This is a genomic window from Pedobacter terrae, from assembly GCF_036946585.1.
Taxonomy (GTDB): Bacteria; Bacteroidota; Bacteroidia; order Sphingobacteriales; family Sphingobacteriaceae; genus Pedobacter; species Pedobacter terrae_C.
On the sequence record NZ_JAQIIV010000006.1, the window covers coordinates 1 to 230,686 of the forward strand.

Sequence of the window (230,686 nt, forward strand, 5' to 3'; positions counted from 1 at the left end):
GTCTACACGCTTTATGCGAGGAAAAAATGCAGAGGGCAAATGGTCACCAAATTTCGATCCAACTGAATGGGGAGGCCCGTTTACAGAGGGAAAATGCCTGGCATTGGCAATGGTCGGTTTTCCAGGATACCAAAGGTTTAATCACCTGATGGGTGGGGACAAGCATTTTGTTACGAAGCTGGATTCTGTTTTCAGCGAGCCCAACACCGTAAATGTAGGCTCTTATGGTGGGATGATTCACGAAATGACTGAAATGGTAATGGCCAACATGGGGCAATATGCGCATGGGAATCAACCCATACAGCATATGGTTTATTTATACAATTACGCCAAACAGCCCTGGAAAGCACAATTTCATGCCCGTGAGGTGATGCGTAAACTTTACGATGCTACAGAAAATGGGTATCCGGGAGACGAAGACCAGGGGCAAACCTCTTCATGGTATGTATTGAGCGCTTTAGGGTTTTATAGTGTAACCCCCGGCTCTGGTGAGTATGTTTTAGGAAGCCCGGTATTCAAAAAAACAACCATAAACCTGGAAAACGGCAAAAAATTTATTATCGAAGCCCCGGCGAACGATATAAATCATGTTTATATCAAATCGGCAAGCTTAAATGGTGAAAATTATACCAAAAATTATTTAAATCATGGTGATTTATTAAAAGGAGGAGTGTTAAAATTGGAGATGAGTGCCAAACCCTTCGTTAAATAGGGGAATGTTGGAAGAAGATAAACCATTTTCAATGAGTAAATAAATAATGAATGACTACTTTTGCCGAATTGGTCAAATTAATAAAGGAAAGAGAACAGAAATATATATATAGAATGGAAAAGCCTGTTGCATTAGGTGTAGATATTGGCGGCTCGCACATTACAGCCGCATTGGTAGATTTGGAAACCAGATCCTTAATGGAAAACTCTATCAAGCGTAGCCCTGTGAATTCACAGGAGAATAAGGAAGTGATTTTATCGGCCTGGTGCGATATTATCAATAAAGCATTCCAGAACATAAAAAATGGTAGCAGAAATGTGGGCATAGCCATGCCCGGACCTTTTAATTATAAAGAAGGGATCTCCTTAATCAAAGATCAGGATAAATTTAAATCGCTTTATCAGGTTAACGTGAAAGAAGAACTTGCTAAACGATTGGACATTGCCCTTGAAAATATCCATTTTATAAACGATGCAGCTGGCTTTTTGCAAGGAGAAGTTTTTGCCGGAGCGGCCAAAGGAAATGTGAACGTATTGGGATTAACCTTGGGAACAGGGCTTGGATCTTCACTTTGTTTAAATGATAAGGCCTACGATGCTGACTTATGGAACTCTCCTTTTTTGGATGGAATTGCTGAAGATTACCTATCTACGCGCTGGTTCGTAAAACGTTTTAAGCAATTGAGTGGTGATGACGTGGAAGGGGTGAAGGAATTGGTGGGGATGGTAGAAAGCAATCATTTTGCGACGATGGTTTTTATGGAATTCGGCTATAACCTGGCCCAGTTCTTAATTCCTGTGGTGAAACAATACAAAATAAATACCATCATTGTTGGAGGTAATATTGCGCAATCTTTTAGTGCATTTGCTCCTGAATTGACTGCAACACTTAAAGGCAATGGGATAGATGCGGAGATTAAAATTTCGGAACTAAAAGAACATGCGGCTTTAATCGGCGCTGCAAGCTGCTGCGATTTAAGCTTAACCTAATGTCGGATAGTTATTCTGTCTGATATTTATTTTTGATAAACTGCAGGATTAACATTTTAATGCTGATTCTGTAGTTTAATCCAATTTCCCCTTATTCCTGTTTTTAAAGAAATCCGTATCTCAATAGGATATTTGTTATTACGGCAATCTCACTGTTATCTCAGTGATGCTACCTTACCAAATAAATTTTTCCGGAAAAAAATAAATAATTTTTAATTTATTAATAATATGCTTATCATTGCTTAATAAAACGTTTTAGCAATGAGCCATTTAAGCATTTTTGCTTAGCGAAAACTAAAAAGGAGTAAAGTGTTGATCGATAGGATTGAGACTTTTTTTTATACACCAATACTAAAACGTTTTAGTCAAGCCGAAAAGTAACTAATCATTCATTAAAATAAAGGAGAACTCAAATGAGATAAATTTTACATGCTGACACGTCACATTCTACCGCTTAACCAACCAAACCACAAACTCATCATGACCAAAAAACTTACTAAACCGGCTCATCGCTATAAGCGCTACTGTATTTATTCGTGATAGCAGGAGGCTAATGCGTAAAGCAACCTAAAATCGTATGGCGAAAAATCTGCCATTTATATATTAACACCCGTTAATTTATAGGGCGTATTTTGCTGCAGTTAAAAAGATTGCTGAACAATTAACCATTTGCCTTTTTGAAAACGAATAAATCCCTGATCGTTCATTGATCAATCAGGTAAATCTTGCACATTTTAATAACCAACAAACTATAATCAAACTATTATGAATCTTTTAAAAATGACCAGGAAAGCTGTTGGGCTCTGCTTTGCTTTAGCTTTAATTCTTGGATGTAGTAAAGAAGAATACCCGGCAGTGGATCTTTTTACCTGGAAAGCAAAGGTAGATGTGACCGCCAAGGCCACACTTTCAGTAAACATCGAGAGCTCCGGCGGCTCGGCCGGCTCAGAAGGGTCTGCCAAGGTTATTGATAACGACATTAACTCAAAATTCCTGATCAACCCTTATCAGAGCAACTTTTATATGCAACTGGCCTTTGCAGCCCCTCAACAGATTGCATCTTATACATTAACATCAGGAAATGATGCACCGGGCAGGGATCCAAAAGACTGGAAATTGAGTGCCTCTACCGATGGTAATAACTGGGTAGATCTTGATGTAAGAACCGGAGAAACATTTTCGGGCCGCAATTCCACCAAGACCTACAACTTTAAAAACAAGGTTCTATTCAAATTTTACAGACTTAGTATCACGGCAATTGGAAGTGGTTCTTTGTTCCAGTTGTCTGAATGGCGTGTAATTGAGGTTCCGGAAGAGCAACAGTAATTAGTGTTTACAATACCGTAAATAAACATAACAAATTTATTCTGCCGGGTTTAATCGGTAGTCAATAAAATTTCTTTCAAACTGATCAATAGACCAAATAACAGTAATCTGTTCACAACAAACTAATTTTATAATGAGAAAAAATATAAATTTAACTGGGGCCAGGCTCAGGCTTAAAGATTGTGCTTTTAAAGCTATTGCTTTTGCAATGGCCTTAAGCAGTGGTTTTTATGCAACAGCCAGCGAGTCGGCCATTAATATAAACAGTTCGGTTAAGGTTAATCAAACCACGGCTGATATTGTAATCCGTGGTATTATTAAAGACGAAACTGGTGCACCATTGCCAGGTGCAGGTGTTAAAGTTAAAGGAAGCTCTACCAGTGCTGCTGCAGATGTAAACGGAGCATTTACCATTAACGTTCCTAATCAAGATGCTATTTTGATCGTAACTTATGTAGGTTACGATACGAAAGAAATCCCTGTAGGTACACAAAGCGTATTGGATATCCGTTTAAAGGAAACCGTTGGCGCCAATTTACAGGAGGTGGCCATTGTGGGTTTCGGAACACAAAAAAAGGAGAGTTTGGTTGGTGCACAATCATCAATAAATGTGGCTGATTTAAAACAGCCGGTTTCGAGCATGAGCCAGTTACTGGCAGGCCGTATCCCGGGTGTGGTTAACGTATCAAGAAACGGCGAGCCGGGTGCAACCGGATCAGATATCTTCATCCGGGGGATATCGTCTTTAACCGGTACCGATAGGGGGCCGTTGGTCATTATCGATGGTGTTCCAAACCGTAACCTGAACGATATCAGCGTATATGATGTAGAAAACTTTACGGTACTGAAAGATGCGGCCGCAACAGCAGTATATGGTATCCGTGGTGCAAACGGCGTAATTCTGATCAATACCAAACAGGGTAAAATCGGAACACCAAAAATCAATGTGGAATATTATGAAGGGGTTAGCCGTTTCACTAAAAGACCACAATTAATTGATGGTGTAGATTACATGAATCTGGCTAATGAGGCAAAATACTCTGATTATTTAAGAGGAGGTGCTGCTGGTGCATTTAGTCCGGCATATTCTATAGATGCCATCCAAAAAACAGCAGCAGGTACCGACCCCGTTCTTTACCCAAACATCAATTGGTTTGATGCCATTTATAACGATTTTGGTCACAATAGATCCGCAACAGCCAATTTAACGGGTGGGGTAAGTAACGCCAAGTATTATGTTTCATTGGGTTATTATGGTGAGGATGGTTTATTTAAAACTGACGATGCCGTAAACTCTGCTGTGAAACAGAATTTTGGCCGTTACAATGTAAGTGCGAACTTAAACTGGGATATTACAGGTACCACAAAACTGGATTTGGGTATTAAAGGAATCTTGTCACAGAACAATTACCCAAGTAATTTTAATGCCCAGGATATTTTTAGTCAGGCTTTTCAGATTAACCCAACATCATTCCCGGTACTTTATCCAAATGGCAGTTTGCCCGGTATCAGCCCACAGGCCGACCAACGTAATCCTTATGGCGACGTTACCCGTAATGGATATAGGGTAGGTTATACCAATCAGGTGAATTCGAATTTACGTTTAACCCAGGATTTAAAAGAGCTAACCCCAGGTTTATCATTTACCACCATGTATTCGTTTGACGCCAGCAACACCAATTTTATAAACAGGGTAAAAAGGGAAACGATATACAGGATTAATCCTAACGATCCCTACATTGTTGCAGGCAATCCTGCATCTGGATATAAATATGGATTGGTATTGCAGGGGCAGGATTTTTTAAATTATGGTAGAACTAACACTGGCGATAAAAAAATATATTTTGAATTTGGCTTTAACTATAACCGTACATTCGGTAAACATGCAGTAAGTGGTTTATTGTTGTATAACCAAAATGATAATACCAATCCATTTGCAGATAACTTAACACTATCTCTCCCATATCGGTTACAGGGTATTGCCAGTCGTGCCACCTATGCTTACGACAATAAATATTTCTTCGAGTTTAATATGGGCTATAATGGTTCTGAGAACTTTGCACCGGATAAACGTTACGGTTTTTTCCCTGCAATAGGTATCGGATGGCTACTTTCTAGCGAGAAATTCTTCGAACCGCTTAAAAACACTTTCCAAATGGTTAAATTCCGTTACTCTGATGGTATTGTGGGTAGTGGTGGTAGTGGGTCTGGTTATGCAGGCAATGAAGGTAGCCGTTTCTATTATTTAACGAAGGTTGGCGGTTCGCCTAGTTATACTTTCGGTCAGAACGGAAACATTACGCCGGGTAACAACACCAGTACAGGTGGTCTGGGTGTTACAGCTTATGGGGTAGATGTAACCTGGGCAGAGACACGTAAACAGGATTTAGGTTTTGAGTTAAAAACATTCAATAATAATCTGTCGTTAATCGTCGATTTCTTTAAAGAAAGAAGAAAAAACCAATTTATCACGAGAGGTACTGTGCCAAATTATATTGGTTTGGCCAATACGCCAATTGGTAACCTGGGGATTGTGGAAAATAAGGGCATCGATGGAACGATCCAGTACGATGCGCAGTTTGGTAGAGACTGGTCACTTAATTTACGGGCTAACCTTACTTTCAATAAAGATAAAGTAATCGAAAACGACCAGGCGCCAAAACCATACCCATGGATGGAGCAACGCGGATACAATGTTTTAGCGGCGACCCGTGTAGGTTACATTGCAGAAAAATTATTTGATAGCCAGGCAGAGATTAACGCCAGCCCTACCCAGTTTGGAACTTTGATGCCGGGCGATATCAAGTATAAAGATTTAAACGGTGATGGTAAAATCGATTCTTTTGACCAGACCATTATTGGCAGGGGAGATATTCCAAGCACCACTTATGGGTTTGGCTTCTCGTTAACCTATAAAAACTTCGACTTTGGTTTATTTTTCCAGGGGCAGGATAATGCAGACATTCTGTTAAACATTCCATCCTTTGCCAATTCTGGCGGTTTAGGTAATATGTTGGCCGTAGCTGCCGATCGCTGGACAACAAACAATCCACGGCAGGATGCCGTTTATCCACGATTATCTTATGGTGGTACCAATAACAATAATTACCAATCCAGCACCTGGTGGAAACGTGATGTGAGTTTCTTAAGATTAAAAAATGCTGATTTAGGTTACACTCTTAAAGAAGGGATTAAATCTTTAGGCGTAAAACGTTTGAGGATATACGCTATGGGCTATAATCTGTTTACCATTAGTAAGTTTAAGCTTTGGGATCCGGAATTAGACACAAACAATGGTACGAGATATCCTTTAACCTCTAATTATTCTTTAGGTCTTACTGCTAATTTTTAAAATAAAAAGCATGAAAAAAATATTGATATATACAGTTGGCGCGTTACTTTTAGTGGGTAATTACAGCTGTAAAAAATTTTTAAATCAAGTACCTGATGATAGGTTAACTTTCGATCAGATGTACGAGAAAAAAGCCACTGTTGAGCAGGCCTTAGCGAATGTTTATTCTACATTACCAGATCAAAATCAAGACCGTTCGGCTTCCGCATCTGGAAATATCGGGCCATGGACGGCTGCTTCAGATGAGGCCGACTATACGTTGCCGAACTTTACTGAAAACGTAAATTCGGGTGCCTGGGATGCTACGAGCAGTCAGGTAAATTATCACTGGCAGAGTTATTACCGTGGTATTCAAGCCGCAAGTTCTTTTATGGCTAATGTTACTAAATGTACTGACTGTAACCTTGGTGGTATAGATATTATCAACCGCTATTATAACGAAGCAAGGGCGTTGAGGGCAATTTATTATTATCACCTGGTGAGACAGTACGGGCCGGTTGTATTATTAGGTAACGACCCAATTGCGTCAGATGCACCGCTACAAGCCATCAGTAAACCCCGTAATTCGATGGATGAATGTATCGATTACATTGTAAGCGAGTTAGATGCAGCAAGCTCACGTCTTCCGGCAACACCACAGGCCAATGAAGATTATGGTCACATCACGGCCTCAGTGGCCGATGCTTATAAAATTAAAGCGCTGTTAACTGCTGCCCGTCCGTTGTTTAACGGGAATACCGATTATGCAAACCTCAAAAATCAGGACGGTAAACAATTGATCAATCAAACGTATAGTGTGGCAAAATGGACCAGATTGGCGACAGCAGCGAAAGCTTTTTTAAACAACCCTAACTATGCTAACTACGCGCTGTATTCAGTAAGCTCAACACCGGCTGGTTTGCCAAATACCGCTTTTAACCGGGCCTTTATTGCTACAAGAGATGTATTTTTAAATGGCTGGAATGCTGAGATCATTTTTGGTAGGGGTGGTGATGTCACTTTTTATCAGTATTCTTTAGCACCAAATCACAACGGTGCTTCAGGTGGCGACAAAGGTGGTTCATTTTTATCCCCATCGCAACAATTGGTAGATGCATTTTTTACCGCAAACGGTTTGCCTATTGAAAATGATCCGGCTTATACCGCTAACGGAACATCAACTTATCAGGCACCAGATCCAAATGATCAGAATGCACCAAGGGCAATTAGCAATATGTATGTGAACCGCGAACCACGTTTTTATGCTGATATTACTTACAGTGGACGTAAATGGATCAATACTTCATCAAATATCATTACCAGTTTTGAATTTAACGGTAATGCGGGTAAAGCTGCCATTGCCAATAATGATTATACCAAAACTGGCTATACATCCAGAAAACATTTAACGGTGGCAGGCTGGACAAATGGTAGAGCAATTTTCTCCGTAATCAGATTGGCAGAAATTTATCTGGATTACATCGAAGCTTTGCAAGAATCAAATCCATCTGATCCTGATATTTTGATTTACCTGAACAGGATCCGTACCCGAGCAGGTATCCCGGTTTATGGAAGTGGAGGTTTACCCATCCCAACAGATATGAAAGACGCCATCCGCAGAGAGCGACGTGTTGAGTTGGCTTTCGAACTGGACCGCTATTTCTACACAAGGGAGTGGAAAATTGCAGAAACAACCGATACACAGATTAGAGGTTTGAACATCACTCAAAATGCACCTGGATTTTTTACACCTGTAGTTACAGAAAATAGGGTTTTCCAAAAGAAACACTACTTATGGCCTATACCAGCGGGCGAAATCCAAAAAGTACCTCTACTTGTACAAAATACAGGTTGGTAAAATAGATATAGCACCGGGCATTTTGTTCGGTGCTTTTTTAATCTCTTCATATCCATGCAATGAAAAATATTTTACCGTTAATAGCAATTACCGCTGTTTTACTACTGGCCTGCAACAGCAAAAAGACACCTGTAGAAACTTCGAAACCAGCGCCACCACTGGTAGAAGCGATTGACCCGCCCGATGCGCCACCCAAAACCTGGAAGGAACATTGGTTCGAACATGTTCAACTATTAAACCGGGTGGCCTATGATACCAGCGTGGTGGTTTATTATGATGGCGATGTAAAGCCAACTGTGATCTGGCCGAAAACCTATATGGCCGATGCCTGGAATTACACCAAAAAGGTTTATGGTAAGTTTGGCGATGACAGCCGTTTGTTCGTCATCTACCATGCAGGTAAATATGGAGGCGGTCACCCGGGTACCTATCTTGATGCCGGCCATGATTACCGGAATGTTACGGACTGTGGTTCCAATGATTTAAATGCATGGATTACAGGTGTAGATAATGACATTGATTTATCTACACATGAAATTGGTCATATCGTTGAAGGCGCATCGAAAGGGGTAAAGGAATCGCCCGCCTTTGATATCTGGCATGATAGTAAATGGATGGAAATTTATCAGTACGATGTGTATTTGGGCTTAAACAGAACAGCCGATGCACAACGTTGGATGAATAAGATGATGACCACAACCGACACTTACCCTAGGGCAGGTACGCAATGGTTCAAAAACTGGTTTCTACCGATTTACGAAAACTATGGTAAAGCAAAGGTGCTAAACGGTTTCTTTACCCTTCTGTCGCAACATTTCCCAAAACAAAATATCACAGTACAGGGCAAAAGCTACCAGCAATACACGCGAAAAATGAATTTTGGCGAATTTATCCACTTTTGGAGCGGTGCGGCCAAAGCAGATTTGGCTCCATTGGCATTCACTGCCTTTGGACCAAAAGACGAAAAAGGTGCCGACTGGGCACCAATGTTGACCAAAGCCAAAACCGATTTTCCGAATATTACCTATTAAATTTATAACCCGGATAGATTTGGCATAAGAGGCTGAATCTTTCTTTTCTATTAATATAAAACAAATGATCAAGAAATTTTTAATCTTAGCTTTAGCGTCATGCCTGGCGGTTGTTGCATCTGCCCAAAACAGAGAAAGAGGCTATAAAATTGTCATCAACGATAAGGACAGCGCCACCAATGCAGCTTTAAATGTCAAACTGAAGGCCGCTTTTATCAATGTTTATCCTTGGTTTGCACAAGCCGACGGCTACAGAACAAAAAGAAATGTGGTACTGGATTTTGTGAAAGATGAAACACCCACAATTAAAGCTAAAGCCGGTGAGATTAAAGTGAATAGCGAATGGATCAAAAACAAATCTCAAAGAAAAATCGAGAAAGAACTTTTTACTGCGCTTTCTAAAAATTGGGTATCATACAGTAAAGAAAAACATAAAGGATATACATTAACTTTTATCAGCAAAGATCCTGACCTTGATCCAACAGTTAGGAAAAACTTAATTGCTACCTATTTCGAGATTTATCCTACACTGGTCAAAATATTTAACCCAAAATCTACACATGACGTACTTTTTGTGGTTGACACTGCTTACAAAGCCGTTGCTGAAGCCAGTGGCAACAGGATTCTGTTCAGTGCAGGTTATATGAAAGCGCATCCAACCGATATTGATGTGGTAACGCACGAAACCATGCATATTGTGCAAGGGTATGGCTACAGTGCTGGTCCGGTTTGGTTAACAGAAGGTATTGCCGATTATGTACGCTATAAATTTGGCGTAGATAATGTAGGCTCTAGATGGAGCCTGCCCGCCTACAATGCAAAACAAAATTATACCAACAGTTATCGGATTACCGCACGCTTTTTCGCCTGGTTAGAACAAAACGTTAAACCCGGATTAATTGCTGCACTAGATCAGCAGTTAAGAGCACATCAATACACAACACAATCTTGGACAACTTTAACCGGAAAAAGTGTAGATCAGCTTTGGGATGATTATAGTAAAGAACCTGAAAAAGTAAATCTTACTTATAGCAGCAAAAAATAACAGAAAAGAAGTCAAGTTTTATTTGCATGCGCTCAGACAAACTTGATTTCTCTATCGCTTTTTGTAAAAATATCCATTACGAAAGTAAAATTTTTGATCATTTACTAAAACGTTTTACATAAAATATTTAATTTGCAGAACTAAACGCTAACCAAAACACTATATTCACAATACATGAAAAAAATATCAATTCTCTCAGTTTTCGTTATGCTACTTTCTGCTTTATCATTGCAGCTAAAAGCGCAGGAAATTACTAAGAAGAATGGCTACACCTTATCCTTCGAAAGCAATTTCAAAGCGCTGGATCCTCAATTGAAAAAACGTTTGATTAAAACCTTTTTCGAAGTTTATCCAAAGCTGGCCAAAGAATATAATCCTTCTACCATCAAAGAAGTAAAGTTTTTTGTAGATACGGCGTACAAAGGTGTCGCAGCAACTGCCGATGGTAAAGTAACTTTCAGTTCGGTGTGGATGGTTAAACATCCCGAAGATATTGACGTGGTTACCCACGAGGTGATGCACATTGTGCAGGATTATGGCCGAAGTGTTGGCCCGGGCTGGTTAACCGAAGGTATTGCCGATTATGCCCGTTATAAATTTGGTGTAGATAATGCCGGCGCCAAATGGTCGCTGCCGGCGCTAAAATCCGAACACAGTTATAAAAACAGCTACCGCATAACCGCTGCATTTTTTGCATGGATTGAAAAAAGTGTAAAACCAGGTACGATTAAGGCTGTTGATGCTGCTTTAAGAGACCATACCTATACCAAAGAGATCTGGACCAAATTAACAGGTAAAGATTTAGATGCACTTTGGGCAGATTACGCTAAAAATTCTGAAGTTTAACAAATAATTACAAGCATATAAAAAACACAAGCACAACAAATGAAACGATTATTTATCGCCTTATTGAGTGTTGCGGCATCAACCGGTTTCGCGCAAACAATAGGCAAAATTACAGATCCGGTAGATTGGATTAACCCTTTAATGGGAACGGCATCTAAACCAGCCCTATCAAACGGAAACACTTATCCGGCAATCGGTTTGCCTTGGGGAATGAACATGTGGACACCGCAAACCGGCAAAAATGGCGATGGATGGGCATATGTTTATGATGCCGACAAAATCCGTGGTTTTAAACAAACGCACCAACCTTCTCCGTGGATGAACGATTACGGTGCTTTTTCGCTCATGCCAGTTACCGGAAAATTAAAATTTAATGAGGATGAGCGTGCCAGCTGGTTCAGCCATAAAGCTGAGGTAGCTAAGCCATATTATTACAGTGTCTATCTGGCAGATGCAGATGTAACGACAGAAATTACCCCTACAGAACGCGCCGCCCAGTTTAGGTTTACTTTTCCTAAAACGGATAGCGCTTACGTGGTAGTAGATGCGCAAAATAGAGGCTCATACATCAAAATTATACCTGCAGAAAGAAAAATAATTGGTTATACTACCAAATACGCCCGTGGTCCACTGCCTAAAAATTTCAAAAATTACTTTGTAATCTATTTCAACAAAGATTTCAAACTGGCCAAAACCTGGGATGATAAAAAACTTAACGAAAAAGATTTAGAACTAACGGTTGATCATGCCGGTGCCGTTATCGGTTTTGCTACACAAAAAGGGGAGCAGGTTATTGCAAAAGTAGCTTCTTCGTTTATCAGTTTTGAGCAGGCTGATTTAAACCTGAAAAGAGAGTTGGCCAACGACGGTTTCGATGCGACAAAAGCAAAAGGCAGGTCCACCTGGAACAAAACTTTGAGCAAGATTGCAGTTGAAGGTGGAACTATTGACCAAACGCGCACGTTTTATTCTGCCATGTACCGCACCCTGTTCTTCCCGAACAAATTATATGAAATTGATGCACAAAACCAGATTGTACACTGGAGTCCTTACAACGGGCAGATTTTACCAGGTTATATGTTTGCTGGTACAGGTTTCTGGGATACCTTCAGGGCCTTGTATCCTTTCCTGAACCTGGTTTATCCATCTATTAATAAAGAGATGCAGCAAGGCCTGATTAACGATTATAAAGAAGGTGGTTGGTTGCCAGAGTGGAGCAGTCCGGGGTATGCCAACATTATGGTAGGTAACAACTCGGCGTCTGTAGTTTCTGATGCGTATATTAAGGGCATGCGCGGTTATGACATTGAAACGTTATGGCAGGCTGTAAAACATGGGGCTAATAATGAAGGTCCGATGGAAGCGGTTGGCCGTGATGGAGTTAAATATTATAATGAATTGGGTTATGTACCTTTCGATGTAAAAAAGAATGAAAATGCAGCGAAAACATTAGAGTATGCTTACGATGACTTTACCATTTACCAATTGGGAAGAGCTTTGGGTAAGCCAGCTTCAGAAATCGATATCTATAAGAAAAGAGCGATGAACTACAAAAATCTTTTCGATCCGGCTTCAGGTTTAATGCGCGGTAAAAACCAGGATGGTACTTTCCAAAGTCCATTTAGTCCTTTTAAATGGGGCGGTGCATTTACTGAAGGCAACAGCTGGCATTACACCTGGTCGGTTTTCCAGGATATTGATGGTTTAGCCAAGCTAATGGGTGGCCACAATAAATTTGTAACCAAGTTAGATTCGGTTTTTTCTATGCCTCCGGTATTTGATGAAAGTGCTTACGGTGGTGTAATTCACGAAATCCGCGAAATGCAGATTGCAAACATGGGCCAATATGCGCATGGTAATCAACCTATTCAGCATATGATTTACCTGTACAACTATGGCGGTGCTCCTTATAAAACACAATATTGGGTGCGTGAAACCATGAACAGAATGTATAAAGCTACGCCAGATGGATATTGTGGTGATGAAGATAACGGTCAAACTTCGGCCTGGTATGTATTTTCGGCAATGGGTTTCTATCCGGTAACACCAGCGGTTGACCAATACGTTTTGGGTGCGCCTTTATTTAAAAAGGTAACCATCACTTTAGAAAATGGTAAAACGGTAGTGATCAATGCACCGGCCAATAGCGATAACAACCGTTATGTTCAGTCGTTGCAGATGAATGGTAAACCATATTCCAAAAACTGGATCAGCCACAGTGGTATGCAGAAAGGTGCTGTATTAAACTTTAACATGACGGCTACACCTAACAAAACCAGAGGTTCAAATCCGGCTGATTTCCCTTATTCGTTATCAACAGAAAAATAGAGAAAAGTAAAGGCTGTATCATCAACAGCATTATCGTCCTAAACTTGCAGAAGGGCAGATTTCACAGTTTATGATACAGTCTCATTTTCAAAGTAATAATTGGCCTCAAAACGGCTAAAACTAACAAACCAAAATATATGAACATCTCAAAGACGGGTTTTACAGCCATGTTCTGGCTTTGCGGAACCCTGTTGGCATTTGGCCAGCGTATTGATCTCAAAGATCTTTCAGCCTTTAAAAATCCTTCCAATTCATGGTCGCTGGCACAAAATGTAATGGCCGACCTAAATGCTGAAAATGTTTTAAAAACAACCAAAGGTGAAGGCATATTGGTTAACCAATCAACGGCAAAAAGAGCTGGCTCTGATTTATATACCATTAATGAATATGGAGATGTAGCCCTGGAATTAGATTATTTAACCGCAAAAGGAACTAATTCAGGGATCTATCTTCAAGGTAATTATGAAATCCAGATTGACGATGCCTGGGGAATTAAAAACCCAAGCTCTTCAAACAATGGCGGCATTTACCAACGTTGGGACGATAGCAAACCCGAAGCAGAAAAAGGATTTGGTGGTGTTGCTCCACGTCAGAATGCAAGCAAGGCGCCAGGCTTATGGCAGCACATCAAAATTATTTTCCAGGCACCAAAATTTGATGCCACAGGCAAAAAAACACAAAATGCCAAAATCATCAGTGCAGAACTTAATGGCGTGCTGATTCATGAAAATGTCGAATTATTTGGTGCGACAAGAGGTGCCGCGGGCGCAGAAAAAGCAAAAGGCCCTTTGCGCTTGCAAGGCGATCACGGTTCGGTGGCCTTCAGAAATATCCAGATCACTGAACTATCAGAAATTCCAAAACCAAACCAAAATGGTGGTGCAGATCCTATATATATTGAAGCTGCAAGCAACAATATGATCAGAAGTTTTGTAGATGTTGCACCAAGAGTACGTTCTGTGCATGCTATTTCGGTAGGAGGGCCAGAAAAAGTTGCCTATAGCTACGATTTAGATAACGGTACCCTATTACAAGGATGGCATGGTGATTTTATTGATGCTACACCAATGTGGGATGGCCGCGGAAACGGAACCTCACGCGCTTTGGGCAGTGTTACCCGTTTTACCAAACAGCCTGTTTTGGCTATTTCAAAGTTGGCAAACGATCAGGCCAAGTGGATTACTGATACGACGGGTACCGGTTTCAGAACCAAAGGTTATGTAATGGATAAACAAGACCGTCCGGAATTTAAATACATCATTAACGGAACAAATGTGACCGATGCGGTCAAAGTGATGGAAAATGGACAAGGTTTAAGCAGGGAAATTACGGTTGATAAACCTTCAAAAGACCTTTATTTCCTATTAGCCGCTGCTTCAAACATTGAAGAAGCTGGTAAAGGTTTGTATTTAATTGACGATAAAGCATATTATATACAGCTTGGCGAAGGCACGGCAAAGCCGGTGATTAGAAATGTGGATGGCAGATGGGAAATCATTGCAGCCATTGGAAGTAAGTTGAATTATACCATTTTGTTTTAGTCGTGATCATCATGAGAAATACATTTAAAAAATTAGCGATACTGGCATTAAGCTTTAGCTTTACTACAGTTTTTGCACAAGAAACACCGAAAGAAGAAGATTTTTTCAAGATAAATAAAGTACGTGTACCCGAAGGCCCTATTTTGGAAGTTGGCGGTCTGGTTACCCTGCCAAATGGCGATTTGGGCGTTTCAACCCGTCGGGGAGAAGTGTACATTGTAGAAAACCCTACCAGTGCAAAACCTTACTGGCGTAGATTTGCCTATGGTTTGCACGAAATTTTGGGCATTGCCTATAAAAATGGAGCCATCTATGTAGCACAGCGTGGCGAATTAACCAAATTGATCGATAAAGATCAGGATGGCAAAGCCGATGTTTACGAAACCGTTTATGCCTGGCCTTTAAGCGGGCACTACCACGAGTATAGTTTTGGTCCGAAAATAATGCCTGATGGCAGCTTTATGGTTACCGCAAATGTGGCCTTTGGCGATGAAGAATGGTGGCGCGCCGAAAGCCGTGTACCGATGCGTGGTTGGGCCATGAATATTACCGAAGATGGAAAAATGATCCCTTATGCTGCAGGTTTCCGCTCCCCGGCCGGTATTGGCAGTATTGATGGTCAGTTTTATTATACTGAAAACCAGGGTGACTGGGTAGGATCAGGTGGTTTATGGAAAGTGAACAAAGGCGACTTTATGGGACACCCTGCTAGTTTGAGGTGGACGAATCTGCCTAACTCACCGGTTAAATTGCAGTCAGATTTCTTTTACTCGCAAATAGACGAGCGTAGAACCAAAAATGAGCAGGGAAGATACATCAAACCAGAAAATAGGGTAAACGAATCGTTTAAAACCTTGTTCGACATGAAAAAGGTATTCCCTGAGTTACGTTTGCCATCAGTTTGGTTACCCTATGGTATTTTAGGTATTTCTTCTGCAGAACCTGTTAAAATCCCTGCTAATACATTTGGGCCATTTGCCGGACAGATTTTAGTTGGCGATCAGGGAATGAGTATTATTTCGAGGATTTTTATGGAAACCGTAAAGGGTGAAGAACAAGGCGCTGCCTTTTTGTTCCGCAAAGGTTTCCGTTCTGGTGTTTTAAGATTGGAATGGGGAACTGATGGTTCGCTATTTGTTGGTGAAACCAACCGTGGTTGGGGATCTGCTGGTGATGCTAATGAGGGTTTGGAAAGATTGGTTTACAACAATAAAACGCCTTTCGAAATGAAAGCCGTAAGGGCAATGCCTGATGGTTTTGAAGTGGAATTTACCATGCCTGTTGACCGTAAATCGGCTGAAGATTTGGCTTCATACGATGCAGAAAGCTTTATTTACAAATATCACCCGGTATATGGTTCACCTCCTGTAAACACAGAGAAATTAAAAATCTCTGGTGTGAAAGTTTCGGCAGATGGTTTGAAAGCCAGGATCATTGTACAGAATCTTCGTCAATATTATATCCATACCTTAACGTTAGATGGTATCCGTTCGCAGGATGGTTTTTATTCGCTCATTCATCCGGTAGCTTATTATACTTTGAATCAAATTCCTGACGGAAATAAACTTTCTGCCAATGAGGTGAGTACTAAAAACTCGGCAACACCTACAAATGCTCCTGCAAAGAAAACTGCTGTGCCAAAGGCAACAACAGGAAGAGCGCCGGAAGCTAAAGGGACTTCAACTTCAGCTCCAACCAAGCCTGCAGCTACGGCCAAAGCGCCTACTTTTAAAGAAGTTGAAGGTTTGTTAACTAAAAACACCTGCCTGGCTTGCCATAACCAAACCAAAAGACAGATAGGGCCACCTTTTGTAGAAATTGCAAAACGTAAATATTCTCCAGAGAAAATATTTCAGTTGATCCACAATCCGCAGCCACAAAACTGGCCGGGTTATTCAACAGAAATGCCACCAATGCCGCAGGTAACCAAAGCAGAAGCTTTAAAAATTGCAGCCTGGATAAATTCTTTAAATAAATAAGTTGATTGTTAGGAAACGGTTGGTAGAAATGCCAGCCGTTTTTTTATGGTTAAAAAGTCTGTATGTAAATCTATACTGGAAGTCTTCACCTTGAATTTATTTTAGGGTTTTGGAAAGTGAAAGATTCTTCGACTCCTTTATCATTAACAGGATGCTCTAGTCCGGTTGCCATCCGATAGCAATCGGATCAAGTTGGGAATGACGGTTCTTTAGCGAATACAAATCTGATAAAATTTCTGTCACTCCTATTGATTTTGTCAACCATAAATGATCTCTAAGGATCACAGATTGCATGAGATGAGAAATGGGGATTCCACTATCGCAGAAGCCCCATTATTTAAATCTATGCCCTAATATATACAAACGCTATAGAAACAATTTATTGTGTTTGGTGTATTTTTTTTGTTTTGTTTTTTGCGTGTGCGTTGATCCTAATTCCAATGGGGTCTAATGAGGCGCAGCAAAATGCCGTCTGTGCGGACGAGCTTGCCCTTTCGAGCAAAGTGCTTATTAAAGTTGACAACTCTCGGTGATATACTCCTTAATTCCTGCAACGCTTTTGGAACTGTGCTGAGTACTTCGTGGTTCTTGACTGCGTTACGCATAATAGCCATCGGATCCGCTCGAAATGACCATAACTCCGGAGAAGTTTTTATATATTGATCTCAGAAAAATAAATTAAAAGCCATGTGCAGGCAACCATTTTGGAATGTTGACGTAATATACTGCAGTGGATAAAAAGTGTTTACATCCATCCAGAATGTAGAAAGGGTATAAACGCAAAGAAAAGTTTATAAATTGGTCTGTTCATCGCAGATTGATATAAAGGTTTTAAAATGTAGACTTACTATTTAAAACCGTTCTAAATTGATGTAAATTACAGGTTAATGACAGTCACATGCCTTCACCATGTTACTTTTGTATCCCGATAATAGTTAATAACGGAAGCACTTGGAATATTTAAAAGTAATAGCTTTTACGCATCACCACATCGACCTGAAATCTTTAGGGAAATTAGTTATTTGTGACCAGAGTTTGGATAGCAGGTTGAAGAATGTTCAGGCAGAGCTTCCGGTTAGCGAAATTTTTTATGTTGGAACCTGTAACCGTGTAGAATTTGTTTTCTTGACTAAAGAGAAAACCGACAAGGAATTTGTAACCAGATTTCTTACCGTGTTAGACATGGGGCTGCCTCCTGAATTTATGGAGCGTTTTCTGGATAATGTTACTGTATACGAAAACGAAGAAGCTTTTAACCATCTGCTTAGAACGTCATGCTCTTTAGAGAGTTTGGTGGTTGGTGAAAAGGAAATTCTTGCTCAGATCCGTAAGGCTTACGAAAACTGTCGTGATGCCGGATTTACCGGCGATTACATGCGCATGATTATGGATCGTGTGGTTAAAACTGCAAAAGAAGTTTATACACATACCAATATTTCTAAAAACCCGGTTTCCGTTGTTTCATTAGCTTACCGAAAGCTAAAAGAGTTGAATATGTGTGGCAACTCGCGTATTTTAATCATAGGTGCTGGCGAAACCAATCAGAATATCGCAAAATATCTTAATAAACATAAATACTCCAATTTTTCTATTTTCAATCGTACATTCTCTAAGGCCGAAGCTTTGGCAGCAGAGCTTGGTGGTAAAGCTTATCCATTAGCAGCACTCGAAGACTTTAATGAAGGATTTGACGTGATCATTACTTGTACAGGATCTACTGATGCCATCATTACTGAAGCGTTATATGCTAAATTGTTAAATGGAGACCAGGGCAAAAAAGTAATTGTAGATCTGGCCATCCCGAATGATGTTGTTCCTGCAGTGATTCATAATAATCCTGTACATTATATTGAGGTAGAATCGTTGAAAGAGGTGGCACGCAAAAATATCCAGGAGCGTTATAACGAACTGGTGCATGCCGAAGAAATTATCAGCAATAACATTACCGAATTTTTCTCTGTTTTAAAACAGCGCCGTATCGAATTGGCGATGCAGGAAGTGCCACGAAAGATTAAAGAGATCAAAAATACAGCCTTGAATGGCGTTTTTGCAGATGAAATTAGTCAGATGGATGAAGCCTCGCGTGAAGTTTTAGAACGTGTAATGAACTACATGGAGAAAAAATACATCAGCGTTCCTATGGTAATGGCAAAAGAAATTCTGGTTAACCAACCTTAAGGTTTTACCACAAAGAACACAAAAGCTTAATTTCTTTTTTCTTTCATTCCTTTTTTCTATCATCTACTTTATACAAGACGTCATCTCGACCGAAACACAGTGGAGCGCCCGCCCGTACAGGCGGGGAGAGATCTATCCCGGGGCAGATTTCTCGACTGCGTTGCACTCCGCTCGAAATGACGGTATTTTTAAAGGGTATACGCATTAATTCTTCTATCTCAGAATGACAAAGTAACGCAGCCCAGTCCCCTAATGTCATAGAAATCCTTTAAATCCTCGTTTCTGTAACCTCACTGTCTCATTTTTAAACAATCCATGGTATAAACCACTATTTAAATTAAATTTGTAATTCATTTAATCTTAATAGTGAAGAAATTAACCATTGGAACACGCGGTAGCGACCTGGCTTTATGGCAAGCAAATCATATCAAAGATGAATTGGCAGCCATCGGAATTGATGCAGAAATCAAAATCATTAAAACTCAGGGAGATAAAATCCTGAACTTAAGATTAGATAAACTCGAAGGCAAAGGCTTTTTTACCAAAGAATTGGAAGAAGAACTTTTGGGTGGGACAATTGACCTTGCTGTACATTGCCTTAAAGATTTACCTACTACGCATCCAGAAGGTTTGACCATCGCTGCTTTACCCCCACGTGAAGAGGCAAGTGAATATCTTTTGATTTTGAAAGACTGTGTAGATGTTACGCAAAAACTGTCATTAAAAAAAGGTGCAATGGTGGGTACTTCATCCAACCGTCGTAAAGCTCAATTATTGGGATTACGCCCCGATTTAGAGATTGTAGATTTACGTGGAAATGTACCTACGCGGATCCAAAAGCTCCGTGATGAAGATTATGATGCCATTTTGATTGCCAAAGCTGGCGTTAAAAGATTAAACCTGGATGTAACCGATTTACATGTAGAAGAATTGGAAACTACCGAGTTTATCCCTGCGCCCGCTCAAGGTGCTTTAGCTATACAAATCAGGGAAAATGATACCGAACTTTTTGATGCACTTCAAAAATTACATGATCCCGAAACAGCTGAAACTGTAACAGTAGAACGTAAGGTTTTAAACCTTTTTGAAGGTGGTTGTCACATGCCTTTAGGCTGTTATTGCAAAAAGGAAAATGGAAAATTCGAAATTTGGACTTCAAAAGCTGAAACCGCAGATCATTTTCCTGAACGTTTATTTTTACGTGCAGAAAATACTGAGGGACTGGCAGAGAAAATTGTAGCCAAGTTTAATGTGGAAAGAAAGAAACCGGCAAAGGTTTTCATCTCGCGCGAAATTGGTGAGCACAGTTATTTCCGCAGGGCATTAGAAAATAATAGCATTGAAATAGAAGGTCGTTCGTTAATCCGTACGTTCCCGATCGTAACGGTTTTAGATCAATTTATTTTGAAGCATGTAGATTGGGTTTTCTTCAGTAGCCGTAATAGCGTCGAATATTTTTTCAACTTAAAACCGGTATTGCCAAAGAAAACCAAATTTGGTGTTGTGGGCAGAGGTTCGGAGGATGCCTTGCGTAAATTTGGACATATTGCCGATTTTGTTGGTGAAAGTGGAGATATTACGGAAGTTGCAGAAGATTTTGCAAAATTAGTTGGTGGTCAGCAAATATTATTTCCAAGAGCGCAGGATTCTTTGCAATCTATTCAAAAATCACTACCTGCTGATGCTAAAATAATCGATCTACCCATTTATGAAACTGTGATTGAAGAAGATATAGATCAAAGTTATGCCGATGTGCTCATTTTTACCAGTCCATCAAATGTGGATGCATATTTTGCAGATAATTTATTGGAACCTGGTCAGCAGGTAATTGCCATAGGAAACTCTACCGGTAAGAAATTTGATGAAATGGGTGTGAAATACGCTTTGCCTTATTCTCCTGATGAAATTGGATTGGCCGAAGCCGTGTTTGGAATAGAGATGAGGTAGGGGGAAGGAAGGTTTAGGGTTTAGGGTGTAAGGTGTAAAAAATTAAGTCTTGATACACGATACTATAATCTTACTACTAAATGTCAAATCCAAAAACCGATATCGTCACCTCATAAGGAAAAAATTAAAAGATATTCAGATCTTGATACTCGATACTAAAATCTCGATGCTTCAAATCCTGATACTAAATACTTGATAAAAAAATGTTAAATCGTCCGAGAAGATTACGGAAAAATCCGTTAGTGAGAGAGATGATAGCCGAAACCAGGTTATCGAAAGATATGTTTGTGTACCCTTATTTTGTAGTGCCAGGCAGCAATGTAACCCATGCTATTGATGCCATGCCCGGTGTAAACCATTATTCAGTTGATACTTTGGTAAAAGATGTGGAAGCGGGGATAAAAACGGGACTCAACAAAATCATGCTTTTTGGTGTTGGTGATGAGAAATCTGCAGATGCTAAATCGGCTTACCATGACCATTCGTTAGTGCCAACGGCGGTACGTGAGTTAAAAAAAGAATTTGGCGATGATTTATATGTAATTACCGATGTGTGCGTATGTTCTTATACCACTCACGGTCATTGCGGTATTTTAGAAAACGATTACGTTCAAAATGATAAAACGGTTGAAGTAATAGCTAAAATGGCATTAACACATGCCGAAGCTGGTGCTGATATGTTTGCGCCTTCAGACATGATGGACGGACGGATTGAAGCCATGCGTAATCTTCTGGATGAGAACGGTTTTGTAAATGCAGCCATTATGAGCCATGCCACAAAATTTGCTTCAGCTTATTATGGTCCTTTTAGAGAGGCTGCCGATTGCGCACCAAGCAAAGGTGATCGAAAAGCTTATCAGATGGATTTCAGAAACCCTTTGGAAGCTTTACGCGAAGCGGCTTTAGATGAGCAGGAGGGCGCTGATGTTTTAATGGTAAAACCAGGCTTGGCTTATCTCGACATCATCCAGCGTTTAAAACAAGATACCAATTTGCCAATTGCAGTTTACAACGTATCTGGTGAATATTCGATGGTAAAGGCTGCAGCCGAACGTGGCTGGATTGACGAGCAAAAAGTGGTCATGGAAACCATGCATGCCTTTGCCAGAGCTGGCGCAAGTATTATCACTACTTACCATATTAAAGATATTTTAAATAACAACTGGCTTTAAGGTAGATGGCAGAAGGTTATAAGGTTGAGGGTTTATGTGTCCAAAATCTTTCAATTTCTGCCTTTTAGTCTTTAACCCTAATAATTCATGGTATAAGATAGAGATTTTTAAGGATTGAGGGTTATGCACCCTAAGCCTTACACCCTCTACCTTCTAACCTTCAACCTTGAAAAGATGTTAGATTCATTAAAAAAAATGTTTTCAGGCAATGAAGCCGATATTCCGGTAAATACAGGCAGTAAACCCGATATTTCGAGGGCAAAATCTGCCGAATTGTATGAAAAATCAAAAACGTATTTCCCCGGTGGCGTAAATTCACCAGTAAGGGCTTTCAAGTCTGTTTATGGTACGCCGCTGTTTATCGAAAAAGGCGATGGCTGTTATATCTGGGATGCCGATGGTAATCAGTTTATCGATTTCTGCGGTAGCTGGGGGCCACTGATTTTGGGACATAATAATCCTAAAATCCGTGAAAAAGTTGCAGAAGTAATGCAAAACGGAATGAGCTTTGGCGCCCCAACAGCCTTAGAAAATGAATTGGCAGAGCTGATTATCAAAAACAATCGTTTTGTGGAAAAAATCCGTTTTACCAGTTCGGGTACCGAAGCCGTAATGTCAGCCATTCGTTTGGCACGTGGATTTACCAATCGGGACAAGATTTTAAAATTCGAAGGTTGTTATCACGGGCATAGCGATTCGCTTTTGGTTAAAGCAGGTTCGGGCCTGGTTACTTTTGGCGAAACTTCTTCTGCAGGTGTGCCTAAGTCTTTTGCCGAAGAAACCATTGTGGTTCCGCTGAATGATAAAGTGGCGATTGAACAGGCATTTACACAATTTAAAGATCAGATTGCTGCCGTAATTATAGAAGGTATTCCAGCTAACAACGGTTTAATTATGCAGGATGAAGAATATATTCAATTCTTGCGTAAAATCTGTACCGATAATGGTTCACTTTTAATCTTCGATGAAGTAATTACCGGATTTAGGGTTGGTTTTGAAGGTGCCGCTGCACATTACGGCATTACACCAGATATTGTTACTTACGGAAAAATTATTGGAGGCGGATTGCCTGTTGGTATGTACGGTGCCCGTGCCGAAATTATGGCGCATATTTCTCCTGATGGAGGCGTGTACCAGGCCGGAACTTTATCGGGTAATCCTGTAGCGATGGCGGCAGGAATTGCTACCTTAACCGAGTTGAGAAAATCTGGCTTTTATAAAGATTTAAACAATAAAGCACAAGAATTTGTAGCGAGCATTCAGCGTTTTGCAACCGCACGTAATTATAAGTTTAAAGTATTTACCATTGGCTCTATCTTTTGGTTTGCTTTTACCGATAAAGATAAAATCCAATCAGCTGATGATATTGATGCCGGTAGCATGGAGAAATTTAAGGTGATGCACCGTGAGTTATTAAATAGAGGGATTTATTTAGGCCCGTCTGGATATGAAGTTGGTTTCGTATCTTCAGCTCACACCAAGATTGAATTGGAGAAAGCTAAACGTGCTATTTTTGAGGCATTGGATTTGGTGTTTAAGAAGTAAAAGGTATTAAATGCTGCTATGGTTCGTGTCTCCACGAACCATGGGAAAATTATCTGTGTAATCAAATCATCTGTTTAACCAATCCGAGGGAATGAAGAAATCTATAATTATATTTTACGCATTATTGCTTTATGCACTGGTACAGCTCATTTCATGGGGTACCTTGGTCGTGCGTTTACAACCTAGCCGTATGACGATGATCATGGGTGAGGGTTCAGTATTTTTATTTTTGCTTTGTTTCGGTGGCTATTTTCTCCATCAATCGTTAAAGCGCGAAGATAAATTACGCGAGCAACAACAGAACTTTTTAATGTCGATTACACATGAGTTGAAATCTCCTTTAGCGGCAATAAAACTTTCCATTCAAACCATTGTTAAAAGGGATTTAGATAAAGCACGGCAAACTTCGCTGTTAAACAATTCATTAAAGGATATTGAGCGACTGGATGATCTGGTCGAAAATATGCTATTGGCTACCAAGATTGAAAACCGGTCATATACCTTTCCAAAAGAAGAGTTTAATTTCTCAGAACTGGTTTGTAAAATTACTGATCGGCTGCAGGTTCATTCCTGTGGTAACGAACAACTGATCAATGCGCATATTCAGCCAAATTTGCAGATTATGGGTGACAAATTTGCCTTATCGTCAGTGGTAACCAATTTAATTGAAAATGCGGTTAAATATTCCAGCCCTTGTGATGAGATAAATGTGCATTTAAACAAAGTGGATGGACATATTCAGCTTAGTGTAATTGATAAAGGACCCGGTATTTCAGATGCCGAAAAAATGTTGATATTTGATAAGTTTTACCGCGTTGGTAACGAGAATGTCAGAAAAGCTAAAGGAACAGGTTTAGGCTTGTTTATTGTGAAAGAGGTTTTACAATACCATGATGCAGATATTACAGTAAAAGACAATCAGCCTCAGGGAAGTATTTTTGAAGTAACATTTAGTTAATCTCAATTATGTCACAAAAATTAAGAATTCTATTAGTAGAAGACGAGGATCACTTGTTAGATGCTATCAAATTAAACCTCGAACTGGAGGGTTATAAAGTTCATGCCGTTAAAGATGGCAAAACCGCTCTTAAAGTTTTTAAAGAAGAACGCTTTAATCTAATCGTTTTAGATGTAATGTTGCCTGAGATGGATGGTTTCCAGGTTTGTGAAACCATACGTTTAGAGAATGCAGAAGTTCCGATTATGTTTTTAACCGCTAAAAACACTTCTGAAGACCGTGTTTTAGGTTTGAAAAAAGGCGCTGATGATTATTTGGTTAAACCATTCAACTTAGAAGAATTGATTCTTCGTGTTGGTATTCTGGTTAAACGCAGTTTAAAATCTGACGATTTAAAAGAATTGAATTCTTACAAAATTGGTGATAAAACCATTTATTTTAACTCTTTTGAGCTGAAACATGATGATGGTACCATTACGCCTTTAACCAAAAAGGAAACCATGTTGCTGAAACTATTGATTGAACGTAAAAACGATGCGGTTTCAAGAGAGCAGATTTTAGAAACGGTTTGGAATTATGATGTTTATCCATCAACTAGAACCATTGATAACTTTATTTTAACGTTCCGTAAATATTTCGAGCCAGATCAGAAAAATCCGGTTTATTTCCATTCCATCCGTGGTGTAGGTTACAAATTTACAGATAGTCATTAATGTACAATAATAAGGGCAGGTATGCTTTAATGGCAGTTTTTCTGCTTGCTGGCTTAGTTTGTGTTTTTTATAATCAGTACCAGTTAGCAGCACTTTCGGCATTGCTAATGGCCTTTGTGATTTGGAGCCATTTTAGGCATGGTTCGGTTTTAATGGCTTCGAAACATTTTAAAAATAATGATTTTAGGAAAGCCAAAGCTTTACTGGCAGAGGTAAAAGAACCAGAGCGTTTAGCCAAAAGCCGCAGGGGTTATTACGAATTTATGCAGGGCAATATAGCATTGAAAGAAGAAAACTATGATAAGGCTGAATATCACTTTCAGCTGGCCAGCCGTTTTCCGGTAGGAGGTAAGAATGAAAAATCCTATGTATTGATTCATTTAGCTAATCTCGCTTTGAGGAAAAAAGATAGAGAAAGAGCAGAAGCCTATACTAAGAAGGCCAAAGAACTTGCTGAAACCCAACGTTCGAAAGATATTATTGTCAAAGTTGAGAAGGAAATAAGTAAGTTATAATACTAATATTGTCATTTTGAATAACGAAGCACCTGTTTAGGAATAAAAAGGTACTTCGTTTTTTTTTTATTTATACCTTTGCAAAATTAAAATTTAGGCAGCCCGTCATCCTGAATTCATTTCAGGATCTAACTAAGAAAGATGCTGAAATAAATTCAGCATGACGCGTAGTGAGATACCAAATACAAATCATGAAGAATAATTTATTTTTAGACGCAGCATTTTCAAAACAAACCGAACGCCCGCCAGTATGGATGATGCGTCAGGCAGGTCGTTTTATGCCACAATATTGGGAAATTAAAAACAAATACTCTTTTTTAGAGATGTGTAAAACACCCGAAATTGCAGCAGATGTAACGATGTTGCCTGTTGATTTATTGGATATTGATGCCGCGATTTTATTTTCTGATATTTTGGTAACCGGAGAGGCTATGGGTGGCGATTTAAGTTTCACTCAAGGTGTTGGTCCTAAATTTGCCAACCCTGTACGTACAGCCCAGGATGTTGAAAACTTAAATGTTGAATGTTTAGACAAACTACAATATGTTGCCGATGCGATTAAAGTGATTCAACAACGTTTAGCTGGAAATATTCCGTTAATCGGTTTTGCAGGTGCACCTTTTACCGTAATGAGTTATTTGATTGAGGGAGGTTCTTCTAAAGATTTTAAATTAACCAAGCTTTTTATCCATAACCAACCAGAATTAGCGCACAAACTTTTGGCTAAAATTGCGAAAGTAACAGCCGATTACCTGAACCTTCAGATTGCTGCCGGTGTTAACGCTGTTCAGATTTTCGATAGCTGGGCGCTGGCCTTATCATGGAACGATTACCAGGAGTTTTCGCACCGTTATATCCAGGAAATCATTGCCAACTTAAATAGAAAAGACATTCCGGTGATTTCTTTCTGTAAAGGAAGTTCGGTTTTTGCCCCAATTATGGCAGAAGCTAAACCTGATGTAATTTCGGTTGACTGGAATGCTGATTTATTGAACATTAAAAATGCTTTGCCAGCTGGTATTGCTGTTCAGGGAAATTTGGATCCACATATTTTATATGCTGATAAAGCAGTAATCAAAGCACAGATTCATAAACTATTCGAGCGCATGCGTGGTACCGAAGGGTTTATTTTTAACTTAGGTCATGGTATTATGCCGGATATTCCATTTGATCATGTGAAGTATGCAATTGAGGTGGTGAAGGAATTTAGATATTAACCTCTAAAGCCGCTACAGGAGAATTTGTACCCCATCAAAAATTGATTATATTTGAGTATGGAAACAATAATTATCGATATTCCTGAAAATAAAAGTTCATTAGTGAAAAGCTTATTAAAAGAACTTGGCGTAACCATTCATGAAAAAAATATTGAAAAAGTTAGGATTCCAAATGAACTTACCCGGAAAACTATTGAAGATGCGCATAAAGGGATTGGCATTAGTGAACCTATTAAAGATATCAAATCATTTCTCGGTTCTTTATAATGTTTACTCTAAAGGCAACTAATCAATTCAAAAAGGATGCAAAGAAAATAATTAAAAGAGCATCTAAAAATTTCGACTTGATTGAGCGTTTTTTGGAAGAATTGAAAGTTGGTGGTGCGATTGGTCTGGAAAAAAAATATCTTCCCCACAAACTTACTGGGAATTACAAAGGTAACTGGGAGGCTCATATAAAACCTGATTTGCTGATTATCTGGTTTGAAATAACAGAAGAAAATGAAATTATCTTGATTAGGTTGGGTACTCATTCTGATTTATTTTAAATAAAGGTATAATTCATTCGGACACATAAATGATAGAAACCTTATTACCTTACTACCAGTATTTCAAAGCTGTACACATCGTATTTGTAATCAGCTGGATGGCTGGGTTATTCTATATTTTAAGTCTTTTTATCTACCATACAGAAGCAAACGATAAACCCGAACCTGAAAAAAGCATTCTGCAAAAACAGTTCGCTAAAATGGAAGCTACTTTATGGAAGATCATTGCTACACCAGCCATGATTATTTCTGTTTTGGCGGGTGCATCGATGCTGACTTTAAATTCAGGTTTACTTCAAGCCGATTGGATGTGGGTTAAGCTAGGCTTTGTAGTCGGTTTGCTTATCTATCATTTTATTTGCCAGGCCATCGTTAAACAGCTTAAAAATAACCAATACAAGCTCACCAGTTTTCAGCTGAGGCTGTGGCGTGAGCTGGCCACTATTTTTATGATTGCCATTGTATTTGTGGTCATTCTTAAAAATGCCATTAACTGGATTTACGGTTTAATAGGTATTATGAGTGTTGCGATGGTAATAATGATTGCTGTTAAACTCTATAAGAACTATCGCAAAAAACGTGGTGAATAATCGTTTACCACCGAAGTTAATAAGCCATAAGAATTCTTAACACATCGGCTGACAGCTGAAGTACCATGCTGTCAAAAAACTTATGTTATGTTATAGCCAATTCCTTCGATTCTTGATATATGAATTGTTTGGTCATCATGTCAATCATTTTCCCAAAATCACTTTAAACGATAATTAGTTTAATTGTGATGCTTCGAATATAAATTAGGGATGATGATGGGTGGATAATCACGAAAATTTTATAAAAAGCCGTATAAATAATACACATTTAACAGGTATTTGTGTTTTTTTTACAGCCCTAAAAATGCTTATCAGCCATCTCAAGGCACTTTGTTGATAAATGTCAAAGACTCATTTTTTGTTACGTAAACTTTAAGAAATAATTAAGAGTAATTTTGTTTTCATGAACAACGCTCTAAAAATCATGGTGTTATCATTGTTAATGACTAGCGCTAAAGCCCAAATTGTTAAACAAATATCAGCCGAAGGGTTATCAGTTAACCGTGCAAACTTTAACAAAAACCTGATAAAATTGGATTCGGTTGATATCAATGATCTACCCCCTTCAATGTATCTGTTTTCCAGTGAGGGTAAACACGAAATTGACGTTGACGGCATTACAGTCTTGACTGATAAAAAAGAGATTGTTGGTATAAAAGATATGGATCTTTCTGAAGAGTCACTCAAAAATATCAGCGATAGACTAAACGTCCTTGATAAGCTTCAGAAAGCGTATAGCGAAGCGTCCAATGATGAATATAGATCTAGCAAACGAAACAAGAATAACATCGTTTTTTACGATCGTAGATTTTTTGCAATTCTACGTTCAATGAAGACAACTTTGAAAGACTTTAAAAAAGTATATACTGCTAACCTGGCAGATAAAACGAAAACGATATCATTAGCAGCAATGAGAAATCCCAATATTGACTGGAAGTTTTACAGTCAACTGATAGAAGCAGAAAATGAAAAGATAATGGCGCTAACCAAATAATTTTAGTTCTTATTAAAACCAACCACCTGTAGCGTAAAGTTGCAGGTGGTTTTTAGTTTTATAAAAATCAATTGTTAATAGGCGTTTAACATTGCAATAAAAGAAAAGATCCTTCACTACGTTCAGAATGACACGATGGAAGTTGTCATGCTGAGGGATAATTTATTTTATAAAGATCAATATGATTGGGAGAAATTTTATCAGATAAATTCTCTAAGGAATCGTCATTCCCAACTTGATTGGGAATCTTAAAGCGATTGTATTAAGATGAGCTTCGCTGAACACTTCTTGGTTTCCGCATGCGCGAGAACCGATGGCTATCGGATGACGTCCGCACTTGTGGATTCTGTCAATGGTAGCACAGCGAAGGATCTTATCAGCAGAAAATAAAAACCAACATCTCCTTCGCTGGCTAGCAATTTTAAGTTTGATCTATTGCGATTTTTGATTTATTTATCCACTAACAAGAATGAAATTATTCCTTTTTTAGGAATAACTTTAAAACCAGCGGCATTGTCTGGTTCTGCAAAGGTGCCCTGGATGGCATTAAAAGTATATGGATGCTTGTCAAACTCCAATGCTAAAGCTTTCGGTTGAATTTTTTTTAATGGAAGCTTTTCCGGATGCTGAACCTGTAATTCCATGTACCATTTCTTTATGGGGTTATTAAGAAGTTTTATTGACATCGACTGCTCTGTTAAATTTAATACAAAATTGCCATACTTGGTTGGCCATGTGACCTTAGTTGAAGATTGCCCGATGTTTTCAAATATTGGTTGTCCACCAGTTACCGGTACAGCTTTTCCGTTTTCAATTACCATCAAACGTAAACCGGCAGGATTTCCATCCTGTCCCCACTGAGAACCATCTATAACAGGCAGCGTATAAAAAAAACTTTTGTTGATGGTTGTCACTGAATTCAGGTACCTATCAGGGATTTTTTCATTGAACAGGTGAATATCGGCGATGCGCAAAGTCCCTTTCTCCCATAAGACATTCATCCTATAGAACCTGCTGTTGTACCAAATCGTTTTTTTATCACTATTGCCCAGGTCCTTTTCGACGGTAAAGGTAGTTGCTGGGGTAACTTTATAAGTTTTGGTAAACCATTTTCCAGATTGCTCCATCGATTCAACCCTAACCTTACCTTCATCTCTTAAACGGGCAATTATTGGCATTTGCATTTCAAGCCCTTTCTTCATGTTGGCCCAGGTAAAAGAATTTTCCTGCCCGGCCTGTGTATAATTAAAACCGAGAGCAGAATCTTTAGTAAAAGTTTCAAAAAACCAATTTATCCAATTTTTATTGCCGCCAGCCTCTGGGTAAACGGGTTCTAGTGTAACCACAGCTCCCCCATTGGCATATTGTCTGATCGGATCACTGCCAAGCATACGGAATACCGGCACCGGGATTTGAGCTGAAGCATGTTGTGCAGGCATGTAGGCATTCACTTTGCTCGGATAATAGGCCTGGTTCCAGTAGCCGCCCCATAGGGTAAAGCCATCGGTTCCGATTTGATCTTTGCAATTTGCAGTGGCAACGATTTTATACTTATTGTACATGTAATTCAAGGAATGTGCATCAATAACCCAGGCTGCTACAGATCGTGGATAGTGCCCAAATATATTTTTAAAATCATTAAAATATACGTCAATGATTTTTTCCCTTTCTGCTGGCGTATAACCTACAGAAAAACCCACATCTGAATGCCAGTCCCAGGCATATTTTCCGCGCCAGGTTATTCCCGCTTTTTCAATTAGTGGTTTAGGAAGTTCCCACCAGGCTCCAATTTCAAATTTATCTTCAGGTAGTGCTTTCAGTAACTTTTGGTATCGGTCATCTATCAGTGCGTCATACTGCAATAGAAATGTACCACCAAGATCGTATTTATTCATCAGCTTGATCTGCTCAACAACGGTTTGGTAAAGCACTTCAGGCGTTACCTGTTCTTCACGCGGCTCTATTGCCCTGATGAAATTAACGATGTTAACGATTCTTGGACTGGTTTGGGCTTTTTGCAAGGGCTGTGCGTTGCAAAATCTTATCCCTGAAAAGGATAGCAACAAAAGGCTAAAAAAAATAGATAGTTTTTTCATGTATAAAATAGTTAAAAAGCCCTACAGAAACCAATTCTGCAGGGCGTAAAATTAATAGGTGCCAAATTCGGCAAGATGTACACTGGATGAACTGTAGCTTGATAGGACAATGAACTTTACATAACGGGCATCAACAAAATCGGTTAACCATTTTTTTTGCTGATTTTTAACTGCGTTGAGCGTAAATTGTGAAGCTGGCTTCCAGTTAATGTTATCCATACTGGTTTCTATGCGAACTTCTTGTGGTTTTCCGCCGGCGCCATCAACCTGCCTTGCTGTAAAATTTACGCCATGTAGTGTGAGTACCTTACCCATGTCTATTGTAATATAATGTGGTGGCCCCGGACTTGCGCCCTGCCACTGCGAATGCCAGAAGCTCTGTATGTTATTATCTATTACAAATACTGCCCTCCCATTATTTGGGCCTTCGCCGTTGGCTTCCTGTGAAGAGAAATCGACAATTTTCCAGGCAGAACGGTCATAATCCGGATAATCGGCCTGATTAGGCTGCGCGCTGATCAAAAAATAAGTGGTTTTGAGTTTTTCGTTAAGTTTAAAATCAGCAGAAACAGTAACAGGTAAAAGGTAATTTCTGAACATTTTGATCGCGTTACTGCCCGTTGTTTTTACCGAAATTTTTAGTGGCGGAGTGGCCAGACTTCCTTTTGGTATGATGGATGCTGCTGCACTTAACTGATAAGAACCATCGGGAAGGGGTTCATAGTTTGTATTGTTTTGCGTATTGTAACTGTTTACCAGTGCATTATCAGCGCTAAAGCGTACCGGAATATCATTTTCCGGATAACCTGCGCCACCGTAATTTGCTCCGTATACAAAAGATTGATCTCCATCTTTTACCTCTAATATTTTGTTAACCATACCATTTACGGCCTGTGGCATATAAACCTGATTATAGGCTGATTCATTCTGATCAGGCAGCATAACGGTTTCTTTACACGAACTGGCCATCAACATTATGCCTCCCAGCATCAATAACTTTGTAATTAAGTTCTTTTTCATAATTTTTTATTTACCAGAATGGATTTTGAACTATAGAGCGGTTTCTATCTAATTCATATTGGGTTATTGGCCACCAATAGTAAGATTTGCGAAATAGGTGAGGGGTGGCCGTGGCTACTCTTTTATAAAAGTCGTTGCCATCCTTACTGATATCCATGCCATGCATGGTGCCCATTACCTGTGGCGCAATTTTCCAACGTCTGATGTCGTAAAACCGATGCCCTTCATAAGCGAGTTCAATACGGCGTTCAGCCCAAATCTTTTCACGCATTGCAGCTTGATCAGCTGGAACTGCGATCTGACCGGTGCCGCCGCCATATGTTGGAATGCCCGCCCTTTGCCTGATGGCATTGATATAAGTAAGGATATCTGCAGCGCCAGGTTGGAATTCATTCAGTGCTTCGGCATAATTAAGATAAATCTCTCCTAAACGGAAAAGGATAAGGGTTCTGGATTGCACCTGTCCGTTTCCACCCGCACCGACATTGGTTTGACGGCCAACATTTTTTCGTACCAGGTAACCGGTTTTAGAAAAATCTGTAGGATGTCCGTTTCGGCCATTTGCGCTTGATAAAAAGAAACTTATAGGCGCAGGTGCAGACATGGTACCGCCCTGCCATATGCTATTGTTATAGGTTACCCCATGATAAAATCGAGGCTCGCGGTTGAGGTACATGTTATATACCTGTTGACCAGAAACATTTGTAAACCCTGTTTCTGAATACAACGGAGATTCAGTACGTAAAAGACCATCCGACATAAAATATGAATCAACCGATTCCTGGGTAGGGGCCAATCCACACCATCCACCTGCCTGCCTTGGTGTACAATGCACATCCCAACGGGCCAGATCATTTGATTTTCTCACAAATATCTGCTCGGTGTTCCAGCTGTTGAAGAATACACCATCCAACGATTTTATCGGGTCTCCTGAAGGATCTTTATAAAGGCTGTAAATATTCAGGTCAATAACAGCTTTGGCAGCATCAGCAGCTCTTTTCCATTTCTGTGCGTCGTAGGTTTGTGAAATCAAAGCTTCTCCATCTTTTCCAACAAAGGAGCTCACTTCGGTATTTCCATTATATTGTGGACTGGCCGCATATAATAGCAAACGTGATTTTACGGCCAGGGCAATCCCTTTGGTAATGCGTCCAAATTCCGCATCACTGGTTTGTCCGTTGCGTTGAGGTTGCAATGGTAGAACAGCAGCAGCTTTATCCAATTCACTTACCACATAATTCACACAGTCATCAAACTTGCTTCTCGGAATCTGCATATCTGCTGCAACCGCATCGGGAGGTGTTACTTCCTCACCCATTAAAACAACCGGACCATACTGACGCATTAACAGGAAATAAAAATATGCCCTTAGAAAACGTGCTTCGGCCTGGTATTGGTCAATAAGCTGTTGTCCGTTTAGCGAGCGGATTTCTACATTTTCATTAATGTGCTGCATAAAATAAGTTGCAGAACGGATGCCCTGGTAATAATTACCCCAACGATCGAAAATAACGTTCGAGGGATTTAAATTTCCGATATTAACAGGATAGTTGGGGCCACCTGCCCAGGTTAAGTCGGCTTCATCCGCACAGCCTACCATGGGATAGCCATCAATAGCGTTCGACTCGTCGGGCACAAAACTATATACGTTAGCTAGAAATTGTTCTGAAGAAGCTTTTTTGCGGAATACTTCTTCTATTGTTATTCTATCGTTGGGCACCTGATCCAGGAATTTTTTACAGCCCGCTAGCATCGTACTGCAACCTGCCAGTAGCACAATGATAAATTTTAATTGTTTATTCATCTTTATAACCTTAAATCAACTTATTTAAAAATTACACCTTAAACCCAGATTATAGGTCTTAAGCAGTGGATATTGCGAACCTCTTCCATCGCCTAGCTCAACATCCCATAGTTTGAATTCACTAGCTGTTAACAAATTGTAGCCAATGAAATAAATGTTGAGGTTCGATGCACCTATTTTTTTCAACCACTTTTTGTTTGCGAAATTGTAGTTAAGCTCTACGGTTTGCAAACGCAGGAAAGAGCCATTTTTGGTCCACCATGAACTGGTTTCGTAATTCATGTTGTCATTTCCATAGGTAATTCTGGGATAAAGTGGGTTTGTGGTACTATTCTGCGGTGTCCACCGGTCGGTGATGGCACTGAATAAATTTCCACGTTCGCCTCCAAGCCTGAATGGCTGAAAACCATCGCCATTTAAAAAGATATCCACATTGCTAATGCCTTTGAACCAACCAGCTAATGACCAGTTTTTCCATTTGAAAGTGGGGCCAAAGCCATAAACGATTTCAGGGATACTTCCGTAACCAATAGGCGCCTGATCGTAAGAATCAATTTTACCATCGCCATTTAAATCTTTGTACTTAATATCCCCAGCCTTGTTGATGCCTGTCTGATAGGGACTGTTGGCAACATCCTCATCAGATTTAAACAAACCCTCATCTATATAGCCAAATCGTTGACCTAACTTCCGCCCGATGCGCTGTTGCCAGGGATAAGGCCATGGGGCATTGGCATCATCAATAACAATAGCCCTGTTCCAATTGATATTTCCCCTTATACCTAGCGTAAAATCACCTAAGCGTTTTTGGTAATCCACCGTTGCATCAATACCGGTATTGTTCACTTTGCCCAAATTTGCATAGGGTAAATTGGGAACACCAACCGTTAAAGGAACATCTCCACGCTGTCTGAAAATCCCTTCTCTCTTCTCGCGGAATAAGTCTGCGATTATGGATAATTCATCTTTAAATGCCTTGAGCTCTATACCTAAATTGTATTTAGTCGCTCTTTCCCACGAAACATCTACGGCATAATCCCCGAAATTTAATCCGCCAATGTCGTTATTGATGTTATTTTGTCCATAGCTGTAGCCACCCTGGCCGGTAATGGTACTGATGTAAGCAAACCGGCGGCCGCCAATATTACTGTTACCAACGGTTCCGTATGAGAAACGTAGTTTTGCGAAGGATAGAATATCTTTTACCGGTTCATAAAATTTTTCTTGTGAAACTACCCAACCCAATCCGAAAGATGGAAAAAAGCCAAACCTTTTTTCAGGAGCAAAGGTTTCAGAGCCATTGTATCCAAAATTCACCTCGGCCAGGTATTTGTTGTCGTAAGCATAGGTTAACCGGCCAGCAAGCCCCATGTAACGATAGGGAATTGAAGTAATGAAATCACCAGCAAAAGCCTCCACCCGGTCTGATTGGTTATAGAGCACCATGGCGCCAAAATCATGTTCTTTAATCTTTTTGGTATAATTAATGGCACCCTCCAGGTAAAATTGCCTGCTGCCACCATTATTTCGGCTGTAACCAAGGTAGTTTGTGCCTATCTGGGTCTGGTCGAATAAAAGTTGGCCATTTGCATCACGTCCGGTTGCCAAAAAGCCATCTACCGTTTTTGTTCTTGAAATCTGGTGTGTATTGTAATTATCATAAGAAAACATTCCGGTAACGGAAAGGCCGTCTGTCAAAAAGGATAAGTCCTGCGTGACCCTCAGATTACTCCATAATTGCCCCCGGAATTCAGTTGCATAACCCGATTGTGTTAAGATGGTATATGGGTTAGTTACATCACCGGTACGGATTTTAGAAAATAAGCCATTAGAATACCGTACCGGAATGGTAACCGGTGTGAGTACATAAGCTGCATTAAATATGCTGCCAGTGCCCGATCCCGGATAATTTCCGTTGCTTAACCAACCAGATACCCCAAAGTCAACTTTAGTGGTCTTCGTCACATCCAGGGTAAGGTTTGAAGTAAAATTAAACCGGCTAAATTTGATGGATGAATTGTAGTTTGCCAGTTCAACGGTTTTAAACATACCAGTTTCATCATAATAACCAACCGATAAGTAATATTTAGCCTTTTCTGAACCGCCATTTGCGTTTACCCTAAGTCTGCGGTTGTTACCAGTATTTTTAAGAATGGTATCAAACCAGTTCACGTCTGGATACAAATCAGGGTCTGTCTGATCGCGTGTAGCGGCAATGCGTGCAGCAGAATACCTTGGGTTAGGATCATTGGGGAAGCTATTTCGATAACCTTCGTTTGCTATTTCCATGTAAGTTACCCCGTCAGCGAATTCAGGTAGCTTGGTAAACTGCGTCATACCCTGATCATATTGCGCATTTATGGTTGCTTTGCCTACACGTCCTTTCTTGGTCTGGATAATGATCACTCCATTAGCACCCCTTACCCCATAAAGCGCGGTAGCTGAGGCGTCTTTAAGTACGCTAAAACTAGCGATGTCTTCGGGATCAATGTTGTTGAAAGAACGTTCAACGCCATCCACCAGGATTAACGGTGAGCTGCTGGTAAAGGTTGATATACCCCTGATGTAGATTTCAGAGTTGTCATATCCCGGTTCTCCGCTACGCTGTACGCCAACAATTCCTGCCACACGCCCCGCAACCAGATTGGAAATATTGGCCACAGGTTGTTTAAGCTCGTCTACTTTAATGGTACTCTGTGCACCGATGGTGGTTAATTTCTTTTGGGCTCCAAATGCCACAACTACAACTTCATTCAAATCTGAAGTTTCCTCTTTTAAAGCCACTTCAAAGCGGGTTAATTTTCCCACCCGAAGTTCGGTGGTGCTAAAGCCAGTCATCCGGAAAACCAGAATATCACCAGAAGACGCCTCAAGCCTAAATTCCCCGTTCGTATCAGTGGTTGTTCCCCTGTTTGAACCTTTGATGAGAATGGAAACCCCGGGAATTGGCTTTCCGAGGGTATCAGTAACTTTACCGGTTATCGGCGCAAAGTTATTATGACCGTTTAGGATGCGTTTAGTGTTGCGGTAAACATTTTCTGCGGACGCCAAAGTATGTACCTGGTTTGATGCTTTGGCTTTGGGTGACAGCATCATGCCCATGCTGCATAGCAAAAGTATAAACAGCCATTTGAATTTCGGTTCATCCCGGTACTTAAAAAGCGGGCGATTTATAAAAAATTTAGATTGCATAATTTTTCTTTAATGACGAGAATTAGGTTTATTGTCTCAGTTCCAGGCATGGCCTGTTAGATTCTGTGATAAGTACAGACAGTTTAATTAAAAACTATACTCATCCTTTTCCCATTCATCGAAATGGTCTCGTTTTGATCGTTTTGTTCATCGTAATTTGTTTTATGGTTTAGTTTAATAAGTGCTGGTGGAAATGAGCAAGTCTACTTCCAGTATTACCGTTTCTCTGTCAGGTTAGTCATTTGGTATTTATTTTGAATACAATAAAATCATCATGGTTTAACAGTATGCTTTTTTGCATCTGATCAATGTTTTCCTACGATTGCTATTTGGTTAGTTTCTTTGGTAGCGCTAATATCATCCGCTTTAATTAAACTTCCATCCTCAACTGTCTGACTGTTATTATAATTTTTCGATTTTTTAAAACGTTTTATGATAGGCAATCCACAAAATCGTAGCAGCTTAAGGAATCAGCTTTTTATTGACGAATAATTAATGAGCATATCCACCCCCATAAGCTTTTCTCAATTGTCATGTATTAAACCAAGTATACTCAACGTCAATTCCTAACAAATTCAGGCTATGGGCGTAAGCAAATGACAATGAAGAATTATTTAAAATTTATAAAACTCAACGAGGAATCCATTACGCCAAAATACCTGCAGATATATAATGCTTTTTTGGCCAGCGTAGAAAGCAAACAGTTGGAGGTTGATGATGTGCTCCCATCCATTAATGATCTTAGCATTGCCTTGGATGTTGCCAGAAATACGGTAGAACGGGCTTACCGGCAACTCAAGAACTTTGGTGTAGTCGATTCCGTTCCAGGTAAAGGCTATTACATTTCAAAGGTTGACTTTACCCACCCGATAAAAGTTTTACTGTTATTCAATAAACTCAGTAACCATAAGAAAATTATTTACGATGCTTTGGTTTCCAGATTAGGGGAACATGGCCTTATAGATTTTTATATTTACAACAATGAAATCAATTTTTTCAAAAAGATTATCGAAGCAAAAGCCGATTTATACGATAAGGTTGTGATTATACCGCATTTTTTTGATGAGGACGAAAGTGCTTACAGGCTGATAGAAAATATACCGAAGGAAAAACTGATATTGGTAGATAAAATGATTAAAGAAATCAGTGGTGATTTTAGTGCCGTTTATGAAGATTTTCAAAAAGATATCTACAGCGCATTGGAAGAACTGATAGATAGGCTTAACCATTATAAAACCATAAAAATCATATTCCCTGCAAATAGTTACTATTCCAAAAATATTCTGGAAGGTTTTATAAATTTCTGTGTACACTATTCCTTTGATTATGAAATTCTTTCAAATTTAAAAAATGAAGTGCTGATGGGAGGTACGGTTTACATCAATTTGAGAGAAGATGACCTCATCGAGTTGATTGAGCAGCTGTTGTCTACAAATCTGGTTCTTGGACAGGACATCGGCATTATTTCCTATAATGAAACGCCAATAAAAAAAATAATCTTAAACGGAATCACCACCATTTCGACTGATTTTGTGATGATGGGGGAAACCGCTGCAGATATGATTATAAAAGGTTGTAAATCTCATGTTGCTATACCTTTTAAAGTTACACAACGAAATTCAATATAATAACCTGTATTCAGGATAGTACGTAACGGTTTATCTATAATTCTGCTATATCTTTATCAAAACAACATCAATTTACAAAAGTGATGCTTAAAAAAGGAATAAGGCCGGCTTTTCGGTAAGAAACGGTTTTGGCTGAAAAGGACTGGCCTGCCCTTTTTTTAACGTTGAATAAATGACCCAATCAATACTGTAAAATTGTGAAAGAGTTCGGCAGGAATCAGCAATAACAGTCAGATAGTTCAGGTTTCAATACCATTACCATATTGTTACATCTGGTTGTGTTCAATGTTTAGCCCCATTTGCGGTTGCACAAAATTTTACCGAATGACCAAATATAACTCATTCACAGATATTCAGCTTTTGGATTTATTAAAATCCGGAGACCGTTGTGCCTATGCAGAACTCTACGAAAGATATTTTAACATCCTTTATGTACATGCCCGCAAAAGACTTAAAAACACCCAGGAAGCAGAAGATGTGATCCAGGAGATTTTTGTAGACTTGTGGTTGAATGCTGATAAAATAAATATCCACACCAGTTTATCTAGTTATTTAATTACCAGTACCAGAAACAGGATACTGAATCTCATTTCCCGTAAGGGCTTTCAGGAAAAATATAAAATTTCACTGGCTGTTGGTGAGCAATTTGAGGCACAGACCGACTATCGGGTGAGAGAGCGTTTACTCCAAAAACTCATATTCAAAGAAATAGAATTTCTACCGCCAAAAATGAAGCGTGTGTTTTTAATGAGCAGGGCAGAACACCTCTCCTATATCGAAATCGCCAAAGATCTAAATATAACAGAGCAGTCAGTAAGAAGCCACGTAAAAAATGCACTGAAGGTTTTAAGGATCCGGTTAGGCTTATTATTCTTTGTCCTTTTCTTTTTCCTGAAATAATTTGAATTTTTTTACCCCTGTAAAGATCTAATAATTGTCTACACTATATAAGCCATAACTATTTATGCCCGAATATGACATTAATGATTTGCTGAAAAAATTCCGTGAAGGTACACTACATCCAGAAGAACAGGCTTTTTTAGAAACCTGGTACCTCAACTGGGATCCTGAAAAGCAGCATATCACCGAAGCAGAAATAAATGCTGCAAAAAATAGGGTATGGTCATCTTTGGAACAACCTGTACGCAAGCTTAAACCCTGGTACTGGTTATCTGCTGTTGCCGGGGTTTTTGTAGTTCTTGCTTTGTTCTGGCTTTATAAGTTTAATACCCAGAATTCGCGGAAAAATCATGTTGTTTATCAAAAGGAAGAAGATTTTAAACCTGGGGGCAATAAGGCCGTGTTAACTTTGGCCAGCGGAGAAGCCATTTCTTTAGGAAATGCAACAACCGGAAATGTAGCGCACCAGGGTACCGTATTGATTGAGCAAAACGAAAGCGGGAAATTAGTATATACGGGCAGCAATCATGCATCAGAAGCTGTGATGATGAATAAATTGACTACTCCGCGTGGTGGTGAGTATCAATTGGTATTAGCTGATGGAACCCGGGTATGGCTAAATGCAGCCTCCTCAATCAGCTTTCCGGCCAAATTCTCTGGTAATACCAGGAAAGTTTCAGTAACCGGTGAAGTATACTTCGAAGTTGCCCATAATAAGAAAAAACCATTTTTGGTTACGGCAGGTGAACAAGAAATTTCTGTTTTGGGCACCCATTTTAACATCAGTGCTTATCAGGATGATACATTTGTTACCACCTCGCTTATTTCAGGTGCTGTACGGGTTAAAAACTTAAACACCAAAATAGTCAAATTAATACGGCCAGGGCAAGGCGCTACAACATCATCAGGTGGTGATGATATTGTAGTTCACAAAATCGATCAGGAGGAAATTTTGTCCTGGAAAGACGGATACTTTCAGTTTGATGATCAAAATATTTACAACATCATGAAAATTTTGGGCAGGTGGTATAATGTTGACGTTCAATTTATGAACAATAACCATCAAGAACGCTTCGGTGGGACTTTTTCCAAAGGGAAACAACTTTCAGAAACGTTGGCCAATCTGGAGAAGCTCGGCAGTGTTCATTTTAAAATAACGCCAAAAAAAATCATTGTTTTAGATTAATCCCAAAACCATTAAAAACAGAAAGGAGAAATAGCTGAAAAAAATCTAAACTAATCGAATTAACCAGGAACGTTGCGACCGTCCCTGGTAGAGGACTAAAATTAGCCTAACAGGTAAATAAACCATCAACAGCTTAACTAAACCCATTTAACCAAATGTATAAAAAATTTACTGAATTACTATTCAGGAGGAACTCCTATGTATATTCCAACTATTTATTAAAGATGAAACTAACCATTATATTTTTGATCGTTATGTTTCTTCAGGCGAAGGCTGATATATTTGCACAAAAAATCAACATCAATGTCGATAACGCGAAGTTAAAGGAAGTGATCGCCCAAATCAGAAAGCAAACTGATTATGATTTCCTTTATAATAATGCAGATGTAAAGCATACCAAACCTATTTCGCTCAAGGCGAGCAATATGGATGTGATCGCTGTGCTTGAAGAATGCTTTAAAGACCAGCCTGTTTCGTTTACTGTAAAGAACAAAACCGTTTTGATTACCAGCAGACCTGCAACGCTTGTTAATCCTGGTCATGAACAAAAAAGACAGCGCATAACCGGAAAGGTAACCGATGCTGCTGATGGAGAACCCCTCACTGGCGTAAGTGTGCTTGTAGAAGGAACAAAAATCGGTGCAACAACTGATGCGGATGGCAATTTTTCAATAGATGCTCAAGGAAGCAATGCCGTTCTTGTATTTTCTTACATCGGTTACGTCACGCAAAAATTCACTTACATCGGCCAAACCAGTATCAGCATCAAACTTGTTAAAGCAGATACAAAATTGCAGGACGTTGTGGTAGTAGGTTACGGTACCAGGGCCAAGGGGGCGGTAGCAGGTGCTATTTCAACCGTAAAAGCTGAAGTTTTTGAGAACAGGGCACTAAATAATAGTTTGGATGCCTTACAGGGTACTGTTCCGGGTTTTACCATTACTAAAGGTTCCGGGCAGCCAGGCGGAGGTGAATATGGATTTAACATCCGTGGCTCTTCCTCAATAAATGGTAATTCGCCACTGGTATTGGTTGATGGCGTGCCAACAAGTTTTGCGACTTTTAATGCACTAAACCCTGGCGATATTGCTGAAGTAACCGTTCTTAAAGATGCTGCTGCTGCAATTTATGGTGCAAGAGCGGGAGATGGGGTAGTGATCGTGACCACTAAAAAAGGAAGAAGCGGACCGCCTGAAGTAAGTTACAGTGCAACCTTTGGACTTAAAGAGCCAGCATTTTTAAGAAAAATGCAAAATACACTGGAGTTTGCTGAATTTATGGACGAAGGTTTACGCAACGTTGGCATTGCAGGATTTCCACAATCTGTATTTGATAAAATACGCGCGAATGCCCCATATGAAGCAGTAGGATGGAATTATAACATCACCAATTTTCCCGGCTTTTTTGGTTATACCGACTGGAATAAAGAAATTTATAAAAGCGCATTCCAACAGCTACACAACGTATCCATATCTGGCGGCGGAGAAAACAATAATTACTTATTCTCCGCAGGTTATAACAAAGATGAGGGCGTGGTTCGATATGGTATAAATAATTCACAACGTTATAACCTGCGTTTGAATTATGATTTCCGCCTGACTCCAAAATTAAATCTGGAAACCAGAACCAGTTACACGAACCTTGGTAACATCAACCCAACCGAATTGGGGAATGCATTAACCAACGTAACCAGGCAGTTTCCTTATCAACCTGTTTTCAATCCACAAGGACAGTTTTATGGTTATCAAGGGTATGAAAATCCGGCTCAAACCCTTTCTGAAGGTGGTATTTCGAGAGATAACACTTCAAATATCGCGACCAACTTTAAAGCAGATTATAACGTATTGCAAGGCCTTAAGCTAACTGCACAAGCTGCGCTACGGTTAAATTATAACAATAACAATTATACAAGGCCAACCTTTACGCGATATAATTATGCAGGAGGGATACAGGATATCCGCCAGACCCCAAATTCTGCCCAATATATCAATAGCCGCAGTATTAATGAACTTTATCAGTTATATGCTGATTACAATAAGCAATTGGGTACTAATCATAAAATAAATATCACTGCGGGCGCTTCCATTGAAAAGACCAAAAACGAGGGACAGAATGTTTGGGGCTATAATTTCGTGAGCAATGAAATCTTCACCCTTAATCTTGCAGATCGAACAAATGTGGCCTTCACAAATTTTGGCGGTTTCCTGAACAGGCAATCCCTGGGTTCTTATTTTGGTCGTGTAAGTTATTCCTTTAAAGATAAGTTAATTCTGGATGTAACGGCACGGGCTGATGGCAGTTCTAAATTTGCCGAAGACAGGCGTTGGAGCGCCGTATTCCCGGGGGCATCGCTTGCCTATAACCTTTCAGAAGAAAGCTTCATAAAATCTATTCCATCCATTAACCAATTAAAGCTGCGGGCTTCGTGGGGCAAAATGGGTAACCAGGAAATCGGTGCGCTGGGTTTGTATGATTATATTCCATTGGTAAATATAACAGGAACTTACCCTATTGGTTCTCCAAATGCCGGTCTTCAAGGTGCCAGATCAAATCCTGCATCTGCTGACAGAACCTGGGAAACCATAGAAAACCGCAATATAGGTGTAGATGTGGCGCTCCTGAACTCAAAATTAAGTTTCTCATTCGATTATTTTAATAAAATCAATAACGATATGCTGGTTGCCATTGCAGTTCCCGCAACTTTCGGTGGCGCAGCGCCTTCTTCAAATCAGGGAAAGCTTAAAAACCAAAGGTTTTGAGGCTATAGCAACATGGAAAGATCAGGTTGGCGACTTCAGGTATAGTGTTTCACTACAGTTAAGCGATGCGCAGAACAAACTATTGGAATTGAGAAATACCGATAACCCTCAGGTAGATTTGAACCAGTTTAGACAAGGTTATCCTATGAATTCTTATTTCGGGTATGTATTTGATGGCATTATCCAGAACCAGGCCCAGCTTGATGCTTATAAAAAACTTCAAGGTATACCGGCCAGGATTGGTATTGGTGACGCCATGTTTAAAGATTTAGATGGCGATGGCGTATTAACCCCTTTTGGAGACAAAAGTAAAGGGCTTGCCGGCGACATGCAATATTTGGGTGATTTAACGCCCCGGTATACTTTTTCGTCAAATATCAATCTGGGTTGGAAACAATTTGATCTTCAGTTATTTATGCAGGGTGTAGGTAAGCGCGATGTACAGTACGGCGGTAATATTGCCACGCCTAACACATTCTTTTGGCCATCTCTTGCTTATTTTAATGGCAGAACGTGGAGCCCATCAAGAACCGATGCCGAATATCCACGGTTTATTCCAGGTAACGTAGGTTTTGACGACTTACGCGCTAACAATTACCGCTCTTCTACCCTTATCATGCGCAATGTGTCTTACTTAAGGTTTAAGGTAATTACCCTTGGCTATAACCTGCCAGATAATTTAGCGAAAGCGGTTAAATTAAAATCGGTAAGAGTCTTTGCAAGTGGCCAGGATCTGTTTACCATTTCAAAAGGTACACTCGGTGGAAACTTTGATCCCGAAGATGCTTTTAGAAATGAAGGTACTTATCCCTTCAGCAAAATTTATTCACTTGGTTTGAATGTTAAATTTTAAAATGACGATTATGAAAATCCAAAATATGCATCATCAACATAGCCAAACCGATCTGCATAAAGCAGCCGTGAGCTGGCTTCTTACCGGCAAGATAAAGGCTGGCTTAAGTATGATGTTTTTCTTTTTCCTTTTATCAGGATGTAAAAAAGATTTGAATTTGATTCCGGAAGACAACATTTCTGATGCAACTTTTTATAAAACAGCAGCCGATTATAAGCTTGCTGCAAATTTACTTTATCAGGGTTTAGACCAGTGGGGTACAGAAGATACTGAATCTGATATCGCATTCAATAACCCTAATGTGGTAAGTAACGGGCAATTGTTACCTACTGAAACGACTGCCTGGGCAGGATTATATACTAATATCCGCTATGCAAATAATATTATTGATAAAGGCGCAACCAGTGCCGATAGTGAAATTAAAAGATTTGTTGCGGAAGCACGCTTTTTTAGGGCTTACTATTATTATAAACTTTTCAGGCTTTATGGAGGTGTGCCACTAATTTCAAAAGTACTGCAAACAGGTGATGAAGAATTGTTTGCTCCGCGCGCTAGCATGACACAAACTGCTGACTTTATTCTAGCAGATTTAAATGCAGCAAAAGCCGACTTGCCGCTACAATCTGCGCTTTCGAGTGGAGATGTGGGCAGAATTACCAAAGGCATTGCATCCGGGCTTGCTGCAAGGGTTGCTTTGTTTGAAGGTACCTGGCTAAAATTCCGTGGTGAAGCTGCCGCAAATACTTATTTGGATGCCGCCATCGCCGCTTCGCAGGAAGTGATTAACAGTGGTTTATATACGCTGTACACTGGAAGTGGTGCGCAGAGTTATAGGTATTTGTTTTTAGAAGCTGGTGATGATTCAAAAGAAACCATGCTCGACAGGCGCTATGCCCGTAATATCTTTGGCCATGATGTACCTTATGCTTATGATCAGGATGGCTATAATCCAACGCGAAAAATGGCAGATTTATACCTGGATAAAAATGGCCTTCCCATCACTTCGCCAGGTACGGTATTTCAGGGGTATCAAACTTTTGTTTCCGAATTTCAGGACAGAGATCCGAGGATGACGATGACCATGATCATTCCTGGAACATTAACGAACCGCGTTTTTCATCCTGTAACCAAGGTGGCGAACTGGCCTGATAACCCTCAGCGTAATTTTAATACCGGGTATATCCTTTATAAATATATGTCTGAAGATGCAACGGCAAATAATTCTGGCCGTTTGGGAACGGCAAGTCTTTTTGATTTTGATAAACATATTTTGAGGTATGCTGAAGTTTTATTAACCTATGCTGAGGCAGTATATGAAAAAAACGGTTCAATTTCGGATAATGATCTTGATTTAAGCATCAACAAAATCAGGGCGCGTGCAGGTATGCCTAAACTTACCAATACTTTTGTCGCCGCTAATGGTTTAGATATGCGTACTGAAATCCGTAGAGAGCGGACTGTAGAATTAGCGCTTGAGGGTTTCCGTTATGATGATTTAAGAAGATGGAAAACTGCAGAAGTTGAATTACCAATGGATATTAAAGGCATAAAAATTACAGGTACACAATGGGCTACCCGTACGCCATATAGCAATGTAACTTATTTAAATAAAGTAGATGCAAATGGTTTTCTCATTTCTGAATCCGGGCGTAAATTCAATCCCGCACGGGATTATCTACAGCCGCTTCCACTCAGAGAAATTGCTTTTTATGCAAACAGTGGAAAGAAATTGGAACAAAATCCAGGTTGGTAATAGTTGGTTAGATTAAATCGGTTGGCATAGTCCAGCCGGTTTTTCTTTGGTACAACGACTAATGCATGGTGGTTATCCCTCAAATGGCTATTAGGTCTCTACTGAATCATGATACTCGTCAGGGCTTGTTTGTATGACAAGCTGTTAATACTCACCTTTAATTTGTCACATTTAGCTTTGCCTGTACCAGGCTTGACGAATTATTTAAATACTTTCAAAAAATCTTCTTAATTAAAAATGGTTTATAGAATTTTATTTTGGCTGTGTTTAGCCACATCTCTTTGTTGCTCACCTAAAGGATATGCGCAGACTAAGCCACTAGATGAGGCTAAGTATATCCCTTATATCGATCTGGAGGAGTATATGCAACCTTTTTGGAAAGCATCCACACTGATAGATGAAACGGTAATGGTTATGCAGCAGGAAGGGGAGTATAAATGCAATCTTTTATTCCCGCCTAAAAAGATCTTATCTGTTACCTCAACCGATCACCATATCATTTATAAACCTGGTGTAGATTGGGTTTTAAAAAACGGGAGATTGGAAATTTTGCCATATTCATCTGTACCGTTTTTTAAAATGGCTGATTTACAGTTTGCCACCCGTAAGCCTGATTTCTCTATGCAAGCTAAAAAAGCGAACAATTACATCTTATTTAAAGAAGGCTTGTTTTTTCAGAACAGGCAGATTGCGGTAACCTATAAAAGAACAAAACAATCAAAGTGGTTGGGAGCGAGGTCATTTGTGAACAAAAACAAACTCCGCAGGACTAAGAAACTCCTTAATAACCACCAGGAACTGAAAATTTGTTTTTATGGGAACAGTATTGAAACAGGTTATAACTCAAGCGGCTTTATTGGCGGTCCTCCTTATATGCCAAGCTGGCCGGAGCTGGTCAGTTGGAAACTGCAGCATTATTTTAAAAGTGAAGTAAAATATTACAATCCCTCTGTACCAGGAAAGATGGCAAAATGGGGTGTAGAACAGGCTTCGGCATTGGTTTCGCCGATAAAACCAGATCTGGTAATTATTGGGTTTGGCATGAATGATGGCGCTTCGCGGGTTAGCAGGGAAGATTTCAAAAAACAAATTTCATCAATCATTAAAACGGTGAAGTCTGCTCATCCTTTAGCAGAATTTATATTGATAGCACCTATGCTCGCCAACCCGCTGGCTGTTCAGGATGGAATACAAAGCCATTATCTTGAGGCTTTAAATCAACTTGATTCAAAAGATGTGGAAATTATAGACATGACCGGTGTGCATCAGGAATTGCTCAAACACAAATCCTATCAGGACATGACGGGAAATAATATTAACCATCCCAATGATTATTTATCAAGATGGTATGCACAGATGATTTGTGGTCTTTTTATCAAATGATTCACCGAATGAATTTTAAAATAATATTTATGGTTTTATTCCACGTAACACCTTGATCAATCTGTTGGCGATGACCTGGTTGCCGTCATCAGATGGATGAAGGCCATCATAGGTCATTTCAATTGCCTCTGTTGGGTATGGATACTCATCTTTTTGGGCATTAAAAGGGATATTGAACGAAGCTTCCAATGGATAATCTTTGTAAGAATCTGTTCCCGGAATCCTCATTTTTTTAAATTTCACGAGTTTTTCCAGTTTGAGCGCTTTATCCTGATACAAATTGATTACCTTAAAGTTACTCCATGCTCCGATTTTTAATATGGCATCGGAAAAAGCTTTTAGCATTTGTCCTGATTTTGGTTTATATGAACCATAAGCATTATTGTTTTGATCGGCGATATAAACAAAATCAGCACGTTGCATTGGCGTAATAAGTATGATTTTGGCATTGGGACTTAATTTTTTGATTGTGTTGACAATGATTGCCATTGAACCGTAAAACGTATCATTTCCTTTATTGGACTTATAATCTTCAATCTGTCCAACCGGTCTGCCTGCCCACCAGTCGTTAGTTCCTAAAAATATCGTGTAAACCTCCGCTTTAGGGATATTCAGACTTTCAATTTTTTCTGCAACAGCCCCTGCGGTCCAGCCATTATAACCTTTGTTAATATAATTTAGCGACTTGAGTTCATCTGTAACCCTGGTGAGATAGCCCTTGTGCACACGGTTTCCCGTTTCTTTGAGGTGGTCATTCAGGTAAGTTATAGAATCACCAATGGCAACCCAATTGGTTTTGTTGCTGTCAAGGAAAAATGAACTGAAAAAAAGGCTAAGTGACAAGAGTATTTTTTTCATTGTTGGTCTATTTTAATTACAGTTGCGCTAGGTTAAGAGGCATTTATATGATCAGCTTTAAATTATCTGATTTCAAAAACGTAACGGCCGGCTGGCATATTAAGCCAATTGTTAACCACTTTTCCGTTTAAGTAAGCTTTCTTGCCTGCTATTTCCGGAATGGTGACACTTGCACTTGAATTGGCCGGGATTTTCACCTCGTATTTAACGCCCTTTGCATTTCTTTTCCATGAGGATAAAATGGTGCCATATGGACTCTCATGGCTCGCTGTAAAGTGTGTCAAGCCTTCCACAAAGTGTGGTTGCAATAAAATGTTTTTAAAACCAGGTTGCTGCTCATCAATTTTTATTCCACCTATTCCTTTAAAAAACCATCCACCAATCTCGCCAAACATCATGTGGTTATCAGAAATATCCCTGGTAGCCTGCATATCCCAATTTTCGTGAAGCGTTGTTGCACCATTGGCGATCCACCAGCCCCAACCCGGGTAAGTGTCTTGTGCAGCCAGTTTATAGGCTGTTTCTGCTTGCCCGTTATCGCTTAAGGCATTCAAAACAGCTTTTGCGCCCAAAACGCCTACGTCAATATGCATGCCATCAGCCGCAACGCGTTTAGCCAGGTTTTCGGCCAACTTCAACCGGTATTGATCTGCTACAATATTCCATTGCAAAGCCATGCTCAGCTCCGTTTGTATGCCCGAACCATAGCTAACTCTTTCCGCATCAAAATACTTACTGTTAATGGCTTTTTTAATTTTATTGGCCAGGGCACTATAAATGAGATAATCATTTTGCTTATCAAATAATTTAGCGGTTTTAGCTAAAATGTCAGCATCCACATAAAAATAAATGGATGAGGTATACTCTAAGTTGGAAGTAGATTTGACAGGCACCCAATCTCCCCGTCCAAAGGTAGTTAAACCATCTTTACTGATGCTGTTTACATAATCAACATATTGTTTGATGTGTTTATAATTATCGGCCAGTGCTTTTGGATCACCGTAAAACATATAAATATTCCATGGAATAATGGCGATGGTACTGGTCCAGTCGGTTCCATTAGCCGTGCCATAGCCCCATCCGCTGGTAGGAATAATATCTGGCAAAACGCCATTTGGTTGTTGCTCATCACGGTGATCGCCTAACCATTTCTCGTATACAGTTAAAGCATCAAAATTATACAAGCCGGTTTCTATTGCAAAATGTCCATCTCCGGTCCAGCCATTTTTTTCTCTTTGCGGACAATCAGTAGGGAGGCCAAATAAATTCGATAAATAAGAATTGTTTGTTGCCCACCAGATTTTATCAATCAGCGGATTTGAAGAGGCTATTTTTCCGATAGCAGGTACATCGCTATGCATAAAATAAGACACTAAGCTTTTCTTTTCTAATTTGATAGGCTCACTTGATGTAATTTCTATGTATTGAAAGCCTTTATAGTTAAACAAGGGCATAAATTCTTCTTCGCCATTTCCATTTAGTATAAAAATATCGGTTTGGAAAGGGTCGGTATCATCTTTAGGGCGGTAGTAAACATCAATGTTGGATAAGTCTGCCCGGCCGTTTGCAGATAAACGCTCTGCATGTTTAAGTTTAATTATAGTACCTTTTTTGCCTGAAACCTTAATTTTACTCACTCCGGCAATGTTCCTTCCCAAATCATACAGGTAAACGGTATCATTAAACTTACGCAGGCTTTTGGCTTTTATTTTCTCCACATTACGGATGGGATGCATGTTTTGGGCAACAATATTTTTTGATGGGGCCGCCCTTAGTTTTATTCCATGCCATTTCGTATCATCGAAATCAGCTTTATTCCACCCTTTTTGCTCCAATCTCGCATCGTAATGTTCGGCAGTATAGATATTATTAGAAATGATTGGCCCTAAACTGGTTTTCCAGGTACTTCCCGAGGTGATAGTCTCGATTGTACCATCAGTATAAGTGATTCTTAAATCTAAGCAAAATGCCGGTCTGGCCCTCCAGGGCGCTTTATCAAAATTCCAAACGGCCATGGCCTGGTGGTTATACCAACCATTTCCCAAAATTACGCCAATGGCATTTTTACCCTGCATGATGTTTGATGTTACATCATAAGTAACATATAGATTTCTTCTGTCAAAACGTGTGTACATGGGGTCTAAGCGGTGATTGCCAACTTTTTTTTCCGTTCAAATAAAGCTCATACAAGCCTGCAGCTACAATATAGGCCCTAGCAGATTTTATCTGCTTTGCAGATTTAAATACATTTCTAAAATATGGTGCCGGGCGGGTATTGATATCATTTCCGTCGCTAATCCAGGTTCCTTTCCAGTTTTCAGCACCCATCATGCCCGTTTCAAAACTTGAGATTTTTGATGAGATGAGCTTATCATTTTGATCTAAAACATCTACTTTCCAGAAATATTTGGTGAACGGCATTAATGGCCTGCCTTTATAGTTGACCAGATTGTTGCCCGAATTTACTTGATCCGTATCCCATTGTATATTCGTTTTGCCTTTAAGCTGTAAAGAATCGGTACCAACTGTAATTCGATAAGACTTCTGTAGTGCACCTTTACGGTCATCGTCCATTATCCACGATAGGCGTGGATTTGGATTGTCAATGCCAATTGGATTAATTAAATGTTCGCATTTTAACTTGATAATTTCAGTTGCCTTTACCGATTGAGCGACTGAAAAAATCAGAATGAAAAGAAAGAATTGGTTTAATAAAGTTGATTTGGTTACGTACATATGGAACTAGAAAATAAAGAATAACAGGGAAACAAAACGTTTCGCTATTTATTGAGCCCAATAATAATTAAAAATTAGTGACCCAACTGTCCTTTACTGTTTGCTTGTATTTTTTGCTGCTCAATATCGGTAATTATAGTCCAAAACAAGTTCTGTTTAATGTTTTGCTTAGTGTAAAATTTTGATTATTAATCTGAAATGAACCAGGCCGCTGAAGCAAACCAATTAAAATTAAACCATTTATTGGCTTATTTTAACCTGTTCATTCCCTAAGTTGTTGAGCACTGTTTTAACATTTAGATTTGAGGATGAATGCAATTAAAATAACGTTATATCGGGGTATATCTATTTTTTTATTAGCTGCGCTATTTTGTGGTACAGTGCACGGACAGGGCAGGACAGAATACCTGCTGGAAAAAAACTGGAAGTTTAGCAAAGGTGATTTTCCTGAAGCCGTAAATCCTGCTTTTGATGACAGCAAGTGGGAAACGGTACGTATACCGCATGATTGGGCCATAAAAGGCCCATTTGATGGCAACAACGATAGCCAGAACGTACAGATTGTACAAAATGGAGAGCAAACGGCATCATTAAAAACAGGAAGAACAGGTGGCTTGCCTTTTGTAGGTAAGGCGTGGTACCGCAATATTTTTGTTGCACCTGCTTTTACAAAAGGTAAAAAAGCAGTAATACTAATTGATGGTGCCATGAGTTACCCTAAAGTGTTCTTGAATGGAGAAGCTGTTGGACACTGGGCTTATGGCTACAATTCTTTTTCAATTGATATCACCGACAAAATGAAAGCCGGTAAAAATACACTCGCGATCGGCCTGGAAAATTTGCCTGAAGCCTCGCGCTGGTATCCTGGCGCGGGTTTATACCGGAATGTGCACGTCATCATAACGGATGAGGTAAGTATCCCGGTTTGGGGCACTTATATCACCACCCCCATAATCAATAAAGATTTTGCGCGTGTAAAAATAAGAACTCAGGTAAGTTCTCTAAGTGGAAAACTATAACGGTTTGAGCCTGCAAACCACAATTATAAATGCAAAAGGGGAAACGGTAGCCTCAGCAACCAAAACCTTGAATGAAGGTGATTTGAATGAGTTTGAGCAGGATTTAGTGGTTGGAAAACCTGAGCTGTGGTCGCCGGAAACGCCAAATCTGTATACCGCTGTAACCAAATTATATGCCGGCAGTAGTTTAAAGGACGAATACGCCACTACCTTCGGCATCCGTTTCCATTAAATATGAAGCGGAAAAAGGGTTTTCGCTAAATGGTGTTTACCGCAAATTTAAAGGTGTTTGCAACCACCACGATTTAGGTCCACTTGGAGCCGCTATTAATGTTGCTGCCTTGCGCAGGCAGCTTGTGTTATTAAAAGATATGGGTTGCGATGCCATCAGGACGTCGCATAATATGCCCCGCGCCAGAGCTTGTCAAGTTATGCGATGAAATGGGATTTATGCTCATGGTCGAATCTTTTGATGAGTGGAAAGCACCGAAAGTGACTAATGGATACAGTCACCTTTTTGATGAGTGGGCCGAAAAAGATATTATAAATATGATCCATGCCAACAGAAACAATCCTTCTGTGGTGATGTGGAGTATCGGAAACGAAGTACCCGATCAATCGACGAAAGAAGGGGGGCAAGATTTTAAAGTTTTTACAGGATATATGCCACCGTGAAGATCCAACCCGGCCGGTAACCGCGGGTATGGACAGGATAAAAGACGGCCTTGATAATAACTTTGCCTCAGTGTTGGATATTCCAGGCTTTAATTATAAACCATTCTGGTATGGCGAAGCGTACAAACGCTTGCCACAGGGAATGATTTTAGGATCTGAAACGGCCTCTACCGTTAGCTCCAGAGGGGTGTATAAATTCCCTGTAGTGCCGCAGAAAATGAAAATGTACGATGACAATCAAAGTTCATCATATGATCTGGAATATTGTAACTGGTCGCAGATTCCTGACGACGAATTTATGATGCAGGATTCACTGAAATATGTAATTGGCGAATTCGTTTGGACAGGTTTTGATTATTTGGGAGAACCTACGCCTTATGATGAAAAAATGGCCGTCGCACAGCTCTTATTTTGGGATTATTGATCTGGCCGGTATCCCTAAGGATCGTTTTTACCTTTACAGGAGCAAATGGAATCCTGAAAAACCCACCCTGCATATTGTGCCACACTGGACTTTTCCTGGACGTGAGGGGACAAGTTACCCCGGTGTTTGCGTATACCAATTATCCATCAGCAGAATTGTTTATCAACAACAAAAGCCAGGGTAAGCAAAGTAAAAATAAAGCAACCAGCACCAGCAGGTATCGGTTAATGTGGAACAATGTAAAATACGAACCTGGAGAAATCAAGGTGATTGCTTATGACGAAAATGGTAAACCTGTTGCTGAACAAAGCGTTTAAAACAGCAGGCAAGCCACACCATATTTTGTTAGCATCTGATCGTAAAACCTTGGATGCTGATGGAAAGGATCTTGCCTACATTACGGCAAGTGTGGTAGATGCCAATGGTACTTTATGTCCCGATGCAGATAATAGTTTAGCTTTTAAAGTTACCGGAAGTGGTACATATAAAGCTGTGGCCCAATGGCGATCCGACCAGTTTGGAATTGTTTCACCTCCCAAAAATGAAGACCTTTAAAGGTAAACTGGTTATCACCGTTCAATCAACAGAACAAGCTGGAAAATTAAATCTAAGTGTTTCTGCTAAAGGTTTAAAGGCTGCAGTGCTTCCGATTGAGACCAGATAAGAACTAAAACTTAGAGATGTTTGGTAGGCATACATCAACAGGTTGACGCTTAATCGGCGAACCAAAAGATTGACCATAATAATCAGCTACAAGCACTACCTTTATAAGGTGTTAAAAAATAGAAGTCCTGGCCAATTGCCGGGACTTTTAGGTTTAAACCCATAGGTATTAAAAAAATTAATCATCAACTTTCTCATACTTATAAATCTGGGCTCTTCCACTGGCATTGTAAATACTGTCTTGCTGTATATTTTTGCGGTGTTCGGTTAAGATCACAAAGCTTGAGCCTAAAAAGACGGCAATCTTGATTCTTGGAAACATTTGGGTCTTTAGAATAAAATACTGCAGGCCCTTCGCTATGAACCCGCGCCCTGTACAGATCTCGCTTCCAACGGTAGGCAGTAATATCGTCATCGCCATTTTTTTTACAGCTTAATATCATCAGCAATAGCATTGCAGCCAAAAGTTTTTTGCCATATTTTTTTATTTAAAATGAGGAAAAAATGGGACTTGGTGAAATTATTAAATAGTATTTAACGAAAAATAACATCTTTTAGAAAGCTGATTATGCTGGAATCAGGGTGTCTATCAAGATACAGTTCTATCTAAATTGGAACCCTAACATGATAAGCGATAGATAAATGTAGGACTAATTTTTAAGGAATATTTTAAACACCGTACCAACTTCAGCATTGTTTTCGATTTCTATTTTACCGCCGGTATTGTTCACTATCGTATGAACAAGATATAAGCCCACACCAGATCCATCTACGCCGCTTTTTACGCGTTTAAATTTTTCAAAAATAATGGCTTTGGCTTCTTCTGTAAGCCCAATTCCATTATCAGATACTTTCAAGAGCAAGTATTCACCACATTTTTGAGCTTGAATTTTTACTTGGGGTTTTCTATTCTTTGGCGTATATTTTATGGCATTGCTGACCAGGTTGTAAAGGATGCTCCGTAATTTTCTGCGCACAAAAGTGATTTCTGTCGCTTTTAAATCCGTTTCAATAACTGCACCCGATTCATGAATTAAGCTGGAAATCGATAGCCTTACATCTTCAATTATATTTTCCAGGTTTATAAGCTCTTCGGCAGACTCATTGCGCTGTTTATCCCAATGCGCCTGCACAAGATCTTCCACTACATTTTTGATGTTGCTCAGGCTTCTTTCCATGGCAACAATCAATTTTGGCATTCTGTTCGCCTTTCCTTCAACATCCAGTTTCATGGCAGATAATGAAAGGCTTAGCGCCAATATGGGGTTCTTTATGTCGTGTGCAATAGTGTCGAGCAGAAGTTCATGCTCGGCCACCAATTTTTCCTGATCCCGAAGATCTTTGACTCTGGCAGTGATGTCAACAAAAGTGATAATCACGCCATTTGTTTTGTTGTCTTTTCGCTTGATATAAGGCAGGATATTCATCTGAAACCAGCGCATGTCAGTAGTCTGAATTTCTTTTTCCAGGATCTTTCCGGTAGCAATCACAGTCTTGATATTTTCAATGATCGTGGGAAACCTGAAATTTTCATGAACATCCAGCAGTGATTTGCCAATGAAATCAGCTTTTAGCGAAAACTGTTTCATGGCTGGTGGGGTATATTTCCGTAGAATCAGTTCTGAATCGACAAAAAGCTGGGGTATAATGGTATTGGCGAAATAATTTTCAAGTTCTTCGTTAAGCGTAATCAGATCTGAAATTTGCTGCTGATGAGTTTGCATGTTTAGTGTTTTAACATTGCCTTTATTTCTGTTTTTCCAGAGTAGAGATTCAATCATAAGTCAATTTTTATGATCAACCTACGTCATGGTAATTACAATTCTACTTTTATTACGTTTATGTAGTATTAACAAGCAAAGGTAAAAGATGTTTACTCCCTTGAGGAATTTTTTAATATGTATATTAATGGGTTTTTGAATCAAGCCCGGATAGAAATTTGTCTTAAGCTTTCAATAAAAGAAGTCATTTCTTGCATCATACAGTAACTTTGAATGGGTTTCAATAGCTAACGACTTGAAATTTTAATGAAGGAAATTATGATCAGAATAGTGATTTAAAGCTGTAATGGAAGCTTTTTAAGGTTTCATAAATCGATTATATTGATCTTTTAACCTGGGTTTGTCAATTATTATTGCGTCTTGGCGGCAAAAACCAACTTCTGATTCAAGCGGTCGTCAACTTAATTATTTTAAGGTTTTTTGGGTTAAAGATACTAACCATGCTGTGATTCAACATAATTAATATGGTTTTCACTTTTAAAATGAATCAGTATGACAAATTTGTCGTGATTCTACCTGATCATATCCCGTGAAGCACGCGAATGGGAGAAATCTTCCAACTTGTAGAAGATTTCTCCCCGCTTTTATGGGCAGTCATCGCGGTTGAGAGAACGCTATTTAGAGATTAATTAATTTAACGATTTCTTAGTTACATCATTTATAGAAATTGTCCTTTAGTACAACTGAAGTGATGATATCCCCATCAGCATTTATTGAATAAGTTTTGTATCCAATGCTGAATATAAGGTATCGATAACCGTTGGAACTGGCAAATACATTGTTTTGTAACTAAAGATTGTATTTGGTTTGTAATTTAACAGTGTTGCAGCACTTTCACCAATTTCTGAAAATACTGTCGTCCGCTTATCTGCTGTTGTAGTATAGGTAATCCATGTTCCCTTTGCGCCTGTTGATGTATCAAAAGTATCCCAATCGATTTTTGCGCTGCCGTTATCTAGCAGTTCGGCGTTGAGAATCGGGCGGTTGAAAAGATTGCTTTCGTATTTGGGGCCATACACCATCCCGGTCGCGTTTACGATTAACGAAGCATTACCACTGGCATCAAAGGTCTGTACAGTAAAATTTTTTACACCTTCATCTACACTAAAAATTTTCTCTATAGTTTCAGGTCTTCCTGTTTTTACGATATCAAAAATTAAAGAGTCTTTTTTATCATTCCAGGTAATCTTAATCTTTTCAATTTTGGCATCTGCTGATAATTTGCCTTTTAGTTGAACGCGAAGCCTTCCCGGCATTATTTTTAAAGAATCGACTTGCCACTATAAATTGTTTCTCCATCAGCAGTATATTTTTTAAAATCATCCCATTTGGAGCAGGAAACCATAGCAAGCATTAGCGTTGCCATGGTTGTGATCATTATTAATTTTCTTTTTTCCATTTTATAATATTTTAGTTCCCTTTTTTAAATCTGGCACATGGCCTGAATACCAGGGGCGTTTGTTGCTGATTGTTATCGGGTATCACCATATACGGTTAGCTCATCAATATTCAAACCTGTTCCGCCTACCCAATTCTCCAGGCAACGTACACGCAGATACTTCACTTTTGGTGCAGAAAGATCGCATGGTAAGTCGAAACCTGCCTCAGCGGTTCGGGTATCGAGGTCATTTTCAACGCCATAAGGCAAGCCTGATGGCTTAGTGATGGTGTAAGAACCCAAAAGAGTCCAACTTCTATCCAATGCGCCATTTGGGGTTTGGATTATCTGATCCGTAAATTTCAAAACGGCGCATGGCTTGTAAATAGTAATACCTTAGTGGATTAACCTCGGCATAAGGACGCATCCAAATCCTGCTGAGTTTTGCCGATATGCCCAGACTAAAGGTTACCGTATGCGGCCGTTACCACCGGCTATCTGTTGTGTAAAGCAGGCCTCCCAACCATATCTGCCATCCCAGGCTTTACTTACTGCTCCCCACATAGGTGGATCGCCAGGAAGCTTGTATTCCTGGAATCTGGATTTTTGTAGCTGCACTTCGAATATTGGTTTAATGTCTTGATATATGGTATCCGTTTTATTTCCCCATCTGTCTTGAACAAAAAAGCCAAAACGGTGAACATTTGTGTCCAATCCCCTTACTTTAGAAAAGATGCTGTCTATATTGGTGAAAACACTTTTATCATAATCTGCAACAAGTTCGTTGTACTGTTTTTGCCGATTACCATGATATTTACATTGCCTTTGGACGGGTTAGATGCAGTTAGATTGTAACCGCCGAATGCATTTTGCACTTTTAAACTTTTAAATGTTTGCCAGATCGGGGCAATTAAGGGTTTTACCTTTACGATTATGGGTGCTGATGATACGCCTGAACGACTAACAGAGTATACTTTTACTTCATGTTCATCCGTATCGGCAAAGCCCAAAACTTCCAGTGAGTTGTTGTAATAGGAAGTTTGTGCTTCATATTGTTTGCCGGATGATAAATTGTACACGGCCTTTACAATTAGCAACCTAGGGTCTTTAGGTACAGTATAAGTAATAGTTGCTTTTCCATTTTGGTTAACTACGCTTATATACTCACCTGAGCAGGAGCAGTTGGGTCATTGTCGACAGGTTCGTTGGTCTTTAGCTCTTCCCCTTTTTTACATGAAGCTAAAAGGATGATGGAACAAGCTATTATCGACAGGATTTTTAGTTTATTTTTCATATAAAATATATTTACCTATTCATTTTTTCATACTACCATCCTGGGTTCTCTACCAGGTTAGTGTTCCGTCGGGTATCATAGTTACCGATCGGCCAGAATTAATCTCTCGGGGCGATGAAACGCTGACTAAAGATGAAGCGTTCCTGATAATATGTGGCATCGGTTTTGCCGATTATATTCCAGCCGGTAATGTCTTTTTGAAGTTCTTCTGATGCTTCTTTCCAGCGACGCAAATCCCAAAAACGTTGTCCTTCAAACATCATTTCGATCGCGCGCTCCCTGTGTATAATGGCACGCAAACCTTCTTTAGTGCTATATTTTCTAGGGTTATTTGAATATGCTGTCCAGGACTCGATAATGCCTTTAAGTCCGGCACGTAACCTTATTCTATCCAGATATTGTTATGGCCAGGGTTGAACCACCATTTACTTCATTTTCGGCCTCGGCATAAAGTAAATAAAGATCTGCCATCCTCACTTCGGCCAAGGATATTGGCGCCAAGCAACCGAATTATTGTTAGTGGTAGATTCCCAGTTCACCAGTTTTTTAATGAAATACCCAGTTTCACTCCAGTTCCTGAAATCATTACCAAAGCCCGCTTTGTCTCCATTTTTGGCTTTCACATAAAAGTTATCCTCATCACTGCCTCTGCTATTACCGTCTTTCATGTACCAAATGGATCCGTCAAATCCAAGGTCTGCGTAGAAACGCGGTTCCCTGTCGAAATTAAGCCGAGCGGTTGTAAAGCCATTTTTAATGTAAAAACGTTCCTTATCTGTTGCTGTTCTCAACTGGCTGTATTTACTGAAATCTAATGTTTTATCTTCCTCAATAGGTACTCCATTTGAAGTATAGAATAGTTTCGCGATCTTGATTGGCGGTGCCCAAACACCTGCGCCAGGCCCTCTGCCGTTTACGCCATTATCTTCAGTAGGAGGCATGCATAACCATTCGTTGATAAAATAGGATTGCGCATTTCCCCAGACACATTCTACACCATATTTTTTGGTAATGGCATTGCGTATGCTGAGTTGTATTCTTGTGGTATCACTTAGCCCCAATCCATCATTGGTGTAGTTATAAAGTCCAAAACCATTATTGGCAGCAGCATCAATAGCTGCTTTCACCGCATCACGGGCAATTATCCATTTCTGAGGATCATAGCTTGGATTAAATAAAATGTTGCCTTCTTTATCTCTGAAGCCTGCAAAGTCGCTGTTGCCGTTAAATAACGGACTTGCGGCCATCATCAATAACTTTGCTTTCATCGCCAATGCAATAGGCTTGGTAACCCTTCCCATTTGTGTGTTTTCATCCTGTATGCGGTCTGGCAATAACTTGGCAGCCTCATCAAACCAGTTGGATATGGCACTTACGCATTCGTCTATAGGTTTGCGCTTTACATAAGCTCCGGCAAGGTCGGCATCTACAGGCACATTGGTGTTGATTAACGGTATAGGACCGTACATGCGCAACATATAATAATGATAATATGCTTTGAGGAACAGTGCTTCTCCAATCCAGCGCGAACGCTCGGCCGGCGTAATGTCTGGTACTTTAGTTTGGTCTGATAGGTTTTCTAAAAAAACATTACAGTTCCGTATTCCCCCCATATTGGCTTGGTTGTTATATTCTGACCTTTATTTGCGCCAGTCCAATCGTTAAAGTAAGGTTCTGCCTTATTTTGTTGTCCTTCTGCAATTCGGAAAGCAGCGTGCCATTGTGCCTGATCATCCTGAGGGTACCAGATCTCATCTGCGGCGGCCATACCCGGATTATACCAGCCGTCGCCATTTTTAGGCAGGTAGGAATAAAGTGTAAACAAATACTTCTCCGCTTCTAATCTTAATTTAAAAGCATTATCAATAGTAGAAACATTATCAGGTACTACATCAAGGTACTTTTTGCAAGATGTAATGGCAATTATAATGCTCATGAGCATTGTAATCCGGTAAATTTTACCGATATGCCTATTTTGGTTTAATGGTTTTTTCATGTTATACATATGAAAGTGTCTTGTTGTTACTTAAAAGTTGAATTGTGCGCCAATGCTGTAGACAGACTGAACCGGATACCCTAGTCCGTTGCCTCCCATTTCCACGTCCCACATTTTAAATTTGCTGAAGACGAATAGGTTAGTTGCAGAAAAATATACTCTCGTACTTCTTAACCTCAGTGATTTTATTTCAGGAATATTGTATCCCAGATCAACGCTTTTCAGGCGAAGAAAGTTACCATTGCGCATCCACCATGTTGAAGGCCTATTGTTTGAATAAATCCGGTTGGTGCTGAGCCTAGGCCAGAAAGCATACATGTCCTGTTTATCTTCAGACCAGTGGTTATCTGCTATGGCTTGTAGCAAGTTGTTTTGAAAACCACCATTCATGAAAAATGGCTGCGTAGCATCCGGACTGATAAAAAATGAAGATCTCGCGGAACCTTGAAAAAAGAAACTCAGGTCGAACCGTTTAAAACCGCTGGATATACCAAATCCATAGATAATTTCAGGCTGTTGTGGATAACCGATTGGTACCATGTCATCATCATTGATAATCCCGTCCTTATTCACATCCTTATATTTTATATCCCCTCCTCGCAATGTATTATCTCCGTATTGAAGCGGGGAATTGGCCACCTCTTTCTCATCTGCAAACAATCTTTCAGCTATTAAACCCCAGCTTTGCGAAAGGGAGTGATTAACCCTTGATAAATAAGCAATGTTAGGAGCGTATTGGATTTCATCACTTACTTTTAGCTTACTGGTCGCATAGGTAAAAGTTTCCACGTACATTTACCCAGGCACCACCGCTAAAAGAACGCTGGTAGGCCATGGTGAAGTCAATTCCTTGGGTTTTCGGCCTTTCCAAAGTTGGCAAAAGGTAAAGCTTCAAAGCCAGCAGCAGATTCTACACTGGATTTTGGTTGCAATATTTGTGAACGAAACTGTTTGTATACCTCTACGGTAAGGTTAAGATCTTTAAATGCAGTTAAATCCATACCAATATTCAAGGATCTGCTTACCTCCCAGGTAATGTTGTTATTCGCATATCTGGAAATGGAAACTCCGGGGCGACTATAAAATGGAATTCCGTCTCCGGTTCCAAACGATGCACCATAGCCACCATCATTTAAGTTGACATTAGACAGGTAGAAAAAGCGGTCGCCGATGTTACCGATCTGATCATTTCCTACTAATCCATACGTAGCCCTGAATTTAAGCTGGTCGATCACACTTCTTAATGGCTTGAAAAACTTTCGTTAGAAATGCGGTAACCTATACCCGCAGAAGGGGAAAAAGCCAAACCGGTTATTTTTTTGCAAAACGTTCTGAACCATTATAGCCAAAGTTAAACTCTGCCAGATACCGATCATCAAAGCCATAAGAAAAACGGCCTGAAATACCCTGGTTTCGCTGTGGTAAAGATGCCGTCAGGTCATTTGCGTCGGCTGCTTCATAGTTGGACATAAACGATATTAAAGAGCCACTTACCGCGTGTTTTTTAAAGGTGCGATTATAAGTCAGTGCACCTTCCAGCCAAAAACGCGAATCCAGCTTTTTCCCTGTCTGTTGAAAGCCAAGATACTCGGTGCCCGGTGTTCCGGCAGTTACGCCAGTTCCACTGTTCAGTACATTTAAACTATAATCAAGCGTAACCGGATCCACAACGGCTTCGTAGTAAAAAGGATTATAACTCCGGTCTGCTGAATAGAACGAATATCTTCTTAAATAAGCCATTGTTCGGAAATTTAATCCCGGGGTGATGGCATTTAGGTTTTGCTGGAGTTCAAGCTGTGGCTGTATATTGGAGGTTTTGTATACGTTGTAACCTTTCACCATTTCTGCGTAAGGATTTACGTAAAGTGTTGAGGTTGGACTGCCTGCCTCTACAATACGGCCCGAGCCAAATAAGGGGTGGTCTGAATATGGTAGCTTTGATTTGGGATAAAGGGCAGGAAACATCACCGGATTGGCCCAAAGTACATTGTTAAATGATAATTGACCTCCGCCGATTGGCCCATTATAGTCATCAAATTGACCATACATGCGAATATTAAATTGTGTGGTGCTGGTGAGGTTAAGGCTGATATTCGAACGGATGGAATAGTTTGCCAGCTTGATATTGCTATTAAAGTTATTGATAGGGTCTACCTTTAAAACCCCATTGTCCTGATTATAAGTACCTGATATATAATACTTGGTACGTGCATTACCACCACTGATATTGAGGTTATAACTTTGGTTGAGCGTTCTCTTTTTGATCATCTGACCCATCCAGTCGTTACTTGGGTAGAGGTAAGGGTCGTCTCCTGCAATGGTATGGTTAATTTTGCTTTCACTGTAAGTGGGTTTAGCCAATGGCGATCGGGTAAGCAATGCCTCATTAGCCAGGCGCATATAGGTGATATTATCTGCTAGCTTGAAATTTTCTGTATTGCTCGACATGCGGTTTTCAGCACGGAAAAAAAACTGCGTGGTACCCTCTTTACCCATTTTGGTGTTTACCAGTACCACTCCGTTTGCTCCCCTGGCACCGTATACTGCCGCCGCAGCTGCATCTTTCAGTACTGAAAAGTCTGAGATATCATCAGGCTGGAGGCGGGCAAGATCGGTAGTGGATGATTCAACCCCATCAATTAAAATCAAAGGATCTTGTTTACCTGAACCAAATGTAGAAAGGCCACGTATAAAAAATGCAGAGTTATCTGTACCTAAACCAGGCTCACCACTTCGCTGAAAAGAGATCATCCCTGGTATTCTACCTGCCAGGGTATTGGTAAGGTTTCCGGTTGGCCCTTTCAATTCTTTTACGTTTACTGTTGTAATTGAACTGATGGCACTCGCCTTTTTTTGCGAACCGCCAAAACCGGTTATCACTACCTGATTCAGCGTGTTTTCACTTGATTTTAGCAACACATTAACCACAGGACGGCCGTTGATAGGAACTTCCTGCTTTTCGAAACCAGTATAACTGAAAATGAGAATACCATCTGAAGGTACTTTTATGGAGTATTTTCCTTCGGCATCTGTAGAGACTGTTTTTTTTGAATTTTTCAATTGTACGGTTACACCAACAATTGTTGTGGTATCAGAGCTGACCTTTCGGTAACAATAATCTCGTTGTTTTGTGCAAAGCTGATGAATGTACTACCAGTAGGAACAGTAGAAGGATTTTGGGAATAATTTTTTTTTGTAAAGTTTGGTTATTCATATAGTTCTATTTGGAGTTAATAATTATGATCGGAATCATTTAGTACTAAGGATATACTATTGTTTTTTATGCATAGGCATTTATGGATTTATAATTTGGTTTATAGAATTCAAACCGGTTTCTGTTGATGGCCGGTTTGTTTGGTTAGTGCTATTTTATATCTGGTTACAAGGCTAGCTTGTACAAATGTTTTATGTACAGTATACTGCCTGTTGATACAACAATAGGTAGGGCATTGCTACTTTTCCCTGCTGTTGGTATCTGTTAAATAAAAGGATTCAGTTAAGTTTGGTTTACGATCATTTTATGAGCCCTAATCTAGCATGAGAGATGATGTTAGGCGGGGGAATAAATCGGTCAAATAAGAGGGGATAAATCGCCAATTTTCACGTCTGCGCTTACTTAAAGCGGTTTTGATCATCGCTTTTATTATAAACTGCACTTTTGGTTCAGGTTTTAATTATTTGTGGTTTTTCAAACCCTTAAAATAAGGGTAATTGTTGGTACAAATACATCATAAAAATGTACTTATAATCTTATAAGTTTTTAAAATTGGTTGTTTAAATGAAACGCTATGGGGCTTGCGTGAAATTAAATCGACCGGTTTGCGCCTTCAATTCTTCCGGGTTGAAGGTAAAAATTCTGAATACTGTCGGCATGCCTTCCATTCTAGAGATAATTTACGATGTAGAATAGATTAAAGGATGGATAGATAGGGTAGTTACCGCTTGTCCCACCGCGATCATCGGTCTGGGCATAGTGGCAGACTTCTTGAAGCTGTGGTAAGTTCTTCATGACGAGAAACGAAGTATCTTAATGCATAAGCTGATAGCGATCGTTTGAAGATTGATTCCTTGAAAAGTGGGGGAAATAAATTATTTGTTGGGTGTATTTCGATAGTTTTTTATATAATCAGATGGGTTCATTCCGAATAATGCGCTAAATTGTTTACGGAAATATTTGATATCATTGATCCCGACTTCCCAGGCGATTTCTTTAATGGTATAATTGGATTCGACCATGAGTTCAGCAGATTTTCTAAGGCGGATGAAGCGGATGAAACCGGCTATTGATTGGCCGGAGATAGATTTGACCTTTCGGTATAGGCCTGAATGGCTCATGCCAATTTCTTGTGAAAACTTTTTAATGTTAAAAGATTCATCTCCAATATTCCGCTCTATTATATCGATGCAGGTTGATAAAAACTCCCGATACTCAGGGGAGATTTTGAAATTTTGTTTTTTAAGGGTGATCTCATTGTAAAAATATTGCTGGAGTTGGTCCGGTTTTCAAGCAAAGCTTTAACCTTGCCATCAACAGCTCCTTTTCGAAAGGTTTGGTAATGTAATCATCCGCGCCACATTGGGTGCCTTTTAAGCGGTTTTCGGCATCAGACAATGCGGTTAATAAAATTACGGGTATGTGTCCGAGTGTAGGGTTATTTTTAATGGCGCTGCATAGCTCTAGCCCAGTGCTGTCTTCCATCATGATATCACTGATAATGATATCGGGCAAGTGTTTAATGGCTTGTTCAAGTCCTTCTTTTCCACTGGTAGCCGTAATAACAAGGTGATCATGCTTGAATATACCCTGAATATATTCGCGGATATTTTCATTGTCTTCCACGATTAGGATAAGGTCTTGCGTACTAAGCAACAGATTTGGATCTGTTTTTAATGTTGGCGGACTTAGTTTGGCCTGATCTTCAGTCTGGAAGGTTTCTGATGGAACATCTTCATAAATGGTTAGATTACCAAAATGGCTTTTACCTTTTCTGAAAGATAGAAAGAAGGTGGTTCCACTTCCGGCCGTGCTTTCATAAGAAATTTTTGCCCCATGTTGATCCATAAATTGCTTTACTAGATATAGTCCGATACCGAATCCTGATGCAGAGCTATTTTCTTTAACCTGAAAAAACCGATCGAACAATTTTTCTTTAACATGAGGATCAACACCTATTCCGTTATCTTTTATGCTCAGCTCTACTGTATTTTCCGTTTCCCACAGCTGCATGTTTATTTCGCCATAAGGTTTGGTAAATTTTATTGCGTTGGAAATGAGGTTATAAAGAATTGCCTGTATCTTTTCTTTGTCAGCATATAGCTCGATAGGGGTATAGGGGCATTTAAACTGGTAATTTAAGTTTTTTAATGTGGCCTGGCCAGAGAAACTGATATGGACTTCTTTGCAGATTTCGGAAAAAGGAAGTTTGCGATTTTTAAATCTTCACTCTCCCCGCCAACTTTTCGAAACAGCAGTAACTGGTCTACCAGTTTCAGTAATCGTTTTGCGTTTTGGTAAACAAGATCAAGCCCTCCTTTACTGCCAGAAGCCGGATGATGTTGTATGTAATCTTTCAGCGGATTGATGATCAGGGTCAGCGGTGTCCGAAACTCGTGCGAAACATTGGTAAAGAAAGCGAACTTTTTTTCGCTCAGCTCTTTTTCCTTTTGCGCATTTGCCTGGGCTGCTTTGATCTCGTAATTTAAATTTGCCTGTCGCACTCTGTAAGCATTGTAGGCATAAATCAGTGCAGAACCGAGAAGTGCATAACAAAGGTAAGCCAGCCAGCTGCGGTACCAGGGTGGGAGTACGTTTATAATTAGTAGACGATGTTCCGCTCCCCATCCGCCAATGTAATTATTGCGTTTAATATGTAATATGTATTTCCCGTCTGTTAACCTAAGAAAAGTCACAGGACTGGAGGCAGTGGTTTCCATCCATCCATTATTACCGCCTTCTAAATGATACGCAAATTTGATCTTCCCTTTATCTGAAAAATCTATGGATGAGAAAGTGAGTGATAGAACCGCATCATTATAAGGTACGGTCAATTCGGAAATCCGTTCCTGATTGGTTTGATCTACTAATTCATCTGTCGCACTAATAAATCGATTGTTCACATATACCGAAGATAGATATGGGGGCGGAAGGTTAGCTTTGTCTGAAGAAAAGTTTTTAGGGTTAAAAAGCGTAAAACCTTTAACGCTGCCGAATGCCATTTCACCTGATCTTAGGCGCAAGGCCGCATTATAAGAGAATTGATTACTTGAGAGGCCATTCTCGCTATAATAATTACTGAAGGCTTTACTTGCCGGCTCGAAACGAGATAAGCCATTGTATGTACTAAGCCAAAGATATCCTTGGTCATCTTGAAGAATATTAAGCACCGAATTGTTGCACAGACCTTCTGCATCAGAAAACTGCGCCTTTATTTTTCCCTTTACTCTGTCGAAAAGGATCAAACCACCACCTTCAGTACCAAGCCAGAGGTTTTTATTCCGATCTTCGAATATGGCCCTAACCGGCTTGCCTACCGGATAATAAATATGTTTTTTTGCCCGGGTATCAATCTTTACCAGATCGTATGAAGTACCCGCCCAAAGCTGATGAAAAGAATCCTCTTTAATTGCGTTAAGGTCAGAAAGGCTCGCATCAAAGAGTTCAAATTGATCATTTTGAGTGTTCAATTTGTATATACCTCCATCAACAACTGCGGTTGCCCAAATTATATCTTGATGGTCCTGGTAAATCAGCCAGATATAATTGCTTTCCGGGCCTTTGTCATTAATGCAGTGATATCTCTTAAAGGATTGAGTTTGTTCATGGTATCTGTTAATGCCACCTCCGAAAGTACTGATCCAAGTGTTGCCCGCTCTGTCTGTTAATATGCTCGTAACGAGGTTGTTGCTTAAAGAATTTGATTTGCCCGGATCGTGCCTGAAATGGGAAAAGCGATTTGTTTTGACGGAGTACAGGCTTATGCCACCTCCATCTGTTCCAACCCAAATGTCGCCAGAGGCTTTTTCAGTCAGGCAGGATACATAATCGTGAGCCAGGCTGTTTTGGATAAGTGGGTTGTTGCTAAATGTTTGAAAGTGCTTTTTGGTACTATCAATAATCACAACGCCTCCATTTAATCTGGCAATCCATTTACGGTTATCTTTATCGCTATACATATAGGGTATGGTTTCACCGCTGGTATAGTTAGCCCCGTATTGTGTAAGTTTATTTTGGCTAAATTGTAGTGTCTTCAAATCCAAAGTGGATAAACCACGACCTTCAGTTCCTATCCAAAGTTTATATTCGGGATTTAGCAAGAGTGACAATACGTTCCCGTTAGAAAGCTTTTTTCCGGATGAGACCTTTGGTATTTTGTTGCCGTAAATAATGGAAAATTGATAAAGGCCCTCTCTGGTTCCAACCCATAAATAATTTTCCTTCGCCAGCATACAATTGGTAAGCTTCGTCTCCGTATTTACCATAACCAGTTTTTTTTGCTGGGCATCAAAATGATATAATCCTATACCGCTTACCGTAATCCAAACATGGTTCTGGTTCCCTTCTACTATACTTGTTATATTGGCATTGGTAAGTGGTTGTTTTTTTTCGCTGTTGAGTATCTGGTAGGGATATTTGTCTTTTTTACCTTTATAAAACATTCCGGCCCCATTGGTGCCAATAAATAAATTGCCCTTTGAATCACGGACTATTGTGTTCACCGCAACGGTTAATTGGTAGGGTTTATCCCCTCGTTTTGACGAGTAATATGCAGGCGCAAATTTTCCACTTAGTGCATTATATATGGCCACGCCTTGCCCCGTGCCAACCCAGATATTGTTTTGAGCATCTTCGGCAATGCAATAAATATAGTTGTGAGGAAGTGAATAATCATCTTTAAGCCGGTTACGAAACACTTTTACAATGCTCCCATCATAGCGGTTCAGTCCATCATAAGTACCAAACCACATATAACCATAATGATCTTGAAATATACACCTTACTGAATTATTGGAGAGTCCTTCATTTATATCAAACAGGCGCTCATCATGTTGATCGGCTTTAGTACGCCCGGCGATACATAACAAAAAGAAAAATAACAACAGGGATTTTGGCATAATTGGTCAGTTTTTTTGAAAATGAATCTGACTTTTGGTATTCATCGGGATAGACTGCATATCAGTATAGTTGATTTATTAAACTTAAATTCCATGAGAATCCATGACCCTCTCCTGGTTAGACGTATGAATTTGGTTAGTTACAATGATTGCCTTAAGCTGCGCACTGTTTACACTAAGTTAGTTATTTTAATTAAATGTTATGGTAACGTTTAATTTATTTTCGCTTTCATTTGTTTTAACAAATCAATGTGCTGTTTGCAGTTATATTTCTAGGAAAAGATACCGACCGATATTCCAATAATAGAATCACCATTTCGACTGGGCAATAGTCAAATGGAAAATCTATCTCGCATAAAAGACCCTGAAACACCCGTCCGACCGGCCTGGCGGAAGTTCATGGTGACGAATTCTGGATAGATTTAGCTTTGCTAAGTATTAACCTGGTTTTTGACTTTGCTGGTCTTTTGAAGCCGAAAGAAGAAATCTATCGGGGGCGTCGAGCTAAAACACGACTATAAGGTAAGGATAAGAAATCAGTTGTGCGTCAATTCATATTGATTTTACACAATAGATTAGCGCTTAGGGTGCTAATCCCATATTTGAGAAATGGCCTCATCACCCGGCTGATGTTGAGGTATTAGATAGAGAATTTACTTGCGGGAAATAGCTTGGGAACATCAATGTTTAACCGAAGTTATTCCATTAACGCTCCCATTAAGCCATCTATCTAACTAACTAATAAACTCCATCTAAATCCATGGCGCGTACAACTTTAACGTGTCTGAACGCTCCTGTTTCTGACCATTCCGAATCATAATTCAAACCATAAGGCCAGAAGTGACCGCCTCCTGCACTAATATTACTGGTTGGTGTTTCAAGCGCCCTGATGGTCGCAATACCATTTGCCCCAGAGTAGGTTCCTCCATTAGTCAGATCATACCAGCCACCAGTTTGTCCTACACCATAGCAATGTCCCATTTCGTGCATAGCCGTGCGTACGTTTTGATAACTCGTATTTGCACCGAAACTGATGTGACCATTTACATTAGCTTCAGCCGTTGGTACTCCTGTATTGTATGAAACACTAAGGGTTCTTGCATCCCAATCGGCGCCGGCATTATAGCGTGCACAGGCATCATTCATGGCATTTGTTATTCTGGTTATTACATCTGCAGGAACGCCATCAGTTGATGTCCATGCCCAGCCAACCTGTCCGTTATATTTTATTTTCACTAAAACCCATTGCTGATTATCGCCACCGTGTGAATCATACTGGTTGATATCGCCGCCATCTTCCAATGAAGAGCCCCAAAGATCAAGTGCCTTTCCACTTGCCCTATTTACAATGCGATAATAGTTGCTACCTAATGCTACAAACTGCCATTGCTGATTATTGGCACCGGTATAGTCATTTATCTGGATATTGCCACCGTTTGTGTTATCAGCAGCAGTTAACGCCCGGTTGCTTTCTATTCCGATTATGCTATAGTATCCACCAGATAAAGCGGTCAGTTTCCATTGTTGGTTAGTTCCGCCTGTTCCGCCCCACTGCCATACACTGGTATTGTTTCCGTTTTGGCCTCCAGGTACATCTATAACCTTACTACTGGTTTTGCTCATGATATAAAAAGTTCCATTTGCAAGCGCTTGCGGGATTTCAATAGCCTGTATGGCCTGGACTTTCTTCTTGGTTATTGCTGAATTAAACGTTTCTGTGTCATTGGGATTTACCTCGGCAACCTTCTTACAACTAGTGGTGCAAATGGCGGCTATTAAAATCGCAGCCACATACTTTAAAAAAAGCATTTTGTTTTTCATAATAATGTTTAGGTTTTGATATGGTAGTTTACGCGACAACCAAGGTTTTATATTTCCCAAAGGCGTAAAATTTTTAACTTCGAAAAATCTTTGGGCGTTAGCAATAGGTTCTTATTTTGTTTAGGATCGACTAGGTTTAGCTTGGTTTTAACAAACAGCATTTTTTAACTGAAATACCCACTGCGGTGGATGCCGAGCTTTTTTGCCTTACTGCTGTTAATAGTAAACATTTTTGATTCATATTAGATTTGGTTAGGTGATTACAGGTGAGTATTAATAATTACTTCTGTAGTCCAAATATAATATACAATAAGCGGGGAGAGGGGGCGTAAATCAATCGATTTTGGGGGGCAAATCAACCATTCTATACTTGTGTTCGTGAACAAATTGGAGAAAGTAGCTACATTCACATCAGGATTTGGATTAGCCTGTATTGAAATTATGGAAAATCTGCTCTGGTGCCGCTATCGCATCAATATTTACTAAATGTACAAGTGGATTGGTAGAAACCAGCGGTATTAATAATTTCATTACATTTGAAAATAAATGTTATTTGTACGTTTATTAATATTCGTAGCAACTGGCTGTTTTACAGATACTAATAGTTCTAAAAAATAACAATTAATCTAGCTAGTCAAAACATAATCTCATGCTAAATTTTTCAAAAGCATGATCAATAATATCCTAAATAATTAAACTAATGAAGTTTTATACAAAACGTATGTTGTTAATTGTCGCGTTGACAATTGTTTTTTTTAGTGGTTTTTCGCAGGTGGTAAAATATCCAAAGAAATTTGAAGGTTATCTTTTTGCCTATTTTGAAGGTTCGGGGCCGGGGGAAGGGCAGGAACAGCTGCGGTTTGCGGCAAGTGTTGATGGGATAAACTGGTCTGCGCTTAATCAAAATGATCCCGTAATAAAATCGGATACCATTTCCAATTCTGGTGGTATCCGGGATCCACATATTCTTAGAAAAGAAGATGCAAGTGGATTTTATATTACGGCAACAGATATGAATACCCATAGAAATGGCTGGGCTAAGAACACAGGAATAGTGATGTTAAAATCTTCTGATTTGGGCCATTGGAGCCATAGTGACGTAGATCTAGTAAAGGAATATCCTGCAACATTTGCGAAGGTGAAATGGGTGTGGGCTCCACAAACCATTTATGATCCGATAGCAAGAAAATACCTGGTGTATTTCACCATTAGGTTTGAGGATGATGATAAACTTGATTTTTATTGCGCTTACGCTAACCAGGACTTTACCGGTTTTGAAAACGAACCGACTTTAATGTTTAGCCCAAAATTTGGAGGTATTGATGGTGATATTATTTTTAAAGACGGGATATACCACTTTTTTTATAAAGGAAACACGAAAGTAGATGGAAAGGAAGTCAAAAATGGAATCCAGCAGGCCACTTCCCGATCATTGCAAGGGCCATGGGTAGAAGATTTTAAATACCTGGATGTTTATGCCGGAACGGGCACTCCGGTAGAAGGATCAAGTATTTTTAAACTGAATGATTCTCCGGACTATGTATTGATGTATGATCTGTATACAAAAGGCAGATATGAATATCAGAAGACTACAGATCTGTTTAACTTTAGCAACGCCCCATCGTCATTCAATAAGAATTTTTTTCCAAGACACGGAAGCGTGATTGGGATAACCACGCAGGAAGCCCGCCAGCTGAATAGCATCTGGAAAGGTATTCCTGGTGAATTGCTTATTCCTAAACTTCCCGGCGATCGGTTTCAGTTTGTAGCTGATGGAAACCCGATTATCACGCACCAATATACCGCAGATCCGGCAGCGATTGTAGACGAGGGGAAATTATGGCTATTTACAGGACATGATGCAGGTGGGAAGCAAAAAACTTTTAAAATGGAAGACTGGTCGGTTTTCTCCACAACTGACATGAAAAACTGGACACAGTACCCTGTTCCGCTTAAACTTGCTGACTTTTCGTGGGCAAAGGGTGGCGATGCTTATGCGGGGCAGGTGATTAAACGCAATGGCAAATATTATTGGTATATCAGCACCAATGCGCTCGGTATAGGCGTTGCCGTTTCAGATAAACCTGAAGGTCCGTATAAAGACGCGCTCGGAAAGCCTCTGCTAACCAATAACGATTGTTATGATTCTAAAAACTATTGGGCATGTATTGATCCAACTGTTTTTATTGATAAAAAGGGGCAAGGATGGATATTTTGGGGGAATAGCGAATGTTACTACGCCAAATTAAAAGAAAATATGATCGAAATTGATGGCGTTGTGAAAAGAATCAATTTTGAAGGTTTCAATTTTACCGAAGCACCATGGATACATGAGGAAAAAGGAATCTATTATCTTTCTTATGCCACTGGTTTCCCTGAAAAAATAGCTTACGCGACAAGTAAGTCCCTTGATGGCCCCTGGAAATATCAGGGTATTTTAAACGAAATAGCTGGAAATAGTGATACCAACCATCAAGCTATTGTTGCATTTAAAAACAAGTGGTATTTCTTTTATCACAATGGCGCCATGCAGCCGGGAGGAGGAAGCAACAACAGATCGGTTTGCATCGATGAACTTTTTTACAACAAAGATGGAACGCTTAAAAAAGTAGTGATGACGAGTGAAGGTGTAGGGAAGAGATAGTCAAATGATAATACGGAGATATTACCTTAATAATGGGTTGTGGTCGGTGTGCCACCAACCACGAAAGAATAAGGTATATGTGGGCATGGCTATCGTGCCTTCCAAAATAAATATCAAAACTATATAGAAATGAGGCCATATCAGAAACGATTTTGGAGATTTTTGGCAGAATAATTTTGAAAGGTCGTCATTCCCGTGAAAATGGGAATCTTAATGCGATAGAACGGCAAATAGGTAAGTCCCTACCAGATCATTAAGATGCCCAGTCAAGCTGAGCATGATGACACCGCCAAATTTAATTCTTTGCCAGCTCTGAATCTGTTATTTTGATACAGCCTCATTTTATGTTAAGTCGAAATCACTATTTTATGGTCAGATTAACAGTGAAGGTAGCAGTCACCTTGTTGCCGGAAGCCAGGGTATATACCAATGCTTGTTTCATGGTATACTTTTCGCCTGTATTTACACGGTTGGGGTACTGACCGGCGCTGAGCTTAAAATTTTGTGCATCAAACTCGCAGAACACACGCGAATTAGCCGAACTGTAGCTAATTACATAACCATTGGCATCGAACCACTGTCCATAGCCATTAGCTGTTAGGGTAGCATTCAGGTTATTATTGGGTTCAAGCGCATAGAATTTAATATCGGTACCAATTTTGTTGGTAATATCCTGTTTGGGTAATTGAAAGGCAGAAGCCAATTTAGCAATATCAATTTCGGCTGTCGCGTAATCGTAAGCAGTAGTACTCCGTTTTACTTCAAGATCGTACGTGAAGGCGACATCTTTAGGTGCCTGATTATTGTAACCAGGTAAACTGGTGTTCTGAAATTTTACTTTGTACGGCCATTGTTCATCATTGACATTGTTGTCGTCCCAGGCATGCGGATGATATTGGGTAGGGGCACCGGTCGCTACAAACCAAAGGCGGCTGCAGTTGGCCGGAATTGTAAAGGTTGCATTTCCGGAGGCACTGGTGAACATGCTGCTATAGCTTCGGGTACCATTTGTTGATATTGCAACAAAACCATACCTCCAACCCGCAATGCTGGCATCTACCTGGTTATAGCCTGAGGAATTTGGCAAGCCTTGGAACTCGGCAGTAACGGTTGTACCTGCGGCGGGCACCTCTAAAGGCAGAACATTGTAACCGGTTGTTTGCGGGCAAAAGCTTGGGGCTGGCTGGAAAGAACCATCGTTCATCAGGTTCATTTTATAATGATGTGCGCCGATTTTACCCGCGCCCAACGTACGGATGTTATCAATATCCCAGGTTACAAACTTAGTTGCCGCATCATATAATTCATCGTTTAGTTGGCTTACCGAAAGTCCGTACAAACGCTGATAAACCTGAATCGGATCTTCATAGCTCTGTGATGACTGCCATATTTTGCCGATAACAGCAATGCCTCTTTTTTGTGCCCAGTACTGATGGATCATATAATTGGCGTATCGGTAATCTTCGTGGATAAGGTGTTTTTGGTAATTATCCAGGTAGGGATCGAACCAGCTGCTAAAAAGTTCATCAGGATAGGAGACAAAAGCTTGCCATTGTGCCGTTTGTTCCCAAAAGGCATTTCCCCCTGCGCCATTACCCCCGAAACCCCACCTAAACCCATGAGATGTTCCTAAATCGCAAGATACTTGGTATTGAAAACTATGGCCAATCTCATGTCCGATTGTTGAACCAACTGGCTTGCAGGTCTGCGGACTTACCCATAATGCACCTATTGTATCGTCGTATCCTGAACCCGTTGCGCGCCAGCCATCTTCGTAATATAAAAAAATCATCAACTTGTATTTGTCCAGTTTAGAAGTTCCATTTCCGACAGTGACAAATTTTAAGGTATTCACATTCAGGTTATAAAATGATTCGGCCTTGGCCAGCAAATCATCAATATCTACTCGGTATTTTGAATCTACATTTGTAGAAGAAGGAATGTTACTACCATATCCTTTTCCCCAAAACAGTATAAAATGATCGGATTGCTTAGAGCGGGCGTAACACCATTCGCTTTCTGTAGCGTTCCAATCCATATTCTGCATGGATTTTGGTTTGTAAATCTGAAGGGTGGTTGTTGCCTGCACATTGGTTTCATTTGCAGGTGGATCAGGTGTTACCTTAGTTTTCTTACATGCTGTAAAGTTTAATAATAAGATTAAGGAAAGTAAGGCACCGATTTGCCGGTGAAGGATTAATTTTGATAAGTGGTTCATGGTTTAGGAGTTAATTGATTCAGCAAATTAACCAGAACTCTAAAACTATCGTTGCAGGTTTTTACCTATAAATAACTCATTTTTAACCTGATGTCGTTACATCATTTGCGCTAATTCATATTTGAGTTTTTTACGCTTTTGTTTGTATAGCATAAATTTAACAAAGCCAGGTGCACTTAACCAATCAAAGCCCGATCTTTTTCTTATTAACCAGTAAACCTTCAATAGCCAGTATATCAATTTCAGTATTTAAGAAACAACATATGGCGTCTTCCGGACTAGAGGCCATGGGTTCGTTCATGACATTTAATGAGGTATTAATCACTGCCGGGCATTCTGTAAGGTTGTAAAATGCAGTAATTAACTGATGAAAATCAGGATGATGTACTTTGCTTACTGCCTGAACCCTGGCCGTTCCGTCAACATGTACGGCTCCTGGAATTAAAACCGCATCTAGTGCCTGACGGCCGGTTTGATCACCTAAATAGTTTTCAGTAAACAACATGTAACGGTTTTTCGGGCCTTCGCCAAAATATAAACTGGCAAATTCTTCCAAAATAGCTGGGGCGAAGGGGCGGAAAGACTCCCTAAACTTAATTTTTGCATTTAGTATGGCTTTCATTTCACTCTTTCTGGGGTCAGCCAGAATACTTCGGCAACCCAATGCTCTTGGTCCGAACTCTGTTCTGCCTTTGAAATAGGCGATGATCTTTCCTTCAGCTAAATATGCAGCTATTTCACGATGATAAAATTCACCTTCAACCTTTTCATAATTCAGTCCATAAACACGCAATGCTGTAATCACCTCATTTTGAGTATAACTTGGGCCAAGCAGTGATTGTTTCATTCCATCTGTCTGCGATTCGGAATTTCTAATACCCGATAAATGTGTATTGTATACGCTGTAAGCGGCACCCAATGCACCACCGGCATCACCCGCTGCAGGTTGTACCCAGATATTTTTGAAACCAGAATGCTTCCTGATGGATGAATTAATGATACAATTTAACGCAACTCCTCCTGCAAGACAAAGATTTTCTATTGCAAATTCCCTGTAAAGACTTTGAGTCAGTTTAATCATGATCTCTTCCGTTACCCTTTGTATCGAACTGGCCAGGTCTTTGTGAAACGCTAATATTTCTTCGTCGTTCCCACGCACTGGATGGCCAAAAAGCTTGTCGAATTTTTTATTGGTCATCTTGAGTCCAGTACAGTAATTAAAATAATTCATGTTGAGGAGGAAGGAACCATCTGCTTTCACATCGATTAAATGGTCATAAATGAGCTGTTTGTATACGGGTTGGCCATATGACGCCAGGCCCATTACTTTATATTCGTCAGAATTCACTTTGAAGCCTAAATAGTAAGTGAATGCAGAATATAAAAGGCCAATGGAGTTGGGAAAATTTATCTCCTTTTTTAAAGTCAGTTGTGCCGAATTGCCGATTGAAACCGTAGTGGTTGCCCATTCGCCTACGCCATCCACAGTAAGTACAACAGCCTTTTCAAATGGACTCGGGTAAAAAGCGGAGGCCGCATGGGCGTGGTGGTGATCGGTAAACAGGATGGTGTGCGATTTTTCGCATTTGGGATCAATCGAATTAAGTGCCCTAGCTATTTTTTTTTTGATGAATAACTTATCTTTCAACCATATTGGCATTGCTTTTAGGAAAGATTTTAGTCCCCTGGGTGCAAAATGAACATAAGTTTCGAGTAAACGTTCAAATTTCAAAAAAGGCTTTTCGTAAAATACAACATGGTCTACTTCTGCCAAAGAGATATTAGCAAATTTAAGACAAAATTTTATCGCTTCTGTCGGGAATGACTCATCATTTTTAATCCTGGAAAAACGTTCCTCTTGCGCTGCAGCTATAATTTCTGCATCTTTTAATAAACATGCTGCGCTGTCATGATAGTAAGCAGATATCCCCAAAATATAGCCCATGTTGCGTGCTTGTTTAGAATAGACTGTAAATGAATGGGGCCAGTACCGAACCATGCGCTGCCACCAATACTAAACCCAGGGTAATCAGGATAATAAACAAAGGCCATAACCAGTATTTTTTGCGCTGGGTTAAAAAATGGAAAAATTCGATCAGTGTATCCATTGCAGATATAATTTAGAACTGTTGATTAAATGAACCTATCGGACGATCTGATACCTCTTCCCAATAAGATGCAAGCTGCTTATTCTTTTTTGTTTTTAAACTCTGCTTTTTAAACAGGCGCCTTAAAAAGGCGATAGGGCTTAAAATGAAAATAAATACCAGGGTCAACAAAACGGTACCATTAACCACTCCCAGGATGTGACCAATGTTTAACCATATTTTTCTTATGGGTTCAAGGTATAGGGGAGCGACGATCGCCGTTATGATTAATCCTAATGATAATAACAAAAAAAGGTGCTGCAGGTAGGTTCCCTTCCAGAAAATAATACAGAGTAAAACAAAGGCGGTACCTACAATAAGGCCGAACTTTCTGTTTTCTAACTTTTTGTTGCACATGTTACCGGCCATTTTTGTTGATGTATTTTGCCGCTGCTTCATCAGCCCGGAGCTGGTGATAATAGCTGGCAATCAATTCGTTGATGTTGTTAGATGGCGTTTCTTTTTTGAGTTTGATGATGTTTTTCAATATTTGTTCAGTTTGCGTATCCAGATAGGTTTGCTGACCACCATGTTTTAGGCCATCATTATATTGCAGAGCTTTCTCTGGAAGATCTGATTTAAAATAAAATAGAAAAAGATTATTGGCATTCTCTGGTGTTGGTGAAATGTCGTATGCTTTTTTAAAATAAAACTCAGAAGTTTGAAGGTCCGCCAGTTCGAAACCCAGGCGGCCTGCATAAGTATAATAACTGGTTTGGTAGGGATTTTCCAGCAATACCGCTTCGGTAACCTTTAATGCTTTTTGTTTGTCGCCATTGGCCATGGCGTTTTTATACAAATTGTCCATGGCTGTTCTCCAGCTAATCCGATCTACCGCCAATGCACCCGCAAGTTGTTCATCAATGGAATTTCCACGGTTATAGTTAGCATTTATGGGTTCATTAAAAGGCCAACCTGATCGGAGCATCATAATCTGATATACACCATATAACGAATCTACTTTGGTAACAGGCATGTTCGCCAGCAATTGTGCAAAAGAAATTTCGCTTTGTTTTTTGGCGGGTATTAAATTCCTGTCGTTAATCTGCTGATAAAAAGATTCGCTCATGAGGGCGTATCCCAATAAATTTGGGTGTACATGCTCTAAGATGGTTTTTTTACCAATTATACCACCAGTTTCATTTTTCTCAAACAGGTTACGGGTATCAGCCAGGTAAATGCCTGGATATTGTTTGCACAGTTTTTTAATGATCTGGTTTAAAGCTTCTGGTGCTCTGAAACGCAGCTGATCATATTCTTTCGCTAAAACAAAATTCGCTTTTGCGGCTTTAAAATCACCATTTGCATATTTTTCTTGGCCCGTTGCGTAAGTGTTTTTCGCGGAAAATTTACCATCACTAACAAATGGTTTAAGGTCTTTTTCGTTGCTTACCAAGGTACCAATTATTGTTGGGATGTGTTTTTGTGAAAGCAATTGACACAATTCTTTCATATTGTTGTTAAACTGCGCTATACCACGGTTAAAATCATCAGATTGATAAGCAATTTGCTGCTTGGTTACCATGCGTTTCATCAGGTTTTCCCGCTTATCGATGTTTTTTCCAAAAAGGTTTGAAGTCCCCTCGATGATGCGGTCTGCTAACTGTACTAACTTAAGTTCACGTAGTTTGATTACTAATTTTATCCAGGTGTTATTACCCTTGATACGGCTGGTAGAGCCAATGCCCAAAGCGCCATAATATTCGTTATGTCCGGTATACACCAGTACCAGATCTGGCTCATAATTGACAATTTGTTTGGCAAAATCTAATACCGTGTAAGAATTTACCGCCGTAAGAGAAACATTAATCACCTCGAAGTTAAGGCCGGTGTATTCGTGCATCAGCCGGTATTGCAACCACCTGTGGAAAGATCCATTGTGCATATATGGGTAGCCGGCAGTGGTCGATTCGCCGATCACAAATATCCTAAAGGTATTTTTGGATTTCACGATGCTGAAGTGTTCGCGGTTACCCTGTGTTGCATTGGCTCTGTTGGAAAAAAACTTGTAAGAGGCGGTAGGATTCATCATCATATAGCCCTCCTGATCAGGATCTTTGATAAATAAAGATGGATCAAATCCATAATTAAACAAGCGTAACAGGATTTCGATGAAACATAAAAATACCAATGGCAGCGCCAATGCCGCTGCCTTAAAGTATATTTCTTTTCCCTTGCTCATTATTTAACAGATTGTTATAAAAACCAGCATAGCGTTTTGCCTAGAGTTTAACGGAAAATTTACGACCATTGTAACTAATTGATCTATCCACCTTTTGGTTATCAATGCTTATTCCATTCTGCTTGCTTACCATTACGATGTTGAATTTGCGTTGACCCAACATGCCTTTAAACTGTCCTTTTCTATCCGAAAGGGTAAGTGTTTTTGTAGCGTCGTTCCATTTGAAATGGATTTCTGAAAATGCGCCATTCTCATAGTTATAACTGTCGTTTTCATCTTCATATAAAACAAAATCCCCATTATCACCAGGGTATATGCGGATATCCAAGTCATTCCAGCTTTTTTCAGTAGCATATTGCACTTTTGGCCCCCAAGGTACAATTGAACCTGCTTTTACGTAAAGAGGCATAATCTCCATCGGTGTTTCACGTCTAATCGTTTGTCCACCTGTGAATACTTCACCAGTCCAGAAATCAAACCATTTGCTGGTAGCCGGGAGATATATTTCTTTACTTGTCATCCCCTTATCGGTAACTGGTGCAACGAGAAACGCACTTCCGAACATATATTCTGAACTGTTTTCGAAACCTTTAGCATCGTTAGGAAACTGCGAATATAATGGGCGCATAAATGATCCGGCATCGTGAGTTACCGACCAGGCAGTTGCGTAATTGTACGGAAGTAAACGGTAGCGGAGGTTGATAAACTTCTCCTGGATATCAAATGCCTGCTCTCCTTTTTTGCCAAACTGATATATTTCTCTTGGTATATCCGTACCGTGCGAGCGCATCAAAGGAGTAAAAGTTGCAAACTGCATCCAGCGGTTATATAATTCCTGGAAATCGGGATTTTTTGCGCCGCCACCTTTTACAAAATCACCCGCAAAAAAACCACCAATATCGCCATTCCAATAAGGTAAGCCGCTTAATGAAAAGTTTAATGCTGCGGGTATCTGTCTTTGTAGGGTAGGCCAGTTGGAGCCAACATCGCCGCTCCAGGTATTGGTTGCATAACGTTGCTGACCGGCAAATGCTGACCGGGTTAACAGCAATACACGTTTCTTATTACTTGTGGCCCTTTGGTGATTATAGACCCCTCCGGTGTGTTGAAGTGGAAAAGCGTTCTCTACACTTCGGTAACTTCCTAAATAGGTAGGCTGATCAAAATCCTGTTCCTTCACATTAATATGGTCTGGTTCTGTCGAATCGAGCCACCAGGCATCTATACCTAATGAGAATATGCCTTTGCTTAGATAGCTCCAGTAAATATCGCGGGCAGTGGGATTATAAACATCGTAAGGTTTTGTGTTTGCACCTGGCGGCCATGTATCAAAGTTCAGGAGCATGTTTTTTGATTTGAACTCCTGGTATTGCGGAGTTTTAGGTGCAAAACCTGGCCATGAAACAATAAATAGATGAGCGTTAAGCTGATGCACACTATCCACCATGGCTTGTGGTTTTGGGAAAGTGGTGGGGTCAAAACTCATGGCATTCCAATTGTCGTCTTTTCCCCAGTATTGCCAGTCTTGTACAATACCATCGAGTGGGATGTTTAATGCTCTGTATTTCTTCACCACATCAACAAGCTCAAACTGGGTTTTGTAGCGCTCGCGCGATTGGCTGAAACCAAATGACCATAAAGGCATCATAGGAGATTGGCCGGTAAGCGCACGCATTTTTGCCACCACGCCATCGCCACCTCCACCATACATAAAATAATAATCGGCGCAGTTGCCCACTTCCGAATCGAATGAAGTTTCCTGAGCGCTATCTGTAAATGTAGTTGGTGAATAATTGTCCCAGAAAATGCCGTAACCTTTTACCGATTGGAAGAAAGGGATGGCAACTTTTGTGTTTTCCTGTTTAAGGCGTAGTTTTTGCCCCCTTTGGTTTAACTTTCCATTTTGTTGCTGGCCAAGGCCATAAATAACTTCGTCCTTATCTAATAAATAGCCTTGTCTAACCGTGTAAGTTGGGTTACCGGCATCTTTTATTGCGGTGAACTTGGTGCTATTATCTTTTTCCGTAAACAACTTCTTACCGTTTTGAGTCTCAAATGAAACTTTTCCCGTTTTTAAGTTAACTATTGCAGTTATTAATTTACTGCTGATGGTCACATTTTGCCCATTGTTTTTGATATCTAGCTTTAACTGCTCAGGACGTTTGATAACAGAAAGACTTTCTTTTTTTTGCTGGCTTCCTTCAGGCCTTTTAAAAACACGAACAATAGTTGGCGAATAAAAACTGATCTCTACGTCCATCGATTGGATAACCGCATGGATGCCCTGTGGTGTTTTTTGAAAAGATTGAGCTTGTACTGAAATGTGGTAGCCTAAAAATAAAGTGATTACGGCAATAAATTTTCTTTTCATCATTTATATCATTTGAGGTTGTATTATAAAATAGTTTTTTCTTTTGATCTTGTCGGGTAAAATCATCAATTACAAATACCTAACAAATGTCGTCATTGTGAGAAGAAATCTGTTTTACAATACAACCTCGTTATTCAGGATTAATATCCTGGGTTTTGTTTTATATTCGGGTTTTTAGCTAACTCCGCACGTGGTATGGGTAATAGTGTGCGATAATCTCCGTTTGGCGAGTGTGATAACCAAGATTTTTTGGTGAATACACCAAACCTGATCATATCCTGCCTGCGTCGTCCCTCTGTGTTAAATTCCCAGCCCAGTTCATCCAGGAACCTTCCGTATTGAATATCAGCTCCACCTTCTACCGTAGAAGTCAAGTGGTTGCGAAGGCCATAGTTGTATACACTACCTTGTAGTAATTGGCTACCGGTTACAGTCGCTTTTGAAGGATTGTTTAAGAAAGATCGCTGACGAACTTGTGTTACCAGTGCAGCAGCACCAGCAGCATCTCCTGTTCTTAACAGACATTCTGCCTTCATCATTAAAACATCGGCATATCTTAACAAAGGGAAATCGTTGTTCATCCCTACCAGGGCGCCTTGCTTGAATTCAAATTTCCCCAACCTGAAACCATGTACTTCGTCTGATTGGTCAACCCCCGGAAGTTCATTGATGTAAATTAGCGGTTTACCATTACTGGCACCAAGTGTTCCCAATAAAACAGCGCCCGAAGAGGTATATTGCTGTCCCTGTACATAATTGTCTTTTAATCGGTTATCATCGGGATCAAATGTGCTTACAAATTGTGGTGTGGCACAAATTCCGCCCCAGGGTGAGTTTTTGAAGTTGTAGGTAGCCTGGTTTTCTGGCTGAAGTGTTTCCATGTGCAAGGTAAAGGCATCAGCACCGTCTGCAGTAAACTTTTCATCAAAAGGTATAGCAAAAATGGTTTCTCTGCTGCCTTCATTTGCGTCAAGAAAGATAGATTTCTGATTGGCTTCCAGCGTATATACATTTGATGCAATGATCTCATTACACGCAGCAATACATTGCGTATAAGCAGGTGTGCCAATATATACGTTTGCATTAAGGTAAATTTTAGCAAGCAGGGCCGTAGCAGCCCAATAATTAAACTTGCCGTAGGTAGCCTGATTATTGGCTTTGCTCAGGTTTGGAAGGCTTTCGGTAAGCTCTTTCACAATAAAAGCATATACCTGTGCACGGGTACTTTGCTGAGGAAGAAATCCGGATGGTACATCAAATTTATCTACAATGGGTACACCGCCAAAGAAATCGCATAGAGCATAATAATAAGATGCTCTTAAGGCGCGTAACTCGGCTATGGTAGCGTCTTTTCCAGTGGTAATGGGGATCAGATTGGATTGAATCTGGTAAAGTACACGGTTGCATGAAGTAATGCCTCCATAGGCATTGTTCCAGATCTGATAACTGTTGTCCTCATCAGATGTCCATCTATGTTCGTGCATGCGGCGATAAATCCCATTATCCACCCAGCCGTTAGGGCGGGCTGGTATTACGGCTTCATCGCTGGAAATCTCGTTGGTACGAAAGATAGAGTTGTTGCTTCTTCCAAGCATTAAAGGCCTCCAATAGGTATAACCTGCACCAACCAGCGCTGCTACATCAGAAGTACTAGGGCTAAACTTATTTTGAATAAATGCTGAGTAGTTTTCATCCTTCAACTTTGTGCAGGAGGCTAAACTAATAACCAGGACCACAAGTGTCATGATGCCAGTACTCAATATATATCTTGTTTTCATGATGAAAAGGATTAAAGGGTAAGAGAAAAACCAAGTGTAAACGTACGGGCAGTTGGATACTTATCTGGAGAATCATTGCCAGGTGCCAGGCCGCTCCAGTCTACTTCTGGGTCTAGGCCTTTATAGCCTGTAATGGTAAAAGTGTTTAATGAAGAAACATACACTCTTGCACCTTTAAGATATTTGGTTTTTAGCTTGTTAAAGGTGTAGCCCAATACAATATTGTCAATTTTCCAGAAATCGCCGTTTTCTACATAATAGCTGTTAAATTCAACAGGCATATTTTTATTAAGAACAGCTGTGCCAAAAACCGGATCGTAAGCTGATGCCAGTCGGTTATAGTTCTGAATACCCGTATTCTCATAATACATTCTTTGTAAATTGAGAATCTGGAAACCAAATGCACCACGCATGGTAACACTTAAATCGAAGTCTTTATACCTGAAGTTGTTGTTCCATCCACCAGTAAATTTAGGAATGCCGTTTCCAAGAACTTTTTTATCTTCAAAGGCATGGTTAAACTGGCTGTAAGAAACATCTTCACCATTTCTTCCTTCATAAATCCACTGACCGTCAGCCGTTACACCTTTAACCTTAAAGCCGTAAAAATCTCCGATGTTGTCACCAACGCGAACAATGTTGGTAAAAGTGGTTGCTGGTGGGCCTGTTCCCCCAGTAGTAAAAAAGTCGTTTGTAGCTTTGTATAAATCGTTAGATAAGCTAACCAGTTTATTTCTGTTGGTCGAAAAGTTGAAACTTGTTGTCCATTCAAAATCCTTGTTTTGTATCGCTACGAGGTTTAACAAAGCCTCAATACCCCTGTTTTGCATAGTACCCACATTTGCCCTTGTACTGGTATAAAGGTTTGGCGGGCTAGGTACCTGGTAGTCAAATAACAAGCCGTTATAATTTCTGTTGTAAGCATCAAACGTACCTGTAATTCTTCCTTTAAACAGGCTAAAATCCAGACCAATATTGGTCTCTCTTTTTTCTTCCCAGCGTAAAGCAGGATTTGGATTTTGTGTAGGAACCAGTGTTTGGATCCAGTTGCCGTTAGAATACACATTGGCACCATAACCCAATAAGGCAACAGCAAGGAATCCATTGCTCGGTTGGTTTCCGGTTACGCCGTATCCTGCGCGAAGCTTTAAGTCATCAAAGATGGTTTGATCTTTCATGAATGCTTCGTTGGTGATTTTCCATCCCACAGATACGGAAGGGAAATTACCATAAGGTTTTTCAGCACCATAAAGTTGGCTGGCACCTTCTCTTCTTAAAGAGGCCATTAAAAGGTATCTGTCTTTGTAGCTATAGGTTAACCTGCTAAAAAATCCGATCAGGTTGGTTTCTGAATAGCCACTTCCCAAAAGTGCATCTAAGGCTCGGTTAGCACCACGACCCTGTTGAATATTGTAATAACCAAAAGCATCTGTAGGGAAATCATAATTCCGCTCATAAAAATTCAGGTATGAATTATCCTGATAACTGTATCCACCCAACAAAGAGAAACTGTGATCGCCCAGTTTTTTGGAATATTGAGCCGTAAGCTCGAGCAATCTGTCTATACTTTGGGTAGAACCCAGTGCAGCATAGCCATTAAGTTTATCTCTGATGTTTGAAATGTGGAATTTCGATTCTGAATAACCACCATTTGAAACAAACTTGGTGTATGAACCTAAAGCACTTAGTTTAAGATCTGCGATTGGGGTATAAGTAATCTGTGAATTTAAACGTTGTGTGGTATTTTGGTTAAGGCCTGTGCTTTCGAAAAGGCGCGCAACTGGGTTATCATAATCAAAATTGTTTGGCTCTTCAAAATAATGTCCATCATTGCCATAAAGCGGCGAGGTTGGGTTGCGGATCAGGGCCTGACGGTAAACTCCGCCATTGAAACTTCCACCATCCCGGGTTTGGGTAAATTTATTATTTTGTACCAAAACACCCATATTGATTTTTACCTTATTATCAAACATGGAATGGTTGATATCTGCCCTTGCAGTAAGCGTAGCGTTATCAGATTTTTTAAATATTCCGTTTAAATAGCGGTAGTTTATGGTAGCCAGGTAATTAGTTTGGCTATTACCCCCACGGAAAGTAATATTATGGATGTTGGTAATGGGGGTTTTGTTCGAAATCTCTTTTAACCAGTCTGTATTTGCACCAAGATCGAATGATGGCAGACGTGTTCCTTCGGCAATCTGTCTGCGATAGTCATCGGCAGTAAGCATATTGAGTTTTCGGGCAATAATCTGGGTACTTACAGAACCACTATATTCTACTACATTGTTGTTTTTTCCTGAAGCCCTTTTAGTGGTAATGATAATTACACCATTGGTTCCGCGCACACCATAAATAGCTGCTGCTGAACCATCTTTTAATACATCTATTGATTCGATATCTTCAGGAGCAACTAATTTAAGGCTACTTGGTACACCATCTACAATCACCAGGGGATCGGCATTGGCACCAAAGAGTGTATTATTACCACGAAGCCTGATCTGACTGCCCGAAGTAGGATCGCCGTTTGGGGTACTAACCGTTAGTCCGGCTACTTTACCCTGAATTAGCTGACCTGCATCTAATACAGGCGATTTAACAAAATTTTCAGCCTTCACACTCGCTACTGAACTGGTTACGTCACCTTTACGTTGCAAGCCATATCCGATTACGACCACATCTGTTAAATTATTGGCTTCTGCTTTTAGCTTAACATTGATTTCAGTTCTGTTGTTAACTGTTATTTCCTGTGAAGTAAAGCCTATGGAGCTAAAAATTAAAGTTTCACTGCCAGTTGGTACCTTAAGGCTGTACGTTCCGTTTGGTGCTGTTTGCACACCTGTGTTGGTGCCTTTAATTTTAATGCTTACAGAAGGAATCGGAAGACCGGCCTCATCAGTAACTTTTCCGGTAACAACAATTTCGGCTGTTTTATTTGTGGAGGGTTCAATGATTGCCCTACGCTGAATAATAATAATGTTGTCTTCGAGCTTGTAGCTGATGGGTTGTGATTTCAGCGAAAGATCCAATGCCTCTGCTAAGCTAATTTTATTCACTTCTATACTCACCGGATGAGTTCCGTTAAGCATTTGCCTGGTGTACAAAAACTGGTAACCAGTTTGACGCTCAATTTCCTTAAAAATTTTTTCAACAGCCGCATTCTTTTTCGAAAGAGTTACGGTTTGTCCACTACTGGCCAAAGAGAGCTGTAGCATTAAGGAAACTAATAGTATGCATGTTAATTTCATAACCAGTAGCGGTTTACGCAGATAGGCCAACAGCCTACTTACGCGTGCATAATAATTCATATATTTGAATGTTTGGGTTTATACTTGGTTGTACTATTGTGTAGATTACTTGGTGGCGATCCAAACATCAGGTCAGAGTGTTCCTAGCACTCTGGCTTTTGTTTAATGGATGGGCCATCCTTTTTGGTAAGGTTATGGCATAATCGTAACGCTCCTTCCTTTAATTTTAAAGTGTAACAATCCGGTCAGCTCCAGTCTGTGGAGCACCTCTTCCAAATTCTTTGATTTTGGAATTGAACCGACAAATTCCTCTTGCGTTATTTCACCCTGATATTTGATATCAACATCATACCATCGTGATATTTTTCCCATCACCGTGCCTATGCGTTCGTGTTCAAATGAGAAATTTCCGTTTTTCCATCCCATGACATGGTTGGTATCCACATTTACAATGCAGATTTTTTTACTGGAAATGGCCTGCTGGCCTGGTAATATTATCTTTTTGCTGGCACTGGTACTTACCTGTACCGAACCCTGAAGCAAGGTTGTTTTAGGTGTTTCGCCATTGCCATACGCAGAAATGTTAAAATGGGTACCCAATACTTTTACATTTGAACCCTCGAAATCCACAATAAAGGGTTTATCTGCATTGTGGGTTACCTCAAAATAGGCCTCACCCTTTAGGGCAATTTTCCTGCTATTGCCCGAAAAAACTACCGGATAGGTTATTTTACTCTCCGCATTTAGCCAAACCTTACTTCCATCAGGAAGCTTAACGCAGTATTGCCCGCCGCGAGGCGTTACAATAGTGTTCGAATTGCCAGATGCCAAAACAGCAAGTGTATTGATTTTTCTGTATTTTAAAAGACCATTGCTTTCTTTCTCAATAGAATAGCCATTTTCTACAGCAAGTTGCCCTTTGGTAAAATTGTTAACTTCAATACGCTTCCCGTTGGAGAGAATAAGCAACACTTTATCACTTCCACCATAAATTGATTTTGCAAGTGGGGTGGAAGTGCTTTGGGGAAGTATGGCTAATCTATTTTTGTTTAAGTTAACGTAGTATAAGAATATAGAAGAACACACCAAAACCAATATGGCCGCTGCGGCCGTGATTTTAAAAGCTGCATGTTTCCAATACGGTAATTTGGTAATCGATAAAGCATCTAAACGCATTTCGATTTTTTTTGTCAAATCTTCATGCTGTTCAATGCCTAAACTATCGGTTTTTTGTTCGAACGAAGCGCTATATTCCTGCATGAATGCATTCAGTTCAGGCTCATCTAATTGTTTTAACCAATTAAAAAAGTCCTGCTGTTCAGGCTCGCTCAATTCACCTTGAATTAATTTTTGCTTGATTTGCTCAACATCCTTTCGTTCCATATCTGATAAGACGTATGGGAAAAGAAAAAGAACCCCTCGTTAAAGAAAAAAATATAGAAAGGAAATAAAAGGTGCAATCCTGTAAAAATGTTTCAGGTGATTCCTTAGAAAAGCCATGCCGGTATATAGCTGTTTTTTAACCACCGATTTTGATACTTTTAGTTGTAATGCAATCTCATCAAGAGAAAGGTCTTCATGGATTTTAAGCTCAATAATTTTTTTTCTTTTTTCGGGAAGCAGGTTAATGCCATTGTGCAGATGGCTCAAGGTCTGTGAATAAATTAAATGATCGTCAGCGTTGATGGAACAATCTTCTTCCATCTTTTTTGAAATTTCCTTAATTCTGATCTGTGTTTTTGATTTTCTAATATGATCGATTAAAAGGTTGCGTGCGCAACGGTAAAGGTAAGGTTTGAAAGACCCGATAAGTGCAAGGTTTTTTCTGTTAAGCCATATCTTAACGAAGATATCCTGAACAAGTTCATCTGCCAGATCGGTATCGCCAGAAATTGAAGCGACGAATTTTCGTAAATTTTGAAGATATTTCCTGTACAACAAATTAAACGCGGGGCGATCACCGTCAGCTACGCGTAGCAAAAGTTCTAGTTCCTCTGAAACATCTTTCATCTGCTTTATGAATTTGGTTAGATAAAAACCCCTCAATAGCTAAATTGAGGATGTTTGCGTCCAAAGAATTTCGCCAGTCAATCATTTTTTGATTAATTTACCAGCGCCTAATTTCATTCAACGTCCGTACGAATGTAGCAACACTTATCAAATAAAAAAATAAAGTGGAAATTTTTTTAACGTATTTATAACGTTTATTTTTTTTAAGCTTTTCTGATGCCTAACAAATACGCTTCCAAATCGGTATCCAGGGCGTTTTTTGCCCAGTATGGATGTTGTAGATTTACTGGTATTAATGATGTGTTAATAAGTCGCAGACCGTTTTAATGCACAAGGATAATTTTGCTATAGCCAAAGGTTTCCTGGTGATGAATTGGACCTTTAATCCCATCTTTTGTATTAACCTGGGTTCGATTATTTGTAAATGAAAACTTGAATTTTAGGCATTTAATATAGATTTGATCGTCATGCTGAATTTATTTTACAAGTAGATATGATGTTTTCAATTGCCTTGTAGCTACTTCCGTGGTCAGCATCTATCCTGCAAATAAGAACCTGAAGTAGATTTACTGCGTAGCTTTTCGCTGCGCTACAGGTCAGGGTGTCGGCTAGAAATAAAAATGTCCGTAAAACATCTTCAGAACAGATCGAACTCAGGTTATTAACATTGATTTGCAACAAACCAACCTATTTATCATTTCGGTACGAACTGTTTCCCAATTGCTTATTTTAAGGTCACATCCAGGTAAACCGAATGTCTTCCGTAACTATCATAAAATGGTTTAAATAATACTCCATCTATCGTAAATTCCAGTTTGGCTCGATCGCCTTTGATGGTTTTTCCTAAATCATCAGCATTAAAAACAACCTTACGCCAGTCTTTTCTGGCCTCTGGCTCTTGGGCAGCAAGCAGTATTGGACCGTAGAACAAACTCGCGATATTCTGCTGATCCATTACCGGATCTAAATGAAACTGGAAAGGCATCGTTAAATCAACCTGATCTCCGGATTTCCAGTTTCTAGAAATTTTAAGATAAGTTCCAGGAACTGCATTTAACTCTTGTTGCTGGCCATTAATTTTGACAACGAAACCCTTTGTTGCCCATCCCGGAACCCGCACGTAAAGGTCAAATTGACCACTACCGCTGATCTTTAAACTGGTTTGATCTGATTTTGGATAGTTGGTCGTTTGTTCAATCTTCATTTTTCGCTCCGACCAGTTTAATACAGATGGAATGAAAAGGTTAACATATAAAGATTGATTTTGCTGATCTTTAAAATAAATCGAATTCTGTAACTTGGTACTGCTTTCTAATGCGGTACCATTGCAACAGGTAAAACCGGTCATGTCATCATTGCTGAATTGTTTTGCCGAACCTGGTCTAAGGGATATATGGTAAGTATTTCCGGGATTATCTTTTGCTACGGAAGCTAAAATATCATTATATAAAGCGCGTTCGTAGTAGTCCATTAATTCTGCTTTTTGATCGAAAAGAAATAGATCTCCCGTAAGTTTAAGCATATTGTAAGTAGCACAGGTTTCATTTTGCCCACCTTCAGAGAATCCATTTTCGTACAAGGTTCCAGGTTGTGCAATAAAGCATTCTGCATTGGCCGGATTTCTTGCACCAGCGACACCGCCTATACTATACATATAATTATTTACAACTTTATGCCAGAAGTTATCAGCAATTTTAAAGTAATCTGACTGGCGGGATACACGATAAAGTTCCATGCTGCCAACAATCTGTGGAATATGCTGATTGGCGTGAAGGCCACGAAAAAGATCTACGTTTTTCGCTAAGCCACTGGTATGCTCGGCATCGCCATAAAATAAACGAATGTTATCAAAAAGCTGTGCCGCTTTCAGGTATTTTTCCTTTCCGGTGATTCTGTAAAGATGTGCCATTGACTCATTCATACCACCAAACTCACCAGCAATGTAGGTATTCCACATTTTGGTTAAGGTTTGTTGTGGTAAAGCACTTAGCCGGATGTATACCCAATCACCCATATTGCTTGCAATTTCGAGGGCTTTTTTATTTCCGTTAACTTCGTAAATATCAATTAGCCCTGCCAATATTTTATGTAAAGTATAATAGGGAGCCCAGATCTGATTGTTTTGTCCACCGTATTTCGCCCCATTTTCAAGCATGATAAACTGGTCTGGTGGGTAAGCACTGATGAAACCTTTTCCCCAATTCCAGTAATCCCTTCTGATTCCTTTTTCACTGATATCAGAATCATAAGCAGTTTTTCCCGGACCATAAGGAATGGCCAAAGGATCAGCAACAAAAGCACCTCCCGCTTTCTGAGGTTTTCCCGATAATTGAGATAGGGCATAAAGTGTGTTTACCATATATTCCATCTTATCGGCAAAAATTTTCTGCATTGTTTGATCACTACCTGAGCCGGCGTAAGCCTGTGCAATCGCACTTAAATAATGTCCTGTAGCGTGACCTCTCAATTTAGTATCTTCGCTGTCCCATACCCCAAGCGGTTTTGCGCCTGCAGGCTGTTTCTGACCAAAAGCATGGCGAAACATATATAGGAAAGAATTAGGGTCTGTTTTGGCCAATGTGCGGATAAACTTATCCCTGTTTTCAATAAATTTCGTATCATGGCCTTCATGGTCAGCTTTTAGGGTGACCTGGTTCAATGCAAAAGGTAGTAGCTTAATGTCAGGTGTTATGCTGTTTTGGCTCCCGGTTACGGTAACCAGTGCTTTTGGCTTAAAGTTTGTTCCTGGTACATAACCGGTAATGGTATAATTTCCTGGCTGCCTAACTGCCGAGTTATCTGTTGGATTGGGCCAGATTACTTTTACCATTGGGCCAGTTTTACCTGGTTGATAAGTTCCGGCAATAGCCCCTGGTAACCGGGGAAGATCACCTACACTCGTTGTCACCTCAATATTATTTACGTGAGTTAGGTATTTGGTATATAATTGAGATACATCCGCAGAAAAATGTTGCAGGTCATCATCCGTTTTTGCCGAAGTGTTTACTGTCGTTTCATGAGTTTGATTTTGTCCGTGCTGATAAATCGAAACAATTTGTTTAGCGTTTAAGGCGACCCGATAAATCCTGAAATCATGGATTAAAGCATTCAGTTCTTTACTTTTGGCTGATATGGCATTGCCAAGGATCAGTGTCTTTTTATCCGATTTTTGCTGACCAAAAATTGCGGTAAGGTCAAAGTTGATATTTTTTGCTTCAGCAACTTTTTTACCATTAAGGTAACTAGTCATAGATTTTGAAGGAATATCAACAACAATAGCCAGATGAACCCATTCGTTAAAAGCAGGAGCAGCTGCCTTTGTGATATTAGATTGCTTTCCATTTTGGATCATAGCAAGAAAACCCTGATCGCCTTGTTTAACGTTGAATTGTGAGGAAAAATGCTTCTCCTCGTTTTGACCGAAGTCGAAAAAGCTTTGTCCCGGACGCTCGCTTTTAACCAGAACCCAAGCGGTTATGCTGATGGATTCAATATCTGCTAATGTCCCATCAGGTATATTTACATAAGTTCCGGCAGTTCCTGGCAGAAAAAGTACTTTTCCGAAGCGACTGTCTTCTATAAATTGAGGTTGACCTCCAACGAGGTTTGCATGGAAGCGATTTCGTGACCAATCTTTTAAATCACCTTTGAGTTCATATCTGGCACTCATGGCCGTTTCTCCAATACCATCCAGTATCTGATCGCCATTTTGCGCCAGCGCGGTGTTGCCTGCCAATATACAAATAGCAAGACATGGAATAACGCAACGGAATACTTTATGAATTTTAATACTTAGCAGACTTCTCATAATAAGTAAAATTAGGTAAAAAGTATGAGTGGCAGAACCTTATAAATTGCAGGTATTGTGCATATTTTAACCTTGTTTAATGCTGAAGATGTTAAATTTCTATAACAATGAGTTTGTCAAAATAACTTATTTATATTAAAACATTTGTCTTCGACAGGTCCATACTTACATTGAAATTAACTATTGAATTTTAAACAGGCGCTAGGAATCTTTAAAAAAGGGAATATTCAACAGGTGAAAGGTTAAAATATTGATACAATGTATTAATATGCAGCGGAAATTTGGTTCGCACATCATTTATATTTACAGGCTCACCTGTAGCAGCTGATTTTCACAACCTGGATACAACATCTAATCATGAAGAAAAAATATCTGAAGCAATTTATTTTATTGCTGTTAAGCTTTATGGCGCAGGCCGTATCGGCACAATCTGCAAAGGAGACTATAGTACACAGAAATCCAATTATACCAGGATATTTTGCAGACCCAACGGTAAAGAAGTTCGGAGATACCTATTATATTTATGCCACGACCGATGGGAACGGTGGTGGTTTCGGCCCCTCGCAGGTATGGACATCGAAAGATTTTGTGAATTGGACCATGCAGGATATGAACTGGCCAACCACACACCACTATTGGGCGCCTGATGTAACCCAGGGTGCAGACGGTAAGTATTATCTTTACTATTGCCAGCCCGTCGAGATTTTTGGGGCATCATCTCATAGCCCTGTTGGTCCATGGACATCATTGCTGCCTAAAGGCAAACCGATTGTATCCAACTTTATGATTCCGAATGTAATTACGCTTGATGGCCAAACTTTTAAGGATGATGATGGCCAATATTACATGTATTGGGGTACCTGGGGGATTTATCCTAACCACGGCTGTGGTGTTGGCCTTTTAAATGCAGACATGAAATCCTTTTCAAAGCTGGCACAGATTCCCAATACCGATGCAAAAGAATTTTTTGAAGCTCCCTTTGTGTTTAAAAGAAAAGGAATTTATTATTTGACTTATTCATCAGGTTATTGCGAGGATGGTACGTACAGGGTTCAATATGCCACCGCAACCAACCCAATGGGGCCTTTTAAATACGGTGCCAACAATCCTATTTTAGCCACAAATCAGGATGGAACGGTGCATGGACCAGGCCACCAATCTGTATTGCAGCAGGGTGATGATTTTTACCTGGTGTATCATCGGCATAATAATCCGCATAATGATGGTGGTTACCACAGGCAGGTTGCTGCTGATAAAATGCAGTTTGATGATAAAGGGAATATACTTAAGATTGTGCCTACCCACGCTGGAATCGGTTATCTGGCCAAAAATGCCAACCCACATCCAAATTTAGCACGGGGTAAAAAAGCATCCGCCTCTTCAAGCTATGATGAACATTTCAAAGCAGAATTTGCCTTCGATGATGATAATGGAACCTTATGGAAAGGCAAAAGCAATGTAGAGCCGGCATGGGTGCAGGTAGATTTGGGAAAAATACATCCTGTTAAAAGCATTCATACACAGTTTGAATACGCTACATGGTATTATCAATATAAAATTATGTATTCGGCTGATGGAAAAAACTGGAAAGTTTATGCCGATCGCAGTAAAAATACACAACATGGAAGCCCAATGATTGATTTCGGGGATGTTAAGGCCAGATATCTGCGTACAATGGTTTTACAGACGGAATATCCTGGGTTGAATAAGGCCATATGGAATATTCAGGTCTTTGATCATGCGGAATACCAGCCTGTAATGCATACTAAAATCAAAAAATGGCAGCCTTTAAATGTATTTGAACCCAAAGGTTTATTGGTAGAAATGGCATTAGATCAACTCCAGACGAATACTGTAGTTACAAAGGTTCAAAATAAAGGAAAATTGGGTGGATATTTCATGGCTAGTGGAGCAACTAAACCCATTGCCTCGATGATTAGTGGCAAAAGAGCATTGCTATTTACTGGCCAGGAACGCTTATCTTCAACTGCGCTGGCGCCAAAGTCGCTGCTTGGAAACAGCAGTTTTAGTGTAAGTATGTGGGTTCTAAATCCGGAGATTGATAAAGAAGAAACCATTGTATCGTGGACTGGGCGGGGTGGTGTTGATTTAAGTAATGCTGCCATAGGTTATGGAAATAGTAAAACAGCCGGCGCCGTAAGTCATTTAGGCTGGGCAGATTTAGGATACAAACATGTGCCAAAAGCCAATGAATGGCATTTGATCAGCATTGTTTTTGATGGTACAACGGAACGGATCTATGTGGATGGGGTATTAGAAAGAACCGAAAGAAGAATGCTTTTTATCAATAACCTTAAACATTTTCTAATCGGTGGAAATGAAGATGGAAGTGCAGGATTTTCCGGTGCACTGGCTTCCTTAAAAATTTATGATATCCCGTTAAGTCATGAACAAATTAAAACTGCGTATGAAAAAGGACTACCAAATCATACACTGCTACATGTTGAGGCGAAAAGTCTTGATTATGGCAAGTTAGATCACTGGACCAATAACGGAGTTGCTTTAGGTGAAATTATAGTCCGGGGAAAGGCTGAAGTTGCTGATGTAAACGGAAAAATAGTGGTGAGATTGGGTAGTAGGGGACAGTTGCTGATTGGAAACAAATTGGCTGAAACGTTAGATTTTTCAAAACCCTTTACTGCCATTTTTTCGCTCTATGCGCAGGCTGGTGCAAAAACAGATTTGTTTTTAGGACATAAAACGGCAAGGATATTAGGCACCGGGAATTGGCAGCAGGTAATTTGCACCTATAACAAGGGAAAATATAAGGTAATGGTAAATGGTAAAATGGCCAAAAACATTAATGCCCCTAGCCCACAAAAAGATCAGCGGATTTTCATGGAGTCCGCAACTGAAGGGGCTCCAATGGCCATATCCTCTATTGAAGTGTTTAATGATAGTCTAGATGATAGTAGGTGTAAGCAGGAGTTCGATTTTTGGAAACAGGCACAAAATAACAACCTCACCCATGCATCTTTTGCCTCGAAGCCATCGGCTATTACGCCCAATATGGTGTACATGGCAGCAAATAAACCAGCATTGCCAGGTACGAATTTTGAATACTTTTTCCAATACGATGGAGACAAAAGTACCTTGAAATGGTTAAAGTGTACAGATTATACTGATTTTTCTGTTGCACCTCAAATGCGCTATACCTATACCGTAAAGGTTAGAGATAACTTTGGCAATGTTACCTTAAATTCCCTGCCTGCTGTGGTGACAACAGATTCTACACTTTTTATGATCAGCAAGCAAAATGGATCGGCCATATCAATTCCAGCAAGAACGGATGGTTTAGAAGGTACATCCTGGGATGGTTTCATGGGAAATGCAGATACGGTTACCCAACAAGCGGGCGTGTTAAAACTGGTGTCGCATCATACATTTTGGGATGGATTGATGCCGATTGGACCTTTTGCTTATAATCAGGTGCAAGGCGATTTTGTTGCCGAGGTGATGCTATCTGATATGTTAGGCTTTAAACAGAAGAAAGCTTATGGCGCAAATGAAGCCGGCATTATGGTCAAAGAACCATCTAATTCGAAAAAGCTTTTACAAAACGGTGTGATGCCAGGCTGGGGTGTCGGAAACATTATAACTAATTTTACTGCTGGTGAACGCAAACAGGTGAATAACCTTTCGGGATGGGATTTTTATCGTCATTTACAAATACAAAGACAGGGAAATTTATTTTTTATGCGTGGTAGCCATGATGGAAAGGATTGGGTAAACCTTCCGGGTAGTCCGATAAAAAGAGATGATATGAGCAGTGCTTTAGAGGTTGGTGTTTATCATGCTACCTACGGAGACATTTCCGGTTACGGAGCGTTCAGTGATTTTAAAATTATCCAAAAGAAGAAGTAGTAATTTGTGAAAAACTATCTTTTAGAGAATCCAATAGTGAGGTCGTCATTCTCGCGTATGCGGTAATCTTAATGTGAGCGTTTTAAGATTTCCAATCAAGTTGGGATGACGATCTCTCTGTGGATATTATTTACTTAAAATTACGCGGTCATTCATATTGATTTTATAAAATAATTATTCTTATGGATGACAATTTTATAATTATGATACAGCCTAAAATCTTCTTTTACAAAGATTTTAACCAATCTACAACCTGTTCGCGGGTTTTACCTGTTTTTTGTTGCAGTTTGCCATAGAGCTCATCATCTTTTCCCTCCTCATACTTTAAATCATCTTCGGTTAAATCTGCGTAGGCCTGTTTAACTTTTCCTTTAAGCTCATTCCAGGCGCCTTTTAATTCTAATTTGTCCATTGTTTTATTATTTAAGATTAATATTCAATTGTCTTTTTGAGAATTGGCTATGCCTTATCTGCTTTGAACATCTTTAGCAGCATATACGCTATCTACCACATATCGGCTAAATCCTCTCCAGGGCAGGCTCCGCTTATATTCTTTATAATGCAGCTCATAAAATTTACCGCTGTTTCCCATCATTTGTTTAGCTATATTTTCATCAGTTACAGAAAATTCAAATTCATTGTTTTCCAGCGTGCCCATTTGTCTGGAACGGACACCACTTTGAATCAGTTTCCCCTCATTGGTTTTGAAAATATATCCTTTTTTAACAATATAATTCAGCTCCCCGGCTTTTACCCCTTCACCAAATACAAAAAAGTAGTTATAATAAACTAAGCCGATAACCAGCACAATGCCAATTATTGCTGCAATGGTTCCGATTTTTTTTCCTGTAGTCATTGCTTTGATGATTTTGTTAGATTGTTTTTATAAAAAAAGTGTACCGTGAATTTAGATGTGGTGAAAGTCAATGATTTGTCCTTTAAAAAAGAAGCTGCTTTCTAATGGAAGCAGCTTCTGATTTTTCGTTTTAATTAGTGACGTCTCTTTTAACTTTGTTCGCCGTTCTTTGTCCTGGCAAGTAAATCTGAAATCCGAATGAAAGGTTCAGGTTATTTTGGGTTGTTGCGCTTCCAAAACCAACCAGGCCATTATATTTCAATAAGGTTTCAAGACCAATATTTGGTGTAATGAAGTAGGCAAAACCCGGACCAACGCTTAAGTTTAATCCGTTGGTGTTGCCACCGCCATTGCTCACATTAACACCGCCAATACCAACAGTAGCTTCTGCAAATAAACGTCCATGACGTAATACTTCAACATCCTTTCCGGTATAATAGCGACCTAATGCACCAACTCCGTAACTGGTTGTTGTGCTGGAATTTTTTGCTGTTTTTAAACCAAAATTCACATAACCTCCCACCGCAACATTGTCCTGTACAAACCAGGCTGCTTTCGGGGTGATGTCTACACTGAATATTTTTGGATCATCCAAACCAAGGTTAATGTTGGTTAGGTTGCCTCCAACCATTACGTTGCCTTTTTGGATCTGGGCATTTGCCGCAAAAATGGTAGTTGCAGAAATAATTACTGTTGCTAAAAAATTTTTCATGATTGATTGTGTATAAAAATTAATATAAGGTGAATTCTACTCGACGGTTTTCCTGACGGCCTGCGGCAGTTTTGTTGCTTGCGATCGGTTGATCAGGGCCATAACCAGTTGCTTCGATTCTGGATGCATTTGCGCCTTGTGAAACCAGATAAGCTTTAACTGATTCTGCTCTTTCTTTAGATAAGCGCAGATTTAATTCTCTTCCACCTGTATTATCGGTATGGCCGGCTAACTTCAAGCTGAAGTTTTTCTCGATTAACAATGCAGCTACACGATTTAATGTGGTGTAAGATTTTGCCCGGATGGTTGATTTACCTAAATCAAATTCAAGATTTGAAATGGCATCTCTTACAATTTTGCGGTCTGCTTCGGTTACCACCGTTGTTTCTTTAATCACGGTTTGCGTAACGGCTATCGGGCAGCCAGATCCGTCTACCACTGTTGCGGCTGCGGTACCTGGACATTTATCAAATTTGTTGGCCACGCCATCATTATCATCATCGCCTAAATCTTTGGCATATTGCTCACGATCTCTAGCAGCATTTTGCTCGGCTGTAGATAATGCCCTTCTTAATTCAGCACTTTCTTCAGCACTTTGTTTTCTTAGGTCGGCAACCGCACTGTAGTTTTGCAATTGAGAATTTTCTTTGTTCCCTAGCGCAAATTCTAACCCTGCATGCGCATAAGAGAATCTACTTTCGTTATATGCATTTTTAACAGTAGGAGAAGATTTAATGAAATTGATATCATAACCTAAATCAATATTGATTCCTTTGGCTACTCCGAATTTAAATCCAACTCCTGTTGGGATATACCATCCTTCTCTATCGGTAAACACATCAACATTAGCTACTTTTGAATCTGATGACATGTATCCTGCACCCGCTTTAACGTAGGGGATCAATACTGCATTCTGGGTGTTCAGGCTAAAGTTGGCAATATTTAATACTGCGGTAAGGGAACCAGACCAGTTGATGCTGTTCACTTGTTCAATCGTGCTGGTACTATTTAAGGTTTTAATCTCTCCACGAAGAAAATCGGCTTGTAAACCTAGGGCTGGTAAAATTTGCTTTTTGATGAAGGCACCGTAACCAATACTTTTAAATTCTCTTGCTTTAACACTTCCTCTACCTAAAAATGTATTTTGGCTTAGGATACCGCCATGCGCTCCCACGCTCCAAGTCCTTAAAGATTGTTTTCCAAATCTTTCTGAAGTTGTCGGTGTTTCTTGCGCAAATAGTTGAGTTGATAGACTTAATAACGCGATCAACATCGTAGATTTTGTAAAATTGTTATTCATATTGTTCATTTTTATTGGAGGAATAACACAGGTACAATATGAATGTTTCAGTTTTGTTACATAAAAATACTCCTAGAAGTTTTACGTTTTTTTAGCAGCCAGGTAGGAAAAGATTGCTTATATATCAGATTTTGCCAGAGATAGTTTTCAAACAATCTTTTAATATCGTTACAAGCCGAGCATTGGCCCTGTTCCTGTAATCAAAATTAATTTAGCTAAAAGATCTTCGAGTCCGCTCAGGATGGCATTTGAGAAATAAATTTTTGGATAATTGATGCTTAATTAAAAAGCTGGTTTGAGAGGCTCATGAGGAGTATTTTTTAGCGCACTCCGGTTTTAAGATACTTTCTGTGACTGGATAATTTGGCTAATGATCCTTCGATTTCGCTCAGTATGGTATTCTAGAACCAAATTTAGGATACCCCAAATCAAAATCGTCATTGCGAGGAACGAAGCAATCTTACTGCGCTCGCTAGTAGCAATCGTTTTAAAATTGCCAGCCTATAGTTCATCAAAATACTTCTGTCAATCGTATTGATTTTTATCACATAAATCAATCCTCAGGATGACATTTGAGAAATCAATTTAGGATAGCCCAATAAAAAAATCTTCATCCGATAGGAGCTTTCGGACGAAGATTCATTGCAACTGTACTGGTCCAGTTCATGTAATGCCAGAATAATAAATCTATTTCGCCACAATCACATTTGCCCCGCCCGGTAAAATTTTTAGTTTTAACTGTTTTGCCTTATTTATTTTCAACTGTTTTACTTGAGGCGAACGGTCTTCGGCATCTGCATATAAGGTGATATCTGTACCAGCCACCATCGGAAGCGAAATGTCTACTGTTTTTTCGGTTTTTTCAGCATTTATAGCTGCAATGTACCAGGTATCTCCATGACGGCGTGCCAATACACAATATTTTCCCGGATATCCATCAAGAAATACTGTATTATCCCAGGTGGTAGGCACTTTTTTCATAAAATCGATGATATGAGGCGCAACATCGCCGAGGTTATTCGGGGTAATGCCAAAATTTTGTATGGGATTCTGGAAAAGGACCGCAGTTGCCACCTGAAAGGTTTCGGTTGTTTTTCTAATGGTTCCGCCATCATTTTTTCTGTTATGGCGTTTGTTTAAAAGAACAGGACCAAAATCCATTGCGCCTACAGCATTGCGGATAAAGGGGTGAAGGCTGGCATTGAAAGCTTCATTATCATTTGCATGTTGACCAAATATCAGATTCTCCGAGGCCAACACAGCCTCACTTCCCGCATAGTTGGGATACATTTTTTCCCAACCTCTGGGCACGGTACAGCCATGGAAGATAACCGTTAAGCCGAAAGTGTTGGCATCAGCTAAAATATCTTCATAAAGTTTCATGGTTTCCTGTTTATCGCCACCAAAAAAGTCTACTTTAATCCCTTTTATGCCAATTTTTTGCATCCATGCCATTTCCTGTTTTCTTGCAGAAGCCGTATTCATTTTATATTTAGGCGTTTGTGGCGCATCGTTCCAAAATCCGTTAGAATTATACCACAAGGCAATGCCAACCTCTTTCGCTTTGCCGTAGGCAACCAGCTCTTCTATTTTTTTTCGGCCGATCCTGCTATCCCACCAGTTATCAATCAGTACCAGCTCATAACCCATGGCTGCAGAAAGGTCGATAAACTTTTTCTGATCTTCGAAATTGATGCTTTCATCTTGCCATAACAGCCAGCTCCAGGTAGAGCGGCCAAAAGTATAGTTTTTTGATGCCGGATATTGTGGCTCTACCACATCAAATGGCACAGTTGTTTCGGCAATAGGTTTAAGTGTACGCCCTACGGTAATGGTACGCCAGGGGGTGTTTCCTGGTAAGGATATGGTTGGATTTGCACTACCAATGCCATTATTTTCACCTTGCTCGGGGAAAGCAATTTTGTAATGACCATCTTTAGTCCCTTCGCTCAGCTTTGATCCGCAGTATAGCGAATTTACCCCTGTTTCTGAGAGCAATACCCATCCATCATTCCCTAAATGGAAAAGGGCAGGAAAAGTATAACCTACACCATATTTTGATGGAACGCCCATGGCCTGATCGGGATTGTATTCTTCTTCATAGCTTGGCTTACTTTTCATCCAGCCAATCATCGGTGTAGCTTGCGGGGTTAAAAATGTGGTGGTATTTGCAGGGAATTTGTATCCGCTTAATTCTTCTTCAATAACAAAGGTTGCAGGTTCACCGGTCTGGGGAACCTGGTACCTAAAAGCGATGTCGTTATTACTCACACGAAATACGACTTCAAGTTGATTTCTAGTAGCGTTTTCAAACTTACAGGTGAGCTCATTTGCTTGATAGTTTACACTGCTCATCTTAATTTTAGTTTCATTGTAGCGCTCATCTATTCTTCGTAATTGCTTACCAGTCAGTTTTAGACCAGATGATAGATCCATCTGCCTTCCGCGAAGCCCCAAAGGAGATTGCTCAAGCATTTCTTTTCCCTGTAATGTTACATTGTAAAAAAGTTTACCTTCATTTAAATAAAGCTTAACCGTCAATTTCTGATCTGGACTACTAACATTCAGGTCTTGGGCAAAAGATAAAACGTGACTGGCAACTAATGCCATTGCCATTAAAATGCCTTTGAAGTAATTTATGGTTAAAGATTTGGGGGTATTCATCACAACAGGATAAGTTTATTTGGTTTAGATTGATCGGATTATTTTGAAAACTGGAAATTAGGAAAAAAAATTAAATGTTACGATAACGTTTATTATTTTTTCAAGATCTTTTTTCCGTATCAATCATCAACTACATTGCAATTCAATCAAAAGATTAACAGTTTACTTAAAAAGTTAATCTTCAGGAAGGTTGAAGCTGCTTTTAATATTGGCAACCTCCGGGCAGTAAAAACAACTTACTTATCATTGGATCAAACGCCAGGAATCAAAATTAAAGAGGTTGTTACCTTCGCCTTTGAATATCAAATAAAGGTCGTGTACATCTGTCAGCTGGTTTATTTTACAAAGCTGGGCTTTCCAATCCTGGGCGCCTTTGGTTGATTTTACCTCCAGGTTACCTAACAGCTTACCGTTTAAACTGTCTGCCCGAACTTCTATATTTCCTTTTGAAGTTTGTGCAGCAACAGTAGCTTCAAACTTATTTGCACCTTTGGCAAAATCTACACTACGGATTTTAATGTAATCCCCATCGTCAATATTGGATACATAAATAACACTTGTTAAGCTATCTTTAGCTGTTTTAACACCTACAGACCAAGCAATCGTCTCTGCTTCAACACGACTAAATGGATTCAGTTTTGCGGCGCTTTTTAATACGCCTGATTGGGTGCGGTTAATTCTCGGGATCGATCCATCAGGGTTAAAATTGAAAGGTTCAATACAAACCGAACGCTTAAAGCCACCACCTCCGGGTAAAGACCCATCATGATAAAATAAATAAGATTGTCCTTTAAAATCGATATAACCCGGATGATTGGTAAAAGCGCCACGATCTTCAATCACTTTCATAATCGTATCTCCATATACCCAGGGTCCGGTAGGCCCGTAGCTGGTAGAATAAGCCAGATGTTCAGGAACGCCCCCAGCTGGATAAAGCAGGTAATATTTATTTTTTCTTTTAAAAAACCATGGTCCTTCCTCATATTCGGATGGCCGCTTTTCTGCATCTTTTTTTCTTGCACTAAAGCCTTGTTTGGTAAGCGGCACTTTTACGATCCCAACTTTTTCATCATAGGAAATCATATCCTTATTCAGTTTTACATAATACAATTGGGGATTGCCCCAATATAAATAAGCCTGCCCGTCATCGTCAATAAAAACACTGGGGTCAATATAACCAAAGCCCGAAAGTAAGGGTTTGCCCAATGCATCCTTAAAGCCTGTGGTTGGTTTGTCTGAGATGGCAACACCGATTGCGTTTCCGCCATTTTTTTGATTTACAGGTAAATAATAATAGAATTTTCCATTTCTGAAGATGCATTGGCCCGCCCATGCATCACCACGCGACCAGCTAAAATCTTTATAAGATAAAATAGCACCATGGTCAGTCCAGTTAACCATGTCCTTTGAAGAATAACATCGCCAATTGTTCATGGTGAAAAAGTTTTTTATGGTAATATCTTCATCATGGGAAGTGTACAGGTAAACGGTTCCGTTGTGAACCATTGGTGCCGGATCAGCGGTATAATAAGTCTGGATGATCGGGTTTTGGGCGAAGCTGATTAATACTGGCAATAGGGCCATCAAAAACGATATTCCAAAGATTTTTTTCTGCATTATTCTGATATTATTTTAACAAGGACAGCATTGTTTTAGCATAACGCTCGCCAAGCGTACGATAGCCTTGTGCATTGAAATGTAGGTGATCCGCTGCAGCGGTACAGCCAGCTGAAGATATGATGTGTGCATTGGGAATGATTGTTGGCAAGGTTGCGATAATTTTATTCATTGATGCGCATGTTCCTCCCTGATCTGCATGAACCACTTCACCAGCCAAAAGGGGTGTAGTTGATGGATTTAAATGTAAGTCCTTGATGAGATGATCATAAACTGCTTTCACTTTTTTAGGCCATTCCTGATCTCCGGTATTCGATTCACCCTGGTGCATCAGAATGCCTTTTATTAGTCCTGATTTTTGTGCAATTTTAGCCAATTCCACTAAGCGTCCATATGGATTTCCACCGTAAGCGTTTAAGGCCGACTTCATCCAATCTGGTGCGGTAGCTGTATAGGTTTGATAAGAATCTTTATCAAATAATTCAATTTTGCAACCGCCAACTGCGATATTAATCACGCCGATGCGTACATCTTTAGGCAATGAATCCAAAAGGGTTCTGCCAAAATAATCCATTGGCGTTAACCCAGTTTTGCATCGGCATAATGGTGGCTTAGCCGTGTACCAATTGTCCTTTTTTTTACCTAATTCCACGCAATCAATTGCCTGGAGCACCCTGAATCTATCACTCACTGTGGTATCTTGAGGTTCGAAAGGCGCATTGCCCTCCATATTAGATTGACCAAAACTCAAAAACACATATAATTTAGGGTCTTGTGCATAAGATTTTTCACTATTCCAGAGCATTAATGCAAGTAACACGATAATTCCTAATCTTATTCCAATGGTTTTGTTTGAATATGTTATGGCCTGTTCTAGCCTGTTTGCGATTAATTTTTTCATACTGATTTATCTTTTATACCTCATGCTAAAGTATTAAAAGCCGCAGATCAGCAGTAGCACTTTTCATCATAAAAAATGCTCATATGATTAAAAACTTAGCTAGTCATACCCTTGCTTATTGTTAACTAACCGAATTTGTTAAATTATAGGTTTGTATTGGCGGCACAATGAAATAATTAATTAGCAAGGAGATTTTTCGAATTGATAATCAACATTTCTGCTAGCATATTATTCAAAGTTTCCATGATAAATTCTTCTTTTCGCATAGTTTTATCTTTTGTCCCTCCCATGATTCTTGAATCCATTTTATCCGAAATTATGGGATTGTGTTGCCTATAGATAGCGGTAATTCGATAGGTTTTAATTCCTATGTAAATGATGTTGAACCATCTGAATAGGATAAAGTTTTTTAGGTAATCGTATTTAACCAAAAATGAATAAAAATGAGTCTAAACATTAAGTGCCAATCTGCTTTGGCCATTGCCCTAATGGTTGCTTTAGGGAGTTCCTGCCAGGAACAAAACAAGCGTTCAGCGGAGAGTGAAACTTCAAAAACGGAGAAGAAACACTATCTTTCAGAGCCGCTGGTGAAGGAAATCTATACTGCAGACCCTTCTGCACATGTATTTAACGGTAAAATTTACATTTACCCATCGCACGATATAGAATCGGGTGTGAAAGAAAATGACAATGGCGATCACTTTGATATGAAAGATTACCGGATTCTGAGTATGGACAGTATCGGAGGTAAGGTGACCGTTCATGAAACTGCATTATCTGTAAGTGATATTCCATGGGCGGGAAGGCAATTATGGGCGCCAGATGCAGCCTATAAAAATGGCACCTATTATCTCTATTTTCCTGTTAAGGATAAAAATGATGTCTTTAGGATAGGAGTGGCCACATCGAAGAATCCGGTTGGACCATTTAAAGCTGCTAAAGAACCGATCGAAGGCAGTTTTAGTATTGATCCGGCAGTTTTTACCGATACTGATGGCAGTAGTTACCTATATTTCGGCGGAATTTGGGGTGGACAGCTTCAGCGCTGGAAAGATGGCAAATATGATCCGAATGGTTCAAAGACTGATTCTGAAAAAGAAAATGAACCTGCTTTGACTGCGAAAGTTGCGAAATTAAGCAAGGATATGATGGCTTTTGATGGTAAAGCGAAAGATGTGGTTATTTTAGATCCGCAAGGCAAACAAATGCTTACAAAAGATCACGATCGTCGGTTTTTTGAGGGTGCCTGGATGCATAAATACAATGGGAAGTATTATTTTACTTATTCAACAGGCGATACGCATTACCTGGCATCAGCCATTTCAGATAGTCCGTGGGGACCTTTTAAATACCAAGGCACCTTCATGACACCTGTAGAGGGCTGGACGACACATCATTCTATTGTTGAAATTAAAGGTAAGTGGTATATCTTTTATCATGATACTCAGCTTTCGGGAAAAACACATTTAAGAAATGTAAAAGTAACCGAGCTGAAACACCTAAAAGACGGAACAATTGAGCTTATAAAACCGAATAAAAGTTAATTGCTTAAGCAGTTAATTTTTTAGTGATTAGGGTTGAGCTAAACCTTTTTGAGAACAGGAACTTGTTTCAATCAACAGGTTCCTGTTAACTTGTCCTTCATTCTCGCGCATGCGGGAATCTTAAAGCGTTTGCATTAAGATTATTCATGAGTGTTTATTTATTTAGTTGTATTCATGAGCACACCATGGTTCCCAATCAAGTTGGGAATGACGATTTCTTTAGGGGGTTATTAAACCCAATAAAAATTTATTTATTACTCCTATTGATTTTTATACGATAAATTATTCCTCAAGGTGGCGAATTGCATGAGTGATGGTCGTTACGCGGAAGCTTTTTCTACAAATAGTCTGTCCGGATTTTCGGCGGCGAGATCTACCTTTGAATAAAAGACCCTGAAACACCCGTCCGACTGGCCGGGCGGAAGTTCAGGGTGACGAACCAAAAGCGTGATCGCCAATGCGAGAAGGTTTCTTCGTTCCTCCTCGCAATGACGGATTTTCTATAAAATCTATAGATTGTTATTTCGAATGATAAATATTGTCATTCCCACTGTAATCAATCCATTTGAAGCTGGCTTGGTTATCGCTTGGTTGACCAGAAGATGTGGCATACAATGCAAAAAGCGATCCGATAAATCCGCCGGCAGCCTGCGTGCTTAAATACTTGCCATCAACATCTTTTTTCAGCGTCAACCATTCGCCACTATTTCCCTGACGATATTTGAAGTCATAAAGACCACCTTTGGCTTCAATCTCCAGCTGAAGATCGGCTGATGAATTAGAGAGCGGTAATTCCTTAAGTAATACCATTTGGTTTGCGGCCTTATCGCCTTTAAAAAGCTGAATGACGCCTTTATTTTCTTTAACGGATTTACACATGAAATAAAAATTATACTCCCCCTGGAAAATCATTAAGCCCGCTTTCTCATTTTCAGATTTTGGTGAAAAATGAAGTGTTGTACTCGCCGAACAGAACATGTGTTGCTGTCTTTTTCCGAGGAAAGCCGGATTTGTTTTTTCCATGCAGGTTTCGGGCTTGAGTTTCATCGTTAGCCCATTTTTCTTATCCAGTTTGTACCATGAGCTGTCGTTTTTTCTTAAAAATAATAGCGATGGATCCAAACCTCTATCAAAAGTGGTGCGATAAGAAAAGTTACCGCTTTGCGGTGGAGTTCCCTTTAGTTTAACCTCTTTAAAATTCGCCTCATATTGATATTGTACTTCTTTAAAGTCTGGATTGATTATCGGCCATCCATCGGTCCATTTAACTGGCGCTATAAAAGTTTCTCTTCCGGTGTTGTAAAAATTTCCTTCGTATGGACGCACGGCAAGAAAAATGGCGTAAGTTTTTCCATCAGGTCCCTCAACCAATTCTGCGTGACCTGTAGAGGTAATCGGGTTCGGGCGGTTGGGGTCTAAATCCCGCTGTGTGAGAATTGGATTTTTTTCATAAGGTACATACGGGCCGATAGCAGACCGACTTCTAAGTATAACCTGTGAATGATTAACACTTGTTCCACCTTCGGCAGCGCAGATATAATACCAGTCTCCGCGTTTAAAAATGTGTGGTCCCTCGATCCATACTGGCTTTTTCGAAATATCTACTCCACCATTTACCAGCAAGTGTTCAGTACCCACAACTTTGAGAGTTGCAGGATCGAATTCAAAGGTGCGTATGGTACGGTGGCCACTGTAAAGGGGTTTATTGTCTGGAGCATCACTATTGTAAACAATATAGGCTTTATCCTCATCAAAAAATAGCGATGGATCTATTCCCCTTACTTCGCGTAGCCATACCGGATCGCTCCATGGACCTGCAGGATTTTTAGCTGTCATTACAAAATTTCCGCCCTTATCTATATTGGTACAAGTCATGTAAAAAGTCCCCTTATGGTAATTGATAGAAGGCGCGAACAACCCGCGGGAGGTACCATCGCCAAAAAAAGTCATCTGCGAATTCCGCTCAATTACATTTCCAATCTGTTTCCAATTTTTTAAGTCCTTACTGTGAAAAACGGGGATACCAGGAAAATAAGAAAAGGTGGAATTAACCAGGTAATAGTCAGAACCTACCTTAGTGATACTTGGATCGGGATAAAAACCAGCAAGAATGGGATTGGTAAATTTGATCTGTGCAAATGCCTGAGTAGTGAAGCATAACAAGAATAAATAAAGGATTTTTTTCATAATAGTATTTGGTTATTGAAGAAATATGTCCGGGTTTTTATTGATTTTTAAATTTAAACCTGATTAAAAGTTGCCCGGGCATTTACTGAGTTAAATTTTCTGTTTTTAAAGTTTCGCTAATGCCTAATTCAAGTCCGCGTAGTTCTGCAAGGCCTTTTAGTCTTCCTATAGCAGAGTAGCCAGGGTAAGGATTTTTATCTAAATCATCAAGCATTTGGTGTCCATGATCAGGCCGCATAGGGATGGCACGGTTCTGGGCAAGCATAAGTTTTAGGATAGCGGTGACCAAAACACTCATCTCCGCATTTCCTTCCAGGTGGTTGGCTTCATAAAAGTTGCCGTTATCTTCCCGCTGAACACTGCGCAGATGTAGAAAATAGATTTTGCCTCCTAAACGTTCAATCATCCCTTTTAAATCATTATCTGGCCGCGCACCAAAAGAACCACTACAAAAGCAAAGTCCATTAGAAGGCGCAGGCACAGCCTGTAGTATTTTTTGTGCATGCGCTTCTGTACTCATAATTCTTGGTAAACCTAAAATCGGGTAGGGAGGATCATCCGGATGGATGGCTAATTGTAGCCCGCTTTGGTCAGCTGTTGGCGTGATTTCCTGCAAAAAACTAACTAAATTATCACTCAGTGTTTCTGCTGAAATGTTTTGATATCCTTTTAACAAAGCAAGGACCTGATCTCTGGTAAAATGATCTTTACTGCCAGGCAATCCTTGCAAACAGTTGTTCATCAAGGTGTTTTGCTCCTGTGCATTGAGTTTACTAAAGAAATTTTTGGCATCTTCCAATTCCTGCGCCGTATAATCAGCGCTTGCGCCAGGTCGGTTTAGCAAATAAAGGTCAAAGGCAATGAAAGCTGTTTTCTCAAACCGTAAAGCAAGTGCGCCGGTTTGTGTTTTAAATTTTAAATCGGTCCGCATCCAGTCTAACACTGGCATAAAATTATAGGTAATCACTTTGATTCCGCAGTTGGCCAGATTTTTCAGACTAATTTTATAATTTTCAATCCATTGTTGATACTCGCCTTGCCGCTTTTTGATGTCTTCATGTACAGGTAAACTTTCTACCACTTCCCATACCAGCCCAGCAGATTCAATAAGTGATTTTCGGAATAATATTTCTTCCTCTGACCAGATTTCGCCAACGGCAATGTGATGTAAAGCAGTTACCACACCCGTACAGCCTGCCTGCTGGACGTAGTCGAGCGTAACGATATCGTCAGGTCCATACCAACGCATGGTCTGGATCATTTTCATGGCAAAATGGTATGGTTTTCAAAGATTTTAAAACTGCAGATCATCGCATTTCCTATCTGCTTTTTACGTTGAGCAGTAATATATCGCCGCTCTTTAAGGTTGTTTTTCATATTTGGTTTTTAGGTTTGGTCCTGTAAAATGTTATACCCGCAACCATTTTGACTTTTTTCTGCAACAGATCGCTAAAAAGCTTAACCCTGCTAATTTTTTCTTAGCTTAGTTGATGTTTAAAGTCGGTTAATTACGAGACGCTTCCGGTCAGATACCTTTTTCTGAACAGTATCGTTAAACCGAAGTTCATTAAAGATTTTTAAATAAATGATGATTTATTCTGCTCAAAGGCATTTTTGAACATTTTTGCACTCAAAATAATCAATGGTTCCATCATGCTGCGGCGCGATGCAATAAGTTTGTAGTAATAATTAATTGTGGCAGTTACTCCCATATTTCTGCCAACCACCGCTAACCAATTCAAATGAAACGATTAATCTCCATCTTTGCCACATTGCTTTTTATTCAAACTGCAGCTTTCGCACAAAAGCAAATTTCTACAGCACCTGCAGGTTTTGATGTTAACCAGGAAAACATCCCTCATGGAAAAATAGATACGATCCAGTATGCATCAAAAACTGTTGGGGTAACCAGGAAAGCTACTATTTATTTCCCTCCAGGTTACCTGAAAACCAAAAAATACCCGGTTTTATATCTGCTCCACGGGATTGGCGGCGATGAAAAGGAATGGCTGAACGGCGGTAAACCTCAGGTAATTTTTGATAACCTGTACGCTGCGGGAAAGCTTGCACAGATGCTGGTGGTGATGCCGAACGGTAGGGCGATGAAAGATGACCGTGCTACCGGAAATATTATGGCTCCAGATAAAGTTAATGCCTTTGCAACCTTTGAAAAGGATTTGTTGCAGGATCTGATTCCATACGTAGAAAAAAATTATCCTGTTTTTAAAGATAGGGAACATCGTGCCCTTGCCGGATTGTCTATGGGCGGCGGGCAATCCTTAAATTTTGGTTTGGGTAATTTGGATACATTTGCCTGGGTTGGCGGTTTTTCTTCTGCGCCAAATACCAAAGTACCCGCAGAATTAGTACCAGATCCGGTAAAAGCTAAAACCCTGCTTAAGTTGCTCTGGATTTCCTGCGGTGATAACGATAGATTGCTTAATTTCTCTCAACGTACCCACGAGTATCTGGTAGAAAAAGATGTTCCCCATATTTATTATGTTGAACCAGGTGTACATGATTTTAAAGTATGGAAAAATGATCTGTATCTATTTAGTCAGTTGTTGTTTAAACCGGTTGATCAGGCTGCATTTCAAAAGTATAATCTAAATCCTTAACGAAGATTATTCTTTTCCATGAAAAAATTTGCGACCCTGCTGCTCTTCATCACAGTTGTTTTATCAAGCATTGCCCAGCAAAAGCCAAAGTTAAAATTATGGTATAATAGTCCTTCCGGCCAAATCTGGGAGAATGCATTACCTGTGGGCAACGGACGGCTTGGCGCGATGGTTTACGGCAATGTGGTGAATGAAATTATTCAGTTAAATGAACATAGTCTTTGGAGCGGTAGCCCGAATAGAAATGATAATCCTTTGGCATTAGATTCATTGGAACGCATTAGAAAGCTGATTTTTGAAGGTAAACAAAAGCAGGTAGAACTGCTTGCCAACAAAGTGATCATCAGTAAAAAGTCGCAGGGACAGATTTTTCAACCTGTTGCAGATTTGCACCTTGATTTTGCTGGTCATCAAGCCTATACCAATTTTTACCGCGAATTAGACATCAGTAATGCGTTAAGCACCACCACTTATCAGGTAAAAGATGTTATTTACACCCGGCGTGTGCTGGCTTCACTGGCTGATGGCGTAATTGCGGTTGAGCTTCGCTCGAGTAAACCAGGTACATTAAGCTTTACGGCTTCGTTATCATCCCTGCAGCCTAATGCGAAAGTTAATACGCTAGTGCCAGGGCAAATTGAAATTACCGGAACCTCCACTGCGCACGAGGGTGTGCCGGGACTTGTCCGCTTTAACGGGCTTGCGGGATTTAAAAACAGCGGTGGTAAGATATCCAGTACCGAGCGTACCATTGTGGTAGAAAATGCCAATGCGGTAACCATTTATTTGGCTATTGCCACCAGCTTTATCAATTATAAGGATGTTAGCGGGGATGAAAAGTTAAAGGCCAGGGAAATGTTAAGCCGTGTTTTACCTAAAAAATTTGAGACCGTTTTAAAAGCACATCAATTACAATATCACAAATATTTTGATCGGGTAGATCTATCACTGGGCAAAAGCGATTTTGAATATGTTCCTACAGATATCAGGCTCAAGAATTTTAACTCAGTTAACGATCCGCAGTTTGCAGCCCTGTATTTCCAATATGGACGTTATCTGCTTATTTCGAGTTCTCAGCCTGGCGGACAGCCTGCTAACCTGCAGGGCATCTGGAACAATAAATTATATCCACCATGGGACAGTAAGTATACGATCAATATTAACGCAGAGATGAACTATTGGCCTGCCGAAAAAACAAATCTGGCCGAATTGCATGAGCCTTTTTTAAAAATGGTTCAGGAACTGGGAGAAACCGGAAAACAAACTGCGCACGATATGTACGGCGCCAGGGGATGGATGGCTCATCACAATACAGATATCTGGAGGACTACTGGTGCGGTTGATGGTGCATTCTGGGGCGCCTGGACGCATGGCGGCGGTTGGGCCAGTCAGCACCTTTGGGAACACTATCTTTACACCGGAGATCAGTCGTTTCTTAAATCAGCCTATCCAACTTTAAAAGGGGCAGCCATGTTTTATGTTGATTTCCTGGTTAAAGATCCAAAAAGAGGATTTTTGGTGATTAACCCCGATATGTCTCCTGAAAATGCACCTCCAGCGCATCAGGGTTCTTCGCTCGACGCCGGAACAACCATGAGTAATCAAATTGTATATGATGTTTTTAGTACCGTTATTCGCGCAGGAGAAATTGTGGGTGAAGATAAAGCGTTGATGGATACGTTGAAAAAGATGCGCAGCCAGCTGCCGCCAATGCAGGTTGGACAATATGGCCAGTTGCAGGAATGGATTGATGATATTGATGATCCAAACGATAACCACCGGCATGTATCTCACTTATATGGCTTATTTCCTTCCGCTCAAATATCGCCATACCATACACCAGAATTGTATGCTGCAGCCCAAAAAACACTGTTGCAGCGCGGCGATGTTTCTACAGGCTGGAGCATGGGATGGAAAGTAAACTGGTGGGCAAGGCTGCTGGATGGAAACCACGCCTATAAACTTATTCAGAACCAGTTAACGCCCGTGGGAGGAAACCGAGCAAGTGGAGGTACTTACAATAATCTTTTTGACGCACACCCGCCTTTTCAGATTGATGGTAATTTTGGATGTACTTCGGGTATCGCGGAGATGCTGATGCAATCAGATAACGGTGCCATTCAACTTTTACCTGCACTACCAGATGTATGGAAGGCGAGTGGGCATGTTAACGGTTTAAGAGCAAAGGGTGGATTTGAGATTGTCAAACTGGAATGGATAAATGGTAGGATTACTAAATTGGTAATCAAATCTCATTTAGGAGGAAACTTAAGGATCAGGGTACCTAATGAATTAAATTTATCCAAACTTGAAGCCAAAAAGGCCACTGGTGAGAATCAAAATCCTTTTTTCTTTATTACAGAAACCCCAAAACCTGGAATTTCCAAACTGGCACCTGCTGTAACCGTTGCTTTGCCAGAAACGCAATTGTATGATATTAAAACAGACGTGGGGAAAACTTATACGCTGTATAAAAAATAAAAAAATCGTGCTCTTTTTAACCACAAAGTTCGCAAAGTTTTATCGCGAAGAATGCAAAGCTGGGGGTATGTTATTGTACAGCTAACTATAATAGACTAGTCGTTATCTCGACTGAAAGACCCTGAAACGAGTTCAGGGTGACGATATCTTGGAGGAATTATTGAATGGATTTAACTTCGCTGAAGCTCGGGTTCGCGACTGCATTGCGCTGGCTTTCAGTGATGGATTTTGCTAGTGCGATCTTCATCCCGACTGAAAGATCCCGAAATGAGCGACCATTGATGCTATTTACAATTACTTATAATGAGTGGATTGCGGCATTATGTATTCCGTATATTCAGGCCAAAGCACGGCATCTCCGTTCTACTTAAAACCGGCCTAACAAATTTTTCGGACTCCACTGACCGAGCCCTATTACTGGCTTTGAAAGAAAAATTTTCAGCCGGCATTTTATTAATGGTTGTCTATTGTTTTTATTGGTATTAATGAGCTCGGCAATGCCTCGGTTTTGTTACTTTTTGATGCCAAAAAGTAAGAACCATTCGGCGGCGGTGAGCCGAGGCAAGACTGCGCCATAGGACTAAAGAAAACAATTGTACGTCAATCATATTGATTTTTAAAAAATAAATACCCCCCAGGGTGACGGTTTGGATGGATTTAGTGTCGTTGAGTTTTCTGCGCTTGAATCTATCGAAATAGATTTCTCGACTGCGTTGCACTTCGCTCGAAATGACAATCTTGAGGTGTGAAATAATCTTTAGGGACACAATTCTATATTGATATTTCTACTGGTAATCCCTGCTTTTGGTCAGTTCCTTTAGTGATTGAAGATCATGAATGGGGCGCTCCATTTCAAATGGAATTTCCCTTCTGCTAAACTGCTGAAAATAAAGTAAACAGGCATCTTTCCAAATTTGGGCATCTCTGCTTTGCGTTCGCAGTTTAGATTGCACTTCTGAGAAACGTTCACTGTCTATCGATCCTTTTATTTTATCCCAGTCTTTTTGAAAAGATCTCACCTTTTGAACGCCATGGTCATATCGGATGCAGAGTTCCGTCCATAAATCCTTTCCGTTTTTTAATCGGTAAGACCACGGCACGTGGTGAAACCAGAGCAGATACATTTCCGGACAGCTGGAAAGGCTATTGAAGGTTGAGCTTAATGGCTCATGATATTGATCAACGGCATCACTTCCGTTGCGGGTCCTATCAAAACCTATTCCTACTGTATCTGCCTTATGGTAATAAACAGAGGTCCAGTCGGGGCGAATTTTATCATTGGAAAACCAGGGTGCCGGACCATAATGATGTCCTTCTGCAAAAATGTGGTGTAAACCCAATGGCATCATATAATCAACAGCTGCTTCTCTGCTCTCCAGCATCATCTGTTGGGTGATTTCAACAAAGTTGGCGTCGGTTTTCTTTTCTTTATCAAGAAAAGTCTGTTTGATCCATTCTTCCGCAATCGTTTTGCTTTCGAGTTTGTTATTCCAGGCCAGGCGTCCGAAAGCATACCAGTTTGCCTGGGCAAAAGTGTGTCCGGTCCAGTTGATATCGTTGCCTATATTGGCCACTCCTGCAATGGCGGTAAAATCTGTTTTGCTTAGTGAGCCATCGGTGCAGGCGGCTACGGTACTGCCTTTTCCATTTTTATAAGTGTCGCTGTTTAAACATTCTTCCCATAAAGTAGAAAGAAAAACCAATTGCCTGGAGGCGCCCAGGTATTCCTGGGTGATCTGGAATTCAGGCATCACTGGTGTTTTCGACATCGCGCCGAATAATGGGCTGAAAGGTTCTCTGGGTTGGAAATCAAGAGGACCGTTTTTAACCTGCAAAATTACATTTTTCTTAAAAGCGCCATCCAGCGGTAAAAATTCCTTGTAGGCTTGTTTGGTCCTGTCTTCAGGCGATGGATTATAAACAAAGGCACGCCACATCACGATGCCACTAAAGGGTGCCAGGGCATCGGCCAACATATTCGCACCATCCACATGGGTTCTTCCATAATCCTGCGGGCCGGGTTGTCCTTCGCTGTTTGCTTTAACCAGAAATCCTCCGAAATCAGGGATGAGTTTATAAATTTCCGCTGCTTTATCTTTCCACCATTGTTTAACCTGAGGGTCTAAAGGATCTGCCTTTTTTAATTTGCCGATAAGAACGGGCGATGAAAAATTAACCGATAAATAGGTTTTTATGCCGTAAGGGCGCAAACTTTCTGCAATTGCCTTTACTTTTTCCAGGTAAGCCCGGGTAAGTATTTTTGCAGAGGCATTTACATTGTTTAAAACAGCACCATTAATGCCAATTGATGCATTTGCCCTGGCATAGGCTTTCCACTTTTCACGGTCTTGATTTGTGATATCTAATCCATTTGCGGTATTGCCCCAAAAGATCGAACTTCCGGCATAACCTCTTTCAATGCTGCCATCCAAATTATCCCAATGGTTGAGGATTCTTCTGGAGTAGGATGGATTGGAAATAACATTGCGTTGCGGCAGGATAAGGTATTGGCGCCTCAATAATTCGTAAGCACCGTATAATAAACCCAATTCTGTACGGGCGTTGATAACGTTTTCTTCCAATTGAAATCCATCACCTTTGATCGATGGATTTCTGCTTATGTTAAGTTTAACCGTCATATTCTCCTTACCCAGCCAGCCATTTCTAAGTTCAGCTATGGTAAGATCTATGGTAGCGGAGCGGATTGTGCTGGAAACAGTAACTTTTACCGCCGAATGCTTTCGAAGCCACAGGGCATTGCCATCTTCGGCCTTTAATATTGTGGCGTGGTTTAGCACCAGCAATGCAGCAATAATTATCCCTTTAATAGATACCATTTTTCCTTTTATAGTCATGCGTGATATATTTGATCCAATTCTGGGCCACTATGGCTAGATCTTTTTGCCCTTATTGATGTTAATACCTGAATGTTTAACGCTACTCAAAACGCCACCAGTCGATATCAATTCCGTTAGCCGCATTATTACCAGATACCACAAGATATAGATCCTGTTTGCCCTTTATGGGTTCCGCTTTTCCGGTATGTAGTTGTAAACCAGATGTCTGTTTACCAGTTGAAACCAGTTTTGCAATTTGTTTTCCATCTAAACTGCCTGCGCGTACTTCCAGGCTTGTACCTGGTGAAAGGTCGCCTATTTTAGCGCAAAAAAGCTTCGGACCTTTTTTACCAAAATCTACACCTTGAATTTTGATCCAGTTATTCTTTTTCATACCTGAAACCAGCATCCCGCCATCAGCGGTATTTTTGGTCGTGATCCCATCCTGGTCTTGCAGGGTTTCGGCCTCATTGCGTTGGTAAGGATTTACTGAACCAATTTGCGTTACACCATTTGCGGTGTAAGTGATCTGAACAATCGAACCATCCGGCTTGTAATTTAACTCTTCAATAGCCAAATTCCGCTTGTAAACCGGAGGAATTCCCTTTTTTATAGCTACAAGTCTGTTATGATAAGCATGGTACCATTTTCCTTTGAATTCAAATATGCCCTGGTGATTATTGTTGTTATTATTGGGTGGCTGTGCGCCAATAACACCTTTGTAAACAAATCCGGTGGTTGGATTTTTGCTCATCATATAATCAATCCTCATTTCTGCCTTAGGGTTAGAAGAATACGAAAAATAATAATTGCCGTTTCGCTTATGCATCCATGAAGCTTCAAAAAAAGCGGGTACATGAAAGGAGCTTGCCCGACCGTTCACGCTGATCATATCTTCATTTAGTTTAATTACCCGCATATTGTCTTCACCGTTGCCGCCAAAGTATAAATAGGCCTGTCCGTCATCGTCTAAAAAGGCCATCGGATCGAACAACCACATGTTTTTTGCAGGTTGTACACCAGGAGTTTCATTATCAATTAACTTTTTGCCCAATGGATCTTTAAATGGTCCGATGGGAGAGGAGGATGTAGCTACGCCGATTCCTGAACCTCCATTACCAAAATAAAGGTAAATTTTACCGTTTCTGGCAATAACCGAAGGTGCCCAGGTTCTGGTAGCCCAGGTTACATCACGTGGTGCCTCAAACACCACACCGTGATCGGTCCAGTTTTTCATATCGCTGCTTGAAATACAAACGATTGATTTCATTTTGTAACCACTATCCTTATCATCAGTATTGTCATCATCATTTGAGGCATATAGGTAAACCCTTCCATTATACACGAGCGTGGCCGGATCTGCAAGGTGCCGATGGCTGGCAATATGGTCATCGGCAAAAGAAGTTTTAACCAAGTTGAATAACAGGAAAAATAGGAATGTGAGTTTAAGGTGTTTTTGGTTTAGTTCTTTCATTATCATTGTTTTGTAGCTATTATTCATTGTTTTATTGCAGGGACGGAGATTAGTCACCTTCATTATCGCTTAGTTTACTCTGATCACCTTTTTTATAATATTTCCGCTTTTCGTGGCGAGTTCATCTGGTTGACTGCCGCCGATGGCTAATGTAATACTGCCCTGGTAGAATTGTTTTGAACCATTTTGGTCAACATAAGCGAGATCATCGGCTGTTAAGCTGAATTTAACCAGCTTACTTTCTCCAGGTTCAAGACTGATGCGTTTAAAGCCTTTTAAAGCCTTTGTTGCTGATTTGATGGATTTCTGACTGTTGAGTTGGTACAATTGAACAACTTCATCGCTCTTAAACCTTCCTTTGTTACAAACCCTAACCGATATCTCCATTCCTTTTCCTGCTTTCAATACTGCGGGCGCAATGCACTTTTCATATAAAAACGAAGAATAGCTAAGTCCATAGCCAAATCCATATAGTGGCTTACCTTTAAAGTAACGATAAGTCCTATTGCTCATGCTATAATCGCTGAAATCGCCAAGATCCTTATCACTTGCATAAAAGGTAACCGGTAACCGCCCCGATGGGCTGTAGTCGCCAAAAAGAATATCTGCTACAGCTTCACCTGTGGCCTGGCCACCATACCATGCGTTCAGAATAGCCGGAATGTTTTCAGCCTCCCAGGGTATGGCGATGGCGCTACCGGTCATCATCACAAAAACTACTGGTTTTCCACTCTCTTTGAGCGATTTCATCAAGGCAGTCTGAACGGCAGGTAACATGATGGAAGTTCTGTCCCCACCGCTGAATCCAGGATAATCTACCCGCATTTCCTCTCCTTCCAATTGTGGAGAAATTCCGCCTACAAATATGAAGGCATCAGCATCTGCATGGGTTTTGGTCAGTGCATCGAAATCTGTTTTTACAAAGATACCTGCTTTTAAGCGGATGTTTGCACTGCCTTCGCCTTGCCAGTACTCTACAACCAGATTGTAGACTGAATCTTTCACAGTCTCTAATTTATATGTTTTAGCACCCCATCGGTTCCTGGACCAGGAATCAATTGCGTTTTTACCATTAATCATAAAACGGTATCCGTCATCCGCATTCAGTTCAAAAGTAATTGACCCTGTAATGGATGGTTTAAATGTGGTGCTGTATCTGGCAGAAAAATGGTTGGCCGTTAATTTATCGGCAATTTTTTCACCTTCCTGCCAATTGTTTTCTAATCTAGATTCTATCCGGGTTAATACTGGTGTTCCTTCAAGGGAAGTATTATTAAAATATTCTGATTTAAAGCCCTGAACGCCATTTACTTTGTATTCGCTGTTTAAATCCAGGTAACTTAAAAGTGTATCATTAGTAAATGAAATGGCCTGCTGGTAAACAACATTGGTCTGTTTGCCAACCTTTTCCCGGATGCCTGCTAAAACGGTGGTAATTTTGGAAGGAGTTCCATTATAATTACCCAATACCGAAATTGAATTATCTGCATTAGGACCCAATATCACGATTTTTTTGAGGTTCTTTTTTAAAGGTAGGGTATGTGATTCATTACGCAACAACACCATCGATTCGAGGGCCATTTTAAAGGCATGTGCTTTATGTTCGCTATTTTCAAGCACAGAAGCAGGGGTATTGGCATATTTAACCATTGAAGAAGGATCGAACATACCTAACCGGAAACGGATCATAAATAATCTTTTTACTGAAACATCAATGTCTTTTTCTTTAATAATGCCCGTTTTTACTGCTGTGATCAACGCCTTATAGGCTTCTGTACCACAATCCAAATCTGTTCCATGAAAAACAGCGTCTGCTGCGGCCGCTGCTGCATTTGGATGAGTTTTGTGGTTTTTATAAAAGTCATCTATCGCCCAGCAATCAGAGGTTACATAGCCCTTGAAGTTCCATTTCCGGCGCAGAATATCAGTCATTAGCAGATCATTGGCGCAACAAGGCTGGCCTTGAAAAGCATTATAAGCACACATTACGCCTGCAACTTTCGATTTTGTAACCAGTTTTTCAAATGCGGGCAAATAGGTATCCCACAGATCAAAAGCGCTTACCGAAGTATTGAAGACATGTCGAAGCGGTTCCGGACCACTATGTACCGCATAATGCTTGGCACAAGCGGCAGCCTTTAGGTATTTGGGATCATCGCCTTGCAAGCCCCTTACAAAAGCATCTCCAAGAGTGCCTGTCAGATAAGGGTCTTCACCGTAGGTTTCCTGACCTCTTCCCCAGCGCGGATCACGAAAAATATTGATGTTTGGTGTCCAGTAGGTTAAGCCAAGATAACGTTCATTTGTTCTTCCCTGGGCAACGGCCTTGTTGTAAATAGCCCGTCCCTCTAAAGCAGAATAGTCGGCCATTTTATAAAGCGCAGTTGGATCAAAGGTTGCAGCCATGGCAATGGCCTGAGGAAAAACAGTGACTTTGAAGGGCGTTCTGGCCACCCCATGTAAGGTTTCATTCCACCAATCGTATGCCAGAATGTTGAAACGGGGAATGGCTGGTGCCGAGTTTAGCATTTGCATAATCTTTTCATCCAGGGTCAGTCTGGAAACCAAATCATCTACCCGCTTTTCAAACGGAAGCTTGTAGTCTTGAAATGGATACTCCTGGGCGTTGACCAAGCCGCAGAAATTGCAGAAAAAGATGGCAAGAAATAATTTTTTAAGGTAGTTATGTGTTCTCATAATTGGGCTGCTAAAAGCTTACCGCTAAGAATTTTTCTTTGTATCTATTTGTTTTCCATCGGATCAAGTTAGGAATGACGATCTCCCGAGGGATACTGTCTGATTAAATTTTTCCGACACTGTAAAGCCATCGCATTAGTTAAAATTTTGTTACCTCATAAAAGGCTTTTTTAGGCATCAGATTTTGATCAAATAACAGGGGATAATTTTTCCGGCCACGGTTATCCAGCCAACTGTACTGATCTGATAAATTCCAGAAGGTTACGCCTGTTATATTGGCTTTATACTTGCGCAGCACTTCAAAAATCATTTTATATTGTTGGAGCTGCTTTTCTTCCATTTCAGGCGTAAACTGCTCCGTATTGCTACTTGTATTGCCCTGGATTAATCTTCCGCCCTGATGGCCACTATAAACCGATACATCCAACTCTGTAACCTGGATTTTAAGTCCTAACGAGGAAAATAAGGCGATGGATTTTTCCAGTTCAGACCGGCTTGGGTTATTGACAGACCAATGTCCCTGTAATCCAACCCCATGGATTGGAACCCCCTTAGCCAATAAACCTTTGAGCATCCTGTAAATTTTTTCACGTTTTAATGGCTGTTCTGTATTGTAATCGTTGTAAAACAGTTGAGCATTGGGATCGGCCTGGTGGGCATACCTGAAAGCCATTTCAACAAAATCTTCGCCGGCGATCTGGTATAGCGGCGATTTGCGGAAATAGGCAGAATCATCTGCTATCACCTCATTAACCACATCCCAGGCATATATCTCTTTTTTATACCTGCTTACAACAGTGTTAATGTGCGCTTGAATTCTTTTTAATAAAGTTTCTTTGGAGACTGCACTTCCATCTTCATTTTTAAATAACCAGCGAGGGGTTTGATTATGCCATACCAAACAATGCCCACGTAATTTTAATCCATTTGCCCTTGCAAAGGATGCTATAGAGTCTGCCATTTTCCAGTTATAGGCATTTTCCATGGGATGTATCGGACCCATTTTCATCGCATTTTCAGCTGTGATGCTGTTAAAGTGGTTCAGAATCAAATTTCGCTTATCACCACTAAGGTCCCATGGGGTAACGGCTACACCTATGGGAAAATATTTCTGGTAATAATCTTTCAATCCTTTGGTGTTAAGCTCCTTGTTTTGAAAGGCACTGAATATGATACCCGCAACAAGTAGTGGAACGGCCAGATAGGTGATGATGTTCGGTTTTCTCATATTTGATTAGGTAAGGCGATAATGTTGCAAAATCGTACGTTTTTTACGCTGACCAAGCTTCTTATCGTCAATTTTTGGAAACAAATGTCATGTAATGAATTTATGACACGATGGCATGGCTGCTTATTGGGTTATTAATTAACCAATTTTAGCCAGTTAGCGCTTTTTTGAACATCTGTTCTTATTGTTTTAACAAATTTGACTGCTGGTGTATTTACTTAGGTCTAAATTTACTGGATTTTTCCGCTATGGTGATCAGGTTAAAATCGACTTTGCTATTCAACCAAATATACATGCGTACAACCAAATTTCATATTGCCATATTTACGATTGCTGTTTTTGCAGTTTTTCCCAGTTGCGGCAGTTATACTAAAGCTAAAAAAAGTAACCTGGGCCTGAAAGATTATTATCAATCTTACTTTAACATTGGAGTAGCGGTTTCTTCCCGAACCATTGAGGGCGAGCAGGGTGCATTGCTGTTAAAGGAATTTAATAGCATAACGCCAGAGAACGCCATGAAAATGCAACCCATTCATCCCCGTGAAGATTTTTACAATTGGGCCGAAGCCGATGCACTGGTAAATTTTGCGCAAAATAACCGGCTTAAAATAAGGGGGCATACACTATGTTGGCATGAGCAGGTACCCGCCTGGATTTTTAAAACCAGTGCTGGCGGGCAGGTTGATAAAGTCCTGTTGCTTAAGAGGCTTAAAGATCACATTACCACCGTGGTGGGCCGGTACAAGGGAAAGGTGTATGCATGGGATGTAGTTAATGAAGTAATCGGCGATGAAGATGACCAATATTTAAGGCCATCTTTGTGGAAAGAGATCTGTGGAGAGGAGTTTATTGCAAAGGCTTTTGAATATGCGCATGAAGCTGATCATGATGCATTGCTTTTTTACAATGACTATAATGCTGAACGGCCTATAAAAAGAGCCAAGATTTATAAAATGCTGAAAAAACTTGTTGATAATAAGGTGCCCATTCACGGAGTAGGTTTGCAGGGGCATTGGTCTATTTTTGAGCCAAGTCATACTGAACTGCGGGAATCTTTAAAACTATATGCTTCCCTCGGCCTGCAAATTCAGATTACAGAACTGGATATGTCCATCTATCCATGGGAAAAAAATTTAAGGGCTAAGAAACCAGGTGAGCAAGACAGCCTCACAGCAGTGCTCGAAAAAAAGCAGATTGACAAATATGCAGGGGTTTTTTCTATTTTCAGGGAGTTTAAAAAGAATATCAGTAGTGTAACTTTCTGGAATCTTTCTGATCGTTCTACATGGCTTGATCAGTACCCGGTACCTGGAAGAAAAAACTATCCTATGCTTTTTGATCAAAACCTACAAAGAAAAAAAGCTTATTGGGGCGTTGTTGATTTTAGGGAATAATTAATTTTTAGCCTGAAAATAAATAAAATAGTACTGTTGAACCGGTAATGATGCAATGAACCAAATTAGTTTTTTTAACTTACCGCCACTAAACCAAATAAATCATGTATCCAGATAATTTTGAATCGTCTTTAGATTTTAGCGCATTTTTCAGCCTTTCTACACCTTTGGAGTTGAAATTTAATTAATTACCGCAAAATGATGCTTAAGAGGTCTGCATATCTATCTTTAATTCTATTTATTTATGTACTTTTTAGTGCTGGCGGTGTTGCTGCACAGCCTAAAACGCAACAGCCCGAATTGCGTTTCACCTCGCTTACCTCTAAAAATGGATTGTCTTCTAACAATATCACCGTAATTTTTAAAGATCGGTACGGGTTGATGTGGTTTGGTACGGAAGACGGATTAAATAAATTTGATGGCACCAACTTTACCACCTATAAATACCAGGCAAATGATTCAACCAGCATTCAGGCAAATGAGGTCAAGGCCATTCATGAAGACCGCAGGGGAAACTTGTGGTTTGGTACCAGTGGAGGTTCGCTAGCGCTTTTTGACAGAAGGAAAAACGCTTTTGTCAACTATCGTGCTTCAGACAGCCCAACGGGTTTTAGTCACAGCCTGATCAGGTATATCACCAGCGATTATTTAGGTAAAATATGGGTGGCCACCTATACCGGACTTGATGTTTTTGATCCGGACACCAAAAGAGTTTCAAAATTTCCAATTGCCGCCGGGCAGTTTGGTAAACTTCCGCCAACAATGATCAATATCATGATGGAAGACAGCAAACATAGAATGTGGGTGGGAACTGACGATGGATTATTTCTCTATAACCGTAAAAATTCATCTTTTATCCGGATTGGATCTGGAGCAGGTAAACCGCTGCAATTAGCAGGAACCATGGTAAAGTCTTTAGCTGAAGATGGTAACGGCGATATCTGGGTGGGTACAACTTCTGGCTTAAGTATGCTTAAATCGGATGGTATGGGGTTTGACAATTACCAACATATTCCTGGTGATACCAATTCACTAAGCGATAATACTGTACAAAGTATAGCGGTAGCGCCAAGCGGTCAGTTATGGCTTGGTACCGAAGATGGCCTAAATGTTTTTGATCCTGTCACAAAAAAAGTAAAGGTATACCGGCCAAACCCCCGGAATCCTTACAGCCTAAGAGGAACCAGTGTAAAATATGTGTATATTGATAAGCAGGGCATCTATTGGTTGGGTTTATACCGGGAGGGGATCAATAAGTTTGATAGTAACCTCAACCTCTTTAACCTCATTAAGAGCAATGTTTTCGACGTATATGGTTTAAATGCACCAGTAGTAACTTCATTTGCAGCAAAAAACAGTACGGAGGTCTATGTAGCTACAGAGGGGGGCGGACTAAGTATTTTCAACCGAAATACGGGCTTATTCCACAAAGTTAATTTAGAGAAATTGGGTTTGCCGCCACGTTTAACCCTGATGTCGCTATTTGTCAGTTCAGCTAAGAAAGTCTATCTGGGTACCTTTGGCTACGGCTTAATTGTGCTTGATTCAACATTAACCAAAGCGGCGTCATACCGTAAAACAAATACAGATTCCGGCCTAAATTCTGACGATGTATTTTGCGTTACCCAAGATAAAAACGGGCTGATATGGGTGGGCACCAATGGAGGTGGCATTAATGTGATGGACGCTAATCACAAGGTTGTTTTTAGGTATATCAGTAAAGAGCAATCGCCCAAAGACCGTAAATTTCCGCTTAATAATTATATCCGTTTTATTAAAGAAGACCGCTTTGCCAACATTTGGATAGGTTCTCATGGATCTGGCGTAGGGATGATCAGTGCCAATAAAACCATCATAAAACATTATAACGAACTTAACTCAGGCCTAAAGGGTGATATTGTCCAGGCTTTTTTAGAAGATTCAAAAGGGCGCATCTGGGTGGGCACTGCAGGAGGTGGCTTAAATTTATTGGATCAAAAGTCAAATAAGTTCATCAATTTTACCGAACGCAATGGTTTAGCAAATGATGTTATTAATGCGATTGTAGAAGATGATAATCAACAGCTTTGGTTAAGTACCAATAAGGGGATTAGTCGTTTTGACCCAAAAACGCAAAAGTTTAGCAACTACGGTATATACAATGGGGTGCAAAATAATAATTTTATCAGAGGTGCAGCCTTCAAATGTAAGGATGGTGAAATATTTTTTGGCGGGGCAGAGGGAATGAATTACTTTAACCCAGCCGGATTCAGAAAAAACAAAAATGTTCCTGCTGTACTTTTTACCGAGCTAAAAATTTCCAATAACGTAATTGAGGCCAGCGAGGATGGACCTATAACTGACCATATTTCCGTTGCAAAAAAAATCGACCTGGATTATAAACAAAATTTTTCACTAAGTTTTGTCAGTGTAAACTATACGGCGCCAGAACAAAACCGCTACAGTTATAAACTTGAAGGTTTTAACAAAGAGTGGATTGATGCAGGTACGGTTAAAACGGTTTCTTATACTAATCTTGATCCCGGAGAATATATATTCCATGTTCGGGCAAGCAATAACGATGGTGTTTGGAATACAACTGAATCTTCAATTAAGATAATTGTGCATCCACCATGGTGGAGAACCATCTATGCTTATGCCTTTTACCTGCTTGCTATTGCCGGTACATTACTGTATATCCGCCACCGGGGTATCAAAAACCTGGAAAGAAAGTTTGCGCTGATGCAGGAGAAAACAAAAATTGAGCAGCAGATTTTGCAGGATAGAAAAGAGGCCGAGCGCTTGCATGAACTGGATTCACTAAAAATTAAATTTCTCACTAACCTGAGCCACGAGTTTCGTACGCCGCTGTCACTTATCCTGGGACCGGTTGAAAAGCTGCTTTCGCAGGGAGACGAGACCAAAAATACATCGCTTAAAATAGTGAAACGGAATGCCCGTCGCCTGCTCAACCTGGTGAACCAAATCCTCGATTTCCGTAAAATTGAGGAAAATGAGCTCAAGATCAATAGTGCCCCAGGCGAACTGGTTTCATTTATTGCCGATGTAATCGAATCTTTCAATGATTTAAGCGAGCGTAAATCGATAAGCCTTACTTTCCAGACCCAGTTTGATCACTATCCAACAACGTTTGACCATGACAAACTGGAACGTATTTTATTTAATCTGCTTTCTAATGCCTTTAAATTTACACCGTCAGGTGGTACAATTACGGTTGATTTGAAAAGAACACCGTGTGAGGGGCAGGAAGATACTGTTCTGATCACCGTGAGCGATACCGGAATTGGCATTAGCGAGGAAGAGCAGCAGAGAGTATTCGAGCGTTTTTTTCAGGCGGATACCGAAGTATCCATTCTTAACCAGGGAAGTGGGATTGGGCTTTCCATCATCAAAGAGTTCGTCAAAATCCAGGGGGGTAAGATCGATTTACAAAGCGAAGTTGGAAAGGGTACACGTTTTATGATTGCGCTGCCTTTGCCGCTGTTAGACCACATCGAAAAACTTAATCTTGATTTTTCTAGTCCGGAAATCCCATTACAGGTTGAGGAGGAAGCATCAGATAAAGCACTAAGTGAAACTGACGCAGAAATACACACTATTCTCCTCGTAGAAGATAATCAGGACCTTAGGGAATACCTTAAAGATAATTTGAAGTCGAATTACCGTATTGTAGAGGCGGCCGATGGTAAGGAAGGCTGGCAAAAAACACTGGCAAATCATCCTGAACTTATTGTAAGCGATATTAGTATGCCAAATATGACAGGTATTGAGCTGTGTAAAAAAATAAAAGAAGATAAAAGAACAAAACATATTCCGGTTATTCTGCTAACCGCACTTACCGCAGAGCAGGAACAGCTAACGGGACTTGAAATTGGCGCAAATGATTACCTTACCAAGCCTTTTAATATTGATATCCTCAATATTAAAATCAAAAACCTTTTACTTCTTAACCGTACCTTGAAAAACACTTATACCAAGCAAATCAAGATGGAAACGGCTGATATTTTGGTTGAATCGCACGGTGATAAATTGCTCAAGAATATTCTGAAGTACATTGAAGATAATATCAATAACTCGCAACTATCTGTAGAAGATTTAAGCAAAAATGTAGGGATGAGCCGTGGCTCGCTCTACCACAAAGTGCTGGAATTAACAGGGCTTTCACCAGTAGAGTATATCCGTTCTGTAAAACTTGATAAGGCTGCTGCTTTGCTCATAAAAAGCGACCTGAATATTTCACAGATTGCCTACCTAGTGGGCTTCGCCACTCCAAACTATTTTGCCAAATCTTTTAAGACAAAATTCGGCATGCAACCTTCAGAATATTTAAACCTTTACCGTAAGCCGGATAGTACCACCAGTGCGGAAAATTAGATCATGTTAGTATTATGCAATCGATTGTTTTACCCTGGTAAAAACGTTTTACTAAAACAAACATTTTAACCATTTGTATAATTATTTGATTTTTTTATAAGTTAATTTGCTGTTTATCAGTGTTTTGTGGTGATAGAACATTTGTAGCAGATTTATGCACAAATATTCTAACCGCTAAACTCGTTTTTGAGCTATGTTTGGATTAACCAAATAAAACTTATAAACAATGACTAATCAATTGATCAACTTCTATGAGGAAGGCCGAAGCAATCTTGTCCCGCTAAATGCGACAAACCTGCCGGCAATGTCAAATCAATACCATGCTAAAATTTCAGTTTACCCATTTATAATTCCATTAGGCAGTAAGTAACTAAGCGCTCTTTAATGGCTAAGCAGTGGCTTGCTGATTAAACAGAGAATAAGGCTTTTTTAAAATTTCGTTAGATAACGAAGATCGAGCGAATCGCCTTTTTAAACTCTTATTTGTCAGCAATTATGGATGTATAACAGGTCAACCAGAAATTTATCAAGACCAGACTTGCGCTATTAATTCCTTAAAATAATTAGGTGAGGAGATGTAGGTTTCGATGGCATCTACCGATAAAAAATGTAAACGATACAGAACTTAAATTATTCAGACCAGAAGTGCTGGTTATAGAAAATATTGACCCTAAAACGCAATTGGATGAAACCACCAACATAATAGCTTTTTAAGGCTTTACATGACCAAAAGATAATATATCCATCTGCAATCATTTAATTGAAGTTGATCATTAATACATCGTCAAGCTAATCCTTATTGAGGAGGAGAATTAAATTAAACTTTTCTCCCTATTTAAAAACACTAACCAAATAATAATGCTAAGAGATTTACTTAAAATTCCATTTAGGAAAACTATTTCCTTTCGAAACGTCTTGCCGGAAATGAAATGTTCCAGGATGCCATATAGAACAGACGTCATCAATTTTACCCATCATGCTCAATAAATGATTTCGAAAAATGAAAAGAATTATACTATTGCATTTTGCTGGGGATAACCTGGGCTCGAAAAGGCAACTCTATAAAAGATGTTGTTTAACAATGCTAACCTTAATGCTGATGATCAAAATTACTTTCGCGCAGCAGACAAAGGTAACTGGTACCATCTCCGATAATAAGCAAATCCCAATAATAGGTGCTACAGTTACTGTTAAAGGCACCAATATCCGTACGCAAACGGACACTGATGGTCGGTTTGTGATTAACCTACCCAATGATCAGTCCATCCTGGTAATTGGCTACGTGGGTATGGTAACGAAGGAGGTTTCGGCAAAAGGGAAAAACAACCTTAAAATTGTGCTTTCAGAAGATCAGTCGGCGCTCAATGATGTTGTGGTAATCGGTTACGGTACACAGAAAAAAGCCAGCGTGGTAGCCGCCATCGCACAAACAACCGGTAAGGTATTGGAACGTGCAGGTGGCGTATCGAGCATAGGTGCTGCATTAACCGGTAATGTGCCAGGGGTAATCACTACTGCCAGTACAGGAATGCCAGGCGAGGAAGATCCTCAGATACTGATCCGTGGCCGCAGTACCTGGAATAATACCGGTCCGCTCATTTTAGTGGATGGAATTGAACGCCCGATGAACAGTGTAGATATCGGTTCAGTAGAAACGGTATCGGTTTTGAAAGATGCTTCTGCAACTGCTGTATTTGGGGTAAGGGGAGCCAACGGGGTAATCCTGATTACCACCAAACGTGGTCGAGAGGGGCAGGCGTCTATCAGGGGGACCATTAACAATGTAATTAAATCTCCATCGCGTTTACCGGGAAAATATGATTCTTATGATGCCCTGACGATTAAGAACCAGGCGATAGAAAATGAACTTTCCCTAAAACCCGAAAGCTGGGCGGATTATTTACCGCAGGCTACGATTTATAAATATCGTTATCCGGCAAATTTAGCTGAATCAGAACGTTATCCGAATGTAAACTGGGACGAGGTATTGTTTAAAGATTACGCCTTGTCTAACAATGTAAACCTCAACATTTCGGGCGGAACCGCTAAAGTGAAATATTTTGCCAATGCCGATTACCTGTATGAAGGCGATTTATTCCGCACTTTTAAAAACGATCGCGGTTACGAACCGGGTTACGGTTTTAACCGGTTAAATGTGAGAAGTAACCTCGATTTTCAATTGAGCAAGTCCACGCTTTTTAAAGTAAGTCTATCTGGTTCAAGAGGTGTGAAGAAAAGTCCGTGGGGCAATTCAAACAGCGATTATTCTTACTGGATTTCTGCTTATTCGACAGCTCCGGATGTATTTATGCCGCAATATTCTGATGGGACATGGGGTTATTATGCACCGAATGTGCAAAAAGGCTTAAACTCTGCCAGAAACCTCGCCGTTAGCGGGGTGGGTTATACCACTACGAGTAGGATCACCACTGACTTTACCCTTGATCAGGACCTGGGATCGCTGGTAAAAGGCTTAAATTTCAAAGGTACCATAGCGCTGGATAATTCTTTTATAGAAGGAAACCGGGGGATTAATGATTTATACAATGGGATTCAAAGCAAATGGATTGATCCAAAAACCGGGTTGACAACTTATGAGCAGGCATTTGACGGAACCAACCGCTTCGATTTTCAGAACGGCATCAACTGGACCACAAGCGGAGGAGCCGTGCAGGATTGGTCTACCCAACGCAGATTATTCTACCAGGGCCAGCTCAATTATGCAGTAAAATTGGGTACCAACCACAACATTACAGCGATGGGACTTTTCAACCGGAATGAAGTAGCTACCGGAAGTGAGATTCCGAACTACCGTGAAGATTGGGTTTTCCGTACCACTTACAATTATGCTAACAAATACATGATCGAATATAACGGTGCGTACAATGGTTCTGAAAAATTCAGTACAAAAAATCGTTTCGCATTCTTTTCATCAGGGGGATTGGGCTGGATGTTGAGTGAAGAAAAATTTATGAAGCCCTTGAAGTTTGTCGACATGCTTAAGTTGCGTGCTTCATACGGAGCCATTGGTGATGATAATGTAAGCGGTCGCTGGCTTTATCTTACACAGTGGGCCTATGGCGGTCAAACCAAACTTGGTGTAACCGGTGAGGGATCTGAATTAAGTCCGTATACCTGGTATAAAATCTCAGCGCTTGGTAATCCTGATGTGCATTGGGAAAAGGTAAAGAAAACCAATTTTGGTATGGACTATAGTTTCTTCAAGGGTATGTTTACCGGAAAGGCAGACTTTTTCCGCGACCGCCGTACGGATATCCTGATTTTGGGAGGTAACCGCGCCATTCCTTCTTATTTCGGTGTTGATGCGCCGGTGGCCAACCTGGGTATCGTAGAAAACAAAGGTTATGAACTTGAGCTGGCCTTCAATAAAAGATTAGGACAGAACTGGAGACTGTGGGCCAACCTGAACTATACCCATGCAAAGGATAAGGTAATTGAAGCTGATGATGCACAATTGTTGCCAGAATATCAGAAAAGGGCCAATAAACAAATCAGTCAGAGTTATTCATATGTGAGTGCCGGAAATTACAATACCTGGGATGAACTTTATGGTAGCACCATTCACGACAATAACGACGGGCAAAAATTACCGGGCAATTATTACATTATTGATTATAACGGCGATGGTGTGATCGATTCAAAAGATAATATTCCTTATGGTTTCCCATCAAACCCTCAAAATACCTACAATGCTACATTTGGTGTTGATTGGAAAGGTTTCAGTCTGTTTGTTCAGCTCTATGGTGTAAACAATGTAACGCGCCAGGTGGTATTTAGCAGTTTAGCTGGACAGAACCATTTGGTGTATGATGAGGGATCTTATTGGAGCAAAGATAACCCTAATGCTGATGTGCCGCTACCAAGGTGGCTATCTACCGCCAGTGGTTATACTTCTGGAAACCGCTATATGTACGACGGGTCTTATATCCGCTTAAAAAATGCAGAACTGGCTTACACTTTTGAAAAAAGCAAAAGCTTCATCAAACGTATTGGTATGGAATCACTTCGCGTATATGTAAACGGAAACAACCTGTATGTATGGACCAAAATGCCTGACGACCGGGAATCCAATTTTGCCGGAACCGGCTGGGCATCGCAAGGTGCTTATCCAACTGTAAAGCGATTTAACATTGGGGCCAACATTACTTTTTAATGCTACAATCATGAAAAAATATATCAAAACGTTAATATGTTGTGCCATTATCTGGTCGACAGTATCCCTTTCTTCGTGTGAAAAATACCTGGATAAAGCCGATGAAACCGTGATTTCGGAGAAAGAAGCTTTTAAGAATTTTACCAATTTCCAGGGCTATACCGAAGAGCTCTATAACTGTATTGTAAATTTTAGTACAAATTACTGGACCAACTCCTGGAATTGGGGCGAAGATGAGATCACTTCAACCGCCGGAAACTTTCATTTTATCCATAAAATAGACGATGGAAATTTCTGGGGCTGGCAAGCTGAATTTGATGGCTGGGGATCGGGATGGATGAATCACAATAATTTTAGTACCAATAACGACCGTTTTAATAAGGATCTTTGGAAAGCGGCCTGGTATGGTATCAGTAAGGTAAACGTGGGTTTGGCCAATATGGATAAAATGACAGATGCTACAGATGAAGAAAGAAACCTCATCAAAGGGCAGCTGCTATTCTTCCGTGCTTGGTTTCACCACAGGCTGATGGAATATTTCGGTGGCTTACCTTATATAGATACCGTTTTGCCTACCGATTCCAAACTCACACTTCCACGCTTAAGCTATAAAGCATGTGCAGACAAAGCAGCTGCAGATTTTAGGGCGGCTGCAGATATTTTACCGGTTAATTGGGACAATACCACGGCAGGTAAACGTACATTGGGCAAAAACTCATTGCGCATCAATAAAATCATGGCTTTGGGGTACCTCGGTAAAAACTACCTGTGGGCCGGAAGTCCGTTGATGAATTTTGAATCGACAGGTAGCAAGAACTATGATGCGGAATACTGTAAAAAGGCAGCAGCTGCATTTGCTGAACTGCTTTCCCTTACCGAAAGTGGTACTACGCAGTATGCACTTGTGGAATTCAAAAACTATTACCGTAATTTTTACACCAGCGGGCAAAACTGGGATTTACCCGGAAGCACTGAAGCTATATTCCGTGGTCCATTTTTTAGTGCCAATAATTCCAACTGGGGAACCAGTAAGCAATATACACCGGTAGTAATTTCAGAGGGTGACCTAAAATTTACCCCTACCGCTAATTATGTGGATTATTATGGTATGGCCAATGGCTTGCCAATCCAGGATGTGACCAAGGCCGATAGTGAATCGGGTTACAATCCAGAATATCCATGGAAAGGAAGAGACCCGAGGTTTTATAATGACATCGTTTTTGACGGCGTAAAATTTGTACAAGGTGCCATGGGTGCCAGCGATGAAAAAAACAGGTATGCCAATTTATTCACCAGTGGTAGTTACCGTGATGTGAGTACCGGAAGCAGAACGGGTTATGTTTTACGCAAATTTATTCCGATCACGGCTAACAAATATGATAATGGTTATTCGTATGGCAATAGCCTTCACATTTATGTGCCTTATATGCGTTTGGCCGATATCTACCTGATGTATGCCGAAGCCGCGCTGATGGGATATAATTCGCCTACAGGTAAAGACCCTGGTTTTTCCAAAACAGCTGTTGACGCCATCAACGTAATCCGCGCCAGGGCCGGAGTCGCGAATGTGGCAACAAAGTTTCTGACTTCAGTAGATGGATTTTTGGGTGAGGTAAGAAGAGAGCGTGCGGTAGAATTATCATTTGAGGGCCACCGCTTTAACGATCTGCGCCGCTGGTTGCTATTAATTGAGAAACCATACACCTTAAAAACATCGGTTGAGTTTGATCGTAGCGGAAGTTTCAGCACCACAGATCCTACTGCTAACCGGGTAGTTAACCTCAAAGAAGTGGTGATACTGGAGCGGAAGTTTAGTCAGAAACATTATTGGCTGCCACTAAAAAATGCCGATGTGAACATGTATGCAGATTTTAAACAAAATCCAGGCTGGTAAGGGCGTAAACTAATTCAAACGAATGAAATGAAACAGATCAAGATAATATCAGCCTTATGCCTTGCCGTTGCGTTTTTACTGCCGGCAGCAGGATCAGCGCAAACCAATAGGCAAGCTGAAAAAAACAATAAATCCGTTAATAAAAACGAAGAACGCCTGTCGCAGGATACCATATTTATAATGCCTCAGGTAGACTCTGTACAGGTTGCATTCAGGAAAGTGGCTAAACGCGACCTTTTGGGCGATGTTTCCTCCATAAATCTTGCTCAAATGCTGGAAAAAAATTATACCACCTCCAGTCTTGAAGGCCTGGATGCCCTTTTGCCAGGTTTTAACGGTAACATTTGGGGAATGGGCGGCTACCTCGTATTGGTAGACGGAATTCCGAGAGACATCAACAACATTATGCCAACGGAAATTGATCAGATTACCGTACTTAAAGGGGTTAATGCGGTAGCATTATATGGTAGCCGCGCAGCCAAAGGCGTACTGTACATTACCACTAAAAGGGGAGGTAATTATGAGCAAAAGGTAAATGTAAGGGCCAATGTAGGTTTGAATGTTCCTAAAAGCTATCCACAGTTTCTGGGTTCAGCAGAATATATGAACTTATATAATGAAGCGCGCCGCAATGACGGATTGCCAGACCTTTATACGCAGCAAACCATATACAACTATGCCTCGGGAACAAATCCTTACCGCTATCCTAACGTAGATTACTACTCTTCAGATTATTTGAGAAATAGCTATGGACGAAACGACCTTACCGCAGAAATTTCGGGCGGAAACAACCGCACGCGTTATTATACTAACCTTGGTTATTGGTCAATGGGCTCACTGCTAAATTTTGGTGAAGCTGTAAAAAACAGTGGGGCCAACCGTTTTAATGTACGTGGAAATATTGATGTAAAACTGAATAAAATCATTTCCCTAAATGTAGATGCCACAGCCAGTTTCTATACGGGCAAAGGCGTAAATACTGATTATTGGGGCAGCGCAGCCACTGTTCGTCCTTACCGTTTTTCACCACTTATTCCCATCAGCATGATTGAGCCTGGTGATGTTGCATCGCTGGCACAGGCTAATAACAGCAACAACATCATCAATAGTAGCTACCTGTTGGGTGGCAGTCAGCTTGACCAAACAAATACTTTTGCCAGTATTTATGCCGGAGGCTATAACCGTAATGTTTCCCGTCAATTCCAGTTTAATACCGGGATAAATTTCGATCTCAACAGCCTGATGCAGGGATTGAGCTTTAAAACCATGCTTGCCGTTGATTATTCAAGTTCTTTTAATCAATCGTACAATAATACCTATTCGGTTTATGAGGCGGCCTGGAACAATTACGCCGGCATTGATCAGATTTCCAGTTTAACGAAGTATGGCATTGATGCCAAATCGGGCGTACAGAATGTGAGTGGAAGTGCCTATCGCCAAACCATCTCTTTTTCAGGTCAGTTTAATTATGCACGTACTTTTAAACAGAAGCATAATGTTACCGGATCATTATTGGGTTATGGCTTTAACATCAGCGAATCTTCGGTTTATCATGCTACCAACAACGCCAATCTCGGTTTACAGTTGGGTTACAACTATGATCACCGCTACTATGCCGATTTCAGTGGAGCGTATGTTTATTCGGCAAAATTACCAACAGCTAACCGTGGCGCATTCTCGCCAACATTATCTTTGGGATGGAGGCTTAGTGAAGAAGCATTCCTTAAAAATTCTGAAACCGTTGATCAGTTGAAAGTTACAGCTTCTGCAGGAATCTTGAATACCGACCTTGACATCAACAACTATAACCTTTACCAGGGCTATTTTACCTATAACGATGCGGCTTGGTACAGCTGGCGCGATGGCGGCTTGGTACATACTTTTGACCGAAGAAGAGGTGATAACCCTAATTTAAAGTTTCCACAGAGAAGAGAAATTAATATCGGTCTGGAAGGGTCGTTCTATAAAAACCTGATCAACTTTACGGCCTCGGCATTTTTCAATCAAACCCGTGGCAATGTCGTACAACCAGGGGTGCTTTATCCTTCTTATCTTACTACAGGATTTCCGGTATATTCGGATATCCCTTATGTAAATTACGATAACGATCAGCGCAGGGGATTCGATTTTGGCATCAGGATGAATAAAAAAACCGGAGAAATAGATTGGAGCCTGGGGGTAACCGGTACCTATTATGATACCAAAGCCACTAAACGTGCCGAATCTTACCAGTTTGATTACCTGAACCGTACAGGAAAACCACTTGATGCACTCTGGGGGCTGCAAAGTATGGGCTTTTTTACGAGCACGGCTGACATAGCGGCTTCGCCTGCCCAGTCTTTTGGCCAGGTTAAACCCGGAGATTTAAAATACAAAGATCAGAATGGTGATGGCATTATTGATACAAGAGATGAAGTTTATCTTGGTAAAGGTGGATGGTTAGGCGCACCAATGACCCTGGGTGTAAACCTGACCGCGAAATGGAGAAATTTAACCCTGTTTGTATTGGGAACTGGCCGTTATGGTGCCAAAGCCATGAAGAACAGTAGTTATTTCTGGGTAGATGGAGAAGATAAATACTCAATAGTGGTTAGAGACCGCTGGACGCCTGAAACACAAGCTACAGCGACCTATCCACGGTTGACCACAGCAAGCAGCGATAATAATTTCCGCTCATCAGATTTCTGGCTGTACAGTACTAACCGTTTTGATTTGTCAAAGGTGCAGTTATCTTACCAGTTTCCGGCAAATTTGTTCCGTAACGGATTCGTAAGGGAGTTAGGTATTTATGCCAGCGGTATGAACCTGCTTACCATCGCACCAGAACGTGAAATACTGGAACTTAACGTCAATACCTCACCTCAAACCCGGTTTTATAACCTTGGTGTAAAGGCTTTGTTTTAACCCTGATAACAAATAGATATGAAAAAAATACAACTTCTGATCGGTTTGGCAGTACTGCTTTTCTCAGTTGGCTGCAAGGATATGTTAAAACCTGAAATCGAGAATAACCTTGATCTGGAAAGTACTTACAACAACGCAACCTATGCACAAGGTTTACTGCTGAATGGTTATGCCCGCATACCCACCAATAGCTGGTCATTTAATGATGTAGCTACCGATGATGCCGTGAGCAATGACCGCAATAATGCTTACCTAAAAATTGCTACAGGGCAATGGACGGCCATTAATAATCCACTTTCTCAGTGGACCAATTCGCGTGCGGCCATACAATACCTCAACCTGTTTTTCTCGGTAACTGACCAGGTGAAATGGGCCGTTGAGCCTAATATTAACCGCATGTTTAACGACCGGATGAAAGGAGAGGGTTATGCCCTTCGTGCCATGTTTAACTACTACCTTTTACAGGCTCACGCCGGTAAAGGCAATAACGGGCAACTGCTTGGTGTTCCAGTTGTGTTGCAACCAGAAGGCCAGGATGCCGATTTTAATAAACCCAGAGCTACATTTGATGCGACAATGGAGCAAATTTATCGCGATCTGGATATGGCTGAACAGTTACTTCCAACTGATTTTGAGGATATTGCCAGTGATGCACAGATACCTTCTAAATATTCGGGAGTAGGAAAAGATAACTATAACCGTGTATTTGGCTATTATTTCAGGGGGCGTGTAACAGCACGTATAGCAAAAGCCATCCGCGCGAAAGCATCGTTACTTGCTGCAAGCCCTGCATTTAATCCCTCAACGGTTACCAAATGGGAAAAAGCAGCAAACGATGCTGCCGCCGTAATCAATTTGAGGGGTGGATTGGTGAACCTGACTGCGAACGACATTAAATGGTATGACAAAGATGCTGGTATTGATGGATTGGCATCGGGCGTAAACCCTTCCGAAATTTTATGGCGTAGCGATGTGGGCAATAGCAATGACCTGGAAAGAAATAACTTTCCACCAACACTTTTTGGTAGCGGCCGAATCAATCCGACACAAAACCTGGTGAATGCATTCCCAATGGCTAACGGCTATCCGATATCAGACGCCAATAGTGGCTTCATAGCATCCAGCCCTTACGATAACCGTGATCCAAGGTTGAAACTATACATCCTGGTGAATGGCGGTACGGCGGGAACAGCTGGTAGTACGATTAATACAACGCTTAACGGGCCTACCAATGATGCGTTGAATAAAGTAGAAACTTCTACCCGTACCGGATATTATATGCGTAAGCTGCTCAGGCAGGATGTGAACCTGAATCCTTCATCAACCACCAACCAGAAACATTATAACCCACGCATCCGGTATACAGAAATTTATCTCTCTTATGCTGAAGCTGCTAATGAAGCCTGGGGACCATTAAATGGTGGTAACAATGCTTATTCAGCTTATGATGTGATCAAGGCTATCCGCCGGAGAGCAGGAGTAGGTACTAATAATAACGATCCTTACCTGGAGTCGATCAAATCAGATCAGGTAAAGATGAGAGAACTGATCCGAAATGAACGTCGTCTGGAACTATGTTTTGAGGGTTTCCGTTTCTGGGATCTGCGCAGATGGAATGCCAGCCTGAACGAGGTAGCTCAGGGAACAAGCATTACCGGAGCAACATTTACTCCGATTAATGTAGAAAACCGGGTGTATCAGCCCTACATGATCTATGGTCCGGTACCTTATAGTGAAATTTTAAAGTATAACAACCTTATCCAGAACGCAGGCTGGTAGTTCATCAATACCAGGATTAAAATTTAAAAAAAATGAAAAAGAAAATCCAATTTTTGCTGGCAATAGCCGTGTTTTTAGGAGCATGCAAAAATCAGGAGTGGGAATTTCCGGATTACGGAACCCAAACTGTATATTTTGCATATCAAAGTCCTGTTCGCACCATTACCCTGGGCGAGGATTTATATGATACCTCTTTGGACAATCAATACCGTTGCGAAATCATGGCCACAACGGGAGGTGTATATGAAGTTAAAAATGATGTAAGTATTGGTGTGGCGGTAGACAATTCCTTGGCCAGCAATCTTACTTTTGGCGGGGCCGGAAATGTGGTAGCCATGCCCGCAAACTACTACAGCCTTCAGGGTGGTTCTATTACTATCCCGAAAGGTAAAATTACCGGTGGAGTTCAGGTACAGCTTACCGATGCTTTTTTTGCCGACCCGCTGGCGCTGAAAAATACCTACGTAATTCCGCTTCGGATGACTTCAGTACAAAATGCCGATAAGATTTTGGAAGCCAAGAACTATACATTATATGCCATCAAATACATCAATCCTTGGCATGGCTACTACCTGCGCCGTGGTAAAGATGTAATTACTGGTAAAAACGGTAATACCAGCTTAAATAAAACCGTTAGCAGGCACATGACCTATGTTGAAAGTGATGAGGTTAACCAGGTGGTAACTTCCTCTTTAAAGTCTAATACATTTAATGCGGTATTTAAGGATAAAGACAACCGAAATATCACCTGCAAATTGCTGCTTACTTTCGATAATTCAGGCAATTGTACCGTGGCTGCTGCCGACAATACCTTTACGGCTACCGGAAGTGGCAAGTTTATCAAACGCGGAGAAAAGAACAGTTGGGGAAATACTGATAGAGACGCCCTGTATCTGAATTATAGCATAGACCTTAATGACATGTCTGTAGCCACTACCGATACACTTGTGATGCGCAACCGCGGCGTAACCATGGAAACCTTTAATCCGGTTAAAAAATAAAATGTAATTAAGATGAAAAATATTTATAAAATTGCCTTAATCATCGGTCTTCCGGTTTTATCGGTATCATGTAAAAAACATGAAGCACTTGATTTTTCTGTTGAAAAGCCGGCATCAATAGCTGCACAGGAACAGATTGATGCATACAAAGCATTGAAATCTTATTTTAACTGGTCGGCCAATCCTGATTTTAAATTTGGGGTAGCCACCTCACTTTCCGAATACAATAATAAAGGTGTATTGTATCGCCTGGCCAACAGCAATTTTAACCAGATTGTAATCGGTTATGAAATGAAACACGGCGCCATTGTAAAGGATGATGGCAGTATGGATTTTGATAATGTGAAGAAATTACTGGAAAATGCTAAAAATTCAGGCATGGAAGTATATGGGCATACCCTCTGCTGGCATGCCAATCAAAATGCCAAGTACCTCAATAATCTAATAGCACCAACTATCATTAAGGGAACCAGTGGACCGGCGCTTGAGGATAACCTCATTGGTAACAGTGATTTTGAAGGGGGAAATATTTCAGGCTGGTTTGGCTGGGGAAATAGTTCTGTTAGAGAGGTTTCGCCTAAAGGTGATGGATATGGTGGTGCCGGCTATGCGCTTAATATGTCTAATCCTAAAGCGGTTAATTCCTGGGAAGCGCAGACTGCAACAGATTTTACAACTCCATTTAAAAGCGGTTCAACCTATAAACTCAGCTTTTATGTTAAGGGCAGTGTAGATGGAGCAGCCTCAGTAGCGGCACAAGAAACTAAAAGTTATGGAGCCGATGATTTTGGCTCTTTTAATATTTCAACGGATTGGAAGCTTGTACAATTAGAAAAAACCATCACGGCAGGTGATAGAACCCGTTTGGTTTTCAGCTTTGGAGCCTATGCAGGCAAAATTTCTATGGATAAAATCTCCATTAACAGGGTAAATCCAAATGGTGGTGATAAGATCATTGAAAAAACTGCCGATGAGAAAAAAGCTATCTTAACAGCTGCACTCGATAAATGGATTGCCGGAATGCTCGCTGTGAGTAAAGCCAATGTAAAAGCATGGGATGTGGTAAATGAACCAATGTCTGACTGGCCAGATCCATCACAGTTGAAAACAGGTGTGGGTAAAACCAATATAGCTGCCGATGAATTTTATTGGCAGGACTATTTAGGTAAAGATTACGCCGTGGCTGCCTTTAAATTGGCGCGCCAGTACGGGAATGCCGCTGATATTCATTTTATAAATGATTATGGTTTAGAAAGCAGCCTTGATAAATGCAGGGGACTGATTGAGTATGTAAAATATATTGAGAGTAAAGGTGCAAAAGTGGATGGTATTGGTACACAAATGCACATGGGTACAGAAACTGATAAAACGAAAATAGTTGAAATGTTCAAACTATTGGCAGCTACAGGCAAACTGATCAAAATTTCCGAACTGGATCTTGGCGTTTCGAATAAAAAGACAGCCGTTGTAACACAAGCAGAATACAAAGCACAGGCAGATATGTATAAATATGTGATTGATAAGTATTTCGAGATTATTCCGACTGCTCAACGTTATGGCATTACCATCTGGAGTCCGTTAGATAGCCCGGCCAGTTCTTTCTGGAGGCCTGATGAACCAATTGGGTTGTGGACAGGAGGTTTTGTACGCAAGCCTGCTTATGTAGGTGTTGCAGAAGCCCTCAAAGGCAAGTAGGCTTTTGTTTGTATTCATCTGCTCAAAGAATCGTCATTGCGAGGAGGCTTTTTCAGCCGAGGAAGCCTACCGGCAACAGGCTGGCAATCTTTATAGCAAAAATTGCTCGCTGAAAGATTGCTTCCCCGAACTGTCGGGACAAGCTGTCGTTCCTCCTCGCAATGATGATATTTCTTCGGTATCACTTAGTAGTTCAATCGTCATCTCGACTGGAGTGCAACGGAATGGAGAGATCTATATAAGTAAATACCAACGAGGAGAAATTTAACGGTATTGTTCTCCTCAAAGAATCGTCATTCTCGCGCATGCGGGAATCTTACTCAGCAAAACTAAACCTTGTTAACTGGGTTCAAAGATCTCTCCCCGCCTGTACGGGCAGGCCTGTCCGCACAGGCGGGCGCTCCGCGTTGCTTCGGTCGAGATGACGAACACTTTTTTTCAATAGCTTGACAAAAGACTTATTTAAGCCTATTTTTATATGATCCAGCCTCTTCAATAAATCCAATTTACCCCATTATGAAAAACTTAGTATTTTATCTTTGTACCCTGCTTTTAAATGGACTGTTTTTTACAGCCCATAGCCAGCTCGCTACAAATCCTATCATCTTTGCTGATGTACCCGATCCCTCAATCATTCGGGTTGGCAAAACCTATTACATGAGCAGTACAACCATGCACATGAACCCTGGTCTTCCGATTATGAAATCTAATGATTTGGTCAATTGGAAAATGTTAACCTATGTTTATGATACCCTTGCCAATATTGATCAGCTAAATTTAAATAATGGTAAAAATGATTACGGGAGAGGATCATGGGCCAGCAGTTTACGCTATCATGAAGGCCGGTTTTATGTGAGTACTTTTTCCGGTACAACTAATAAAACCTACATCTATTCTACTACAGATATTGAAAAAGGCCCCTGGAAAAGGTCTGCCTTTAGTCCTGCACTTCACGATCATTCGCTGTTTTTTGAGAATGGCAGGGTATTTATGGTTTATGGCGCAGGCAAAATTATGATTGCGGAATTAAATACCGATTTATCAGGCATAAAAACCGGTACAAGCCCTCAGGTATTGATAGAAAATGCCACTCAAGTAGCTGGCGATAACCCTGGTCTGCCAGCAGAAGGTTCGCAACTTTTCAAGGTAAAAGATCAATATTATCTGTTCAACATTACCTGGCCAAGAAACAGCATGCGGACGGTAATTATTCATAAGGCCGATAAACTGATGGGGCCATACATTGGAAAAATAGGGCTGCAGGATAAAGGTGTTGCACAGGGTGGACTGATCAGTACCCCCGAAGGGCATTGGTTTTCATATCTTTTTCGCGATTATGGCGCCGTTGGCCGGATTCCTTATCTCGTTCCGGTTAAGTGGGAGCAGGATTGGCCGGTTCTGGGTGTAAGTTCAAAAGTTCCGGATACACTTCAGCTGGCTAAAAATCAAAGTCTTATTCCTGGTATCGTAGATTCTGATGATTTTGACGGTAAAGGGGGAGACAATGGCCTTAAAAAAGTATGGCAATGGAACCATAATCCAGATCACGCCCATTGGTCGCTCACCAAAAGAAAAGGTTATCTGACGATTCAAACCTCGAGGATTGATACCTCAGTGCTTTCGGCCAGAAATACCCTTACCCAAAGAACAGTAGGGCCCGCAAGTTCAGCCGAAACCAGCATCGATCTGAAAAACATGAAAATTGGGGATTGCACCGGGATGCTGTTGCTGCAGAAAAAGTATGGCTGGATTGGCGTAAAATCTTTAAAAGAAGGTTTATTTATCGTAGTGAATACAGTAAACGATAATCAGCCCATAGAAAGCATCAAAATTCCACTGAAACAGCAAAAAATTTATTTAAGATTAGACTGTGATTTTAAGGATCGCCATGACCTGGCTTCTTTCGCTTACAGCTTAGATGGTAAATCGTGGAATACCATTGGCGAAAAACTAAAAATGTCGTACACCTTACCACACTTTATGGGTTATCGTTTTGGCCTTTTCAATTATGCAACAGAACAAATTGGCGGGCATGCAGATTTTGATTATTTCCATATCAAGGTTAACTAAGCCAAGGGCATTTACAGATATTTTGAGATTACTTCTATTAAGCTAAACAATTTTGAACATTAATGGCCGCATTATACTCAAATGGCAGGCTAAAGCCCGGTACGGTTAAATAGTTTTGGAAATTGATAAGAATATGAGAACAAAATTAATTTTATGCGGCTTGGTCTGGCTACTGGTTTTCCGTTTTTCAGTTTCTGCCAAAGTTACCCTACCACAGTTGGTATCCAGTCACATGGTGCTTCAGCGCGAAAGCCCGTTAACGATTTGGGGCTGGGCAGCTGCAAAAGAAAAAATAACCATCCGTTTTAACGGCAAAATTTATAAGGCTATTACCGATGATCAGGGATCATGGTCCGTGAAAATGGGCAAAATGAAAGCTGGCGGTCCTTTTAAAATGATCATTACAGGTGAAAATATAATTACCCTTGATGATATTATGCTGGGAGATGTTTGGTTTTGCTCAGGGCAGTCTAATATGGCCTTACCGATGGAAAGGTTAAAAGAAGCTTATCCACAGGTGATTGAAAAGGACTATTTTCCCCTGATCAGGAACTTTTTTGTTCCTACCAAAGCAAACCTTTCAGGAGAAGCTACCGATCTGCCTCCCGGCAAATGGGTTCCTGCCACTGGTGCAGGCATTTTAGGTTTCGGAGGGACCAGTTATTTTTTTGCAAAAACACTCTTTCAAAAATATAATATCCCCATAGGTATCATCAATTCAAGCGTTGGGGGTACCCCGATTGAGGCCTGGATGAGCCGTGATGCATTTTTGACGAATCCGGAACAACTAAAAAAAATAGACAATTTCAGGGATTCGGTTTTTATGGCTAATTACCAGAAAAAACTTAAAGAAAAGAATTTAGCCAGGCCAACAACATCAGCCCCTATAGTTGATGAAGGGATTTCAGGCTCGGTAAAATGGATTGATCCGGATTTTGATGCGAGCAGTTGGAGAAAATTTTGGATGCCAGGATACTGGGCAGATCAGGGAATCCGCAATATCAATGGAATTTTTTATTTCAGAAAAGAACTGCAGATTCCAGCTGATATGAGCGGGCAGCAGGCTAAACTTTATATAGGCCGCATTATAGATGCCGATTCTGTATTCCTTAATGGTAAATTTATCGGTAATACGACTTATCAATACCCACCACGTAGGTATGTTGTTCCGGCTGGACTGTTGAAAACAGGAAAAAATATTCTTGTTGTAAAAGTCATCAGCAACAGTGGCAAAGGTGGCTTTGTACCCGATAAAAATTACTCTTTAATCACGCCCGATAAAAAAATAGACTTACGCGGAGAATGGAGTTTCGAAGTAGGTTATGCCCAGCCCAGGCAGAACCAAGGTTTCCGTTCCGATGCCGAAATGCGCTTAGTTGCACAGAACGAGCCAACAGGATTATTTAATACCATGGTTGCACCAGCTGTACAATTTGCAATAAAGGGTTTCGTATGGTACCAGGGAGAATCAAATACCGCAGATCCGAAAGCATACGGGCAATTATTGCCGGCGCTTATAAAAGACTGGCGTAATAAATGGAAGCAAGGTGATCTGCCTTTCATTTATGCACAACTGCCTAATTTTATGGAAGCCAACTATTTGCCTGAAGAAAGTAATTGGGCACAGTTTAGGCAAAGTCAGCTGAAGGCACTTGTTGTACCCAATACGGGAATGGCGGTAACCATTGATGCTGGCGAATGGAATGATATCCATCCGTTGGATAAAAAAGACGTGGGTGAACGTTTAGCACTATGGGCCGAGCATTTAGCTTACCAGGATCAGCAGATTACCTATTCAGGACCTATTTATAGTTCAAATCGGTTAAAGGGATCTGAATTGACCCTAAATTTTGACCATAGTTCGCCCGGACTCATGATTAAAGGATCTAAAAAGCTTATGGGTTTCGCGCTTGCGGGCGAAGACAAGGTGTTCTATTGGGCCCAGGCCAGGTTGGTAGGTGATACCGTCGTACTTCTGAGTCCAATGGTTTTAAAGCCAGCTTTTGTCCGTTATGCATGGGCAGATAATCCCGATAGGGCTAATCTATATAACAAAGCAGGTTTACCGGCTTCACCTTTTGAAGCAGAAGTTGATAAATAGAGATGACCTATAAATAACGGGAAACTTCTGCATAGAAATTGTGCTAGATTTCTTATTATCCCTGTACAAGATCTCTCCATTTCGCTGCGCTACAGTCGAGATGACTACCATTCTATAGGCGTCTGTCAAGTGTAGCAAAATGGATCGCTTATACTAATGGGGCGAAGTGATTGGCTACGCTCTGACTGATATACGAATTAATTTTATTCAATTTTTAAACAGGCCGTTAAATCCGTAAAAGAATAGTTCTTACTCCAATTTAGATCAATAATCTGTTTTGAAGTTATGTTTACAAAGGATTTTATTTTCTTATCGTCACCCTGAATTTATTTCAAGGTCTACTTGTTAGAAAGATGTTAAAAATACAATAGCTAAGGCAGTTAAAATACTGATTTTGCTTGTAGAATAAATAGGATGACAATCGTAATTATCCGATGCTTTTGTCTTCTGGTTTTTTTTTATAAAAAAACAAAATTCAACCGATTGCATAAAATATATTTTTTGAATTTTCTGTTTAATTTATACGTTTTCCCTTATCATTTTTATACAAATTGTATATGAAAATTATGAGCTGAATCTGCTTTTAAAATTATATATAGCAATATGTTTCTTAGTTAAAAATGTGCATTTAGTGGTATTTGGAAGCCGTTTTCAGATCAAATTTTTAATTCTTAAAAACGTGTATTTTTATTCTGATAATTAAAATTTGTCTTACAGATAACATCTTTTGTAGTTTCATTTTGTATTGATAATTTAATCATAGCGTCTTTTCGATTTGAACATTTATTCTATTAATATGTACAATCAAATCATAAGCAGATGAGCAATCCAAATATCTTTATCGCAGAATAAATCTGAATTGAACCAGCAAGATATTGCTCATTAATTTTTGGTGCGTGATGTAAACATGTACTTGCTGATTTTCCAAATAACAGCTGGTCTTTTCTTATTCTTTAACCTTTATAAACCATTTATTATGAGAAGTGAAATTTTACAATTTTCTATAACATCGCGATGGAAATTTTTCAGGTATCTCCCCAAAGTGATGTTAATGGCAACACTGATATTTTCGGCTTTTATTGTACAGGCACAAACTGTAGTGAAAGGAAAGATTGTTGATGAACAAGGTAAACCATTGCCAGGTGTAGGCGTTGTTTTAAAAGGAACCAATACCAGTACTTCATCCCAGGAAAACGGAAGTTTTTCCATTACCACCACTGGGGCCAACCCAATTCTGGTATTTTCTTACGTAGGTTATACCAATAAAGAGATTGTGGTGAAAGGTCAGAGCACCATAAATGTAACCCTCCAGCCAAGCGCAGCAGAGCTGGGCCAGGTGGTTGTGGTGGGTTATGGTACCCAACGCAAAGAAGCAGTTACCGGTTCTGTAGCTTCAATCGGAGGTGAAAAAATTCGTGAAGTACCGGCACCCAATATTGCTCAGGCCATCCAGGGACGTTTGGCAGGTGTGAATATTTCGCAAACATCAACTAAACCAGGTGCTACCATGCAAATCCTGATCCGTGGTCAGCGTTCACTTTCAGCAAGTAATGATCCGCTTGTGGTATTGGATGGAATTCCGTTTCCCGGCTCAATCGGCGACATTAACCCCAACGATATTAAAAGTATTGATATCTTGAAAGATGCCTCTGCGACAGCTATTTACGGTTCCAGAGGTGCCAATGGGGTAATCTTATTAACGACCAATAGGGGACAGATTGGTGCACCAGCCAAAATCTCCTACAATACCTATACGGGTCTGCAAACTTTGTTTGCAAAATATCCGATGATGAACGGACCTGAATTTGTTGCATTACGGAAAGCGGCGGGGCTATTTACTACGCTTGGTGTTGATGAATCCAATGATGTAAACACCGACTGGCAGGATCTGTTTTACAATAAAAGCGCTATTGTAACCAGTCATGATTTAGGTGTTACCGGTGGTTCAGCAACCAGTAGCTATAGTTTTGGTGGAGGGTATTATAAAAACCAGAGTTTAATTCCTACACAACAATATACAAGGTATTCAATGAAAGCATCGCTTGATCAGCAAATCGGCAAGCTTTTCCGTGTTGGATTTACCACTAATAATAATTACAATATCAGTGAGGGCAATCAGGTAGGTATTTATGGCAACTTGAGTAATACCCCTATATCAAATCCGTATAATGCAGATGGTAGTTTAAAACGCACCATCAGAATGCCACAAGATGAATCTTTTGTTTACACCAATGGCCTTGTAAAGGATTTGCACGACAAATGGTTAAATGAGACACGTGGCTTTGCTACCTATAATTCATTTTACGGTGAGATTAAAATTCCCTGGGTTGAAGGGTTAAAATACCGTGCCAACCTGGGCCTTGATTTTATACAGAGTAATAACGGTAACTTCACTGGTGTTGGGGTGGGCAATACCACTGCTACTACACCTTCTACCGCTGGAGTCAGCAATTCACAAACCTACCACTGGACATTAGAAAATTTACTGACATACGATCGCAGTTTTGGAAAACATACTTTCAATGCCGTTGCTTTATATTCTGCAGAACAAAATAAATTCAATTCTTCTTCGATGACAGCAAGGGATATCCCTTCGGAAGCCTTCCAGTTTTATAATCTTGGGCAGGCCAACGGCGAGATCACGATCGGTAGCGGTACGCCTCAAAATCCGCTCTATACCCTTACCGGGTTGATTTCTTATATGGGAAGGATCATGTATTCATATGATAATAAGTACTTGTTAAGTGCAACCCTTCGGTCAGATGCCTCATCGCGTTTGGCACCAGGACACAAATGGCATACCTACCCGGCTGTTTCTGTGGGGTGGAACATCATGAATGAATCTTTTATGAAAGATGTTACTGCAATTGATAAATTAAAAATGCGTGTAGGTTACGGGCAAACTTCCAATCAGGCTGTTGCTCCATATCAAACACTGGGACTATTAAATACCCGCCCCTATAATTTCGGCGATAATACTTATGCAACAGGATATTACGTATCCCAGCTTCCAAGCCCTGGCTTAGGCTGGGAATATTCTGAAACCTGGAATTATGGTTTGGATTTCTCCATCTTAAAAAACCGCATTTCCGGTACATTTGAATACTATGACACTAAAACCAAAGATATCTTACTTAGCGTGGCCTTACCGTCAACTGCGGGCGTAGGCAGTTATACGGCTAACATCGGTCAAACCCAGAATAAAGGCTGGGAGTTGAGTGTTAATGGGATAATCCTTGATAATCAGGGTGGATGGAGCTGGGATGTAGGTTTCAATATTACGGCAAACAGGAACAAATTAACTGCGCTGGCTTCGGGACAAACCAGAGATGAAGGAAATGCATGGTTTGTAGGCCATAATATCAATGCCATTTATGACTACGAAAAAATAGGGTTATGGCAGGCGGGAGATCCTTATCTAAATGTGCTTGAACCAGGCGGCAATGTGGGGATGATCAAAGTTAAATACACTGGAGACTATGATGCAAACGGTGCTCCAACGAGGGCCATAGGTGCCGCTGACAGACAAATTATCGATATTGATCCAAAGTTTACCGGCGGTTTTAATACCAGGGTGGCCTACAAAGGCTTTGACCTAAATGTTGTGGGGCTTTTCAAAAGCGGTGGAACATTGTTAAGTACACTATATGGCTCGTCAGGATATCTGAATTTACTAACAGGACGTAGAAATAATGTTAAGGTAGATTACTGGACACCTGATCATACAGATGCAAAGTATCCTAAACCGGGTGGTATTGCCAGTGGCGATAACCCTAAATACGGAAGCACGCTGGGCTATTTTGATGCCTCATTCCTTAAAATAAGGACCATTTCTCTTGGTTATGATTTTAACAGGGATCTGATTAAAAATTCAAATGTAAGGCTGCGCATGTATTTAACTGTACAAAATCCATTTGTGATGTTTTCTCCTTATCACAGGGAGTCTGGCATGGATCCGGAAACCAATTCATATGGTGACGAAAACCAGGCCGTTAACACCGCTTATCAGAGAAGAATTTTAACTGTTGGTACCAATACGCCTTCAACACGCAATTACGTTGCTGGCCTTAATTTAACATTTTAGTATAAATAGGATATGAAAAATATACAATTAAAAGCCGTAGCAGCTATTTGGTTATTCACGGTAATCATTTCAGGTTGTTCCAAAATTTTAGAAGAAGAACCACGCAGCACCTTTACACCTGATTATTTTAAAACGGTAACGGGTGTAAATGGGGGATTAACTTCTATGTATGCCCACTTAAGAAACATTTATGGTCAGGCTTATTTTTACAATTCTTTAATCACCGGTACCGATGAGGCCACCTGGGGCAAAGACGCTGATGGAAACTTTAAAGATATGGACTGCTCTGGAGTGGGTTCAATCTTATCAACAAGTTTTCCGAGCAGTATATTGTGGAGTGAAGCATTTCCAAATATTAACAACGCTAGTGGCATTATTGAAAACGCCAGTTCAGCGGGGATTTCAAATGCATTGGTGGCGGAAGCCAGGTTTTTCCGGGCATTCGATTATTTTCTGTTGGTGCAAACTTTTGGTGGTGTCCCGCTCGATTTAGGGGCAGGAGAATTAAAATTCAATACCAATCCGTCAAGAACTTCAGTAAGAAATACCGTACCGGTGGTTTATACCAAAGCTGTGTTTCCCGATCTGATCAAAGCTGTTGCCGACTTGCCTACAACAGGAAGGGTTACCGGTGGGGTAACTAAGGTCGCCGCACAGCTATTTTTATCAAAAGCTTATTTAACTTATGCATGGTGGTTGCAAAATCCTAATAATATTCCAACCTATCCCGCATCTCCAAGAACAGACCCTGACGGGCACGATGCCAATTACTATTTTCAACAGGCTTATGATGTTGCTACTGCAGCTATTGAAAACCCAAGCACATTTGGGCTGATGGATACGTATTATGACGTAAATTGGGCGGTGAATGATCGCAACAAAGAAACATTATTATATGCTGATCATACCCAAACGAGTGAAAAATTTAATGGCGGTAGCCTAACCTTTGGAAGCGGTGGTGCGCCTGATAATTTTTCAGGCTGGATGATGACCTGGAATTATACCAATATCCGCAGTGGAGGCATTAGTTCCGTTCAACGTGAGGCCGAGCAGCATTTAGGCCGTCCGTGGAACCGTATGGCGCCAACAATTGAAGTATTGAAAAATACCTTTGCCGATAAAACGCTCGATTCGAGATATGATGGTACTTTCACTACGGTTTACAGAGGTAACTGGCCTAAGGGTTACAACCCGCCTTCGAGTGCGCCAACATCATTGGTTAACGCAAATGGATTATCGATTATACCCGGAGATGCCGTACTTAGCTTTCTAAATGCAGATGATCCTACAATTGCTTACCCAACAGGTTCTGGAATAAGTGGTGTAGGTGCAGGTACTTTACCTGGAAGAGCTGATTATGTGATTGCTCCTGGTGGAATCAGCAGAATCGTTTATCCGGGGCTTTGGAAATTAGGCCCATACCGTACCGATAATGGCACAGGTTTAGGACAACCAAACGCAGGTAGTACACGTCCTTATCCGGTAGCTAAATTCTCTGAGCTTTATTTTATTGCAGCAGAAGCAGCGGTGAAAGGAGCCACAACTAAAGCTGGCAAAAGCGCCCGTGAACTCATCAATGTAATTCGTGCAAGAGCCGGTAAATGGCGTTTCGATAACAATGGGAATGTAGTTAAAGTTGCAGACAACAGTGCAGCCATGGTTGCGGCTACACCTGCTACAATAGATATTAATTATATTTTGGCCGAACGCTCAAGAGAGTATTATGCCGAAGGTTACCGCAGGTATGATTTGATCCGTACCCAAAAATGGGGCGAACTTGCTGCTACCTATACCATAGCCGGAACTACCTACGGCGATCATACACCACAAACCGTAACCCGTACCATTACGCCTAACTTATATTTACGTCCTATTCCTCAGGCGCAAATAGATGGAATGCAGATGAGTGCAGATGAAAAAAAGGCTTACCAGAATCCTGGTTATTAAAATTACTTTGGTTTAGTTGGGTGGGCGGCGTCAATTGATGTCGCTCATTCGTTTTTTAAACCCTAAAATTGATCATGGGGTTATCCTGGGCGAGAATAAGGGAATCCGACAGCCAAACCATGGTTTTCATAGCTAAAATATATTTCCAAACCTTAAATAACGATAAACAACCTAATTATTTCCCTAATGCCAGTAAATTCTTTTAAAAAAAGCAAGATTTTCTCTATACTATTGATTCTTTTTTCCTTTTGGGTTAATTATACGAAAGCCCAGGTAAGTTTGGGTTTGGACAAGCAATTTATTCAGGAAACCAGAACAAGTAAAGATGATTTTGCATTGATAGCAGAGGGGAAAGTAGCAAATATTTTTTATGATGATAATGATTATAAAGGTGTAATCAGGGGAATTCGCGATTTAAGTCAGGATTTTTTTAGCGTATCAGGCCTCAAGCCACAATTGAAAAACGTTAACCCTTCAGAGAAAGCTGTCATTTTGATTGGGACCCTGGGCAAAAGCAAACTTATTGATCAGTTGGTTTCATCAGGCAAGCTTAACAATGCCGCCATTTCAGGTAAGTGGGAAAGTTTTATCATATCGACTGTTAAAAATCCATTTCCTGGCGTTGATCATGCTTTGGTTATTGCAGGAAGCGATAAACGAGGAACCATATACGGCATCTATGAACTATCAGAACAGTTAGGCGTATCGCCATGGTATTGGTGGGCCGATGTTCCGCCCAAAACCCGCAAAAGTGCATTTGCAGTTTCCGGAACATACAGTTCAGGAGAACCGGCAGTAAAGTACCGCGGCATATTTATTAATGATGAAGCGCCGGCCATGACGGGTTGGGCCAAGGAGAAATTTGGTGGGATGAACAGTAAGATGTATGCCCATATGTTTGAGCTGTTGCTTCGCCTCAGGGCCAATTACCTTTGGCCAGCCATGTGGAGTAATGCATTTAATGAGGATGATCCTGACAATCCGCGTTTAGCCGATGAATACGGTATTGTAATGGGCACTTCCCACCATGAACCAATGATCCGTGCGCAACAGGAATGGAAAAAACACGGGGTTGGTGCCTGGAATTATGCGACAAACCCGCAGGGGCTAAATGCTTTCTGGCAGGAGGGCATTAAAAGAAATAAAAATTATGAAAGCCTGGTAACTATGGGCATGCGTGGAGATGGAGATGAACCCATGGTTGAAGGCGGTGATATGGCAGCTAATGTGAAGCTGCTGGAGAATATCATCACTGATCAGCGCAAAATTCTTGCTCAAAATATGGACCAGGCTGTAGAAAGAATTCCACAGCTTTGGGCTTTATATAAAGAAGTAAAAGACTATTACGATTTCGGAATGAAAGTTCCTGATGATATTACCTTATTGTGGGCTGATGACAACTGGGGCAACCTACGGCATTTGCCTACTGCACAGGAGCGCAAACGGAGCGGTGGATCGGGAATATATTATCATTTTGATTACGTTGGTGCACCCCGAAATTATAAATGGCTAAATACCACTTCCCTGCCAAAAGTTTGGGAGCAGATGAATTTAGCTTATCAATATGGTGCCGACCGGATTTGGGTGGTCAATGTTGGAGACCTGAAACCCATGGAGATTCCCATAGAGTTCTTTTTGCGGATGGCCTGGAACCCCAAAGCGATGAACCGCGAAAAGCTGTCAGGTTTTCTTGAGCATTGGGCAACACGCGAATTTGGAACCGGCCAGGCAAAAGAAATTGCAGATTTAGTGCGCTTATACTCTAAATATACTACAAGACGCAAGCCTGAACTGTTAAGTCCGGAAACTTTTAGCCTGATCAATTTCAACGAAGCGCAGCGCGTAAGCATGGAATGGAGCGCATTAAACACCAGGGCGGCAAAGGTAAATGGGAAGTTGCCTCAGCAATACAAAGATGCATTTTATCAGTTGGTATATTATCCCATCCAGGCGATGAAAACAGTTACTGATTTATATATCACTGTTGGTAAAAACAGACTATATTTTAAGCAGGGTAGGGCGGCTACCAATCTTCAGCGAACTCTTGCGTTTGATCTTTTCAAAAAGGATCAACAGCTTAGTGATGAATATAACCGCCAGCTGGCAGGCGGTAAATGGAACCATATGATGGATCAGGTGAGGATTGGGTATACGAGCTGGAATGACCCGAAAAATAATATCATGCCAAGAGTAGATGAAATCAGTATACCTTCCAAATCAGGCTTTGGCGTTGCTGTAGATGGTTCATCTGCCAGCTGGCCATCATCATCAACTATTCCGGTGCCTACGCTTCCGCAGTTCGAATCTTTAAATAAATCGCAGTCTTATTTCGAAGTTTTTACGAAGGGGGCTGCGCCAATCAATTTCCAACTAAAAGCCGATCACTGGATTCGTTTGAAAAAGGAAAATATTCCAGGTACAAATGATTACCGCGTACTGGTAGATGTTGACTGGACTAAACTCGGCAGTGGAAAACATCGGGGTAAAATTCAGATCTCTGTCGACGCGACCCTGGTGATGATTAATGTGATAGCCAATAAAGCAACTCCAAAACAGTTGGCTGAAGCAAAAGGAACCTTTGCCAGTTTAGGATCACCGATTGCATTTGAGGCTTTCCAGGTAGGCAGGAAAGTATCCAGGAATGGGGTTAGCTGGGAGGCGATACCCGGTTATGGAAGGGGAAAATCAGGTATGTCGGTTTTTCCGGTTACTTCTGCTTCGCTAGATCAACCTGGTTCCCCTACATTGGAATACCCTGTTTTCTTTGCTGAAAGCAGTGAGGTTCAAATTGATTTGGTAGTGGGGCCAACAGTAAATTTCTCGCCCGAAGGTTTAAGGGTTGGAATTTCTGTAGATGGCGCGGCGCCTCAAATCCTGACCATTATAGCCAAACCCAGCGCTTCAGGATCTGATGCCAGTTGGGCAAACGCGGTAAAGGATAATGCCAGAACGCTTACTTCTTCACATTCTTTTAAAACCCCTGGCAAGCATACCGTAAAAATATGGATGGTTGATCCGGCAGTGGTTTTGGAAAAGATAATCATTTATAAAGATAAATTACCATCTAGTTACCTAGGACCAATAGAAAATGAGGTTATCAGATAGTTATTGGGGATGATTTAACATGATTGTGAGGCTTGATTTCGTCATTGCGTTATGTACGTTTTTATTTTCCATTCGTCATGCTGAATTTATTTCAGCATCTTACTAGCAGTAAAGACCCTGGAATAAATATCTTAAAGGTGCCATTCAAAAACTGAATTAATAAGAGGATTCAGGTTATCCGCAGTAAGACCCTGAAATAAATTCAGGGTGACGCCCACTTAAACCTGAAAATTTGGTTAAGGATACCCAGAATATATTTTCAATTATCGAACTCAGGTTATCCTATCTAAATAACAAAGGCGCAAAATTTTGCAAACTGCGTCGCCAGGTAAGCCATTCATGCGCTGTTTTCGAAGATTCATAATAAGTATACTTAATTCCCTGCTGATCTAACATTGCCTTAAATGCACCAACAGATTTAGGAAAGGGTGCAGGTTCTTTGGTGCCCAGCCCAAGCCAAAGTAGCTTAAGCTTATGGTTTACTTCATTACCATTTTTAAATTTTCCATCCATAAATACATTCGGATCGATTATATCGGTATTGGGATAGTTTGAGGTGCCGCTAAAGCCGCCATAATAAGCGAACTTATCCAGATTTTTCATCACGATGCGCATCGTTTGATTCGCACCCATTGAAAGTCCGGCAATAGCCCGGTGTTCCCGGTCGGCCAGGGTGCGGAAGCGTTTATCAATCATAGGGATAACTTCGTCAATCAATACATCTTCAAAAATTGAAATGCCCTGTCCTTTTTGAGGAGTTTTATTATCTCCTGGTTTAAATGCATAGCCATTATCCGCAACGATGATCATTGGTTTAGCCTTATTCTCCGCAATTAAATTATCCAGGATTAAATTTGCTTTTCCCTGATTCATCCAGCCCGTTTCATCTTCAAAGCTTCCATGTTGCAGGTAAAGGACAGGGAAGCGCGATTTGTTGTTCTCGTAATAACTCGCCGGTATGTAGATGAAACACCGTCTCCAGGTTTTACTCAATTCAGAATAATAAATGTTTTCGCTTACCAGACCATGGGGTACATTTTGCAAAGCATAAAATGCTTCGTCATCAGCCGGAACTTCGATGCCGCTGCCTAACCTTCCGGCACCATAGAAATAACGACTATTAGGATCTGGAATTGCGGCGCCATCCACGTTTAGCTGGTAGTAATGAAAACCTTCGTCCTGTGGTTCTGATTCACCTGTCCAGAGGCCAGCCTCATTTTTGATCATCTCATATTTTTTTCCACCCAGATCCAATTGGACTTTAGCTGCATTGGGCGCATAAATGCTTGCCTTCACTTTGCCTTGCCTATTTACCTGAGGAAATAATTTGCCTGGCTGATTGCTTTCAGCTGGTTTAAATACTTTTAAATCAGGTTTAAGTTCAGTTTGGGCTAAACATAACTGGCTCAATAAACAGCCTGCAAAGAGAAAAATAGTATTTTTAGCTATCATGCTCAATATTAATATTAAATAAGACTAATGGTTTTTATAGCCATTAGCCTGGTTGCTGGAATAGTCTATATTTAGTTAAACAATAAGGGAGCAAGTTCACGCAGGCTGCGGCGCCAGGTCTGAAATTCGTGACCAGTATTTTCCGAAACATAAGAAACTGCATGATAACCAGCCTCTTTTAACGTCGCCACAGCATTTTTTACACCTTCAGGACGTTCCTTGCTTCCGCAGCTGATAAAAATCAATTTGGGTTTCGGTTTATCTTTCAGTTCATCCGGGTTGAATGTTCCGCCACTCAATAGCGCATAAGAGCCAAAAAGCTCGGGTCTGTTAAGCGTAATGGTGTGTGTTTCCATGCCACCCATCGACAGTCCCGCCATCGCGCGGCCATTTGAGGTTTTTATTGTTGAAAAGTTGTTGTCTATATACGGGATCAGCTCTTCAGTTAGTAAGGTTTGAAAACCATCAATCTTAAAGTCTTTCATGCGCCCCCATTTGGTTTCATTGGTCATTCCGTAGGTCATCACAATGATAAATGGCTTAATTTTTCCTTCCGCAATCAGGTTGTCCATAATGAGGTTCGCCCGGCCCTGATTAGTCCAGGCCGTTTCATCTTCGCCCCATCCATGTTGAAGATACAACACCGGAAAACGTTGTTTATCTTTGCCATAACCTGGTGGGGTATAAACGTATGCCCTGCGTGATGAATGGGTACTCTTTGATGGAAAAAGTATTTGCTGCACATTGCCATGGGCCACATTTTTATTGGCGTAAAAATCTTCATCCTTCGCAGGAATTTCAATTCGGCTTTCCCAGCGTGATGAACCAAAATAGTTCATTGCACCGGGGTCATTAAATACGCCACCATCAATAGTCAGGTGATAATAGTGGAAACCTTCGTCCATTGCTCCGGTGGTGGTACCGATAAAAAATCCATCGGCTGTTTTAGTGAGTTTGGTTCCGCCCTGGCCGCCAAGACCGAGGCTTACCCTGATACTGTCTGATTGAGGAGCTTTAATGCGGAATCTGGCGTAGCCTTGCGAATTAACCTGCGGAAACTCCTGGCCGGGCTGATTCGTTGCAGATGGTTTGAAGTCGTCTTTAATTGTGTCTGGGTTGTTTTGAGCCTGGCATATGCCAAAGCTAAGGCTTGCTCCCAAAGTCATTATCATTAATTTGAATTTCATCATATTTGGTTAATTAAGTGGTTTCGTACGCTTTAGTCTTTATATGGAGCGTTAAGCAGACTTCTTAAAGATAACTGATGCATCTATTTAGGGTTGCGCAAATTGTTTAGTTTTATAGCAGAAATGTTTAACAATCTTGCAATTTGGCGGTGTCGTCATGCTCAGCTTGACTGGGCATCTTAATGACTTGGTAGGGACTTGCTTATTTGCCGTTAAATCGTATTAAGGTTCCCGTTTTCACGGAATGACGACCTTTCAAAATATTATTCTGCCAAAAATTTCCAAAATCATTTCTGATACAGGCTCGACGACTCCTTTAAGGAACAGATACTCTTCAATTATGCCAAGTGTTCGAATTTCTTGACCAATAAAAAGGCGGCCTGTAAACAGACCGCCTGAATTAAAGTATAAACCTTTTTTATTTGTGAAGTGAGGCTAATGCATCCTCCGTGTGTAAGCTGGTTTTGGTATTGGCTGCAACAAATTTGTCTATCGTTAGCTTTTGTTGTGTCCCCATTACTAACATGTGGTCACCGGTTGAGCCGCTTAAGGTTAAGTCGGCATGATCTTCAATCACGGTATACAATCCTTCAGTTTGTGAATTTAAGTTTAAGGATGCATTTCCACTCAGAAAAACCTGTAGAAATTGTGTATTGATTTTACCTTGTGTTTTTACTTTCGCATTATCCATGGCTTGGATTCGGTAAATATCATTTACATAAATGGTCAGTTTCGCGGTGCTGTTATCCAGAGCGGTAATTTCTAAACCATCTCCACTTTGCATCACCTTAACTTTCCCGGTGTTTTCATCTGCATAACTAATGCCCGTACGTTTTCCCTGTACAATGGTCAGCTCTACATTTCCTTTTACTTTAATGCGTTTGAAGTTCAATGCTTTTGAAGCATGGATAGGTTTGATGTTTTCAGTTGCATGAACCGATAATACGGCTGAAGTAGATAATACTAATGCTAAAGATGATGCGAATAATGTTTTAAGTAAAGTTTTCATATGCTTTAAGTTTTAATTTTTTATAATGTTTTATTGATTGTTCTGATATTAAGACGTGCAGATATGGCAAACGTTGCAGCACAAATCGTTGCATTATACCAGCCTGGGAAGCTAATCGACCAACGCCCAAAATTTAAAGACAAAAAGAGGATTGTCGCTGTGGGTTTTCCCAGGTTTTCTTACTAAACAGAAAAATTGGCACTGTTTTTTAATAGGGGAGGGGTATTACAATGCTTTTCCAATTTTGTACCAATCAAATTAAGGTTGATCTGGAACATGCCCTTATCGGGTAGAGGAGATGAATTGTGATTTTATACAATTTTTTCGTATATTTGTGGTCTGATATTTGTACCAGAAAACTTTCACTGGGGCCGTTCTTGGATTTGACGGGGTGGCGAAAGTTATGTTAGCATGCAGTGCGTTGTTCGGAGAGCACTTAAAGTGAACGATCAAATTTTAGTTGGCGAAAATACTTACGCCTTAGCTGCCTAGTTTAGAACTAGCTTAGCTTTTGTCCCTCTAACTGCTGCATTGTTGGGTTAGAATCTGGGGCATCGAAACAACAAAGCTGGCTTTAAGGAGATACGACTTAAAGTGAGATAAAGTATCTAAGGTTATAAATAAGGTCGGTTTTCAGCCCGTTTATTTCCCGAAAATCAATTGAAAAATAAGCATGTAGAAGGTATAATTTATCTCACAACTGGACAAGGGTTCGACTCCCTTCGGCTCCACTTCAATCAGTATCATAAATTACTGAAAAAAAGTCTGCAAATCATTTGTAGGCTTTTTTTGTATCTCATCGATTTTGCTGAACAAATAACGCATTTACCAGTAATCCAAGAAATGAGTAGACAAAAGTCCTAACCTACCTATTTTTACTCCATACCAATTCACCTGGTTGTGTTGTCAGCTCGGTTCTGGCACAATAATGGCTTCATAAAGAAGATAGAAAACCAGATAATATTTTAGCAAAATCGATTATTATTTTAACCTGTTTGTCTTTTGAATCGGAGGTGGTCGGAAACAGTGCAAATTTTCTTAGCCCAGGCAAAAAAGGAAAGGCTTTATAAGCTCTGATCACACTAAAAATATTGTTTGGCAACAAAAAAATGCTATAATTGTTATTAGGAGAAATATGAGTAAAGTATTTACAATTACAGAAGGACTGGAGAATTTAGGCGCGCTGCGAACGGGCGGACAGGGATCGGTATATAAGGGGAAACGCATCGGTGCAATTTACTCCGCAGTGAAATTAATACCCACCCCAATATACACTGAAGACCGCGATGACAAAAATTACCGCAATTTTGAAAACGAGGTTGCAAAGTTGCTCAAGGTGAATGAAAATCCTAGTCCAAATGTTGTAAAAATGCTCAGTTTTGGCATAACCGAAAGCGGATCCTTCCCATTTATAGAAATGGAATACATAGAGGGGCCTGACCTTTGCGAGCTGCTTCAACCCCCTCATCAAAAGATATTTACGCTAAGCGAAGTAATAAAAGTTGCGCAACACCTTGCTGCTGCGCTTGAGCACTGCCATAAACTTGGTGTAAAACATGGCGATGTTAAGAGCAATAACGTTAAATATAATTTGCACACGGCGAACTATGTACTGCTCGATTTTGGACTCGCCATTATGAGTGAGGAGCAGCGTAGAAGTAGCATCCGGTATGCAGGCGCGGTGGAGTTTATGGCGCCAGAACAAAATGAAGGAAAAATGCTTCCACAAACTGATATTTACAGTTACGGCATCATCTTATACGAATTACTGGGTGGCCAGGTTCCTTTTCCCCTAAGCGGAAATAGCGATACAGCACGTAATTCGGTAATGATCAGTCATATGGAAAGTAAAATACCTGACGTGATTGCCCAACGCAAGGCAAACTTACCCGAAAACTGGACCGAGCAACAGAAAATTCGTGAAATGAAGGTGCCGGAATGGCTCCTCAAACTGATCGAAAAATGCCTGCAGAAAGATCCTGTGTTTAGGTACACTGATGGAATGGCCTTGCATGAAGCAGTAATCAACGGAAGCTTATCAGGCAATGCGCTACCCGTAGATCATGAGGTTATTGATTTGCTCAAAAAGGAAAACGAATCACTCCATAAACAGGTATTGGCACTGGAAAGCAGAGCCCAGGTTCCCGAAAAAAATGGTATACTATTACCTCATTTTGCTTTTATCCTGATGATCATCTCCATTATTGGATTGATTGCTTTTCTGGGTTATTCTCAGTTTGGAAGCAAACCACAGGCACAGCAAACTGTTCAAACCAGAGATTCGATCCCATCGGTAGTTGATACCACAGCGCAAGAGCGAGAGAGATTGGCGAGGCAGCGCAAACTGGCTGAAGCTGCAGCAACAAAGCGGATGGTAGATAGTGCAATCAATGCGGAGATCAAAAAAGCCAGAGATAAAGCCGCCGATAGTATAGAAAACCTTAACCCCGATACTTCGTCTAGTCCTATAGAATTTTAATTTTAAAAAACATTGCCCTTAACTTCCGCACAGGCCCTAACATATGGAAACAAAATCAAATTTCTGGCAGCGTATCGGTATTCAGGATTGGTTTCTTACCGATGAAAACAAGAACAGCGCCCAAAAATCCCCGCAACTTACTCCGGAAACTATTTACAGTTTTATTGTGGATAAATTCAAGGAGTCCATCAGGGAATTGTCTTTTGCAGATCGCATTGTTTTTTATCATGAATTCATCATCACCTTTAACGCTGAAGATTATCGCGAATTTATAGATAACAAGCAGGGAATTTTGGGCTTAATTGTACAGGAAACAGTTAAAAAATTCTATGAGATTTTAAGAGAGCACCAGCGAGCCGGAAAGAATGTTAAACCATCCGGCTCAAAATGGGTATTTCGGTTGGTATCACATCCCGACTATGCAAGGGGCGATAAGGGTTTTATCGGTAAACTGTTGCCAGACAATAATCAGAAATCGGAAAATCTCCGGGTAACATTCATTCCCCGACAAACCGGTATTGCGCAAACATTTGATATCAACAACGATATTTTAAAAGGGTTTACTTATTACAGCGAAGGTTATATGGAAATCCCATATGATGCGCAATTGGAATATGTTGAGCGCGATACTACCCCTTCCAAGGATCAAACCATTATCGGCCGGCTGGAAGCCATTATACCTGACAAACAGTTTTCTGGTAAAAAAATCGAGTTCCTGATTAAAACTGAAGATACTATCATTTCGGGAAATGATGATGGACGCGAAGATTCCAATATTTTCAAGATTGCCACAGAATGGGTCAATTCACCACACTTACACATCCGCTATAACAAAACAGATGGTAATTTCTACTTAGCCTCTTTCGGCGAACTTACCACCTTGAACGAGGTTTTGGTACAACGCAGCGAAATTAATTCACCAGAATGGGTTTCTTTGCCGCTTAACTCCAGGATGTTACTCAACGGTATAATTGGTATAAACCTGTTTAAATCCTAGCTTATGTCGCAACTGCTATCAATTTTGCTGTTATCACTGGTCGTTGCGCTAATGATCGTTCACTTCAAAGACATTAAAAATTCCCGTAATAAAAATGGATAAACACTTTTTTGGCCTCACAGACACCGGCAAATCCAGAGAGAATAACGAGGACAGCTTTATTGTTAAGTCCCTTACCAACGATCAGTTGATTTTGGCCGCTGTAATAGACGGCGTAGGTGGCTATCATGGCGGAGAGGTAGCAGCCGCTATTGCCGCAGAACAGATTTCGATGCAATTTTTAGATCGTCCAGCCGATCCAATCTACCGGATGATCAGCGCGTTCAGGAATGCAAACGAAGTGATCGTTGCCAAAAAGCAAACAGAAACGACTCTTTCGGAAATGGCCTGTGTGGCCACTATAGTAATTGCAGATATTGAAAACAATCAATTTTATTATGCCCATGTTGGCGATACCAGGTTATACTTGCTAAGGGATGGATCATTGATCAAAATTTCTAAAGACCATTCATTTGTAGGCTTTCTGGAAGATTCGGGAAGATTGGATGAGGCTGCTGCCATGCAGCACCCAAAACGCAACGAAATCAATAAGGCGATTGGTTTCAGTGATCAGATTGCTACCGATGAGAGTTATATTGAAACCGGTCAATCACCCTTCCTGCCGGGCGATCTTCTTTTATTATGCAGCGATGGACTGACGGATATGGTAAACAGGCAGGATATGACCACCCTGCTTTTACAAGGAGATACACTGGCTAAAAAAGCAGGTAATCTCATCGCGCTAGCTAATGAAAATGGCGGCCGTGACAATATCACCGTTGTGCTGCTGCAGAACAATAAAACGCCTCAGCAGGTAAAACCCACCAGACCAGACCATACACAACAGGCTCAGTCAGCAGCTGGAGCAGACAGAAATGAAGCCATGAGGCTGCCTGAAAATTCAGAACCATCAACTCAAACAGCGCCTAAAAGAAATTATTGGTTCACTGCGCTGGTTATTTTATGCCTCATTCTTCTTGGTACTACCGTGTTTTTGTACCTGCAGCGCCAGCAATTAGCTACCCCTGTTTCAACAGTAAATCAATCACCAAAACAAAAAGAAAGAAACAGCCAGGAGAAGTTGCTGCAAGATGCGTTTGACCATGCCCCGGGGGACACGCTGGTATTATCCGATTCGGTTTTTAAAAGTCCGGTACTGATCAGTGATACGTTACGCCTGCGGAAAGACACCCTTTATGTTATTGCAAAGGGTATTGTGCTGCAAGCGGATAGCGGATACAAAGGTGCGGCCATAACGATGCTACCTCAATCGAAACTGATGAAGCTAGACAGTCTGCAGTTTAAAGGCTTCGCTACTGCTATCGCTATTTCAGACCAGGCACTATCACTCAAAAATGTCACTTTTACCAATTGCTTGCTTCCTATACAAAACAGCATCCATTTTCCTGACCGGAAAACAGTAAATGCAGCAATAAATAAGATTGGTACAGTAAAAGGCAATACCATTAAAACCGCAGATTCAAAAAATGGAGCAGAATAAAGGAGCAGACAAAGTAAGCCGGGTTAAGGAACGGATTTTTATATTAGCAACTGCAACCGTTCTCGCACTTTTTTTCTATCAGTTATACACAATCATTCAGCCTAGATTTGCAGAAGTTGAGCCGCGTTTAAAAGCGGGTACGATGGTTAACCTGAATGCCGAAAAACCCGCTGAACATATCGGGAACTTACTTAAGAAAGGTTACTATTTTGAAGATCAGCGGGACATTGATCTGATCGAAAAAACCATTGCTTCTGCGCCAAATGCAGCGGAGCTAGACAATATTGGCGAAGTGAATAAACGCAGGTACTTTTTATCTGCGGATGAAGCTTATGCAAAAGGGGGGAAATCGTTTAAAGCAAGGGTGCTGGCATCCCGGGCATTACTCGGTTATACCGGTGATGATTCGCTTAAATTCGACCAGGAGCAAAGTAAACCCCGCCCTTATTCTTCCCAGGTAAATCTCGGCATGGGTGAGTATGATATCAGTGGGAAAATTGTAGAAAATAAAACAGCTGTACAAGGCGTTTTGGTCCGTTTGGAAATGATCTTGCCACAAGACAGTATTTACAACGACGAGCCGACAGAAACCATTAAAAACATAACTGAAAAAGCAAATGGCATTACAAAGGTTTATACTTTGGATACTGCCGGTAAACGGAAATTACAACAGCTCACCGCCTATGCCCGTACCGGTACTGATGGGGAATTCACCTTTGCCGACTTGCCAAAAAATCATGCATTTAAGATATTGCCTTTAAAACCAGGTTTTCAGTTTGGCGCCTCAAAGGGCGTACAAGACCTTGATGAAAATACCACCTTCACATTTGAACAGCGTCCACATACGATAAAGCTTTTCTCTACCAGGGACTTCAATATTCTCAAAAAGGAGAAATCGTTGATCATCAGAACACCTGAGGAATTTAATAAGTGGTTTATGATCATTTGCGGAAGCCTGATTGCTGGATTTTTACTTGTCCACTTCATCCTCTCATGGAAATTCAGCACTGCCGATCAGGTTATATTGCCGGTAGTGATGATGCTTACAGGCATCTCATTTCTGATGCTGCTGAGTTTGCAGGATCCGCTGCGCGACCGTTTCTTAGCTAAAGATTCGGTCTTATACCTGCTCATGGGCTTTGGCGGCATCATATTGATGCTCTGCATCAAACTGCGTCGTTTCAATACCGATACCTGGGTTTATCGCCTGCTTTTGTTTAAGCACATCCGATCAGCCGCAAACGGATGGCCATGGGCCCTGGCCGCCATTGGATTGCTGGCCCTCACGATTTTATTCGGAACCGGGCCAGAAGGAAGTGGTGTAAAGGTAAACCTGTTCGGATTTCAGCCCAGTGAAGTGGTGAAGTATCTGATCATCTTTTTTCTTGCAGGATTTTTTGCCGTAAACGAAAAACTGATCAGTGAATATATGAGCTGGAAAAAAAGATGGTCTTTCTTCTCCTTTGCCTTATTGGCTATACTGTTAACCCTCCTATTATTTCTAATATTGGGAGACTTAGGGCCGGCAATGGTGGTTTGTTTCACTTTTATTATACTATTTTCATTCTCCCGTGGCGATTTTATGTTCATGGCAGGTGCTATCGTTTTATATGTACTGGCTTCATGGGTTTTTGAAAATATATGGATATCCACCGGGTTAACCCTGCTTTTGGTCGGCGTGCTGATGGTTTTCGGGCGCAGGCAGCTCAGTGAGTCCGCCATCATGGTGCTGGTGATTATGTCGGCCTTTTTAACCATTGACCAGATTCCATATTTGGACCGCGTTTTCCCCGGGCCGGTTCATCGCCTGGGAGATCGAAAAGCAATCTGGCAGGATGCCTGGAACAATGAGGTTTATGGCGGCGACCAGGTGGCCAATGGTTTGTGGGCCATGTCTACCGGTGGTGCAACCGGCCAGGGTGTGGGCCAGGGCTTCGCTAAAACCATTCCTGAAGCACATACCGATATGATCTTACCTTCGATAGGTGAAGAATTTGGATTAACGGGAATATTGTGCATCTTCATGCTGTTCCTGTTATACCTGCACCGATCTATTATTATTGGGCGACGCACAGGCTCTCCATTTCTATTTTATTTAAGTGCAGGGATTGGCGTATCTACCTTTGTACAGTTTCTGCTCATAGCAGGCGGTTCTACCGGAGCGTTACCGCTATCAGGGGTATCCCTTCCGTTTCAAAGTTATGGGGGATCGTCACTTGTACTTAATTTTTTAGCTGCCGGATTTTTATTATCAGTATCTGCTGTCCGGGGCAGCGAAGTACAGATGCAATACATCGCTAAAACGCAGGATAAAAACCTGGTGCCGGCCTTAATCGCTGCCTGTTTGGGCATCCTGTTATTGGGCGCTAATGTAGCAGGCTATGTGCTGAACAACCGGAAATGGGTTGTACAGCCAGCCTTGGTAGCAGACCGTAGCGGCGCGAGGATGTTCAGTTACAATCCCCGTATCGCTATATTGATGAGCCGTTTAAAAGCCGGAACCATACACGACCGCAAGGGAGTTTTAATGGCAACAAGCAATGTCGACAGTGTGAGGGCGCAACATTTTAAGCTCATCGGTGCAGGTATCCCAAATTATAATCTCGACTCTGCGGTACATCAGCGTTTAGACCGGTATTATCCTTTCGAAGAACAATTGTTCTTTTGGACAGGTGATGCAAACTCAGGGATATTTAATGGAAGTGTTAACGGCTATTTTGCAGATTATGAACATGCGGCCGAACTCCGCGGCTTTAAATTACCCGTAAAGAGTTTTACCGTACTGGCAAAAAGATACAGCGAAAACCGTTTCCTTGCGCGTGGAGTTAAGGAAATGACGGTTGTGAAAAAAGATTACGCCGCACTTTCTCCATTACTTCTGGCCGGAATCAGCAGCAAAGAGGTGGAAGATTTTAAAAATAAAAATCGCGATGTACAGTTAAGCATGGATGCCGGGCTGCAGACCAGGATCCAAAAGTCAATTGCCCGCGACACTTCGCTCTCGGATAACCGGGTTTCTGTGGTGATTATGGAAGCAAGTTCTGGTGATGTCCTCACATCAGCCGTATATCCACTGCCACCCATACATGATTGGGAACGGTTAACCATGACCAATGCAGAACAAAACCAGCTTTCGGGATGGACAACGACCGCTGATCTTGGCTTTACCAATTTTACTCAGCCAGGCTCAACTGCAAAGCTGATTACTGCCATGGCATCCTTCAATAAACTGGGCATGGCCGCTGCCGAAAAAAAATACCAGGTGGCCTCTTCGGAACGTATCCGTACAAAAGGTATTGAGCCGGACGAAACGGGATGGATTAATCTGGAAAGGGCAGTGGTTAAATCCAACAACGTCTATTTCATTAAACTGGCAAACCAGGAGCAGTTGCAGGAAAACATGGGTGAGCTGTACTTAAAAACAGGCATGTTTCTACATGGGGCTGGGGGCTATTATTACAATAAGCCCAGCGAAAACGCAGCACAGGAAGAAAAATGGAAACAGCTTTGGCGAAAGACTGAATTTAACACTAAACCGAAGTATGATCCCAACAATATCCGAAAAACCAGGGCAAAGGGAATTTCCGGAATGGCCTGGGGGCAGGGGGGCACTTATTGCAACCCCGGCGGCGGTGGCAAGAATGGCTGCGGGGATTGCAAATAACGGAAACATGATCGCAAACAGGTTTGTACTTAAGGTAAGCGGTCAGCCGCAGGCAATAAAAACTGGTACGAAATTGGTGAACAATCCGGCATACGCCAGGCTGATACAGGAGTACATGATCAAACAGAGCAGTGCAAAAGCGCAAACGCTTGGACTCGCCGTAGCCGGTAAAACTGGTACACCAGAGCGGATCTGGAAGAAAAAACAGATTAATGATGGCTGGTATGTATTTTTTGCACCGACCGCAACTGGCAATGGCCATATTGTAGTTTGTATACGCATTGAGGCTACCAAAGGATCGTCAGACGCTGTGCGGTTGGCCGGCAGGCATGTAATCCCATTTTTAAAAGAGGGTGGTTATATCAAAAGCATTGTGCCTTCGGTCAATGATAACAATAAGGCACCTGTCACAGAACTTAATTGAAGCGCTGAAGCATTTTAACGCAAACTATAAATCCATAGATTGCGGAGCTTCATCCAATTGGGGAGAAGCCAGATGTTGAACCTGATATTTTTTTAACACATTCGCAAAACACTAACAGATAGACACATGAAAATGATATTCGACCTTTTCAAAAGCGCAAGTGGGGAACATCCTGATGATGTGAAGGGAATCAGGCACGCATTATTACAGTTTATAAAGCAGCAGTTGCAAAAAGCGGAGGGCGGCGAAGGCGCAAATATCAAAGGTTTGGGGATTTTCATTCACTGCAGCCCTGCAGAGCGCCATGTGTATGAGGCTGCTGTATTCACCGAGGATCTTGATCAGTTAAAAAATGAAATACAACGGATTAGCGATGACTATTCCCTGGATCTGCCCTCAGGTTGGTCACTCACAGTCGCTTTCGATGAAGCTTTTCCAGACGATGCTGTAGAAATGCAGCAGCTGCCGGTTGCCTTGTTAGTCAAAACCAAAACCCATTTTGTTAAGCAACAGGCTAAAGCCTACCTGAAAGCACTTAGCGGCAAAACTTTACAGCCGAGCTACGAAATAACTTCTGAGGGTGGTAAATATAATATCGGCAGGGATGAAAAGGCACAGTCTGATGAAGGTTATTTCCGTACCAACCACATTGCATTTCCATCGGAAAGTGATGATGAACGGAATAAGTACATCAGCAGACAGCATGCGCATATCGAATGGGATAACAACCTGGCTAAATTTCTGATCTTCGCAGATGAAGGGGGAATACCACCACGCAATAAGGTAAAACTGCGTTCAGCACTGACCGAAAAAACCGTAAAGCTCCATGCTACCCAGATCGGGCAGGAATTAGCCGAGGGAGATCAGATTATCTTAGGCGAATCGGTTGTATTGGAGTTTAGTTTTAAGCCGGAGCACTATGAGTAAAATTTTTACAATTGCAGAAGGGCTACAAAACCTCGGTGCATTAAAAACCGGTGGGCAGGGATCTGTTTACAAAGGGATGCGCATGGGACCTGTTTATTCGGCCATCAAACTTATTCCTACACCAATTTATGTGGAAGATGAAAGTGATAAAAACTACCGGAATTTTCTCAATGAGGTGAATAAGCTGCAACAGGTAAACATCCATCCCAGCCCAAATGTAGTTAAGATACTCAGTTCAGGTATTACCGATAGCGGAGCTTTTCCTTATATAGAAATGGAATACATCGAAGGCCCCGAACTAAGCGAACTGCTATTGCCTCCACATCAAAAAGTTTTTACCGTTAAAGAACTGTTGAAAGTAGCTGAACAATTGGCTGCGGCACTTGCACACTGTCATCAGTTTGGGATAAAACATGGCGATGTTAAAAGCAATAATGTGAAGTACAATACGCAGACCGCCAATTATGTGTTATTGGATTTTGGTCTGGCGATTATGAGTGAAGAGCAACGCAGAACAAGCATTCGCCATGCCGGGGCAGTAGAGTTTATGGCACCTGAACAGCATGAAGGAAAAATGCTGTTACAGACAGATATTTATAGTTACGGTATCATCCTGTATGAACTCCTGGCCGGGCAGGTTCCTTTTCCGCTCGAAGGGGGAGGCGATACCGCCCGCAATACGGTTATGGTATCACATCTTGAAAAGGAAATCCCCGATGCCATGTTATTGCGCAAAAGTAATTTGGAAAATAGCTTTCCGGACGATATCCTGAATTCCGAAATGCAGGTACCCCACTGGTTGCTGGAACTGATTGGGCGATGCCTGCAAAAAAATCCAGATGACCGCTATGCCAATGGAATGGAACTGCAGCAGGCAATTACTGCTGGCTTATTGTCAGCGCCACAAAGTATTGCGCGTTCAGAAAACACCATGCCCAATGAAACCTTGCGTTATGCCGCCTTGTATGGTGAGACACAGCAAAAAAACGAAAAGCTTGAAAAAGAACTGGCCACCTTAAAACCCCTGGCCCTGAAAGCCGGAATAAAATTTAATAGTTCAACCGGCAAGTATCATCAGGAAAATTATATCCATGCGCCAAGAAAGGCTTTTTTAGGTTACGCTGCCGCATGTACCATAGTTGTTGTCTTTGTAGTTTACAGCTTAACTAAGACAGAAAACAATAATATCGTAACCTCGCCGGCAACCCCATACAGGTCACCATTTGAAATCGCAAATCAACAATACCGGCAAGCCTTGCAAACAGCGAGAGAAGACAGCATCCGAAATGCAAAAATGCGGTGGACACAGCAAGTAAAAGCATCAGAAAAAGCCAGGAAACAGAAGGGTAAAAAGAGAAAGAAATTTCTGGGGATATTCTGATCAAACCAGTCACATCATACCTTCCGAATTTAAACACTTAATTTGGTCTCTTTTATTTTAAGGAAGAATTAACATCAGGTTAAATTTTATTTTCTAAGCCCCTCGATATGATCCTAAATTGCTGATCTATCGCAGTAATAGATTATAACTATTTCCTTATAGAATTAAATGATTGTGATTAGTTGTTTCTATTCTCTAATTTTAATCATTGGTTAATTTTTAATAACAGATCAGATTTCACTAACAAAATATTATACATAATGGAAAAAGAATCGAACGATATCAGCAAATGCCCGTTCCATAACGGCAGCATGAAGAGTAATGCAGCAGGTGGTGGCACAAGAAACGGCGATTGGTGGCCTAAACAATTAAAGTTGAGTATTTTACGTCAGCATTCCAGTTTATCTAATCCAATGGATGAGGGATTTAATTATGCGGAGGCTTTTAAAAGTTTAGATCTGGATGCTTTAAAAGCAGACCTTCATGCACTGATGACCGATTCACAAGATTGGTGGCCGGCAGATTTCGGTCATTATGGTGGTTTATTTATCCGTATGGCCTGGCACAGTGCCGGAACCTATAGGGTAGGCGATGGCCGTGGTGGTGCGGGTGCCGGATTACAACGTTTTGCGCCACTAAACAGCTGGCCGGATAATGTGAGTCTTGATAAAGCACGCAGATTACTTTGGCCAATTAAACAAAAATACGGTCGCAAAATTTCCTGGGCAGATTTAATGATCTTAACCGGTAATATTGCCTTAGAATCGATGGGTTTTAAAACCTTTGGCTTTGCCGGTGGACGTGAGGATTTATGGGAAGCTGATGAATCGGTATATTGGGGTTCAGAAACCACCTGGTTGGGTGGCGATCTTCGTTACGGACATGGTTCTGATGGAGCAGACAAAGTACATGGCGTGGTAGTTACTGATGATGATGCCGATGGCGATGTGCACTCCCGTAATTTAGAAAAACCATTGGCAGCCGTGCAGATGGGGCTAATATATGTAAATCCTGAAGGACCCGATGGCAACCCTGATCCAATTCTTGCCGCTAAAGATATCCGCGATACTTTTGGTCGCATGGCGATGGATGATGAAGAAACAGTGGCCTTAATTGCCGGTGGACATACCTTTGGTAAAACCCATGGTGCTGCTTCGGCAGATCATGTAGGCAAAGAGCCGGAAGCCGCTGGTATCGAAAGCCAGGGTTTTGGATGGAGCAATAGTTATGGTTCTGGTAAAGGTGCTGATACGATTACAAGCGGATTGGAAGTAATCTGGACTACAACACCAACACAATGGAGCAATAACTTTTTCGAAAACCTTTTTGGTTTTGAATGGGAATTAACGAAAAGTCCTGCGGGCGCACATCAGTGGAAAGCGATTAATGCAGATGCCATTATTCCTGATGCATTTGATGGATCAAAAAAACACCTGCCAACCATGCTCACCACCGATCTTGCTTTAAGATTCGACCCGGCTTATGAAAAAATATCAAGACGTTTCTTAGAAAATCCAGATCAGTTTGCAGATGCATTTGCAAGAGCGTGGTTTAAATTAACCCATCGTGATATGGGGCCAGTGGCTCGTTACCTTGGTCCGGATGTACCACAGGAAGAATTACTTTGGCAAGATCCGATACCTGCTGTTGATCATGTATTGATTAATGAAAATGATGTTGCTGCTTTAAAAGCAAAAGTATTGGCTTCAGGATTAACTGTTTCAGAACTGGTTTCTACAGCATGGGCTTCAGCTTCTACTTTTCGTGGTTCCGATAAACGCGGTGGGGCGAATGGTGCACGGATCCGTTTGGCTCCGCAAAAAGACTGGGCCGTTAACAATCCATCACAGTTGCAAAAAGTACTGGGTGTACTAACCGGAATTCAAAATGAATTTAATGCTGCGCAGCTTGATGGCAAAAAAGTTTCCTTAGCCGATTTAATTGTACTGGCAGGTGCTGCTGCAGTAGAAAAAGCGGCCGCTGATGCCGGACATTCAGTTATGGTACCATTTACGCCTGGCCGGATGGATGCTTCACAAGCACAAACCGACATCGAATCATTTGGTTATTTGGAGCCGGCAGCTGATGGTTTCCGTAACTACCGTAAATCTAAGTCGCAGGTTCCTACAGAAGAATTTCTGATTGATAAGGCGCAGTTACTTACTTTAACAGCACCTGAATTAACGGTATTAGTAGGTGGTTTGCGTGCCTTGGATATTAATTTCGATGGTTCAAAAAATGGCGTCCTGACTACAAAGCCAGGTCAGCTGACCAATGATTTCTTTGTCAATTTATTAGATATGGAAACCGCATGGAAAGCCATTGCAGAAGATAAAGAACTGTATATCGGAAGCAGCCGTTCAACTGGTCAGCCAAAATGGACGGCCACCCGCGCTGATCTGGTTTTTGGTTCCAACGCCGAATTAAGGGCTATTGCAGAGGTATACGCCAGTGCTGATGCACAAGATAAATTTGTGAAAGACTTTGTGGCCACCTGGAGTAAAGTAATGAATTTGGATCGTTTCGATCTTAAATAATAATTAGATCAAGTGGCTGTTTAAAAGCCAGTTTTTTATAGATTTTGTTAAGTCAAGCCCAGCTTATGCTGGGCTTGACTATTTATAGAAAGGCCTTATAAGGTGTTATGATAAATATATCGTCATTATAAGGATGAACGACAGCTTAACTGAGCCGTTCCTTTCGTTTGGACAGATCTTTTGGTTTTTTTATGCGTTTTGCTAGCTTGCTTAAATAAATTTACAGGTTTCACCGAAGAACGCTGTCAATTCCAAGGACCAAGAGAATCAAAAAAATAGGAGTAGTTCATTACAATTGGCACAAACAAACCTGAAACGCAGTGGTTTTGTGTTCGTAATCAATGAATTAAAGCTCAAAATAGTGTTGAATAAAAAACAAAGTGCCGCTGTTTTTTTGATGTGCGTGAGATTGTGTAAAGGGCCCATTGCTGGATTGACAAAGCCTTTGGGTACTTTGGCGCTCCAAAATGCGCAGCATTCTTGAGCACAATTGAAAAAACTAACAATTGCGAAAAACTACCATGCCACCGCGGCATAGAGCGGAAATCAACATTTATTTCCAAATTATAGTTTTAAGATATTAAAGCTTGCTATAGCTGGAAAGATGCTGAAATAAATTCAGCATGACGATCGACCTAGGCAACAACGCTAAAAACAAATGAAAACTAAAAAAGATGTGTCCACATGACAAGACCGTTCGGGAAGGAAATCTCTCACGCAAGCGAATCTTATTTCAAAGATTGCTTCGTCGGCTGAAAAGGCCTTCTCGCAATGACGACGCTTATAGCGGATTTTTCCTTTAAATTCTTTTGTCACTCATATTGTCTGAATAGCATTTATTCATTCTCATAAATTGAATAATAAAAAATATTAAAATATTTTTTATTTATAAAAACAATTCCCGAACTCATTTGTCTTATAAGCTCATTAGTTTGTTTGGTTTAGTTTTATTCTGTGGATGCAAATAAAACAAAATAATTGGCCTCATAGAAATATGAGGCTTTCTATTTTATATCCGGCACTATCTAAATACAACATTATCGATCATAACGCTGATCGATTCTCTTATAAGAGACCTGATGCTTTCAATAAAAAACTGGTTTTTTATCAAGTTTTCATAAAAATAACGTAAGTATTTGATTATGATTGGTTTATATTCATTCAGTTTTTAATTCTCTTAAAACCTTATTCGAAAATTTTAGTACCTGTAAAAGTAATCATACTATAATTCAATTTATACGACAGTGTAATGCTAGTCATCAAAATTATATTCTTGATTTTGTAATAAAATAGCTATTATTGAATTGATAAAACGATTTATCAATAACCAAATATGATGATGAGCTTAGGAATATTGCGCCCTATGTGCCATATATGTCTGTGTAGTAAATTTGTGTGTAGTTTATCCATTTTATAACAGGATCTTCCGTCACATAATTTCTTAACTGTAAGCCTTCTGATTAAAATAATTGATAAATCGTTTTAATCGCCAGCAGTTGAATTGCTGTCAGTGCAATGATATAATTAACTAACCATTTACTAAACCTAAACCAATGAAAATTAATCTACTTAAGATTTCAGGGCTTTCTGTGCTTTTTATGCTCAATAGTCCTGCTTTTTCGATGAATCCGGTTGCTGAAAAATCTGATGGCTTTTCTGCGCCAGATATGCCTTTGCATATCCATAACCGAAAAGTAATTACCGGAACTGTATTGGACGAAAAAAACATGCCCATTCCTGGAGTTGGCATCAAAAACATCTCGTCAGGTAAAACTGCTGTAACTGATGACACCGGAAAGTTCAGTATTGAGGCGGACGCAAACGAAGTGATCCGTTTTTCTTATGTAGGCTATCAAAATAAAGATGTTACAGTAGGTAGTGAAGCCACCATCAGCATTAAATTGACACCTGCGGAAGCCAATAAGTTAGATGAAGTAGTGGTAATTGGTTATGGATCGGTAAAAAAAACAGATTTAACCGGATCTGTTGGGGTGGTTAAAGCAAGTGAACTTCAGGAACGTCCGTCTTCATCGCTAAACCAGGCGCTAGCTGGCCGTATCTCCGGTGTACAGGTCAACACCAACTCGGGTAGACCGGGCGGCCAAACGAATATTAAAATCCGTGGATTTAGTTCAATCAATACGAGTAATAACCCACTGTATGTAGTCGATGGAGTGGCTTTACCGGTGGGTTCGCAAACACAGAACAGTAACGCCATCGATTACATCAACCCAAGTGATATCGCCTCGGTAGAGGTGCTGAAGGATGCTTCTTCCACAGCCATATACGGTGCAAGGGGTGCAAACGGGGTAATTTTAATTACCACTAAAAAAGGAACAGCAAATGCCCAGCGCATTACCTATGATGCAGATTTTGGGATCAATACATTGGCCGCACACCATGTTAAAATGCTAGATGCCTTTGAGTATGTTAAGGTTCAGGACCTGGCTTATGAAAACATTAAAGTTTACGATCCGGTAGGTTGGGCAGCAGGAAGTTATGCCTCTACACCTGTTCCCAAAGCTGCCAGAATTGCCTTGCCTCAATTTTTCGATAGCAATGGAAATCCATTATACAATACCGATTGGTTAAAAGAATCTACTCAGAATAAACTGTCGCAAAATCACCAGCTGGGTTTTACAGGTGGAAACGAAAATAGCACTTACGGTGTTTTTGCAGGCTATCGTGATGACCAGGGACTTTTGCTAAACTCTTATTTAAAACGTTATTCAGGCCGGTTTAATTTCGATAGTAAGATTAAGCCATGGTTAAAGGTAGGCGGTAATTTGAGCTACAATAACCAGGACGAAAACATTGTCGATCAGGGAACGGGCGGCTTAAATTCAGTGCGTATGATTACAGAAGCATTCCCCTTTTTACCGATTAAACTTGCAGATGGCAAATGGGGCGATAATAAACTGATTCCGTGGGCAGAAGGAGGCTCCAATCCCGTGCACATCTTAACCGATCAAAAATATGGTATGATTACCCAAACTGCTTTGGGAAGTATTTATTCTACCATTAGCTTTAGCAAAGATTTAGAGTTCCGTACCCAGTTAGGGGCAAATATTGTAAGCCGTAACATTAACGAATACAACGCTAAACAGTTATACGGTATCTCTGATGGACAGAATGGAACGGCGAACGTGACCAATGATCGGGAAACCTTTTGGTCACTGGAAAACTATTTAACCTATAACAAACGTTTTGCCGAATCGCATGCCATTAATGCGTTATTAGGGATCTCGTGGCAGGCTACCAACTTCTTCAGCAATACCAGCCATGCCGAGAATTTTGTAACTGACTTTTACGGGAACAATAATATGGGCTCTGGAAGTAAATCGATTACAGTAGGCTCCAGCCGAAACAGATCGGCTTTTAATTCTTATTTCGGAAGATTAAACTATGCTTTTAAAGATAAATACCTGGTTACTTTTACCGGTCGGGTAGATGGCTCATCCAAATTCGGAGAGAACCATAAATTCGCCTTTTTCCCTTCGGCAGCCTTGGCCTGGAAAGCCTCAGATGAAGATTTTCTTAAAGGAAACAAAACCATCTCTAATTTAAAACTAAGAACCAGTTATGGTTTAAGTGGTAACTCGGAGCTTCCTGCTTATCAATCGCTCGCTACATTGGTTAATAACGCTGCTATTATTAATGATAGTAGGGTTACCGGTATTGGTATCGGCAGGTTGGCCAATCCAGACCTGGTTTGGGAAAAAACCGCACAGGTTGATGCAGGTTTAGAATTAGGTTTGTTTAACAACCGCATTAATTTAGAGGCTGATCTTTATTATAGAAAAACAACCGATATGTTATTGGATGCTCCTGTTCCGCGTACCACAGGATATTCGGTGATCAGAAAAAATATCGGGTCGATGCAGAACAAAGGTTTAGATTTGGGGATCAATACCGTAAACGTACAAACAGACAATTTTACCTGGAAAACCAGCTTCAATATCTCCCTTAACCGTAACAAGGTACTTTCTTTGGCCACTCCAGATGATATTTTTGGTGTGGGCAACCCAAATTTTACCAACCAAACCGGTATTATCAGAGTTGGTGAGCCAGTAGGATCATTCTGGGGGCTTGTACGTTTAGGAACCTGGAGCGAGGCAGAAAGAGCTGAAGCCGCCAAATATGTAAGTTACCGCGGCGGTAAAACCCTGCTTCCGGGCGATATCAAATATTTAGATGTAAACGGTGACCATGCCATTACAGATGCAGATCGCCAGATTATTGGGAATGGAACACCAAAAGGCTGGGGATCGTTGGGTAACTCGTTTCGTTACAAAAACTTAGAATTGATTGTAGAATTGCAATACTCTTATGGTAATGATGTATTGAATATGACCCATCACTCAGGTGAAGACAGACAGGTACAGGCCAATAGTTTTGCCAGCGTATTAAATGCCTGGACGCCTCAAAATCAAAATACACCAATTGCCGCAATCAGGGATCAGGCTGCCGGATATGTCACCAACGTAGATACCCATTGGTTAGAAGACGGTTCTTTCATCCGTGGAAAAAACCTTTTATTGGGCTATACTTTTGATAAGGCGTTTGTTGAAAAATTACGCTTGAACAGACTTCGTGTTTATACATCTGTTCAAAATTTCTTCCTGGCAACCAAGTACACAGGTAACGACCCTGAGGTAACTACTTATGGAAATGCATTTGCACAAGGTCAAACATTTTTCGATTATCCAAAGCCAACTACTTTCATGGTAGGCTTAAACATTGGATTATAAACATTAAAAAGGATATCAACATGAAAATAAACATAAAAAATATCGCTGTTTTGTTATTCCTAAGCGGCGTTATCATAGGAAATCCGGGATGTAAGAAGTTTTTAGATGAAACAGATCCCACCAATCTTTCACCCAATAGTTTTTATACTTTACCAGAACATGCAGAAGCAGGTATTGCTGCTGTTTATGCAGAGCTTCGGTTTATTGGAAACGGTGCTGGTATTTATTCCAGCAACTGGCAGATGCTTGATGCGCCAACAGGAATACAGTCTACCGAAACCGCACAAAACTCCGATCTGAACAATTTGTATTCACTAATTTATGATGGTACAAACCTGCACGTTAACCAAAACTGGAACGGACTTTATAAGGTAATTGCACAAGCTAACCTGGTTTTAGATAAAGTTCCGGGTATTAACCCGATGGACAATGCACAGAAGAAAAGAATTTTAGGAGAGGCTGCTTTCGTCAGGGCCTGGGCCTATTTCTATCTGGTGCGTTTATGGGGCGATGTGCCTTTAATTACCAAACCAATTACCAGCCCTAACGATCCTAATTTTGCTCCTTCACGTACACCACAGGAACAGGTTTACAAATTGATTGTTGACGATCTGGTTGCCGCAGAAGCAGCTGGTTTGCCGTTTATGGATGCAAGTGGGCGTGTTTCTACAGCCGCAATTAAATCGGAATTGGCAAAAGTATATTTAACCATGGCCGGGCAGCCCCTTAACAAAGGAGCAGCCTATTATAAATTAGCTTCAGATAAAGCCAAAGAGGTAATTGATTACTCAACAGGAAATCCATCATCACTTGGCTTGTTTTCCAATTATGGAGCCCTGCACGACGCGAAGAACGACAATAAGGTAGAACATTTATTCGGAATCCAGTACAATGACGCTGCCGGATCTGGTAACCCCTTACAGTCATCTTATTTACCTTTACATCAACCATTGGTTTCTAAAATTGATGGGATCGGGACGGCTATTCCAACCACCAGTTTTTATGGTTCGTATGAGGCAGGAGATTTAAGGGCAAAAAACAGAGAAGGTTATTTCTTTACTGATTATTATACTGATGGATTTAAAATGCCGCTGGTTAACCGCGGTAAGCCTTATATTTTTAAACACTTCGACCTGATTGCCAATGGAACACTAGGCGTAGAAGGTACCAGCCGAAGCGATCTGAACATTCCACAGATTCGTTATGCCGAAACCCTATTAATTTATGCCGAAGCACAGAACAGGGCAGACGGTAGTCCGAATGTTGCTGCCTATGCGGCGATAAATGCCGTACGACAAAGAGCGCAATTGGCTGATCTTACAGGTTTGAGCCAAACGCAATTTGAAGAAGCGGTTTGGAGAGAACGCTGGCACGAACTGTGTTACGAAGGCATTATATGGTTTGATATGGTTCGCCTGCGTAAAGTGTACAACGAAACCACCAATGGTTTTGATAATTTCGTGGGTCACATTAATAAAAGTGTAAACCAACCTTTGCAAACCAAACATTTATTGTTTCCGATTCCTACTCCGGAAATCAAAAATAATCCTAACCTGACGCCAAATCCAGGTTATTAAGGAACAGTATTTAATTATTCTTCTAATGGTTGGTGTCTCGCCAACCATCAATAAATTTTAACAAAAACGGGTGCCCAATATACGGATACCCGTTTTTCATTAAGAGGATATACTGTTTACCAAGTCGTGATCCCCATCTCACCTATCGTGTGGACACATCTTTTGTTTGTTTTTATACGCTTTGCTAGCTTGCTTTAATAGATTACAGGTTTTACCAAAGAACGCCGTCAATCCCAAGGGCCGGAGATATCAAAAAACCAGTTGCAGGAAAGAACAAATAGCATTACCAAACCTTAAGCGCAGTGGTTTTGTGTTCATAATACTAATTTAATTGCTAAAGAGAGTTGAACACAAACCCTGAAGGGCTCAATCAGCCCAAAGAAACCACAAACAAAAACTGATTAAACGAAGTGCCGCTGGTTTTTTGATGTGAGTGTGGTTGTGTGAAAGGCTCCTAACTGGATCCGATAGCCATCGGATGACAAAGCGCTTTGGGTACTTTGGCGCTCCAAAATGCGCAGCATTCTTGAGCACAATTGAAAAAACTAACAATTGCGAAAAACTACCATGCCCCGCGGCATAGGGCGGAAAAAACAATATTTTTGTTGAAAATAATTTTTCCTAATCAATGGAATTAATAGCAAGAAAGATGCTGACCACGAAGTAGCTACAAGGCAATTGAAAACCATATTTCTACTTGTAAAATAAATTCAGCATGACGATTGCCTTAGAAATACGTACTAAAGAAAAAATAAAGGCTAACAGAGATGTGTCCACACGATAGCATCTCACCGGATATAAACAGTAAATAGTTGCTTTGTGGCAATTTGCAAATTGAATTAAAAAAATAAAAGGCACTAAATGCCTTTTTTAATTTATAAGCCTTATTTTTGCAGCAAATTATTGAACCACACAGGAGAATAATGAATCCTGTGCACCTCAACAATCATTAAAAAAACTAATTTTATCAATGACAAACGACAAAAAAGAAATATTCGAAAGCGTAGCGCAACGTTTAAAAATTGAAGGTTTTAATGTAGTAAACCGTGATGAAACACGCCCTTGGGGTGGTTTCTTTGTAATAGATGAAGCGCAGGCACAACAATTTGCCGATACTTATTTTGATGGATTAAATGTTGAAGACCTTAAAATTGGTGGTAAATTAAGTCCGAAAATTTTGATCGTTGCTCCAAATACACGTCTATCTTGGCAATATCACCACCGCAGAGCTGAAATCTGGCAGGTGGTTACCGGCACAGTTGGTATTAAAACCAGCCAGACTGATGAAGAAGGTGAAGTAAAAAAATATGCACCAAAAGACCAGATTAAATTACAACAAGGTGAACGTCACCGTTTAATCGGTTTAGAAGATTGGGGCGTGGTGGCAGAAATATGGCAACATACTGATGCTTCAAACCCATCAGATGAAAGCGATATCATACGTGTTCAAGACGATTTCGGTAGATAATAAACAATAAAAATATTAGAATCCTGTTCTATATCCTGGAACAGGATTTTTCTTCTCTAAACGTTTAAACCAGCATAGTTTTTGTATCACGGAAACTAAAAGCTTCTAAAATACGTTTATATAGTATACAAACCCCATACATGATTATCCTCATTTTTTTTCTTTGCCATTGGTTTTTATCCCTGTTTAGCCAAACCTTTTTCCTTCACCGTTACTCTTCACATAAGATGTTTAAAATGGAGCGTTTTTGGGAAAGATTTTTCTATCTGATATTACTGATTTCGCAAGGTTCATCATTTTTAAACCCGAGGGCTTATGCCATTCTGCATAGGATGCACCACGCCTATAGTGATACCGAAAAAGATCCGCATTCACCGCATTTTTTTAAGGATGTTTTCGGGATGATGATCGCGACAAAGAATATGTATATGAATTATCTGAAATTTAAAATACAGCCGGAACCAGCTTTTCAGGGTAATTATCCTGAATGGCCACTTGTTGATAAGATTGGAAATTCATGGGCCTGGAGAATTGCGTGCGGTTTGTTTTATATCGGTTTTTATGTTGCTTTTGCCAATTACTGGTGGATGTATTTATTGTTACCGATCCACTTTTTAATGGGGCCATTACATGGCGCAATTGTAAACTGGTGCGGACATAAATATGGTTATTCCAACCATGATAATGAAGATCACAGTAAAAACTCCTTACCCTGGGACTTTTTGTTGATGGGTGAGCTTTTTCAGAACAACCACCATAAGAAGCCGAACAGTCCAAATTTTGCGACCAAATGGTGGGAATTTGATCCAACTTACCCGGTAATGAAGGTATTGCACTGGATGAAAATCATCAAAATTAGAAAGGTTTAAAGGCCGCCATGGCTTGTGTCTAACAGATCATTACAAATTTTCCATCTTTCAAGATCTCCCTTGGTCTGTGTCCCCACAGACCACTAAACTTTTCCTTACTTACATTGTTCTCTGTTAACTAAACCTGACAGAAGTGGAAATCTTTTTTGCTTGCAGTAAACTAAACAGACCCCGTTGAGGTACGAAGCATCTGCAACCTATAAAATAGATGTCTGCGTATAAGCACAATAGCATTCCAAAAAGATTGAGGCACAAGCATAAGTACGGGCGAGAATGCAAGACTATGGTAACCGAAACAAACAGAACCTTGCTTTCCAAAAAAAAACATCAATATTTAGCTAGTGAGGCAAATAAATACCCGGCGTTTTGTAGCTTTAGGCGACGGCTTTTACGATCAAATCTCTTTTACCTATCTTAACGTATATATTCCAGTCTGTTAAAAAACTTAAGATATCCTATGATCAACCTCCTCAAAATTATTTTCTCTGCACTGTTGGTTTTTATGTGTTATAAAGTCATTAGCACTTCGTTAGAAAGTAACCTGTTCGAGCAATGGAATTTCCTGGGGAGCATTCCCTGGATGCGCGCTACGCTATGGGATTTTTATGCTAACATCTTCATCATCAGCCTATGGATGTTTTATAAAGAAAAAAGCATTATTCTTAAAATCTCTATAACCATTTTGTTCGTATGTTTAGGTAGCATAGCAACCCTTGCATATGTTTTATTGTATTTATTCAAACTAAAAGATGGCGAAGGTGTTAAAGAATTGCTTTTAAGGCGTGAGCAGTAGAGTCAAGGTGTAAGTGTCTTAAAGGGAGTTTATTTATAGCAAAGCTGATTTTGGCTTTCAGGCCTGAAACCTTTTACCTTAAACCTTATGCCGCTCCAAACAGGACATCTACTATTCATCGCCCTCATTTCGCTTATTGCATGCTGTTTTATTATGGCCATGGTTTGGCTTTGGGCAAAGAAAATTAAAAATGCAGGGGTGGTTGATGTTTTCTGGGCGCTGAATTTCCCGGTAATAACCATGATCACGTTTTTTTTATCTGATGGTTACGATCCCCGAAAGATTTTAATCTGCGGGATGTTCCTACTGGCCGAGTTACGCCTGGGCATTCACCTTTGGCAACGTGTGATTGGACATTTAGATGAGGAAGAGGGAAGGTATGTGCAGTTGCGTACAGAATGGGGAGACAAAGCTGATCGCAATTTCTTTGTGTTTTTTCAGTTTCAGGCCATCTCAAATGTAATACTGGCGATTCCTTTTTTTATCATCACCGCAAATCAATCGCAGGCCATTTCCTTTTTGGAATATGCGGGTGCACTGATTTGGGTAATTGCTTTTTTTGGAGAAATGATTGCCGACAGACAGCTTGCCGCCTTTAAAAAAGATCCGCTCAACAGAGGCAAAGTGTGCGACACCGGTTTATGGTACTATAGCCGCCACCCTAACTATTTTTTTGAATGGTTGACCTGGATGGGTTATTTCATTTTTGCGCTGGCATCGCCACGGGGAATTCTAGCCATCATTAGCCCGGCGGTGATATTGTATTTATTAACCAGAGTTACCGGTGTGCCAAACAATGAAGAGCAGAACCTGAGGAGCAAACCTATCGCTTATAAAAGATACCAGGAAACAACAAGTGCCTTTTTTCCGTGGTGGAAAAAGGATGGAAGAAGCAAAATTTGATAGAGTGGAAGGGAACGCAACCTGTAAATCCATCAACCTTCTCACATCGTACATTAACCTAAACTTTACATCATATATTTCTATTACACGTAAACCTTTAACCTTCCAACCTCAAAATGTGGTACGATAAACTGTTAGAAAACGACAAACTTCCGGATACGGCCTTACGTATAGGCATTAGAAAATTATGCAAACAGCGCCTGGATGATGAAACGCTGGACAATGAAGAATTGCAGCAGGAAAAATTTATGGATCTGGTTGATGAGCTGAAGCAATCACCGATTGCGGTACATACAACCGATGCCAATGAACAGCATTACGAATTGCCAACCGAATTTTTTCAGTACTGTTTGGGTAAGAATTTAAAATATAGCAGTGGTTACTGGAAACCAGGCGTTAAAGATATTGATACTTCTGAAGAAGATATGTTGGCCTTAACCTGCAAAAGGGCCGATTTGCAAAACCGACAGAATGTTTTAGAACTGGGCTGTGGCTGGGGATCGCTATCGCTGTATATGGCAACTAAATTTCCAGAAAGTACCTTCACAGTCGTGTCTAACTCGGCTACGCAAAAAATCTTTATTGATGAAAAGACAAAGCAGCTTGGAATCCAAAACCTGACTGTATTAACCGCAGATATGAATACGTTTACCATTGCCGATACATTCGATAGGGTAGTTTCTGTAGAAATGTTTGAGCATATGCGCAACTATAAATTTTTGCTTAATAAGGTTGCTTCCTTTTTGAAGCCTGATGGAAAGCTGTTTGTACACATTTTTACGCACAAAAGCCTGGCCTACAAGTTTGAGGTGATTGATGAAACCGACTGGATGAGCAAATACTTTTTTACCGGCGGGATTATGCCTTCTAACCACTTGTTTTTCTATTTTAACGACGACGTCAAAATCGATAAACATTGGGTAGTAAATGGAACTCATTATGGTAAAACAGCTGAAGCCTGGTTAAGCAATATGGATAAACATAAAAAAGAAATCATGCCAATTTTAGAAACTACTTATGGCAAAGATCAGGCGGTGAGATGGTGGGTATATTGGAGGCTGTTTTACATGTCGTGCGCTGAACTGTTCAATTATAACAAAGGAAACGAATGGATGGTATGCCATTATTTGTTTGAAAAGAATAAATAATGTAAGAGGTAAGGATGTAAGATGGACAATGGAGGTAGCGATACGCCCATCATCTGTCTTACATCATCTATTTTCCATATCACATATTACATTTTTCATCATGAAAACACTCGCCATTATCGGCTCAGGAATAGCAGGCATGGGTTGTGCACACAAACTGCAGCATCGATATGATATTACGCTTTTCGAAGAAGCAGATTATATCGGTGGACATACCAATACCATTACGCTCGAGGAGGATGGTCAGTCCATATATCTGGATAGTGGTTTTATGGTTTTTAACTATCAAACTTATCCGAACCTGACAGAAATGTTTGCGGAGATTGATGCGCCGGTAATGAAGACTGATATGTCTTTCAGTGTACAGTTTCTACCTAAAAAGTTAGAATACAGCGGCTCAAGTTTGAACCATCTTTTTGCACAGCGGAAAAACCTGTTTAATATTTCTTATTTAAAAATGTTGATGCAGATTAACCGCTTTAACAAGCAAAGTATAGAGATTTTGGATAAACCTGAATACCAGGCCTATTCGATCGGACAATTTTTCAAAAGGTTCGGCTACAGTGACGATATGCTATGGCAATACCTCATCCCGATGAGTGCTGCGGTTTGGAGTGCACCGATGGAGCAGATTCTGGATTTCCCGGCGGTGACCTTAATCCGCTTCTTTAAAAATCACGGATTCTTAGGCTTAGATACACAACATCAATGGTATACACTGCAAAATGGCAGTCAGGCTTATCGTGAAAAACTGATCGCTCCTTTTCGCGACAGGATCAAGATCAATACTAAAATTGTTGCGGTAAAACGTTTAGAAAATGGTAAAGTTGAAGTAGAAAACCAAAAGGGCGAAAGATTCGAATTTGATAAGGTAATTATGGCCAGTCATGCCGACCAGACTTTTGAAATCGTAAAAGATAAAACAGCTTTAGAAACGGAATTACTTTCCAAGTTTAAATACCAGTTAAACAAAGCCGTAGTGCATACCGATGAAAAGCAGATGCCCGAAGCCAAATTAGCCTGGAGCAGCTGGAATTACCGGGTAGAAATGCAAGGCGATAAATTGTTGCCCAGTACCATTTATTGGATGAATAATTTACAGAGCGTTTCAAAAAAGCAGAATTACTTTGTTTCCATTAATCCCACAGATACCTTAAATCCGGATAAAATTATTAAAGAAATTGATTACCACCACCCATTGTTTGATGTTCCGGCCATGCAGGCGCAGGCGCTTTTGCACAAGCTAAACGAAACCGGGCCTATTTATTATTGCGGAAGTTATTTTAAATATGGTTTTCATGAAGACGCTTATAAAAGTGCGGTAGATTTGTGCTCCATGATGGAAAATGGAAGAGGTAAGGGGGATGACGGATCTTGATAGGAAATGGAAGAGGTGAGATGGATGATGCGGGTTGATGTAAATGGAAGATGTGAAATGAGCTATCTCATGACTATTTACCTGATTCCACTATCCATCTTATATTTTTACATCTTACATTTTTTTATTAGCTTTAGGTAAATCATCCTTAGAAATTTTACTTTTTAAACTTTTTAAGATGAACGAAAAAACAACCCACTTATTAGAGAAAACATTTCGTTTCGGCGTTGATGTTTTAAAGTTTTTAGGCACGTTGCCTTACAATTTTATCTATAAGGTGCCTATGTTGCAGTTAAGTAGATGTTCAACCTCGATTGGTGCAAATTACGAAGAAGCACAAGGAGCTGTAAGTAAAAGAGACTTTAGTCATAAGATAGGAATTTCATATAGAGAAGCTAGAGAAAGTGTGTATTGGTTACGCACCCTGAATGAGCTATATCAAGATGAAAAATATCAGGCAGATTTCGAGTGACTTAAAGCTGAAGCTGTAGAACTAAAAAAGATATTTACCTCGATCAAAATCTCTTCCAGTAAGTAATTCGTAAGCAATAAACGAATTGAGGTTACTCCATCACATTTAGCATTGAAAATGAATATTCCTTCATCCATCTCACATCTTACATCAAGCATTTACACCGCAAAAGTCATGCACCACCGCCTGGCACCCAAAAAACATTCTTTTTGGTATAGCGTGTATATGTTTTATATCGATCTGGATGAGCTGGATCTGCTTGCGAATAAACTCAGCTGGTTCAGTCGGAATAAATTTAACCTCTTTTCTTTTCGCGATGCAGAACACCTCCAACTTCCAAGAGAAAATCCCGATAAAACCAAAAATACACGTCAGCATTTAGAAGCTTATTTACAAGAAAATAGTGTCGACGGTAGCAGGCTTAAAATAAAATTGCTTACTAACCTCAATGTGTTGGGTTATAACTTTAATCCCGTTTCTTTTTATTATTGCTTTGATGAGCAGGACAATCCGGTATGTTGTGTGGCCGAAATCAGTAATACCTACCGGGAAATGAAACTTTTCTTCTTTGGAAAAGATGAATTGCATGGTGATACCTTCAAAAAAATCACGGCCAAATATTTTTATGTTTCACCATTTATCGATCACGACGATGCATTCGATTTTAAATTAAAAGTTCCTGCTGATACACTGGATATTAAAATTGATGATCTGGATAAGCATGGCAATCGCTTTTTTATTAGTACACTAATGGGAACAAAGAAACCGCTAACCAATGCTGCTTTGTTGCGGTATTTTCTTTCTATGCCTTTAATTCCGTTACAGATCATGGGGATGATCCACTGGCAAGCTTTTAAACTTTGGATAAAAAAAATACCCTTTCATCCAAAAGCCAAAAACCCTGAGTTGCAACGCAACGTATATAAACCCTATAAGCCACAAATAAAATAGATTAAAGATTATGAATACGCTTACTGCCACCAAAACATCAAAAGGGTTTTTCGAAAGGGCTGTGCTGAATGCACTTTCTAAAATGACATTGGGCAAATTGGAACTTTCATTGCCGAATGGCGAAACATTGGTTTTTGGAAACGGGGAACATAAAATTGAAGCGCATATCCAGGTTAACCACCCAGATTTCTTTAAATCCATTGCACTTTATGGTGATATCGGTTTTGGTGAAGGCTATACGGCTGGCCTTTGGGATACCACAAATATTACCAACGTGATTAAATGGGTAATCTTGAATATTGAAAATGCCCCCTCAGTAACCGGGAGTAAGGTCAATTCCGTTGCGCTGAATATTTTTAAATGGATAAACAAAATCTACCATGTGCGCAGGGCAAATACTTTGGCCGGATCGCAGAAAAACATTGCGGAGCACTACGATCTGAACAATGATTTTTTTGCCACTTTTTTGGATAAAACCATGACCTATTCAAGCGGTTATTTTAACCCCGATTATCTGAGTTTGGAAGACTCGCAATACGCCAAATACGATCGCCTGGCTAGGCAGTTAAAAATTAAGCCTACTGACCACGTATTGGAAATCGGAAGTGGCTGGGGCGGTAATGCCATTTTTTTAGCCAAAAAATATGGCTGTAAAGTCACTTCTGTTACCATTTCTAAAGAACAGCAAAAATTGGCAATGGAGCGCGTACATGCGGAGGGATTGGCCGATAAAGTTTCCATTGTTATTCAGGATTATCGCAAAATTGAAGGTGCTTTTGATAAAATTGTATCCATTGAAATGCTTGAGGCTGTAGGACATCAATATTTAGAAACCTATTTCGAAAAGTGCCAGCAATTATTAAAACCAGACGGGATTTTTGCTTTTCAGGTGATTACCTCTCCAGATTGCAGGTATGATAAATTGAGAAATGGTGTAGACTGGATCCAAAAGCATATTTTTCCAGGTTCGCTTTTACCTTCAGTAGCAGCCATCAACAAAGCTATAAATGAAACCGGCGAGTTAACCATGGTTGATTTAAAAGATATGGGTTTGGATTATGCCCGTACTCTTCATTTATGGTTTGTTGAATTTAACAAAAACATTAGTAAAGTGAAAGCCTTGGGCTTTGATGAAGCCTTTATCCGCAAGTGGAACTATTACCTTAACTATTGTGAAGCTGCTTTTGCCATGCGCAATATTAATGTAATGCAAATGGTTTATTCAAGGCCTAACAATATTTCAAGGTAGGGAGGATGTAAAATGGAAGATGTAAAACGGAGGGTATAAAACAGTGGAGTGGAAATCCCATCTTCCATCTTACCTTTTACTTTTTTTACCGGTAAAAGTGTAGGTTTTGCCGATTAATTGATAGAGTTGGTGTAAAAAGTATGGCGTATTATTGTAACAAAATGCAATTTGCGCAGACTAATTACAAAAGACAAACTCTTGAAATGAAAAAACTTCTACTATTAAGCTTTATCCTTGGAATATTTTTTACTGCACATGCCCAGTTTCCTACTGGGGGGCTTGGTGGCGCGCCTAAAAAATCAACCGTTACCGGACGGATCACGGCCACTATCCTTGATTCATTAAATAAAAAACCAATTGATTATGCAACTGTTTCTTTGATTAGAGTAAAAGACAATAAATCGGTAAATGGTGGCGTAACCGACGAAAAAGGAAAACTAACCTTACAAAATGTTTCTCCTGATTCCTATAAACTAATGATTGGTTTTATGGGCTATAAAACCAAATCTATTTTGGTTACCACTACACCTTCTAAACCGGATAACAACATAGGAACGATTTATATTTCCGGATCAGAAAATACTTTGGCCGATGTTCAGGTACAGGGTACTAAAGCTGTTATCGAAAACAAGATTGATAGAATGGTTTACAATGCTGAAGCCGATGGAACGAATGCCGGGGGCGATGCTACGGATGTAATGCGTAAAGTGCCGATGTTATCGGTGGATGTTGATGGTAATGTTCAGTTACGTGGTGGTGCAGTTCGTGTATTGATTAATGGTAAGCCATCGGGAACGATGGCCAGCAGCGTTGCTGACGCCTTAAAAATGATCCCGGCAGAGCAGATTAAAAGTGTAGAGGTAATTACCAGCCCGTCAGCTAAATACGATGCAGAAGGATCGGGCGGTATTATCAATATCATCACCAAAAAATCGAATGCGCAAGGAGTAAGCGGAACCTTTAATGCTTCAGTAGGGACACGACAAAATAACGGTGCGTTTAACCTCACTGCAAAAACTGGTCGATTAAGTGTCAATACCAGTTTAGGCACCAATTTAGCTTATGCGCAGAAATCGAGGGTGCAATTCGAAAACAATACCCGTATTGATAGTTTAACGAAAACTACGTTTAACAATATTGCACAGGATGGCTACTCGAAATGGAGTCGAAATGGTTATAATGGAAGTGTAGGTGCGGATTATGATTTTAATGCTTATAACAACCTGAGTTCTAACTTGAAATACAATAACTTTTCAAACGGAGGACCAGGAAGTGCTGATTACATCATTAATGGTGTGCCATCTGTTAATAAAAGTAACATGGATATGGGTTTCAGTAATTTTGACTGGAACGTAGATTATAAACATACAACCAAAAAAGAAGGCGAAGAATTTACCGTTTCAGGTCAGTTATCAACCGGAAGAAATACTACAGAATTTCAGAACGAAATATTAGGTTCTGCATTTAAGCCTATTGATAACAGTAACACAGGTAAAAACAAAGAATATACTGCACAAACCGACTACACCTATCCATTCAGCAAATCGACTATTTTAGAGGTGGGTGTTAAAGGTATTTTCAGGAATATCAGCAGTGAATTTAGCAATGAGAGTGAAGGTGATTTCGATTACGACCAAAATGTAGCATCGGCTTACGGTGTGATCAGCTTCAAATTAAGTAAAAAATTAAATTTTAAAGGGGGTTTGAGATCAGAATATACCAGCATCAGTTTCAATACCGAAAAAGCTGGCATACGGAAAAACGATTATTTTAACCTGTTTCCAAGTGCAATCATTTCGCAAACACTTAAAGGAAATGCAACATTGAAATTAAGTTATAACCGCAGGGTACAGAGGCCAAGTTTATCTTACTTAAATCCTTTCCGTAACGAGAGCGATCCTTTTAATGTTAGAGAAGGAAGACCTGATCTGAGCCCCGAGTTAAGTGATAACCTGGAGTTGGGCTACTCAACTTTTATCAAAGGTTCGGTAATTAATGCTTCGGTATTTTATCGCCGTACCGGAGGAGTTATTGAGAGCTCAATTAGTTCTTTTAAAGAAAACGGAGTGGATAAAACTTTAACAAGCTTTATTAACGTGGGAGTGGCCCAAACTTATGGTGCCAATGTTTTTGCATCTTACAACCCTAAACCAAAATGGACTTTAATGACCAACCTTGGGGTAAATACTTATGAGGTAAGCAATAGTTTAACCGGTGTAAGCACAGGAACATTTTTAAACTATAACATATTTGGCCGATCTGCCTATGGCTTTGGTAAAGGTTACAATTTCGAATTGTTTGGTGTGGTAAACTCGCCAAGAAGAACTTATCAGGGTAAAACAGACGCAATGGTATTTTATGGCGCATCATTTAAGAAAGACATCCTAAACAAAAAAGGATCGATAGGCATAAACACTTTAAATCCGTTTACTAGAGATCTACATATCAAAACGGTTAATAATTCAGTCACTACCGAGGGCAACAAAATTAGTACGCTTTATCAAAGTACCAATATATATTATCCATTGCGTTCGTTCGGTGTAAACTTTAGTTATTCTTTTGGTAAACTTAAATTTACGGAGAAGAAAAAGATCAAAAACGATGATATCAAACAAGACCAGCAACAAGGTGGCGGCGGAATACAACAACAGCAACAATAAAATTAATATAAGTAAATAGCTAAGGCCTCCCGATCAAAATGGGAGGCTTTTTTGTTTTCAAGAGAAACCACGGGCTTTCAAACGATTCTACTGGCATATGTCTTAAATAAGCTAAGGCTACCTGGGTAGTGTAAAATCTGACAAATTTTTTGAGTGCGTAAAAAGTCTGATCACCTAAGTCACATTGGGCATAACTTATTTATTTCATTTGAGACTTTTACCAGTTTAACAGGACAATCTGTAAAACTGTTGCTTTAGTGCGATATTGTTAATTTTTGGAGTCATATTTGAACGTATTTTAACTTATTTGCAATTTTTATTTAAGTTTTTGCGCTATTTTGAGTAGCTATTCTGGTTATTTGTGCAGGACATCTTAATTTGTAATGTAAAAAATACCTTAAATTGGATGTTGCTGTGTATTTTATGTGTTTTTATGTCGTTAAAAACTTATATTGCAATTAACTAACAAACCATTATCCTTAATCATCCAGATATGAGAAAAATCTTTACATCACTTTTTTTTCTATGCATTTTACTCACTGGCCTGAGCACTTTGGCCCAGGTAAAAACCATAACAGGCAAAATTACTTCTTCTGATGATGGTGGTCCGTTACCCGGAGTAAGTATAAAAATTAAGGGTACTGCAACGGGGGCTTCAACTGATAGTAATGGTAGTTTTACTATTCAGGCGCCATCGCCTCGTGCCATTCTTGTCATCAGTCTTATTGGTTATAAAACACAGGAAATTACGGTTGGCAGTAAAACCACAATTAATGCGGTTTTAGCTTCAGATGCGCAGGAATTGCAGGAAGTAACCATTTCAACAGCTCTCGGGATCACACGGCAGGCTAAATCTTTAGGCTATGCCGCACAAACGGTAAATGATAAAGACCTTAATTTTAATCACCAGCCAAACTTGATCAATGCCTTGCAAGGAAAAGTAGCAGGTGCAACCATATCCAGTACAGGCGGTGGCCCCGGACAGGGAGCAAGCATTAAAATCAGGGGAATTAACTCCATAGATCCTAATATTCCGAGTGATCCTTTATATGTAATTGATGGAGTACAGATTGATAATACCACCTCAACATTTGGCGCTAATCCGGGAGGAACAGCCTACGGTGCGAGAGGTGTAAGCAACAGGGCTTCGGACGTGAATCCTGAAGATATCGAAACCATCAATATTTTAAAAGGTGGGGCGGCAACTGCGTTATATGGTTTAAGGGGGGCAAATGGCGTTGTTGTAATTACCACAAAAAAAGGAAAGGCTGGCGGATTTAATATTAATCTCAATAGTACTTATGGCTTTGATAACGTATTGATCAGTCCTGATGTTCAGTCAGAATATACACAGGGTGTTAGAGGTGTTTATACCAATCCGCCTGCAGGTATCGGACCGGCGTGGGGACCAACTATCGCTGAGGCAAAATTGATAGATCCAACACATCCTGACCAGCTATACAATAATTATAAACAGGCATTTGGAACAGGACAACAGATTAAAAATTCGGTTTCGGTTGCAGGCGGAAGCGACGCAATTAAATTCTTTTCATCAGTTTCTCAACTTTACCAGAAAGGCATGATGCCCAATACTGATTATAAAAATTTTTCCGCAAGGTTAAATACCGATTTTACCATCAGCCCTAAACTTAAAGCTTCGGTAAATATGAATTTTAACAATTCTGGCGGTTATACTTATAGTGCGGACAGATTTGGTGAAGGTTTGGCCTATTGGTCGCCACGATATGATGTGGCTAATTCTGAAAATCCTGACGGTACACAGGTTTACCTGGGAACTAACAATCCAATATGGGGAACAGCGAATAATAAATTGAAAGGTGATGTAAACCGTTTTATTGGTGGAGCGAGCATAGTATATGAGCCTGTTAAGTGGTTAAATTTTGCGTATCGTTTTGGCGTAGATACTTATAATGACAATAGGGTTAGAACGGCGCGGGGGCCGATGTTTACCGGCGAAAATGTTTATGATAACGAATTTGGTTTTTATGGCGAATACAACACCAAATTCAGAACTTTGAACAGCACATTTGTAGCAACATTCAGTACGAAAATAGCTGAAGGCCTAAATGGTACTTTAAGGGTTGGACAAGAAGTGTATGATAAGCGGGTTAAGGATGTGGGTGTGCTGGGAAGTCAGCTGAGTATTTATAATTTCTTTAACCTTGGGAATGCAAAAGTGTTAACACCATCTCAAACCATAACAGAAAAAAGATTGGTCGGTTATTTTGGAGAGGCCACTTTAGACTATAATAATTATCTTTTTTTAACCCTTACTGGTAGGAATGATATCACCTCAACTTTGCCAAAAGATAACAGATCTTTCTTTTATCCATCAGCAAGTTTGAGTTATGTGTTTTCGGATCATTTTAAACTCCCTACAGCAATTAGCCAGGCTAAATTAAGATTATCTTATGCACAGATCGGTAAAGATGCATCAGAATATGCTACCTCTTCTGGTTTTACTAATTATGTCAATCTGCCAACAGGTACAACTGGCCTAACCATTTCATCAAATCTTGGAAATCCAACGCTTAGGCCTGAATTTACGAACTCCTTTGAGGCTGGTTTAGAAATGTCGTTCCTGAAAAATCGTTTAGGATTCGACTTCACTTATTATTATTCACTAAGTAAAGATCAGATTGTACGCGCACAGGTTTCTTCTGCTACGGGTTATGTTTCATCTTTTATTAATGCAGGAGATATACGAAATAGAGGAGTGGAACTGGTTATTAATGGAAAACCGATCGTTACTGAACAATTTAAATGGGATGTAAACCTAAACCTTTCGGCGAATAGGAATAAAGTATTAACCATGCCAAACGGTATAAAAGAACTGGTTTACGGTGCGGCCAGAGGCTATGGAAATGCGGGTGTAACTATGAAATTAATTGAAGGTCAGCCATATGGAAATATATACGGAAGTTATTTTACCCGATATTCTCCTCAGGCACAGGATCCGGTATTCTTGGATAAAAATCTTCCATTATTGATTGGGGCTAATGGCTTTCCTGTAATCTCTGGTGGGCAACAGCGCTTACTTGGTAACTCACAGCCAGATTATGTTATCGGTTTAGGTAATACTTTCAGGTATAAACAATTCAGTTTAAATGTGCTTTTTGATGCCCGTTTGGGTTTTGAAAAATATAATTGGCTCGAAGATTTTTATGCTGCTTTCGGATTGCCTGATTATACTGCCGACAGAAGATCTTATAAAGTATTTGAAGGTATATTAGCAAATGGAACACCAAATACCAAACCAGTTTGGTTGGGACAAAATACAGTGGATGGGGTAGATTATGGGGAGGGTTATTACCGTGTATACTATAGAAACGTCTCTGAACCATTTGTTTCCGATGCTTCGTGGGTACGTTTACGTTCTGCAAGTTTAAGCTATGCACTTCCGGCAAAATGGCTTCCGGCTAAAACAATAAAGTCTGCAAGTTTATCAGTAACAGGAAATAACCTTTGGCTTTGGACAAAATATTATGGTGTAGATCCAGAATCCAGTTCTTTTGATTCAGGCAGCAACAATGATGGATCCGCCGGTTTTACTTACCCGAGTGCTAGAACTATTCTTTTCTCTATTAATGTTGGTTTTTAAAAAGGAAATAAGATGCAAAAAAATATTAAATATATAGTACTTCCAGCTTTGGTAGCTATAATACTAGGTTTGCAAAGCTGTAAAGATAGCTACTTTGATAAACTGGCCGACAATCCAAATCAGGTAACTGTGCCAACACTACCATCGCTATTGGCTACCTCAACTGCAAAGGCGGGCATAAATAATTATAATGTTGCTAGCGTAATCGTACCTTATGTACAATATACTGCAAACCCAACCGCAAGTGCAGCGGGTGATACCTATCAATCTATTGATTTCAGTGCCACCTGGGACGCACTTTATTTCGCTATGGCCGATGCCAGCGAAATGAAAAAACTGGCTATATCACAGGAATCAAGTGAATACAGGGGTGTTGCAGATGTACTTATTGCCTATAACCTGATCATGGTTAACGACTTATGGGGTAATGCTCCCTTTTCTCAGGCTTTCGACGTAACTAACTTTACACCTAAATATGACAGCGGACAAGAGGTTTACAATCAAAGCATGGCGCTTGTAGACGAAGCTATTGTAGAGCTTTCAAAAACAAATGCAACGGTTAAATTAACTCCTGCAAACGACCTCATTTATGGGGCATCTGCCGCGACCGAACGCGCTAACTGGTTAAAATTTGCATACGCGCTTAAAGCAAGGCTGTTAAATAAGGTAAGTAAAACATCAGCTTATAACCCAACGGCGGTACTTAATGCTGTAAGTAACTCTTTTGCTTCAAATGCTGATGATGCAGCAATGGGAAGTTTTGTGATCAGAAATTTTTGGGCAAGCGTAGCCATTGCAAATGCTTCACAATCTTTAGGTGGATGGCTTTCTGAACAACTTATTGATCAGCTTAACGGAGCCACATATGGTTTATTCGATCCTAGAATTGCTAAAATAACCGATAAAACCATTAATAACGTTTATATAGGTACAGTAAACGGTGCAGGCAACCGGGGCACAGCCGGAAATACGACTAAAGACGAATGTTATATCTCGGTCAACTCTCCCTGGACAAGTGCAACATCCCCAATATTTATTGCAACCTATGCTGAATTAAAGTTTATTGAGGCGGAGGCTGCATTAACTATTGATAGAGCAAGGGCTTATACTGCTTATTTAGCTGCAATTGGTGCCAATATGGATAAATTTCAGGTGGCAGCTGCTGATAAAGCAACTTATCTGGCCGATCCGCGAGTAGCAGTCGGTGAGGCTGCATTAACCAAAGATTTAATTTTAAAAGAAAAGTATATTGCAACTTATCTAAATCCGGAAGCATGGAACGATGCCCGCAGATACGATTATAGATACAAGGATTTTACGCTCCCGGTAAATGCTGTGCTAACTGATTTTATACGCCGTTTAGATTACCCACAAGGAGAAAGAAGTAAAAATGGTGCAAATGTGCCTGCTGATGTACCACGCACAACCAAACTTTGGTGGGATCAGTAACATTCTTATAAAAAACAGTAATGAGAGTCCTAACTGCACATCGGTTAGGGCTTTTTTTTATAATTTATCCACTCAATATCAGGTAATGAAAAAATCGCTGCTTGTACTGCTCATACTAATATCCGCCGCTAAAGTTTTTGCGCAAAAATTTACACTGAAATCAGTTTTAAGCTATCCTTTTCCAACCCAGTTGGTCGCCGCGCCTGTAGGTGCCAAAATTGCCTGGGCAGCAAATGAGCAAGGAAAAAGGAATATTTACGTAGCGCAGGCGCCAGGTTATAAAGCCATCAAAATTACAGATTATATAGAAGATGATGGGCAGGAACTAACCAGCTTATCTATTTCTGCCGATGGAAAATGGATTGTATTTGTGCGTGGCGGAGATCATGGAGGTAGAGATGGCGGACCGGTTAATGCAAACTCCTCGCCAATTGCACCTAAAGTGCAGGTATTTAGCGTGCCTTTTGAGGGAGGTAAAGTAGTGACTTTAGGCGAAGGTGATCATCCGGTAATTTCGCCTAGCAGCGACCAGGTTATTTTTGCTAAAAGTGGTCAGGTAATGATTAGTGCTGTTGATGGAACATCAGCGGCTAAAAGCCTGTTTCATGCCAAAGGAATAAACGGAGCCTATAAATGGTCGCCTGACGGGAAAAAAATTGCTTTTATTTCAAACCGAAGTGATCACTCCTTTTTAGGGGTTTATACTGATCAGCAAACACCGGTTAAATGGCTATTGCCTTCATTTTCCAAAGACAATACACCGGTATGGTCTCCGGATGGAAAAAATCTTGCATTTGTCAGAACGCCTGGTGTTGGTGTTGAGACCGACTCTATTTTAACCAAAAAACATCAGCCCTGGGCCATATGGACGGTAAACGTAATTACAGGTGCGGGAAAAATGATCTGGAAAGCCCCAGAAACGTTACGCGGTTCTTTCCCCTCAATAGATGGTGGCGCAAACCTCTTATGGGCCGAGGGAAAAATTGTTTTTACCACTTATGAGGATGGCTGGCCGCATCTTTATGCCATCAATCCGGACGGATCAAAACGCTTGCTGCTCACGCCTGGCAATTTTGCGGTGGAGAACATTAAATTAAGTACTGATAAAAAAACATTGGTTTTTGCCGCCAATAAGGGTAAGGATACAGATGACATGGACAGAAGGCATATTTATAAAGTTTCAGTTGATCACGCCAATATGCAGCCCTTAACTTTTGGCAAGGGCATAGAAGCCTATCCAGTTATTGCGGCCGATAATCAAACTTTTTTTTGCCTGAGCGCTACTGCTGAAAGGCCCCTATTACCAGCACTGATCACTAAAGGAAAATCGCTTGAACTCATTGGTGAATCACTTCTTCCAAGTGATTTTCCGCTGAAAAATGTGGTAGTTCCTAAACACGTCAGCTTTAAAGCGGCAGATGGTAATACCGTTTATGGCCAGTTGTTTTCTTCAAAAACGACAGTTAAAAACCAACCAGCCATAGTTTATGTGCACGGCGGACCGCAAAGGCAGATGCTTTTAGGCTGGAATCCGATGGATTACTATTCAATAGATTATGCCTTAAATCAGTATTTGGTTAATTTAGGTTTTACTGTGCTCTCTGTAAACTACCGTTTAGGGACTGGCTATGGTTATGATTTTCATAAACCCTTAAACGCAGGGGAACAAGGCGCATCAGAATACCAGGATGTTAAGGCTGCTGGTGAATGGTTGGCTGCGCAGCCTAATGTCAATAAACAAAAAATCGGGATTTATGGAGGTTCTTATGGCGGTTATTTAACCGCGTTAGCGCTTGGAAAGGATTCTAAACTATTTGCTGCTGGTGTAGATATTCATGGTGTAAATAACCGGTTTACTACTTTGGAGCAAGAAGGTAGAAAACCTGCTCCTGACGCGGCACTTGCAGCAAAGATAGCCGAAGTATCGTCACCGGTAAGCTATATAAATACTTGGAATTCGCCGACATTGGTTATCCATGCAGATGACGACCGCAATGTCGCTTTTAACCAAAGTGTCGATCTCGTTAAACGTTTTGAAGATAAAAAGTTTGATTTTGAATTTTTGGCGATCCCCGATGATACCCACCACTGGATGAAATTTTCTAATGGCTTAAAAGTGAGTGAGGCAACCGCCGATTTTTTGAAACGAAAACTAATGGATAAAAAGTAATCTGCTACTTTTTTTGAACCCGTTTTAAAATCATTAAACTCAATGGGTTAAAAGCGTAACCACTAATGTTGTTCTGTAGCATTACAACCGATTGATCGTAAAATAAAGGAACAACCGGAGCATAATCCATTACCATCTGGTCCATTTTTCGGTATAGCTCAAAGCGTTTTTCATTGTCGGTTTCATAGTAACTTCTCTCGACCAGCTGATCAAATTCCTTATTGTAGAAAGCGGTATAATTTGGACCATAAGGAACTTTGTTTTTGGAGTAGAACATAGAAAGGAAATTCTCTCCGTCTCCATAATCGGCCAGCCAGGAACCACGAAAAAAGTTGACGCTATTTTTCGACATCAGATCACGAAGGCTGGCGCTTGGGCTTACATCAATTTTAACTTTAATACCTACAGCAGTAAGCTGGCCCTGGATAAATTCGATCAGATCTTTATAAGTTGTAGTAGTATTTAAGGTCACTTCACTCATACCTTTTCCTTCCGGGAAACCCGCTTCCGCTAAAAGTTTAGCTGCAAGTTTGGGATTGTAAGCATATCCACGAACAGCCAGGCTATCGAAACCAGGCATGCCTTTAGGAATAAAACCAGATGTAGCAGAAACACCAATGCCATTTCTTAAGTATTTAATCAGCCGGTCACGATCTATCGCATAGTTAATGGCCTGTCTGATTTTTTTTAAGCGCAATGGCGATTTCCTGACGATCGAAAGACTGGTATCAACTAAAATACCAACATATTCCGTGCACAAGTAAGGGCTTTTGGTGAGCGTAAATTTGCCTTTATATTTTGAGGTCATTTTTCCGCTTTTAGTTAGGATATCATCGCGATAACTGCCATCTACATTATAGTAAAAATCCAGGTCCTTTTTCAGGAAGCTCATGAAGCCACTCTGCTTATCGGTAATGAAACTGGTCTTGATGGCGTCAAGATAGGGTAATGAGGTTCCTTCCATATCTTTTTCAAAATAATGATCGTTTTTCAACAGCACCAGTATTTCACCTTCTTTCCAGTATTTAAATCTAAAGGGACCTGTACCCACCGGATGACTCCTGAAATCTTTACCATAATGTTCTACCACTTCTTTGGGTACAACAGAACAATATTGGGTAGTAAGTAAACTCATGAAAGGTGGAAAAGGGCGTACCAGTTTAATCTGGAAAGTAGAATCGTTCAGCGTAATAAAATTGCTTTTGTCCTTTACCTTATCGCTAAAAATCCACCCACCTGATGAGGCCACCCTGGGGTCAATTAACCGATAAAAACTGTACACAAAATCGCTTGCAACAACTTTTCGGCCTTTTCCGTTTTTAAAGATGGGATCGTCATGAAAGTAAACATCGCTACGCAGGTTAAAGGTGTACGTAAGTGCATCTTCAGAAACCATCCAGCTTTTGGCTATGCAGGGAAGGGTTTGCAAAGAAGAATCGATCTGTACCAAACCATTAAAAATTTGGTTGGTCATCCAGATGGCATTTTGGTTTCGCGCAAAAGCCGGATCAATAGAGGTTAAACCCTGATCCAGATTAATATTGAATACTTTTTTATCGCGATGATCGGTATTTTCTTTACATGAAATGAAGATGATTACATAAAAAAACCAAAATATATGCTTAAATGAGCCTCTCATGCGATCAGGAATGTTATTTTTGCACAAATTAATAAATTTAATGCAGATGTCTTTTTTAAACGATTTATTTATTGGCCTCGATGAAGCTAAACAGGAAGAATTGCAGGAGCGTTTAGATCTGGTTGAACATAAAATTAAATTTATGGATAAAGTGCCCGTAGCTTGTATCGATGCTGATAATTATCCTGGCTATCTACTTTCAGAAGAGATCGCTTTGGCTGGGGGGATGTTGGAAACTGATATTTTAAGTGCTGTTTTCATCATTTATTATCAGCCGGGCAAAACGCTCAACGATTTAATGCGGGAAGTACCTTCTGTTTTGGACACAAACTGGCCTGCCGTAAAAAACAATCGCATTATATTATTGAATGATGATGTAGAACGCGAGCGTACTGCTGAAAATGCTGTTTCCCTGATAGAAGATATTGCTGAAATGCTTCACCCGGGTTCCTTTATTTTTGGGCATGAAGGTGATAAGTGGATCAGGTTTGGCGCTTAGGCTGATGTAAAATGGATGATGGACGAGGGATAATGGGGCACACCATTCGGACCCAAATCTTTCAAATTTTCCAATTTCAATGCTTGTACTCGTTTCCAAAACTATGCGTAGCATACAATTTTAACCAGAGATGGTGTTAACTGATTTAATCAGTTGGAAGATTTGCAACTTTTATAACATTCCAACTTTTAACCCTTCAACTTATAGATCTGAAAATCTGACAGTACGAGTATTGCCTGGCCAGATTTAATGCATCTAAACCCTTCCGCCCCCTCAACCTTCCATCCTTCAAATCTCTCTTATCTGGTATTCCTCTATCTTCCGGTAAAGTGTGGTCAAACCAATTCCTAATAACCTCGCAGTTTCCGTTTTGTTCCCTTTGGTATGTATCAGTACCTTTTGAATGTGCTGTTTTTCTATTTGTTGAAGATTATAATCGTTTTCTATTGGGGTAAACTCGAAGAATTCGGGAGGGAGAGCAGCTGCGCTTAATACATCGCCATCTGATAAAATAACCAAACGTTCGATGATGTTTTTTAACTCACGGATATTACCTTTCCAACTATGACTGCTCAAGAGAGATAAAATTTTATCATCCATTTTGGGTACTGATCGGTTTACCTTATTGGCAAATTCTTTCAGATAATAGGCAGCCAGCGCCGAGATATCGGCTTTACGTTCGCGAAGCGGAGGTAAGGTAATGGTGAAAACGGAAAGGCGGTAATACAGGTCTGATCGGAATTTCCCTGATAATGCATCAGCTTTTAAATCTTTATTGGTGGCGGCTAAAATGCGAACGTTTACCTGTTGTGTTTGGGTATCGCCAACTTTAATAAAAGTCTGGCTTTCCAGAACACGTAATAATTTTGCCTGTAAATCAAGGTTCATCTCACCAATTTCATCCAGCAGCAATGTGCCGCCATTGGCTTCTTCCAAAAGTCCTTTCTTATCTTTATTGGCACCTGTAAAAGCCCCGGCTTTATATCCAAACAATTCGCTTTCCAATAAATCAGGACTAAAACCGCTACAATTTAGCGCTAAGAATGGTTTTGTTGCCCTAAGGCTTTCATAATGGATAGATTGTGCAAAAACTTCTTTTCCAGTTCCGGTCTCGCCAAGCAACAAAACCGTGGTATCGGTTATACTTACTTTTTTTGCCAGATCAATAGCTTCCTTTAATGCTTTAGATTGACCGATAATCGTATCGAAGCTATGCTTTTTTGCGATTTTGTTTTCAAGATCGGAAACCCTGCGTTGTAGATTAGATTTATCCATCGCTTTGTATAAAAGCGGAATAATTTTTTCGTTATCGTCGCCTTTTACGAGATAATCGAATGCGCCATTTTTTATGGCTAAAACCCCATTAGCAATGGTTCCATAAGCGGTGAGGTTAATAATTTCTACATAGGGTTTTATGGCTTTGATATCTTTAACCAGCGCAACACCATTAACATCAGGAAGCTTTACATCGCTGATGACAATACTTATATCATTGCTTTTTAAAAGTTTAAGTCCTTCTTTTCCGGTATTGGCCTGTAAGGTTTTGAAGCCTTCAAGCTCTATAATCCTGGAGAGTAAACTGCAAATTTTCTTTTCATCATCAATGATGAGGACCATCCCATTCATAGGTTAAAATTATGCTGCAATATTAATGATAAAAATAACGAAAGATGGATGAGGTGATAAAATAAGCTGCTCTGGATTTTCATGTTCTGTGCTTTTTTGGCAAAAAGAAAATAATTAGTGAAAATATAGGTTAAAAGGTTTTGTACGTCAAAGCTTTGGACTAAGGACTTCCGAGTCTGGACTAATTTGTACCTTTTTCGTTTCGTAGGAGGTAAAATAAAAGCATTTTGAGCATATTTGAATTTTGCAAGACAAATAGTATGTTCAAAAGATTAACTGCCCTATTTACCCTATGTTTTCCGATAATGTTCTGTGCGGCGCAACAGGTTCGGCCGGTAAAATCATCCGAGATTTACAGAGAACTCAAAACCTTAAAACACCTGCCAAAGGTTTTATATTTAGCGGCGCATCCAGATGATGAAAATACAGGTTTACTGTCTTGGTTGATTAACGAGCAAAATGTAGAAACTGCTTATTTGTCGCTTACCAGGGGAGATGGCGGGCAAAACCTTTTGGGTACCGAACAAGGCGCAGCATTGGGCTTAATCAGAACACACGAACTTTTGGAAGCCCGAAGATTAGACGGCGCGCAACAATTTTTTACCAGGGCAATTGACTTCGGTTTCTCTAAAAATACCAACGATACGTTTAAACAATGGGATGCAGACAGCATTACCGCTGATGTGGTTTGGGTGATCAGAAAATTCAGGCCTGATGTGATTATTTGCCGTTTCCCCCCCAACTGCTGCTGCGGGTCATGGACAACATGCCGCTTCTGCAGTTGTTGCTGAGAAAGCTTTTAAAGCGGCTGCCGATAAAAATATGTTTCCTGAACAGCTGAAATATGTTAACGTTTGGCAGCCAAAAAGATTATTGTGGAATACTTTTAGGTTTGGTGGTGTAAATACAACAGCCGAAAACCAGTTAAAAGCAACCGTTGGGCAATATGATGCTCAATTGGGCATGGGTTATGGTGAGTTGGCTGGATTAAGTAGGAGTTTGCATAAAAGCCAGGGCGCAGGAACACAGTCGGTAGCTGGTGTGCGTACCGAATATTTTACCAATGTTTTGGGCGATCCTGCCAAAAGAACTCTTTTTGACGGCGTAAACATGAACTGGTCTGACAAAGGTATAAGCGATATTGATGAACTCATCGATATTATACTGTTATCATTCAATTATAACCAGCCTGATAAAAGCCTGCACGGACTGTTGATGCTAAGAAAAAAAATTGCAGAATTGCAGGATGTCGCGTTAAGAAAGGATAAACTGACTGCTATTGATAACATCATTTTAAGCAGTGCAGGTTTTATGGGCGAGGTGGTGACCAATCAACCTGAAGCGCTTGCCGGCAATAGCTATAATTTCCGTTTAAACTTAATTTCCAGATCGGCTACTCCTGTAAAGGTAGAAAGTGTAAACTGGTTAAACCAGACCGATTATTTAAATAGAATGCTGGCTAATGATTCGCTGATTACCATTGAGCGTAAAATCCAGATTCCAGCAGATGCTGCGCCTACTGAACCTTATTGGCTGGCTAAGCCTGCAAAAAACGCGGCAACATTCAGCGTGCCGAATGATACATTGATCGGACTTCCGGAAATGCAATCGCCCATCAACGTATTGGTAACACTGAAAATAGAGTCTGAAAAATTTGCGGTCAGCTTGCCTTTATCTTTTAAAAAATTAGATCCGGTTAAAGGAGATGTGGTAGAAGCACTCAGGATTATCCCACCACTTGATTTGAGTTTTACCGAGCCTGTTTATTTTGCTAAGGAAAAAGAAGCTTTAAATGTTGGTCTTCGCTTAAAGGCCAACAAAAACATTAATTATGGCAAGGTTAGTTTTAAGATTGGTAACCAGGTAGTAAAGACCTTTCAAGGGATTAACCTGGCTGAAAATACCATTAACACGATGAATTTCGTTCTCCCAATTGAAGATTTAGCCAAAATTAAAAACAGCCAGAATAAATTAGAAGCAGTTTTTTCATCGGAAACGAATGAATATTCAAGAGGGCAGGTATTAATTCAATATCCGCATTTGCCAGCCCTTCAGTATTTTGTTCCAGCCACTACCTGGTTAATTAAGGGAGATATAAAAGTATTGGCAAAAAAAATTGGCTATATAGAAGGGGCAGGTGACCTCATTCCCGAATTTTTAAGACAGGCCGGTTTACAGGTTGATGTGCTGACCGAGGCAGATATCCTAAGTACGGCAAAATTGGCAAGTTACGATGCTGTGGTAACAGGAGTAAGGGTAATCAATACCGAAAAAAGAATAAAAAACTGGCAAACCGCTTTACGCAGTTATGTAGAAAACGGTGGAACGATTGTAATGCAGTACAATACCACACAGGATATGGCACTGCAGGATTTTGGTATTTATCCATTTAACATTAGTGGTAAAAGGGTTACTGAAGAAAATGCTGAAGTTAAATTTTTAAAACCTGCGCATAAGTTGCTGAACTATCCAAATAAAATTACTGCCGATGATTTTAAAGGTTGGGTGCAGGAACGTGGCGCCTACTTTCCTGATCAATGGGATCCTAAGTACGAAACACTATTCGAAATGCACGATACTGGCGAGGAGCCACTTCAGGGCTCAACCCTGTATGCTAAATATGGTAAAGGGAATTTCATTTATACGCCTTTGGCATTTTTCAGGCAACTACCTGCCGGGAATATTGGTGCAGCCAAGTTGTTCTTTAACTTCTTATCAGCTGGGAAGTGATGAAAAACCAACTTAAAAACTGGAGCACCTGGTACATACTTTTGACACTTGCACTGTTATTTCAGATTTTAGTTTATTATCTGTTTACTAAATTCTGGGCATGAGTAATATCGATTGGGCAGTATTGATATTTACCCTGCTAGCGGTTGTAACTTATGGCGTTTTTATTGGCCGGGGGCAAAAAAGCAATGCTTCCTATTTAAAGGCTGATAATAAAATGCCCTGGTATATTGTGCTGCTTGGTATTATGGCTACGCAGGCCAGTGCCATTACTTTTTTATCGGCGCCGGGACAGGCTTATACCGATGGTATGCGCTTTGTGCAGTATTATTTCGGTCTGCCATTGGCCATGATTGTAATCTGCATTACTTTCATCCCCATTTTCCAACGTTTAAATGTATATACCGCCTACGAATATTTAGAGAACCGTTTTGATAAAAAAACGCGGGTGTTAACCTCATTGCTGTTCCTTTTCTCACGGGGGTTATCAACCGGCATCAGTATTTATGCACCAAGTATTATTCTCTCAAGCGTTTTAAACTGGAATATCTATTTAACCAATATTCTTACCGGGGGGATTTTATTGATTTATACTTATGTTGGTGGTGCTAAGGCAATTGCACATACACAGAAGCTACAGTTTATAATTATACTAGGTACAATGGCCTTTGCTGCATACCTTCTGGTGCAAAACATGCCAAATGGGATCGGATTTAAAGATGCACTTTACCTGGCCGGGAAGTCGGGTAAATTAAATGTAATTACTACTGATTTCGACTGGAAGGATAAATATAATATCTGGAGCGGTTTAATTGGCGGTTTTTTTCTGGCGCTTTCTTACTTCGGCACAGATCAGAGCCAGGTTGGAAGATACATTACCGCAAAAGATAACACCAATGCCAAGATGGGATTATTATTAAATGGATTGGTCAAAATTCCAATGCAGTTTGCAATCCTCTTAATCGGCGCATTATTGTTCGCTTTTTTCTCCTTGAAACCGGCCCCAATTTATTTCAATGAACGGTCCTATCAGCATTTAAAAGAAACGCAGCCTCAGCAGGCCGCAACTTTCGAAAAAGAACATCAGGCATTAGCCCAAAAGTTTAACCTGCAATCGAGAAACATCCTAAAAGAAAAGGAAAATCAATCACCCGACCTGAATGCCTCAATAGAAAATTTTAAATCGATCCAAAAGCAGGTAAAGGAATTGCACGGCAGGGTAGAGGACGCTATTAATAAGTCGAATTACAATGCAGAGAAAACTGATACCAATTATATCTTTTTATACTTTGTGAAAAATACCTTTCCGGTTGGGATGATCGGACTGCTTTTTGCCGTCATCTTTCTGGCCAGCTGGGGGTCGATTTCAGCTGCATTAAATTCGCTGGCTGCCTGTTCTTTAAAAGATGTACACCTCATTTTTGGTAAAAAAGATGTAGATGACAAAACGGAATTAAAATATAGCCGTTTGCATACTTTAGCTTGGGGTATTTTTTCAATTGCAGTGGCCATGTTTGCCACAAAAATGGGTTCGCTAATCGAAGCGGTTAATGTGCTTGGGTCACTTTTTTATGGACCAATTCTGGGTATTTTTCTGGTGGCCTTTTATTTTAAAAAGATAAACGGACCTATCGTATTTATTAGCGCCATCCTATCCGAAATTGCTGTTTTTGCAATATATGAGTTCGATATTGTTTCATTTCTTTGGCTTAATGTAATCGGCGCGGCAGCAGTAATAGTGTTCTCATTAATTGGCCTCTTATTTGCCAATCCAAAAACAATAGTCGATAGATAAGCTTAATTTTTACGTGCAGCAGATATTTGCTTCCGAAGCAAAATTTAAAATTTAATACCTTTATTTTCGATAAAACAGATAAACTGAACATGATTGATGCCTGGGTTGATAGATGGAATGACCGGTATAGTACCAATGAGTTTGCTTATGGCGAACAACCAAATAACTATCTAAAAGAGCAGCTGATGCCGCTAGATGTTGGAACGATACTTTTTCCTGCGGAAGGCGAAGGCCGAAATGCTGTTTTTGCAGCTAAGCTTGGCTGGGAGGTTTCGGCCTTTGATATCAGTATTGAAGGAAAAAATAAAGCCACTCAATTAGCAGAAAAAAATAAAGTTAGTATTAATTACCAGGTAGGTGAACTCCAGGATCTGGGCTATAAAGCTGAACAATTTGATGCCATTGCTTTGATTTACGCACACTTTCCATCGGCAATTAAATCAATTTACCACAAAACACTAAGCCATTACATGCGCAAGGGTGGTTTGCTTATTTTCGAAGCCTTTAGCAAGAAACACCTTGATTACATTGCCAAAAACGAAAAAGTTGGTGGACCAAAAGAAATCGATATGTTATTTTCGATTGAAGAAATAAAAGCTGATTTTGAAAATTACGAGATTCTCGTACTGGAAGAAAGAGAAATTGTTTTGAATGAAGGTTTGTTTCATAACGGTCAGGGTTCGGTAGTCAGGTTTATTGGAAGAAAGAAATAAAGCGATCTGTTTACACCACTAAATGGATTCAAATAATGGTAAAGTTTAGTGCGATTTTTTCAACACCGCGAGTATCGTTTTTATCAACCTAAAGCCTTATTTTCGTAAAATTAAAAACAACAAAAACAGATATAATACTATGAAAACGATGATTAGATCAATCGCGTTGCTATTTACGGCAATTACCGTTTCTGTAAGTGCAATGGCGCAGGATGCGCAGCCTAAACCAAGTCCGGCAGCAAACGCAACAGGGAAAGTTAAAGGCGCAACCATTACAATTAACTACAGCAGTCCGGCAGTAAAAGGCCGTAAAATCTGGGGCGGTTTAGAAGCCTTTGATAAAGTATGGCGTGCAGGTGCAAACGAAGCTACCACTTTCGAAACTGATAAAGATATTCTGGTTGAAGGTAAACCTTTGGCGGCAGGAAAATACAGTTTCTTTTTAATCCCTAAAGAAAGCGGAACCTGGACAGCTATTTTCAACAAAGAACCAAAACAATGGGGCGCTTACAAATACGAAGACGCTAAAGATGCTTTACGTGTAGATGTTAAAACCAAAGCTTTAAAAGCAACGCAAGAGCGTTTGGTTTATAAAATTACCAAAAGCGGTTTTGCCCTGGAATGGGATAAAATTTCTGTTCCGGTAACGATTAAGTAAACTAGATAAAATTATGAAGAGCCGTCCCAGTTTAATATTTGGGGCGGCTTTTTTATGCCCTTTCTTAAACGGGAAGAACTTCTTACTTTACACAGGCATTGCGCTCCCTTTAAAAAAAATATTTTTAATCCTTGGTCTGTCCTCACAGAACGAAAAGGATATTATCCTATCGGTTGTTGTCTCACCTACCGAAATAGAATCAGGAAATGAATGGCCTGTGGAGCTTGGAGGCTGACAGTCCCGCTATTCATTCCAAGTCCTCGCTGCGCTCCGGGCTTTACATTTCTATCGGGTTTAGGAACAAAGGTTTGTACGTTGCAACCTAAAAAATGGAATGCTGCAGTAGCAAATTAGCTCCCCTGTCCGTTGCAGGCGAGGGTTGCAGCGATACCCTGCAGCAACGAGGAACAAGGCAGCGAAGCGTATAAGCGTAATAGTGGGAGGAAATTTGGTGATATGTATTGGCCCTGTGCTCCAAGCATTGATATATTTATACTTTCAATCCTCGGTCTGTGTCCTCACAGAACGAAAAGGATATTATCCTATCGGTTGTTGTCTCACCTACCGAAATAGAATTAGGAAATGAATGGCCTGTGGAGCTTGGAGGCTGACAGTCCCGCTATTCATTCCAAGTCCTCGCTGCGCTCCGGGCTTTACATTTCTATCGGGTTTAGGAACAAAGGTTTGTACGTTGCAACCTAAAAAATGGAATGCTGCGGAAGCCAATTAGCCCCCCTGCCCGTTGCAGCGATACGCTGCAGCAACGAGGTACGAGGCAGCGAAACGCAAAAGCGTAGAACGGGAAGGAACTTCATGTTATGCACAGGCATTGCGCTCCAAATGATAATAGATGTAAGTATTCAGCCTCTCTCTTCCCTTTGTAAAGAAGCTAAAACATAATATCTACTTCATGTTAAAATACTATTTTAGGCCGAATTATAAATCAGCACCCTATAATGAAGTTTTCTATTAAATTATTGGCCTTATTGCCGCTCCTTTCGTTAAACGTTTTAGCACAACAGAAATCGCAGAATTTTTCTGTAAAAACCATGAAGCCTGTAGATCAGGTAAACGTGTTTTTAGGCTCTTCTGCCGATCACGGGCAGATGTCGCCAGCTGCCTCCGCACCTTTCAGTATGTTGAGTATAGGCCCGCAAACTTATCCTAAAACACATACGGGTTACGAATACCTGGCTAAGAAATTTGAAGGGTTTACCCACAATCGTTTCGAAGGGGTGGGCTGCCAGGGTTCGGGTGGTAATATTTTTATCAAACCATTTTTGGGTAGTGATCCTGCTGCATCTGAATTGATTAAGGTTGCTGAAAAAGCAAGTCCGGGTTATTATGAAGTGGGTTTTGAAAATAAAATTAAAGCCAGCTTTACGGTATTGGGCAAAGCGGGAAAACATGCCTACCAATTTCCGAAAGGGTCAAAAGGGTTTTATCTTGATTTGGGGTATGCTTTTAACGGTGCTTTTGTGGCCGAATCGCACGAAGTAAACGGCAATACCATCAGTGGGTGGATTACTTCGAAAACTACCTGTGGAGTAGGTAAATACAAGTTGTTTTACTATATGGAAATCGACGGCAACGTATCATGGAAAGTAATCGGTGAACATAAAATGATTGCCATGCTTAATGAAGAGTCGACTTCGGTAGGAATCAATGTCGCCCTTTCTGCCGTAAGTGTAGAAGCGGCGAAAGTTTCCATTAATAAAACTCCATTTAATATTGTAAAAGAAAAAAGCAAAGCCGATTGGAATACCAGTCTCTCCAAAATCGCCGTAAATGGCGATCTGGAAAGTGCAAAGCTTTTTTACTCACTTTTATACCGTACCATGCAATCGCCATATGTGATTTCCGAAACTGACGGAACATATCGCAATACAAAAGGCGAAATTCAAAAAGATAAAGAAATCCGTTACAATGGCTGGGCCATCTGGGACAATTACCGTACGCAGTTACCTTTGCTTTCACTAATTGAACAGGATAGGTATGCCGGAATGGTAAGTTCTATTGCCGATCTGTATAATTCAGGTAAAAAAGATTATGCAGGTCAGAATGAACCCTCAAATACTGTACGTTCTGAACATGCCATTGTTGTTTTGCTTGATGCTTATCGCAAAGGCTATCCGGTAGATTTTAATAAGATTGCGGATTCATTAGTAAAAGAAGTAAATGGTTTGGATTATAAATCGCCTGATAAAGCTTTGGAGTCAAGTTACGATAACTGGGCACTTGCAGAAATCTTCAAGATATTAAAGAATAAAGAAAAATCAGATTTTTATCTCAATAAGGCGCTTGAATATAAAAAATATTGGAATAAGGATTTTAAAGACATGACCAAAAATGATGTCGACCGGATGCAGGCCCGCGGTTTATACCAGGGTACCATCTGGCAATACAGGTGGTTTGTACCCTATGATTTTAAAGGGTTGATTGAACTGGATGGAGGAGTGGAATCTTATTTGGCCAAACTTGATGAATTTTTTGCCCGCGATTTATACAACCATGCCAACGAACCGGATTTACAGGTTCCGTTGATGTATAATGTGACCAGGTCAGGTTATAAATCTCAATATTGGATGCACCAACTGGCGGCTGATACCGTTATTCAGAACTACTTCAATGATAACAGCCGTGGAATTGGCAGTTACATCGGCAAAATCTACAGAAACCAGCCAAAAGCTTACTTGCGTACGATGGATGACGATGCCGGAGCGATGAGTGCATGGTACGTGTTTGCTGCGAGTGGTTTTTCTCCTGCCTGTGTGGGCTGGCCAGTGTATTATTTAAACGTACCCTTATTTCCGTTGCTAACTTACAACCTGCCAAAAGGAAAAACTTTTACGATCGAAACGGAAAATTTTGGCGCAAAAAACAAATATATTAAGGCTGTTTTTCTTAACGAAAAGCCTTTTAAAAAGAACTACATCACACAGGAAGATATTAATAGCGGAGGTCGGTTAAAAATAGTGGCATCGGCAGTTCCGGTTAAAATTTCCGACACCGAAAACTGGATTTCAGATCTCACAAATAATTTCAAAAAATAGTGAAATATGGCAAACTAAATCTCATTATTGCTGTTGTTCTAGTATAAATTTAAGATCATGGCACCTTTAAAATTAAGCGAAGAACAGCATGCTACATTAAGCAATAGAAACACATTAGAACAAGTGAACGAACAACCTTTAGAACTTCATCCAGAAGCTTATAAGGTAAAAGGCCCATCTCCGGATAAAATGAAGACGGTATCATCCTCTTTAAGAAATTATGCGCATGGCCTGTACGGATTGTTATAAAACGCTTCAAACAAAACCTCTTCATAACAGATGATATAGAGCAGCAGACTTAAAACAGTCGGCTGCTTTTTTTTATTAGATTTATCCAAGTTGTTATCGTCATCCTGAATTTATTTCAGGATCTGTTGTGGAAAATACGATAGCAAGTTTATCCCCCATTTTTAATTCCAAATTTCTAATTAAATTGATGAAACAAAGTGCCGGAATATTGCTTTTCAGGAGAAAAGATGAGCAGATAGAATTTTTTCTGGTTCATCCCGGTGGACCATTTTTTGCGAAAAAGGACCTTGGTTTTTGGACTGTCCCAAAAGGAGAATTAAATGAAGGTGAAGAGGCACTAACTGCGGCCATCCGCGAATTTAAAGAAGAAACCGGTCAAAGCTTAACAGGCGATTTCATAGAATTAACACCGATTGTGCAAAAGGGTGGTAAAAAAGTATGGTGTTGGGCATTTGAAGGAGACATTGAACCTTCAATCATTGTTAGTAACACCTTCGAAATAGAATGGCCGCCAAGATCAGGTAAAAGGCAAAGTTTTGCCGAAATAGACAAAGCCAATTGGTTTACTTACGCTGATGCCATTATCTACATTAACGAAAAGCAGATTGCTTTGCTTGATGAGCTACAATCAAAGTTAAGCCGCTAATTCGAAGTATAAGATATCCTTTTCGGCACCGTTGATAATGATCGAGATCTGATGGTCGCCCAAATGAAATTTACGTGTGGTAATCAGCACAAATTTTTGTTTTCTGATGATATTTATTGTTGTACCAGCAGGATAAATCCTTTCCGAAATTTTATACACTTTTTTGGTGTTCTGCCCATTTTGTTTTTTATAATAAATGGCGTATTCCAATCTTACTTTTTGTTCAAAAATATTCTGATTGAAGATAGAAAACGAAAACTCCAGGCTTTCGCCGATGCGAATCTGGGGCGTTAAGATTTTGAAATCCTTTAGTAAAATCCCTGCGTCGTCTAAGCCATAATGTTTAAGAATATCGGCATGACCTTGTTTAAGTAATGTGCGGCTGCCATGTTTAATGATAGCATCCGTTTCTGTACCTAAACCCGACCATTTTTTAGCCATATTTAAAACCACATGAGGGTGATCTTTTGCAATATCATTTAAGTTGTTGGCAACGCTCCGCCTTACGTATTCAGACGAATCTGTTTTTAGATTTTCCAGTATGGGTAAAATGGATGTCGGGTCTTTTTTTAGAAAAGGAATACCCATGGCCCAGGGTAATCGCGGACGGCTGCCTTCACTGGCGAGCCTTCTTACTTTATGGCTTTCGTGCAGCGACCATTCTTGCATTCTTAAAATCATCTTATTTTCGTATTTTAAGATAAAAGGACGAACAGCAAATTCGCAACTTACAAATTGTGTGACGAATTCGAGTGCTTCAACAGAACTTTCGAAATCATCAATACCATAGGTTTCAATATAATCAGGTAAAAACATGTAGGCCAGTCCATCTTCTCCAATACCCTGTACCCTTAAGTGTTCAATTATTTTTTTGATGAGCGAAATCGTTTGCGGATAATTTTTGGGTAAAAAATCATGTAATACCCTGGTAGTATGTTTCATTCGCTCTTTTAGTTCTTTAGCCTCGAATTCGGGAGTGAAGATTTTGTTGATGAATAATTTTTTGTCGAAACCTGGTATACTGGTTGACAACGCAGTGGTTAATCTATCATAAAAGGCAGGTGAATATAGATTTTTAAGTAGGTTGGCCATAATTTAGGTAGTTAAAGCGGGAGATATGATTTTTGATAAGCGGCTAATTTACTAAAAATATTAGTATTTTTAAATGTTTGCTAAACTTTTGTTTGACCTACTTATTTTTACGTTTCGTTTAATAATTTAAGCTTTTCCTTTGGCATATTTGTTTATCTAAAAATAAAGGTATGGATACAATAAAAATAGGCTGGATCGGATTGGGAAACATGGGATTCCCAATGGCAGCGCAATTGATTAAAGCTGGCTATTTAGTTACGGTTTACAACAGGAGTAAGGGCAAAGAGGCTCCGCTGAAAGAACTGGGCGCATCAACTGCCGAGACCCCTAAAGCGTTAATTGCTGCTACTGATGTGGTAATCATTATGGTAGCTGATGATGCCGCAGTTGATCAGGTTTTTAATAATAACGACGGTCTCTTTGACGCCAATATTTCAAATAAGTTGATTATCAACATGAGTACGGTTTCTCCTGCCATTTCTAAAGAGATGGCTTCTATATGCAAAGAAAAAGGCGGACAGTATTTAGATGCACCAGTTTCAGGAAGTGTGAAACAAGCAGAAACAGGACAGCTGGTGATTATGGCTGGTGGTGATGAAACTGCGTTTGAACAGATAAAACCACTTTTAGAAAAAATGGGCAAACTGGCTAAACTTGTTGGCGGAAGTGGTGCGGGTAATAGTGCAAAACTGGCAATCAATTCACTCCTGGCACTTTATGCGCAAGGCTTGGCTGAAACCGTTTTATTTGCTAACGAGCAAGGAATTGGAACAGCTGATTTATTGGAATTGATCAATAACGCTGCTATCGGAAACGTCTTTACTAAAATTAAAGGCGATGCTATTATTGCTGACAATTATAAAGCAGCATTCGCACTTAAGCATATTGTAAAAGATTTAAATCTAGCAAAGGCAGAGGATATTTCATCTCCATTGGCTAAAACTACACGAAATACTTTTGAAAATGCAGCAGCAAAATATGGAGAAGAAGATATTATTGCTGTGATCAAACAGGTTAGGGAATAAAGAAATTTTAAATATTATAAAGAATAACCATAGGTGATTTTAATGATTTCCTGTGGTTATAGTACTTAAGTTCAATATTTATTAATTATCGCGCTGTTAAAAGTTTCATGTGTATCGTATAAATTTTATCGAAATGATCAGAGTTTCATGTATATCATATAAAAAATGGAAGGTTATATTTTCAATCCGCCAAAAGTACTTCCCAATATGATGGCCAGTACAATTAATGTAATTACAACGTATAGCTTATCTTTTTCAAGCACAAAAGCGACCAGCGAGAATATAATCCGCAAAATTGGTGTAATAATCAATAGTAATACACCGAACTGGATAATAGCCATTGGTTTAAAAGTAAAAAGTCCTTTAAAAATGCCATCAAAAGTGATAAAGTCGTTTTCTTCACCCTTAAAAATATGATAGTCGGGCCGGCCTTGTGCTCCGTTTTGTGTCAAAAAAAGAATGCCGCCCAATAAAACCACCAGGCTGGCGGTAATTACACCAAATCTTAATAGTTTGCCCACAATTTTTTCTACATCACGGTCTTGTATAATATGGGTTGAGATGATATTTTTCATTTTATTTAAATTTAAAATTTGTGATGATAACCGTTGTAAATCATTTCTAGTGCAACAAAAGTGATCGCGATACAGAAAATAATCCTTAAAGTGGAAGGGTTGATCCTGGTTAATAATTTGGCTCCCGTAAAAGCCCCGCCCAATACGCCGAGAACTACAGGAAATGCAATTCCGGGATCCATATAACCACGTTGCAGGTAAACTACAGCACTGGCTGCGGCGGTAACCCCGATCATGAAATTGCTGGTGGTAGTGCTTACCTTAAAGGGGATTTTCATGGCTGTATCCATGGCTAATACCTTTAATGCACCAGAACCAATCCCTAACAAACCCGACATTACGCCGGCTACGGTCATGATGGAAAAACCGGCACCAACATTTTTAAGTTTATAATTAACCGGGCCGGATGGTGTGGGGTAACTGCTATTGAGTTTCAATACAGCAGAAAGTTTACTGCCTTCAGTTAAGGCCTCCTGGTTCTTTTTTCTTAACGTCATTGCAGCAGAGAAAAGCAAAACACAGCCGAAAAGAATAGCGATAGTATTGGTGGGCGTATAAATGGCGATTATCGCACCAAGTACGGCTCCTAAGGTAGTTGCAATTTCCAAGAACATACCTAAGCGGATGTTGGTAATCCCTTCTTTTATATATGCGCTGGCGGCGCCCGATGAATTGGCAATAGAAGCAAGTAATGCAGCACCGATGGCATACCTTATATCGACATGAAAAACAAGTGTAAGCAATGGAATGACGACTACGCCGCCGCCAAGCCCGGTTAACGATCCAATCAGTCCTGCCAGATAAGCGCCAAGGATTAGGATCAGGGTAAAAGTTAAAATGGTCATGATATTAATGATTATTATTCAAAATAGTAGTGGTTATGGAAAGGGCAGAATCGGTGTTACCGGCTTTTATGGCATCAAATAATGCCTCATGTAGGTGATGGCTCATGGCAAAATGAGTGATGCCGGATGGTGCTCTTTTAGTAAAAAAATCGCGGATAATCACGGTAAAACTTTCATAAAGGTCACTTAATACACGGTTGCCAGCTGCGCGGGCAATGGCGAGGTGAAATGCGATATCGGCATCGGTACATTCAGTTCTTGATTCTTTTTCAATGGCCGATTTTCTTTTTTCAAGTGCCTCAATAATGGCTTCAAGGTCTGATTCAGTACGGTTTTTAGTAGCCAAACGCACAATTTCCTGTTCGAGCAAAGCCCTAACCTGATTGATCTCTTTAAAATCAGCACTTCGCAAACGTTGTTCAATGGGCTCGGTAGGGCCGGCATTAACTTTTGTTCCAAAACCTTGCTGTACCGTAAGGATTCCTGATAGGGCTAGCGATTTTATGGCTTCCCTAACAGTAGAACGGCCAACACCATATAATTCCATTAAGGCTGGCTCGGATGGAATTTTTTCTCCTACCTTAAATTTGCCTCTTTTTATGTCATTCCTGATTTTGGTAGATACCTGTTCGAAAAGTCTGCTTTCTTTTTCCATAATATGAAATCAATGATACAAACATACGATGTTTAAATTAAACATCAGATGTTTAGTGTCCGGACAATATCATTTTATTTAGAAGTGCTACTTATGCTTTACTTTAAAATAGGTATCAACATTAGGGGTTATTTTAACAAATCCAAAAAAAAGGGTTGCATTAAACAAATAAAAAGATGGTTAATGATATTTAATTTGCTATAAATCAGTTTTTTAATTAAATAAATGAAAATTAAATAACCTAATATTTGTATCGTACGAAATTTATCGTACCTTTAAAATATGAAAAATAATCAAACTGAGAATAATCTGCCCGAACCAACCAAAGCTGAACTTGAAATTCTTCAGGTGCTGTGGGAGTTTGGACCATCTACCGTTCGGTTTGTAAACGATAAGCTGAATGAACTAAGAGAGGTTAATTATACTTCTACTTTGAAGCAGATGCAGATCTTAGCTGAAAAAGGAATTTTAAAACGTGATGAAAGCCAAATGAAACACATTTATATTCCGGTCGAAGCAGAAGAAAAAACCAAAGATCAGTTATTGGACCGTTTTGTAAACACCTTGTATAAAGGCTCTGCATCGAAATTAATGATGCAACTTTTAGGGAACGAAAAAACATCAAAAAAGGAAATCGAAGAGATTAAGCGGCTATTGGATAGCATGAACTAATTAACCAGAACACAAGCTACAGAACACCATAATGGAATTTAAATTAATTGATCTTTTGCCCAAAAATTGGCTTCATGCCTTAGGTGCTACCTTGTTCCACTCTTTGTGGATTGGTGTTATTTTAGCCTTGCTAGCCGGTTTGGTCATGTTTACTTCCCGTAAGGCAAGCGCTATATGGCGTTATAACTTGCTTACGGCATGTTTAGGTTTGTTTGTTGTGGCAATCGGTTTTACTTTTTATCAGGAGCTTCAGCAGTCAGATCACCATACACAATCGCATGCCGTTCATCAAATAGGGATTAACCTGCCCATGGCAATCGCAGATCAACAAGCGATTACCAACGTACAGCAAGACATGTATTTGGGACTTAGTCGCATCTTATCTTTGTGGAATGCTTATGCCTATCAGATTGTATTGGTTTGGTTCCTGATCATTTGTGGAAAAAGTATCCAATTAATGGTAGGTTTAAATGGTGTATATCACTTGCGTAACTATAAAACCTACGCTGCAGGTAAAAAGTGGGATGAAAAATTAAATGAACTCGCCCAAAAATTGGGTTTAACGCAACAGGTTAAGCTGATGCAATCAGGCATTGCACAGGTACCTTTGGTAGTGGGGCACTTTAAACCTTTAATCCTGATTCCTTTGGGTTTACTGAATGGCTTATCCAATGCCGAAGTAGAAGCCATTCTTTCTCATGAACTGGCCCATATTAAACGAAAAGATTATTTGGTGAATATATTGCAAAGTTTCATCGAAATTGTATTCTTCTTTAACCCGGCGGTACTTTGGGTATCGCAATTAATAAAAACAGAACGCGAGCATTGTTGCGATGATTTGGCCATCGCTTGTGTAAACGACCGTAAAAATTACGTTCAGGCCCTTATTGTTTGTCAGGAGTTTAAGCAGCGTGCACCTGCTTATGCCATGGCTATGAGCGGGCCTAAAGGTAACCTGCTGCAAAGAGCAAGCAGGATGTTATTCAATACCAATTCAACTTTAAACAAAATGGAAAAAACGATATTAACCATCGCACTGGTTTCAGTAGTGATTTGCAGTGCGGCATTTAAAAGTATTGGCCATGCCGAAACAGTTACCAGAAAAGAAACATCCACTACAGTTGTAATATTACAGGATACAACCAGGAAAAAAGCTAAGCCTGCCGAACGGAAATCTGCAGATCAACTGGAAAAGGAGATCAATGCAAAGGTGAACAGCCAGCTGAAAAAGATGAATGAAAAACAACAGCTGTCAGAAACGAAAGAAGATAGAAAGGCCAGGCTTATTGATGAAGAAGCCAGGCAAGTGGATGAAAAGATACGGGAGAATGATGTAAGGCAGGCCCAGGAAGATGCTAAGCAAGCCGTTATTGATGCCAAACAAGCAGAAATGGATCGTAAACAGGCCATAGTTGATGCTAAGCAAGCTATTATTGATGCCAGACAAGCCGTTAAAGATGCAAAAGAATATCAGAAGCAGGCAGAAGCATATAAATCACAAAGTTATGGAATAGCTGCAAATTTGCCTCGTCTGCCTAAAACGCCAAAAACACCAAAAGCACCTCGTGCTGCATATGCAGTACCAGCAACACCAGCTATACCGGCTACTCCTCCAACACCACCAGCCGTTTATGGCGAAAGTGGCACTACCAAAACCAGTTCACAGCGTACAATAACTTCAAAAACAGTAACCAATGGTGATGGCCACGATTACACCAATGCAATCAATCAGGAATTGATGAAAGACGGCATCATCAGCAGTACCAATAAGCTGTCATATAAGCTCAATAAAGATGAATTGATCGTAAACGGTGTAAAACAGCCTGCCGAAGTTCAACAGAAGTATAAAAAGCGGTTTTTGAAAAATGATAACCATTCATTGATGTATAATTTTCTGATTGAAAAAAATTAAAGTTAATTTCTAAAACGCTAACCCAATTTACATCATGAAATTTAAGATCATGGCTTTTTTAGCCGTATGGATGAATATTGCCCTTACTTTTGCCCAGGTCCAAAGCCCACAGCCCAAAATTTACGGACGGGTAGTGGATGCCGAAGGAAAGGATTTAGAATTTGCTACAGTTGCCCTCCTTAAAGATTCGGTGCTTTTTAAAACCACCTTTACAGAGAAAGATGGATTGTTCAGTTTTGATCAGCTCGGATATGGAAAATATCTGATTAAAATATCGGTAGTCGGATCGCCTATATACCAAACCGATACATTGGTGCTGACTGCAGACCATAGCATTATTGCCTTACCAGATATTAAAATCAAAACCGGGGCAACCAATTTGAGAGAGGTAACCATTTCGGGGCAAAAAGCTTTTGTAGAGCGGAAAATAGACCGCACGGTCGTTAATGTAGATGCCTTGATTTCGAATGCAGGCACAACGGCGTTGGATGTGTTAAGTAAATCTCCTGGTATAAACGTAGATCAGAATGGTGTAATTTCGTTAAAAGGTAAAAACGGGGTAACTATTTTTATTGATGATAAACCAACTTATCTATCGGGTTCAGATCTGGAGAACTATTTGCGTTCCTTGCCTTCCTCTTCGCTTGATCAGATTGAGCTGATGACCAATCCACCTGCCAAGTATGATGCTGCAGGTAATGGAGGGGTAATTAATATCAAAACCAAGAAAACCAAAAACGCCGGTTTTAATGGGGGCATTAATCTGAGCTTGAACCAGGGCGAGCTAAGTCGTTCAAACAACAGTTTCAATTTTAATTACCGAAAAGGCAAGGTTAATGTTTTTGGAAACCTGAGCTATAACCTCAATAACAGTTTTACCGATCTTGATCTGAACCGGAAATATAAAAATGCCGATGGTAGTGCCAAATCCTACTTTAATCAAAATTCTTATTTCCGTAGACATGGCAATACTTTTAACCTGAAAACCGGACTTGATTATTATGCATCAGAACAAACAACATGGGGAGTGGTACTTACCGGAATGAACAGGGTTTCCAAACAGGTAAATAACAATACCAGTAACCTTTCTAATGCCTCAATGCAGTTAGATTCGGTAATCAAGGCGGAAAATATCGATCAGATTAAATACCAAAATGCAGGGGTAAATTTAAATTACAGGCATAAGTTTAAGCAGGCAGGACGAGAATTAACCTTTGATGCGGATTATCTGCTTTATCGGGATCAAACCGATCAAACTTATTATAATTTCAGTTACCTTCCCAGCGGAGTTTTAAAATACCAGGATATTTTGAGCGGAAATCTACCATCAGATATTGATATCTATACTGCTAAAATGGATTATTCGCATCCTTTGAGAAATAAGTGGAAGCTGGATGCAGGTGCTAAAACTGCTTATACCAAAACGGATAATATTGCTGATTACGCTAATACCGCAAATGGAAAAACAAACGCTGATTATGAAAAGAGCAATCACTTTTTGTATAAGGAGAATATAAATGCGGTTTACCTGAACATGAGCAGGGAAGGGAAGCGGTTTTCGCTCCAGGCAGGCTTGAGGTATGAAAATACGGTTTCAAATGGGCATCAGTTGGGCAATCCGATCAAGCCTGATTCTACGTTTAAAAGAACCTATAACAGTTTGTTTCCAACACTTTATTTCTCTTATAAGCTTGATACGGTAGGAAATAACGAAATAGGGCTGAATTATGGGAGAAGGATCGACCGTCCGTATTATCAGGACCTTAATCCATTCTTTTCGCCTTTAGATAAATTTACCTATTATGTTGGTAATCCGTTTTTAAAACCTTCATTTACACAAAGTATCGAACTTTCTCATACCTATAAAAGTAAGATTACTACCACGTTTAGTTATAGTTGGGTGAGGGATGAAGTGAATGAAACCATCGAAATTTTAAATGGAACTTACTATAGCAGACCAGCAAATGTGGGGAAAACTAGGGTAGCTAATATTTCGGTAAATGCAGAAATCGATCTTGTCAAATGGCTCAAACTGAATGCATATATTGAATACGCAAACATAGTTTCAAAAACTGATTTTTATACAGGCTTTTTGGTTACCAATGGAAGTTATTTAATGGCAAACCCGAATTTGCAATTCAAAATCAGTCCGACATGGAATGCTGAAGTAAATATTCGTTACCAAAGTAAACTGTCTAATGTGCAGTTTTTATCAGGCCAGGTGCATGAGTTTGGTGCAGCAGTGCAGAAAAAACTTTCATCAAAAAGCACGTTGAAATTAACTGCGAATGATATTTTTAGAACGAGAGTATACACGGGGATCATTAATAACCTTGCGAATGCAGAAGCAAATTGGGTTAACCGTCAGGATTCAAGATCAGTTGTGGTAAGTTTTAGTTATCGTTTTGGAAAGACCTTTTCATCTCCGGCCAAACATGAATCTTCTGGTGCTGATGCGGAAAAGAATAGGGTGAAGAATTAAGGTTTTAGATAATTAAGATTTCCGTGCTTTTTTCGGCGGAAATCTGCGAGGCCGGGTCGAATTGTGCAGATAGTATGATGGCTGGTGATAGTTTCTAATAAGGCGTTGTTCCACCAATAAATCCGTCATCTCGACCGCAGTGCCCGCCTGTGCGGACAGGCCTGCCCTTACAGGCGGGGAGAGATCTTTGAACTTTTCATAAACAGAGTCCGTCATTCCCGCGCAGGCGGGAATCTTAATGCGTTCGCTATTCTTTGCCCTTCGCTCAGTCTCGCCTCGGTTAGCCACCGAAGGGCTCTTTCTTTTCTCTTGATAGAAAAGAAACAAAAGATCAAGGCTAGCACCCTTCCTTGTAAAAACCTACGAAAATCTTTATTGCGGCAGCATCGAGGCTCTTAGCCCTTGCTTTGTACCACCGCTCCCGCTTTGATCCTGCCTTGGGCTGTGGGGGTATGAGGGGGAGTGCAAAGATTTCCGTGCTTTTTCCGGCGGAAATCTGCCAGGTCGGGCAGCAGGGTGCAGATCGCATGGAGTAGAGCATGGTTATAAAAAGTTGACAACTCTTCTTGCCTACACAATGTGGTTCAATAACAACACCCCAACAAGTCCTAAAACAGAAACTAAACTTTCCATCATGGTCCAGGTGCTAAAAGTTTCTTTAAGGCTGAGGTTAAAATATTCTTTAAACATCCAAAAACCGGTGTCATTTACATGCGAAAACATTAAACTTCCTGCACCAACGGATAATACCATTAGCTCTGGCGGTGCGCCGGGGCCAATTAAAGGAAGTACCATACCTGAAGCAGTTAATGCGGCTACGGTTGCCGAACCCAGGGTTACCCTGAGCGATGCGGTAATGAGCCAGGCGAGTAATAATGGGGATAAATTTAGGTTGCCAGTAAGTTGTTTTACGGTTTCGCCCATGCCGCTATCAATCAATATCTGTTTAAAGGCACCACCAGCGGCAATAATCAGGATAATCATGGCAATGCTTTTAACGCCTTCGGCACACGATTCCATGGCGTTTGTAATAGACGTTTTTTGAAGTGCCAGCGCGATAATAACCGAAATTAACAGGGCTGCGGTAGGATCGGCTAAAAATATAAACAGTGGTTTGCTAATGTAATTTATCTTGATACTGCTGCCAATGGTTCCGGCAATGATTAAAAATACCGGCAGCAATGCGGTAATAAAACTTCTTGAGATAGATGGAAGATTTTCTTCTTCACTAATACTAAAGTTCTGAACTGTTATCGATTGGTCCCGTTTGAGAATCAATCGCGGAAAGTAAATTCCCGCAATGACTGCAATGGGTACGCTTAAAGTCAAGCCGTAAATTAATGTTTTGCCAATATCGGCATGGAAAATTCCGGCTAAGGCTACGGGACCAGGGTGAGGAGGTAAAAAACCATGTGTAACCGAAAGGGCAGTGGCCATTGGGATACCAATGTATAATTTTGATAGCCCTGTTGCTGCTGAAATGGCAAAAACCAGAGGAATTAATACCACAAAACCAGCATTGTAAAATAATGGAATTCCCACTAAAAGACCCGTTAACAGCACTGCCCATTGGATATTTTTTTTACCAAAAGCGCCGATTAAAATGAAAACGATTTTTTTTGCCGATCCGCTATCTTCAATCAATTTACCCATCATGGCGCCCAGCGCCAAAACCATTACCATGCTGCCCAACGTACTGCCAATTCCGTTGCTAATGGAATTCATCACTTTGGTAACAGACATCCCGAGCAAAAGACCTGTAATAATTGCCACTGCCAGTAAGGCAATCATAGGGTTAATCTTTTTTAAGATCAATACAAAAAGCAATAGAATACCGAAAAGTAGGATCAATAATGACATTGGCTAGAAATATTAGGCGATGCGATTAAATATAGGCTTTTAATCCGACTATTTTTTAATCGTAATGGTTCTTCCGGTCACGAGGTTAAATTCGTAAATTCGGTAAAGGCCATCATCTTTTACCTCTATGCTTTCAACCAGGCCGGTTTTACTGAAAGTGTCGGTTACCATATCTCCGATTTTTACATCCTGAAGAATATCGCTCGGTGTATCGTTGTTTAATCTGATCATGATGTAAAAGTATCGATTATTAATAAAAGCTGCAGATTAGTTTAAACGAATTGAAATGCGGATAGCGTTTGGTGTTTATAAAAGGCATCGTCACCCTGAATTTATTTCAGGGTCTTCTGATGATAAGTAAACAGTAGCTGTGCTGATGTTAAATTAACGTGAATTATGGATAAAAGATCATTTGTGTTACTAAAAACTGTGTTTTTATATTAATTGAGCATTCTTTTTGTCCTGGCCGGACAGGCTTCTTTCTTTTTGACGTCAAAAAGAAACAAAAAACGCCGGCTGAAAATTTATTCATTGTTTGATAGGGTTTTCATCGGTATTCATGAGGGCTTCGCCGTTTTCTATTAAAGGCAGGAAGTGGGCTTTGCCTGTGCTTCCCGAAAAATTTGTTAGGCCGGTGATGCTGAGAACGAAGATTTTCTGCTTTGGCTTAGCCAAACGTTCATGCCTGTCGGTAAAATTAAGACCCATAACTCACGTTAAATTAATTTAGAGATGCTACTTTGAATGCGAGACAGATGCTGAAATAAATTCAGCATGACGACTTTAAAAAAACAACTTCTGAAAACTTTTAACTGAACACGTTTACCCTTCCGTTCTCAAAATCTTTAATGGTGGTTGGTTTAAAATACTTCTTGTACTTAACACGCCTGTAACCACTACAAGCAACACAATCGAGCCAAACAACAACAGGGTTGGCACCAATGGAGGTACAAAAGCTGCGTCGAAAGTAAATTTAGCCAATGCCCAGCTTCCGCTTATGGCTAAAATTAACCCGGCACCTGCCGCAAAAGCACCTAAAAAGAAATATTCGATTGCGTTTATCGCTATAATCTGTTTTTTGCTTGCACCCATGGTCCGTAATAAAATACTTTCTTTTATCCGTTGGTTTTTACTGGTTAATACTGAAGATACCAACACAATCCATCCGGTTACCATGCTAAAGCCAGCCATAAACTGAATCACAAAGCCGATTTTGCTTAATAATTCATCTAAAAGTTTTAATACGAGATCTAAATCGATAACAGATACATTCGGGAATTTTTGTACTACTTCTCCCTGAAAACGGGCTGAAACTTCGCCAGATGGTACCCTGGTCATCAACACATGAAACTGTGGTGCTTCTTCCAGTACACCAGCGGGAAAAACGACCCTGAAATTGGTTTGCATCCTGCTCCAGTTTACTTCTCTTAAACTTCCAACAACGGTTGGGATCATCATGCCTTGAACATTAAATAAGATTTTGTCATTCAGACCAACATTAATGGATTGGGCATAACGCTGATCCAGTGAAATATAAACCGTTTCATTGGGTTTTATTTTTCCAATCCATTTTCCTGATGTGATTTTTTCTGATGCAGTCAAGGTATCCTGATAAGTCGCCCTGATCTCGTTGCGGTAAGCCCGCCTGTTATTGGTGTCAGCACTGGCTTTCTTTCCATTAATTTCTTCAATACGCATGGTAATTACAGGTACCTGGTTCATTAATGGCAATTTGAAAGCCCTGGTTAAACTGTCTAATCCTTCTTTTTGCGTATTCTGGATATCGAACATCACCATGTTGGGCTGGTTATTGCCAGATGACAGTGTAACACGACTCATTAATATGCCCTGCACAAAAAATAGGGTGCAGATAAATGCAGTGGATAGGCCTATAGAAACCGTAAGCATTAAGGTTTGGTTATTTGGGCGGTAAAGGTTAGCAAACCCCTGTCGCCATAAATAACTAGATGAGTTTGGCAAAAGCTTTCGCACCAGAAACATCAGAATTTTAGACAATAAAATCAACAGTAAAAAAGCAATGGCAATACTGGCGGTAAATACCAGTGTCTGCAACCATGTTTTCATCTGCAGGTGTGTAAAAGCCATAATAAAGGCCGCCATCAGCAGATACACTACCCAGGTTAGCGGATCTCTTTTTCCGCCTGCTTTTTCGAAAGATATGCGGATGGCATTTAATGGCGAAATTTTTCTAACCGATAAAAGGGAGGGAAGGGCGAAGAGGACGGAGATGATCAACCCTAACAGAATACCCTGGCCTACAGCCGGCCACGAAACCTGCATGGTAATCTCGATCGGTAGAAAATCTTTTAATACCAATGGAAGCAAAAACTGTATGCCCGTACCTAAAGCCGCCCCTAATGTAGCAGCAATCAAGCCAATAAAAAAGACCTGTATCAGGTAGATCAAAAAGGCGTGACGGGATTTTAATCCTAAACACCTTAGCGTAGCAATGGCGCTTAATTTTTCCTGGATATACACGTGGATAGCACTGCCCACGCCAACGCAACCCAATAGCAGCGCAATAAAACCAGATAAAGCCAAAAAGCGGTTTACATCTTTAAACGATCTTCCGGTCTGTTCTTTTCGTGATTCTACTGTATCAGCATCAAAGCCTTCCTGTTCTAATTTACTATCGTTCTTTTTTACCCACTCATCTATTCCGGACGGATCATTGTACCTGAAATAAAATTTGTTATTGATCCGGCTTCCGGTTTTAATCAGGTTGGTTTTGTCGAGTATTTTTAGTGGGATGTAAACCGTAGGGGCTATACTGGCACCAATACCGGTTTGTCCGGGCGCTTTGGTTAAAGTGCCCAATATGTTAAAATTAAGGTCGCCTATTTTTACCGAATCACCAACTTTTGCATTAAACTGAAGCATCAGGGTCTGATCTACCAATGCATTTCTTCCAGATAGAAAATGCTTGGCAGCATCCGTCGGAATGGTTTCTATCACGCCATAGTAAGGATAATTTCCCTCCAGCGCCTTCATTTGTACCAAGCGGCTGCCTCCACCTTTCTGGAAATAAATCATTGAAGCAAAGGTTTTTTCCTGCGATCGCTCATCGCCAAGCGTATCGAGCATTTTTTGCATGGCTTTGCTTACACCTTTACGACTATCCAAAACCAGATCAGCCCCTGTAAGCTCTTTTGCCTGTGCATCAATATCTTTTTGCAGGTTATCTTTAAAGGAATAAACAGCAACTAGGGCTGCAATGCCCAAAATGATTGATGAGATAAAGAGCAGCAAACGGGCGCGGTTCTTCCTGCTATCGCGCCAAGCCATTTTAAATAGCCAGGAAAACGGAACAGATTGTTTTGGGAAGCTATTGGACATAAGTAGGATTTTCGTCTGAGATGATGATGCCACCTTTAATTTTAATGTTTCTTTCCGTTCTGGCTGCCAACTCAAGGTCATGCGTTACGATGATCAAAGTGGTTCCCGCATCTTTGTTTAAATCAAAAAGCAATTTGATTACTTTTTCACTGGTTTCGGCATCGAGGTTTCCGGTAGGTTCATCGGCAAAGAGAACCGCGGGTTGGTTCGAAAATGCTCTGGCTAACGAAATGCGCTGCTGTTCTCCACCCGATAACTGGATGGGATAGTGGTGCGAACGGTCGGCCAGCCCAACTTTATCCAGTAGTTCTAAGGCATGTGAACGGATATTTTTTGCGCCTCTTAATTCTAAAGGAACCATTACATTTTCCAAAGCGGTTAAAGTAGGTAGCAACTGAAAATTCTGAAAAATAAATCCTATATATTGATTTCTAACGGCGGCGCGCTGATCTTCATTTAAGTTTTCGAGTGCAATTCCGTTCAGTTCAACTGTTCCCCTGCTAGCCCTGTCCAACCCCGCGCATAAACCAAGCAAAGTAGTTTTTCCGCTTCCCGATGGACCTGTAATGGCTACCGTTGAACCCGCTGTTATCGAGAAATTAATATGATCCAGAACGGTGAGTTGCCGTCCGGCACTTTGGTAAATTTTGCTTACATTTCGGATGTTCAATATGCTTTCCAATAGCTGAATTTTTAGGGTTTGCGTATAGATATAGCCAAACATAACAGGGCATTGCCTGTTAAGATAATGGTTTGATAATTAGATACAGATTAATTAGATATGTTACGAAAACGATTAATGGGGCTATTTGTTTTGAGCCTTGTGGTGATAAGCTGCGGAAACAGGCAAAGTGAAAACAATACAGATAAAACTTTAGATTCAATTGACCAAAAGCAGACTGCTGTGGCAACAGGGCGAAAGAATATTCTTTTTTTTGGTACCAGTTTAACTGCGGGTTACGGGCTCGACCCAACGGAAGCTTACCCGGCATTAATCCAAAACCGGATTGATTCTCTAAAAATGCCTTATAACGTAATTAATGGTGGTTTAAGTGGAGAAACTTCTGCTGGTGGTAAAGCGCGGATTGATTGGTTGCTTAAACAGCGTGTATATATTTTTGTGCTTGAACTCGGCGCCAACGATGGACTTAGGGGATTGCCTGTTGCGCAAACCACTAAAAACCTCCAGGCCATTATCGATCGGGTAAAAGCTAAATACCCAGATGTTAAAATGGTACTGGCGGGGATGCAGGTTCCACCAAATATGGGTGCAAAATACGCCGCTGATTTTAAAAACATGTTTCCTGAACTGGCAAAGAAAAACCAAATGGCTTTGATTCCATTTTTATTGGATAAAGTGGGGGGTATTCCAAAATTAAACCAGGCGGATGGTATTCACCCAACGGCAGAAGGGGATAAGATTTTGGCAGAAAATGTTTGGGCGGTGTTGAAGGGTTTATTATAGTTTTTAACCGCAAAGGCCACAAAGTGCAAACGCAAAGGGCGCTAAGTTGCGCATATGTTTAAACAGTGTTCCGTGGTTTCCGTGTCTCCGTGGCAAAACAGCATTAGAAATTTTTTAACCACAGAGGGCAAAAAGAGAAAGCACAGAGGACGCTAAATTGCGCGTATGTTTAAATAGTGTTTCGTGGTTTCAGTATGTTCATCTTAAAAAGCTGCAAATTGTTTAACCGCCGAGGGCACAAAGAGAAAGCACAGCGGTTATAGCGTTACGAATTACCGTTTGATTTTAGCATTTATATTGAATTGATAATTTTTTTATCCGCAGCCAAAATTATATATTTGTTGCATATTTTGGCTGCAGATAATTTTCTATCCGCAGCCAAAAATTTATTTTTAACTATATTTTGGCTGCGGATAATTAATCCATTCGCTAATTCATAAAAGAAAAATGGAATTGCTCATCGGAAGAATTGCGGAAAGAAAAATACTCGAAGAAGTGCTCACATCACCTTCTTCAGAACTTTTAGCCATCTTTGGCAGGCGAAGGGTTGGAAAAACTTTTCTGATTCGTTCGTTTTTTAAAAAGCAGCTTATCTTCGAACTTTCGGGTGTTCATAATGCAAATGCTACGGAGCAGCTACTTAATTTTAGCAGATCGATGGCAGAGGCTTTAGGTTCCCGACTGGCAATCGCAACGCCTAAAAACTGGACGGAAGCTTTTTGGCAACTCCGTGAATTTGCAACACCAATACTCAAGAAAAGAAAAGCGGTAATTTTCTTTGATGAATTCCCTTGGCTAAGCTCACATAAATCGGGTTTTCTTTCTGCATTTGAATATTTCTGGAATCAATGGGCATCACAACAGCCAAATTTGATTGTTGCCATCTGTGGATCTGCTGCCACTTGGATGATCAAAAAAGTGGTGAACAGTAAAGGAGGCTTACATAACCGGCTGACGCGAAAAATACGTCTTTTGCCTTTCACATTGCATGAAACGGAGCAGTACCTTAAAAAAAATAATATCCATCTTGACCGTTACCAGATCTTGAATATTTTTATGGTGATGGGCGGTGTGCCACATTATTTAAAAGAACTTAAAAAAGGTGAAAGTGCTACCCAGGCTATTGATAGGCTTTGTTTTACTAAGGACGGCCTTTTGTCAACCGAGTTCGCAAACCTTTACCGTTCTCTTTTCGAAGCCGCAGACAGACATATTGCTATTGTTAAAGCACTGGCAAACAAACCATCGGGATTGACGAGGAACGAAATTATTGCCGCTTGTAGTCTAAAAAGCGGGGGAACTACCAGTATCTTGCTTGAAGAATTGGTAGAGTCTGGATTTATTACTCCTTACTTGCCTCTCCATAAAAATGCCAATAAAAGCATCTATAAACTTAGTGACGAATACAGCCTTTTTTACCTCAAATTTATCGAACATACCAGGTCTACCGGCGCAGGCACATGGCTAAAAAAATCATCTACCTCTTCGTGGAAAAGTTGGAGTGGCTATGCTTTTGAGGGGATCTGTATGAAACATTTAAGTCATATTAAACAAGCATTGGGCATTTCCGGGGTGTTTACCGAAACTTCAGCCTGGCGACATGTGCCAAAAACGGGAAACGGTGCGCAGATTGATCTATTGCTGGATCGACAAGATAATGTGATCAGTGTATGTGAAATGAAATTCTCCAATACTGAGTTCATAATAGACAAAGCCTATGCTGCCGAATTACAGTACAAACTTGACGCATTCCGCCGGGAGAGTAAAACTAAAAAAGCCCTGTTTTTAGCCATGGTTACTACATATGGTGTTAAAAGCAATATGTATACTATCGGTTTGGTACAGAATGAGGTTACCATGGGTGATTTATTCGACTTGTAGGATCAATATTATAACTCCTTCCTAAAACTTTTAAGTGTACCATTATTATTAAACTGGATATCGAAACGTTCACGGGTACCATTAATGCTCGCAGGGAACCAGCGCATATCGTTATCCCAGATAGAAACGTAGGCCGAAGTGGTTGGTACAGCACCCTCAATCTGAGTTACTTTTTCGTTATAGATTTTAATTACTTTTCGTGCATCTTCAAAACGCATCTTACTTAAAGGGAAAGTTCTGCTTTCGATATCTCTGGCCAATACCGGTTTTGGCGCAGACCATACCCCATCCCGATATTCATAAGCATCGGCATATTTAAGGTTTACAGGGTGTTGTAACATTATATTTATGGAGCCATTATCATAAAAATGAACCGATTGGTACACGATAATTTCTTTATTACGGTATTGAGGCAGTTTCTTTAATTGTTCTTGTGCAAATGCCAGTTCCGCAGTACTTAATAATCCTTTTTTAGTTTTTATGGCTTTTTCTGTATCAATGGTTTTAAGGCCGCCTTGTGGAAGTTTCATCTCTTTTAAAAACCTGTTTACCCTCTTCTGTATTTCTTTGGCTGTTGCTGGGCTTTGTTTCTGCTTTAGCAATTCAATGTCTTTAAACATCTCTTTTGCTTTGAGCTCCATTTCAGCTGTATTAAAGGTATCGTCATTTATAATGATGGTTCTTTCCTGTTGGCGCTTTATAAAAGGGATAGTAGATACTGTTGTAGTGCGTTTATCTTCTCCATTTCCATTTAATCTAACGCCGTTTCCTTGATTATAATTTTTAACTAAAGAATCGTTGGGATGAAAGGTTTCATTTACACTTTTGGTAATCTGTTTACAGCTCAAACCCAATAAGCTGAGCAATACAACCAGACCGTAAAGTTTTCTGAAATTTTTCATCAAAATTCTCCTTTAAGTTCGTTCAGGTCTTTTTCAAAGGCAATTTTTTGTGGTTCTTCTTTAAGGTAAAAAATAGAAAAATACTCCTGCCTAACACTATCCAGATCAAACAGATCCACAATCTTTTTAATATTGGCCCGATGTTTTTGGTTAAACTGATTGGTATATTCGAGTTCAAAATCGACCATCGGTTGGGCATTGATATACGTTCCGGTCTGGCTAAATTTGATTAATCTGGCAGTAGTCTGTATACCTTTAAATTTAATCAGGAATAATTGATGAGGTTTACCGATGAACTTTTTGGCTATGAAAGCGCCAAAAGTGCGATAAAGAAGCAGCATAAAGGCACAGGTTAATAAAGGATGGCCAATACCCATAAAACGCCAGCCCATACCATTGCTTTCTATATCATAAGAGTAAATGTAATACCAAACGACAAGGGATGTAAATGTGAGCCAGGCCAGGTTAGTCAGAAATATGGTCGTTTTTTTAATGCTTACCGCTGTAGAGGCAAAAATAAAGTAAGGGAATTTATTTACTTCTTTGTTGAGTAATACGCCAACAGTTTTGCCACCTTCGTAACGGCGTTCATAAGGTTTTGAATCATTTACCATGGCTTTTTGCATAACCATGCTACCCGACAGATTTTTAAACTGCAAAGTAAGTTCATAGGTATCG

At 40.3% G+C, this 230,686-nt stretch carries 160 protein-coding genes and 1 other RNA gene (1 of these 161 cut by a window edge); 95 read left to right on the forward strand and 66 right to left on the reverse strand.

Annotated features, from left to right (window positions below):
* The 23 genes from PGN18_RS10735 to PGN18_RS10845 all read left to right on the forward strand — a co-directional run.
* Window positions 1–712, forward strand: a 712-nt coding sequence (locus tag PGN18_RS10735; protein WP_335319496.1) for a GH92 family glycosyl hydrolase, incomplete at its 5' end; no start/stop codon positions are given.
* Between the two features lie 113 nt (window positions 713–825).
* Complete coding sequence (locus tag PGN18_RS10740) at window positions 826–1,701, forward strand: ROK family protein (RefSeq protein WP_335319497.1); 876 nt, start codon at window positions 826–828, stop codon at window positions 1,699–1,701.
* A gap of 765 nt (window positions 1,702–2,466) precedes the next feature.
* Window positions 2,467–3,027: a discoidin domain-containing protein gene (locus PGN18_RS10745; RefSeq protein ID WP_335319498.1), complete on the forward strand. Its 561-nt coding sequence runs from the start codon at window positions 2,467–2,469 to the stop codon at window positions 3,025–3,027.
* A gap of 133 nt (window positions 3,028–3,160) precedes the next feature.
* Window positions 3,161–6,379, forward strand: coding sequence for a SusC/RagA family TonB-linked outer membrane protein (locus PGN18_RS10750; RefSeq protein ID WP_335319499.1), 3,219 nt, complete (start codon window positions 3,161–3,163; stop codon window positions 6,377–6,379).
* Between the two features lie 10 nt (window positions 6,380–6,389).
* On the forward strand, window positions 6,390–8,216 hold the full coding sequence (locus tag PGN18_RS10755; RefSeq protein ID WP_335319500.1) for a RagB/SusD family nutrient uptake outer membrane protein: 1,827 nt from the start codon (window positions 6,390–6,392) through the stop codon (window positions 8,214–8,216).
* Window positions 8,217–8,275: 59 nt separating this feature from the next.
* Window positions 8,276–9,247 (forward strand): hypothetical protein, encoded by a 972-nt coding sequence (locus PGN18_RS10760; protein WP_335319501.1) that lies wholly within the window; start codon window positions 8,276–8,278, stop codon window positions 9,245–9,247.
* A 64-nt stretch (window positions 9,248–9,311) separates the two neighbouring features.
* A complete protein-coding gene (locus PGN18_RS10765; RefSeq protein ID WP_335319502.1) occupies window positions 9,312–10,292 on the forward strand; it encodes a basic secretory protein-like protein in 981 nt (326 codons plus the stop codon).
* A 174-nt stretch (window positions 10,293–10,466) separates the two neighbouring features.
* Complete coding sequence (locus PGN18_RS10770) at window positions 10,467–11,138, forward strand: basic secretory protein-like protein (protein ID WP_335319503.1); 672 nt, start codon at window positions 10,467–10,469, stop codon at window positions 11,136–11,138.
* Between the two features lie 39 nt (window positions 11,139–11,177).
* Window positions 11,178–13,466, forward strand: a complete 2,289-nt coding sequence (locus PGN18_RS10775) for a GH92 family glycosyl hydrolase (protein ID WP_335319504.1) — start codon at window positions 11,178–11,180, stop codon at window positions 13,464–13,466.
* A 137-nt stretch (window positions 13,467–13,603) separates the two neighbouring features.
* Entirely contained in the window at window positions 13,604–15,007 is a 1,404-nt protein-coding gene (locus PGN18_RS10780) for a 3-keto-disaccharide hydrolase (protein ID WP_335319505.1), read from the forward strand.
* An 11-nt stretch (window positions 15,008–15,018) separates the two neighbouring features.
* Window positions 15,019–16,986 (forward strand): hypothetical protein, encoded by a 1,968-nt coding sequence (locus tag PGN18_RS10785; protein ID WP_335319506.1) that lies wholly within the window; start codon window positions 15,019–15,021, stop codon window positions 16,984–16,986.
* A gap of 951 nt (window positions 16,987–17,937) precedes the next feature.
* Window positions 17,938–19,164 (forward strand): glutamyl-tRNA reductase, encoded by a 1,227-nt coding sequence (hemA, locus tag PGN18_RS10790; protein ID WP_335319507.1) that lies wholly within the window; start codon window positions 17,938–17,940, stop codon window positions 19,162–19,164.
* 366 nt (window positions 19,165–19,530) lie between these two features.
* Window positions 19,531–21,111, forward strand: coding sequence for a hydroxymethylbilane synthase (gene hemC / locus PGN18_RS10795; protein WP_335319508.1), 1,581 nt, complete (start codon window positions 19,531–19,533; stop codon window positions 21,109–21,111).
* A gap of 203 nt (window positions 21,112–21,314) precedes the next feature.
* Window positions 21,315–22,283: a porphobilinogen synthase gene (gene hemB / locus PGN18_RS10800; protein WP_335319509.1), complete on the forward strand. Its 969-nt coding sequence runs from the start codon at window positions 21,315–21,317 to the stop codon at window positions 22,281–22,283.
* A 174-nt stretch (window positions 22,284–22,457) separates the two neighbouring features.
* Complete coding sequence (hemL, locus tag PGN18_RS10805; RefSeq protein ID WP_335319510.1) at window positions 22,458–23,828, forward strand: glutamate-1-semialdehyde 2,1-aminomutase; 1,371 nt, start codon at window positions 22,458–22,460, stop codon at window positions 23,826–23,828.
* A 91-nt stretch (window positions 23,829–23,919) separates the two neighbouring features.
* Window positions 23,920–24,786: a sensor histidine kinase gene (locus tag PGN18_RS10810; RefSeq protein WP_335319511.1), complete on the forward strand. Its 867-nt coding sequence runs from the start codon at window positions 23,920–23,922 to the stop codon at window positions 24,784–24,786.
* An 8-nt stretch (window positions 24,787–24,794) separates the two neighbouring features.
* A complete protein-coding gene (locus PGN18_RS10815; protein ID WP_039477978.1) occupies window positions 24,795–25,499 on the forward strand; it encodes a response regulator transcription factor in 705 nt (234 codons plus the stop codon).
* The gene (locus PGN18_RS10820; protein ID WP_335319512.1) at window positions 25,499–26,014 is read left to right on the forward strand and encodes a hypothetical protein; all 516 of its coding nucleotides are present in this window, start codon (window positions 25,499–25,501) and stop codon (window positions 26,012–26,014) included. The genes PGN18_RS10815 and PGN18_RS10820 overlap by 1 nt, the downstream gene beginning before the upstream one ends.
* A 191-nt stretch (window positions 26,015–26,205) precedes the next feature.
* Window positions 26,206–27,231 (forward strand): uroporphyrinogen decarboxylase, encoded by a 1,026-nt coding sequence (gene hemE / locus PGN18_RS10825; RefSeq protein WP_335319513.1) that lies wholly within the window; start codon window positions 26,206–26,208, stop codon window positions 27,229–27,231.
* A gap of 57 nt (window positions 27,232–27,288) precedes the next feature.
* On the forward strand, window positions 27,289–27,498 hold the full coding sequence (locus PGN18_RS10830; protein WP_335319514.1) for a hypothetical protein: 210 nt from the start codon (window positions 27,289–27,291) through the stop codon (window positions 27,496–27,498).
* Window positions 27,498–27,779: a type II toxin-antitoxin system RelE/ParE family toxin gene (locus tag PGN18_RS10835; protein ID WP_335319515.1), complete on the forward strand. Its 282-nt coding sequence runs from the start codon at window positions 27,498–27,500 to the stop codon at window positions 27,777–27,779. Before PGN18_RS10830 ends, PGN18_RS10835 begins: the two co-directional genes overlap by 1 nt.
* Before the next feature lie 29 nt (window positions 27,780–27,808).
* On the forward strand, window positions 27,809–28,369 hold the full coding sequence (locus tag PGN18_RS10840) for a CopD family protein (protein ID WP_335319516.1): 561 nt from the start codon (window positions 27,809–27,811) through the stop codon (window positions 28,367–28,369).
* 403 nt (window positions 28,370–28,772) lie between these two features.
* Window positions 28,773–29,363, forward strand: coding sequence for a hypothetical protein (locus PGN18_RS10845; RefSeq protein ID WP_335319517.1), 591 nt, complete (start codon window positions 28,773–28,775; stop codon window positions 29,361–29,363).
* A gap of 449 nt (window positions 29,364–29,812) precedes the next feature.
* Here PGN18_RS10845 and PGN18_RS10850 read toward each other — a convergent pair whose 3' ends face one another.
* The 4 genes from PGN18_RS10850 to PGN18_RS10865 are packed head-to-tail and all read right to left on the reverse strand — an operon-like array spanning window position 29,813 to window position 37,475.
* Window positions 29,813–31,459: a hypothetical protein gene (locus PGN18_RS10850; RefSeq protein WP_335319518.1), complete on the reverse strand. Its 1,647-nt coding sequence runs from the start codon at window positions 31,457–31,459 to the stop codon at window positions 29,813–29,815.
* Between the two features lie 51 nt (window positions 31,460–31,510).
* On the reverse strand, window positions 31,511–32,479 hold the full coding sequence (locus PGN18_RS10855) for a BT_3987 domain-containing protein (RefSeq protein ID WP_335319519.1): 969 nt from the start codon (window positions 32,477–32,479) through the stop codon (window positions 31,511–31,513).
* Window positions 32,480–32,489: 10 nt separating this feature from the next.
* Window positions 32,490–34,283 carry a RagB/SusD family nutrient uptake outer membrane protein gene (locus tag PGN18_RS10860; RefSeq protein WP_335319520.1) on the reverse strand — a complete coding sequence of 598 codons (1,794 nt, stop codon included), beginning with the start codon at window positions 34,281–34,283 and terminating at the stop codon, window positions 32,490–32,492.
* Between the two features lie 24 nt (window positions 34,284–34,307).
* On the reverse strand, window positions 34,308–37,475 hold the full coding sequence (locus tag PGN18_RS10865; RefSeq protein WP_335319521.1) for a SusC/RagA family TonB-linked outer membrane protein: 3,168 nt from the start codon (window positions 37,473–37,475) through the stop codon (window positions 34,308–34,310).
* Window positions 37,476–38,077: 602 nt separating this feature from the next.
* Between PGN18_RS10865 and PGN18_RS10870 the strand changes: the two genes are divergently transcribed.
* The 7 genes from PGN18_RS10870 (at window position 38,078) to PGN18_RS10900 (ending at window position 47,937) form a co-directional block, all read left to right on the forward strand.
* A complete protein-coding gene (locus PGN18_RS10870) occupies window positions 38,078–39,103 on the forward strand; it encodes a GntR family transcriptional regulator (protein ID WP_335319522.1) in 1,026 nt (341 codons plus the stop codon).
* A 324-nt stretch (window positions 39,104–39,427) separates the two neighbouring features.
* Complete coding sequence (locus PGN18_RS10875) at window positions 39,428–40,003, forward strand: RNA polymerase sigma factor (protein ID WP_335319523.1); 576 nt, start codon at window positions 39,428–39,430, stop codon at window positions 40,001–40,003.
* 64 nt (window positions 40,004–40,067) lie between these two features.
* Window positions 40,068–41,189 carry a FecR family protein gene (locus tag PGN18_RS10880; protein ID WP_335319524.1) on the forward strand — a complete coding sequence of 374 codons (1,122 nt, stop codon included), beginning with the start codon at window positions 40,068–40,070 and terminating at the stop codon, window positions 41,187–41,189.
* Window positions 41,190–41,413: 224 nt separating this feature from the next.
* The gene (locus tag PGN18_RS10885) at window positions 41,414–43,948 is read left to right on the forward strand and encodes a SusC/RagA family TonB-linked outer membrane protein (RefSeq protein ID WP_335319525.1); all 2,535 of its coding nucleotides are present in this window, start codon (window positions 41,414–41,416) and stop codon (window positions 43,946–43,948) included.
* A complete protein-coding gene (locus PGN18_RS10890; RefSeq protein ID WP_335319526.1) occupies window positions 43,875–44,801 on the forward strand; it encodes a hypothetical protein in 927 nt (308 codons plus the stop codon). The genes PGN18_RS10885 and PGN18_RS10890 overlap by 74 nt, the downstream gene beginning before the upstream one ends.
* Before the next feature lie 10 nt (window positions 44,802–44,811).
* Complete coding sequence (locus PGN18_RS10895; RefSeq protein ID WP_335319527.1) at window positions 44,812–46,554, forward strand: RagB/SusD family nutrient uptake outer membrane protein; 1,743 nt, start codon at window positions 44,812–44,814, stop codon at window positions 46,552–46,554.
* Window positions 46,555–46,791: 237 nt separating this feature from the next.
* Window positions 46,792–47,937: an SGNH/GDSL hydrolase family protein gene (locus tag PGN18_RS10900; RefSeq protein WP_335319528.1), complete on the forward strand. Its 1,146-nt coding sequence runs from the start codon at window positions 46,792–46,794 to the stop codon at window positions 47,935–47,937.
* 27 nt (window positions 47,938–47,964) lie between these two features.
* Here PGN18_RS10900 and PGN18_RS10905 read toward each other — a convergent pair whose 3' ends face one another.
* The 3 genes from PGN18_RS10905 to PGN18_RS10915 all read right to left on the reverse strand — a co-directional run bounded on the left by PGN18_RS10905 (window position 47,965) and on the right by PGN18_RS10915 (window position 51,531).
* Complete coding sequence (locus tag PGN18_RS10905) at window positions 47,965–48,795, reverse strand: SGNH/GDSL hydrolase family protein (RefSeq protein ID WP_335319529.1); 831 nt, start codon at window positions 48,793–48,795, stop codon at window positions 47,965–47,967.
* A gap of 62 nt (window positions 48,796–48,857) precedes the next feature.
* Entirely contained in the window at window positions 48,858–50,930 is a 2,073-nt protein-coding gene (locus tag PGN18_RS10910; protein ID WP_335319530.1) for a family 78 glycoside hydrolase catalytic domain, read from the reverse strand.
* Window positions 50,914–51,531 (reverse strand): glycoside hydrolase family 78 protein, encoded by a 618-nt coding sequence (locus tag PGN18_RS10915; RefSeq protein ID WP_335319531.1) that lies wholly within the window; start codon window positions 51,529–51,531, stop codon window positions 50,914–50,916. The genes PGN18_RS10910 and PGN18_RS10915 overlap by 17 nt, the downstream gene beginning before the upstream one ends.
* A 308-nt stretch (window positions 51,532–51,839) precedes the next feature.
* Here PGN18_RS10915 and PGN18_RS10920 point away from each other — a divergent pair, with 308 nt between their 5' ends.
* From PGN18_RS10920 to PGN18_RS10955, 8 genes are read left to right on the forward strand one after another with little or no spacing between them, the layout of a single operon-like run.
* Window positions 51,840–52,550 carry a sugar-binding domain-containing protein gene (locus tag PGN18_RS10920; protein WP_335319532.1) on the forward strand — a complete coding sequence of 237 codons (711 nt, stop codon included), beginning with the start codon at window positions 51,840–51,842 and terminating at the stop codon, window positions 52,548–52,550.
* Window positions 52,537–52,782: a hypothetical protein gene (locus PGN18_RS10925; RefSeq protein WP_335319533.1), complete on the forward strand. Its 246-nt coding sequence runs from the start codon at window positions 52,537–52,539 to the stop codon at window positions 52,780–52,782. The genes PGN18_RS10920 and PGN18_RS10925 overlap by 14 nt, the downstream gene beginning before the upstream one ends.
* Window positions 52,778–52,990: a glycoside hydrolase family 2 TIM barrel-domain containing protein gene (locus PGN18_RS10930; protein ID WP_335319654.1), complete on the forward strand. Its 213-nt coding sequence runs from the start codon at window positions 52,778–52,780 to the stop codon at window positions 52,988–52,990. Before PGN18_RS10925 ends, PGN18_RS10930 begins: the two co-directional genes overlap by 5 nt.
* 10 nt (window positions 52,991–53,000) lie before the next feature.
* Window positions 53,001–53,225 carry a glycoside hydrolase family 2 TIM barrel-domain containing protein gene (locus PGN18_RS10935; protein WP_335319534.1) on the forward strand — a complete coding sequence of 75 codons (225 nt, stop codon included), beginning with the start codon at window positions 53,001–53,003 and terminating at the stop codon, window positions 53,223–53,225.
* Window positions 53,226–53,253: 28 nt separating this feature from the next.
* Window positions 53,254–53,649, forward strand: a complete 396-nt coding sequence (locus PGN18_RS10940; protein WP_335319535.1) for a hypothetical protein — start codon at window positions 53,254–53,256, stop codon at window positions 53,647–53,649.
* Window positions 53,637–53,966, forward strand: a complete 330-nt coding sequence (locus PGN18_RS10945; protein WP_335319536.1) for a DUF4982 domain-containing protein — start codon at window positions 53,637–53,639, stop codon at window positions 53,964–53,966. Before PGN18_RS10940 ends, PGN18_RS10945 begins: the two co-directional genes overlap by 13 nt.
* A complete protein-coding gene (locus PGN18_RS10950; RefSeq protein ID WP_335319537.1) occupies window positions 53,926–54,204 on the forward strand; it encodes a hypothetical protein in 279 nt (92 codons plus the stop codon). Before PGN18_RS10945 ends, PGN18_RS10950 begins: the two co-directional genes overlap by 41 nt.
* A complete protein-coding gene (locus PGN18_RS10955) occupies window positions 54,191–54,313 on the forward strand; it encodes a hypothetical protein (RefSeq protein ID WP_335319538.1) in 123 nt (40 codons plus the stop codon). Before PGN18_RS10950 ends, PGN18_RS10955 begins: the two co-directional genes overlap by 14 nt.
* Before the next feature lie 177 nt (window positions 54,314–54,490).
* Here the strand turns inward: PGN18_RS10955 and PGN18_RS10960 are convergent, their stop codons facing one another.
* From PGN18_RS10960 to PGN18_RS11045, 19 genes are all read right to left on the reverse strand, one after another.
* A complete protein-coding gene (locus tag PGN18_RS10960) occupies window positions 54,491–54,634 on the reverse strand; it encodes a hypothetical protein (protein WP_335319539.1) in 144 nt (47 codons plus the stop codon).
* 328 nt (window positions 54,635–54,962) lie between these two features.
* Window positions 54,963–56,093, reverse strand: a complete 1,131-nt coding sequence (locus PGN18_RS10965; RefSeq protein ID WP_335319540.1) for a sensor histidine kinase — start codon at window positions 56,091–56,093, stop codon at window positions 54,963–54,965.
* Between the two features lie 710 nt (window positions 56,094–56,803).
* Window positions 56,804–57,349, reverse strand: a complete 546-nt coding sequence (locus PGN18_RS10970; protein ID WP_335319541.1) for a DUF4998 domain-containing protein — start codon at window positions 57,347–57,349, stop codon at window positions 56,804–56,806.
* Between the two features lie 5 nt (window positions 57,350–57,354).
* The gene (locus PGN18_RS10975) at window positions 57,355–57,492 is read right to left on the reverse strand and encodes a hypothetical protein (RefSeq protein ID WP_335319542.1); all 138 of its coding nucleotides are present in this window, start codon (window positions 57,490–57,492) and stop codon (window positions 57,355–57,357) included.
* Between the two features lie 72 nt (window positions 57,493–57,564).
* A complete protein-coding gene (locus tag PGN18_RS10980; protein ID WP_335319543.1) occupies window positions 57,565–57,837 on the reverse strand; it encodes a DUF5000 domain-containing lipoprotein in 273 nt (90 codons plus the stop codon).
* On the reverse strand, window positions 57,788–57,898 hold the full coding sequence (locus PGN18_RS22410) for a hypothetical protein (protein ID WP_442955351.1): 111 nt from the start codon (window positions 57,896–57,898) through the stop codon (window positions 57,788–57,790). Before PGN18_RS22410 ends, PGN18_RS10980 begins: the two co-directional genes overlap by 50 nt.
* Window positions 57,899–57,939: 41 nt before the next feature.
* The gene (locus tag PGN18_RS10985; protein WP_335319544.1) at window positions 57,940–58,185 is read right to left on the reverse strand and encodes a DUF5126 domain-containing protein; all 246 of its coding nucleotides are present in this window, start codon (window positions 58,183–58,185) and stop codon (window positions 57,940–57,942) included.
* 26 nt (window positions 58,186–58,211) lie between these two features.
* A complete protein-coding gene (locus PGN18_RS10990) occupies window positions 58,212–58,631 on the reverse strand; it encodes a DUF4959 domain-containing protein (RefSeq protein WP_335319655.1) in 420 nt (139 codons plus the stop codon).
* A gap of 232 nt (window positions 58,632–58,863) precedes the next feature.
* Window positions 58,864–59,160 (reverse strand): RagB/SusD family nutrient uptake outer membrane protein, encoded by a 297-nt coding sequence (locus PGN18_RS10995; protein ID WP_335319656.1) that lies wholly within the window; start codon window positions 59,158–59,160, stop codon window positions 58,864–58,866.
* Window positions 59,153–59,236, reverse strand: coding sequence for a hypothetical protein (locus tag PGN18_RS11000; RefSeq protein WP_335319657.1), 84 nt, complete (start codon window positions 59,234–59,236; stop codon window positions 59,153–59,155). Before PGN18_RS11000 ends, PGN18_RS10995 begins: the two co-directional genes overlap by 8 nt.
* Before the next feature lie 2 nt (window positions 59,237–59,238).
* On the reverse strand, window positions 59,239–60,378 hold the full coding sequence (locus PGN18_RS11005) for a RagB/SusD family nutrient uptake outer membrane protein (protein WP_335319545.1): 1,140 nt from the start codon (window positions 60,376–60,378) through the stop codon (window positions 59,239–59,241).
* Window positions 60,345–60,761, reverse strand: a complete 417-nt coding sequence (locus tag PGN18_RS11010; RefSeq protein ID WP_335319546.1) for a hypothetical protein — start codon at window positions 60,759–60,761, stop codon at window positions 60,345–60,347. The genes PGN18_RS11005 and PGN18_RS11010 overlap by 34 nt, the downstream gene beginning before the upstream one ends.
* A 30-nt stretch (window positions 60,762–60,791) precedes the next feature.
* Window positions 60,792–61,550, reverse strand: a complete 759-nt coding sequence (locus PGN18_RS11015) for a hypothetical protein (protein ID WP_335319547.1) — start codon at window positions 61,548–61,550, stop codon at window positions 60,792–60,794.
* Window positions 61,551–61,603: 53 nt separating this feature from the next.
* Window positions 61,604–61,996: a hypothetical protein gene (locus PGN18_RS11020; protein ID WP_335319548.1), complete on the reverse strand. Its 393-nt coding sequence runs from the start codon at window positions 61,994–61,996 to the stop codon at window positions 61,604–61,606.
* 76 nt (window positions 61,997–62,072) lie between these two features.
* Entirely contained in the window at window positions 62,073–63,908 is a 1,836-nt protein-coding gene (locus tag PGN18_RS11025; protein ID WP_335319658.1) for a SusC/RagA family TonB-linked outer membrane protein, read from the reverse strand.
* 942 nt (window positions 63,909–64,850) lie between these two features.
* On the reverse strand, window positions 64,851–65,228 hold the full coding sequence (locus tag PGN18_RS11030) for a helix-turn-helix domain-containing protein (protein ID WP_335319659.1): 378 nt from the start codon (window positions 65,226–65,228) through the stop codon (window positions 64,851–64,853).
* A 1-nt stretch (window position 65,229) separates the two neighbouring features.
* A complete protein-coding gene (locus PGN18_RS11035) occupies window positions 65,230–66,168 on the reverse strand; it encodes an ATP-binding response regulator (RefSeq protein WP_335319660.1) in 939 nt (312 codons plus the stop codon).
* The gene (locus tag PGN18_RS11040; protein WP_335319549.1) at window positions 66,123–68,873 is read right to left on the reverse strand and encodes a ligand-binding sensor domain-containing protein; all 2,751 of its coding nucleotides are present in this window, start codon (window positions 68,871–68,873) and stop codon (window positions 66,123–66,125) included. The genes PGN18_RS11035 and PGN18_RS11040 overlap by 46 nt, the downstream gene beginning before the upstream one ends.
* A gap of 738 nt (window positions 68,874–69,611) precedes the next feature.
* Complete coding sequence (locus PGN18_RS11045; protein WP_335319550.1) at window positions 69,612–70,694, reverse strand: RICIN domain-containing protein; 1,083 nt, start codon at window positions 70,692–70,694, stop codon at window positions 69,612–69,614.
* Between the two features lie 700 nt (window positions 70,695–71,394).
* Here PGN18_RS11045 and PGN18_RS11050 point away from each other — a divergent pair.
* Entirely contained in the window at window positions 71,395–73,338 is a 1,944-nt protein-coding gene (locus PGN18_RS11050) for a family 43 glycosylhydrolase (protein WP_335319551.1), read from the forward strand.
* 361 nt (window positions 73,339–73,699) lie between these two features.
* Here the strand turns inward: PGN18_RS11050 and PGN18_RS11055 are convergent, their stop codons facing one another.
* From PGN18_RS11055 to PGN18_RS11105, 11 genes are all read right to left on the reverse strand, one after another.
* Window positions 73,700–75,556, reverse strand: a complete 1,857-nt coding sequence (locus tag PGN18_RS11055; RefSeq protein ID WP_335319552.1) for a DUF4859 domain-containing protein — start codon at window positions 75,554–75,556, stop codon at window positions 73,700–73,702.
* Between the two features lie 184 nt (window positions 75,557–75,740).
* The gene (locus tag PGN18_RS11060) at window positions 75,741–77,501 is read right to left on the reverse strand and encodes a carbamoyltransferase family protein (RefSeq protein WP_335319553.1); all 1,761 of its coding nucleotides are present in this window, start codon (window positions 77,499–77,501) and stop codon (window positions 75,741–75,743) included.
* Between the two features lie 13 nt (window positions 77,502–77,514).
* Window positions 77,515–77,664 (reverse strand): DUF5989 family protein, encoded by a 150-nt coding sequence (locus tag PGN18_RS11065; RefSeq protein WP_184465275.1) that lies wholly within the window; start codon window positions 77,662–77,664, stop codon window positions 77,515–77,517.
* A gap of 12 nt (window positions 77,665–77,676) precedes the next feature.
* Window positions 77,677–78,060, reverse strand: coding sequence for an SxtJ family membrane protein (locus PGN18_RS11070; RefSeq protein WP_335319554.1), 384 nt, complete (start codon window positions 78,058–78,060; stop codon window positions 77,677–77,679).
* 1 nt (window position 78,061) lies between these two features.
* Window positions 78,062–79,885, reverse strand: a complete 1,824-nt coding sequence (locus PGN18_RS11075; RefSeq protein ID WP_335319555.1) for an SGNH/GDSL hydrolase family protein — start codon at window positions 79,883–79,885, stop codon at window positions 78,062–78,064.
* Window positions 79,886–79,925: 40 nt separating this feature from the next.
* Entirely contained in the window at window positions 79,926–82,259 is a 2,334-nt protein-coding gene (locus tag PGN18_RS11080; RefSeq protein ID WP_335319556.1) for a glycoside hydrolase family 31 protein, read from the reverse strand.
* Between the two features lie 137 nt (window positions 82,260–82,396).
* Window positions 82,397–84,034 (reverse strand): RagB/SusD family nutrient uptake outer membrane protein, encoded by a 1,638-nt coding sequence (locus PGN18_RS11085; protein WP_335319557.1) that lies wholly within the window; start codon window positions 84,032–84,034, stop codon window positions 82,397–82,399.
* An 11-nt stretch (window positions 84,035–84,045) separates the two neighbouring features.
* On the reverse strand, window positions 84,046–87,279 hold the full coding sequence (locus PGN18_RS11090) for a TonB-dependent receptor (protein ID WP_335319558.1): 3,234 nt from the start codon (window positions 87,277–87,279) through the stop codon (window positions 84,046–84,048).
* A gap of 192 nt (window positions 87,280–87,471) precedes the next feature.
* The gene (locus PGN18_RS11095) at window positions 87,472–88,662 is read right to left on the reverse strand and encodes a FecR family protein (RefSeq protein ID WP_335319559.1); all 1,191 of its coding nucleotides are present in this window, start codon (window positions 88,660–88,662) and stop codon (window positions 87,472–87,474) included.
* 39 nt (window positions 88,663–88,701) lie between these two features.
* Complete coding sequence (locus tag PGN18_RS11100) at window positions 88,702–89,289, reverse strand: RNA polymerase sigma factor (RefSeq protein WP_335319560.1); 588 nt, start codon at window positions 89,287–89,289, stop codon at window positions 88,702–88,704.
* Between the two features lie 724 nt (window positions 89,290–90,013).
* Complete coding sequence (locus PGN18_RS11105) at window positions 90,014–93,097, reverse strand: beta-L-arabinofuranosidase domain-containing protein (RefSeq protein ID WP_335319561.1); 3,084 nt, start codon at window positions 93,095–93,097, stop codon at window positions 90,014–90,016.
* A 357-nt stretch (window positions 93,098–93,454) separates the two neighbouring features.
* Here PGN18_RS11105 and PGN18_RS11110 point away from each other — a divergent pair, with 357 nt between their 5' ends.
* Window positions 93,455–96,982 carry a family 43 glycosylhydrolase gene (locus PGN18_RS11110; protein WP_335319562.1) on the forward strand — a complete coding sequence of 1,176 codons (3,528 nt, stop codon included), beginning with the start codon at window positions 93,455–93,457 and terminating at the stop codon, window positions 96,980–96,982.
* 226 nt (window positions 96,983–97,208) lie between these two features.
* On the opposite strand, the gene PGN18_RS11115 is transcribed toward PGN18_RS11110, so the two are convergent.
* The 7 genes from PGN18_RS11115 to PGN18_RS11145 form a co-directional block, all read right to left on the reverse strand.
* The gene (locus PGN18_RS11115; protein WP_055909662.1) at window positions 97,209–97,394 is read right to left on the reverse strand and encodes a CsbD family protein; all 186 of its coding nucleotides are present in this window, start codon (window positions 97,392–97,394) and stop codon (window positions 97,209–97,211) included.
* A 54-nt stretch (window positions 97,395–97,448) separates the two neighbouring features.
* Window positions 97,449–97,838: a hypothetical protein gene (locus PGN18_RS11120; RefSeq protein WP_335319563.1), complete on the reverse strand. Its 390-nt coding sequence runs from the start codon at window positions 97,836–97,838 to the stop codon at window positions 97,449–97,451.
* 130 nt (window positions 97,839–97,968) lie between these two features.
* On the reverse strand, window positions 97,969–98,550 hold the full coding sequence (locus PGN18_RS11125) for a hypothetical protein (RefSeq protein ID WP_335319564.1): 582 nt from the start codon (window positions 98,548–98,550) through the stop codon (window positions 97,969–97,971).
* Window positions 98,551–98,569: 19 nt separating this feature from the next.
* Window positions 98,570–99,850 (reverse strand): OmpA family protein, encoded by a 1,281-nt coding sequence (locus tag PGN18_RS11130; protein WP_335319565.1) that lies wholly within the window; start codon window positions 99,848–99,850, stop codon window positions 98,570–98,572.
* 687 nt (window positions 99,851–100,537) lie between these two features.
* Window positions 100,538–102,514, reverse strand: a complete 1,977-nt coding sequence (locus tag PGN18_RS11135) for a glycoside hydrolase family 97 protein (protein WP_335319566.1) — start codon at window positions 102,512–102,514, stop codon at window positions 100,538–100,540.
* A gap of 243 nt (window positions 102,515–102,757) precedes the next feature.
* Window positions 102,758–104,131, reverse strand: a complete 1,374-nt coding sequence (locus tag PGN18_RS11140; protein ID WP_335319567.1) for a glycoside hydrolase family 43 protein — start codon at window positions 104,129–104,131, stop codon at window positions 102,758–102,760.
* Between the two features lie 10 nt (window positions 104,132–104,141).
* Window positions 104,142–105,032, reverse strand: coding sequence for a sialate O-acetylesterase (locus PGN18_RS11145; RefSeq protein ID WP_335319568.1), 891 nt, complete (start codon window positions 105,030–105,032; stop codon window positions 104,142–104,144).
* Between the two features lie 443 nt (window positions 105,033–105,475).
* Between PGN18_RS11145 and PGN18_RS11150 the strand changes: the two genes are divergently transcribed.
* The gene (locus PGN18_RS11150) at window positions 105,476–106,576 is read left to right on the forward strand and encodes a glycoside hydrolase family 43 protein (RefSeq protein WP_335319569.1); all 1,101 of its coding nucleotides are present in this window, start codon (window positions 105,476–105,478) and stop codon (window positions 106,574–106,576) included.
* 519 nt (window positions 106,577–107,095) lie between these two features.
* On the opposite strand, the gene PGN18_RS11155 is transcribed toward PGN18_RS11150, so the two are convergent.
* Window positions 107,096–108,763, reverse strand: a complete 1,668-nt coding sequence (locus PGN18_RS11155; RefSeq protein ID WP_335319570.1) for a glycoside hydrolase family 43 protein — start codon at window positions 108,761–108,763, stop codon at window positions 107,096–107,098.
* An 82-nt stretch (window positions 108,764–108,845) separates the two neighbouring features.
* The gene (uxuA, locus tag PGN18_RS11160) at window positions 108,846–110,030 is read right to left on the reverse strand and encodes a mannonate dehydratase (protein ID WP_335319571.1); all 1,185 of its coding nucleotides are present in this window, start codon (window positions 110,028–110,030) and stop codon (window positions 108,846–108,848) included.
* A gap of 475 nt (window positions 110,031–110,505) precedes the next feature.
* Between uxuA and PGN18_RS11165 the strand changes: the two genes are divergently transcribed.
* Together PGN18_RS11165 and PGN18_RS11170 are read left to right on the forward strand one after the other, a co-directional pair.
* Window positions 110,506–111,381 carry an alpha/beta hydrolase gene (locus PGN18_RS11165; protein WP_335319572.1) on the forward strand — a complete coding sequence of 292 codons (876 nt, stop codon included), beginning with the start codon at window positions 110,506–110,508 and terminating at the stop codon, window positions 111,379–111,381.
* A gap of 18 nt (window positions 111,382–111,399) precedes the next feature.
* Entirely contained in the window at window positions 111,400–113,862 is a 2,463-nt protein-coding gene (locus PGN18_RS11170) for a glycoside hydrolase family 95 protein (protein WP_335319573.1), read from the forward strand.
* Window positions 113,863–114,647: 785 nt separating this feature from the next.
* On the opposite strand, the gene PGN18_RS11175 is transcribed toward PGN18_RS11170, so the two are convergent.
* The 4 genes from PGN18_RS11175 to PGN18_RS11190 all read right to left on the reverse strand — a co-directional run bounded on the left by PGN18_RS11175 (window position 114,648) and on the right by PGN18_RS11190 (window position 122,098).
* Window positions 114,648–116,717 (reverse strand): alpha-glucuronidase, encoded by a 2,070-nt coding sequence (locus PGN18_RS11175; RefSeq protein WP_335319574.1) that lies wholly within the window; start codon window positions 116,715–116,717, stop codon window positions 114,648–114,650.
* An 82-nt stretch (window positions 116,718–116,799) separates the two neighbouring features.
* Window positions 116,800–118,173 (reverse strand): glycoside hydrolase family 43 protein, encoded by a 1,374-nt coding sequence (locus PGN18_RS11180; protein ID WP_335319575.1) that lies wholly within the window; start codon window positions 118,171–118,173, stop codon window positions 116,800–116,802.
* Window positions 118,174–118,242: 69 nt separating this feature from the next.
* On the reverse strand, window positions 118,243–120,870 hold the full coding sequence (locus PGN18_RS11185) for a glycoside hydrolase family 3 protein (protein ID WP_335319576.1): 2,628 nt from the start codon (window positions 120,868–120,870) through the stop codon (window positions 118,243–118,245).
* 139 nt (window positions 120,871–121,009) lie between these two features.
* On the reverse strand, window positions 121,010–122,098 hold the full coding sequence (locus PGN18_RS11190) for an endo-1,4-beta-xylanase (protein ID WP_335319577.1): 1,089 nt from the start codon (window positions 122,096–122,098) through the stop codon (window positions 121,010–121,012).
* 293 nt (window positions 122,099–122,391) lie between these two features.
* Between PGN18_RS11190 and PGN18_RS11195 the strand changes: the two genes are divergently transcribed.
* The 13 genes from PGN18_RS11195 to PGN18_RS11255 all read left to right on the forward strand — a co-directional run bounded on the left by PGN18_RS11195 (window position 122,392) and on the right by PGN18_RS11255 (window position 154,620).
* A complete protein-coding gene (locus PGN18_RS11195) occupies window positions 122,392–123,492 on the forward strand; it encodes an endo-1,4-beta-xylanase (RefSeq protein ID WP_335319578.1) in 1,101 nt (366 codons plus the stop codon).
* 198 nt (window positions 123,493–123,690) lie between these two features.
* Window positions 123,691–127,866 (forward strand): hybrid sensor histidine kinase/response regulator transcription factor, encoded by a 4,176-nt coding sequence (locus PGN18_RS11200; RefSeq protein WP_335319579.1) that lies wholly within the window; start codon window positions 123,691–123,693, stop codon window positions 127,864–127,866.
* 1,099 nt (window positions 127,867–128,965) lie between these two features.
* Entirely contained in the window at window positions 128,966–132,040 is a 3,075-nt protein-coding gene (locus PGN18_RS11205) for a SusC/RagA family TonB-linked outer membrane protein (protein WP_335319580.1), read from the forward strand.
* Between the two features lie 10 nt (window positions 132,041–132,050).
* Entirely contained in the window at window positions 132,051–133,934 is a 1,884-nt protein-coding gene (locus PGN18_RS11210; RefSeq protein WP_335319581.1) for a RagB/SusD family nutrient uptake outer membrane protein, read from the forward strand.
* Window positions 133,935–133,961: 27 nt separating this feature from the next.
* On the forward strand, window positions 133,962–136,838 hold the full coding sequence (locus PGN18_RS11215) for a SusC/RagA family TonB-linked outer membrane protein (RefSeq protein WP_335319582.1): 2,877 nt from the start codon (window positions 133,962–133,964) through the stop codon (window positions 136,836–136,838).
* A gap of 18 nt (window positions 136,839–136,856) precedes the next feature.
* Complete coding sequence (locus PGN18_RS11220) at window positions 136,857–138,617, forward strand: RagB/SusD family nutrient uptake outer membrane protein (protein ID WP_335319583.1); 1,761 nt, start codon at window positions 136,857–136,859, stop codon at window positions 138,615–138,617.
* Between the two features lie 32 nt (window positions 138,618–138,649).
* Window positions 138,650–139,618 (forward strand): DUF5627 domain-containing protein, encoded by a 969-nt coding sequence (locus PGN18_RS11225; RefSeq protein ID WP_335319584.1) that lies wholly within the window; start codon window positions 138,650–138,652, stop codon window positions 139,616–139,618.
* Window positions 139,619–139,630: 12 nt separating this feature from the next.
* A complete protein-coding gene (locus PGN18_RS11230; protein WP_335319585.1) occupies window positions 139,631–141,313 on the forward strand; it encodes an endo-1,4-beta-xylanase in 1,683 nt (560 codons plus the stop codon).
* Between the two features lie 516 nt (window positions 141,314–141,829).
* On the forward strand, window positions 141,830–143,383 hold the full coding sequence (locus tag PGN18_RS11235; RefSeq protein WP_335319586.1) for a glycoside hydrolase family 43 protein: 1,554 nt from the start codon (window positions 141,830–141,832) through the stop codon (window positions 143,381–143,383).
* A 133-nt stretch (window positions 143,384–143,516) separates the two neighbouring features.
* Window positions 143,517–145,484: a sialate O-acetylesterase gene (locus PGN18_RS11240; RefSeq protein ID WP_335319587.1), complete on the forward strand. Its 1,968-nt coding sequence runs from the start codon at window positions 143,517–143,519 to the stop codon at window positions 145,482–145,484.
* Between the two features lie 1,051 nt (window positions 145,485–146,535).
* A complete protein-coding gene (locus PGN18_RS11245) occupies window positions 146,536–149,568 on the forward strand; it encodes a SusC/RagA family TonB-linked outer membrane protein (RefSeq protein ID WP_335319588.1) in 3,033 nt (1,010 codons plus the stop codon).
* A 12-nt stretch (window positions 149,569–149,580) separates the two neighbouring features.
* Window positions 149,581–151,515, forward strand: a complete 1,935-nt coding sequence (locus PGN18_RS11250) for a RagB/SusD family nutrient uptake outer membrane protein (RefSeq protein ID WP_335319589.1) — start codon at window positions 149,581–149,583, stop codon at window positions 151,513–151,515.
* 186 nt (window positions 151,516–151,701) lie between these two features.
* Complete coding sequence (locus tag PGN18_RS11255; RefSeq protein ID WP_335319590.1) at window positions 151,702–154,620, forward strand: glycosyl hydrolase 115 family protein; 2,919 nt, start codon at window positions 151,702–151,704, stop codon at window positions 154,618–154,620.
* A 282-nt stretch (window positions 154,621–154,902) separates the two neighbouring features.
* Here the strand turns inward: PGN18_RS11255 and PGN18_RS11260 are convergent, their stop codons facing one another.
* From PGN18_RS11260 to PGN18_RS11270, 3 genes are all read right to left on the reverse strand, one after another.
* On the reverse strand, window positions 154,903–156,072 hold the full coding sequence (locus tag PGN18_RS11260) for an alpha/beta hydrolase-fold protein (RefSeq protein ID WP_335319591.1): 1,170 nt from the start codon (window positions 156,070–156,072) through the stop codon (window positions 154,903–154,905).
* A gap of 71 nt (window positions 156,073–156,143) precedes the next feature.
* Window positions 156,144–157,262, reverse strand: a complete 1,119-nt coding sequence (locus PGN18_RS11265) for an alpha/beta hydrolase-fold protein (RefSeq protein ID WP_335319592.1) — start codon at window positions 157,260–157,262, stop codon at window positions 156,144–156,146.
* Window positions 157,263–157,677: 415 nt separating this feature from the next.
* Entirely contained in the window at window positions 157,678–158,268 is a 591-nt protein-coding gene (locus tag PGN18_RS11270) for a GIN domain-containing protein (protein ID WP_335319593.1), read from the reverse strand.
* Window positions 158,269–158,635: 367 nt separating this feature from the next.
* Here PGN18_RS11270 and ssrA point away from each other — a divergent pair.
* The 24 genes from ssrA (at window position 158,636) to PGN18_RS11390 (ending at window position 197,677) form a co-directional block, all read left to right on the forward strand.
* Window positions 158,636–159,002: a transfer-messenger RNA gene (ssrA, locus tag PGN18_RS11275) on the forward strand.
* A gap of 401 nt (window positions 159,003–159,403) precedes the next feature.
* A complete protein-coding gene (locus PGN18_RS11280) occupies window positions 159,404–160,747 on the forward strand; it encodes a serine/threonine-protein kinase (RefSeq protein ID WP_335319594.1) in 1,344 nt (447 codons plus the stop codon).
* Between the two features lie 43 nt (window positions 160,748–160,790).
* Window positions 160,791–161,744: a hypothetical protein gene (locus PGN18_RS11285; protein ID WP_335319595.1), complete on the forward strand. Its 954-nt coding sequence runs from the start codon at window positions 160,791–160,793 to the stop codon at window positions 161,742–161,744.
* A gap of 94 nt (window positions 161,745–161,838) precedes the next feature.
* A complete protein-coding gene (locus tag PGN18_RS11290) occupies window positions 161,839–163,284 on the forward strand; it encodes a PP2C family protein-serine/threonine phosphatase (protein WP_335319596.1) in 1,446 nt (481 codons plus the stop codon).
* Complete coding sequence (locus PGN18_RS11295; protein WP_335319597.1) at window positions 163,271–166,948, forward strand: FtsW/RodA/SpoVE family cell cycle protein; 3,678 nt, start codon at window positions 163,271–163,273, stop codon at window positions 166,946–166,948. The genes PGN18_RS11290 and PGN18_RS11295 overlap by 14 nt, the downstream gene beginning before the upstream one ends.
* The gene (locus tag PGN18_RS11300) at window positions 166,926–167,372 is read left to right on the forward strand and encodes a penicillin-binding transpeptidase domain-containing protein (RefSeq protein WP_335319661.1); all 447 of its coding nucleotides are present in this window, start codon (window positions 166,926–166,928) and stop codon (window positions 167,370–167,372) included. The genes PGN18_RS11295 and PGN18_RS11300 overlap by 23 nt, the downstream gene beginning before the upstream one ends.
* A gap of 126 nt (window positions 167,373–167,498) precedes the next feature.
* Window positions 167,499–168,299 carry an FHA domain-containing protein gene (locus PGN18_RS11305; RefSeq protein ID WP_335319598.1) on the forward strand — a complete coding sequence of 267 codons (801 nt, stop codon included), beginning with the start codon at window positions 167,499–167,501 and terminating at the stop codon, window positions 168,297–168,299.
* Window positions 168,292–169,680 carry a serine/threonine protein kinase gene (locus tag PGN18_RS11310; RefSeq protein ID WP_335319599.1) on the forward strand — a complete coding sequence of 463 codons (1,389 nt, stop codon included), beginning with the start codon at window positions 168,292–168,294 and terminating at the stop codon, window positions 169,678–169,680. Before PGN18_RS11305 ends, PGN18_RS11310 begins: the two co-directional genes overlap by 8 nt.
* A gap of 260 nt (window positions 169,681–169,940) precedes the next feature.
* Window positions 169,941–172,217 carry a catalase/peroxidase HPI gene (gene katG, locus PGN18_RS11315; RefSeq protein WP_335319600.1) on the forward strand — a complete coding sequence of 759 codons (2,277 nt, stop codon included), beginning with the start codon at window positions 169,941–169,943 and terminating at the stop codon, window positions 172,215–172,217.
* Between the two features lie 1,553 nt (window positions 172,218–173,770).
* On the forward strand, window positions 173,771–176,968 hold the full coding sequence (locus PGN18_RS11320; protein ID WP_335319601.1) for a SusC/RagA family TonB-linked outer membrane protein: 3,198 nt from the start codon (window positions 173,771–173,773) through the stop codon (window positions 176,966–176,968).
* A gap of 20 nt (window positions 176,969–176,988) precedes the next feature.
* Window positions 176,989–178,545 (forward strand): RagB/SusD family nutrient uptake outer membrane protein, encoded by a 1,557-nt coding sequence (locus PGN18_RS11325; RefSeq protein WP_335319602.1) that lies wholly within the window; start codon window positions 176,989–176,991, stop codon window positions 178,543–178,545.
* A gap of 970 nt (window positions 178,546–179,515) precedes the next feature.
* Window positions 179,516–180,013, forward strand: coding sequence for a phosphoheptose isomerase (locus PGN18_RS11330; protein ID WP_335319603.1), 498 nt, complete (start codon window positions 179,516–179,518; stop codon window positions 180,011–180,013).
* Between the two features lie 140 nt (window positions 180,014–180,153).
* Entirely contained in the window at window positions 180,154–180,882 is a 729-nt protein-coding gene (locus PGN18_RS11335; RefSeq protein ID WP_335319604.1) for an acyl-CoA desaturase, read from the forward strand.
* A gap of 457 nt (window positions 180,883–181,339) precedes the next feature.
* A complete protein-coding gene (locus PGN18_RS11340) occupies window positions 181,340–181,675 on the forward strand; it encodes a DUF1475 family protein (protein ID WP_335319605.1) in 336 nt (111 codons plus the stop codon).
* Between the two features lie 87 nt (window positions 181,676–181,762).
* Window positions 181,763–182,578 carry a DUF1295 domain-containing protein gene (locus tag PGN18_RS11345; RefSeq protein ID WP_335319606.1) on the forward strand — a complete coding sequence of 272 codons (816 nt, stop codon included), beginning with the start codon at window positions 181,763–181,765 and terminating at the stop codon, window positions 182,576–182,578.
* A gap of 116 nt (window positions 182,579–182,694) precedes the next feature.
* Entirely contained in the window at window positions 182,695–183,726 is a 1,032-nt protein-coding gene (locus PGN18_RS11350) for an SAM-dependent methyltransferase (RefSeq protein WP_335319607.1), read from the forward strand.
* 100 nt (window positions 183,727–183,826) lie between these two features.
* On the forward strand, window positions 183,827–185,104 hold the full coding sequence (locus PGN18_RS11355; protein WP_335319608.1) for an NAD(P)/FAD-dependent oxidoreductase: 1,278 nt from the start codon (window positions 183,827–183,829) through the stop codon (window positions 185,102–185,104).
* Between the two features lie 178 nt (window positions 185,105–185,282).
* A complete protein-coding gene (locus PGN18_RS11360; protein ID WP_335319609.1) occupies window positions 185,283–185,576 on the forward strand; it encodes a four helix bundle protein in 294 nt (97 codons plus the stop codon).
* Between the two features lie 117 nt (window positions 185,577–185,693).
* The gene (locus tag PGN18_RS11365) at window positions 185,694–186,527 is read left to right on the forward strand and encodes a DUF1365 domain-containing protein (RefSeq protein ID WP_335319610.1); all 834 of its coding nucleotides are present in this window, start codon (window positions 185,694–185,696) and stop codon (window positions 186,525–186,527) included.
* A gap of 10 nt (window positions 186,528–186,537) precedes the next feature.
* On the forward strand, window positions 186,538–187,776 hold the full coding sequence (locus tag PGN18_RS11370) for a cyclopropane-fatty-acyl-phospholipid synthase family protein (RefSeq protein WP_335319611.1): 1,239 nt from the start codon (window positions 186,538–186,540) through the stop codon (window positions 187,774–187,776).
* 203 nt (window positions 187,777–187,979) lie between these two features.
* Window positions 187,980–190,436, forward strand: coding sequence for a TonB-dependent receptor domain-containing protein (locus tag PGN18_RS11375; protein ID WP_335319612.1), 2,457 nt, complete (start codon window positions 187,980–187,982; stop codon window positions 190,434–190,436).
* 493 nt (window positions 190,437–190,929) lie between these two features.
* Window positions 190,930–194,058, forward strand: a complete 3,129-nt coding sequence (locus PGN18_RS11380) for a SusC/RagA family TonB-linked outer membrane protein (RefSeq protein ID WP_335319613.1) — start codon at window positions 190,930–190,932, stop codon at window positions 194,056–194,058.
* A 12-nt stretch (window positions 194,059–194,070) separates the two neighbouring features.
* Complete coding sequence (locus PGN18_RS11385; RefSeq protein WP_335319614.1) at window positions 194,071–195,507, forward strand: SusD/RagB family nutrient-binding outer membrane lipoprotein; 1,437 nt, start codon at window positions 194,071–194,073, stop codon at window positions 195,505–195,507.
* Between the two features lie 85 nt (window positions 195,508–195,592).
* A complete protein-coding gene (locus PGN18_RS11390) occupies window positions 195,593–197,677 on the forward strand; it encodes a S9 family peptidase (protein ID WP_335319615.1) in 2,085 nt (694 codons plus the stop codon).
* 4 nt (window positions 197,678–197,681) lie between these two features.
* On the opposite strand, the gene PGN18_RS11395 is transcribed toward PGN18_RS11390, so the two are convergent.
* Entirely contained in the window at window positions 197,682–199,343 is a 1,662-nt protein-coding gene (locus PGN18_RS11395) for an ABC transporter substrate-binding protein (protein WP_335319616.1), read from the reverse strand.
* A gap of 19 nt (window positions 199,344–199,362) precedes the next feature.
* Between PGN18_RS11395 and PGN18_RS11400 the strand changes: the two genes are divergently transcribed.
* Window positions 199,363–199,815: a hypothetical protein gene (locus PGN18_RS11400; RefSeq protein ID WP_335319617.1), complete on the forward strand. Its 453-nt coding sequence runs from the start codon at window positions 199,363–199,365 to the stop codon at window positions 199,813–199,815.
* Between the two features lie 288 nt (window positions 199,816–200,103).
* On the opposite strand, the gene PGN18_RS11405 is transcribed toward PGN18_RS11400, so the two are convergent.
* Window positions 200,104–201,441, reverse strand: a complete 1,338-nt coding sequence (locus PGN18_RS11405) for a sigma-54-dependent transcriptional regulator (protein WP_335319618.1) — start codon at window positions 201,439–201,441, stop codon at window positions 200,104–200,106.
* 260 nt (window positions 201,442–201,701) lie between these two features.
* Here PGN18_RS11405 and PGN18_RS11410 point away from each other — a divergent pair, with 260 nt between their 5' ends.
* From PGN18_RS11410 to PGN18_RS11445, 8 genes are all read left to right on the forward strand, one after another.
* Window positions 201,702–202,232, forward strand: a complete 531-nt coding sequence (locus tag PGN18_RS11410) for a PIG-L family deacetylase (RefSeq protein WP_335319619.1) — start codon at window positions 201,702–201,704, stop codon at window positions 202,230–202,232.
* 31 nt (window positions 202,233–202,263) lie between these two features.
* Complete coding sequence (locus PGN18_RS11415) at window positions 202,264–204,171, forward strand: hypothetical protein (RefSeq protein ID WP_335319620.1); 1,908 nt, start codon at window positions 202,264–202,266, stop codon at window positions 204,169–204,171.
* 100 nt (window positions 204,172–204,271) lie between these two features.
* The gene (locus PGN18_RS11420) at window positions 204,272–205,966 is read left to right on the forward strand and encodes a sodium:solute symporter (protein WP_335319621.1); all 1,695 of its coding nucleotides are present in this window, start codon (window positions 204,272–204,274) and stop codon (window positions 205,964–205,966) included.
* Window positions 205,967–205,992: 26 nt separating this feature from the next.
* The gene (locus PGN18_RS11425; protein ID WP_335319622.1) at window positions 205,993–206,679 is read left to right on the forward strand and encodes a class I SAM-dependent methyltransferase; all 687 of its coding nucleotides are present in this window, start codon (window positions 205,993–205,995) and stop codon (window positions 206,677–206,679) included.
* Window positions 206,680–206,818: 139 nt separating this feature from the next.
* Entirely contained in the window at window positions 206,819–207,337 is a 519-nt protein-coding gene (locus tag PGN18_RS11430) for a DUF2911 domain-containing protein (protein ID WP_335319623.1), read from the forward strand.
* A 956-nt stretch (window positions 207,338–208,293) separates the two neighbouring features.
* Complete coding sequence (locus PGN18_RS11435) at window positions 208,294–210,390, forward strand: glycoside hydrolase domain-containing protein (RefSeq protein WP_335319624.1); 2,097 nt, start codon at window positions 208,294–208,296, stop codon at window positions 210,388–210,390.
* 57 nt (window positions 210,391–210,447) lie between these two features.
* Entirely contained in the window at window positions 210,448–210,639 is a 192-nt protein-coding gene (locus tag PGN18_RS11440) for a hypothetical protein (protein WP_090499394.1), read from the forward strand.
* A gap of 187 nt (window positions 210,640–210,826) precedes the next feature.
* The gene (locus tag PGN18_RS11445; RefSeq protein ID WP_335319625.1) at window positions 210,827–211,285 is read left to right on the forward strand and encodes an NUDIX domain-containing protein; all 459 of its coding nucleotides are present in this window, start codon (window positions 210,827–210,829) and stop codon (window positions 211,283–211,285) included.
* On the opposite strand, the gene PGN18_RS11450 is transcribed toward PGN18_RS11445, so the two are convergent.
* Window positions 211,274–212,377 (reverse strand): DNA alkylation repair protein, encoded by a 1,104-nt coding sequence (locus tag PGN18_RS11450; protein ID WP_335319626.1) that lies wholly within the window; start codon window positions 212,375–212,377, stop codon window positions 211,274–211,276. The genes PGN18_RS11445 and PGN18_RS11450 overlap by 12 nt on opposite strands.
* Window positions 212,378–212,547: 170 nt before the next feature.
* Between PGN18_RS11450 and PGN18_RS11455 the strand changes: the two genes are divergently transcribed.
* Window positions 212,548–213,402, forward strand: a complete 855-nt coding sequence (locus PGN18_RS11455) for an NAD(P)-dependent oxidoreductase (RefSeq protein ID WP_335319627.1) — start codon at window positions 212,548–212,550, stop codon at window positions 213,400–213,402.
* Window positions 213,403–213,575: 173 nt separating this feature from the next.
* On the opposite strand, the gene PGN18_RS11460 is transcribed toward PGN18_RS11455, so the two are convergent.
* The 3 genes from PGN18_RS11460 to PGN18_RS11470 are packed head-to-tail and all read right to left on the reverse strand — an operon-like array spanning window position 213,576 to window position 215,477.
* Window positions 213,576–213,977, reverse strand: a complete 402-nt coding sequence (locus PGN18_RS11460; RefSeq protein ID WP_335319628.1) for a DUF1634 domain-containing protein — start codon at window positions 213,975–213,977, stop codon at window positions 213,576–213,578.
* A gap of 11 nt (window positions 213,978–213,988) precedes the next feature.
* On the reverse strand, window positions 213,989–214,822 hold the full coding sequence (locus tag PGN18_RS11465; RefSeq protein ID WP_335319629.1) for a sulfite exporter TauE/SafE family protein: 834 nt from the start codon (window positions 214,820–214,822) through the stop codon (window positions 213,989–213,991).
* Between the two features lie 4 nt (window positions 214,823–214,826).
* Window positions 214,827–215,477, reverse strand: a complete 651-nt coding sequence (locus PGN18_RS11470) for a FadR/GntR family transcriptional regulator (RefSeq protein ID WP_335319630.1) — start codon at window positions 215,475–215,477, stop codon at window positions 214,827–214,829.
* Window positions 215,478–215,759: 282 nt separating this feature from the next.
* On the opposite strand from PGN18_RS11470, the gene PGN18_RS11475 reads away from it, so the two are divergent.
* Genes PGN18_RS11475 through PGN18_RS11485 form a run of 3 tightly spaced genes read left to right on the forward strand, consistent with a single transcriptional unit; the run spans window position 215,760 to window position 220,543 of the window.
* A complete protein-coding gene (locus PGN18_RS11475) occupies window positions 215,760–216,149 on the forward strand; it encodes a BlaI/MecI/CopY family transcriptional regulator (protein WP_335319631.1) in 390 nt (129 codons plus the stop codon).
* 31 nt (window positions 216,150–216,180) lie between these two features.
* On the forward strand, window positions 216,181–218,061 hold the full coding sequence (locus tag PGN18_RS11480; RefSeq protein WP_335319632.1) for a M56 family metallopeptidase: 1,881 nt from the start codon (window positions 216,181–216,183) through the stop codon (window positions 218,059–218,061).
* Window positions 218,062–218,095: 34 nt separating this feature from the next.
* Window positions 218,096–220,543 carry an outer membrane beta-barrel protein gene (locus tag PGN18_RS11485; protein WP_335319633.1) on the forward strand — a complete coding sequence of 816 codons (2,448 nt, stop codon included), beginning with the start codon at window positions 218,096–218,098 and terminating at the stop codon, window positions 220,541–220,543.
* Window positions 220,544–221,113: 570 nt separating this feature from the next.
* Here the strand turns inward: PGN18_RS11485 and PGN18_RS11490 are convergent.
* From PGN18_RS11490 to PGN18_RS11510, 5 genes are all read right to left on the reverse strand, one after another.
* Window positions 221,114–222,403 carry a gluconate:H+ symporter gene (locus PGN18_RS11490; RefSeq protein ID WP_335319634.1) on the reverse strand — a complete coding sequence of 430 codons (1,290 nt, stop codon included), beginning with the start codon at window positions 222,401–222,403 and terminating at the stop codon, window positions 221,114–221,116.
* A gap of 48 nt (window positions 222,404–222,451) precedes the next feature.
* Window positions 222,452–222,634: a hypothetical protein gene (locus PGN18_RS11495; protein ID WP_335319635.1), complete on the reverse strand. Its 183-nt coding sequence runs from the start codon at window positions 222,632–222,634 to the stop codon at window positions 222,452–222,454.
* Window positions 222,635–222,931: 297 nt separating this feature from the next.
* Window positions 222,932–223,111 (reverse strand): hypothetical protein, encoded by a 180-nt coding sequence (locus PGN18_RS11500; RefSeq protein WP_335319636.1) that lies wholly within the window; start codon window positions 223,109–223,111, stop codon window positions 222,932–222,934.
* Between the two features lie 114 nt (window positions 223,112–223,225).
* Window positions 223,226–225,760 (reverse strand): ABC transporter permease, encoded by a 2,535-nt coding sequence (locus tag PGN18_RS11505; RefSeq protein WP_335319637.1) that lies wholly within the window; start codon window positions 225,758–225,760, stop codon window positions 223,226–223,228.
* Complete coding sequence (locus PGN18_RS11510; protein WP_335319638.1) at window positions 225,750–226,484, reverse strand: ABC transporter ATP-binding protein; 735 nt, start codon at window positions 226,482–226,484, stop codon at window positions 225,750–225,752. The genes PGN18_RS11505 and PGN18_RS11510 overlap by 11 nt, the downstream gene beginning before the upstream one ends.
* Window positions 226,485–226,541: 57 nt before the next feature.
* On the opposite strand from PGN18_RS11510, the gene PGN18_RS11515 reads away from it, so the two are divergent.
* Window positions 226,542–227,225, forward strand: a complete 684-nt coding sequence (locus PGN18_RS11515; RefSeq protein ID WP_335319639.1) for an arylesterase — start codon at window positions 226,542–226,544, stop codon at window positions 227,223–227,225.
* Window positions 227,226–227,672: 447 nt separating this feature from the next.
* Window positions 227,673–229,106 (forward strand): AAA family ATPase, encoded by a 1,434-nt coding sequence (locus tag PGN18_RS11520; RefSeq protein WP_335319640.1) that lies wholly within the window; start codon window positions 227,673–227,675, stop codon window positions 229,104–229,106.
* Between the two features lie 8 nt (window positions 229,107–229,114).
* Here the strand turns inward: PGN18_RS11520 and PGN18_RS11525 are convergent, their stop codons facing one another.
* A complete protein-coding gene (locus PGN18_RS11525) occupies window positions 229,115–230,008 on the reverse strand; it encodes a hypothetical protein (protein ID WP_335319641.1) in 894 nt (297 codons plus the stop codon).
* Window positions 230,008–230,686: the 3' portion of a hypothetical protein gene (locus PGN18_RS11530; protein WP_335319642.1), read on the reverse strand. The gene runs 311 nt beyond the window's last position; only the last 679 of its 990 coding nucleotides appear in the window; its start codon lies beyond the right edge, outside the window; it ends in the stop codon at window positions 230,008–230,010. Before PGN18_RS11530 ends, PGN18_RS11525 begins: the two co-directional genes overlap by 1 nt.

Coding starts and splice junctions, on each gene's coding strand:
- PGN18_RS10740 (WP_335319497.1), top strand. CDS start 826: ATGGAAAAGCCTGTTGCATTAGGTGTAGATATTGGCGGCTCGCACATT.
- PGN18_RS10745 (WP_335319498.1), top strand. CDS start 2,467: ATGAATCTTTTAAAAATGACCAGGAAAGCTGTTGGGCTCTGCTTTGCT.
- PGN18_RS10750 (WP_335319499.1), top strand. CDS start 3,161: ATGAGAAAAAATATAAATTTAACTGGGGCCAGGCTCAGGCTTAAAGAT.
- PGN18_RS10755 (WP_335319500.1), top strand. CDS start 6,390: ATGAAAAAAATATTGATATATACAGTTGGCGCGTTACTTTTAGTGGGT.
- PGN18_RS10760 (WP_335319501.1), top strand. CDS start 8,276: ATGAAAAATATTTTACCGTTAATAGCAATTACCGCTGTTTTACTACTG.
- PGN18_RS10765 (WP_335319502.1), top strand. CDS start 9,312: ATGATCAAGAAATTTTTAATCTTAGCTTTAGCGTCATGCCTGGCGGTT.
- PGN18_RS10770 (WP_335319503.1), top strand. CDS start 10,467: ATGAAAAAAATATCAATTCTCTCAGTTTTCGTTATGCTACTTTCTGCT.
- PGN18_RS10775 (WP_335319504.1), top strand. CDS start 11,178: ATGAAACGATTATTTATCGCCTTATTGAGTGTTGCGGCATCAACCGGT.
- PGN18_RS10780 (WP_335319505.1), top strand. CDS start 13,604: ATGAACATCTCAAAGACGGGTTTTACAGCCATGTTCTGGCTTTGCGGA.
- PGN18_RS10785 (WP_335319506.1), top strand. CDS start 15,019: ATGAGAAATACATTTAAAAAATTAGCGATACTGGCATTAAGCTTTAGC.
- hemB (WP_335319509.1), top strand. CDS start 21,315: ATGTTAAATCGTCCGAGAAGATTACGGAAAAATCCGTTAGTGAGAGAG.
- hemL (WP_335319510.1), top strand. CDS start 22,458: ATGTTAGATTCATTAAAAAAAATGTTTTCAGGCAATGAAGCCGATATT.
- PGN18_RS10810 (WP_335319511.1), top strand. CDS start 23,920: ATGAAGAAATCTATAATTATATTTTACGCATTATTGCTTTATGCACTG.
- PGN18_RS10815 (WP_039477978.1), top strand. CDS start 24,795: ATGTCACAAAAATTAAGAATTCTATTAGTAGAAGACGAGGATCACTTG.
- PGN18_RS10820 (WP_335319512.1), top strand. CDS start 25,499: ATGTACAATAATAAGGGCAGGTATGCTTTAATGGCAGTTTTTCTGCTT.
- hemE (WP_335319513.1), top strand. CDS start 26,206: ATGAAGAATAATTTATTTTTAGACGCAGCATTTTCAAAACAAACCGAA.
- PGN18_RS10830 (WP_335319514.1), top strand. CDS start 27,289: ATGGAAACAATAATTATCGATATTCCTGAAAATAAAAGTTCATTAGTG.
- PGN18_RS10835 (WP_335319515.1), top strand. CDS start 27,498: ATGTTTACTCTAAAGGCAACTAATCAATTCAAAAAGGATGCAAAGAAA.
- PGN18_RS10840 (WP_335319516.1), top strand. CDS start 27,809: ATGATAGAAACCTTATTACCTTACTACCAGTATTTCAAAGCTGTACAC.
- PGN18_RS10845 (WP_335319517.1), top strand. CDS start 28,773: ATGAACAACGCTCTAAAAATCATGGTGTTATCATTGTTAATGACTAGC.
- PGN18_RS10850 (WP_335319518.1), bottom strand. CDS start 31,459: ATGAAAAAACTATCTATTTTTTTTAGCCTTTTGTTGCTATCCTTTTCA.
- PGN18_RS10855 (WP_335319519.1), bottom strand. CDS start 32,479: ATGAAAAAGAACTTAATTACAAAGTTATTGATGCTGGGAGGCATAATG.
- PGN18_RS10860 (WP_335319520.1), bottom strand. CDS start 34,283: ATGAATAAACAATTAAAATTTATCATTGTGCTACTGGCAGGTTGCAGT.
- PGN18_RS10865 (WP_335319521.1), bottom strand. CDS start 37,475: ATGCAATCTAAATTTTTTATAAATCGCCCGCTTTTTAAGTACCGGGAT.
- PGN18_RS10870 (WP_335319522.1), top strand. CDS start 38,078: ATGAAGAATTATTTAAAATTTATAAAACTCAACGAGGAATCCATTACG.
- PGN18_RS10875 (WP_335319523.1), top strand. CDS start 39,428: ATGACCAAATATAACTCATTCACAGATATTCAGCTTTTGGATTTATTA.
- PGN18_RS10880 (WP_335319524.1), top strand. CDS start 40,068: ATGCCCGAATATGACATTAATGATTTGCTGAAAAAATTCCGTGAAGGT.
- PGN18_RS10885 (WP_335319525.1), top strand. CDS start 41,414: ATGAAACTAACCATTATATTTTTGATCGTTATGTTTCTTCAGGCGAAG.
- PGN18_RS10895 (WP_335319527.1), top strand. CDS start 44,812: ATGAAAATCCAAAATATGCATCATCAACATAGCCAAACCGATCTGCAT.
- PGN18_RS10900 (WP_335319528.1), top strand. CDS start 46,792: ATGGTTTATAGAATTTTATTTTGGCTGTGTTTAGCCACATCTCTTTGT.
- PGN18_RS10905 (WP_335319529.1), bottom strand. CDS start 48,795: ATGAAAAAAATACTCTTGTCACTTAGCCTTTTTTTCAGTTCATTTTTC.
- PGN18_RS10910 (WP_335319530.1), bottom strand. CDS start 50,930: ATGTACACACGTTTTGACAGAAGAAATCTATATGTTACTTATGATGTA.
- PGN18_RS10915 (WP_335319531.1), bottom strand. CDS start 51,531: ATGTACGTAACCAAATCAACTTTATTAAACCAATTCTTTCTTTTCATT.
- PGN18_RS10920 (WP_335319532.1), top strand. CDS start 51,840: ATGAATGCAATTAAAATAACGTTATATCGGGGTATATCTATTTTTTTA.
- PGN18_RS10935 (WP_335319534.1), top strand. CDS start 53,001: ATGCTCATGGTCGAATCTTTTGATGAGTGGAAAGCACCGAAAGTGACT.
- PGN18_RS10940 (WP_335319535.1), top strand. CDS start 53,254: ATGGACAGGATAAAAGACGGCCTTGATAATAACTTTGCCTCAGTGTTG.
- PGN18_RS10950 (WP_335319537.1), top strand. CDS start 53,926: ATGACGAAAATGGTAAACCTGTTGCTGAACAAAGCGTTTAAAACAGCA.
- PGN18_RS10955 (WP_335319538.1), top strand. CDS start 54,191: ATGAAGACCTTTAAAGGTAAACTGGTTATCACCGTTCAATCAACAGAA.
- PGN18_RS10960 (WP_335319539.1), bottom strand. CDS start 54,634: ATGTTTCCAAGAATCAAGATTGCCGTCTTTTTAGGCTCAAGCTTTGTG.
- PGN18_RS10965 (WP_335319540.1), bottom strand. CDS start 56,093: ATGATTGAATCTCTACTCTGGAAAAACAGAAATAAAGGCAATGTTAAA.
- PGN18_RS10970 (WP_335319541.1), bottom strand. CDS start 57,349: ATGCCGGGAAGGCTTCGCGTTCAACTAAAAGGCAAATTATCAGCAGAT.
- PGN18_RS10975 (WP_335319542.1), bottom strand. CDS start 57,492: ATGGAAAAAAGAAAATTAATAATGATCACAACCATGGCAACGCTAATG.
- PGN18_RS22410 (WP_442955351.1), bottom strand. CDS start 57,898: ATGCGTCCTTATGCCGAGGTTAATCCACTAAGGTATTACTATTTACAA.
- PGN18_RS11000 (WP_335319657.1), bottom strand. CDS start 59,236: ATGGCAGATCTTTATTTACTTTATGCCGAGGCCGAAAATGAAGTAAAT.
- PGN18_RS11005 (WP_335319545.1), bottom strand. CDS start 60,378: ATGGGGGGAATACGGAACTGTAATGTTTTTTTAGAAAACCTATCAGAC.
- PGN18_RS11010 (WP_335319546.1), bottom strand. CDS start 60,761: ATGAAAAAACCATTAAACCAAAATAGGCATATCGGTAAAATTTACCGG.
- PGN18_RS11040 (WP_335319549.1), bottom strand. CDS start 68,873: ATGCCAAAATCCCTGTTGTTATTTTTCTTTTTGTTATGTATCGCCGGG.
- PGN18_RS11045 (WP_335319550.1), bottom strand. CDS start 70,694: ATGAAAAACAAAATGCTTTTTTTAAAGTATGTGGCTGCGATTTTAATA.
- PGN18_RS11050 (WP_335319551.1), top strand. CDS start 71,395: ATGAAGTTTTATACAAAACGTATGTTGTTAATTGTCGCGTTGACAATT.
- PGN18_RS11055 (WP_335319552.1), bottom strand. CDS start 75,556: ATGAACCACTTATCAAAATTAATCCTTCACCGGCAAATCGGTGCCTTA.
- PGN18_RS11060 (WP_335319553.1), bottom strand. CDS start 77,501: ATGGGCTATATTTTGGGGATATCTGCTTACTATCATGACAGCGCAGCA.
- PGN18_RS11065 (WP_184465275.1), bottom strand. CDS start 77,664: ATGGATACACTGATCGAATTTTTCCATTTTTTAACCCAGCGCAAAAAA.
- PGN18_RS11070 (WP_335319554.1), bottom strand. CDS start 78,060: ATGTGCAACAAAAAGTTAGAAAACAGAAAGTTCGGCCTTATTGTAGGT.
- PGN18_RS11075 (WP_335319555.1), bottom strand. CDS start 79,885: ATGAGCAAGGGAAAAGAAATATACTTTAAGGCAGCGGCATTGGCGCTG.
- PGN18_RS11080 (WP_335319556.1), bottom strand. CDS start 82,259: ATGATGAAAAGAAAATTTATTGCCGTAATCACTTTATTTTTAGGCTAC.
- PGN18_RS11085 (WP_335319557.1), bottom strand. CDS start 84,034: ATGAAAACAAGATATATATTGAGTACTGGCATCATGACACTTGTGGTC.
- PGN18_RS11090 (WP_335319558.1), bottom strand. CDS start 87,279: ATGAAATTAACATGCATACTATTAGTTTCCTTAATGCTACAGCTCTCT.
- PGN18_RS11095 (WP_335319559.1), bottom strand. CDS start 88,662: ATGGAACGAAAGGATGTTGAGCAAATCAAGCAAAAATTAATTCAAGGT.
- PGN18_RS11100 (WP_335319560.1), bottom strand. CDS start 89,289: ATGAAAGATGTTTCAGAGGAACTAGAACTTTTGCTACGCGTAGCTGAC.
- PGN18_RS11105 (WP_335319561.1), bottom strand. CDS start 93,097: ATGAGAAGTCTGCTAAGTATTAAAATTCATAAAGTATTCCGTTGCGTT.
- PGN18_RS11110 (WP_335319562.1), top strand. CDS start 93,455: ATGAAGAAAAAATATCTGAAGCAATTTATTTTATTGCTGTTAAGCTTT.
- PGN18_RS11115 (WP_055909662.1), bottom strand. CDS start 97,394: ATGGACAAATTAGAATTAAAAGGCGCCTGGAATGAGCTTAAAGGAAAA.
- PGN18_RS11120 (WP_335319563.1), bottom strand. CDS start 97,838: ATGACTACAGGAAAAAAAATCGGAACCATTGCAGCAATAATTGGCATT.
- PGN18_RS11125 (WP_335319564.1), bottom strand. CDS start 98,550: ATGAAAAATTTTTTAGCAACAGTAATTATTTCTGCAACTACCATTTTT.
- PGN18_RS11130 (WP_335319565.1), bottom strand. CDS start 99,850: ATGAATAACAATTTTACAAAATCTACGATGTTGATCGCGTTATTAAGT.
- PGN18_RS11135 (WP_335319566.1), bottom strand. CDS start 102,514: ATGAATACCCCCAAATCTTTAACCATAAATTACTTCAAAGGCATTTTA.
- PGN18_RS11140 (WP_335319567.1), bottom strand. CDS start 104,131: ATGCAGAAAAAAATCTTTGGAATATCGTTTTTGATGGCCCTATTGCCA.
- PGN18_RS11145 (WP_335319568.1), bottom strand. CDS start 105,032: ATGAAAAAATTAATCGCAAACAGGCTAGAACAGGCCATAACATATTCA.
- PGN18_RS11150 (WP_335319569.1), top strand. CDS start 105,476: ATGAGTCTAAACATTAAGTGCCAATCTGCTTTGGCCATTGCCCTAATG.
- PGN18_RS11155 (WP_335319570.1), bottom strand. CDS start 108,763: ATGAAAAAAATCCTTTATTTATTCTTGTTATGCTTCACTACTCAGGCA.
- uxuA (WP_335319571.1), bottom strand. CDS start 110,030: ATGAAAATGATCCAGACCATGCGTTGGTATGGACCTGACGATATCGTT.
- PGN18_RS11165 (WP_335319572.1), top strand. CDS start 110,506: ATGAAACGATTAATCTCCATCTTTGCCACATTGCTTTTTATTCAAACT.
- PGN18_RS11170 (WP_335319573.1), top strand. CDS start 111,400: ATGAAAAAATTTGCGACCCTGCTGCTCTTCATCACAGTTGTTTTATCA.
- PGN18_RS11175 (WP_335319574.1), bottom strand. CDS start 116,717: ATGACTATAAAAGGAAAAATGGTATCTATTAAAGGGATAATTATTGCT.
- PGN18_RS11180 (WP_335319575.1), bottom strand. CDS start 118,173: ATGAAAGAACTAAACCAAAAACACCTTAAACTCACATTCCTATTTTTC.
- PGN18_RS11185 (WP_335319576.1), bottom strand. CDS start 120,870: ATGAGAACACATAACTACCTTAAAAAATTATTTCTTGCCATCTTTTTC.
- PGN18_RS11190 (WP_335319577.1), bottom strand. CDS start 122,098: ATGAGAAAACCGAACATCATCACCTATCTGGCCGTTCCACTACTTGTT.
- PGN18_RS11195 (WP_335319578.1), top strand. CDS start 122,392: ATGCGTACAACCAAATTTCATATTGCCATATTTACGATTGCTGTTTTT.
- PGN18_RS11200 (WP_335319579.1), top strand. CDS start 123,691: ATGATGCTTAAGAGGTCTGCATATCTATCTTTAATTCTATTTATTTAT.
- PGN18_RS11205 (WP_335319580.1), top strand. CDS start 128,966: ATGATCAAAATTACTTTCGCGCAGCAGACAAAGGTAACTGGTACCATC.
- PGN18_RS11210 (WP_335319581.1), top strand. CDS start 132,051: ATGAAAAAATATATCAAAACGTTAATATGTTGTGCCATTATCTGGTCG.
- PGN18_RS11215 (WP_335319582.1), top strand. CDS start 133,962: ATGAAACAGATCAAGATAATATCAGCCTTATGCCTTGCCGTTGCGTTT.
- PGN18_RS11220 (WP_335319583.1), top strand. CDS start 136,857: ATGAAAAAAATACAACTTCTGATCGGTTTGGCAGTACTGCTTTTCTCA.
- PGN18_RS11225 (WP_335319584.1), top strand. CDS start 138,650: ATGAAAAAGAAAATCCAATTTTTGCTGGCAATAGCCGTGTTTTTAGGA.
- PGN18_RS11230 (WP_335319585.1), top strand. CDS start 139,631: ATGAAAAATATTTATAAAATTGCCTTAATCATCGGTCTTCCGGTTTTA.
- PGN18_RS11235 (WP_335319586.1), top strand. CDS start 141,830: ATGAAAAACTTAGTATTTTATCTTTGTACCCTGCTTTTAAATGGACTG.
- PGN18_RS11240 (WP_335319587.1), top strand. CDS start 143,517: ATGAGAACAAAATTAATTTTATGCGGCTTGGTCTGGCTACTGGTTTTC.
- PGN18_RS11245 (WP_335319588.1), top strand. CDS start 146,536: ATGGCAACACTGATATTTTCGGCTTTTATTGTACAGGCACAAACTGTA.
- PGN18_RS11250 (WP_335319589.1), top strand. CDS start 149,581: ATGAAAAATATACAATTAAAAGCCGTAGCAGCTATTTGGTTATTCACG.
- PGN18_RS11255 (WP_335319590.1), top strand. CDS start 151,702: ATGCCAGTAAATTCTTTTAAAAAAAGCAAGATTTTCTCTATACTATTG.
- PGN18_RS11260 (WP_335319591.1), bottom strand. CDS start 156,072: ATGATAGCTAAAAATACTATTTTTCTCTTTGCAGGCTGTTTATTGAGC.
- PGN18_RS11265 (WP_335319592.1), bottom strand. CDS start 157,262: ATGATGAAATTCAAATTAATGATAATGACTTTGGGAGCAAGCCTTAGC.
- PGN18_RS11270 (WP_335319593.1), bottom strand. CDS start 158,268: ATGAAAACTTTACTTAAAACATTATTCGCATCATCTTTAGCATTAGTA.
- PGN18_RS11280 (WP_335319594.1), top strand. CDS start 159,404: ATGAGTAAAGTATTTACAATTACAGAAGGACTGGAGAATTTAGGCGCG.
- PGN18_RS11285 (WP_335319595.1), top strand. CDS start 160,791: ATGGAAACAAAATCAAATTTCTGGCAGCGTATCGGTATTCAGGATTGG.
- PGN18_RS11290 (WP_335319596.1), top strand. CDS start 161,839: ATGGATAAACACTTTTTTGGCCTCACAGACACCGGCAAATCCAGAGAG.
- PGN18_RS11295 (WP_335319597.1), top strand. CDS start 163,271: ATGGAGCAGAATAAAGGAGCAGACAAAGTAAGCCGGGTTAAGGAACGG.
- PGN18_RS11300 (WP_335319661.1), top strand. CDS start 166,926: ATGGCTGCGGGGATTGCAAATAACGGAAACATGATCGCAAACAGGTTT.
- PGN18_RS11305 (WP_335319598.1), top strand. CDS start 167,499: ATGAAAATGATATTCGACCTTTTCAAAAGCGCAAGTGGGGAACATCCT.
- PGN18_RS11310 (WP_335319599.1), top strand. CDS start 168,292: ATGAGTAAAATTTTTACAATTGCAGAAGGGCTACAAAACCTCGGTGCA.
- katG (WP_335319600.1), top strand. CDS start 169,941: ATGGAAAAAGAATCGAACGATATCAGCAAATGCCCGTTCCATAACGGC.
- PGN18_RS11320 (WP_335319601.1), top strand. CDS start 173,771: ATGAAAATTAATCTACTTAAGATTTCAGGGCTTTCTGTGCTTTTTATG.
- PGN18_RS11325 (WP_335319602.1), top strand. CDS start 176,989: ATGAAAATAAACATAAAAAATATCGCTGTTTTGTTATTCCTAAGCGGC.
- PGN18_RS11330 (WP_335319603.1), top strand. CDS start 179,516: ATGACAAACGACAAAAAAGAAATATTCGAAAGCGTAGCGCAACGTTTA.
- PGN18_RS11335 (WP_335319604.1), top strand. CDS start 180,154: ATGATTATCCTCATTTTTTTTCTTTGCCATTGGTTTTTATCCCTGTTT.
- PGN18_RS11340 (WP_335319605.1), top strand. CDS start 181,340: ATGATCAACCTCCTCAAAATTATTTTCTCTGCACTGTTGGTTTTTATG.
- PGN18_RS11345 (WP_335319606.1), top strand. CDS start 181,763: ATGCCGCTCCAAACAGGACATCTACTATTCATCGCCCTCATTTCGCTT.
- PGN18_RS11350 (WP_335319607.1), top strand. CDS start 182,695: ATGTGGTACGATAAACTGTTAGAAAACGACAAACTTCCGGATACGGCC.
- PGN18_RS11355 (WP_335319608.1), top strand. CDS start 183,827: ATGAAAACACTCGCCATTATCGGCTCAGGAATAGCAGGCATGGGTTGT.
- PGN18_RS11360 (WP_335319609.1), top strand. CDS start 185,283: ATGAACGAAAAAACAACCCACTTATTAGAGAAAACATTTCGTTTCGGC.
- PGN18_RS11365 (WP_335319610.1), top strand. CDS start 185,694: ATGAATATTCCTTCATCCATCTCACATCTTACATCAAGCATTTACACC.
- PGN18_RS11370 (WP_335319611.1), top strand. CDS start 186,538: ATGAATACGCTTACTGCCACCAAAACATCAAAAGGGTTTTTCGAAAGG.
- PGN18_RS11375 (WP_335319612.1), top strand. CDS start 187,980: ATGAAAAAACTTCTACTATTAAGCTTTATCCTTGGAATATTTTTTACT.
- PGN18_RS11380 (WP_335319613.1), top strand. CDS start 190,930: ATGAGAAAAATCTTTACATCACTTTTTTTTCTATGCATTTTACTCACT.
- PGN18_RS11385 (WP_335319614.1), top strand. CDS start 194,071: ATGCAAAAAAATATTAAATATATAGTACTTCCAGCTTTGGTAGCTATA.
- PGN18_RS11390 (WP_335319615.1), top strand. CDS start 195,593: ATGAAAAAATCGCTGCTTGTACTGCTCATACTAATATCCGCCGCTAAA.
- PGN18_RS11400 (WP_335319617.1), top strand. CDS start 199,363: ATGTCTTTTTTAAACGATTTATTTATTGGCCTCGATGAAGCTAAACAG.
- PGN18_RS11405 (WP_335319618.1), bottom strand. CDS start 201,441: ATGAATGGGATGGTCCTCATCATTGATGATGAAAAGAAAATTTGCAGT.
- PGN18_RS11410 (WP_335319619.1), top strand. CDS start 201,702: ATGTTCAAAAGATTAACTGCCCTATTTACCCTATGTTTTCCGATAATG.
- PGN18_RS11415 (WP_335319620.1), top strand. CDS start 202,264: ATGTTTCCTGAACAGCTGAAATATGTTAACGTTTGGCAGCCAAAAAGA.
- PGN18_RS11420 (WP_335319621.1), top strand. CDS start 204,272: ATGAGTAATATCGATTGGGCAGTATTGATATTTACCCTGCTAGCGGTT.
- PGN18_RS11430 (WP_335319623.1), top strand. CDS start 206,819: ATGAAAACGATGATTAGATCAATCGCGTTGCTATTTACGGCAATTACC.
- PGN18_RS11435 (WP_335319624.1), top strand. CDS start 208,294: ATGAAGTTTTCTATTAAATTATTGGCCTTATTGCCGCTCCTTTCGTTA.
- PGN18_RS11440 (WP_090499394.1), top strand. CDS start 210,448: ATGGCACCTTTAAAATTAAGCGAAGAACAGCATGCTACATTAAGCAAT.
- PGN18_RS11445 (WP_335319625.1), top strand. CDS start 210,827: ATGAAACAAAGTGCCGGAATATTGCTTTTCAGGAGAAAAGATGAGCAG.
- PGN18_RS11450 (WP_335319626.1), bottom strand. CDS start 212,377: ATGGCCAACCTACTTAAAAATCTATATTCACCTGCCTTTTATGATAGA.
- PGN18_RS11455 (WP_335319627.1), top strand. CDS start 212,548: ATGGATACAATAAAAATAGGCTGGATCGGATTGGGAAACATGGGATTC.
- PGN18_RS11460 (WP_335319628.1), bottom strand. CDS start 213,977: ATGAAAAATATCATCTCAACCCATATTATACAAGACCGTGATGTAGAA.
- PGN18_RS11465 (WP_335319629.1), bottom strand. CDS start 214,822: ATGACCATTTTAACTTTTACCCTGATCCTAATCCTTGGCGCTTATCTG.
- PGN18_RS11470 (WP_335319630.1), bottom strand. CDS start 215,477: ATGGAAAAAGAAAGCAGACTTTTCGAACAGGTATCTACCAAAATCAGG.
- PGN18_RS11475 (WP_335319631.1), top strand. CDS start 215,760: ATGAAAAATAATCAAACTGAGAATAATCTGCCCGAACCAACCAAAGCT.
- PGN18_RS11480 (WP_335319632.1), top strand. CDS start 216,181: ATGGAATTTAAATTAATTGATCTTTTGCCCAAAAATTGGCTTCATGCC.
- PGN18_RS11485 (WP_335319633.1), top strand. CDS start 218,096: ATGAAATTTAAGATCATGGCTTTTTTAGCCGTATGGATGAATATTGCC.
- PGN18_RS11490 (WP_335319634.1), bottom strand. CDS start 222,403: ATGTCATTATTGATCCTACTTTTCGGTATTCTATTGCTTTTTGTATTG.
- PGN18_RS11495 (WP_335319635.1), bottom strand. CDS start 222,634: ATGATCAGATTAAACAACGATACACCGAGCGATATTCTTCAGGATGTA.
- PGN18_RS11500 (WP_335319636.1), bottom strand. CDS start 223,111: ATGGGTCTTAATTTTACCGACAGGCATGAACGTTTGGCTAAGCCAAAG.
- PGN18_RS11505 (WP_335319637.1), bottom strand. CDS start 225,760: ATGTCCAATAGCTTCCCAAAACAATCTGTTCCGTTTTCCTGGCTATTT.
- PGN18_RS11510 (WP_335319638.1), bottom strand. CDS start 226,484: ATGTTTGGCTATATCTATACGCAAACCCTAAAAATTCAGCTATTGGAA.
- PGN18_RS11515 (WP_335319639.1), top strand. CDS start 226,542: ATGTTACGAAAACGATTAATGGGGCTATTTGTTTTGAGCCTTGTGGTG.
- PGN18_RS11520 (WP_335319640.1), top strand. CDS start 227,673: ATGGAATTGCTCATCGGAAGAATTGCGGAAAGAAAAATACTCGAAGAA.
- PGN18_RS11525 (WP_335319641.1), bottom strand. CDS start 230,008: ATGAAAAATTTCAGAAAACTTTACGGTCTGGTTGTATTGCTCAGCTTA.